Annotated in this window: 208 protein-coding genes, 1 tRNA gene, 3 pseudogenes and 1 other annotated feature (1 of these 213 only partly in view); of the genes and pseudogenes, 63 read left to right on the forward strand and 149 right to left on the reverse strand. The window is 71.6% G+C overall.

Annotated features, from left to right (window positions below; genetic code table 11):
* Both FHU40_RS00005 and FHU40_RS00010 read left to right on the forward strand, forming a co-directional pair.
* On the forward strand, positions 1-1,088 hold a 1,088-nt coding region (locus FHU40_RS00005; protein ID WP_183590247.1), incomplete at its 5' end, for a hypothetical protein.
* On the forward strand, positions 1,089-3,746 hold the full coding sequence (locus tag FHU40_RS00010) for a phage head spike fiber domain-containing protein (RefSeq protein ID WP_183590249.1): 2,658 nt from the start codon (positions 1,089-1,091) through the stop codon (positions 3,744-3,746).
* Positions 3,747-3,903: 157 nt separating this feature from the next.
* Here FHU40_RS00010 and FHU40_RS00015 read toward each other — a convergent pair whose 3' ends face one another.
* Entirely contained in the window at positions 3,904-5,904 is a 2,001-nt protein-coding gene (locus FHU40_RS00015) for a DNA gyrase/topoisomerase IV subunit B (protein ID WP_221199469.1), read from the reverse strand.
* Between the two features lie 701 nt (positions 5,905-6,605).
* On the opposite strand from FHU40_RS00015, the gene FHU40_RS00020 reads away from it, so the two are divergent.
* The 3 genes from FHU40_RS00020 to FHU40_RS00030 all read left to right on the forward strand — a co-directional run bounded on the left by FHU40_RS00020 (position 6,606) and on the right by FHU40_RS00030 (position 8,231).
* Positions 6,606-6,839 carry a DUF7455 domain-containing protein gene (locus FHU40_RS00020; protein ID WP_183590253.1) on the forward strand — a complete coding sequence of 78 codons (234 nt, stop codon included), beginning with the start codon at positions 6,606-6,608 and terminating at the stop codon, positions 6,837-6,839.
* Positions 6,840-6,924: 85 nt separating this feature from the next.
* Positions 6,925-7,401, forward strand: coding sequence for a DUF456 domain-containing protein (locus FHU40_RS00025; RefSeq protein ID WP_183590255.1), 477 nt, complete (start codon positions 6,925-6,927; stop codon positions 7,399-7,401).
* Positions 7,398-8,231 (forward strand): DMT family transporter, encoded by an 834-nt coding sequence (locus tag FHU40_RS00030; RefSeq protein ID WP_183590257.1) that lies wholly within the window; start codon positions 7,398-7,400, stop codon positions 8,229-8,231. The genes FHU40_RS00025 and FHU40_RS00030 overlap by 4 nt, the downstream gene beginning before the upstream one ends.
* Positions 8,232-8,299: 68 nt before the next feature.
* Here the strand turns inward: FHU40_RS00030 and FHU40_RS00035 are convergent, their stop codons facing one another.
* From FHU40_RS00035 to FHU40_RS00050, 4 genes are all read right to left on the reverse strand, one after another.
* Complete coding sequence (locus FHU40_RS00035) at positions 8,300-8,746, reverse strand: hypothetical protein (RefSeq protein WP_183590259.1); 447 nt, start codon at positions 8,744-8,746, stop codon at positions 8,300-8,302.
* 122 nt (positions 8,747-8,868) lie between these two features.
* The gene (locus tag FHU40_RS00040; RefSeq protein WP_183590261.1) at positions 8,869-9,432 is read right to left on the reverse strand and encodes a hypothetical protein; all 564 of its coding nucleotides are present in this window, start codon (positions 9,430-9,432) and stop codon (positions 8,869-8,871) included.
* The gene (locus FHU40_RS00045) at positions 9,432-10,886 is read right to left on the reverse strand and encodes an RNA polymerase sigma factor (RefSeq protein WP_183590263.1); all 1,455 of its coding nucleotides are present in this window, start codon (positions 10,884-10,886) and stop codon (positions 9,432-9,434) included. The genes FHU40_RS00040 and FHU40_RS00045 overlap by 1 nt, the downstream gene beginning before the upstream one ends.
* 170 nt (positions 10,887-11,056) lie before the next feature.
* Positions 11,057-11,287 (reverse strand): hypothetical protein, encoded by a 231-nt coding sequence (locus tag FHU40_RS00050; protein WP_183590265.1) that lies wholly within the window; start codon positions 11,285-11,287, stop codon positions 11,057-11,059.
* A 287-nt stretch (positions 11,288-11,574) separates the two neighbouring features.
* On the opposite strand from FHU40_RS00050, the gene FHU40_RS00055 reads away from it, so the two are divergent.
* Positions 11,575-11,781, forward strand: a complete 207-nt coding sequence (locus FHU40_RS00055) for a hypothetical protein (RefSeq protein ID WP_183590267.1) — start codon at positions 11,575-11,577, stop codon at positions 11,779-11,781.
* Between the two features lie 37 nt (positions 11,782-11,818).
* On the opposite strand, the gene FHU40_RS00060 is transcribed toward FHU40_RS00055, so the two are convergent.
* The 6 genes from FHU40_RS00060 to FHU40_RS00085 all read right to left on the reverse strand — a co-directional run bounded on the left by FHU40_RS00060 (position 11,819) and on the right by FHU40_RS00085 (position 15,133).
* On the reverse strand, positions 11,819-12,394 hold the full coding sequence (locus FHU40_RS00060; RefSeq protein ID WP_183590269.1) for an HhH-GPD-type base excision DNA repair protein: 576 nt from the start codon (positions 12,392-12,394) through the stop codon (positions 11,819-11,821).
* 136 nt (positions 12,395-12,530) lie between these two features.
* The gene (locus tag FHU40_RS00065) at positions 12,531-12,794 is read right to left on the reverse strand and encodes a metal-sensitive transcriptional regulator (protein ID WP_183590270.1); all 264 of its coding nucleotides are present in this window, start codon (positions 12,792-12,794) and stop codon (positions 12,531-12,533) included.
* Complete coding sequence (locus tag FHU40_RS00070; protein ID WP_221199471.1) at positions 12,794-13,237, reverse strand: DUF302 domain-containing protein; 444 nt, start codon at positions 13,235-13,237, stop codon at positions 12,794-12,796. Before FHU40_RS00070 ends, FHU40_RS00065 begins: the two co-directional genes overlap by 1 nt.
* Positions 13,238-13,620: 383 nt before the next feature.
* Positions 13,621-14,202, reverse strand: a complete 582-nt coding sequence (locus tag FHU40_RS00075) for a hypothetical protein (protein WP_221199472.1) — start codon at positions 14,200-14,202, stop codon at positions 13,621-13,623.
* 154 nt (positions 14,203-14,356) lie between these two features.
* Positions 14,357-14,539 (reverse strand): hypothetical protein, encoded by a 183-nt coding sequence (locus tag FHU40_RS00080; protein WP_183590271.1) that lies wholly within the window; start codon positions 14,537-14,539, stop codon positions 14,357-14,359.
* Positions 14,540-14,560: 21 nt separating this feature from the next.
* Positions 14,561-15,133: a hypothetical protein gene (locus FHU40_RS00085; protein WP_183590272.1), complete on the reverse strand. Its 573-nt coding sequence runs from the start codon at positions 15,131-15,133 to the stop codon at positions 14,561-14,563.
* A 177-nt stretch (positions 15,134-15,310) separates the two neighbouring features.
* Between FHU40_RS00085 and FHU40_RS00090 the strand changes: the two genes are divergently transcribed.
* Positions 15,311-15,637, forward strand: a complete 327-nt coding sequence (locus tag FHU40_RS00090) for a hypothetical protein (RefSeq protein WP_183590273.1) — start codon at positions 15,311-15,313, stop codon at positions 15,635-15,637.
* Between the two features lie 70 nt (positions 15,638-15,707).
* On the forward strand, positions 15,708-16,076 hold the full coding sequence (locus tag FHU40_RS00095; protein ID WP_183590274.1) for a CBS domain-containing protein: 369 nt from the start codon (positions 15,708-15,710) through the stop codon (positions 16,074-16,076).
* Between the two features lie 35 nt (positions 16,077-16,111).
* On the opposite strand, the gene FHU40_RS00100 is transcribed toward FHU40_RS00095, so the two are convergent.
* The gene (locus FHU40_RS00100; RefSeq protein ID WP_183590275.1) at positions 16,112-17,047 is read right to left on the reverse strand and encodes a universal stress protein; all 936 of its coding nucleotides are present in this window, start codon (positions 17,045-17,047) and stop codon (positions 16,112-16,114) included.
* A gap of 229 nt (positions 17,048-17,276) precedes the next feature.
* On the opposite strand from FHU40_RS00100, the gene FHU40_RS00105 reads away from it, so the two are divergent.
* Entirely contained in the window at positions 17,277-17,756 is a 480-nt protein-coding gene (locus FHU40_RS00105; protein ID WP_183590276.1) for a pyridoxamine 5'-phosphate oxidase family protein, read from the forward strand.
* Between the two features lies 1 nt (position 17,757).
* Entirely contained in the window at positions 17,758-18,354 is a 597-nt protein-coding gene (locus FHU40_RS00110; RefSeq protein ID WP_183590277.1) for a CBS domain-containing protein, read from the forward strand.
* A 13-nt stretch (positions 18,355-18,367) separates the two neighbouring features.
* Here FHU40_RS00110 and FHU40_RS00115 read toward each other — a convergent pair whose 3' ends face one another.
* Positions 18,368-19,792, reverse strand: a complete 1,425-nt coding sequence (locus FHU40_RS00115; RefSeq protein ID WP_183590278.1) for an MBL fold metallo-hydrolase RNA specificity domain-containing protein — start codon at positions 19,790-19,792, stop codon at positions 18,368-18,370.
* Positions 19,793-19,945: 153 nt separating this feature from the next.
* Between FHU40_RS00115 and FHU40_RS00120 the strand changes: the two genes are divergently transcribed.
* Positions 19,946-20,398, forward strand: a complete 453-nt coding sequence (locus FHU40_RS00120; protein ID WP_183590279.1) for a pyridoxamine 5'-phosphate oxidase family protein — start codon at positions 19,946-19,948, stop codon at positions 20,396-20,398.
* A gap of 13 nt (positions 20,399-20,411) precedes the next feature.
* On the opposite strand, the gene FHU40_RS00125 is transcribed toward FHU40_RS00120, so the two are convergent.
* From FHU40_RS00125 to FHU40_RS00180, 12 genes are all read right to left on the reverse strand, one after another.
* The gene (locus FHU40_RS00125) at positions 20,412-21,095 is read right to left on the reverse strand and encodes a response regulator (protein ID WP_183590280.1); all 684 of its coding nucleotides are present in this window, start codon (positions 21,093-21,095) and stop codon (positions 20,412-20,414) included.
* Positions 21,096-21,180: 85 nt separating this feature from the next.
* Positions 21,181-22,590: a vWA domain-containing protein gene (locus tag FHU40_RS27665; RefSeq protein ID WP_221199473.1), complete on the reverse strand. Its 1,410-nt coding sequence runs from the start codon at positions 22,588-22,590 to the stop codon at positions 21,181-21,183.
* Entirely contained in the window at positions 22,587-23,015 is a 429-nt protein-coding gene (locus tag FHU40_RS00135; protein WP_183590281.1) for a TadE/TadG family type IV pilus assembly protein, read from the reverse strand. Before FHU40_RS00135 ends, FHU40_RS27665 begins: the two co-directional genes overlap by 4 nt.
* A gap of 106 nt (positions 23,016-23,121) precedes the next feature.
* Complete coding sequence (locus tag FHU40_RS00140) at positions 23,122-23,343, reverse strand: Flp family type IVb pilin (protein ID WP_246389888.1); 222 nt, start codon at positions 23,341-23,343, stop codon at positions 23,122-23,124.
* Positions 23,344-23,654: 311 nt separating this feature from the next.
* Positions 23,655-24,299, reverse strand: a complete 645-nt coding sequence (locus tag FHU40_RS00145) for a response regulator (protein WP_183590282.1) — start codon at positions 24,297-24,299, stop codon at positions 23,655-23,657.
* Complete coding sequence (locus FHU40_RS00150; protein ID WP_183590283.1) at positions 24,271-24,957, reverse strand: sensor histidine kinase; 687 nt, start codon at positions 24,955-24,957, stop codon at positions 24,271-24,273. The genes FHU40_RS00145 and FHU40_RS00150 overlap by 29 nt, the downstream gene beginning before the upstream one ends.
* Positions 24,954-25,883 carry a type II secretion system F family protein gene (locus FHU40_RS00155; protein ID WP_183590284.1) on the reverse strand — a complete coding sequence of 310 codons (930 nt, stop codon included), beginning with the start codon at positions 25,881-25,883 and terminating at the stop codon, positions 24,954-24,956. The genes FHU40_RS00150 and FHU40_RS00155 overlap by 4 nt, the downstream gene beginning before the upstream one ends.
* Position 25,884: 1 nt before the next feature.
* Positions 25,885-26,835: a type II secretion system F family protein gene (locus tag FHU40_RS00160; RefSeq protein ID WP_183590285.1), complete on the reverse strand. Its 951-nt coding sequence runs from the start codon at positions 26,833-26,835 to the stop codon at positions 25,885-25,887.
* A complete protein-coding gene (locus FHU40_RS00165; protein ID WP_183590286.1) occupies positions 26,832-28,229 on the reverse strand; it encodes a TadA family conjugal transfer-associated ATPase in 1,398 nt (465 codons plus the stop codon). The genes FHU40_RS00160 and FHU40_RS00165 overlap by 4 nt, the downstream gene beginning before the upstream one ends.
* A 1-nt stretch (position 28,230) precedes the next feature.
* The gene (locus tag FHU40_RS00170; protein ID WP_183590287.1) at positions 28,231-29,409 is read right to left on the reverse strand and encodes a CpaE/TadZ family protein; all 1,179 of its coding nucleotides are present in this window, start codon (positions 29,407-29,409) and stop codon (positions 28,231-28,233) included.
* Positions 29,406-30,182, reverse strand: a complete 777-nt coding sequence (gene cpaB, locus FHU40_RS00175; RefSeq protein ID WP_183590288.1) for a Flp pilus assembly protein CpaB — start codon at positions 30,180-30,182, stop codon at positions 29,406-29,408. Before cpaB ends, FHU40_RS00170 begins: the two co-directional genes overlap by 4 nt.
* 246 nt (positions 30,183-30,428) lie before the next feature.
* On the reverse strand, positions 30,429-30,830 hold the full coding sequence (locus FHU40_RS00180; protein WP_183590289.1) for a universal stress protein: 402 nt from the start codon (positions 30,828-30,830) through the stop codon (positions 30,429-30,431).
* A 151-nt stretch (positions 30,831-30,981) separates the two neighbouring features.
* On the opposite strand from FHU40_RS00180, the gene FHU40_RS00185 reads away from it, so the two are divergent.
* Positions 30,982-31,416 carry a hypothetical protein gene (locus FHU40_RS00185; protein ID WP_183590290.1) on the forward strand — a complete coding sequence of 145 codons (435 nt, stop codon included), beginning with the start codon at positions 30,982-30,984 and terminating at the stop codon, positions 31,414-31,416.
* Positions 31,417-31,441: 25 nt separating this feature from the next.
* On the opposite strand, the gene FHU40_RS00190 is transcribed toward FHU40_RS00185, so the two are convergent.
* From FHU40_RS00190 to FHU40_RS00200, 3 genes are read right to left on the reverse strand one after another with little or no spacing between them, the layout of a single operon-like run.
* Positions 31,442-32,905 (reverse strand): glutamate-cysteine ligase family protein, encoded by a 1,464-nt coding sequence (locus FHU40_RS00190; protein ID WP_183590291.1) that lies wholly within the window; start codon positions 32,903-32,905, stop codon positions 31,442-31,444.
* A gap of 9 nt (positions 32,906-32,914) precedes the next feature.
* Positions 32,915-34,051, reverse strand: a complete 1,137-nt coding sequence (locus FHU40_RS00195) for a carboxylate-amine ligase (RefSeq protein WP_183590292.1) — start codon at positions 34,049-34,051, stop codon at positions 32,915-32,917.
* A 9-nt stretch (positions 34,052-34,060) separates the two neighbouring features.
* Positions 34,061-35,092: a DUF4192 domain-containing protein gene (locus tag FHU40_RS00200; RefSeq protein ID WP_183590293.1), complete on the reverse strand. Its 1,032-nt coding sequence runs from the start codon at positions 35,090-35,092 to the stop codon at positions 34,061-34,063.
* A 144-nt stretch (positions 35,093-35,236) separates the two neighbouring features.
* Here FHU40_RS00200 and FHU40_RS00205 point away from each other — a divergent pair, with 144 nt between their 5' ends.
* Complete coding sequence (locus tag FHU40_RS00205) at positions 35,237-36,568, forward strand: DNA polymerase IV (protein ID WP_183590294.1); 1,332 nt, start codon at positions 35,237-35,239, stop codon at positions 36,566-36,568.
* Here FHU40_RS00205 and FHU40_RS00210 read toward each other — a convergent pair.
* Genes FHU40_RS00210 through FHU40_RS00220 form a run of 3 tightly spaced genes read right to left on the reverse strand, consistent with a single transcriptional unit; the run spans position 36,531 to position 38,715 of the window.
* Positions 36,531-37,409, reverse strand: coding sequence for a 5-oxoprolinase subunit C family protein (locus FHU40_RS00210; protein ID WP_183590295.1), 879 nt, complete (start codon positions 37,407-37,409; stop codon positions 36,531-36,533). The two genes, FHU40_RS00205 and FHU40_RS00210, sit on opposite strands and share 38 nt — an antisense overlap.
* A complete protein-coding gene (locus tag FHU40_RS00215) occupies positions 37,406-37,999 on the reverse strand; it encodes a 5-oxoprolinase subunit B family protein (RefSeq protein ID WP_183590296.1) in 594 nt (197 codons plus the stop codon). Before FHU40_RS00215 ends, FHU40_RS00210 begins: the two co-directional genes overlap by 4 nt.
* 14 nt (positions 38,000-38,013) lie before the next feature.
* On the reverse strand, positions 38,014-38,715 hold the full coding sequence (locus tag FHU40_RS00220; RefSeq protein WP_183590297.1) for a LamB/YcsF family protein: 702 nt from the start codon (positions 38,713-38,715) through the stop codon (positions 38,014-38,016).
* Positions 38,716-38,737: 22 nt separating this feature from the next.
* Between FHU40_RS00220 and FHU40_RS00225 the strand changes: the two genes are divergently transcribed.
* Both FHU40_RS00225 and FHU40_RS00230 read left to right on the forward strand, forming a co-directional pair.
* Positions 38,738-40,894 carry a S9 family peptidase gene (locus FHU40_RS00225; RefSeq protein WP_183590298.1) on the forward strand — a complete coding sequence of 719 codons (2,157 nt, stop codon included), beginning with the start codon at positions 38,738-38,740 and terminating at the stop codon, positions 40,892-40,894.
* A 187-nt stretch (positions 40,895-41,081) separates the two neighbouring features.
* Positions 41,082-42,035, forward strand: a complete 954-nt coding sequence (locus FHU40_RS00230; protein ID WP_183590299.1) for a sigma-70 family RNA polymerase sigma factor — start codon at positions 41,082-41,084, stop codon at positions 42,033-42,035.
* Positions 42,036-42,191: 156 nt separating this feature from the next.
* Here the strand turns inward: FHU40_RS00230 and coaE are convergent, their stop codons facing one another.
* A complete protein-coding gene (gene coaE / locus FHU40_RS00235; RefSeq protein WP_183590300.1) occupies positions 42,192-42,776 on the reverse strand; it encodes a dephospho-CoA kinase in 585 nt (194 codons plus the stop codon).
* A gap of 163 nt (positions 42,777-42,939) precedes the next feature.
* The gene (locus FHU40_RS00240; RefSeq protein ID WP_183590301.1) at positions 42,940-43,890 is read right to left on the reverse strand and encodes an NAD-dependent epimerase/dehydratase family protein; all 951 of its coding nucleotides are present in this window, start codon (positions 43,888-43,890) and stop codon (positions 42,940-42,942) included.
* Between the two features lie 109 nt (positions 43,891-43,999).
* On the opposite strand from FHU40_RS00240, the gene FHU40_RS00245 reads away from it, so the two are divergent.
* Positions 44,000-44,704 (forward strand): TetR/AcrR family transcriptional regulator, encoded by a 705-nt coding sequence (locus FHU40_RS00245; protein ID WP_343057639.1) that lies wholly within the window; start codon positions 44,000-44,002, stop codon positions 44,702-44,704.
* A 223-nt stretch (positions 44,705-44,927) separates the two neighbouring features.
* Here the strand turns inward: FHU40_RS00245 and FHU40_RS00250 are convergent, their stop codons facing one another.
* From FHU40_RS00250 to FHU40_RS00260, 3 genes are all read right to left on the reverse strand, one after another.
* Positions 44,928-46,160 carry a cytochrome P450 gene (locus FHU40_RS00250; protein WP_343057640.1) on the reverse strand — a complete coding sequence of 411 codons (1,233 nt, stop codon included), beginning with the start codon at positions 46,158-46,160 and terminating at the stop codon, positions 44,928-44,930.
* An 88-nt stretch (positions 46,161-46,248) separates the two neighbouring features.
* Positions 46,249-47,127 (reverse strand): hypothetical protein, encoded by an 879-nt coding sequence (locus tag FHU40_RS00255; protein WP_183590303.1) that lies wholly within the window; start codon positions 47,125-47,127, stop codon positions 46,249-46,251.
* The gene (locus FHU40_RS00260; protein WP_183590304.1) at positions 47,120-47,686 is read right to left on the reverse strand and encodes a sigma-70 family RNA polymerase sigma factor; all 567 of its coding nucleotides are present in this window, start codon (positions 47,684-47,686) and stop codon (positions 47,120-47,122) included. The genes FHU40_RS00255 and FHU40_RS00260 overlap by 8 nt, the downstream gene beginning before the upstream one ends.
* A gap of 112 nt (positions 47,687-47,798) precedes the next feature.
* Between FHU40_RS00260 and FHU40_RS00265 the strand changes: the two genes are divergently transcribed.
* Positions 47,799-48,869 carry an NAD(P)-dependent alcohol dehydrogenase gene (locus FHU40_RS00265; RefSeq protein ID WP_343057641.1) on the forward strand — a complete coding sequence of 357 codons (1,071 nt, stop codon included), beginning with the start codon at positions 47,799-47,801 and terminating at the stop codon, positions 48,867-48,869.
* Here FHU40_RS00265 and FHU40_RS00270 read toward each other — a convergent pair.
* Positions 48,835-50,685, reverse strand: coding sequence for a fibronectin type III domain-containing protein (locus FHU40_RS00270; protein WP_183590305.1), 1,851 nt, complete (start codon positions 50,683-50,685; stop codon positions 48,835-48,837). The two genes, FHU40_RS00265 and FHU40_RS00270, sit on opposite strands and share 35 nt — an antisense overlap.
* 117 nt (positions 50,686-50,802) lie before the next feature.
* On the reverse strand, positions 50,803-51,747 hold the full coding sequence (locus FHU40_RS00275; protein ID WP_183590306.1) for a GlxA family transcriptional regulator: 945 nt from the start codon (positions 51,745-51,747) through the stop codon (positions 50,803-50,805).
* Positions 51,748-51,841: 94 nt separating this feature from the next.
* Here FHU40_RS00275 and FHU40_RS00280 point away from each other — a divergent pair, with 94 nt between their 5' ends.
* Entirely contained in the window at positions 51,842-51,988 is a 147-nt protein-coding gene (locus FHU40_RS00280) for a hypothetical protein (RefSeq protein ID WP_183590307.1), read from the forward strand.
* Positions 51,989-52,095: 107 nt separating this feature from the next.
* Here FHU40_RS00280 and FHU40_RS00285 read toward each other — a convergent pair whose 3' ends face one another.
* Together FHU40_RS00285 and rpsA are read right to left on the reverse strand one after the other, a co-directional pair.
* Positions 52,096-53,718 (reverse strand): sulfatase family protein, encoded by a 1,623-nt coding sequence (locus tag FHU40_RS00285; RefSeq protein ID WP_183590308.1) that lies wholly within the window; start codon positions 53,716-53,718, stop codon positions 52,096-52,098.
* A gap of 309 nt (positions 53,719-54,027) precedes the next feature.
* On the reverse strand, positions 54,028-55,497 hold the full coding sequence (rpsA, locus tag FHU40_RS00290; protein WP_183590309.1) for a 30S ribosomal protein S1: 1,470 nt from the start codon (positions 55,495-55,497) through the stop codon (positions 54,028-54,030).
* Between the two features lie 221 nt (positions 55,498-55,718).
* Between rpsA and FHU40_RS00295 the strand changes: the two genes are divergently transcribed.
* Positions 55,719-56,528: a class I SAM-dependent methyltransferase gene (locus FHU40_RS00295; RefSeq protein ID WP_183590310.1), complete on the forward strand. Its 810-nt coding sequence runs from the start codon at positions 55,719-55,721 to the stop codon at positions 56,526-56,528.
* Between the two features lie 61 nt (positions 56,529-56,589).
* Here the strand turns inward: FHU40_RS00295 and pgfA are convergent, their stop codons facing one another.
* The gene (gene pgfA / locus FHU40_RS00300) at positions 56,590-57,519 is read right to left on the reverse strand and encodes a cell envelope lipid trafficking protein PgfA (RefSeq protein ID WP_183590311.1); all 930 of its coding nucleotides are present in this window, start codon (positions 57,517-57,519) and stop codon (positions 56,590-56,592) included.
* 144 nt (positions 57,520-57,663) lie between these two features.
* Between pgfA and FHU40_RS00305 the strand changes: the two genes are divergently transcribed.
* From FHU40_RS00305 to FHU40_RS00320, 4 genes are read left to right on the forward strand one after another with little or no spacing between them, the layout of a single operon-like run.
* A complete protein-coding gene (locus FHU40_RS00305) occupies positions 57,664-59,451 on the forward strand; it encodes a DUF2339 domain-containing protein (protein WP_183590312.1) in 1,788 nt (595 codons plus the stop codon).
* Positions 59,448-61,313, forward strand: coding sequence for a hypothetical protein (locus FHU40_RS00310; RefSeq protein WP_183590313.1), 1,866 nt, complete (start codon positions 59,448-59,450; stop codon positions 61,311-61,313). The genes FHU40_RS00305 and FHU40_RS00310 overlap by 4 nt, the downstream gene beginning before the upstream one ends.
* On the forward strand, positions 61,310-62,494 hold the full coding sequence (locus FHU40_RS00315; RefSeq protein WP_183590314.1) for an acyltransferase family protein: 1,185 nt from the start codon (positions 61,310-61,312) through the stop codon (positions 62,492-62,494). Before FHU40_RS00310 ends, FHU40_RS00315 begins: the two co-directional genes overlap by 4 nt.
* Entirely contained in the window at positions 62,491-64,308 is a 1,818-nt protein-coding gene (locus FHU40_RS00320; protein WP_183590315.1) for a hypothetical protein, read from the forward strand. Before FHU40_RS00315 ends, FHU40_RS00320 begins: the two co-directional genes overlap by 4 nt.
* On the opposite strand, the gene FHU40_RS00325 is transcribed toward FHU40_RS00320, so the two are convergent.
* Positions 64,224-68,375, reverse strand: a complete 4,152-nt coding sequence (locus FHU40_RS00325) for an alpha-(1->3)-arabinofuranosyltransferase domain-containing protein (protein ID WP_183590316.1) — start codon at positions 68,373-68,375, stop codon at positions 64,224-64,226. The two genes, FHU40_RS00320 and FHU40_RS00325, sit on opposite strands and share 85 nt — an antisense overlap.
* The gene (locus FHU40_RS00330; protein ID WP_183590317.1) at positions 68,375-69,136 is read right to left on the reverse strand and encodes a class I SAM-dependent methyltransferase; all 762 of its coding nucleotides are present in this window, start codon (positions 69,134-69,136) and stop codon (positions 68,375-68,377) included. Before FHU40_RS00330 ends, FHU40_RS00325 begins: the two co-directional genes overlap by 1 nt.
* A gap of 44 nt (positions 69,137-69,180) precedes the next feature.
* On the opposite strand from FHU40_RS00330, the gene FHU40_RS00335 reads away from it, so the two are divergent.
* Complete coding sequence (locus tag FHU40_RS00335; RefSeq protein WP_183590318.1) at positions 69,181-70,362, forward strand: glycosyltransferase; 1,182 nt, start codon at positions 69,181-69,183, stop codon at positions 70,360-70,362.
* 21 nt (positions 70,363-70,383) lie between these two features.
* On the opposite strand, the gene FHU40_RS00340 is transcribed toward FHU40_RS00335, so the two are convergent.
* Genes FHU40_RS00340 through FHU40_RS00360 form a run of 5 tightly spaced genes read right to left on the reverse strand, consistent with a single transcriptional unit; the run spans position 70,384 to position 75,281 of the window.
* Entirely contained in the window at positions 70,384-70,539 is a 156-nt protein-coding gene (locus tag FHU40_RS00340; RefSeq protein WP_183590319.1) for a hypothetical protein, read from the reverse strand.
* 31 nt (positions 70,540-70,570) lie between these two features.
* Positions 70,571-72,271: an MmpA family trehalose lipid delivery protein gene (locus tag FHU40_RS00345; RefSeq protein ID WP_183590320.1), complete on the reverse strand. Its 1,701-nt coding sequence runs from the start codon at positions 72,269-72,271 to the stop codon at positions 70,571-70,573.
* A gap of 2 nt (positions 72,272-72,273) precedes the next feature.
* Positions 72,274-73,029, reverse strand: a complete 756-nt coding sequence (gene dprE2, locus FHU40_RS00350; RefSeq protein WP_183590321.1) for a decaprenylphospho-beta-D-erythro-pentofuranosid-2-ulose 2-reductase — start codon at positions 73,027-73,029, stop codon at positions 72,274-72,276.
* Between the two features lie 40 nt (positions 73,030-73,069).
* Positions 73,070-74,419: an FAD-binding protein gene (gene dprE1, locus FHU40_RS00355; RefSeq protein WP_183590322.1), complete on the reverse strand. Its 1,350-nt coding sequence runs from the start codon at positions 74,417-74,419 to the stop codon at positions 73,070-73,072.
* Positions 74,412-75,281: a decaprenyl-phosphate phosphoribosyltransferase gene (locus FHU40_RS00360; protein ID WP_252275287.1), complete on the reverse strand. Its 870-nt coding sequence runs from the start codon at positions 75,279-75,281 to the stop codon at positions 74,412-74,414. The genes dprE1 and FHU40_RS00360 overlap by 8 nt, the downstream gene beginning before the upstream one ends.
* A gap of 75 nt (positions 75,282-75,356) precedes the next feature.
* Between FHU40_RS00360 and FHU40_RS00365 the strand changes: the two genes are divergently transcribed.
* Positions 75,357-76,583 (forward strand): lipopolysaccharide biosynthesis protein, encoded by a 1,227-nt coding sequence (locus FHU40_RS00365; protein ID WP_252275284.1) that lies wholly within the window; start codon positions 75,357-75,359, stop codon positions 76,581-76,583.
* 604 nt (positions 76,584-77,187) lie between these two features.
* On the opposite strand, the gene polA is transcribed toward FHU40_RS00365, so the two are convergent.
* Positions 77,188-79,869 carry a DNA polymerase I gene (gene polA, locus FHU40_RS00370; protein WP_183590324.1) on the reverse strand — a complete coding sequence of 894 codons (2,682 nt, stop codon included), beginning with the start codon at positions 79,867-79,869 and terminating at the stop codon, positions 77,188-77,190.
* A 42-nt stretch (positions 79,870-79,911) separates the two neighbouring features.
* Between polA and FHU40_RS00375 the strand changes: the two genes are divergently transcribed.
* Positions 79,912-80,355, forward strand: coding sequence for a PaaI family thioesterase (locus FHU40_RS00375; protein ID WP_183590325.1), 444 nt, complete (start codon positions 79,912-79,914; stop codon positions 80,353-80,355).
* 111 nt (positions 80,356-80,466) lie between these two features.
* On the opposite strand, the gene FHU40_RS00380 is transcribed toward FHU40_RS00375, so the two are convergent.
* Entirely contained in the window at positions 80,467-81,039 is a 573-nt protein-coding gene (locus FHU40_RS00380; RefSeq protein ID WP_183590326.1) for a GNAT family N-acetyltransferase, read from the reverse strand.
* A 109-nt stretch (positions 81,040-81,148) separates the two neighbouring features.
* Here FHU40_RS00380 and FHU40_RS00385 point away from each other — a divergent pair, with 109 nt between their 5' ends.
* Together FHU40_RS00385 and FHU40_RS00390 are read left to right on the forward strand one after the other, a co-directional pair.
* Positions 81,149-81,895: a DUF554 family protein gene (locus FHU40_RS00385; RefSeq protein WP_183590327.1), complete on the forward strand. Its 747-nt coding sequence runs from the start codon at positions 81,149-81,151 to the stop codon at positions 81,893-81,895.
* A gap of 145 nt (positions 81,896-82,040) precedes the next feature.
* Complete coding sequence (locus FHU40_RS00390) at positions 82,041-83,396, forward strand: ABC transporter substrate-binding protein (RefSeq protein ID WP_221199474.1); 1,356 nt, start codon at positions 82,041-82,043, stop codon at positions 83,394-83,396.
* 641 nt (positions 83,397-84,037) lie between these two features.
* On the opposite strand, the gene FHU40_RS00395 is transcribed toward FHU40_RS00390, so the two are convergent.
* The 6 genes from FHU40_RS00395 to FHU40_RS00420 form a co-directional block, all read right to left on the reverse strand.
* Positions 84,038-84,829, reverse strand: a complete 792-nt coding sequence (locus FHU40_RS00395) for an ABC transporter ATP-binding protein (protein ID WP_183590328.1) — start codon at positions 84,827-84,829, stop codon at positions 84,038-84,040.
* Positions 84,826-85,812: an ABC transporter ATP-binding protein gene (locus FHU40_RS00400; RefSeq protein WP_183590329.1), complete on the reverse strand. Its 987-nt coding sequence runs from the start codon at positions 85,810-85,812 to the stop codon at positions 84,826-84,828. Before FHU40_RS00400 ends, FHU40_RS00395 begins: the two co-directional genes overlap by 4 nt.
* Positions 85,813-85,816: 4 nt before the next feature.
* Positions 85,817-86,992, reverse strand: coding sequence for a branched-chain amino acid ABC transporter permease (locus FHU40_RS00405; protein WP_183590330.1), 1,176 nt, complete (start codon positions 86,990-86,992; stop codon positions 85,817-85,819).
* A 17-nt stretch (positions 86,993-87,009) separates the two neighbouring features.
* Positions 87,010-88,296: a branched-chain amino acid ABC transporter permease gene (locus FHU40_RS00410; RefSeq protein ID WP_215527242.1), complete on the reverse strand. Its 1,287-nt coding sequence runs from the start codon at positions 88,294-88,296 to the stop codon at positions 87,010-87,012.
* Positions 88,297-88,490: 194 nt separating this feature from the next.
* Positions 88,491-89,108 (reverse strand): ANTAR domain-containing response regulator, encoded by a 618-nt coding sequence (locus FHU40_RS00415; RefSeq protein ID WP_183590331.1) that lies wholly within the window; start codon positions 89,106-89,108, stop codon positions 88,491-88,493.
* 33 nt (positions 89,109-89,141) lie between these two features.
* The gene (locus FHU40_RS00420; RefSeq protein WP_183590332.1) at positions 89,142-89,369 is read right to left on the reverse strand and encodes a hypothetical protein; all 228 of its coding nucleotides are present in this window, start codon (positions 89,367-89,369) and stop codon (positions 89,142-89,144) included.
* A gap of 94 nt (positions 89,370-89,463) precedes the next feature.
* Between FHU40_RS00420 and FHU40_RS00425 the strand changes: the two genes are divergently transcribed.
* Positions 89,464-89,536 (forward strand) — tRNA-Leu (locus FHU40_RS00425).
* Positions 89,537-89,949: 413 nt separating this feature from the next.
* Here FHU40_RS00425 and FHU40_RS00430 read toward each other — a convergent pair.
* The 9 genes from FHU40_RS00430 to trpC form a co-directional block, all read right to left on the reverse strand.
* Positions 89,950-90,474 carry a 2'-5' RNA ligase family protein gene (locus tag FHU40_RS00430; RefSeq protein ID WP_183590333.1) on the reverse strand — a complete coding sequence of 175 codons (525 nt, stop codon included), beginning with the start codon at positions 90,472-90,474 and terminating at the stop codon, positions 89,950-89,952.
* A 59-nt stretch (positions 90,475-90,533) separates the two neighbouring features.
* Positions 90,534-92,003, reverse strand: a complete 1,470-nt coding sequence (gene pyk, locus FHU40_RS00435) for a pyruvate kinase (RefSeq protein ID WP_183590334.1) — start codon at positions 92,001-92,003, stop codon at positions 90,534-90,536.
* Between the two features lie 381 nt (positions 92,004-92,384).
* Positions 92,385-93,854, reverse strand: coding sequence for a glutamate synthase subunit beta (locus FHU40_RS00440; protein ID WP_183590335.1), 1,470 nt, complete (start codon positions 93,852-93,854; stop codon positions 92,385-92,387).
* Positions 93,855-93,886: 32 nt separating this feature from the next.
* Positions 93,887-98,503 carry a glutamate synthase large subunit gene (gene gltB / locus FHU40_RS00445; RefSeq protein WP_425490143.1) on the reverse strand — a complete coding sequence of 1,539 codons (4,617 nt, stop codon included), beginning with the start codon at positions 98,501-98,503 and terminating at the stop codon, positions 93,887-93,889.
* A 187-nt stretch (positions 98,504-98,690) separates the two neighbouring features.
* Positions 98,691-99,632, reverse strand: a complete 942-nt coding sequence (lgt, locus tag FHU40_RS00450) for a prolipoprotein diacylglyceryl transferase (protein ID WP_183590337.1) — start codon at positions 99,630-99,632, stop codon at positions 98,691-98,693.
* A gap of 7 nt (positions 99,633-99,639) precedes the next feature.
* The gene (locus FHU40_RS00455; protein WP_183590338.1) at positions 99,640-100,251 is read right to left on the reverse strand and encodes an SCO family protein; all 612 of its coding nucleotides are present in this window, start codon (positions 100,249-100,251) and stop codon (positions 99,640-99,642) included.
* Complete coding sequence (gene trpA, locus FHU40_RS00460) at positions 100,244-101,068, reverse strand: tryptophan synthase subunit alpha (RefSeq protein WP_183590339.1); 825 nt, start codon at positions 101,066-101,068, stop codon at positions 100,244-100,246. The genes FHU40_RS00455 and trpA overlap by 8 nt, the downstream gene beginning before the upstream one ends.
* Positions 101,065-102,342, reverse strand: coding sequence for a tryptophan synthase subunit beta (gene trpB / locus FHU40_RS00465; protein WP_183590340.1), 1,278 nt, complete (start codon positions 102,340-102,342; stop codon positions 101,065-101,067). Before trpB ends, trpA begins: the two co-directional genes overlap by 4 nt.
* Entirely contained in the window at positions 102,339-103,121 is a 783-nt protein-coding gene (gene trpC / locus FHU40_RS00470) for an indole-3-glycerol phosphate synthase TrpC (protein ID WP_183590341.1), read from the reverse strand. The genes trpB and trpC overlap by 4 nt, the downstream gene beginning before the upstream one ends.
* 138 nt (positions 103,122-103,259) lie before the next feature.
* Here trpC and FHU40_RS00475 point away from each other — a divergent pair, with 138 nt between their 5' ends.
* Positions 103,260-103,604, forward strand: coding sequence for a DUF4190 domain-containing protein (locus FHU40_RS00475; protein ID WP_183590342.1), 345 nt, complete (start codon positions 103,260-103,262; stop codon positions 103,602-103,604).
* Positions 103,605-103,713: 109 nt separating this feature from the next.
* Here FHU40_RS00475 and FHU40_RS00480 read toward each other — a convergent pair whose 3' ends face one another.
* From FHU40_RS00480 to FHU40_RS00505, 6 genes are all read right to left on the reverse strand, one after another.
* Positions 103,714-104,160 carry a DUF2752 domain-containing protein gene (locus FHU40_RS00480; RefSeq protein ID WP_183590343.1) on the reverse strand — a complete coding sequence of 149 codons (447 nt, stop codon included), beginning with the start codon at positions 104,158-104,160 and terminating at the stop codon, positions 103,714-103,716.
* 22 nt (positions 104,161-104,182) lie between these two features.
* Positions 104,183-104,383: an HGxxPAAW family protein gene (locus FHU40_RS00485; protein WP_183590344.1), complete on the reverse strand. Its 201-nt coding sequence runs from the start codon at positions 104,381-104,383 to the stop codon at positions 104,183-104,185.
* Between the two features lie 263 nt (positions 104,384-104,646).
* Positions 104,647-105,243, reverse strand: coding sequence for a Trp biosynthesis-associated membrane protein (locus tag FHU40_RS00490; protein WP_183590345.1), 597 nt, complete (start codon positions 105,241-105,243; stop codon positions 104,647-104,649).
* Complete coding sequence (gene hisI / locus FHU40_RS00495; protein WP_183590346.1) at positions 105,236-105,589, reverse strand: phosphoribosyl-AMP cyclohydrolase; 354 nt, start codon at positions 105,587-105,589, stop codon at positions 105,236-105,238. Before hisI ends, FHU40_RS00490 begins: the two co-directional genes overlap by 8 nt.
* Positions 105,590-105,710: 121 nt before the next feature.
* Positions 105,711-107,501 carry an ABC transporter ATP-binding protein gene (locus tag FHU40_RS00500; protein WP_183590347.1) on the reverse strand — a complete coding sequence of 597 codons (1,791 nt, stop codon included), beginning with the start codon at positions 107,499-107,501 and terminating at the stop codon, positions 105,711-105,713.
* Positions 107,498-109,297, reverse strand: coding sequence for an ABC transporter transmembrane domain-containing protein (locus tag FHU40_RS00505; RefSeq protein WP_183590348.1), 1,800 nt, complete (start codon positions 109,295-109,297; stop codon positions 107,498-107,500). Before FHU40_RS00505 ends, FHU40_RS00500 begins: the two co-directional genes overlap by 4 nt.
* 138 nt (positions 109,298-109,435) lie before the next feature.
* On the opposite strand from FHU40_RS00505, the gene FHU40_RS00510 reads away from it, so the two are divergent.
* Both FHU40_RS00510 and FHU40_RS00515 read left to right on the forward strand, forming a co-directional pair.
* Positions 109,436-110,065 carry a TIGR03085 family metal-binding protein gene (locus tag FHU40_RS00510; protein WP_183590349.1) on the forward strand — a complete coding sequence of 210 codons (630 nt, stop codon included), beginning with the start codon at positions 109,436-109,438 and terminating at the stop codon, positions 110,063-110,065.
* Between the two features lie 474 nt (positions 110,066-110,539).
* A complete protein-coding gene (locus tag FHU40_RS00515; protein ID WP_183590350.1) occupies positions 110,540-110,713 on the forward strand; it encodes a hypothetical protein in 174 nt (57 codons plus the stop codon).
* 16 nt (positions 110,714-110,729) lie between these two features.
* Here the strand turns inward: FHU40_RS00515 and hisF are convergent, their stop codons facing one another.
* The 7 genes from hisF to FHU40_RS00550 form a co-directional block, all read right to left on the reverse strand.
* Positions 110,730-111,491 (reverse strand): imidazole glycerol phosphate synthase subunit HisF, encoded by a 762-nt coding sequence (gene hisF / locus FHU40_RS00520; RefSeq protein WP_183590351.1) that lies wholly within the window; start codon positions 111,489-111,491, stop codon positions 110,730-110,732.
* The gene (priA, locus tag FHU40_RS00525; RefSeq protein ID WP_183590352.1) at positions 111,488-112,237 is read right to left on the reverse strand and encodes a bifunctional 1-(5-phosphoribosyl)-5-((5-phosphoribosylamino)methylideneamino)imidazole-4-carboxamide isomerase/phosphoribosylanthranilate isomerase PriA; all 750 of its coding nucleotides are present in this window, start codon (positions 112,235-112,237) and stop codon (positions 111,488-111,490) included. Before priA ends, hisF begins: the two co-directional genes overlap by 4 nt.
* Before the next feature lie 18 nt (positions 112,238-112,255).
* Entirely contained in the window at positions 112,256-112,906 is a 651-nt protein-coding gene (hisH, locus tag FHU40_RS00530; protein WP_183592123.1) for an imidazole glycerol phosphate synthase subunit HisH, read from the reverse strand.
* Entirely contained in the window at positions 112,903-113,511 is a 609-nt protein-coding gene (hisB, locus tag FHU40_RS00535) for an imidazoleglycerol-phosphate dehydratase HisB (RefSeq protein ID WP_183590353.1), read from the reverse strand. Before hisB ends, hisH begins: the two co-directional genes overlap by 4 nt.
* Positions 113,508-114,641, reverse strand: coding sequence for a histidinol-phosphate transaminase (locus FHU40_RS00540; RefSeq protein ID WP_183590354.1), 1,134 nt, complete (start codon positions 114,639-114,641; stop codon positions 113,508-113,510). Before FHU40_RS00540 ends, hisB begins: the two co-directional genes overlap by 4 nt.
* A gap of 2 nt (positions 114,642-114,643) precedes the next feature.
* Complete coding sequence (hisD, locus tag FHU40_RS00545; RefSeq protein ID WP_183590355.1) at positions 114,644-115,945, reverse strand: histidinol dehydrogenase; 1,302 nt, start codon at positions 115,943-115,945, stop codon at positions 114,644-114,646.
* A 79-nt stretch (positions 115,946-116,024) separates the two neighbouring features.
* Positions 116,025-116,564: a Uma2 family endonuclease gene (locus FHU40_RS00550; RefSeq protein WP_246389896.1), complete on the reverse strand. Its 540-nt coding sequence runs from the start codon at positions 116,562-116,564 to the stop codon at positions 116,025-116,027.
* Positions 116,565-116,739: 175 nt separating this feature from the next.
* Here FHU40_RS00550 and FHU40_RS00555 point away from each other — a divergent pair, with 175 nt between their 5' ends.
* On the forward strand, positions 116,740-117,426 hold the full coding sequence (locus tag FHU40_RS00555) for an LON peptidase substrate-binding domain-containing protein (protein WP_221199475.1): 687 nt from the start codon (positions 116,740-116,742) through the stop codon (positions 117,424-117,426).
* A gap of 168 nt (positions 117,427-117,594) precedes the next feature.
* A complete protein-coding gene (gene ybaK, locus FHU40_RS00560) occupies positions 117,595-118,086 on the forward strand; it encodes a Cys-tRNA(Pro) deacylase (RefSeq protein ID WP_183590357.1) in 492 nt (163 codons plus the stop codon).
* Here ybaK and FHU40_RS00565 read toward each other — a convergent pair.
* The 27 genes from FHU40_RS00565 to mraZ all read right to left on the reverse strand — a co-directional run bounded on the left by FHU40_RS00565 (position 118,073) and on the right by mraZ (position 148,177).
* Complete coding sequence (locus FHU40_RS00565; RefSeq protein WP_183590358.1) at positions 118,073-119,680, reverse strand: DUF3352 domain-containing protein; 1,608 nt, start codon at positions 119,678-119,680, stop codon at positions 118,073-118,075. The two genes, ybaK and FHU40_RS00565, sit on opposite strands and share 14 nt — an antisense overlap.
* Positions 119,681-119,734: 54 nt before the next feature.
* On the reverse strand, positions 119,735-120,268 hold the full coding sequence (locus FHU40_RS00570; protein ID WP_183590359.1) for a hypothetical protein: 534 nt from the start codon (positions 120,266-120,268) through the stop codon (positions 119,735-119,737).
* The gene (dnaE, locus tag FHU40_RS00575; RefSeq protein ID WP_183590360.1) at positions 120,265-123,810 is read right to left on the reverse strand and encodes a DNA polymerase III subunit alpha; all 3,546 of its coding nucleotides are present in this window, start codon (positions 123,808-123,810) and stop codon (positions 120,265-120,267) included. Before dnaE ends, FHU40_RS00570 begins: the two co-directional genes overlap by 4 nt.
* Positions 123,811-123,978: 168 nt before the next feature.
* Positions 123,979-124,713 (reverse strand): GNAT family N-acetyltransferase, encoded by a 735-nt coding sequence (locus FHU40_RS00580; RefSeq protein ID WP_183590361.1) that lies wholly within the window; start codon positions 124,711-124,713, stop codon positions 123,979-123,981.
* Complete coding sequence (locus FHU40_RS00585; protein WP_183590362.1) at positions 124,703-125,635, reverse strand: RluA family pseudouridine synthase; 933 nt, start codon at positions 125,633-125,635, stop codon at positions 124,703-124,705. Before FHU40_RS00585 ends, FHU40_RS00580 begins: the two co-directional genes overlap by 11 nt.
* Positions 125,632-126,243, reverse strand: a complete 612-nt coding sequence (lspA, locus tag FHU40_RS00590; RefSeq protein WP_183590363.1) for a signal peptidase II — start codon at positions 126,241-126,243, stop codon at positions 125,632-125,634. Before lspA ends, FHU40_RS00585 begins: the two co-directional genes overlap by 4 nt.
* Positions 126,216-127,265, reverse strand: coding sequence for a TraR/DksA family transcriptional regulator (locus tag FHU40_RS00595; protein WP_183590364.1), 1,050 nt, complete (start codon positions 127,263-127,265; stop codon positions 126,216-126,218). Before FHU40_RS00595 ends, lspA begins: the two co-directional genes overlap by 28 nt.
* Positions 127,266-127,439: 174 nt before the next feature.
* Positions 127,440-128,210 carry a DivIVA domain-containing protein gene (locus tag FHU40_RS28750; protein WP_281374550.1) on the reverse strand — a complete coding sequence of 257 codons (771 nt, stop codon included), beginning with the start codon at positions 128,208-128,210 and terminating at the stop codon, positions 127,440-127,442.
* Positions 128,211-128,287: 77 nt separating this feature from the next.
* Complete coding sequence (locus tag FHU40_RS00605) at positions 128,288-128,581, reverse strand: YggT family protein (protein WP_183590365.1); 294 nt, start codon at positions 128,579-128,581, stop codon at positions 128,288-128,290.
* A gap of 58 nt (positions 128,582-128,639) precedes the next feature.
* The gene (locus FHU40_RS00610) at positions 128,640-129,149 is read right to left on the reverse strand and encodes a cell division protein SepF (protein WP_183590366.1); all 510 of its coding nucleotides are present in this window, start codon (positions 129,147-129,149) and stop codon (positions 128,640-128,642) included.
* Positions 129,150-129,208: 59 nt separating this feature from the next.
* Complete coding sequence (locus FHU40_RS00615; RefSeq protein ID WP_183590367.1) at positions 129,209-129,904, reverse strand: YggS family pyridoxal phosphate-dependent enzyme; 696 nt, start codon at positions 129,902-129,904, stop codon at positions 129,209-129,211.
* Complete coding sequence (gene pgeF / locus FHU40_RS00620; protein WP_183590368.1) at positions 129,901-130,620, reverse strand: peptidoglycan editing factor PgeF; 720 nt, start codon at positions 130,618-130,620, stop codon at positions 129,901-129,903. The genes FHU40_RS00615 and pgeF overlap by 4 nt, the downstream gene beginning before the upstream one ends.
* Before the next feature lie 4 nt (positions 130,621-130,624).
* A complete protein-coding gene (ftsZ, locus tag FHU40_RS00625) occupies positions 130,625-131,800 on the reverse strand; it encodes a cell division protein FtsZ (protein WP_183590369.1) in 1,176 nt (391 codons plus the stop codon).
* A gap of 265 nt (positions 131,801-132,065) precedes the next feature.
* Complete coding sequence (locus FHU40_RS00630) at positions 132,066-133,310, reverse strand: HNH endonuclease signature motif containing protein (protein ID WP_183590370.1); 1,245 nt, start codon at positions 133,308-133,310, stop codon at positions 132,066-132,068.
* Positions 133,311-133,868: 558 nt separating this feature from the next.
* Entirely contained in the window at positions 133,869-134,675 is an 807-nt protein-coding gene (locus FHU40_RS00635) for a cell division protein FtsQ/DivIB (RefSeq protein ID WP_183590371.1), read from the reverse strand.
* Entirely contained in the window at positions 134,668-136,038 is a 1,371-nt protein-coding gene (gene murC / locus FHU40_RS00640; RefSeq protein ID WP_183590372.1) for a UDP-N-acetylmuramate--L-alanine ligase, read from the reverse strand. The genes FHU40_RS00635 and murC overlap by 8 nt, the downstream gene beginning before the upstream one ends.
* Positions 136,035-137,123 carry an undecaprenyldiphospho-muramoylpentapeptide beta-N-acetylglucosaminyltransferase gene (gene murG, locus FHU40_RS00645; RefSeq protein ID WP_183590373.1) on the reverse strand — a complete coding sequence of 363 codons (1,089 nt, stop codon included), beginning with the start codon at positions 137,121-137,123 and terminating at the stop codon, positions 136,035-136,037. The genes murC and murG overlap by 4 nt, the downstream gene beginning before the upstream one ends.
* A 10-nt stretch (positions 137,124-137,133) precedes the next feature.
* Positions 137,134-138,381, reverse strand: a complete 1,248-nt coding sequence (ftsW, locus tag FHU40_RS00650) for a putative lipid II flippase FtsW (RefSeq protein WP_183590374.1) — start codon at positions 138,379-138,381, stop codon at positions 137,134-137,136.
* A 35-nt stretch (positions 138,382-138,416) separates the two neighbouring features.
* Complete coding sequence (gene murD, locus FHU40_RS00655; protein WP_183590375.1) at positions 138,417-139,877, reverse strand: UDP-N-acetylmuramoyl-L-alanine--D-glutamate ligase; 1,461 nt, start codon at positions 139,875-139,877, stop codon at positions 138,417-138,419.
* Between the two features lie 10 nt (positions 139,878-139,887).
* A complete protein-coding gene (gene mraY / locus FHU40_RS00660) occupies positions 139,888-140,958 on the reverse strand; it encodes a phospho-N-acetylmuramoyl-pentapeptide-transferase (RefSeq protein WP_183590376.1) in 1,071 nt (356 codons plus the stop codon).
* The gene (locus FHU40_RS00665; RefSeq protein WP_183590377.1) at positions 140,955-142,343 is read right to left on the reverse strand and encodes a UDP-N-acetylmuramoyl-tripeptide--D-alanyl-D-alanine ligase; all 1,389 of its coding nucleotides are present in this window, start codon (positions 142,341-142,343) and stop codon (positions 140,955-140,957) included. Before FHU40_RS00665 ends, mraY begins: the two co-directional genes overlap by 4 nt.
* On the reverse strand, positions 142,331-143,830 hold the full coding sequence (locus FHU40_RS00670) for a UDP-N-acetylmuramoyl-L-alanyl-D-glutamate--2,6-diaminopimelate ligase (protein ID WP_484549383.1): 1,500 nt from the start codon (positions 143,828-143,830) through the stop codon (positions 142,331-142,333). Before FHU40_RS00670 ends, FHU40_RS00665 begins: the two co-directional genes overlap by 13 nt.
* A gap of 26 nt (positions 143,831-143,856) precedes the next feature.
* Positions 143,857-145,632, reverse strand: a complete 1,776-nt coding sequence (locus FHU40_RS00675) for a peptidoglycan D,D-transpeptidase FtsI family protein (RefSeq protein WP_246389898.1) — start codon at positions 145,630-145,632, stop codon at positions 143,857-143,859.
* Positions 145,633-145,682: 50 nt separating this feature from the next.
* Complete coding sequence (ftsL, locus tag FHU40_RS00680) at positions 145,683-146,264, reverse strand: cell division protein FtsL (RefSeq protein ID WP_183590379.1); 582 nt, start codon at positions 146,262-146,264, stop codon at positions 145,683-145,685.
* A gap of 76 nt (positions 146,265-146,340) precedes the next feature.
* Positions 146,341-147,306: a 16S rRNA (cytosine(1402)-N(4))-methyltransferase RsmH gene (rsmH, locus tag FHU40_RS00685; RefSeq protein WP_183590380.1), complete on the reverse strand. Its 966-nt coding sequence runs from the start codon at positions 147,304-147,306 to the stop codon at positions 146,341-146,343.
* A gap of 1 nt (position 147,307) precedes the next feature.
* Positions 147,308-147,514 carry a hypothetical protein gene (locus FHU40_RS00690; protein ID WP_183590381.1) on the reverse strand — a complete coding sequence of 69 codons (207 nt, stop codon included), beginning with the start codon at positions 147,512-147,514 and terminating at the stop codon, positions 147,308-147,310.
* A 231-nt stretch (positions 147,515-147,745) separates the two neighbouring features.
* Positions 147,746-148,177, reverse strand: coding sequence for a division/cell wall cluster transcriptional repressor MraZ (gene mraZ, locus FHU40_RS00695; RefSeq protein ID WP_183590382.1), 432 nt, complete (start codon positions 148,175-148,177; stop codon positions 147,746-147,748).
* A gap of 477 nt (positions 148,178-148,654) precedes the next feature.
* On the opposite strand from mraZ, the gene FHU40_RS00700 reads away from it, so the two are divergent.
* Genes FHU40_RS00700 through FHU40_RS00710 form a run of 3 tightly spaced genes read left to right on the forward strand, consistent with a single transcriptional unit; the run spans position 148,655 to position 153,288 of the window.
* A complete protein-coding gene (locus tag FHU40_RS00700; RefSeq protein WP_183590383.1) occupies positions 148,655-149,626 on the forward strand; it encodes an AAA family ATPase in 972 nt (323 codons plus the stop codon).
* A gap of 18 nt (positions 149,627-149,644) precedes the next feature.
* A complete protein-coding gene (locus FHU40_RS00705) occupies positions 149,645-150,910 on the forward strand; it encodes a DUF58 domain-containing protein (protein ID WP_183590384.1) in 1,266 nt (421 codons plus the stop codon).
* A complete protein-coding gene (locus FHU40_RS00710) occupies positions 150,907-153,288 on the forward strand; it encodes a transglutaminase TgpA family protein (RefSeq protein WP_183590385.1) in 2,382 nt (793 codons plus the stop codon). The genes FHU40_RS00705 and FHU40_RS00710 overlap by 4 nt, the downstream gene beginning before the upstream one ends.
* A 306-nt stretch (positions 153,289-153,594) precedes the next feature.
* On the opposite strand, the gene FHU40_RS00715 is transcribed toward FHU40_RS00710, so the two are convergent.
* The 4 genes from FHU40_RS00715 to FHU40_RS00730 all read right to left on the reverse strand — a co-directional run bounded on the left by FHU40_RS00715 (position 153,595) and on the right by FHU40_RS00730 (position 156,115).
* Positions 153,595-154,029: a DUF3040 domain-containing protein gene (locus FHU40_RS00715; protein ID WP_183590386.1), complete on the reverse strand. Its 435-nt coding sequence runs from the start codon at positions 154,027-154,029 to the stop codon at positions 153,595-153,597.
* 215 nt (positions 154,030-154,244) lie between these two features.
* On the reverse strand, positions 154,245-154,979 hold the full coding sequence (locus tag FHU40_RS00720) for a methyltransferase (RefSeq protein WP_183590387.1): 735 nt from the start codon (positions 154,977-154,979) through the stop codon (positions 154,245-154,247).
* Between the two features lie 63 nt (positions 154,980-155,042).
* Positions 155,043-155,474: an SAV_6107 family HEPN domain-containing protein gene (locus FHU40_RS00725; protein WP_183590388.1), complete on the reverse strand. Its 432-nt coding sequence runs from the start codon at positions 155,472-155,474 to the stop codon at positions 155,043-155,045.
* A gap of 182 nt (positions 155,475-155,656) precedes the next feature.
* A complete protein-coding gene (locus tag FHU40_RS00730; RefSeq protein ID WP_183590389.1) occupies positions 155,657-156,115 on the reverse strand; it encodes a hypothetical protein in 459 nt (152 codons plus the stop codon).
* Positions 156,116-156,165: 50 nt separating this feature from the next.
* Here FHU40_RS00730 and FHU40_RS00735 point away from each other — a divergent pair, with 50 nt between their 5' ends.
* The 4 genes from FHU40_RS00735 (at position 156,166) to FHU40_RS00750 (ending at position 159,496) form a co-directional block, all read left to right on the forward strand.
* Positions 156,166-156,639 (forward strand): YbaK/EbsC family protein, encoded by a 474-nt coding sequence (locus FHU40_RS00735; RefSeq protein ID WP_183590390.1) that lies wholly within the window; start codon positions 156,166-156,168, stop codon positions 156,637-156,639.
* Positions 156,639-156,995, forward strand: a complete 357-nt coding sequence (locus FHU40_RS00740) for an ArsC/Spx/MgsR family protein (RefSeq protein ID WP_183590391.1) — start codon at positions 156,639-156,641, stop codon at positions 156,993-156,995. The genes FHU40_RS00735 and FHU40_RS00740 overlap by 1 nt, the downstream gene beginning before the upstream one ends.
* A 7-nt stretch (positions 156,996-157,002) precedes the next feature.
* The gene (locus FHU40_RS00745; protein ID WP_183590392.1) at positions 157,003-158,304 is read left to right on the forward strand and encodes a phytoene desaturase family protein; all 1,302 of its coding nucleotides are present in this window, start codon (positions 157,003-157,005) and stop codon (positions 158,302-158,304) included.
* 145 nt (positions 158,305-158,449) lie between these two features.
* Complete coding sequence (locus FHU40_RS00750) at positions 158,450-159,496, forward strand: hypothetical protein (protein ID WP_183590393.1); 1,047 nt, start codon at positions 158,450-158,452, stop codon at positions 159,494-159,496.
* A 105-nt stretch (positions 159,497-159,601) separates the two neighbouring features.
* Here the strand turns inward: FHU40_RS00750 and metF are convergent, their stop codons facing one another.
* The gene (gene metF, locus FHU40_RS00755) at positions 159,602-160,492 is read right to left on the reverse strand and encodes a methylenetetrahydrofolate reductase [NAD(P)H] (protein WP_183590394.1); all 891 of its coding nucleotides are present in this window, start codon (positions 160,490-160,492) and stop codon (positions 159,602-159,604) included.
* Between the two features lie 64 nt (positions 160,493-160,556).
* On the opposite strand from metF, the gene FHU40_RS00760 reads away from it, so the two are divergent.
* Positions 160,557-161,627: a polyprenyl synthetase family protein gene (locus tag FHU40_RS00760; protein ID WP_183590395.1), complete on the forward strand. Its 1,071-nt coding sequence runs from the start codon at positions 160,557-160,559 to the stop codon at positions 161,625-161,627.
* Positions 161,628-161,830: 203 nt separating this feature from the next.
* Here the strand turns inward: FHU40_RS00760 and FHU40_RS00765 are convergent, their stop codons facing one another.
* A complete protein-coding gene (locus FHU40_RS00765; protein ID WP_183590396.1) occupies positions 161,831-162,202 on the reverse strand; it encodes an Rv2175c family DNA-binding protein in 372 nt (123 codons plus the stop codon).
* Between the two features lie 131 nt (positions 162,203-162,333).
* Between FHU40_RS00765 and pknB the strand changes: the two genes are divergently transcribed.
* From pknB to FHU40_RS00790, 5 genes are all read left to right on the forward strand, one after another.
* Positions 162,334-164,421 carry a Stk1 family PASTA domain-containing Ser/Thr kinase gene (pknB, locus tag FHU40_RS00770; RefSeq protein ID WP_343057649.1) on the forward strand — a complete coding sequence of 696 codons (2,088 nt, stop codon included), beginning with the start codon at positions 162,334-162,336 and terminating at the stop codon, positions 164,419-164,421.
* A gap of 42 nt (positions 164,422-164,463) precedes the next feature.
* Positions 164,464-165,375 (forward strand): deoxyribonuclease IV, encoded by a 912-nt coding sequence (locus FHU40_RS00775; protein ID WP_183590397.1) that lies wholly within the window; start codon positions 164,464-164,466, stop codon positions 165,373-165,375.
* Complete coding sequence (locus FHU40_RS00780) at positions 165,372-166,265, forward strand: EamA family transporter (protein WP_183590398.1); 894 nt, start codon at positions 165,372-165,374, stop codon at positions 166,263-166,265. Before FHU40_RS00775 ends, FHU40_RS00780 begins: the two co-directional genes overlap by 4 nt.
* A gap of 268 nt (positions 166,266-166,533) precedes the next feature.
* Positions 166,534-167,571 carry a 3-deoxy-7-phosphoheptulonate synthase gene (gene aroF / locus FHU40_RS00785; protein WP_246390062.1) on the forward strand — a complete coding sequence of 346 codons (1,038 nt, stop codon included), beginning with the start codon at positions 166,534-166,536 and terminating at the stop codon, positions 167,569-167,571.
* A 57-nt stretch (positions 167,572-167,628) separates the two neighbouring features.
* Positions 167,629-168,522, forward strand: a complete 894-nt coding sequence (locus tag FHU40_RS00790; RefSeq protein WP_183590400.1) for a zinc ribbon domain-containing protein — start codon at positions 167,629-167,631, stop codon at positions 168,520-168,522.
* Here the strand turns inward: FHU40_RS00790 and FHU40_RS00795 are convergent.
* Positions 168,502-169,149: a DUF2238 domain-containing protein gene (locus FHU40_RS00795; RefSeq protein WP_183590401.1), complete on the reverse strand. Its 648-nt coding sequence runs from the start codon at positions 169,147-169,149 to the stop codon at positions 168,502-168,504. The two genes, FHU40_RS00790 and FHU40_RS00795, sit on opposite strands and share 21 nt — an antisense overlap.
* Before the next feature lie 162 nt (positions 169,150-169,311).
* Here FHU40_RS00795 and FHU40_RS00800 point away from each other — a divergent pair, with 162 nt between their 5' ends.
* Entirely contained in the window at positions 169,312-170,784 is a 1,473-nt protein-coding gene (locus FHU40_RS00800; protein ID WP_183590402.1) for a PAS domain-containing sensor histidine kinase, read from the forward strand.
* 266 nt (positions 170,785-171,050) lie between these two features.
* Here the strand turns inward: FHU40_RS00800 and FHU40_RS00805 are convergent, their stop codons facing one another.
* From FHU40_RS00805 to FHU40_RS00870, 14 genes are all read right to left on the reverse strand, one after another.
* Positions 171,051-172,043, reverse strand: coding sequence for a threonine aldolase family protein (locus tag FHU40_RS00805; RefSeq protein ID WP_183590403.1), 993 nt, complete (start codon positions 172,041-172,043; stop codon positions 171,051-171,053).
* A 176-nt stretch (positions 172,044-172,219) separates the two neighbouring features.
* Positions 172,220-172,546, reverse strand: a complete 327-nt coding sequence (locus FHU40_RS00810; RefSeq protein WP_183590404.1) for a helix-turn-helix domain-containing protein — start codon at positions 172,544-172,546, stop codon at positions 172,220-172,222.
* 69 nt (positions 172,547-172,615) lie between these two features.
* Complete coding sequence (locus FHU40_RS00815; protein ID WP_183590405.1) at positions 172,616-172,996, reverse strand: helix-turn-helix domain-containing protein; 381 nt, start codon at positions 172,994-172,996, stop codon at positions 172,616-172,618.
* A gap of 414 nt (positions 172,997-173,410) precedes the next feature.
* Positions 173,411-173,944, reverse strand: a complete 534-nt coding sequence (locus FHU40_RS00820; RefSeq protein ID WP_183590406.1) for a hypothetical protein — start codon at positions 173,942-173,944, stop codon at positions 173,411-173,413.
* Positions 173,941-174,588, reverse strand: coding sequence for a hypothetical protein (locus FHU40_RS00825; protein WP_183590407.1), 648 nt, complete (start codon positions 174,586-174,588; stop codon positions 173,941-173,943). The genes FHU40_RS00820 and FHU40_RS00825 overlap by 4 nt, the downstream gene beginning before the upstream one ends.
* On the reverse strand, positions 174,585-175,766 hold the full coding sequence (locus FHU40_RS00830; RefSeq protein WP_183590408.1) for an MlaD family protein: 1,182 nt from the start codon (positions 175,764-175,766) through the stop codon (positions 174,585-174,587). The genes FHU40_RS00825 and FHU40_RS00830 overlap by 4 nt, the downstream gene beginning before the upstream one ends.
* Complete coding sequence (locus tag FHU40_RS00835; RefSeq protein WP_183590409.1) at positions 175,766-177,223, reverse strand: MCE family protein; 1,458 nt, start codon at positions 177,221-177,223, stop codon at positions 175,766-175,768. Before FHU40_RS00835 ends, FHU40_RS00830 begins: the two co-directional genes overlap by 1 nt.
* The gene (locus FHU40_RS00840; protein ID WP_183590410.1) at positions 177,220-178,272 is read right to left on the reverse strand and encodes an MCE family protein; all 1,053 of its coding nucleotides are present in this window, start codon (positions 178,270-178,272) and stop codon (positions 177,220-177,222) included. Before FHU40_RS00840 ends, FHU40_RS00835 begins: the two co-directional genes overlap by 4 nt.
* The gene (locus FHU40_RS00845; RefSeq protein ID WP_183590411.1) at positions 178,269-179,282 is read right to left on the reverse strand and encodes an MCE family protein; all 1,014 of its coding nucleotides are present in this window, start codon (positions 179,280-179,282) and stop codon (positions 178,269-178,271) included. The genes FHU40_RS00840 and FHU40_RS00845 overlap by 4 nt, the downstream gene beginning before the upstream one ends.
* The gene (locus tag FHU40_RS00850) at positions 179,282-180,355 is read right to left on the reverse strand and encodes an MCE family protein (protein ID WP_183590412.1); all 1,074 of its coding nucleotides are present in this window, start codon (positions 180,353-180,355) and stop codon (positions 179,282-179,284) included. The genes FHU40_RS00845 and FHU40_RS00850 overlap by 1 nt, the downstream gene beginning before the upstream one ends.
* The gene (locus FHU40_RS00855; RefSeq protein ID WP_183590413.1) at positions 180,352-181,719 is read right to left on the reverse strand and encodes an MCE family protein; all 1,368 of its coding nucleotides are present in this window, start codon (positions 181,717-181,719) and stop codon (positions 180,352-180,354) included. Before FHU40_RS00855 ends, FHU40_RS00850 begins: the two co-directional genes overlap by 4 nt.
* Positions 181,716-182,627 carry an MlaE family ABC transporter permease gene (locus tag FHU40_RS00860; RefSeq protein ID WP_183590414.1) on the reverse strand — a complete coding sequence of 304 codons (912 nt, stop codon included), beginning with the start codon at positions 182,625-182,627 and terminating at the stop codon, positions 181,716-181,718. Before FHU40_RS00860 ends, FHU40_RS00855 begins: the two co-directional genes overlap by 4 nt.
* A 1-nt stretch (position 182,628) precedes the next feature.
* Positions 182,629-184,389: an ABC transporter permease gene (locus tag FHU40_RS29825; protein WP_183590415.1), complete on the reverse strand. Its 1,761-nt coding sequence runs from the start codon at positions 184,387-184,389 to the stop codon at positions 182,629-182,631.
* A 252-nt stretch (positions 184,390-184,641) separates the two neighbouring features.
* On the reverse strand, positions 184,642-185,712 hold the full coding sequence (locus FHU40_RS00870) for a hypothetical protein (protein ID WP_183590416.1): 1,071 nt from the start codon (positions 185,710-185,712) through the stop codon (positions 184,642-184,644).
* A gap of 367 nt (positions 185,713-186,079) precedes the next feature.
* Between FHU40_RS00870 and FHU40_RS00875 the strand changes: the two genes are divergently transcribed.
* On the forward strand, positions 186,080-187,771 hold the full coding sequence (locus FHU40_RS00875) for a hypothetical protein (RefSeq protein ID WP_183590417.1): 1,692 nt from the start codon (positions 186,080-186,082) through the stop codon (positions 187,769-187,771).
* Positions 187,772-188,113: 342 nt separating this feature from the next.
* Here the strand turns inward: FHU40_RS00875 and FHU40_RS00880 are convergent.
* A pseudogene (locus FHU40_RS00880) lies at positions 188,114-189,069 on the reverse strand (IS3 family transposase); the annotation flags it as partial.
* Positions 188,944-189,073, reverse strand: a sequence feature (AL1L pseudoknot). Its footprint overlaps the pseudogene before it by 126 nt.
* Positions 189,074-189,137: 64 nt before the next feature.
* Here FHU40_RS00880 and FHU40_RS29265 point away from each other — a divergent pair.
* Positions 189,138-190,193: a tyrosine-type recombinase/integrase gene (locus tag FHU40_RS29265; RefSeq protein ID WP_221199477.1), complete on the forward strand. Its 1,056-nt coding sequence runs from the start codon at positions 189,138-189,140 to the stop codon at positions 190,191-190,193.
* A 161-nt stretch (positions 190,194-190,354) separates the two neighbouring features.
* Positions 190,355-192,085, forward strand: a complete 1,731-nt coding sequence (locus FHU40_RS29270) for a tyrosine-type recombinase/integrase (RefSeq protein ID WP_221199478.1) — start codon at positions 190,355-190,357, stop codon at positions 192,083-192,085.
* On the opposite strand, the gene FHU40_RS00895 is transcribed toward FHU40_RS29270, so the two are convergent.
* A complete protein-coding gene (locus tag FHU40_RS00895; protein ID WP_183590419.1) occupies positions 192,043-192,387 on the reverse strand; it encodes a transposase in 345 nt (114 codons plus the stop codon). The two genes, FHU40_RS29270 and FHU40_RS00895, sit on opposite strands and share 43 nt — an antisense overlap.
* Before the next feature lie 32 nt (positions 192,388-192,419).
* On the opposite strand from FHU40_RS00895, the pseudogene FHU40_RS27915 reads away from it, so the two are divergent.
* Positions 192,420-193,033, forward strand: a pseudogene (locus tag FHU40_RS27915) (transposase); the annotation flags it as partial.
* Positions 193,034-193,184: 151 nt separating this feature from the next.
* On the opposite strand, the gene FHU40_RS00900 reads toward FHU40_RS27915, so the two are convergent.
* Positions 193,185-194,795, reverse strand: coding sequence for a hypothetical protein (locus FHU40_RS00900; protein ID WP_183590420.1), 1,611 nt, complete (start codon positions 194,793-194,795; stop codon positions 193,185-193,187).
* A 361-nt stretch (positions 194,796-195,156) separates the two neighbouring features.
* Here FHU40_RS00900 and FHU40_RS00905 point away from each other — a divergent pair.
* Positions 195,157-196,272, forward strand: a pseudogene (locus FHU40_RS00905) (transposase family protein); the annotation flags it as partial.
* A 673-nt stretch (positions 196,273-196,945) separates the two neighbouring features.
* Here the strand turns inward: FHU40_RS00905 and FHU40_RS00910 are convergent.
* Both FHU40_RS00910 and FHU40_RS00915 read right to left on the reverse strand, forming a co-directional pair.
* Positions 196,946-198,775 (reverse strand): Ig-like domain repeat protein, encoded by a 1,830-nt coding sequence (locus tag FHU40_RS00910; protein WP_183590421.1) that lies wholly within the window; start codon positions 198,773-198,775, stop codon positions 196,946-196,948.
* Positions 198,776-199,290: 515 nt separating this feature from the next.
* Positions 199,291-199,428, reverse strand: coding sequence for a hypothetical protein (locus FHU40_RS00915; RefSeq protein WP_183590422.1), 138 nt, complete (start codon positions 199,426-199,428; stop codon positions 199,291-199,293).
* Between the two features lie 131 nt (positions 199,429-199,559).
* On the opposite strand from FHU40_RS00915, the gene FHU40_RS00920 reads away from it, so the two are divergent.
* From FHU40_RS00920 to FHU40_RS00930, 3 genes are all read left to right on the forward strand, one after another.
* Positions 199,560-199,700, forward strand: a complete 141-nt coding sequence (locus FHU40_RS00920; protein WP_183590423.1) for a hypothetical protein — start codon at positions 199,560-199,562, stop codon at positions 199,698-199,700.
* Positions 199,701-200,470: 770 nt separating this feature from the next.
* Positions 200,471-201,733 (forward strand): RsbRD N-terminal domain-containing protein, encoded by a 1,263-nt coding sequence (locus FHU40_RS00925; protein WP_183590424.1) that lies wholly within the window; start codon positions 200,471-200,473, stop codon positions 201,731-201,733.
* Between the two features lie 38 nt (positions 201,734-201,771).
* The gene (locus FHU40_RS00930; RefSeq protein WP_183590425.1) at positions 201,772-202,845 is read left to right on the forward strand and encodes an HAD family hydrolase; all 1,074 of its coding nucleotides are present in this window, start codon (positions 201,772-201,774) and stop codon (positions 202,843-202,845) included.
* Positions 202,846-203,588: 743 nt separating this feature from the next.
* Here FHU40_RS00930 and FHU40_RS00935 read toward each other — a convergent pair.
* The 3 genes from FHU40_RS00935 to FHU40_RS00945 form a co-directional block, all read right to left on the reverse strand.
* Positions 203,589-204,929, reverse strand: a complete 1,341-nt coding sequence (locus FHU40_RS00935) for a class II 3-deoxy-7-phosphoheptulonate synthase (RefSeq protein ID WP_183590426.1) — start codon at positions 204,927-204,929, stop codon at positions 203,589-203,591.
* Positions 204,930-204,999: 70 nt separating this feature from the next.
* Entirely contained in the window at positions 205,000-206,445 is a 1,446-nt protein-coding gene (locus FHU40_RS00940) for an APC family permease (protein WP_183590427.1), read from the reverse strand.
* 79 nt (positions 206,446-206,524) lie between these two features.
* Positions 206,525-206,953 carry a hypothetical protein gene (locus tag FHU40_RS00945; protein WP_221199479.1) on the reverse strand — a complete coding sequence of 143 codons (429 nt, stop codon included), beginning with the start codon at positions 206,951-206,953 and terminating at the stop codon, positions 206,525-206,527.
* A gap of 218 nt (positions 206,954-207,171) precedes the next feature.
* Here FHU40_RS00945 and FHU40_RS00950 point away from each other — a divergent pair, with 218 nt between their 5' ends.
* Positions 207,172-207,936: an endonuclease/exonuclease/phosphatase family protein gene (locus tag FHU40_RS00950; RefSeq protein WP_183590428.1), complete on the forward strand. Its 765-nt coding sequence runs from the start codon at positions 207,172-207,174 to the stop codon at positions 207,934-207,936.
* A 3-nt stretch (positions 207,937-207,939) separates the two neighbouring features.
* Here the strand turns inward: FHU40_RS00950 and FHU40_RS00955 are convergent, their stop codons facing one another.
* From FHU40_RS00955 to FHU40_RS00965, 3 genes are all read right to left on the reverse strand, one after another.
* The gene (locus FHU40_RS00955; RefSeq protein ID WP_183590429.1) at positions 207,940-208,902 is read right to left on the reverse strand and encodes a hypothetical protein; all 963 of its coding nucleotides are present in this window, start codon (positions 208,900-208,902) and stop codon (positions 207,940-207,942) included.
* Positions 208,899-209,426 carry a SigE family RNA polymerase sigma factor gene (locus FHU40_RS00960; RefSeq protein ID WP_183590430.1) on the reverse strand — a complete coding sequence of 176 codons (528 nt, stop codon included), beginning with the start codon at positions 209,424-209,426 and terminating at the stop codon, positions 208,899-208,901. The genes FHU40_RS00955 and FHU40_RS00960 overlap by 4 nt, the downstream gene beginning before the upstream one ends.
* An 88-nt stretch (positions 209,427-209,514) precedes the next feature.
* Positions 209,515-210,543, reverse strand: a complete 1,029-nt coding sequence (locus FHU40_RS00965; protein WP_183590431.1) for a 6-phosphofructokinase — start codon at positions 210,541-210,543, stop codon at positions 209,515-209,517.
* Between the two features lie 115 nt (positions 210,544-210,658).
* Here FHU40_RS00965 and FHU40_RS00970 point away from each other — a divergent pair, with 115 nt between their 5' ends.
* Positions 210,659-211,486 (forward strand): DUF1028 domain-containing protein, encoded by an 828-nt coding sequence (locus tag FHU40_RS00970; RefSeq protein WP_183590432.1) that lies wholly within the window; start codon positions 210,659-210,661, stop codon positions 211,484-211,486.
* On the forward strand, positions 211,483-212,964 hold the full coding sequence (locus tag FHU40_RS00975) for an FGGY family carbohydrate kinase (RefSeq protein WP_183590433.1): 1,482 nt from the start codon (positions 211,483-211,485) through the stop codon (positions 212,962-212,964). The genes FHU40_RS00970 and FHU40_RS00975 overlap by 4 nt, the downstream gene beginning before the upstream one ends.
* A 280-nt stretch (positions 212,965-213,244) precedes the next feature.
* On the opposite strand, the gene FHU40_RS00980 is transcribed toward FHU40_RS00975, so the two are convergent.
* Genes FHU40_RS00980 through FHU40_RS00990 form a run of 3 tightly spaced genes read right to left on the reverse strand, consistent with a single transcriptional unit; the run spans position 213,245 to position 215,377 of the window.
* Positions 213,245-214,144, reverse strand: coding sequence for a hypothetical protein (locus tag FHU40_RS00980; protein WP_183590434.1), 900 nt, complete (start codon positions 214,142-214,144; stop codon positions 213,245-213,247).
* On the reverse strand, positions 214,141-214,644 hold the full coding sequence (locus tag FHU40_RS00985; protein ID WP_183590435.1) for a flavin reductase: 504 nt from the start codon (positions 214,642-214,644) through the stop codon (positions 214,141-214,143). The genes FHU40_RS00980 and FHU40_RS00985 overlap by 4 nt, the downstream gene beginning before the upstream one ends.
* 7 nt (positions 214,645-214,651) lie before the next feature.
* Positions 214,652-215,377: a 1-acyl-sn-glycerol-3-phosphate acyltransferase gene (locus FHU40_RS00990; RefSeq protein WP_183592130.1), complete on the reverse strand. Its 726-nt coding sequence runs from the start codon at positions 215,375-215,377 to the stop codon at positions 214,652-214,654.
* 115 nt (positions 215,378-215,492) lie between these two features.
* Here FHU40_RS00990 and FHU40_RS00995 point away from each other — a divergent pair, with 115 nt between their 5' ends.
* Genes FHU40_RS00995 through FHU40_RS01005 form a run of 3 tightly spaced genes read left to right on the forward strand, consistent with a single transcriptional unit; the run spans position 215,493 to position 218,061 of the window.
* Positions 215,493-216,266 carry an alpha/beta hydrolase gene (locus FHU40_RS00995; protein WP_183590436.1) on the forward strand — a complete coding sequence of 258 codons (774 nt, stop codon included), beginning with the start codon at positions 215,493-215,495 and terminating at the stop codon, positions 216,264-216,266.
* A 21-nt stretch (positions 216,267-216,287) separates the two neighbouring features.
* Entirely contained in the window at positions 216,288-216,779 is a 492-nt protein-coding gene (locus FHU40_RS01000) for a hypothetical protein (RefSeq protein ID WP_183590437.1), read from the forward strand.
* Positions 216,780-216,816: 37 nt separating this feature from the next.
* Positions 216,817-218,061, forward strand: coding sequence for an ornithine cyclodeaminase, nickel-pincer nucleotide-dependent (locus FHU40_RS01005; RefSeq protein WP_183590438.1), 1,245 nt, complete (start codon positions 216,817-216,819; stop codon positions 218,059-218,061).
* On the opposite strand, the gene FHU40_RS01010 is transcribed toward FHU40_RS01005, so the two are convergent.
* The 7 genes from FHU40_RS01010 to FHU40_RS01040 form a co-directional block, all read right to left on the reverse strand.
* Positions 217,994-218,962, reverse strand: coding sequence for an ROK family protein (locus tag FHU40_RS01010; protein ID WP_183590439.1), 969 nt, complete (start codon positions 218,960-218,962; stop codon positions 217,994-217,996). The two genes, FHU40_RS01005 and FHU40_RS01010, sit on opposite strands and share 68 nt — an antisense overlap.
* Before the next feature lie 32 nt (positions 218,963-218,994).
* The gene (locus tag FHU40_RS01015; RefSeq protein ID WP_183590440.1) at positions 218,995-219,276 is read right to left on the reverse strand and encodes a type II toxin-antitoxin system RelE family toxin; all 282 of its coding nucleotides are present in this window, start codon (positions 219,274-219,276) and stop codon (positions 218,995-218,997) included.
* Positions 219,273-219,539, reverse strand: a complete 267-nt coding sequence (locus FHU40_RS01020) for a type II toxin-antitoxin system Phd/YefM family antitoxin (RefSeq protein WP_183590441.1) — start codon at positions 219,537-219,539, stop codon at positions 219,273-219,275. Before FHU40_RS01020 ends, FHU40_RS01015 begins: the two co-directional genes overlap by 4 nt.
* Positions 219,540-219,591: 52 nt before the next feature.
* Positions 219,592-220,533: an ROK family glucokinase gene (locus FHU40_RS01025; protein ID WP_183590442.1), complete on the reverse strand. Its 942-nt coding sequence runs from the start codon at positions 220,531-220,533 to the stop codon at positions 219,592-219,594.
* A 190-nt stretch (positions 220,534-220,723) separates the two neighbouring features.
* Positions 220,724-221,113: a hypothetical protein gene (locus FHU40_RS01030; protein WP_183590443.1), complete on the reverse strand. Its 390-nt coding sequence runs from the start codon at positions 221,111-221,113 to the stop codon at positions 220,724-220,726.
* 1 nt (position 221,114) lies between these two features.
* A complete protein-coding gene (locus FHU40_RS01035; protein ID WP_183590444.1) occupies positions 221,115-222,308 on the reverse strand; it encodes a TRC40/GET3/ArsA family transport-energizing ATPase in 1,194 nt (397 codons plus the stop codon).
* Positions 222,308-222,748, reverse strand: a complete 441-nt coding sequence (locus FHU40_RS01040; RefSeq protein WP_183590445.1) for an SRPBCC family protein — start codon at positions 222,746-222,748, stop codon at positions 222,308-222,310. Before FHU40_RS01040 ends, FHU40_RS01035 begins: the two co-directional genes overlap by 1 nt.
* A gap of 102 nt (positions 222,749-222,850) precedes the next feature.
* Between FHU40_RS01040 and FHU40_RS01045 the strand changes: the two genes are divergently transcribed.
* Positions 222,851-224,650, forward strand: coding sequence for an AMP-binding protein (locus tag FHU40_RS01045; RefSeq protein ID WP_183590446.1), 1,800 nt, complete (start codon positions 222,851-222,853; stop codon positions 224,648-224,650).
* 16 nt (positions 224,651-224,666) lie between these two features.
* Here the strand turns inward: FHU40_RS01045 and FHU40_RS01050 are convergent, their stop codons facing one another.
* Positions 224,667-225,914, reverse strand: a complete 1,248-nt coding sequence (locus FHU40_RS01050; RefSeq protein ID WP_183590447.1) for a M48 family metallopeptidase — start codon at positions 225,912-225,914, stop codon at positions 224,667-224,669.
* Positions 225,911-226,851 carry the 3' portion of a hypothetical protein gene (locus tag FHU40_RS01055; protein WP_183590448.1) on the reverse strand. It continues 331 nt past the right edge of the window, so the window shows 941 of its 1,272 coding nt (coding positions 332-1,272); its start codon lies off the right edge, out of view — the gene reads right to left on this strand; its stop codon occupies positions 225,911-225,913. Before FHU40_RS01055 ends, FHU40_RS01050 begins: the two co-directional genes overlap by 4 nt.

Consider the following 226,851-nt stretch of genomic DNA (forward strand, 5'->3'; position numbering starts at 1 on the left):
CAGCAGCGCAGAAGAAGCGCCAGGAGAAGGCACGCAAGTCTCTAGAGCGCTCTTACAAGACTGCTGAGAAGAAGGCTGTCAGTTCCCTTAGGTCTGAGTCCAAGGCTCTAGAGAAGGTTCTTGTTCGTCGTGATGAGTTGACCAGCAAGTTGGACGACGCAAAGAAGGCACTAGAGGAACTAAAACAAACCTCTAGCGACTATGCGGCATCCATCAAGAACTCAGTACTTGACTATGGCTCAATCACCAGTCTGAACTCTGCATTTACCTCAGACGCAATGATTCAGCAGTTGCGTGGACGCATCGACATGGTGCGCAGATTTGCCGCTGTCATGGCTTCATTGCGCGAGCAGGGTCTAAACGATGACTTGTACAAGGAACTTCTGTCAGCCGGTGTAGAAGGCGGATTGGCCTACGCCGAGGCACTTGCATCAGGTGGCTCAGAGGCAATCACGGAGATGAACAATCTCAACTCCATCCTGACTAATGAAGCCGACGCCCTAGGTACCACAGGTGCCAACAATCTCTATGCGGCGGGTATCGCCAACATGGAGGGCTATGTAAACGGTCTATCAAGCCAGTTGGGAGCCGTAGACGCAGAGGCAGCCCTACTAAGCCAGCGCATCGCTGAACATGCCGCAGAACTCGCTCTAACTGGCGCACGTGGCATGCAACTGGCAGGAGCGCAGGCCAGCAACGGATTCATCAAGGGTCTGAACTCAAACAATGCCAAGGTCAGAAAGTGGGCTAAGAATGTAGCCAAGTCCATGATCAAGGAAATCAAGGATGAACTTGGTATTGCGTCACCATCACGAGTGTTTAAGGCAATCGGTAAGCACACCACACAGGGACTACAGATCGGTCTAGAAGACACACGCGGTGTAGTCAAGGCCATGGCCAGGGTCAGCGATGCCATGACCGGAAGTTTCAAGCCTGAGTTCCAAACAGCAGCATTCGCAACTAATGGATCAGGTGGAACAACCACCATCACAATCAACGTAACCGTGCCAGTGGGAGCAAACCCAGCACAGGCCGGTAAGGAAATTAAGGAGGCTCTAGACGCCTACTACGCAACAGGCGCAAAGTAAATGAAGATCGAAGACATTAGAGAACATTTGAGATTTGAAGTGGAGGATGATCAGGAAGGACTACCTAACCTAGTTCAGAACCCAAGTGGAGAACTTGGTACATGGGCATGGGAGTCACCTGTACCCGGCTCGTTCATGTACACCGGCACCAGTGCAGGTCTGCCAACAATCTCATACAAACATGCTCCGTCAGCAATCGCCGGGTACTTCACAACAGAGTTGATGGCAGTAGACGCAGGTAAATATGTGGCCGCACGAGTTGACATTACCAACATCACTGCTGGTCACAGAATCAAACTACGTCCAGTGTTCTACAACTCTAGTAAGACACTTATCAGTAGTGGGACTCAGACTAACGGATTCACGACCGGTAGCGGACAGTACTTACTACCACCCGCCTTAGCACCAGCAGGTACCGCATATGTCAGACTCCGAGCAGACATTTACAGGATGGCTGGTCCGACTGACACTCCCCTAACACCCAACGCAAACTGTTTCGTTGATCTGAAAAACGTGATGGTCACATGGGCCAACACATCAGGTGCAATCAGCACGGTCAAAACCAACCTGATTCCTAACCCATCGGTTGAATTGGATACAGCGACATGGATCACGATGGGTGCACCCCTAGGACTGGCAGTAGGTGCCTACTCAGGGACCTACTGCCTATCAATGGCCGGTAGTTGGGGAAACGTAGGTTTCTATACCCAAGTCCCTATCAGTGGAGGTAAGGACTACACATTCAGCACCTACCTAAGACAGAGCACAGGCGCTAGCGCGGGTCAGTTGTACCTACGTTGGTTCACATCGACCAACACCCAAATTAGTACGAAGATCGTCAATATCAACACCAATTCAACTTGGACACGATTCTCTGCCACAGCAACAGCACCATCAAATGCCACAAGCGTGTGGGTCATGTACTACACGGCTGCTGTTACAAGCGCTGCAACGTACTACGCAGACGCCATGATGCTAGAAGAGGGAACCACGCCAAGTACCTATTTCGATGGTTCCAAGTCATCAACGGCGCAGAAGGTCTACGGGTGGTCAGGTACACCCCATGCAAGCGCTTCAACAGAATCAAGCACAGACTTTGCATTTGTTGAGCCTGCCGAGTTCCGCAATATTCTCGGGTCATCATCACACCTAGAGATCGACACTGCTGAGTTCTCACCGGGCTTAGGTGGATTCACGCTGTATGACGCAGCCCTATCCCCCGCTGATGCTGATGCCCTAATCAGACCAAACAAGCGTGTGCGTATCCGTGTCAGGAACTCATTCACTGAAAGTGGTCTGAAGGCAGCAGAGTTCTACACGCTCTATGAGGGACGCATCGGAAGCCCAACGGTTGACTATGACCCTCTGAAGAAGGACAAGGGTGTCAAGATCACCATTCCTACCACCAACAACTATTCAGTGTTGGCAGAGCAGGGAGAGAACTCCGTAGTTGCCAACATTGCTGACCTGGCATACACCCTTGAAGGAAAAGGAGTGCCATGGAACATCAACGGGTCCGGTAATCAAGTGACAAGTGCGTCAGTAGTCGCATACAACGAAAATGCCAAAATGACAGATCAGATCATCGTCACCAGAGACACCAACTTAGCCAAGGTATGGATCGACAGAAACAACGTCCTACAGGCACACACGGGTTGGAATCCACCTGTTCTAACTGCCTTCTACGACAGCAGCCCAGAGATTGAGGCTGACCCAGTGCATAACATCGCACCACAGGCAGACGGACTAAAGATCGATTGGGACGCAGCAGACTGCATCAACAACGTTGTCATCAAGTGGTTGAGATACGACGTAGGAGCCGCACGCACCACAGAGGTCAACTGGCCTTCTGACGGATCAGGCTATGCAGATGTAGCCTCACAAAAGAAGTGGGGTGTGAGAACAAAGGAGTTCAAGATCTGTGGTCTTCCACTGAACGAGAACAATTCCTACATCTCTTCCTATGCCAACTCCATCCTGGCAGCCAACGCCCAACCAAAGGTGCGAATCAGATCTCTGACATGGGCGGTAACCAAGGAAGAGCACCTATACACAGTACTTGCCAATGACCTGTACTCAAACGTCTATGTCTCCTTTGCTCTACCTGATGGTCAGTCAGTAGAAGGAAATCATCAGATCACAGGTATCAAGCACACCATCAGTGCCGACAAGGATAAGAAGTTCAGATGGTTAGTGACGTACACCTTTGCTGATACCGGCTCAGTGGCCACACCAGTCAGCACAGAGTCACCACCATTCCAGGGTGTAGGTGTGGCACCAGGCGTATGGCAGAACTACACGCCATCAATCGTCAACATGACCGGATCAGTTCAACGATCTCGCTGGATGAGAGTTGGAAACACCATCACTTATCAGTTCAGGATCTACATCACATCAGGGTCAGGTTCAACAGCAGCGATCTCGGTTCCGGTTCCTATGTCGAGCACCTACTATTCAATTGCGAACATTTGGGGTGAGCACCTTGGGGAAGTCACCATTCTGAACAACTCAACTGGCTACATATCCTCAGGTCATGCTTACACACTCGGACACAGCGGAATGATCATCTTCAGGCCACATGACAACAGTATTGAGTGGCCCGGATCATCCCTGATTGGTGCCTACGTTCAGGGCTATGTCATCTACGAGGCAGCGTGAGACTTCTCCTAAGAAGCACAGAGGCCGGTATCGAAAGATGCCGGTCTTTGTGTATCTACAGCCACGGAACATGGTGGTCACGCTCGACGCTGAGTGATCCACCCAGACAAGAGCCTCTCCCTAGAGTTGGTAGGGAGAGGCTCTTGCGTGTCTGAGGCTAGTAGTCCAGATCTTCCTCTGTCATATGCCCCCCTGCCGCTACGATGAACTCCTTGCGGGGCGCGACCTCGGAGCCCATCAGCAGCTCGAAGATCCCGGCCGCGCTCTCCGCGTCGTCGACGGTCAGCCGTCGCAGCGTGCGGTGCCGCGGGTCCATCGTCGTCTCGGCCAGCTGGTCGGCGTCCATCTCGCCGAGACCCTTGTAGCGCTGCACCGGGTCTTTCCAGCGCACGTTCTTCTTCTTCAGGTCGGCGAGGGTGCGCTGCAGCTCGTCGTCGGAGTAGGTGTAGACGTACTTGTCCATCCCCTTCTTGGGGTTGGCGAGCTCGATCCGGTGCAGCGGGGGCACGGCGGAGTAGATGCGTCCGGCGGCGATCAGGTCGGGCATGTACTTGAAGAACAGCGTCGCCAGCAGGCAGCGGATGTGCGCGCCGTCGGAGTCGGCGTCGGCCATGAAGATGATCCGGCCGTAGCGGCGCGCCTCGAGCTCGAACGTGCGTCCCGAGCCGGCGCCGACGACCTGGATGATCGAGGCGCACTCGGCGTTCTTGAGCATGTCGCCGACCGAGGCCTTCTGGACGTTCAGGATCTTGCCCCGGATCGGCAGCAGCGCCTGGAACTCCGAGTTGCGCGCGAGCTTGGCGGTGCCGAGCGCCGAGTCGCCCTCGACGATGAACAGCTCGGTGCGGTCGTTGTCGGCCGCGCGGCAGTCGGCGAGCTTGGAGGGCAGCGCCGAGGACTCCAGCGCGTTCTTGCGGCGCTGGGTCTCCTTGTGCTGTCGCGCCGCGAGCCGGGTCTTGGCCGCCCCCGCGACCTTCTCCATCACCAGCTTGGCCTGGGCCTTCTCGGCCCGCTTGGTCGACGTCAGGAACTTCTTCAGCTCCGCCGACACGACCCGGCGTACGACGGTGCGCGCCGCCGGCGTGCCGAGGATCTCCTTGGTCTGGCCCTCGAACTGGGGCTCGGCCAGCCGCACGGTGACCACGGCCGTGATGCCCTCGAGCACGTCGTCCTTGATGACGTCGTCGTCGTTGACCTTGAGCACCTTGGCGGCCTTCATCGCGTCGTTGAAGGTCTTGGTGACCGCGCTCTCGAAGCCGCTCACGTGGGTGCCACCCTTGGGCGTGGCGATGACGTTCACGAACGACCGCAGCACGGTCTCGTAGCCGGTCCCCCACCGCACCGCGACGTCGACGTGCAGCTCGCGCTCGACGTCCTGCGGGGTCATGTGCCCCTTGTCGTCGAGCAGCGGCACGGTCTCGGTGAAGGTGTCGGACCCCTGGAGCCGGACGATGTCGGTCACCGGCTCGTCGGGCGCGAGGAAGTCGGCGAACTCCGCGATGCCCCCGTCGTGGCGGAACTTCTCCTCCCGCGGGCCCCCGTCCGGTCCGGTGCCACGCAGGTCGCGGATCACCAGCTCGAGGCCCGGGACGATGAACGACGTCTGCCGGGCCCGGCCGATCAGCTCGTCGTAGACGAACGAGGCGTCCTTGGTGAAGATCCGCCGGTCCGGCCAGAACCGGATCCGGGTGCCGCTCCTGCCCTTGGCGACCCGCGCGCCCTTGCGGGTCAGACCCGACTTCGGCTCGAACGACGCCTCAGGCCCCTCACCCGAGAAGACCCCGGGTGCACCGTGGCGGAAGGAGAGCCCCTGCTCGGCCGGGGACCGCTGCACGTCGATGTCCATGCGCGCCGACAGCGCGTTGACGACGGAGAGACCGACGCCGTGCAGGCCGCCGGTCGCGACGTACGAGCCGCCCCCGAACTTGCCGCCCGCGTGCAGCTTGGTCGCCACCACCTCGACGCCCGGGAGCCCGGTCTTGGGCTCCTTGTCGGTCGGGATGCCGCGGCCGTCGTCGTGGACCTCGGCCGAGCCGTCGGGGTGCAGGGTGACCTCGACCCGGTGCGCGGCGCCGGCCAGCGCCTCGTCGACCCCGTTGTCGATGATCTCCCACAGGCAGTGCATCAGCCCACGGGTGTCGGTGGACCCGATGTACATGCCCGGACGCTTGCGAACCGCCTCCAACCCCTCGAGGACGAGGAGGTGTGCTGCGTTGTAGGTGTTGTCGGCGATCGTGGGGCTCCTACGGGGTGGCACTGGGTGGGTACGGGTGGCACGGACTGGACACCCCGAATCTACCCGCGACACGCCGGGCCCCGGTGCAGGCACGCCTGCCGACCCCGGGTCTAGCGTGGGCAGCACTTCCCCGAGCACCACCAGATGAGTAATTCCAAGGGATCGTGCAAGCGAGCGGCGCTCAGCGCCGCGCTGGCCAGGCGCCGGCGCGACGACAGACTGGATGTCTCTCGAGCGCTGGCAACGCAGCCAGCGTGGATGCTGAGCGTCGCGTAGCGTGCGAGACCTTGGAATTAGTCATCTAGGCAGCGACCGCACACCAGCAGCACCCGACCGCGGCATGTGGGATCACGTCACGATGTGGACACGATCGGCTCTCGGACGGCCGGTTCCGCAACGGAACGTCGGCCCCGCGCGTCACACTCGACAGCAGGGTTGGACCCGTGAGTGACATTCCCCCACCGACAGCCTCTCAAGGCATGAAAAGCTGCCGATGAGGGAAGACAGAACATGATTGGATTGACCGTGTTACCCGCCACGTGGCGGTCGGACCAGGACGGGAATCTTGGAGCCGGTCGCTACGTTGTGGCAGACACCGAGGCAGTACGAGAAATGAGGCCGATGTGACCACTGCACTTGCCCCCAACGCCGCCGCGCTGAGCGCCGCGGACCGTTGCGACCGTTGCGGAGCCCAGGCCTACCTTCGCGTGGAGCTCCAGTCGGGCGGTGAGCTGCTCTTCTGCGCGCACCACGCCCGCGAGCACGGGGACAAGCTCAAGGAGATCGCCGTCAACGTGATCGACGAGACCCACAAGCTGTCCACCACGCCCGGCAGCGCCCCCGACGGCGAGCGCTGATCAGCCAGACGCCCGACTTCCACCGCGGCCCCGGACCTCGTGTCCGGGGCCGCGGTGCATCTCCGGCTGTGGCAGATTGCCACTCGTGACCGCCACCACCCTGCTCGCCGCCGTGCTGGTGGCAGTCGGCCTGGTCGGCATCCTGGTCCCGATCCTGCCCGGATCGGTGCTGGTCGTCGCCGGCGTGCTGGTCTGGGCCTGGGCCGAGGGCGGTGCCACGGCCTGGACCGTGTTCGCCGCGTCGACCCTGCTGGTGGCCGCCGGCGCCGTGGTCAAGTACGTCGTACCCGGTCGCCGGCTCCAGGTCGCGGGGATCCCGGCCAGCACCCAGTGGGTCGGGGTGCTGCTCGGCGTCGTCGGCTTCTTCGTCGTGCCCGTGATCGGGCTCTTCCTCGGCTTCGTGCTCGGCGTCTACCTGGCCGAGCTCGCGCGGGTCGGCACCCGCGAGGCCTGGCCGTCCACCGTGCACTCGCTCAAGGCGGTCGGTCTCAGCATCGTCATCGAGCTCCTGGCCGCCCTCGGCGCGACCGTGGTCTGGCTCGGCGGGGTGATCGCGACGTGACGGTCCTCCTCTCGCTGCTCGCGGCGGGCACCTACGGCCTCGGCGACTTCAACGGCGGCCTCTTCTCCAGGCGCGGCGGCCCCTGGGCGGTCTCCCTGCTCGCCCAGCTCGGTGGGACCGTGCTGGTGCTGGCCGTCGCCCTCCTCGACGGTGGCTCGCCCACCACCGCGGACCTGCTCTGGGCGGCGCTGGCCGGAGTGGGCAACGGCTTCGGCACGGCGTTCCTCTACCGAGGGCTGTCGTCGGGCCGGATGGGGGTGGTGGCGCCGGTCTCGGGTGTCGGTGCGGTGCTGGTGCCGGTGGCGGTCGGCCTCGCCACCGGCGAGCGGCCGGGGTCCCTGGTCTGGCTCGGGGTCGTCGCCGCGCTGCCGGCGATCTGGCTGGTCTCGCGCGAGCCGGCCGACGGCCCACCGATCGGCCCCGGGTCGGGGCTCGTCGACGGGGTGCTGGCCGGGCTCGGCTTCGGGGCGCTCTTCGCCGCGCTCGCGCAGGTGCCGGAGCAGGCCGGCTGGCTGCCGCTGGCGGTCAACCAGTTCGTCGGCGGGGTCCTCATCATCGTGGTCGCGCTGCTCCTCCGGCAGGACTGGGTGCCCCGCAACCGGTATGCGCTCGGCGGCCTGATCAGCGGCGCACTCGGCGCGCTCGCGACCGGCCTCTTCCAGGTCGCCACCCAGCAGGGCTACCTCACGGTGGCCGCGGTCATCGCCTCGCTCTATCCCGCGTTCACGGTGCTGCTGGCGGCGACCGTGCTGCGTGAGCACGTGCACCGCACCCAGGCGGTCGGGCTGGTGCTGTGCGCCGGGGCGGTGGTGCTGGTGGCCGCCGGGTAGCCGCTACTCGCCGTCCTCGTGGGCGCCGCGCCGGAGACGGGCATGCTCGGCCGAGGCCGAGGCGCGGATCACCCGAATTCGAAGTAGCTGCTCACCGGCTTGTCCTCCCAGCTGGTGAAGCACCCGAGTGGCCCGCTCATGAACTCGCTGGTCCAGTAGCCGCGGCCCTTGCTGCCCTTGTCGTTGTCGAAGTAGATCTTGAGGAAGTAGTCGTGTCCGTTCTGGACGCTGCTCTTCGCCACGGTGCCGACCGAGTCGACCTTGAACGTTCGCTTCAGCTTGATGCTGACCTCCCCGGCGGTCTGCCAGTCCTCGCAAAGGTAGTCCAGGCCGGAGATCTTGACGTTCTTCACCTTCACGGCCTCGCCCTTCTTGACGACGACCTTGAAGGTGACCCGAAGGTTGGCGTCCTCCTCGCCGGTGGCCCGCACCCGGTGGCCCGCGGCCTGGGCCGGGGCGGCCACGGCCCCCACGAGACCGAGCGCCGCGATCGCCGCCGCCAGCTTGTTGACCACGCCCATGAGAGTGCCCCCGGTTCCACCGGGCTGCGCGCGCCGGCTCGGGTCGAGCGTACCCATCAGCCGCGCCCCTGTCCGGGCATCTGCCCGGACGTCTGACCCAGCTCGCGTGCGGCCGCTCAGGAGCTGCGGACCCAGCGGGTCCAGGACCGCGGCTCGCCCAGCCAGTCCAGGACCGGGTGGGAGGGGTCGAAGTCGTCGCGCATCTTCACGCCGATCCGCACCCGGCCGGGCTCGCCGAGGCAACTACGCACGGCGTCGAACGCCAGCCGGTCGCCCGCGAACCCGAGCCGCACCCGGTGCGGGCAGGTCAGCGGCGCGCCGACGGGGTGGCCGCGCCGGATCCGCAGCAGCTGGTAGTCGGTGCCGTCCTGGAGGCCCGTGGTGAGACCGAAGTCGGCGCCGCGACGGTCCTTGCGGGTGTCGATGAAGATCGTCAGGCCGGCGGCCCCGCCCTCGGAGCGGCGGCGCAGGTCGGTGAAGCCGACGACCACCCGCAGCTTCGCCGGGGTGTGCTTGATGGCGACGGTGCGGATGTCGGTCAGCGACGCGGTGGCGTCGGCGGGGTCGTCGTACGTCGCCTCCGCGGCGCCCGCCGGCGCCGCGGGCAGCCCGGGAACCACGGCCGCGGCCAGCAGGCCCGCCGCGACGGCGGACCTCCGGAGCGGCCGGGCGGGTCGCATCAGTCCAGGTAGTCGCGCAGCACCTGGGAACGCGACGGGTGCCGCAGCTTCGACATCGTCTTGGACTCGATCTGGCGGATCCGCTCCCGCGTCACGCCGTAGACCTTGCCGATCTCGTCGAGGGTCTTCGGCTGGCCGTCGGTGAGGCCGAAGCGCATGCTCACCACGCCCGCCTCGCGCTCGGAGAGCGTGTCAAGGACGGCGTGCAGCTGCTCCTGGAGCAAGGTGAAGCTGACCGCGTCGGCCGGGACGATCGCCTCGGAGTCCTCGATCAGGTCACCGAACTCGGAGTCGCCGTCCTCACCGAGCGGGGTGTGCAGCGAGATCGGCTCGCGGCCGTACTTCTGGACCTCGATGACCTTCTCGGGGGTCATGTCGAGCTCCTTGGCGAGCTCCTCCGGCGTGGGCTCGCGGCCCAGGTCCTGGAGCATCTGGCGCTGCACCCGGGCCAGCTTGTTGATGACCTCGACCATGTGCACCGGGATCCGGATGGTGCGGGCCTGGTCGGCCATGGCGCGGGTGATCGCCTGCCGGATCCACCAGGTGGCGTACGTCGAGAACTTGTAGCCCTTGGTGTAGTCGAACTTCTCGACCGCACGGATCAGGCCGAGGTTGCCCTCCTGGATCAGGTCGAGGAAGAGCATGCCGCGGCCGGTGTAGCGCTTCGCCAGCGAGACGACGAGTCGGAGGTTGGCCTCGAGCAGGTGGTTCTTCGCGCGGCGGCCGTCCTCGGCGATCCACTCGAGCTCCTCGAGCGTCTTCGGCGCGATCTTGCCGCCCTTGGCGAGCTTCTCCTCCGCGAACAGGCCGGCCTCGATCCGCTTGGCGAGCTCGACCTCCATCTCGGCGTTCAGCAGCGGCACCTTGCCGATCTGCTTGAGGTAGTCCTTCACCGGGTCGGCGGTCGCGCCCGCGACCATGACCTGCTGCTCGGGCTCGTCGGTGTCGTCGGCCGCGGAGACGACGAACGACGCCTCCTTCTCGTCCTCCTGGATGGAGGGGTCGGTCGCGACGTCCTTCTCGAACTGCTCGTCGGAGATGTCGGGGAGGACCTTCTTGCCGTCGGGGCCGACCACGACCTCCTCGGTCTTGGCCTCGCCCTCGTCGGACTTCTTCGCGGCGGCGGCCTTCTTCGCCGGGGCCGCGGCCTTCTTGGCCGGAGCGGGCTTCTTCGCCGGCGGGGCGGCCTTGGCCGTCGTCGTCTTGCGCGTCGACGTGGCGGCCACCGCCCGGGTCGTGGCGACCGGCAGGTGCACGGAGATGCCCAGCGAGCTCAGGTGGCCGAGCAGGGCCTTGAGGTGACGCGGCTCGACAGCGGCGTCCTCACTGGCCTGCCGGACCTCCTCCGGCGTGAGGGTGCGGGTCGGCCCTGCCCGCTCGATCAGGGCCACGACGGCAGGGTGCGACAGCACCTCGGCAGGGAGCAACTTGCGCGCGTTCGAGGACACGAACACCTCTCGTGAAACGACGGTCCAACCAGATCAAGGGCGCGGCCCATCCCGGTGTCGTCAAGAGCCGCGCCGCCCATTCTGCCACGCGCTCCCAGCGATTCGGGCAATCCCCCACCTGCCGGTGGGCCGCGCCGCGGACGAGGGCGCCCGAGCACCCAGCGCGGACCGGCCGTTCAGCAGGTGGAGCTGGGCTCCATGACCGCGGCTTCCGGGCCGGCGTTCGGCGCCGATCGGCCCGTCGGGAGCGGGAACTCGGCCAGCACGGTCGTCCCCGGTCCGGCGGGGTCGATCCAGACCCGAGCCGCGCCGTACTGGTGCAGCACGGCCTCGGTGCGCGTCAGGAGCGCATCCAGCAACGAGAGGGGTAGGCCCGAGGAGACGGTGAGGACGTGGACTGCGGGCAACTCTCGCACCTTCCATGGCTCCGCCGGCGTCCCCGAGCGGGGCCACACCGGCGGTACGGCGGCCCGTCCGCGAGACCCGCGAATCCGACAACGAACGACCATAAACGTTCACGCGCGCACGGCCGAGCGGGCGTCCCCGACATGAGGTAAATCGGCCTGTCGTCGCGGCCAATCCGGTACATGCCCGCGGCGGGTCCGCTCTGATGGAGCCCTGGGCCCGTCTGACAGGGCAGGCGGCCCGGACGGCTGGCGGGTGAGCGCCAGGATCGTGATGTGGGGGATGACAGATGGACGTTGTGCAACTCGTAGATCAGTCGGCGGCGACCGCGCTCCAGCACGCGTCGGCGTTGCAGGACCACCTCCGCTCCGTGGACCGGACGGGCAACCCCGTCATCCACGAGTGCCGGGCGGAGATGCACCGGCTCGTCGGCGACATCGTGTCGCTGCGCAACGCGGCCGAACTGCTGAAGCGCCAGAGCGAGCTCGACGCCTGAGCGCCGGCCGCGACGTCAGCGCACCGTCAGCTCGACGTCAGCGCGCCGTCGCGGCCTTGGCGGCCGCCTTCTTCTGCTTCTTGTAGTCGCGCACCTTCTGCAGCGAGTCGGTGTCGACCACGTCGGCCACCGAGCGGTAGCCCTCCTCGGCGTACGCGCCGACGGCGGCCTCCCAGCCGGCCGGGCGGACGTCGAGCTGCTTGGCCAGCAGGGCGACGAAGATCTGCGCCTTCTGCTTGCCGAAGCCCGGCATCTCCATGACCCGCTTGAGCAGGTCCTTGCCGTCGGCCGCCTCGGTCCAGATCCGCTCGGCGTGGCCGTCGTACCTCTCCTCGACCAGAGCGGCGAGCGCCTGGAGGCGGGCGGCCATCGAGCCCGGGAACCGGTGGATCGCCGGCGGGGTCGAGCACAGCGCCGCGAACTCCTCCGGGTCGGCCGCGGCGATCCGGGCCGGCTCGATGCTGCCGAACCGGTCGAGCACCTTCGCGGGACCGCGGAAGGCGTGCTCCATGGGGTACTGCTGGTCGAGCATCATGCCGACCACCAGCGCGAACGGGTCGTCGGTCAGGACCTGGTCGGCGTGGTCGTCACCGGTGATGTGGATCGTGGCCATGTCCCCATCTTGCCCGAGGTCGGCCGCCGGGACGTCATACGTTGCGAGCAAGGGGACACACTATCCGTATGACGTCCCGCGGCCGGGCGGGGCCCGGGTCCTTCGGTGGTGTCGTTCGGGAAAGGTGTGGTCAGGGTCAGGCCAGGCTGAGGAAGAGCTTCTCCATCTTCTTGACGTCGACGGATCCGGGGCCGTCGCCGGCGGCGATGCACTGTTGGAGGCCGGTGGCGACGATCTGGAAGCCGGCGCGCTCGAGCGCCTTGAGGACCGCCGACAGCTGGGTCAGCACGTCCTCACACTCGGCGCCCTCCTCCAGCATCGCGATCACCTTGCCGAGGTGGCCGTGCGCCCGCTTGGCGCGGTTGACGATGGCCTGGAGCTCACCGGGATCGAGCTGCATCACGCCTCCCGGACGTCGGGGACGTCGGGGACGTCGAGGCTGTCGAGGGCGTCGCGCAGCCGGGTGCGGGCCTCGGCGGCCACCGACGCGACGACCGGTCCGGACTCCAGACGGGCCATCGCGTCCGGGTCGATCGCCTCGACGACCGTCGTGCCGTCCCCCGCGTCGCGGACGACGACGTTGCACGGCAGCAGGGCGGCGATCGAGGGCGCCGCGGTGAGGGCGCGGTGCGCCAGCTCGGGACGGCACGCCCCCAGGATCACCTGGGCGGGCACGTCGACGTCCAGCTTCGCCTTCATCGTGGCCCGGACGTCGACCTCGGTCAGCACGCCGAACCCCTGCTCGGCGAGCGCGTTACGCACGCGGGCGACGGCATCGTCGTACGGCAACGAGGTCCGGATCCGCATCGTGTAGCGGTCGGGGGCCTGCTCGAGGGTGCTCATGGGTTCCTCCTTGGTGGTGTTCCTGTGCCATCATAACCCCCCGGGGGGATAACCCCACGGGGGGATATCTCAAAGCCCGGCCCGGGCTCGATCACGAACAGGAGACGCCATGTGCCAACCGACCCGATGCCGCACCTGCGGACGGACGACCTGGCGCGGTTGCGGCCGCCACGTCGCCGAGGTCCGGGCCGCCGTGCCCGCGGACCAGTGGTGCCCGGGCCACCCGGACGCGCCGCGCCGGGGCATCGCGGCGTGGTTCTCGCGCCGCTGAGCGGGCACCTCGGGACAGCGGACGGCTCCGCTCCGCCGGTGCGGCGGAGCGGAGCCTGGCGAACGACGGCGCGTCGGTGCGCTCGGAGGCCGACGCGCCGTCGGCTCGGGGGTCAGCGCAGGGCCGGCCAGCGCCGGACCAGCGTGGTCCGGGCCCAGGCCCGTCCGGCTCCCCAGGTGTCACCGGCGTAGGCGAGCACCAGCACCACCATGCTGATCGCACCGAGGACGTGCTCGTCGAGCACCGGGTTGTTGTCGGGCAGCAGGTAGACCGACCACATCATCAGGTAGAGCAGCGCGCCGGCAGTGCCCGCGATCCGCATCCCGACGCCGAAGGTCAGCGCCAGGCCGATGCCGAGCAGGCCGACCATGAAGAGCCAGTCGGCCCACCAAGCGCCCGCGATGGAGTGGTAGAAGCCCTCGAACGGCCCCTTGGCGCCGTACTTCAGGAAGCCCTCGGTCGGGCTGCCGCCGTTGATCCAGGCCGCGTCGCCGAACCGGTCGAGGTTGCCCAGGGCGTCGTAGCCGGTGTGGTAGCCGAGCGCCAGCAGCTTGTCGAAGAACGCCCAGAGGAAGGTGAGGCCGAACGCGATCCGGAGTACGGCGAGGGCGCGCGCGGCGGCGACGGTGAGACCCCGGGCGTCAGCCAGCTGCGGGGTCGTGGTGGTGGCGTGCGTGCCATGGATGGTGCTCATGGGATCTCTCCTCCCGGTTGTCGCACGTGGGTTTCGTCCTGGTTCCAGTCGACGCCATGACCGTTGGTCCGGGACAGGGCTGGACTCCCCGATCGGGCGGGACCAAGGTCCGCCCAGGAGGCCCAGTGGTCGGGCCCTTGTCCTCGGGTCGCTCTCAGTGCAGCGCCGCGAAGGCGTCGTAGACCATGAACGCCGGCCACACGAAGCCCTCGAGCACGGCCAGGACGTGCCACCAGAACCCGTCCGCCTGCTGCCAGAACCAGACCCAGGCGCCAAGGATCCCCAGCGCGTAGAGGGCTCCCCCGCCCGCGGCCGCACCCGATCCGTTTCCTGCCATCACCGAACTCCCTCCGTGCCATCACTCCACGCCGAACTCGGTGTCGGAACCGGCGCCGCGCCACCCGGCACGGACCAGCCGGACCTCGAGCTTCCCCGGGTCGCGCCGTTCCATCTCGTCGAGGAGCTGCTCCCGCTCACGGACGAGCCGGAGCGCCAGTGCCGGAGTCGTCCGCGGGTCGTGCAGCTCCTCCGACGTACGCCGCCACCGCCGCTCCAGGTCGCGGTCGCCCAGCCACCGGGTGTCCCGGGGGCGCGCCTGGCGGTGCTCCACCCAGAGGTCGACCCCGCACTGCACCAACGGCGGGCTCGCGCCGCCGAGCGCCAGGACGACGAGCAGCGCGACGTCCCCGAGCGCCGTCGGCAGGCCGACGAGCAGCACGCCGGCGACGCCGAACCAGAGGGCGCACTCCCCCGCCAGCCGCCACCTGCTCCGGTCCTCGACCCAGCACAGACCCAGCACTGCGCCGAGAGCGGCGAGCATGGCGGCCGACCCGACCATCGCCCACCAGCCGAGCTGCGCCCCGGCGAGGACGAACGTCAGGGCCGACACCAGCACCGTCGTCGTGCTCCAGAGCGCCCGATAGCTACTCATGCGACCACCGTGCTCACCGACCGCGGGCGCCGGCAGGGCCCATGGTCACATCGAGCGCAGGCCTTCCGGCCGTGCCGCCGGCGCCGCCGCACTGCTCACGCTGGCCGCGTGAATGAGGGACGACGACACTGCGGCGGTCCACCCCGATCGAGGCACCCCGACCCCGGGGTGGTCGTCGTGCGCCGGGACAGTCGGGACAGCTGGGACAGCTGGCGACGGACCCTGGACTGGGCCGCGGACCAGGCGGTGCGCGAGCACCGGCCGCTGCCGATGGTGCATGCCGTGGCGGCGGCCGAGGAGCTCTGGCGCGACCCGCAGGGTCGCGACACCCGCGTGGGCGTCGTCACGGTCTCCGGGGGCGCCGGTCACACGCGCGCTCCCGCGCAGTTGCTCCTCGACCGCGCGCACCACGGGCGCCCGGCGTCCGACGTCCTGCCCGGCCCCGTGGTCGCGCCCGTGATCGGTCGCGCCCGCTGCCCCGTCGCGGGGGTGCCGCACCCATGACCACGGACGCGCCCCGCGACGATCGGCCGGATCGGCCGGATCCGCCACGCCCGCACCGGGTCGCGGAGTGATGAGCCGCCGGGTGCTCGCCGTCCGCTCGGACTGCAGCATCGTGACCGCGATGCGGTCGGCGCTCGGCGCCGGGCACCAGCACGTCGTGGTCGTGGACGCGACCGGGCGCTACGTCGGCGTCGTCTCCGTGCACTCCGTGGCCCAGGTGATGTTCATGCCGACCACGGTCCGGCGGGTGGCGGTGTCCGCGATCGTGGAGCGCGACGGCCCCCGGACCCGGCCCGACCAGCCGCTGGCCGACGCGGCGTCGGAGATGCTCGACGCCGGCGTCGACGCGATCGGCGTGGTCGACGTCGAAGGTCTGCTGGTGGGCCTGCTCACCTGGGCCGACATCGTGCGCTCGGTCGCCGACACGGCGCGGGAGTAGTGGGCGCGGGAGTAGGGCGGGCGGGGCCGACCGCGTCAGCGGGCCAGCTCGCCGCGGCGCTCCACCACGAGCGACGGAATCGGCGGTACGTCGGCGGGCGCGACGACCCGCACCGGGCACGGCGCGGTGCGCAGCACGGCTCGGGCGGTGGCACCGAGGTGGACGGCGGCCGGCACGCCGTGCTGGCGCCGGGCGATCATCACGAGGTCGGCCTCGCGTGCGGCCTCGACCAGGGCGTGCCCGGCGTGGTCGTGCACGACCCGGAGCTCCACACGTACGTCCGGGTAGGCGGTCCGCCAGTCCCGGACCAGCGCCTCCAGCTCGGCCGTGCCCTCTCGCCGCCACTCGTCGAGGTCGACCCGCGACTCGATGATGTCGTCGTACTCGCTCGGCAGCTTCCACGCATGGACGATCAGCAGCTCGGCCTGCCGGCGCTGGGCCAGCGCGAACGCGTCGGCGAGCAGCTCGGCGGTGTGTCCGACCGCCTTGACGCCGACCGCGATCCGGCCCCGCTCGTCCGGCTGCCAGCCCGCCGGCACCTCGATCACGGGCACCGTCGCCCGGGCGGCGACGCCGGTGGCGGTGTCGCCGCGCAGCAGGCGCTCCAGCAGCGGCCGGTCGTCGCGGCCGACGACGATGGCCACGGCACCGTCACCGGCCGCTGTCAGCTGCGCGGGCCGGGTGCCGTGGCGCAGGCAGCGCTCGGTCGGCACGGCCGGGGCCAGCGCGGCCACTCGGGCGGCCGCCTTGGCCAGGACCGCCTCGCCCACCCGCGTCAGGTCCACCGGAGCCTCCGGCAACAGGGGCGAGATCGGCGTCTGGTCGGGCACGACGTGCACCAGCCGCAGCGTCGCGCCGAGCGACGCCGCCTCGGCTGCGGCGTACCGCAGCGCGCCGAGGTTGTCGGCGCTGCCGTCGACGCCGACGACCACGTGTCGCTGCTGCTCCTGGATGCCCGTCTTGACGCTCATGGCGACCTCCTCGACGTCGGTGAGGCGGCGACTCCACCCCTCTCGCCAGCGTCGGTCCCGGGGGCCGCCGCCGTCAGGGCCGCTCGTCCGCCACCGGGCTGACCAAGGTCACCCCGGGCCGGGACCCTGGGCCGTGGCGCCGAGCGCCGTCCCGCCGCACCGTGGAGGCAACGGAGATCGACCGAGCGGGACCGAGAGGGACCGAGCGCTCCGGTGTGAGGAGGTCGAGATGAACACCACGATGCCGACGCCCCCGCCGGTCGTGCTCACCGGGTACGACTGCTGGGGCCTGCTCGAGGACGAGGAGATCGCGCGCATCGCCTGGTCGAGCCCGGACGGTGTCGCCATCGTCCCCGTCAACTACGCCGTCGCGGACGGCGCGCTGTGGTTCCGGACCCAGCTCTACACCGCACTGGCGCGCCAGTGCGCCGGCGGACGCGTCGCGGTCGAGGTCGATCACCTCGACCGGCGGAGCCGGTCGGCGTGGAGCGTCGTGGTCGTCGGCACCGCCGAACGGGTGCCCCCGCAGGAGGTGCCCGACAGCGTGATCGGCATGGAGGTCTGGGCGCCGGGTCCGCGCAGCCTCTTCATCCGGGTGACGCCGATCGAGGTCACCGGCCGGCGCCTGTGGGGTCGCCCCGCACCCGATCGCGACGACCGGACCGAGCCCGAGACCCGGAGCGAGGCCCCGACCGAGGAGGAGAGCTGACATGTTGGTCCAGGAGGCCATGGCACGCGAGCCCGTGACCGTGACGGTGCAGACGAGCATCAAGGAGGCCCTGCGGCGGCTCTGCGACCACGCGATCACCGCGATGCCGGTCGTCGACGCCGACGGCCGGCTGCGCGGCATCGTGAGCGAGGCCGATCTGATCCAGGACCTCGTCGCCCGGGATCCCCGGGCGCTGGAGCGACCGATCACCGTCGAGCCGCTCTATCCGCCGGTCACGGTCGAGGACGTCTACACCCGCGCGACCGTGACCGTGGCGCCCGACGACGACGTCGCGACGGCGGTCGAGCTGATGACCGCGACCGGGGCCAAGAGCCTGCCGGTGGTCGACCGTCGGCACCGACTCCTGGGGATCCTCAGCCGCAGCGACGTCGTGCGCGCGCTTGCCCGCGGTGACGAGGCCATCGCGTCGGACGTCACCGCGCTGCTGTCGTCGCTCGGCCACGACGACTGGCTCGTCGACGTCGACGACGGCGCGGTCTCGATCACCGGGCCCGCGGACGCCGCCGAGGCCGCGCTGGCCCGGGCGCTCGCGAACACCGCGGCCGGCGTCGTCGACGTACGGATCAACCTCGGGTGAGGCCGGGCGCCGGTCAGCCCACTCGCACCCGCTCGCCGAGGGCCGGGACGACGGCGGTGATGCCGAGCTGCCGGTCGATGCGGGCCGCCAGGCGGCGGGACGCGTCGACCTCGCCGTGCACGACGTACACCACCTCCGGCGGCGCGCTCGCGGACGCGATCCAGCCGACGAGCTCGTCGGCGTCGGCGTGGACGGAGAACGTGGGATCGTCGACGATCTCGGCCCGCACCGGCACGTACCGCCCGTGGATCTTGACCTGATGCGCACCGTCCAGCAGCTGGCGGCCACGCGTGCCGACCGCCTGGTAGCCGGTGAGCACCACGCAGTTGCGGTGGTCGGGCAGCTGGTGCGCCAGGTGGTGGATCACGCGCCCGCCGGTCGCCATGCCCGAGGCGGAGACGACGATGCACGGCGAGCCGGGCCGGTTGAGCCGCATCGACCCGGCCGCATCGGGGACTCCCCGGACGCGCAGGAGGTCGAGGGCGGCGAGCAGCTCGGTGGCCTCGGGACGCAGCTGCGGCGACCCGGTGGCGACCGCGGCCCGGTAGACCTCCAGGGCCGCCAGCGCCATCGGGCTGTCGAGGAAGACCGGCACCCGCGGGATCGCGCCCGCGCTCATCAGCCGGTACAGCTCGAGCAGCACGAGCTCGGTGCGGTCGACCGCGAACGCGGGGATCAGCACGGAGCCGCCGCGGCCGACCGTCCGGCGGATGGCGTCGGCCAGGACGTCCGGCTCGTCCGCGGCGTGGACGCGGTCGCCGTACGTCGACTCGATGACGATCGCCGACACCGCGGGCGGCGGCGCGGGCGGCCGGAGCAGCGGATGGTGCGGACGTCCCAGGTCACCGCTGAAGGCGAGAGCGGCCCCGTCGACCTCGAGGTGGACCGTGGCCGAGCCGAGGATGTGCCCCGCGGGACGCAGCGTCAGACGGGTGGACCGGCCGAGCACGACCTCCTCGTCGTACTCGACCGCGTCCAGGAGCCGCAGCGTGCGCTCGACGTCGTCGACGTCGTACAGCGGGAGGGCCGGCCGGTGCCGCGAGAACCCTCGTTCGTTGGCGAACCTGGCGTCCTCCTCCTGCAGGTGGGCGCTGTCGCGGAGCACGATCTCCACCAGCTGGGCGGTCTCGGGCGTGCACACGATGCGCTCCCGGAATCCCTCGCGCACCAGGCGGGGCAGGTAGCCGCAGTGGTCGAGGTGGGCATGGGTGAGGACGACCGCCGCGAGCTCGCCGACGGGCACGTCGCTCGGCTCCCAGTTCCGTCGCCGCAGGGCGGACAGCCCCTGGTAGAGCCCGGCGTCGACCAGCAGGCTGCCGTCGTCGGACTCGACCAGGAACCGGCTGCCGGTCACGGTGCCCGCGGCACCGAGGAAGGTCAGGGCCGGGCTGCGCCGGGTGTGCTCACGGGTGTGCTCACGGTGCTCGGTGGGGTTCATGGGACGCTCCTTCGACTCCGTCTCCAGGCTCGGGTACCACGCGGGCACCGGTCAGGGCCCTTCGTCACTGGGAGCGGGGCCACAGGTACCGCCGGGCTCGGTGACCGGACAGGTGCCAGGCTGGGGTCGAGATCCGAGTCGAGGGAGTGAGTCGTGGACGAACACGGGCACGAAGACCGGCACGAACACCGGGCCGAGGTAGGCCGGGGGCAGGCGAGCCGAGCCGGGCTCACGCCGCTCACCGACGACGAGTGCCTGGCGCTGCTCTCGCGCGCGGAGGTCGGGCGGATCGCCTGGTGCACCAGCCGCGGACCGGTCGTGCTGCCGGTCAACATCCGGCTGGTGGGTCACGCGGTGCTGATCCGGGCGTCGGGGCTCTCCGCGATGGTGGCCAAGATCGACGCCGAGCGCGTCGCCGTCCAGGTCGACCATCTCGACGCCGACCGGCGGGAGGGCTGGTCGGTGCTCGCCCGCGGGCGAGCCGAGGTCAGCTTCGGCCCGCCCACTCCCGGCTCCCCCGAGCCGTGGCCGCCGGGTGAGCGCTCCGCCGCGGTGCGCGTCACCGTCGACGAGCTGAGCGGCCGTCGACTGACGGCTGGCCAGTAGTCTCCCGCCTCGCTCAGTGGTGCTCGTGCCCGTGCTGCCGGGTCGCGATGATCGCCGCCTGCGTCCGGCTCTCCACGCCGAGCTTGCCCAGCATCGTCGAGACGTAGTTCTTGACGGTCTTCTCCGCCAGCGAGAGCCGCTCGGCGATCTGCCGGTTCGTCAGGCCCTCGCCGACCAGGTCGAGGATCTGGTGCTCCTTCGGGGTCAGGTGCTTGGTCACCGGGTCCTCCGGCGGACCGTTGCGCAGCCGCGCCAGTACCTGGGCGGTCACCGCCGGGTCGAGCATGGACTGGCCCGCGGCCACCCGGCGCACCGTCTCGACGAAGTCCGCGCCCTTGATCTGCTTGAGCACATAGCCCGAGGCGCCGGCCATGATGGCCGCGAAGAGCGCCTCGTCCTCGTCGTACGACGTGAGGATGAGCGCCGCGATCGTCGGATCGACCGACCGGATCTGCCGGCACACCTCGACCCCCGAGCCGTCGGGCAGCCGCCCGTCGAGGATCGCGACATCCGGCCGCAGCGCCGGGATCCGGCTGGCCGCCTCCTGCGCGAGACCGGACTCGCCGACCACCTCGATGTCCCCCTCGCTCTCGAGGAGGTCGCGGATGCCGCGGCGGACCAGCTCGTGGTCGTCGAGGAGGTAGACCGTGATCGGGTCACCCCGTGGCTGCTCCGGATGCTCGTCCTGCTTCCACATGTCTCGACGGTACGCGCCGGATACCCGGGACCGCCGCGGGCGATCGCACCCCCGCGACGGGACCTTCGTCCCTGGGCGCGGCTGCTCACGGCAGCCGGATCAGCCGGGTGCCCTGCACGATCGCCGACGCGGCGGTCTGGAAGAGCGGCGCCAGCGCCTCGGGCGTCGGGGTGCAGAAGAAGAAGTCGCCGTCGGCGTTCTCGCCGTTCTGCTCCGCGGTCGTGTCGCAGCCGGGTCCCGCTCCCCCGCCGTCGTCCTTGCTGGGCGTGCCGTCCGGGCGGTTCGATGCCGCGGTGGCCAGGCGCTCGGTGACGAGCGCGGATCCGCCGCCGTTGCACCGAGTGCCGTCGAGCCGGAAGGCGATCGTCACCACCAGGATCCCTGCGTTCTTGGCCGAGGCGGCCTCGTTGACGAGGTTGTTGCAGGCCGTCGTGCCGTTGCTGCTGTAGGGGTAGCCGTCCCCGGGGTTGGTGTCCTCGTTGGGCTCGCCGTCGGTCATGAAGATGATCGCCTTCCGCACCGGCGCCGGTCGGGCCGCGGAGCTGGCGAGCAGCTCCCGTGCGGCGCGCATCGGCGCCGCGAGATAGGTGCCGGTCGACGATGACGTGTTGCCGATGCAGTCCACTGCCAGGGCCAGCGGATCACTGGCGCTCAGCACGGGCGGGGTGGTGGGTGGGTGGACGTCCGTGTCGTCGTAGGTGCTGCTGAAGCCGACCGGGATCCACGGCCCGGAGCTCTTCGAGGTGCTGGGCCGGCTCTTGCACGACAGCGGCGCATCGCCCGAGCTGCGCCCGATGGTCCCCAGAGCGACCCGGTGCTGACTCGGCGTGAGGTACTCCAGGAGGCCCTTGATCGCATCCTCGAGGTTCCGGATGGCGCTGCCCATGCTGCCCGTCCGGTCGCCGACGACCACCATGTCGATCGGGTTCGCCGGGATCGAGCCGCACGCGCCCTGGCAGGCGACGGACGTGAGCGACCCGGTCTCCCCCTCATCGACGCCGATGACCGGCGCGAAGACGTAGGGCACGTCCTTCTCGTCGCGGACCCGCAGCGTGTTGCACAGGTCGCCCTGCTCGGGCACGCACGGGATCGCGCAGATCCGGCCGTTGCAGGCGAGTCCGGGGTAGGCCGAGGCGGTGTACGGCGCCGAGCCCGGGTTGCAGCTGAGCGGGATGTGCGTGGTGTCCACGACGTACGTCGAGCCCGAGGCCTTGGAGCCCACGACGCAGAAGAAGTCGACGTCGGGAGACGCGTCGGGGTCGTTGGCGTGGGCGTTGGCCAGGGCCGCGGCCCTGGCGCCGGCACCGTCGGCCGGCAGCTTCCCGGCCCCGGCCTGCGCGGCCATGTCGAGGGTGTCGTGGAGCTCCTGCCGCTCGTTGACGAGATCGGCGAGGTCGACGGCCAGGGCCGCGAACCCGAACAGCACGACCGCCACGACGGCCGAGATGACGGCGATGGCGCCGCGCTCGTCGCGGGGCCGGTCGGACCCGGTCATTCGATCCTCATCTCCGCCCGCTTCGTGAGGGTGGTGCCGCCCGGGTCGACCATCTCCCCGACCGGGGTGATCCAGCCGTGCGGCAGGCTCACCGTCACGATCACCGTGTCGCCCGGAACGGCCGCGGCGAGGCTGCTGCAGACGACGCCCGACGGCTTGCGACAGGCGACCGTGACGGTCGCGGCGGTGGCGTCGCCGGCCGGGAGGCTCGACCGGACCACTCCGCTGACCGCCGCGGCGTTCGGGTTGAGGCTGCCCTCCCGGGCGCCCTCCCGGGCCGCGTTGTTGATCAGCACGTCCCGGTTGATCGCCCACCCGAAGTCGACCGCGCCGAAGACCAGCAGGAAGAACGGCAGCAGGACGAGCGCGAACTCGACCGCGGCCGCCCCCCGCTGGTCGCGGGTGGTGGTCCGTCGAGGACTCATGTCGGCCTCCCTCGGGTCGTCGGTCACGGTGGGCTGGAGACGCCGGCGGCCGGTGCCGCCTCCCCCATGGGCGGCACCGGCCGGTCGGCTGGTGGGGTGCGTCGGATCAGCTGGTCGGCAGGTCCGGCAGCGCCTCCGTGATCGTGGTGAAGGCGGCCTCGATCTGCTTGCCGAGGATCACGACGGTGGCGACGATCACCGCCGCGATCAGGGCGACGAGCATGCCGTACTCGACGGCGGTGGCGCCGCGCTCGTCCTCGCGGCGGACGCGGCCGGTCTTGAGGTCGGTGAGGAACATCAGGGTCATCAGCTGGAGCTTCTCGATCATCGGACTTTCCCTTTCAGTGAGGCGACCGGTGACCGGTCCCTTCCGAACCCCCCGATGGGGCCCTTCGTGACATCAATGCTGGGCCGGCCGGGAGCCGCCGGCGTACGCCGTTCGGCTCGACCGCATGGCCCGTTCGGGCCATCTCCGGACGGCCGCTCGACCCACGGGTCGACCCGGAACGGCGGTGGGCGGTCCACCGTTTTCAGGCGACAGACGGTGGATAGCCCACCGCCGCACGCCGTCGCCCCACGAACGCGGCGGAGCCGCAGGCCCCGAGGGCCTGCGGCTCCGCCGCTGACGATGCGGGCGGCTCAGCCGGCCACCGGCACCGGTGCCATCAGCAGGCCGAGGCGCAGCCCGGCCGCGAGCGCCTCGGTACGGCTCGCGACGCCGAGCTTGCGGTAGATGTGAGCCAGGTGCACCTTGACCGTGGACTCGCTCAGGTACAGCTGGCGGGCGATGTCGGCCGTGCGCAGGCCCTCCGCGAGCAGTCGCAGCACGGCCAGCTCGCGCTCGGACAGCCGGGTGGTGGTCGACCCGGACCGGCGCATCAGCGCACCCGCGAGCCCGGTGCACAGGAAGCTACGTGGCGTGCGCACGGCGTGCCGGACGGCCCCGATGACCTCCTCGCTCCGCAGCTCCTTGCCGAGGAAGCCGGAGGCACCCGCCTCGAGCGCGGCGAAGATCTGCGGGTCGCCGGCGTGCATGGTCAGCACGAGGACGCCGGTGCGGTCGCTGTCCCGGCGGACCGCCTCCACGACGTCCAGCCCGCTGCCGTCGGGCAGCTGGAGGTCCGTCACGACGGCATCGGGGCGCAGGGCGCTCCACATGGAGAGCGCCTGGGCGACCGTGGCGGCCTGGCCGACCACCTCGAAGCCACCCGCACGCTCGAAAGCGCGGACCAGCCCCTGGCGGACCAGGTCGTGGTCATCGACGAGCAAGACGCTGAGTGTCATCGCCCTCTCCTTCTGTCCTGAGATCTCTCCTGAGCCGAGCCGGGACCCCCAGGGCGAGGGTCACGACGGTGCCGCCGTCCGGGCGGACGCCGATCACGAGAGCCGCGCCGACCTGGTCGGCGCGCTCCCGCATGCCCTGCAGTCCGAAGTGGCCCGGGCTCGGGGCGACGGTCCCGACGCCGTCGTCCTCGATCGCCAGGACCAGCCGGTGCCCGTCCGAGACCAGGCGCACCCACAGGTTGACCGCCCGCGCGTGCCGGCGGACGTTGGTGATCGCCTCCCGGGCCACCATCAGCACCTCGTGCTCGACGGACTCCGGAAGTCGCTCGCCGCGCTCGTCGAGGTGCAGGTGCACCCGCAGGTCGCCGCGGCGTCCGAGCTCGCCGACGTACGCCGAGAGCGCGCCCGACAGGCCGTCGACCGGCCGCGGCTCGGAGCGCAGGCCCTCGACGGCGCGGCGCACCTCGCAGGCGATCCCGGTGACGTCGTCGCGGAGCGCGAAGAGTGCCTCGCGGCCCGGGCCCGACCCGACCACGAGCGCCACCTCGTCGACCCGGTAGGCGAGCGCGACGAGCTGCTGGATCACGCCGTCGTGCAGCTCGCGGGCGAGCCGGCGCCGCTCATCTCGGGCGGAGCCCGCCGCGGCCGGGCGGCTCATCCGAAGGCCTCCATCATCTTCAGCGCCGCCGGGCCGAGCACGACCAGGAAGAGGCTCGGCAGGATGCAGAGGACGAGCGGGACCATGATCTTGACCGGGACCTTCTGCGCCTTCTCCTCCGCGGTCTGACGGCGGCGCACCCGCATCTCCTTGCTCTGGATGCGCAGCACCCGGCCGATCGGCACGCCGAGCTGGTCGGCCTGCACCATCGCCTGGCAGAAGGAGCGCAGCTCCTTGATCGTGCTGCGGTCCCCCATCGCGCGCATCGCGGCCATCCGGCCCATGCCGAGCTGCATCTCCTGCAGCAGCCGGGAGAACTCCTGGGCGAGCGGGCCGGTGGTGTTCCGCGCGACCTTCAGCACCGCCGCGTCGAAGCCGAGTCCGGCCTCGACCGAGATCGTCATCAGGTCGAGCGCGTCCGGCAGCGCCCGCCGCATCAGCGCCTCGCGCTTCTGCCCGGCGTTGTAGAGCAGCAGGTCCGGGACCAGGAAGCCGGTCAGTGCGAGGACCACCGCCACCGCGAGGGCCGGTGCCGGCGCGACACCGACGGCCAGGCCGTAGAGCAGCGCGGCGCCGCCGAGGACGCCCATCGCGACCACCTTGACGCCCAGCATCCGGTCGACGTCCCACCCGGTCGGGTTGCCCGCGATGTCGAGCCGGCGCTGGATCCGCGCCTCGGCCCCCGACCGGGTCAGCCGCCGGGCCAGGCCGGCGAACCGGACGGCGTACGGCGCGAGCACGCGGCGCACGAACGACGGGTCCGGGTCCATCGCGACGGGCTCGGGCGCGGCCCCCAGCACCCGGATCGCGGCGAGGGAGGACGCCACGCCGCGCCGGTCGGACGCCAGTCCGCCCAGCGCCACGAAGGCGAGCACCGACCCGGTGAGCAGCAGCAGGCCACCGCCGACCATCACGAAGGAGGACATCTCAGACCTCCACCTTGACCATGCGCGACATCACCCAGCCGCCGACCGACACCAGCGCGACCGCGGCGCCGAGCATCACCAGCCCGAGCAGGGTCGTGTAGAGGGGCTCGGCGAACTCGCGGTTCGCGACCATCAGGTAGCAGAACATCGCGACCGGGAGCCCGCCGAGGATGTACGCCGACAGCCGGCCCTCGGCGCTGAGCGTGCGCACCTGCCGGCGGAGGAACTCGCGCTCCCGGAGCGTCTCGGCGACGGTCTCGAGCACCTCGGCGAGGTTGCCGCCGACCTCGCGCTGGATCCGGATCGCCATCACCACCCACGCGAAGTCGACGCTGCCCATCCGGGCGGCGATGCCGTCGAGGGCGTCGCCGATGTCGACGCCGAGGCGCTGCTCGACGAGGGCCCGGCGCAGCTCCCCCGCGATCGGCTCCTGGCCCTCCCGGACCACGGTGTCGATCGCCTGCGGCACCGAGAGACCGGCCGACAGGCTGTTCGCGATGATCGTCAGCGTGTCGGGCAGCTGCCCACTGAACGCCGCCAGCCGCCGGGCGTGCCGGATCCGCAGGTAGACCAGCGGCGCCAGCACCCCGAGCGCGAGACAGACCAGCGCGAGGGCCAGCCCGCCCAGCGCGAAGCCCAGGCCGGCGACGACGAGCGCCACGGCGGCGTGCATCACCGCCCACTCCGCCGGGCGGACCGCCATGCCGGCGCCGGAGAGCCGGCGGGCGAGCCGGGCCTCGACGTCGCCGGGCACCACGGCCTGGGCGACCAGCACGGCCACGCCGCGCACCCCGGCACCCTCCCGCTGCCCGGTGACCTCGCCGAAGTACGTCGCGAGCCGGCGGTCGGCCGACGGCGGCGCGGGACGAACGAGCACGGTGCCCACCGCCAGGGCCAGGCCCGCACCGATCGCGACGGCACCGAGCAGCAGCGGCACGGGGACGGTACTCACGCCGCGGCCCCTGCCGCGCTGAACACCGTCGGGTCGATGTGCACGTTGCGCTCCGCCAGCCGGTCCAGGAACCGCGGCCGGAGCCCGGTGGACCGCAGCTGACCGCGGGCGGCCCCGTGCTCGTCGTACCCCGCGGCGAAGTCGAAGAGGAAGACGTCCTGGAGCGTGATGACGTCGCCCTCCATCCCGACGATCTCGGTGATCGCCGTGATCCTGCGGCTGCCGTCCTTGAGGCGGACCTGCTGGACGACCAGGTCGATCGCACTGGACGCCTGCTCCCGGATCGCCCGGACCGGCAGCTCCATCCCGGCCATCATCACCATCGTCTCGACCCGCGCGAGCGCGTCGCGCGGCGAGTTGGCGTGCACGGTCGACAGCGAGCCGTCGTGCCCGGTGTTCATCGCCTGCAGCATGTCCAGCGCCGCGGCGTCGCGGATCTCGCCGACGACGATGCGGTCGGGCCGCATCCGCAGCGCGTTGCGCACCAGGTCGCGGATGGTGACGGCGCCCCGGCCCTCGATGTTGGCCGGCCGCGACTCCAGCCGCAGCACGTGCTCCTGGTGCAGCCGCAGCTCGGCGGCGTCCTCGACCGTCACGATGCGCTCGTCGCTGGCGATGAACGACGACAGCACGTTGAGCGTCGTCGTCTTGCCGGCGCCGGTGCCGCCGGACACCAGGATGTTCAGCCGCCCGCGCACGCAGGCGGCGAGCAGGTCGGCGGCCTCCCGGCCGAGCGTGCCGGCCGCGACGAGGTCGTCGGCGGTGAACGCGTCGGCGGCGAACTTGCGGATGGTGAGCATCGAGCCGTCGAGCGCCAGCGGCGGGATCACCGCGTTCACCCGGCTGCCGTCGGTGAGCCGGGCGTCGACCATCGGGCTGGTCTCGTCGACCCGCCGGCCGACGCGGCCGACGATCTTGTCGATGGTGCGGCGCAGGTGCGCCTCGTCGTTGAACGCCGCGTCCACCCGCACGATGCGGCCCGCCCGCTCGACGAAGACGTCGCTGGGACCGTTCACCATCACCTCGGTGAGATCCGGGTCGCGCAGGTACGGCTCGAGCGGGCCGTAGCCGAGGATGTCGTCGGCGATCTCCTGGACCACCCGACTGCGGTCGGCACCCGACATCGGCTGGTCGCTGCCGGCCACGGCGGTCTGGAGGGCGGTGCGCACCAGCTGCTCGAGGTCGTCGGAGGTCATGTTGACGTCGTAGAGCTGAGGCCCGAGATCGCTCACGAGCTGGACGTGCACCATCCGCTTGAGGTCACCGAAGGGGTCCCGTGCGAGGTGGCGTCCGGGCGTCGGCTCGGAGGGCTGCGACGACGCCTCCTCGGCGGCGCCTCCCGCTGCGCGCGACCGGTCCTGGTGTGCCGCCAGGAGCCGGTCGGAGAGCGCCATGTCACGCCGCCTTCCGCGGTCGCCGGCCGCGGCGACGGTCGCGGGCCGCGGTGGCCCGGCCGGCCGCCGGCAGGGCGAGGTCGCGCGACAACGCCGCCGCGAACGAGGCGAGGGTGCGACCCACCGGACGTCCGGCGTACGCACGGACCGCGGGCTCGCCCCGGTTGACGGCGACCAGCACCTCGCGGGTGGTGGGCATCGTGACCGTGCTGCGCACCCCGAGCGTCTTCTCGAACTCCTCGACCGAGAGGCCGACCTTCGCGTCCGCCCGGTTGAGCACCACCCGCCACAGGTCCCGCGGGTAGTTGAGCAGGTCGAGAGTGCCGACCGCGAGCTTGAGGTTCTTCAGCGCCGGGATGTCCAGCGTCCCGACCAGCACCAGCAGGTCGCTGTGGTCGAGGGCCTGCAGGGCCTGGTCGTCGAAGGAGCCGCTGGTGTCCACGACGACCACGTCGAACATCTGCTTGAGCAGGTCGAGCACGGCGCCCACCGACGCCGGCGAGACCACGGTCCCGAGCTGCACCGGCGCGGCGAGCACCGCGAGCCGGTCGGAGTGCCGGGTCAGCAGCGACTCGACGGCACTCTGGTCCAGGTTGCCGTCGAACCGGGCCAGGTCGTCGAGCGTGTGCTGGGGCGCCAGCGAGAGCATCACCGCCACGTCGCCGCCCTCGATGTCGAGGTCGACGAGGCAGACCCGGTGGCCGAGGTCGGCCAGCGCGACGCCGAGGTTGGTGGCGACCAGCGTCTTGCCCACCCCACCCTTCGTCGAGAACACCGTGACCAGGCCACCCCGGGCTCCCTCGGGCCCGGCCTGCTCCTGGGCGCCGGACATGGCGCGGGCGATCGCCTCGACCCGGCGTACGGCGCTGCCGATCGTGGGCAGGTCGTCGCTCGCGACGACCTCGCGCACGCCGGCCCGCATCGCACGGGCGAGCACCTCGTCGTCCACGCTGTCGCGGAGCAGGACGACGCCGAGCGCGGGGCGGAGGATGCGATTCTGCTCGGCGACCCGGAGCGCGTCCTCCACCGGGACCGACGGGCCCAGGACGACGGCGTGCTCGGGGTGCCGCTCGAGGTGGCGGGCGAGCCGGTCGGTCGTGGTGAGCACGGACGGCGTGCCCGGCATCAGCTGCTGGACCAGCCCCGCCACCTGCGGGTCGGTCTCGACGATCGTGGTCATGACACTCCTCGGAACAGCTCGGGCGCGAGCTCGCGCGCGGTGGTGCCGGGGCCGTTGACGACCCGGCTCTTGTCGGTGCGGAGCGCGAAGGTCAGGTCGCCGTTGCGGGCGCCGTAGATGACCCGCTCGGCCTCCTTCTGGCTGACCGCGATCGTGAGGATCGTCCGCGGGACCTGCTCGGTGGTCTCGGTGCCGTCATCGTCCTTGGTGGTCCGGGGGGTGACGGTCGTGTCGCCGACCCCGAGCACCTGCACCTTCGGCAGCAGCACCCTCGTCAGCGGCGGCAGCTTCCGGGTCGACCCGTCCTTGAGGTACAGCTCCGGGTCGCCCGACACGAAGATCGCCACCCGCGATCCCGGGGTGACGAACCCGGCGACCCGTTCGGGATCGGTGAGCTCGACGCTGATCGCCAGCCGCTCGCCCGGGATGCCCAGCACCTGCTCGCCCCCGGGCTGCCCGAACTGCTCGGCGATCAGCTGCTGCCCGGGATAGATCGTGCTCAGCGCGACCAGGTCCTTGATCGACGCCGTTGACGTCAGGGCTCCCCCGCTGAGGTCGTTGCGGACCACCTTGCGGGTCTGGAGCTTGTCCGCGGCCAGGGCGTCCCGCACGGACTCACCCGGCGCGATCACCTCCGTGGCCGTCACGACCTCGACGTACTCCCGTCCGTCGGCGGCCCGGGCGTCGACGCCCTGGAGGTACCAGATGATCATCGTCGTCCCCAGCGCTGCGATGGCCAGGGCCACGATGAGGGCTGTCGCTCGTCGTGCCATGGTGCTGCCCTTCTCCCGCGTGATGGGCGAACATGACGCGGCCGCTGCTACCGATGCCCGACCTCGGCCATGTCTCCCGGATGACCCGGAACGTAGGGCTCGGCGCTCAGACGGCCCGGCCGAAGGATTCGGTCGCTACCCAAATCTGGGGATCGGCGAGCACCAGTGGTCTGGACGACAGGTCTGGACCACTGGGAGCGCTCCGGAGGAGCGAGGTGCGGCGCGGGAAGGTGCGGGAGGTGCGGCTCAATCGGCCTTGACTGCGAGCACCGGGCAGTGCGCGTCGAGGAGCACCCGCTGCGCGTTGCTGCCGAGGATCAGCTTGCCGACCGGCGAACGACGGCGCAGGCCGATCACGATCAATTCGGCCTGACTGGCCTCCGCGATGCTGATCAGGTCCTCGGCGGGCTCGAAGCCACGGACCAGCTGACGGACCTCGTAGTCGACGCCGGACCCGTCGAGGATCTTCCGGACGGCGGCCATCTCACGGTCGGCCTGGGTGGACGCCTCGGCATCGAAGTCGGAGCCGCCGCGGTGGGAGTTGACCACGACGAGGCTGGCGTCGCGCAGCTTGGCCTCGGCCACGGCGGTGCGCAGGGCGGCCTCGCCCTCCGGCTTCGGCACGTAACCCACGACGACCTTGCCCATCGATCCTCCCAAGCTCAGCGACTGGTGGTCCATCCGGGCGGGGCGCCCACCGGCACCGTAGCCGATCCGGCCACGCCCATGCATGCCTGTGGAGGACGCCCGGCGCGTCCGGCGCGTCTGCACGAGGGTGGTTCTCGACGACGGGAGACGCATGGACGGCATCCGAGAGCCGGTGGGGCGGCCGCTGCAGGCGGTGCTGCGTCGGGCGGTGCTCGACCACGGCCGGCGCGAGCGCCGGCGGGTCCATCCGCCGCTGCTCCACGTGGGCTGGCCCGGCGCCCGGGAGGAGCTGTTCGCGGCCGAGCCCGGGGACGTCCTCGACCATGCCCTGCGCACCGATGTCGCCGCCTCCCTGCTGCGCGCCGCCCGCCGGCACCCGCCGGTCAGCGGCGCCGTGCCGATGCTGTGGCTGACCAGGTCGGCGCCGCTGGAGGTCGGCGACGCGGACCTCGCCTGGCTGGCGGCCGCGTGGTCGGCGACCGCCGAGGCGGGTCTCGGACTCACCTTCGTGGTGGTGAACCGGCACGGGTGGCTCGACCCGCGCACCGGCGTACACCGCGAGTGGAAGCGGCTCCGGCAGCGGTGAGTGCTCCCGGCGGCCGCCCGATCGATCAGTCCCAGGTGTGCACCGGCTCGTTGGTGTGCATCCGCTGGCGGTAGTCGAGCAGGGCCGCGCGCAGGGCGTCGTAGCGGTCCCGCTGGCCCTCGGCGCGCACCCGGCCGACGAACCACTCCGCGCCGTTGGCACCCCGCAGGCAGCGCTCCTCGATGATGCCGAGCAGTCGGTCGCTCTCGGCGCCGGACGCGCCCCACGACGCCAGGCCCTCGCGGGCCATCGGCAGCAGCCGGCGCAGCACCAGCTCGGTCGCCCGCACCTGGCCGACGCCCGGCCAGTACACCTGCGCGTCGATGCCCTGCCGCGACGCGGCGTGGAAGTTCTCCTCCGCGGCGCTGAAGGACATCTGCGACCACAGGGGTCGCTCGCTCTCGGCCAGGGCCCGGACCAGGCCGAAGTAGAACGCGGCGTTGGCCATCGTGTCGGCGACCGTGGGACCCGCCGCGAGCAGGCGGTTCTCCACCCGCAGGTGCGGCACCCCGCCGGCGATGTCGTAGACCGGCCGGTTCCATCGGTAGATCGTGCCGTTGTGCAGCCGCAGCTCGGCGAGCGTGGGGGTCCCACCGGCCTCGAGCACGGCGAGCGGGTCCTCCTCGTCGGAGACCGGCAGCAGCGCCGGGAAGTACCGGACGTTCTCCTCGAACAGGTCGAAGACCGACGTGATCCACCGCTCCCCGAACCAGACCCGCGGCCGCACGCCCTGGGCCTTCAGCTCCTCGCTGCGAGTGTCGGTCGCCTGCTCGAAGAGGGGGATCCGGGTCTCGCGCCACAGCTCGTGGCCCAGCAGGTACGGCGAGTTCGCCGCCAGGGCGACCTGCACCGCCGCCATCGCCTGCGACGCGTTCCAGTACGCCGCGAACTGGTCGGGCGAGGTCTGCACGTGGAACTGGGTGCTGGTGCAGGCCGCCTCGGGCACGATCGAGTCGGCCGTGGCCCGCAGTCGCTCGGCCCCGTCGATGGCGATCGCGATGTCCTCGCCCCGCGCGTTGAGGATCTGCTCGCTGAGCAGCTTGTAGCGCGGGTTGGCGCTCAGGCTGTCGACACTCATGTGCCCCTCGGCCAGGGTCGGGAGGATCCCGATCATCACCATGTGCGCGCCCACCGCCGCGGACTTCGACTCGGCGTCGTTGAGACTGCGCCGCAGACTCGCCTCGAACGTCGTCAGGCCGCCCTCGCGCAGCTTCGCGGGAGGCACGTTGATCTCGATGTTGAACTGGCCGAGCTCGGTCTGGAAGTCCTGGTCGGCGATCGCCGCCAGGGCCTCGGCGTTCTTGAGCGCGGGGTCACCCTCCTCGTCGACCAGGTTGAGCTCGACCTCCAGCCCCGTCATCGGGTCGTCGGTGTCGAAGCGCGCCTCGCGCAGCATCCGGGCGAACACGTCCAGGTTGCGGCGCACCTTCTCCCGGTGCCGCGTGCGGTCCTGGCGGGAGAACTCCTGAGCTTCGACCTCTTCGCCCATGACCAGACCTTAGGCCGTGTTCCGCCAGGAGGCTTCGGTACGGGCGATCAGGTCGTCGACGACCCCGGCCACCTCGCCGGTGCGCTCGAACGCGGCACGCTGCCGGGTGGCGCCGTTGTCGCTGACGCTGCCGGCGACCGCGGCCGTGACCGCCTCGAGGTCATCCGCCTCGTCGAGCACGACCCGAACTCGCTCGACCAGGGCGTCGACCACCTCACGGGCGGGCGCCAGCCGGCCGGATCTCGGGTGTACCAGCGAGTCGGCCATGCCGAACCGGGAGGCCCGCCAGTGCGCGGCCCGCAGCCCCTCTGCGCGCCACCGGGGCAGCGGACGACCGGCCCGCCAGTCCCGGGCCGCGGTCTCGACCAAGCCCCGGACCAACGCCACGATGGCGACCGCGAGCACCGGGTCGGTGCAGACGTCACAGACCCGGACCTCGACGGTCGGCTGCGCCTCGGAGAGCCTGGCGTCGAAGTAGAGCATCCCGGCGTCGCGGGCCGCCCCGGTCTCGAGGAGCATCCGGCTCACCTCGCGGTAGCACTCGACCGACCCGAACTGCTCGGTCTGGCCCGCACTCGGCCACCGCGGCCAGACCTGGGCCCGCCACGAGGCGTACCCCGAATCGCGGGACTCGACGAAGGGCGAGTTGGCGCTCAGCGCGAGCAGCACCGGCAGCCAGGGCGCGATCCGGTCGATGACCGCCACGCCCTCCTCCTCGCCGTCGATGCCCGTGTGCACGTGCATCCCGCAGGTGCCGCCGGTCCGCGCGACCTCGCCGTAGGTGTCGACCATGTCGCGATAGCGGTCGTGGGGGGTGACGACGGAGCGGTCCCCACCGAGCGGCACGATCCCGCACGCACCCACCCGGAGGCCCGCGGCCCGGGCGGCCTCTCCGGCGGTACGTCGGCCGGCCACCAGCTGGGCGAGGACGGAGCCGAGGTCCGTCTCGGGGTCGGTGCGCGTCTCCAGCTGGTGGCGGAACAGCTCGTGATCGAGCTCGTCGGTCGCCGCCCGGGGCCGTCGGCGACCGTGACCGTGCTCGCGGAACTGCTTGAGCACGGCGGGGGCCGCAGCCTCCACCTCGCGGGTCGCCGGGTCGAAGAGCAGCAGCTCCTCCTCCACGCCGACCGTGCGCGTCCTCCCCATGCCGGACCACTACCCCACCCCCGGAGGCGGCATGCCCGGCCCGATGCCCTGCCCCGTGCCCTGGGTCCAGTCGCCGATGCCCGCCCAGCTCTGGGGCGCCACCGCGCGGGTGAGCAGGTCGCCGACCAGCTGCGCAAGCGAGTAGTCGGGCTCGACCTCGCAGCAGCGGTCGACGGCGCACCAGGCCAGGGCACCATCGCCGGCCTGCCAGGCGGCCAGGGCCAGCACGGCCGACGGAGCCGGCACGAGCGGGTCGGGCGCCCGCCGCACCACGTCGGTCCAGAGCTCCACGTGGGAGCGGGCGCGATCGCGACACAGTGACGAGCACGCGGCGTCTCGGACCCGGACGTCGAGCATGCCGCGCAGCAGCCGGGCCACCGCGCCGTCGTCGGGGCGGGTCGCCGCCTCGGTGTGCCGCACCACGAGCTCGCGCGCCCACTGACCCTCGTCGAGAGCCGGTGCCTGCGGACCGAGCGCGGCCAGCTCCGGGACCACCCGTGCCACCAGGTCGGGCACGGCGGCGATCGACCTCGCGAGCTCCTCGCGGGAGGTGTGCAGCACCCGGCCGTCGTAGACCGCCTGGGCCGCGAACCGGTGCGCGGAGAGGTCGTAGGGCACCCCGATCGCGGGGATCGCCATCGACGGGGTGCCGCGGACGGGGACCGGGAACCAGCGGCGACCATCGGCCCGCAGCGCGTCGATGACCTCGATCCCGCTGTCGGCCAGGGCCCGGGCCGTCGCCTGCAGCGCTCGGTCGGCGAACCGGCCACGCTGGCTGTAGACGACGAGGAGAGCGTGGGGTGCGCCGTGGCGCCGGGCCGGCTCGGCGAGCATCGCGGCCATCTCGGGGATGGCTGAGCGCGCCGGCAGGTCCACACGAGCGTGGAAGGGAGGATCGGCGCCGAAGGTGAGCATCACCATCGACTCCGACGGCTCGAACCCGAACACCACGGGCACCAGCGCGAGCACGTCCTCGGGGGAACGCGCGATCATCGAGGTCGGGTCGGGTCGGCGGGCACGGGCGGCGTGGTCTGTCGTCATGACACGACGGTCCCCGCGCGGTCCGACATCGGGAACCGGCGTCGGCCCGGCCTGTGGAGGACCCGGTCGGAAGCCTGGCTGTGCACGGTTGGCGGGCCGTCCCTCTCGGTCGGCACCGTCGGCGGCCCGCGATAGGTTGCGCGGGTGCGAGCAGTTGCGTCGGTGCTGCACCTCGACCTCGACGCGTTCTTCGCCGCGGTGGAGCAGCGCGACAAGCCGTCGTTGCGGGGCAAGCCGGTGGTCGTCGGCGGCGTCGGCGGCCGGGGCGTCGTCGCGACCGCGTCGTACGAAGCGCGGCAGTTCGGCGTCCGCTCCGCGATGACGACGCGGGAGGCGCGGTCGCGGTGCCCCCACGCGGCGTTCCTCACCGGCCGGTTCCACGCCTATCGCGAGACCAGCGAGCAGGTGATGGGGCTGCTCCGGTCGGTCTCGCCGCTGATCGAGCCGCTGTCGCTGGACGAGGCGTTCGTCGACCTCGCCGCGGCCGACCGCGAGGCCCACCCACTCCTCGGCGACCTCACGGTGGCCGACGTGACCGCGTTCGGCACCCACCTGCGGGAGCGGGTCGTCGAGGTGACCGGCGGGCTGACCGCGTCGGTGGGCATCGCCACGTCGAAGTTCGTCGCGAAGGTCGCCAGCGACCTGCGCAAACCCGACGGCCTGGTCGTGGTCCCGCCCGGTAGCGAGCGCGACCTGCTGCGCCCGATGAGCGCGTCGGTGATCCCCGGGGTCGGACCGGCCACGGCGGAACGACTGCGCCGGGTCGGCGTACACACGGTCGAGGAGCTGGAGACGCTGAGCGAGGACGAGCTGGTCCGGCTGCTCGGCAAGGCCTCCGGTCACTGGCTCCACGCCCTCGCCCGGGCCCAGGACGACCGCCCCGTCGTCGCCGAGCGGGAGGCGAAGTCGGTGAGCGTCGAGGGCACCTACGACCACGACCTCACCGACCGCGACCTGATGGAGCGCCTGCTGACCCGGCAGGCGGGCGACGTGGCGCAGCGGCTGCGCCGGTCGGGCCTGTCGGGGCGCACGGTGACGATCAAGGTGCGGCTGCACGACTTCACGACGCTGAACCGGTCGACGACGCTGTCGTCGCCGACCGACGCCGCCGCGACGATCGCGCGACTGGCCAGGGCGCTGCTGGCGGATCTCGACACCTCGGGCGGCGTCCGGCTGCTCGGCGTGGGCGTGTCCGGGCTCGCCGACTGGGTGCAGGAGGACCTGTTCGGCGAGCCCGAGGAGGAGCAGGACGAGCTGCCCGAGGTCGAGGTGCCCCACCACTCCCGGCGCAGCTGGTCGCCCGGCATGGACGTCGTCCACGTCGAGATGGGCCGGGGCTGGGTGTGGGGCTCGGGGCGCGGCGTGGTCACCGTGCGCTTCGAGACCGCGCAGACCCCGGCGGGGCCGGTGCGCAGCTACGCCGAGGACGACCCCCAGCTCAGCCCCTGGCGTCCGCCGACCCCCGACGACGAGTGAACCGCAGCTCCTCCCCCGGCCGCAGCTGCGCGCACTGCCACAGGTCGGCCTCGTCGACCACCGCGAGCACCGGGTAGCCGCCGGTCGGCGGGTGGTCGGCGAGGAACACCACCGGCACGCCGCTCGGCGGCACCTGCACCGCGCCCAGGACCATGCCCTCGCTGGCGAGCTCGCCGGAGCGTCGGCGCGGCAGCGCCGGCCCGTCGAGGCGCAGGCCGACCCGGTCGGAGTCGGCCGCGACGACGTACGTCGTGGCGCACAGCCGGTCGAGCGCCTCGTCGCCGAACCAGTCGGCCCGCGGCCCGGCCGAGACCCGCAGCGGGCCCGGTTGTGGCGCCCGCGGGGTGTCGAGCGGGCGGGGCTGGCCGGTCGGCTCTCCCACGGGCAGCACCGTGCCGGCCTCGACGCGCGGCGGACCCACCCAGGCGAGCGTGTCGGTGGACCGCGAGCCGAGCACCGGGGTGACGGCGACGCCACCGCCGACGGCCAGATAGCTGCGCACGCCCGCGACCGGCGTGCCCAGCGACAGCGTGGCGCCGGCGGGCAGCCACTCCGCCCGGGCGTGCGCTCGGGCGGAGCCGCCGACGGTCAGCGGAGCTAGCGCTCCGGTCACCGCGATCCAGCAGCCGGTCCCGGCGCGCAGCCTCAGCCCGCCGAGCAGCACCTCCAGCACGGCCGCATCGGCGTGGTTGCCGACCAGCCGGTTGGCCAGGTCCGCCGCCGGTACGTCGAGCGCACCGGCCCGCGGCACCCCGAGATGCGCGAGCCCGTGGCGGCCACGGTCCTGCACGGTCACCAGCGGCCCGGTCGCCAGCACGTGCAGGCTGCGGGACGCGATCATGCCGGGACGAACCTGACCCGGGTGCCGGGCGCCAGCAGCGCCGGCCGGGCGCGATCGGCGTCCCACAGCCGCGCGTCGGTGCGGCCCAGCAGCCGCCAGCCTCCGGGCGAGGCCGTCGGGTAGGTACCGCACCAGGTACCGGCCAGCCCGATCGACCCCGCGGGCACCCGCGACCGCGGCGACGCCAAACGAGGCACGGCGAGCTCGGCCGGCAGCCCGGCGAGGTAGGCGAATCCCGGCGCGAACCCGCAGAACGCCGACACGAACTCCAGGTCCGTGTGCCGGGCCACCACGCCGTCGACGTCGGTGCCCCACGCCTCGGCGACGAACGCCAGGTCCGGCCCGTCGTAGACGACCCCGACCTCGACCCGCTCCCCCGCCGGCACCGTCGACGCCGGCGTCCACTCCCGCAGCCGGGCCACCAGCGCATCGACGTCGGGCACCCCGTCGAAGAGCACCGTCTCGGCGGCCGGGACCACCTCGACCGCCTCGATCCGCGCCGATCGCGCCCACATCGCGAGCGCGAGCGCCGCCGCCGGGTCGCCGACCTCGGCCAGGAGCGCCGAGGAGGCGATCGGTCGCAGCTGCATGGGCCCAGTCTGGCTCAGACGAACGGCCGCAGCAGCAGCCCGCCGGCCTCGAGCGCGGCGCGGACGGCGCGGGCGTGCTCGACCGCGCCGGGGCTGTCGCCGTGCAGGCACAGCGACTCGACCTCGGCCGCGAGCGCGAGCGCCTGCGCGACGATGCCCGCCTCGTCCTCGACCAGCGCGCCCGGCTCGGTGCGCGGCAGCAGCCGCCCCTCGGGCGTGTAGCTGCGATCGGGGAAGCCCTCGTGGAAGACCGGACGGCCGCCCCCCTCCGCAAGCCTCAGGAACGCCCCGGGCATGCCCAGCACCGGCAGGTCGCCCGACCCGGCCAGCACCGCCGCCGCCTGCTCCTCGTCGACGATCACGCGGTGGTAGAGCGCCCCGTGCGGCTTGACGTAGCGCACCGGCGTACCGGCCGCCGCCGCGATCTCCGCGAGCGTGCCGACCTGGTCGGCGACCTGGTCGCGCAGCACGTCGTGCGGGACGTCGCGGGCGACCCGGCCGAAGCCCGTCCGGTCGTCGTAGGAGACCTGGGCGCCGACCGCGACCCCGAGGCGGGCGGCCTCGGCGCACACCGCACGCATGATCGCGGCGCTGCCGGCGTGGTAGCCGCAGGCCACGTTGGCACTGGTCACGACCGCGAGCAGTGCGGAGTCGTCGGTGACCTCCTCCCCCAGGTCGGCGTTGAGGTCGATCGAATGTCGCGAGAGCGAACCCACACCCCGACGCTATCGTCGCCGCATGCAGCCGCCCGTCGCGCCACCGATCGCAGAGCGCCGTCCCACCAGCCGCGAGATCCACGGCCACACCCGCACCGACGACTACGAGTGGCTGCGCGAGAAGGAGTCGCCCGAGGTCACGGCGTACCTCGAGGCCGAGAACGCCTACACCCAGGACCGGACCGCACACCTCGCCGACCTGCGGCAGGCCATCTTCGACGGCATCAAGGCGCGCACCCGAGAGACCGACCTCTCGGTGCCGACCCGCAACCGCGGCCACTGGTACTACGGCCGCTCCTTCGAGGGCAAGGAGTACGGCGCGAGCTGCCGGATCCCCGTCGTCGACCCCGACGACTGGACCCCGCCGCGGCCGGCCGAGGACACCGCTCCGGACCAGCCGGCGCTGCCCGGCGAGCAGGTGCTGCTCGACCTCGACGCGCTGGCCGAGGGCCACGAGTTCTTCTCCCTGGGCGGGTCGTCGGTCAGCCCCGACGGCGACCTGCTCACCTACTCCACCGACGTGGTCGGCGACGAGCGATACACGATCCGCGTCAAGGACCTGACCACCGGCGAGCTGCTGGCCGACGAGATCAGCGGCGTGCTCGGCGGCGCCACCTGGGACCGGGCCGGCGAGAGCTTCTACTACACGACGACCGACGAGTCCTGGCGCGCCGACAAGATCTGGCGGCACCGCCTCGGCACCGCGCAGTCGGAGGACGAGCTGGTCCATCACGAGACCGACGGCCGGTTCTGGGTCGGCGTCGGGCGCACCCGCAGCGACCGGTTCCTGGTGATCGCCAGCGGCTCGAAGACCACCAGCGAGTACCGCTTCCTCGACGCCGACGCCCCCGACACCGGCTGGCAGATCTTCGCCGAGCGCTGCGAGGGCCTGGAATACTCCCTCGACCACGCCGTGATCGCCGGCGAGGACGTCTTCCTCGTGCTGCACAACCACACGGGCGCCGACTTCGAGCTCGCCACCGCCCCGGTGGCACCGACCCCCGCGGCGGAGTGGCGGGCGCTGATCACCCACGACCCCGCCGTCCGCCTCGAGGACGTCGACGCGTTCGCCGGCCATCTTGTCGTGCACCAGCGCAGCAACGGCCTCACCCAGCTGCGCATCCTCGAGCTGGACGGGGACGGCGTGGGCGACGACTACCTCGTGGAGTTCGACCACGAGATCTACACCGTCGGGTCGGCCGGCAACCCCGGCTTCCACCAGCCGGTGCTGCGCCTGGGCTACACCACGATGGCGGTGCCGTCGTCGGTCTACGACTACGACGTCCGCACCCGCGACCTGACCCTGCTGCGCCGGGCGCCGGTACTGGGCGGCTACGACCCCGACGACTACGAGGAGCACCGGCTCTGGGCGACCGCCGACGACGGCGAGCGGGTCCCGATCTCGATCGTGGCCAGGCGGGGCTCCCGCGAAGACGTGGGTGGGGGGACGCGTCCCGTCCCGACCCTGCTCTACGGGTACGGCGCCTACGAGACCTCGATCGACCCGTACTTCTCCATCGCCCGGCTCGCGCTGCTCGACCGCGGCGCGGCCTTCGCGATCGCCCACGTGCGCGGCGGCGGCGAGCTGGGTCGGCGGTGGTACGACGACGGCAAGCTGAGCCGCAAACAGCACACGTTCTCCGACTTCGTGGCCTGTGCCCGGCACCTCGTCGACACCGGCTGGACCACCGCCGAGACCCTGGTCGCCGAGGGCGGCAGCGCCGGCGGCCTGCTGATGGGGGCGGTGGCCAACCAGGCGCCGGAGCGGTTCGCGGGCGTCGTCGCGGCCGTGCCGTTCGTCGACGCGCTCACGACCATGCTCGACGCCACGCTGCCGCTGACGGTCACGGAGTACGACGAGTGGGGCAACCCCGAGGCCGACCCGGCGGTCTACGACTACATGGCGTCGTACGCGCCGTACGACAACGTCGCGGCCGTCGACTACCCGCCGATCCTGGCGGAGACCTCGCTCAACGACACCCGGGTGCTCTACGTGGAGCCCGCGAAGTGGATCGCCCGGCTGCGGGCCACCGCCGTCGGCCGCCAGGACTTCCTGCTGCGCACCGAGATGTCGGCCGGCCACGGCGGCGTCTCGGGCCGCTACAAGGCCTGGCACGACCGGGCGTTCACGCTCGCGTGGATCCTCGACCGGATGGGCCTGGCCGGGGTCGCACCCTGAGCCGGTCCGAGGGAATTCCCCTGAGAAGTCCCTGAGAGTACGCCGTCGAGGCAACTCTTCAAGTCCCCCACACGTCGTCACGGGTGAAGGCACCACGTTTGACCCGGGAATCCCGCGGTCACCGTGGACGTTGATGAAGACGTGTGGGGGCGCAGCGGCGCCGTCCACCACGGAAGGAGGGCGTCCCATGGCTACCCGTACCGCTTCGGCCACGCGCGAGATCGAGGGTCGCGACAGCGTCGGCCTGTACCTCGATGAGATCGCCCGCAATCCCCTGCTGGACGCGGCCGCCGAGGTCGAGCTCTCCAAGACGATCGAGGCCGGCCTGATGGCCGAGCACCTGCTGGCCGAGGGCCGAGTGGGTCGCCGCAAGGGCGGCGCCCCGATGTCGGCCAACCAGGAGGAGCTCGAGTGGCTGGCCGAGGAGGGTCGCAAGGCCGTCGACACGTTCATCACGGCCAACCTGCGCCTGGTCGTCTCGATCGCGCGCAAGTACGGCCGGGCCCAGATGCCGATGCTGGACCTGATCCAGGAGGGCAACACGGGCCTGATCCGGGCGGTCGAGAAGTTCGACTACACCAAGGGCTACAAGTTCTCGACGTACGCCACCTGGTGGGTGCGGCAGGCGATCACCCGCGGCATCGCCCAGCAGGCGCGCGTCGTCCGGCTGCCCGTGCACGTCGTCGAGGAGCTCAACCAGGTCGGCGGCGCCCGCCGCACGCTGGAGCGCCAGCTCGGCCGCGAGCCCGAGCCGCAGGAGATCGCCGCCGAGCTCGGCATGGAGGTCGACCGGGTCCTCGACCTGATGGCGTGGGGTCGCGAGCACGTCTCGCTCGACTCCCCCGTCGACGAGGACGGCGACACCTCGCTCGGCGACCTGATGGCGCAGGAGACCTCGCCGGGCCCGGACCTGACGGTGCTCGACGTCGAGTCCCGCGAGCGGCTCAACCGGCTGGTCGGTCAGCTCGACGACCGCGCCGCCGACATCATCCGGTCCCGCTACGGCCTGGTCGACGGTCGGCAGCACAAGCTCGCCGACATCGGCGCCAAGCACGGCATCTCCGCCGAGCGGGTCCGCCAACTCGAGCGGGAGGCCCTGCAGAAGCTGCGTCGCCTCGGCGACCCCGACCTCGCCGCCTGAGGTCCCGCCGCGCTCGACCCGCCCGACGTGCTTCGGGCGGGTCGAGACCATTTCAGGGGCCCCATCGCGATAGTCCGTCACGTTCCAGCTGCAAATCGGCTCGCCGGACAACCAGAACGTGACGGACTATCCCACCCGCCCGCTATCCACAGCCCGTCACCCCAGCAGCTCGGCGTGGACCTCCTCGACCCGCTTGCGCAGGTCGGCCCGCGAGCCGTCGTTGACGATCAGGTGGGTGGCGATGGCCCGGCGCTGCTCGGGGCTCGCCTGGGCGGCGATCCGCGACTCGGCGTCCGCACGGGACCAGCCGCGGTCGCGGAGCATCCGCTCGACCTGCACCTCGGCGGGCGTCTCGACGACGATCACGGCGTCGAAGGTGTCCGCCCGGCCCGACTCGGCGAGCAGCGGGATGTCGTGGACGACCAGGCCACCCTCCGGGGCGGCCGCCTCGAGCTCGGCGTACCTCTCGAAGACCAGGGGGTGCACGATCCCCTCGAGGGTCTTCCGCTTCGCCTCGTCGGCGAAGACGATCCGCCCCAGCTTCGGCCGGTCGAGGTCGCCCTCCGGCGTCAGGATCTCCGGGCCGAACGCCGCGACCACCTGCGCCAGCCCCGGCGTGCCCCGCTGCACGACTTCGCGGGCCAGCACGTCGCCGTCGATGATCACCGCGCCGAGCTCGGCGAGGATCGTCGACACGGTGCTCTTGCCCGACGCCACGCCTCCGGTCAGTCCGACTCGCATGGGCCTCAGGCTAGTGGTCGTCGCTGGAAGTTCCTCGGGGGGTGGCCCGTGCTCGGGGTGCGATCTAGGGTGCGGATCTCAAGTTCGGGTCACTAGGTCGTCCGCGAGCATGCCCCGCGGGCGGTCCGGTCGGCGCGGTCCGGGTCGGCGCGGTCCGCCTCGGTCAGGACGCCGTGACGGCCAGGCCGTCGGTCCCGGTCGCCGTGGCCCGGCAGACCTCCGCCCACGGCGTCGGCTCGAGCCCGAGCTCCCGCGTGATCGCGCCGGAGTCGAGCACGTACGGCCGGGTGAACTGGTACTCGGTCTCCCGCAGCTCCCGCAGCGCCGGTACGACGGCACCGCCCAGGCCCAGCACCCACCGCGGGAAGCCCTTGACGGTCACCGGCTCGCGTCCCGCGGCGCGGCAGACGTCGGCGATCGCCTCGGCCTGGGTCCGCGGGGAGTTGGTGGGCGCGTGCCAGACCCGGCCCCACGTGCGCGGCGCCTGCGCGACCGCGGCCAGCGCCCGCCCCATGTCGCGCACGTCGGTGAACGAGTGCGGCCGGTCGGGGCGGCCCAGCACCCGCACCGTCCGGCCCGCCAGGGCGGCGGCCGTGACCCGGGCGATGTGGCCGTTCGCCGGCGCGACCCACGGGCCCATGTAGTCCGAGCCGCGCACCTCGACGGCCGCGATCCGGCCGGCCTCGTGGGCGGCGAGCGCGTCCGCCCACATCAGCGCGCGGATCCGCGCCTTCTTCGTCGTGGCGGCGTCGGGCATCCCCTCGACCATCGGCTCGTCGACCGGGCCGTAGCCGTAGAGGCACGAGGCGATCACCAGCGTCGCGCCGGTGCGCTCGGCCGCGGCCAGGAAGGCGGCGGCGACCGGCGGCCAGAACTGCGGCCACACGGTGTAGGAGGGCGGATTCACGCAGTTGTAGAGCGCGACGGCGCCCGCGGCGAGCTCGACGAGCCGGTCGGCGTCGGCGGCGTCGGCGGCCTCTCGTCGTACGCCGGGGAGGTCCGGGCCGGTGCCCGATCGGCTCACAAGGAGCACCTCGTGGCCCTCGGCGGCGAGCTGGAGCGCGGCGGCACGGCCAACGGGGCCGGCGCCGACGACGACGTGCAGATCGGGCATGGTTCCTCCTGAGGATCGAAACGAGAGCACTGCTCTCAGTTCTTCCAGGCTGGCACATCTCCAGCCCCAAAACAAGAGCACTGCTCTCGCAATGTGCGAGGATGCTCCCGTGCCCTCGACCTCCCGCGCGCAGAACCGCGCCGACCAGACCCGGGCCATCCAGGAGACCGGGCGCCGACACCTCGCCGAGGTCGGCCCGGCCGCGCTGTCGCTGCGGGCGATCGCCCGCGAGGTGGGGATGGTCTCCTCGGCCGTCTACCGCTACTTCCCCAGCCGCGACGACCTGCTCACCGCGCTCATCGTCGAGGCGTACGACGAGCTGGGCGACGCGGTCGAGGCGGCCGACGCGACGGTGGCCGACCCCACGGACCTCGCGGTCCGCTTCCGCGCCATCGCCCACGCGATCCACGGTTGGGCGCGGGCGAACCCGCACGAGTACGCGCTGCTCTACGGCTCTCCGGTGCCCGGCTACGCCGCTCCCGACACGACGGTCCCCTCGGCCGCCCGGGTGACCGGCGCCTTCCTCCGCCTCGCCGAGGCGTCCGAGCGGGCCGGCCTGGCGCTCGGCGCCCCGACCTCGCCGGTCGCCGGCGGCGAGCACGACGCGCTCGCCGGCGTCCGGGCGGCGCTCGATCCTCCCGTCACCGACGAGCGCACGGTGCGGTGGCTGATGGCGTGGTCAACGGTCTTCGGCCACATCAGCCTCGAGCTCTTCGGGCACATGTACCGCGGCATCCTCGACTACGATGCCCACTTCGCCCACGTCACCGACCAGCTGGCGGCGGACCTGGGGCTGGCCCGTCACGTCGGCTGACGCGGCCACAGCGATCACGGCATCCTGTCGGGCCCAGGCCGCGGTCGCCGTGCTCTCCGGGGTGACTTCTCGGGGAGTCTCTGACGTTCTGGGGTGTTGCGTTGGCCGAGAAGTGCAGGGATACCCGGTGCACCGGGTATCCCTGCGCGGGCGGCATCACCCACCGACCAGTCAGAAGAGCCCGGCCGAGGCGGCGGATCTCGGCCTAGCGAAGCTAGGTTCGCTAGCGCAGCCGAACCGGTAGCCGGTCGATGCCATACACCGCCGACAGCTTGCGGAACCGCAGCCGACCGGACGCCGGGCGCAGCCGCGGGAACCTGGTCGCCAGGCCGCGCAGCGCCGTACGCAGCTCCATCCGCGCGAGCTCGGCGCCGACGCAGCGGTGCATGCCGTGACCGAAGGCGAGGTGACCGGTGATGTCGCGGCCGGGAGCGAAGTCCGGCGCCAGGTCGCGGTTGGCCCCCAGCAGCGAGACCAGGACGGCGTCGCCGCGCCGGATCGAGCGACCGAACAGCTGGTGATCGAAGCGGGCGAACCGCGGGAACGCGAGCTGCACCACGGTGAGGTGGCGCAACAGCTCCTCGACGACCTCGTCCGCCGAGGCCGGGTCGGTGGCGAGCGAGGCGTAGACGTCCGGGCGCTGCATGAGCAGGTGCGCCGACAGCGCCAGCATGCTGGCGCTGGTCTCGTAGCCGCCCAGGAAGACACCGTCGGCGAGCCCGCCGAGCGTGGTGTCGTCGAGCTCCTCGCCATGCTCGCGCAGCAGCGCCCCGATCAGCCCGTCGCCCGGGTCGCGGCGCTGCCGGGCCACGGCGTCGATCAGGAACTCGCGAGACGCGGCGGCGGCACCGAACGAGCCCGCGCTGCCCCTGCTGAGGTCGAACCTGGCGACCCCCAGGCGCCGGAAGTCGGCTCGGTCGGCGACCGGGAGGCCGAGCAGGTCGCAGATCACCTCGAACGGCACCGGGAACGCGAACTCCGCGACCAGGTCGACCCGGCCGCGCCGGCGCTGCATGGCGTCGAGCCGCTCGTCGACGATCCGCTCGATGCTCGGCTGCAGGCGGGCCAGCCGGCGGCGCGTGAACTCCGGGGTGAGCAGCCGGCGCAGCGTCGTGTGGTCCGGCGGGTCGGTCATCCCGAGCCCGCCGATCTGCTCGGCGGCGGACCGACCGCCACGCGAGATCAGCGGCCGCAGGTCGTTGCTGTAGGTCTCGGCGTCGGCGAGGACCGCCCGGGCCTCGTCGTACCCGCTGACCAGCCACACGTCGGTGCCGAACAGGCTCACCAACCGGGTGACCGGCTCCGCCTCGACGAGCCGGGGCACCGGGTCGATGCCGACCCGCTGCAACGGGTACTTCGCGACGCCCGGGACGAAGCGGAGCTTGCGCAGGTCCAGTCCGTCCCGGGTCGCCCACGCGCTGATCTGGTTGCCGACGATGTTCGCGATCGTGCTCACACCTCAAGTCAACTGAGGCATCCGGGCGCACACCATCGGGGAAGGCCCCGAGTTCATGGTGGTGCTGGCACCACCACCAACGTTCCGGTCAGCAGCCGTGGTTGGCCTGAGCGCAGGTGTCGAGCCCCCACTGCAGCCGGTAGTCGTGCCGGACCCCGGAGAGGGTGAGCGTCACCTCGATCGGGGGCTGCTTCGCCTCGCTGCCCTCCGGCGCGGCGGAGCGGTGGACCACCCGCCAGTACGTGCGTCCGTCGGAGCCGGTCGTGAGCTCGGCCGGCACCGTCGCGCCGTCGGGGAACCGATAGCGGACGTCGTACGCCGCCGCGCCGTCGGGCACGACGCCGGCCGCCACGCGCGTGACGTCGAAGCCACCGCCGTCGGCGGGCAGGTACATCGAGCTGACCCGGAAGGTCTCGACGCCCGGCCCGGGGGTGAGCGGGAGCGGCTGGTGGGTCGTGGTCATGCCGTCGGCCACGTCGCAGATCGTGAACCGGTCGCCGGCCACCCAGACCGAGGTGGCGTGAACGCCGTCGTCGGGGAAGTCGGCGACCTGCGCGGCGCCGGGCAAGGTCTCGCGCATCGTCCGTGCGCAGCCGCGCTCCTTGACGTCGACCTGGTGGTCCTCCTGGGCGCCGGGCACCTTGCTGACCTCGATGGACCGCACGTCGGTCGGCCCGGGCTCGGTCGGCCCGGGCTCGGTCGGTCCGGGCTCGGGGGTCGCGGTCTCGGTGGACGTCGCCGAGGTCGACGCTCCGGCGGGCGCGCCCTCCGAGCCGCCGCCACCGGACTGCATGGCCCAGCCCGCGAGGCCGGCGACCACCACGACGGCGGCCGCCGCGGCCGCCGGGACCACCCAGCGACGGCCGGAGGGGCGGTCACCCTGGGCCGCAGCGAGCAGCTCGGCCCGGATCCGGGCGCGGGCCTGGTCGGGCATCGGCTCGTCGGGCGGCGGGGTCAGGTCACTCATCGTGGGCACCTCTGGAGGTCAGGGTGGCGAGCCGGGCGCGAGCCCGGGAGAGCCGGGACCGGACGGTCCCGACGGGGACGTCGAGCGCGGCGGCCGCCTCCTCGTAGGAGAGCCCGGACCAGGCGACGAGGCCGAGCACCTCCTGCTCGCGGGGCGGCAGCTCGCGGATCGCGTCGAGGACGGTGCGCATCCGCTCGGTCGAGCCGACGCGGTCGGTCACCCGGTCGGCGTGGTCGGGCTCGGATTGCGGCGGTGGCAGCGTCGCGAGCGCCCGCAGGCGCCGGCGCCGCGACCGGGTCAGGTTGCGGCAGACGTTGGTCGCCACGCCGTACAGCCACGGCAGCGCCGAGCCGTCGTGCACCTGGACCCGACGCCGATGGCGCCAGACCTCCAGGAACACCGACGCGGTCGCGTCCTCGGCGTCGGCCCAGTCGCCGGTCGCACGGAAGCAGTGGTTGTAGACGCGGTCGCCGTACCGGTCGAAGAGCGTCGCCAGCGCCTCGGGGTCGTCCGACCGCAGCGCCGTCACCAGCGCCCGCTCGTCGCCCTCGGTCGTCACCGATCCTCCTCGCACACCTGGTCATGTCCGCACGCCCCGAGGAGTTCCCGGGTTCGCGGACCATTTCACCTGTCTCGGGCGATGGCACCCACCCGCGGCCGGAGGAGGCTCGGTGCGTCGCCCCCGGAAGGAGTACGCCGTGCGTGCCGTCGTCTTCGAACAGTTCCAGACCTTCCCGTCTCTGACCGAGATCGACCGCCCCGTGCCGGGGCCCGGCGAGGCGCTGCTCAAGATCGCCGGAGCCGGCGCCTGCCACTCCGACGTCGCGGTCTACCGCGAGTTCACCGCGGACGGCCCCGCGTCGATCCCGCCGCCCTTCGTGCTCGGCCACGAGAACGCCGGCTGGATCGAGGAGCTCGGGCCCGGCGTGAGCGGGTTCGAGAAGGGCGAGGCGCACCTCGTCTACGGTCCGATCGGCTGCGGCCACTGCAAGGCCTGCTCCCGCGGCCAGGACACCTACTGCGAGAACGTCGCGTCGATGCCCTACCTCGCGGTCGGACTCGGGCGCGACGGCGGGATGGCCGAGTACATGACGGTCCCGGTCCGCAACCTGGTGCCGCTCGGCGACGCCGACCCGGTCGACGCCGCGCCGCTGGCCGACGCCGCGCTCACGCCGTACCACGCGATCAAGCTGTCGCTCCCCCAGCTGGGTGGCGGCGGCCGGTACGCGCTGGTCGTCGGCCTGGGCGGCCTCGGCCAGATCGCCGTGCAGATCCTGACCGCCCTCACCGGCGCCACCGTGATCGCCACGGACGTCAAGGAGGACGCGATGGAGCGCGCCGCCGCCCACGGGGCCGTCACGGTGCCCGGCGGGCCCGACCAGGTGGCGCGGATCCGCGAGCTGACCGGGGGCCGGGGCGTCGACGCGGCGTTCGACTTCGTCGGCGCGAGCGGCACCATCGCCGCGGCCCAGGGGTCGATGGCGCAGCGCAGTCGGCTCACGGTCGTCGGGATCGCCAACGGGACGGCGCAGTGGTCCTTCTTCACCAACCCGTACGAGTGTGAGCTGACGAACACCTACTGGGGCACGATCGAGGACCTGCACGAGGTCGTCGCGATGTACCGCGCCGGCCAGATCCGCCCCGACGTCCAACGCTTCGGGATGGATCGGGCGCTCGAGGCCTACGAGCTGCTGGAGTCGGGCGGCCTCACCGGTCGTGCTGTGGTGATGCCGAACGCGTGAGGCTCAGCCGGACCGGCTCGGACCAGCCGCCCGGCTGCCGCTGGTGCCAGGAGCGGACCCGCCACCGCGACCTGGCCGGACCGGCGCCGATCGGGACCGTCACCCGCGGGCGCGCCGTGGTTCGCACGCTCACCCAGCTACCGCCCCGCCTGGCCGCCACTTCGTACGCCGTGGCGTGCCGTCGCTCCCGCCAGGTCAGTCGCACGCGCCCGCCGTCGAGCGCGCGGGCGCGCAGTCGGGCCGGGCCTGTCACGTGCGGCCCGGTCGGCGTGCCGGTCGCCTGCGCCATCGGCCCGGCCCCCGCGCCGTTGCGCGGAGTGACGTAGATCGTGTAGCGCTCACCGGCCAGCAGGCGGCGGTAGACGACCGGGGCGTCCGCCACCAGGCGCCGCCCCAGATAGCCGCTCGTCTCGCCGACCACTCCGAGGTCGTACGACGTGTCGGCCGAGCCGGCATCCCAGGTCACGCGCAGCCGGTGCCGACCCGGCTGGACCCGAAGCCCCCGGGGCGTCGCAGGCGGCGAGACCCGTGGCATCGGGCGGCCGGTGGCGATCGCCGGCGCTCCGGTGCCGCCACCGTTGCGCGCGGCCACGGTCAGGCGGTACTCCAGGCCCGGCACCAAGCCGGTCAGGACCGCGTGCGGAGCGGTCACGCTGAGCAGCCCCGACGATCCACCGTCGACCGCCCAGGCCACGTCGTACGAGGTGGCGCCCGGCACCGGGTCCCACGACAGCCCGAGCTGCTCCGGCGCGGAGTGGACGCTGAGCCCCTTCACCGCTCCAGGGGCCGCCGTCAGCGGCTGGAGCGGAGTGACCTGGGCGACGGCGGAGAAGTCGGCGGAGATCGCCGTGCCCTTGGCCGATTGGAGCCGGAACTCGTAGGTGTGTGCGGCGGCGAGTCCATCCACCGTCCAGGCCTCACCCCGGACGGGGTACGGCAGCCGCACCCACGCCGCGTTCTCCGACACGTCGCGCACCCAGACGTACTGCTCGAGGCCGCCCGGTGGCGCGACCCAGTCCAGTCGAGCGGCGCGCTCCTGCGCGGTGGCCACGACGTCGTGGGCGATCCCCCAATGGCCGTTGTCGACGTCGGGCCAGGGCCTCGGATAGGGAGTCCCGACGCCCAGCGCGGCCAGCGCGTCGGCGACGGCCGCCGCGAACCTGATCTCGCCCGTGGCGGAGAGATGCGCCGGATCCCAGGTGTCGACTCCCTCGCTGAAGCCGACACCCGTGCCGGCAACCACGACGCGCGAGCCCGGCTCGCCCAGGTCGGTCGCCAGCCCGGGGAGCATCGCGTTGTACTCGGTCGCGCCGCCGAACCAGACCTGCGGGAGCCCGGCGACCACGAAGTCCACCTCGGGCTCCACGGCGCGGGCCTCGTCGATCTCGTGGGCGACGTCGTCCACGACCTGGCCCGGTGAGCGTCCGAACCAGATGAGGTCGTTGATGCCGCGCGTCTCGATCACCACATCGGGTCGGAAGGTCTCGACCAGCGATGTCATCGTGGCGTCCGGGTCGACCAGCGCCATGCCCCAACGGGCCGCGTGGTCGCGGTCGAAGTCACCGTCCGCGTAGGCGAGGGCGCCTGCGGGATCCGATGTGAGGTTGTGCAGCTCGTCGTTCGGCCCGACGAGGTCGACCGAGGCACCCGACCCGGCCAACGCCTTCCAGAGCCGGTAGCGCCAGGTCCAGTCGCCCGACGAGCCGTGCGCGACCGAGTCCCCGACGATGAGGATCCGCGTCGGCTCGCTCGCGGCCGAGGAGGTCGGCACGATCACGAACGCCGTGAGGATCACGAGCACCAGCACCTGGCGCATCCGTCTCATCTCGGCCCCCGGTTCCGCGCGACCGCCCGATGCTAGTGGCCATCATCGGAAGTTGTTCGGGTGGCCCGAGGAACTTCCAGCGACGACCACTAGCCCAGGAGCGCCTCGTCAGCCGGCGAACCGGCGCCGGTACTGCTGCGGACTGAGGCCGCGCACCCGCCCGAAGTGGTGGCGCAGCGTGGCGGCGTTGCCGAAGCCGACCTCGTCGGCGATCCAGTCGATCGAGTGGTCGGTGCGCTCGAGCAGCTCCTCGGCCGCCTGCACCCGCTGGCGGGTCACCCAGGCGTGCGGGGTGGTGCCGGTCTCGGCGCGGAACCGGCGGGCGAAGGTGCGCGGCGACATGTGGTTGTGGCGGGCGAGCGTCTCGACGCTGAGGTCCTCGCCGAGGTGCTCGACGATCCACTGGAGCAGCGGCCCGAGCGTCTCGGCGTCGCAGTCGGGCACGGCGTTCGCGATGAACTGCGCCTGACCGCCGTCGCGGTGCGGCGGTACGACGATGCGGCGGGCCGTCGTCGCGGCCACCCGCGCCCCGAAGTGGTCGCGCATCAGGTGCAGCGAGGCGTCGATGCCGGCCGCCGCCCCGGCCCCGGTGAGGACGTTGCCGTCGTGGCAGTAGAGGACGTCGGGGCAGACCTTCGCCTCCGGGTAGGTCTGCGCGAGCCGGTCGGTGTAGCGCCAGTGCGTCGTGCACTCCCGCCCGTCGAGCAGGCCCGCCGCTCCGATCTCGAAGACACCCGAGCAGTGCGCGTAGATCGTGGCACCGCGGGCGTCGGCGGCACGCAGCGCCTCGAGCACCAGCGGATCGTGGTTCATGAAGTCGAACTTCGGGCTCAGGCAGACCAGGTCGGCGTCCTCGGTCGCCTCGAGGCCGCGCTCGACGACCAGGTCGAAGTCGGAGCGCCCGTGGAGCCGGCCGGGCCGCGGAGCGCAGACCTGGAAGTCGAAGACGGGGTTGTCGTCCTCGGGGTGGTAGGGCTCCCCCCACACCTCGACCAGCGAGCCGAGCCCGAAGGGCTCGGCTCCCTCCTGCACGATCACGGCCACTTTCCTCACGAGGCCCAGCCTGCATCAACGCTGGCAGAAAATCAACGGAGAGTGTCTTTCCTGCCACTCGTGGCAGGATCACAAGTGGCGCATGATTACTGCCATGACCTTCCTGATGATCCTGCTGGTGATCGCGCTGGCGATGAGCGTCGCAACGGTGGTGCTCAGCGTCAGGGACGGCCGGGGGCCGCAGCGCCCGCCGGTCTCGCACCTCGAGGACCGCCGGTTCCAGGCGCCCTCGGCACGCTGACTCCCCCTCCGAGACTCCCACCGACGAGGCCGGCCTCCCCCTGAGGCCGGCCTCGTCGCATCCGGGACCGAAGATCCCCCTCGCACCGGCCCCGGACCGGTCGGTCGCTACCGGCCCCGCCCGGCCCCCGCGAGCGGTGCGAGCCGGTGCCGCTGCACCTTCCGGATCCGCTTCTTCAGCCGCCGGAAGTGGGCCCGCTGCTGCGGCGTCATCCGCTTCGGCCGATGGGCCAGGTTGCGCCGTTCGAGCGGGTCCCTGCGCAGGTCGTACATCTCCCACTCCGGCTTCTTGCGCCCGGACTCGTCGTAGTACTTGGCCAGCTTCCAGCGCCGCTCGCGGACCGCGACGATCCGGTTCGGCGGCGGGATGTAGGGTCCCCGCGCCTGTCCGGCCTGCCAGTCGTCGAAGGTGAACACGACCCGGTCCTGGGTGTGCTTCGAGGTCGCGCCCAGCACCTGGGCCGCATAGTCGACGCCGCGCCACTGCGGGTCCCGCGCGGTCCTGGGCGCCTTCACCAGCGACGCCAGGGTCGGCAGGAGGTCGACGTGCGAGACCAGCTGCTGCGAGCGGCGCGCTCGCGGATAGAGGACCGGGTTCGAGAAGACCAGCGGCACCCGCAGCGTCTCCTCGTAGGCGTTGAAGTTCTTCTGCTGCATCTGGTGGGCCAGGCCCATCTCGCCGTGGTCGGAGGTCCGGATCACGATGGTGTCGTCGAGCTGGCCGGTGGCCTTGAGCTCGTCGAGGATGTCGACCAGGTAGCCGTCCACGAGCTTCATCAGGTTGCCGTAGAAGTTGAGGTAGTTCAGCTTCTGGCGGCGGGTCCGCAGCTTGCCGGCCAGGCCGAACAGCTTGACGAACCGCGCCTGGCACTTGGGCTTGGTGGACAGGTCCTCGTCGTACGTCGGCGGCAGGCCGATGTCGCCGTCGAACCAGCCGTCCTCGGGCAGGTAGCCGGCCTGCTCGTACTTCGGCGGGTCCATGTTCGCCGGACCGGGATACATCAGCACGTCGTGCGGGTTCACCAGCGAGACGATCATGCACCACGGCTTGGTGGCGCCCGCGCGGCCCCGGATGAACTGCAGGACGCCCTCGTGCCCGGTGGCGGCGTCGCCGTCCTCGTCCATGATCCGGCCGTCGTGGTCGGTGACTCCGCCGCCGGCCTCGCTGATGTCCTGGTTGGCGCCCGCGTCCGGCGGGTTCCAGCGGTCGAAGCCGAAGCGGGCCAGGTCCTCGGGCGCCCAGTCGTCACCGAGCGGCTTGGACAAGTGCCACTTGCCCTTGAAGACGACCTCGTAGCCGGCGGCCTTCATCACCGACGCCACGTTGGTCAGGTCCGGCGAGAGCTCGACCTGGGGGTAGTCCCCGGCCGGCATGTCCAGCTCGAGGGTGTACTTCACCCCGTGCTGGGCCGGGTAGAGCCCCGTGAGCAGCGACGCCCGGGACGGCGAGCACATGCTCGCGTTGCAGAAGGCGTTCTCGAAGCTGACGCCGTGCCGCTTGAGCCTGGTCAGGCCGGGGAGGTTCTTCTGCTCCCAGCCCTTCGGGAAGTGCTGGACCTTCCGGTCCTGGTCGGTGATGAAGATCAGGAAGTTCTTCCCGGCCGCGGCCCCCGCGGCGGCGCTCGCGGCGAGCTCGGCGGCGACGGCCGGGTCGGCCAGCTCGCCGGCGGCCAGCGCGATCGCCGGTGGGGTCGCCGCGGCCGAGGCCAGCAGCCGTCTCCGCGTGATCATGGACGCTCCCGTCGTTGCATGTCCCGCACGATAGGGAGATCGACGACCGGCCGGGGGTGGAGTCAGCCACGGAAAAGAGGGGTTGACAGCACCGCCGAACGGACGAGGGCCCGCCCCGGTCTCCCGGGGCGGGCCCTCGTCGTGGTGTTGCGGTCTGTTGCAGTCGCTTGGAGCAACCGCCAGAGGAGCGTCGAGCGCTCCGCCGGACGGCGCTGGTTTCGAGACGCCGGTCGCGACCTCCGTCGGTCGCGCCGCTCCTCAACCGGGCTGCTGGGTCCCGGCCATCGCAAGCTCAGGCCGGGGCAGCTCTCAATTGCCGCCGGTGAGCTTCTCCCGGAGGGCCTGCAGCGCCTCGTCGGAGGCGAGCGAGCCGCCGGCGTCGCCCTCGTCGGCCGCCGAGGAGGAGTACGACGTCGCCTCGCCGGCCTCGACCTCGGCCTTCTTGGCCTCGGCCTGCTGCTTGACGTGGGCCTCCCAGCGGGCGTGCGCCTTGGCGTACTGGTCCTCCCAGGTCGCGCGCTGCTCGTCGAAGCCCTCGAGCCACTCGCCCGTCTCGGGGTCGAAGCCCTCGGGGTAGACGTAGTTGCCCTGCTCGTCGTACGTCGCGGTCATGCCGTACAGCGTCGGGTCGAACTCCTCGACGTCCGCGGCGGCCGCGGTCTCGTTGGCCTGCTTGAGCGACAGCGAGATCCGGCGACGCTCGAGGTCGATGTCGATGATCTTGACCATGACGTCGTCGTTGACCTGGACGACCTGCTCGGGGATCTCGACGTGACGCTCGGCGAGCTCGGAGATGTGCACCAGGCCCTCGATGCCCTCCTCGACGCGGACGAACGCACCGAACGGCACCAGCTTGGTGACCTTGCCCGGGACGATCTGACCGATCTGGTGGGTGCGGGCGAAGTGCTGCCACGGGTCCTCCTGGGTCGCCTTCAGCGACAGGGAGACACGCTCGCGGTCCATGTCCACGTCGAGGACCTCGACGGTGACCTCGTCGCCCACGGCGACGACCTCGGACGGGTGGTCGATGTGCTTCCAGGACAGCTCCGAGACGTGCACGAGGCCGTCGACGCCGCCGAGGTCCACGAACGCACCGAAGTTGACGATCGAGGACACGACGCCCTTGCGGATCTGGCCCTTCTGGAGCTGGGTCAGGAAGCCGTGGCGGACCTCGGACTGGGTCTGCTCGAGCCACGCACGACGCGACAGGACCACGTTGTTGCGGTTCTTGTCGAGCTCGATGATCTTCGCCTCGAGCGTCTGGCCGACGTAGGGCTGCAGGTCGCGGACCCGGCGCATCTCGACGAGGGAGGCCGGCAGGAAGCCGCGCAGGCCGATGTCGAGGATCAGGCCGCCCTTGACGACCTCGATGACGGTGCCCTCGACGACGCCGTCCTCCTCCTTGACCTGCTCGATCGTGCCCCAGGCGCGCTCGTACTGGGCGCGCTTCTTGGACAGGATCAGGCGGCCTTCCTTGTCCTCCTTCTGGAGGACCAGGGCCTCGACCTTGTCGCCGACCTCGACGACCTCGTTGGGGTCGACGTCGTGCTTGATCGACAGCTCACGCGAGGGGATGACGCCCTCGGTCTTGTAGCCGATGTCGAGCAGGACCTCGTCCCGGTCGACCTTGACGATGGTGCCATCCACGATGTCACCGTCGTTGAAGTACTTGATGGTCGCGTCGATCGCGGCGAGGAAGTCCTCCTCCGACCCGATGTCGTTGACCGCAACCTGCGGCGCGTCGGTGATGTCGGGGAGGGTCGAGATGCTGCTCGTCATAAGGAAGGTGTGTCCTTGGATGGATGGTGTCGTGCGGGCACGTCGAAGGTCGGTTTCACCGCTCGTGGAGAGATAGCGAGCACGTGTCCGCTCCGTCTGGGACCCGGGCAGACCTCCGGCGCAACCTAAAGACTACGCGGGGCGGCGGACGTGCGTCCAACCCGCGCCCGCCGGCCCGCCCGCCGCTCCGGCCCTCGCGTCGCGGGACTACTCTCCCGAACGTGGAGAACCATCCCCCTGTGCGGGTCGAACGCCGACCGGTCTCCGAGGAGGAGTCCCGTCGGGCCAACGGTCCGGACTGGGACCGGTACGCCGACGAGTACCAGGCCACCCACGGCGAGTTCCTCGGCGATGTGGGCTTCGTGTGGGGGCCCGAGGGCCTCACCGAGGCGCGGGCCGGGATCCTCGGCGACCTGGCCGGGCGCGACGTCCTCGAGGTCGGCTCGGGCGCGGGCCAGTGCTCGCGCTGGGTCCGCGCGCAGGGCGGGCGCGCGTACGGCCTCGACCTGTCCTTCCGCCAGCTGCAGCACTCCCGCCGGATCGACCTCGACACCGAGCTCCCGGTCCCGTCGGTGCTCGGCACCGCCACCGCGCTCCCCTTCCGCGACGACTCCTTCGACGTGGTGTTCTCGTCGTTCGGCGCGCTCCAGTTCGTCAGCGACATCGACGTCGCCGTCGCGGAGACCGCGCGGGTGCTCCGCTCCGGCGGGCGCTACGCCTTCTCGATCACCCACCCCACCCGCTGGATGTTCCCCGACGACCCGGGCGAGGAGGGCCTGACCGCGAGCCAGTCCTACTGGGACCGCACGCCGTACGTCGAGATCGACGACGCGACGGGGGTGGTCGCGTACGTCGAGCACCACCGCACGCTCGGGGACTGGGTCGCCCTGCTCGCCGGCCACGGCTTCGTCATCACCGACCTGCTCGAGCCGGAGTGGCCCGAGGGCCACGAGCGGGTGTGGGGCGGTTGGTCGGGCGTGCGCGGTCGACTCACCCCCGGCACGGCGATCTTCGGGGCGCGGCTCGACTGAGCCGGATCCACCGATGTGCGGCGTCGCGAGCGGTTCCGGGCTGCGGCCGGGCCACCGGTGATCAGGCGGACGAGCCCGCGAGCTCCTTGTGCTCGGCGTCGCCGCTGCGGCCCCCGCGGCGCACGCTGAGCAGCAGCAGTGCGCCGGCGACCAGGCAGAGTGCGCCACCCACGAACCCCAGCAGCGGCACCCAGAAGAGCAGCAGCCGCAGCAGGCCCATGTTGTCCTCGGCGTCGTCGGCGCTGGCCTGCTGCTGGTCGTCGGTGAAGCCGATCTTGAGGTCGAGGACCTGCGTGCCGTCGTCGAGGTAGCGCTGCTGGTCCTGGGTCTGCTGTTGGATCGCGCCCGTCTGCGGCTCGACCCAGATCTCGATCTCGTTGTCGTAGGTGCCGGGGATGCCGTCGGCGATCTCGATCGGCGCGTCGCTGATGGAGATCGTGTAGACGTAGCAGTCGACGCCCAGGAGCGTCTCCTCGCGGTCGTAGACCGCGGGGACCGCGGCGCCCACGGTGCCGTCCCAGTACTCGTAGTCCTGCTTCTGGGAGTCGAACGGCCACTTGTTGACCAGGCCGTCGGTCGGCGTCGCGTCCGCGGGCAGGCCCCCGAAGTCGGGCACCGACTCCGCGGTCACCCGGTCGGTCGCGAACACCTCGATCTCCGCACTGACCAGGCGCTCGTCGTCGCCGTCGACGCAGGCCGGCGGGTCGTCGACGTCGATCACCACGCAGGTCTTCTGCACCCAGACCGCGGTCTCGCCGTCCGAGGCGTCCGCGTCGACCTGGGTGATGTTCTGGACCTTGACCGGGTTCTCGACGAGCTCGCCCGTGGCCGCGTCGAGCTTGCGCACGGTGCCGTCGAGGTTCGTCGTCTGGTTGACATCGAGCGGCAGCCTCTTCACCTGACCGGGCGCCCAGGTCACCGCGAGCACGCCGGCCACCAGGAGGAAGGTGCCGAGGCCGACCAGGACGAAGCCGAACACCTTGCGCTTCACGATGCCCTCCCAGCGGTTGTCGGTTGCGCCCGCACCGTAGCAGTACTGGCCAGTAGATGTGAGGCGTGGATCACACTCGTGTCGAAATCTTTTCTCGGCTTCCCGGTCTGACTTCTCGGCTTCCCGATGTGACATAGTCCCGGCGTGCCGCGCCGCCCCGACCGCTTCCTCGTGCTCGGCGCGCTCCTGATCGCCGGTCAGCTCGGGGTGCGCGCCTGGGCCCTGTCGGGGTCGTGGTTCTACTTCGACGACCTGGCGTTCATGTCCCGGGCGATGAACCAGCCCTTCGACGCCGACTACCTGCTCGAGTCGTACGGCGGCCACCTGATGCCGGCGGGCTTCGCCGTCGTCCGGCTGCTGACCGACTGGGCGGCGTACGAGTGGTGGCCCTGGGCGCTGACGCTGCTCGTGCTCCAAGCCGTGGCCGCGATCGGCTTCCTCCGGCTGCTGGTCTCGATGTTCGGGCGGCGACCGTTCGTGCTGGTCCTGCTCGCGGGCTACCTGTTCTGGGTCTTCACGCTCTCCGCCGGCATCTGGTTCGCCGCCGGCATCAACCAGCTCCCGCTGCAGATCGCGCTCGGGTTCGGACTCACGGCGCACCTGGCGTACCTGCGCACCCGCCGGACCCGCCACCTCGTGGCCACCCTGCTGTGGACCGTCTTCGGCCTGCTCTTCTACGAGAAGACGATGATCCTCTTCGGGATCTACGCCCTGGTCGCCCTCTGCTGGTTCGGCACCGGGAACACGCCGGTGCGACTCCGCGGACTGTGGGACCGCTACCGGCTGGGCATCGTCGCGCACGGCCTGGTCGCCGCCGGCTACCTCGCCGCCTACGTGCACTGGGGACTGGACTTCGGTCTCGAGGAGTCGGCCGACGTGGCGTGGGGTCCGATCGCCTGGAACCTCGTGGGCGTCGCGCTGTCCGCCGGCCTCGTCGGCGGCCCGATCACGTGGCAGGCCCTGAACGTCGGCTCCCTGGCCGACCCGTCCGACCTGCTCCTGCTGGCCTCGTGGGCCGGCGTCGCCGGCACCGTCGCGTACGCCGTCTTCAGCCGGGTGCTCAGCAAGCGCGCCTGGTCGCTGCTCGGCTTCACGATGCTCGCCAACGTGGTGCTGCTCGCCAGCGCCCGCGCGGCGATCGTCGGCCCGGAGATCGGCCGCGAGTACCGCTACCAGACCGAGTCCGCCGCGGTGGCCGCCCTCTGCCTCGGGCTGGCCTTCCTGCCGCTGCGGGGCGCCGTCGAGCAGAACATGCCGCGCGCGGGCGTACCCCGCAGCTACGAGGGCCGCGCGTTCGTCGGCGGCGTCGCGCTGGTCGTCACCGCGCTCGCGCTGGTCTCGACCGTGCGCTACGTCGACCTGTGGCAGAGCCGCAACGACTCCCCCGAGTTCTTCCGCAACGCCCGCACCACCCTCGCGGCCGCCCCCGAGCACCCCGTGCCGCTCGTCGATCGCGGCATCCCCCAGACCCTGCTCTGGTCCTTCCGCTTCCCGGAGAACTCCTACCGCCACGTGCTGCGGCCCTACGCCGACAAGACGTCCTTCCCACGCTCGGCGGTCGACGAGCTGTTCATCCTCGACGACGACGGCCGCCTGGCGCCGGTGACCATCGACCCGGCCCGGTCGATGAAGAGGACCGGAGGGTGCGGCTACCGGCTCGAGGACGACACGACGACCATCCCGCTCGACGGCCCCGTCCTGGGCGGCGGGTGGTGGATCGAGATGAGCTACGAGGCTCCGCGCGCGACGTCGCTGACCATGACGGCCGGCGAGGAGATCCATGACCTGGTACTGCCGGCCGGCGAGCACGACGTCTTCGTCCAGGCGGCCGGTGAGTTCGACGAGGTCGAGCTGAGCGACTACCCGCGCGGGAGCGACCTGTGCGTCACCGACCTCGTGCTCGGGGCCCCGGTCCCCGACTCGTCGTCATGACCTGGTCGCGGCGCGGCATCCTCGTCACGGCCGTCGCGATGATCGCCGCCCAGCTCGCCTTCCGGGCCTGGGCGACCTACGGCTCCTGGTACCACTACGACGACTTCAACTTCATGGCCCGGATGGCCGGCGCCGGCCCCAGCCCCACCGCCGCGCTCGAGCCCTACATCGGCCACCTGATGCCGGGCGGGATGTACCTCTCCTGGCTGGCCGACGCCCTCGCGCCGTACGACTTCCGGGTCACCGCGACGATGCTGCTGGTGCTGCAGGCCGGCGCCGCCGCGGCGCTGCTGTGGATGCTGGTCCGGATGTTCGGGTGGCGTCCCGGCATCCTGCCCCCGCTCGCGTTCTACCTCTTCAGCGTGATCACCACCCCCGTGGCGATCTGGTGGGCGGCGGGGGTCAACCAGCTGCCCTGGCACATCGCCCTCTTCGCGGGGCTCGGCACGCACGCGACGTACCTGCGCACCCGGCGGCTGAGGTACGCCCTGCTCACGGTCGCGTGGTCGGCGTTCGGCCTGGCCTTCTTCGAGAAGACAATCCTGCTCTTCGGCGCCGTCGCGTTCCTGGCGCTCGCCTACTTCGCCTCCGGCACCCCGGGAGTGCGGGCGGTCACCGTGCTGCGCACCTACGCGCGCGGGGTCGTCGTGTACGCCGTGGCGCTCGGCGCCTACCTCCTCGCCTACGTGACCACCGCGCTCGACTTCGACCCCGGCGCGGCCACCGACGGCAGCCTGGCCGAGGTCGCGTGGAACATGGTGGGCCGCGGGTACCTCCCGTCCCTTGCCGGCGGCCCGCTGCGGTGGCACTACCTCGACCAGGCCGCCTTCCCCGACCCGGTGAGCGCGGTGCGCTGGGCCAGCGTGCTCGCCGCGGGGCTGGTGATCTGGGAGATCCGGCGGGCCCGCACCCGCAGCCTGCGCGCCTGGCTGCTGCCGCTCGGCTTCGTGGCGGCGAACATCCTGCTCATCACCGCCGGCCGGGTGACCTACCTGGGCACGATCGTGAGCCTCGACTACCGCTACCAGGGCGAGCTCGCGGCGGTGACGGCGATCGCGCTCGTCCTGGCGGTGCTCCCCGTGCGCGGCGCCGTCGAGCCCGTGGAGGTCCGCCGGCCGAGCGCGCTGCTCGACCATCCGCGCCGGGTGGCCGTCGCGGTCGTGGTGCCGGTCGCGCTCGCGCTGGCCTCCTCGACGCTGTTCGTCCGGCACTGGCAGACCCATGACCCCGGTCAGGCCTACTTCGCCCACCTGTTCGCGGCGCTCGACGCGGCCACCGAGCCGCTGGTCCTGGACGACACCACGGTCCCGGAGGTCGTGATGGGCGCCTACTCCTATCCCGACAACACCCTCAGCCACCTGCTGACGGCGTACGGCAAGGACGTCTCGTTCCCGGACGCCGCGATCGACGCCGTGGCCACGGTCACCGACGACGGCCGGGTCGTGCCGTCGGTGATCACCCCGCTGGAGCAGGCGCCGCCCGGCGACGAGCAGGACTGCGGCTATCGGGTCGCCGACCGGCCGCGCACCATCCCGCTCGACCCGACCGGGCTCGAGCCCGGCCCGGAGGCGCGCTGGAACGCCCGCTCCTGGGTCCGGATCGGCTACCTCAGCAGCGGCACCAGCCCCGTGTCCGTCGAGGTCGGTGGTGAGACGATCTCCGCCACCATCGTGAGAGGACTCCACGCGTTGTACGTCAGGACCCCACTCGTCGCCGACCGCGCCGCGCACGAGCCCGTGGGCAGCGTGACGATCTCGGGCCTGGCCGGCGGCGCCCAGCTGTGCACCGACGACGTCACCGCCGGTCCTCTCGCGCCGGCGGACCCGGCCGGCGCCGCCGACGGCGACGGGGCCGGCTCATGACGTTCCAGGACCGCTCGTTCCCGACCCTGAACGCCGTGCGCGCGATCGGCGCGATCATGGTCGTGCTCACCCATGCCGCCTTCAACACCGGCCAGATCAACCACGGCTGGATCGGCGCGGCCCTGGCCCGTCTCGACTTCGGCGTCACCCTGTTCTTCGTGCTGTCCGGCTTCCTGCTGAGCCGGCCGTGGTTCCTCACCGCCGCCCTGGGCCGGCGCGCGCCGTCGACCCGCCACTACCTGTGGAAGCGGGCGCTGCGGATCCTGCCGCTCTACTGGGCGGTGGTCGTCGCCGCGCTCGCCCTCGACCCGGCGAACGACGGCTCGAGCTGGGAGGTCTGGCTCCGCAACCTCACCCTCACCCAGCTCTACTGGCCCGAGCTGCTGCCGAGCTCGCTCACCCAGATGTGGAGCCTGTGCACCGAGGTCGCCTTCTACGTCGTGCTGCCGTTCCTGTGCTGGTGGCTGACCTGGCAGCCCCGGCGGGGTGGGCACCGGCTCGAGGTGCGGTCGGTGCTGCGCCGGGCCGGGGTGCTGTTCGTCGCCGGCGTCGCCTGGCAGGCGGTCGTCGCCCAGGTCCCGGGTCACGAGGGCCACTACGCCCAGTGGCTGCCCGGATACCTGCCGTGGTTCCTGGTCGGCGTGTGGTTCGCCGCGGTGTCCGCCAAGCTCGCGGTCGAGCCCGGCGACCACGTGCTGGAGCGGCTGGCCCGCGACCTGCCCGGGTGCTGGATCCTGGCCACCGCCGTCTTCGCGATCGCCTGCTCGCCGCTCGCCGGGCCACGGCAGCTGCTGGTCCCCGGCGGCTGGGAGGCCGGCTCCAAGGTGGTCCTGTACGCCGTGGCGGGCGCGCTCTACGTGCTGCCGCTGGTGTTCGGGCCGGAGCGTGAGGGGTGGGTGCGCACCCAGCTCAGCGGGCCGGTGCTCTTCTGGCTCGGCGAGATCTCCTACGGCATCTTCGCGATCCACATGCTCGTGCTCAACGCGGTGTTCGCGGTGCTCGACATCCCGATCTTCACCGGCCGCTACCTCACGGTCGCCGGGGCCACGCTGGTGGTGACGATCGTCCTCGCGACGGCGTCCTTCTACCTGTTCGAGAAGCCGATCCTGAGGGCCAAGAACATCCGGTACTTCAGCCGCATGGACCGCGAGGCACGACCGATGGGGGCGACGGTCCGGTGATCGGCAGCGGCGCCGGGCGCGCCGCCCGGCCGCAGCGCAGCGCCGGGCGCGGCGTGCTGCTGGCCGGCCTCCTGGTGGTCGCCGTCGCGACCGCGTTCCGGGCCTGGCAGCTCCAGGGGGCCTGGTTCTTCTACGACGACTTCTACTTCATCCAGCGGGCGCTGGACGGGCCGCTGACCTGGACCTACCTGGTCGAGCCCTACAACGGGCACCTGATGCCCGCCGGCGCCCTGCTCACCTGGCTCAACGCCCACGCCGACGCCATGTCGTTCGCCTATCCGGCCGTGCAGATCGTCGTCGGCTTCGCGCTCACCGGCCTCGCCGCGCTGCGGCTCGTACTGCGCCTCTTCGGCGTGCGGTGGGCGGCGCTGGTGCCGCTGGTGCTGTTCCTCTTCTCCCCCTTCCTGATCCCCGCCACGATCTGGTGGGCCGCGGCGGTCAACCAGGTGCCGATGCTGCTCGCGGTCATCATGGCGCTGTCGTCGTTCGTGGCCTACCTGCGCTCGCCGCGGTGGCCGGCCCTGGTCGCCACGTTCGCCTGGATGGCCGTCGGCCTGCTGTTCGTCGAGCGGACGCTCACCGGCTTCGTCGTGCTCTGGCTCGTCGCGCTGCTGTACTTCACGGAGGGCACGTTCCCCGACCGGCTGCGCCAGCTGTGGAACAGGTACCGCGCGGCGGTCGTCGTCCAGGTGGTCGCCGTCCTCGTCTACCTCGCGGCGTACGCGCCCTTCGCCCTCAACTTCGACGCGGGCTCGGTGCGCAGCCGCCCGCTGTTCGGGGTGCTCCGCGACCTCGCGGGCGTCGCCTTCCCGATCGGCGCGGCCGGCGGCCCGCTCGACTGGCAGGTCTCCGGCGTCACCCAGAGCGAGGTGCACCCCTCGCAGCTGCTGCTGGTGCTCTCCTGGGTCGTCCTCGGGGTCGTGGTGCTCGCGTCGGGGATGACCCGGCGCCACGGCCTGCGGGCCTGGCTGATCCCGGTCGCCGGGCTGCTGGCCAACGCCGCGCTGATCGCGGTCAGCCGCGCCATCTACTTCGGCAGCGCGATCGCCCTGGACCTCCGGTTCCAGACCGAGTCGGCGCTCACCGTCGCCCTGGCCGCGGGCCTGGCGTTCCTGCCGGTGCCGGGCGCCCGGCAGTCCGCCGAGCCGCGCCCCGGCGCGACGTGGTCGATCTCCCGGCCGTCGTGGGTGGTCGGCGGCCTGGTCGGCTATCTGGCGCTGGCGGTGGCGAGCACGGCGTCCTACCCGCTGCGGAACCTGACCGACACCAGTCCGGAGCGCTACTACGGCAACGTCGCCGCCTCGATGGCCGAGGATCCCGACGCGGTGCTCCTCAACCGGACGGTGCCGGACTGGCTGTGGGCGCCGCTGGCCTACCCCACCAACACCTACCGCCACATGTTCCCGATGCTGAGCCCCGGGCCGCAGGTGGCGACCACCGTGACCGACGGCGGCGCGGTGGTCGACGCGGCCGGTCGGTTCCGCCCGATCACGTTCGTGCCGCAGCGGACCCAGCGGGCGGCCGTCGGCGCCGACGGCTGCTTCGCGCGGGCGCTCACGGCCCGCACGACGCACGTGCTGGACGGTCCGGTGCTGGGGCCCGACTGGTACCTGCGGCTGCGGTACGCCGCGGCCCGCGACACCGACGCCACGCTGCGGATCGGCGACCGCACGGTCGACGTCCGGCTGGAGCGGGGGGAGCACACGCTGATCACGCCGGCGCCGGGCGCCTACGCGTCGGTCGACGTACGCGTGGCGTCCGGTACGGCGTGTCTCGAGCGCCTGGAGATCGGGGCGGTGCTCCCGGCCGGCTGACCGGCGGGCTGACCCGCGGTGGGACCGGCCGGACGACCGCCCCCGGCCAGCCCGGCGGCGAGCAGGCAGACCGCGCCCAGGACCCATGCCTGGCTCCAGGTCGTCGCCCACGAGCGGTCCGTGAGGACGTCGACGCTCAGCGCCAGCGCACCGCCGAGCACCGCGAGCCCGGCCAGCCACGCCCAGCCCTCGAAGGTCCGGCGCAGCAGCCGGGCGACCACGAGCGCGAGCGCCGTGCCGCCCAGCCCCCACCAGCCCGCGAGCTGCGCCCCGGCGCCGAGGGCCACGACCACGTCGAGCAGCCCCACCCGACCGGTGCGCAGCCCCGGCGACTCCCGCCGCCCGCCTCGGCGCGGCCAGAGCGCCACGCCGAGGACGCCCAGGACCGCCAGCGCGCTGAGGCCGAGCAGCGCGACGAAAGGCACGGCCGGGCGATAGGTCAGCTCGACCGTCGCCGCGCCGCCGGCCGGCAGCCGCCAGGCCTGCTTCCAGCCGTCCGTGCGAGTCGCCGACAGCTCCCGTCCGTCCAGCGTGGCCAGCCAGCCGGCGTTGACGTTCTGCGGCAGGGTGAGCACGGTCGCGGCGTCGCGCGCGGGCACGTCGACCGCGTCCGGGGTCCCGCGCGCGTCGCGGCGGACGGCGCCGCCGGACAGCGGCGAGCTCGGCTCGGAGCCCGCCGCGGCCAGCGTCAGGGTCTCGGCCCGCAGCAGCGTCGGGACGGCGAGGGCCGAGGTGGGCTCGGCGTCCAGGTCCGCCTCCGTCGTCTCGCACAGCCGCAGGGGGACGCTCCTCCCCCGGATCAGGTCCTGGGTGCTGGCGGTGAGCGCCGTCTCCTGCACGACGCCCGCGACCCCGATCCGCGGGCCCGTCCCACACCGGAACCTGCGGGGCGTCGTCGCTCCGGGGTTCAGCGACTCGCCGTCGACCTCCAGCTCGGAGATGCCCGGCGGCAGCTCGACGAACTCGCTGCCCGACGCGGAGTAGGCGCGCTCGACCTTCCGCACCGTCAGGTCGAGCTCGTCGACGCGCCACCCGGGGACCCGGACGACGCCGTCCTCGACCGGCAGCACCCGACGCCGGTCGCCGGAGGTCAGCTCGACCCGCGTCGGCCGGGAGACGGGCGCTCCGTCGTCCACCGAGATCCGGAGCGCGTCGATGCGGCGCCGCTCGGGGAACTCCAGGTGCACGGTCTCGCCCGCCGAGCGCGAGACCCACGAGGTACCGAGATCGCCGTCCGCGAGGGCGACGGGGCCCTCGGCGACGTCGCGCACGTCGGCGTCGCTGCTGACCCGGACGCCGGAGGCGAGCAGGTCGCTGGCGTCGACGGTGCGCCGCAGGGAGGCCGTCGCGGACAGCCGGTAGGTGTCGGCGAAGGAGAGCCGGAAGCGCCGCGCCAGCGTGTCGCCGTCCTCCCCCGACGCGACGAGCGCGTCGTCGCACGGGAACGCCGAGCCGACCTCGACGCAGGCGGCGCGCTCGCGGTCCCGCTGGAGCAGGATCGACGAGACCGGCATCCGCTGGTCGGGCGGCGGCAGGTCGAGGAAGCGCTGCGCCACGATGCCGGGCACCTCGACCTCGGCGAGCGAGAACGACCCCCCGAGGTCCGGGTCGGTCCCCGCGGCGGTGATCCGCAGGAGCGACGCGTCGGTGAAGCCGAGGGCGTAGGTGCGCGAGCCGCCGGGCTCGGGCGCCGGGACCAGCCGCGACCGGGTGCCGGACTGGAGTACGAGCTGGTCCACCGGTGCGGAGCCGGCCGCCAGCGTGACGCGCACCTGGGGCACCGGAACCGGCTCGACGAACCGCACCTGCCACCACTGCCCCACCGGCCGTACCTGTCGCGCCGAACGCCAGGCCGTGGCCGGGTCGTGGTCGAGAGCCGCGCCGGGATGGGTCCCGGGCTCGAGGGGCGGCAGCGCCTCGGCGTACGCCTGCGAGGTGCTCGCGTCGGCCGACGAGACGTCCCCGGCCCAGGCCTCGGTCGTCTGCCATCGGTCCTGGTCGCGCAGGAATCGGTGCTGGTGCTCGGGTCCACGCAGCCGGTACGGCTGGATCGCGGGCATGGTGGCGGACTGGTTGGCGCGCACCGCGGCGAAGTTGACCTCGCGCCGCTTGTTCCCGTCGGTGAGGATCGCGCCGCCCTCGTCGCCGCGGACGTCGTCGGGCAGGACGAAGGGCCCCGCACCAAGGCCCGCGGCCGCCGTCTGGAAGCCGCTGCCGGGATCGCCCACGAGCGGGGGCGGGTCGTTGACCGTCATCGTGCGAGCGCCGGCGACCTCGTAGACGTCGACCGAGCCGACCTCCGCCGCGATGCCGGAGCCGGTCAGCACCCGGACGTCGCCCTCGGGTGTCTCGACCTCGTCCACCGGCGGGGCGCCGACCGTCGGCCCGAACGACCTCGCCAGCCGGATGCCCGGCGAGTCCGCCAGCGCCCGCTCGACGTAGGCGGGGTCCGGTGCGCCCGTCTCGAACCGGTCGAGGTCGTTGCGGACCACGAGCCTCCCGACACCGTTGACGGCCAGCACCTCGGCGAGCGTGTCGCTGGGCCGGCCCGCCTCGACGGCACGTGTGACGGCGTCGAGGAACGCCACGTTGCCGGGCTGGGCGAGCGGGATGACGTTGCGGACCGCCCAGGGGCTGTCGGCCAGCCCCTGGAGGACGTCGTCGTGGACGTTGCCCCACGAGTAGACGCCGAAGCTCGAGGCCGGCAGCACCAGCGAGACCGTGCCGTCGTCGTGGTCGTGCAGGTAGCGCGCCACGTCGTACCAGTAGTCCGGCACCTCGACGACGCCCTCACGCGGTGCGATGCGGTCCTGCGCCCACGGCAGCGTCGTCGCGACCACGGCGAGCAGAGCCGCGGCCCACAGCGACCGGACCGCCCAGGTGGACGCGCGGTCCCGGCGGCCGCGGACCAGGGCGGGCAGCGTCGCCAGGACGTGGGCGAGGCCGAGCATTAGCGGCACCCGCAGCACGACGTCGAACTTGTGCAGGTTGCGCAGCGGCGCGAGCGGGCCGTCGAGCAGCTCGACGCGCTCGCCGGCGAGGAAGCCGGAGAGGTCGCCGGCGTAGCCGAGGCCGACCAGCGCCAGGCCGACGAGCACGCCCCAGGTCAGGAACCTGCGGTGCGGGTTGCTCGCGAGCCCGACTCCGACGATCCCGAACGCCGCGATCACCGCGGCGTCGAGCATCAGGAACGGCGTGGTGACGAGGAACTGGCCGGCCGGGTAGTCGATGCCGGCGAAGTAGGCGACCCAGTCGGACTCGCCGATCAGGGTGCGCAGCAGGTCGGTGGGGACGGTGGTGACCGTCGCGTTCTCGATGTAGTCGAGGAACGGAACGCTGTAGCGACCCAGGAAGATCAGTGGCGCCCACCACCACATCGTGGCGAGCGCGGTGAACAGCGTCCACCAGCCCAGGAGCGGCCACTTCCGCGGCCCCGGGCCGCGGGTCAGGATCCAGATCACCCCGAGCGGCAGCACGGCCGCCACGGCGACCGCGTTCACCCCTCCGCAGCACGCCACGACGAGGGCGCTGACGGCGGCGGCGCGGCGTACCGAGCCCTCCCGGCTGCCGCGGACCAGCGGGAGCAGCACCCACGGCGCGAGCGCCATCGGCCAGATCTCGACCGACGTCCCGCCGAGGAGCGTGGTGATCCGCGGCGTCAGCACGTAGGCGAAGGCCGCGACGACCTGCGTCAGCGGCGTGCCGAGGCCCAGGCGCTGGGCGAGCCGGACGATCCCGAAGAACGCCGCACAGAGCAGCAGGGTCCACCACAGTCGCTGGACCACCCAGCCGGGCAGCTGGAGGAGGTCGCCGAGCAGGAAGAACGGGCCCATCGGCCAGGCGTAGCCGTAGGCCTGGTTCTGGATCTGCCCGAACGCCGCGGACGGGTCCCACAGCCGCAGTGCGTTGCCCAGGAACTTCGCGGGGTCGGTGACCAGGTCGAACTTCGTGTCGGCGACCATCCGGCCCGCCGACTGGGAGAACGCGAGTGCGGCGAGGATCGCGGCGTACCCCCACATCCGCAACCGCGACGTGGCCAGCCCCCGGGGCGGGGCGTCGGGCGGCATCACGCCTTGCGCACCACGATGACGAGGTTCCAGGTGAGCAGCTCGCGCAGCACGGGCACCCGGACCAGCCCGTGGCTCCAGCGCGGGTGGTAGCGCGGCAGCACGTCGACGACCTCGCCCCAGGGCTGCGACCGGGCCCAGGCGAGCCCCTGGCGCACGGTCACCGGGAAGAGCGACTCGCCGTACCGGTTCTTCGGCTCGTGCCCGTGGCGGCGGGCGTAGCGCCGGCGCGCCCGAGCCCCGCCGAGATAGTGCCAGGGCGACGTCTCGTGCCCGCCCCACGGCCCGTACCAGAGCGTGTACGACAGGAAGACGATGCCGCCGGGCCGGGTCACCCGCAGCATCTCGTCGGCCATCTCCCAGGGCCGCGACACGTGCTCGAGCACGTTCGAGGAGTAGCAGAGGTCGACCGCCCCGTCGCGGAACGGCAGCCGCATCCCGTCGCCGATGACGGTGCCCGCGGCGATGCCCCCGAGGCCGGACAGCTCACCGACGTCGGCGTCGAGGGCCCAGTACGTCGCACCGGCCTCGCGGAACGCGTCGCGGAAGTAGCCCGGCCCGCCGCCGACGTCGAGCACGGTGGCCCCGTCGAGGGCGAGGTAGCCGGCGAGCTGGCCGATGGAGTCGGCGGCGAGCGCGGAGTAGAAGCGCCGCGGGTCGGACTGCTCGACCCGGAAGTCGGCGAGCAGCCGGCGGGACCTGCGCAGGTCGGCCCGCCACGGTGGCGCGCCGGCGGACGCGGGGGTCGACCGGCTCAGCATGCGCGCACCCTATCCGAGGAGTGACTCGGTAGTAACCTCGCCGAGTGCCGACCTCCGACGCCGACGAGCTGACCGGCCGCCGCGTCGTCTTCCTGAGCTGGCGCGACACCCGCAACCCCGAGGGCGGCGGCGCCGAGAGGTATCTCGAGAAGGTCGCCGCGGGCCTGGTGGAGCGGGGCTGCTCGGTCACGATCTTCTGCGTCGCCCACTCCGGCGCGGCCCCCGACGAGACCATCGACGGGATCCGGTTCGTCCGCCGCGGGACGAAGCTCTCGGTCTACGCTCGGGGGATGTGGGCGCTGCTGCGCCGCGAGCTCGGACCGGTCGACGTCGTGGTCGACGTGCAGAACGGGCTGCCGTTCTTCTCCCGGCTGGTCACCCGCAGGCCGGTCGTCGTGCTCGTGCACCACGTGCACCGCGAGCAGTGGCCCGTGGTCTACCCCGGTCTCACCGGCCGGTTCGGGTGGTGGGTCGAGCGGCGCCTCGCGCCCTGGGTCTACCGGCGCGACCAGTACGTCGCCGTCTCGCGGGCCACCCGCGCGGAGCTGCGCGGGCTCGGCGTGACCGGCCCCCGGGTCGCGGTCGTGCACAACGGCACCGACCCGGTGGTGCCGGTCGAGGTCGACAAGAGCCCCGCACCGACCGTCTGCGTCGTCGGCCGGCTGGTGCCGCACAAGCAGGTCGAGCACGCCATCGACGCGGCGGCCGAGCTGGCCGTCGACCACCCCGACCTGCGGCTGCGCATCGTCGGCAGCGGCTGGTGGGAGGGCGAGCTGCACGACCACGCGCGAGCGCTGGTCGAGCGCGGGATCGTGGTCTTCGAGGGTCATGTCTCCGAGGTCCGCAAGCAGGAGATCTACGCGGAGTCCTGGGTGATGGCGCTGCCCTCCCTCAAGGAGGGCTGGGGCCTGGTCGTCGGGGAGGCGGCCGCGCACGGCACGCCGACGGTCGCCTACGCCGACGCCGGCGGCACCCGGGAGTCGATCATCGACGGCGTCTCAGGACTGCTCGCCGACGACCGCGCCGGGTTCACCGCCGCGCTCCGCGCCGTGCTGGAGGACGCCGGGCTCCGGCGCCGGCTCGCCGACGGCGCACTGCGGCACAGCGAGGGCTTCACCTGGGGTCACTCCCAGTCGGCGTTCGCCCACGTCGTCGCCGCGGCGATCCGCGGTGAGCTGGTCACCGACCAGGACCTCCCCGAGGAGGGCGTGCGCTCCGCCCGTTGACCGGTCAGCGGGCCTGGGGCACTACTCCGTCTGGCCGTAGACCAGCGACGGGTTGGTGGAGTCGCCGGGCGACTGGGAGGGAGCCGCGGTCTGGTTGTTGACGACCCCGACGATCGTGGCGCCGGCGAGGCCGCCGCCGACCAGCAGGCTCACGCAGGTGATGAGAAAAGCTTGCACGTGGGGTTCCTCCCTCTCGGCGCAGACCGTATCACCTGCCCCGAGCGGAAGACCGGATTCCGGAGCGCCGTAACCGGAACGTGTTCCACCCGGCCGCGACGAGCAGGCCGGCGTACGCGGACCAGGCCACCGTGACCGCCGCGACCCACCCGGCGGAGGGCTCCCGCACGTCGACGGACCCCGCCAGGCGGACCACCTCGACGTCGGGACCGTCGTGCAGCACCACGCCCGCGAGTGGGGCGTCCTGCGTCGGCAGCGCCGGCACGCCGTGCTCGCGGGCGACCATCGCGATGCCCAGTCTCGTCAGCGCCGCCGAGCGCGCCACCTCGGTCGGCAGTGCGAGCGCGGCGTACACCTGCGGCGTCCGCGGGTCCTCGCCGGCGAGCACGAGCGAGTCGACCGCGAGCTCGTCGTTGACGACGTAGTCGGGCTGGAGGTAGCGCGGCAGCGGGTCGAGGACCGTGCGGCCGTGGTTCCAGGCGGGTGCGCGGAAGCCACTGAAGGGCAGCACCAGCAGGTCCCCGTCGGGACGCTCGCTCAGCGCGGCGCGGGCCGCAGCATAGTCGTCGGGATAGTCCGCGGGAGCCATCGTCCCGAGGAGGCCCCAGGCCGCACCGGGCAGCAGCGCCAGCGGCGCCAGCACCGCACCGATCGCCACCACCGGTCGCAGCCCGGGGATCCGCAGTCTCCGGACCAGGCGCTCGCAGCCCGCGGCGACCAGCACCACCACGAGCGGCACGCACAGGGCGAGCCAGCGGGCACCGTCGCGGAGCAGCCCGCCGCCCGGCACGTGGGCCGCCAGCCAGCCGATGGCGTCCGGCGCGAGCCAGGTGAGCACGGCCAGCAGGTAGCCCGCGACCCAGAGGCCGGCCAGCGCACCGCAGGTGCGGGCGCCGAGCCGCCGCCACGCCGGGCGCAGGCCGTACGCCGCCGCCGCGGCCAGCAGCCCGGTCGCGACGATCCCGAGCGCGAGCACGTCGCGGCTGCCCGGCACGACCTGGGCGTTCCAGATCCCGCCGAGGGTGAGGGCCGCCAGCGGCGCGGGGAGCCCGTCGCCGTTCAGGGCGAAGACCGAGCCGGTCGAGTCCGAGGTCGCACCGGAGGCGTGCAGCAGCCCGGCGACGACCCAGGGCGCGTTGGCGGCACCGACCAGCACGAGCAGCGTCGCGAGGGGCCGGCGCCGGCGGGTGGCGGCGACCGCGAGCAGGACCGCGGCCGACATCACCCCGGCGTTCGCGCTCAGCGACCCGACCAGCAGCAGGAGCGGCAGCGCGGCGCCGACCCGCGACTCGTCTCGGAACCGGGCCCCCGCCAGCACCAGCCACGGCAGCGCCGCCCAACACAGCAGCACCGGCCAGTGCCCGATCCACAGCCGCTCGACGACGAACGGGCTCCACACCGCGACGCTGACGGCGACCGAGCGCGCCACCAGGCCCGGGCCGGCCAGGCGCGCGGCGCCGAGGCCGCCCGCGGCCAGGCAGCCGAGCAGCACCGCCTTCTGCAGCAGCATGCCGGGCACGACCTCGTCGGCGAGCGCCACCACCAGGTCGGAGGGGACCGCCCGGGGCAGCGCCGGCCCCAGCCCGAGGAAGTCGCCGCGCACCGCGAGGTCGGGCACCCAGACCATGTCGTAGGTCAGCAGGTAGCCCGCCCCGAGCGCGGGCCCGAGCAGGAGCACGGCGAGCAGCACCGCCCACAGGTCCGGGAGGAGGCGCCGCAGGGTCGGGCCCATGGTCAGATCGGCAGCCGGCGGAAGAGCGAGCGCGGCACGTGGCGCAGGCCGGACATGACCCCGCGCATCGCGGCCGGCACCCAGATCAGGTCATCGCCCGAGGCGACCGCCTTGGTCACCGCGCTCGCGACCTGCTCGGCGCTCACCGACAGCGGTGCGGCGTCGCGACCGGCCGTCATCTTGGTGTGCACGAAGCCCGGCCGGACCACGAGCACCCGGGCGCCGCTGCCGCGCAGCGCCTCGCCGAGGCCGAGATAGAAGCCGTCCATGCCCGCCTTCGACGCGCCGTAGGCGAAGTTCGAGCGCCGCACCCGCTCCCCCGCGACCGACGAGAGCGCGACGATCACCCCGTGGCCCTGGCGGCGCAGCCGCTCGGCCAGGCAGACGCCGACGCTGACCGGCGCGACGTAGTTGACCTCGGCCAGGTGGACCGCGGTCTCGTGGTCCTGCCAGGCCCGCTCCTCGTCGCCGAGCACCCCGAAGGCGACCACCGCCACGTCGATGTCACGGCCGGACGCGACCGACTCGATGAGCGCCGGGTGCCGGGCGGTGTCGGTCGCCTCGAAGTCGATGGGCTCCACGACGCACCCGAGCTGCTCGAGCTCCGCGGCGGCCGCGTCGCGGCGCGGGCCCGGACGGGCCGCCAGCACGACGTACAGGCCGGGCTCGTGGGCCCACGACCGGGCCAGGGCGAGGGCGATGTCGCTGGTCCCGCCCAGGAGAAGGACGGTCTGCGGCCGGCCGAGCGCGTTGATCATGGGGGCCTCTCGTCGGGTCGGGATCACGGTCGGGTCGGGGTCAGAGGTGGAGGCGGCGGGCGAGGTCGGACTGGAGGCGGCGCTGCGGGTCCAGCCGGGCCCGGAGCTCACGGAAGTCGCTCGCACGCGGGTACATCGCGTCGACGATCTCAGGTCGCAGCCTGGCGTCCTTGGCGAGGTAGACCCGACCGCCCGCCGCGACGACCTGCTCGTCCAGGCCGGCGAGGAGGTCGGCCAGGTCCGGCCGCGCCGGGGTGTCGACGGCGAGCGTCCACCCGGCCCGCGGGAAGGACAGCCAGCCGGGGCTGCCCGGACCGAACCTCTTGAGCACCGCCAGGAAGGTCGGGTGCCGGTCGGCCGCGAGCCGCTCGAGGATGCGGCGTACGACGTCGGCGTGCGCCTCGGGAACGGCGAACTGGTACTGCACGAAGCCGCGCGGGCCGTAGAGCCGGTTCCAGCCGGCGACGCCGTCGAGCGGGTGGAAGAACGCGGAGACGTCCTGCAACTCGTCGCTCCGCCAGCGGGGCGCCTTGCGGAACCACAGCTCGTTGAACGCGCGGACCGTCGCGGCCGTCACCAGTGAGGTCGGCGGGGTGAGCGGCACCGTCAGCCGGGGGGCGCGCGGGAGCGCGAGCGGGTCCCGGGCGGCGCGGCCGGACAGCTGGTCGCGGCGCGCGTGGTCGCCGCGCGAGAGCACCGACCGGCCCAGGGATCGGCCTCGGGCCTCGGTGTCGATCCACGCGACGGAGTACCCGAAGCGGGCGTCGCCCTCGGCCATCTCCCGCAGCACGGCGTCGAGGTCGGGGAGCCGCTGCGTGGTGACGGTGAGGTAGCCGCTCTCGACCGGGATGGTGCGCAGCACCGCGGCCACGATCACCCCGGTGAGCCCCATGCCGCCGACGGTCGCCCAGTACAGCTCGGGGTCGGTGTCCGGGCCCACGGTCCGGGTGGTGCCGTCGGGCAGCACCAGGTCGAGGGAGACGACCTGCTCGCCGAAGCTGCCGGTGACGTGGTGGCCCTTGCCGTGTACGTCGGCGGCGATCGCGCCGCCGACGCTCACGTAGCGCGTTCCGGGGGTGACGGGCACGAACCGGCCGCGCGGCAGCAGGTGCCGCATCAGGTCGTGCAGGCTGGTGCCGGCCGAGACCCGCACCGATCCGTCCGGCCCGGGCTCGTCGATCCAGCCGGGCAGCGGCGCGAGGACGTCCCCACCGGCGTTCTGCGCGGGGTCGCCGTACGAGCGCCCGAGCCCGCGGGCGATCAGGCCGCGCGGCCCGGCGTCGCGCAGCAGCCGCGCGACGCCGCTGGCGTCGGCCCGGCGCAGGGACGCGGCCGTCGGGGCGGTCCGGCCCCAGCCGGTCAGCACGACGTCGGTCGCGGGCTCAGCCATCGAGGACGCCGACCGTGAGGAGCACCAGCCAGACCACGCCGATCCCCTGGAGAACCCGGTCGCGCCAGACGATGTCCTCCGGCTCGGCGGCGGTGCCCGCGTCGATGTCGACGGCGTAGCGCAGCAGCGCACCGACGAACGGGATGATCGAGAGCGCGTGCCACGGCAGCAGCTGCCCGGCGTTCGAGTTGCCGAACGCCCAGAGGCTGTAGCCGGCGATGGTGACCGCGGCCGCGGCGCTCCACACGAACCGGAGGTACGACGCGGTGTAGCGCACCAGCGAGCGGCGGGTGCCCGCCTCGCTGCCGAGCGTGTGCAGCTCGGAGTAGCGCTTGCCGGCCACCATGAAGAGGGAGCCGAACCCGGCGACGAGCAGGAACCAGTCGGAGATCTCCAGCGACGCGGCGAGGCCACCCGCGACGGCGCGCATCAGGAACCCCGCCGCGACCAGGAGCAGGTCGATCACCGGCTCGTGCTTGAGCCAGGCCGAGTAGACCAGCTGCACCGCGACGTACGCGAGCACCAGGGCGACGAGCTGCCACGTCGTCGTCAGCGCGAGCGCGGCCGCCGACACGGTGAGCAGGACGGCGGTCGCGACGGCGGTGGTCACCGACAGCTCGCCGGCGGCGATCGGGCGGTGTCGCTTGCGGGGGTGGGCGCGGTCGGCCTCCCGGTCGACGCAGTCGTTGACGAGGTAGACGGCCGACGACGCGAGGCAGAAGGACACGAAGGCCACGAGCGTGGCGCCGAGCACCCCCGGCTCGCCGATGTCGCCGGCCGCCAGCGGGGCGGCGACCACCAGCACGTTCTTGACCCACTGGCGCGGGCGCATGGAGCGCGCGAGCGCGGCGGCGGTGGTCACGGCGGTGAGTCTAGGAGGATCCCGGCCCAGGGCGCGGTACGGCGAGCGCGGCCGCGTCGCCTACGCTTCCCTCCCGTGAGTGTCGCGTCGCACCGGCTGGCCGCCGTCTTCCGCGGCGGCGGCTCGATCGCGATCGCGATGGGCGTCATGAACGTCGCGACGTACGCCTTCACGATGATCGCCGCGCGGCTGCTCGGGCCGCGGTCCTACGGCGCCTTCGCGTCCCTGATGGCCGCCCTGCTGGTGATCGCGGTGCTCCAGCTCGGCCTCCAGGCGACGGCCGCACGGCGCATCGCCGCGGAGCCCGAGCACGTGGCGCAGATCGAGAAGACGGTCCTCGGCGTGACCTACCGGGCCGCCCTGGGCCTCGGTGTCGTGCTGCTGGTGCTCACGCCCGTGCTCAACCAGGTGCTCCGGCTCGAGAGCCTGGCCACGGCGGCGCTGATCTCGGTGGTGTCGATCCCGTTCACCGTGATGGGCGGGCAGGCCGGCGTCCTGCAGGGCGAGCGGCGCTGGGGTGCGCTGTCGGTGGTCTACCTGCTGAGCGGGGTCCCCCGACTGGTCATCGGCACCGCGCTGATCCTGTGGCAGCCCACCGAGACGGTGGCGCTGGTCGGCGTCGGCCTCGGTGCCTGCGCTCCGGTGGTCGCGGGCTGGTGGTTCCTCCGGCGCCCGCGGGACGTCGGCGCGGGCTCGGCGGACCACGGCTTCCGCAACGTGATGCGGGAGATCCTGCACAACTCCCAGACCCTGTTGGCGTTCTTCGCGCTCTCCAACGCCGACATCGTCGTCGCGCGCAACGTGCTCGACCCGCACGACGCCGGCCTGTACGCCGGCGGCCTGATCCTGACGAAGGCCGTGCTGTTCCTCCCCCAGTTCGTGGTCGTCGTCGCGTTCCCGTCGATGGCGACGATCGGCCAGGCCCGCCGAGCGCTGACCGCGAGCCTAAGCCTGGTGCTCGCGATCGGCCTGCTCGTCGTGCTCGGCGCCGCCCTGCTGCCCGACCTCGCACTGGTGTTCGTCGGCGGCAGCGACTACCGCGAGATCGGCGATCACCTGTGGATCTTCGCGCTGCTCGGCATCGTGCTCGCGATGCTGCAACTGCTGGTCTACTCGGTGCTGGCCCGCCAGGGACGACGCTCGGTCTACCTGGTCTGGGCGGCCCTGGCCGTCATGGTCGGCGTCGGGCTCACCTGCTCCTCGCTGCGCGGGCTGCTGACCGTCGTGACCTGCACCGACGCCGCCCTCCTCGCCGTGCTGCTGGTGGTCAGCCTGCGCGTCGTCCGCCCGGCAGAGAGGTAGCCGACCGACTCACCGGCGGTGAGCCAGCAACCCTTCCGGCATCGGATCCGGTTGCCCGCTCACCACCGACCACCGACCACCCCCACCGGCGGTGAGCCAGCAACCCCTTCCGGCACCCGACCCGGTTTCCTGCTCACCACCGACCACCGACCACCCCCACCAGCGGTGAGCCAGCAACCCCTTCCGGCACCCGACCCGGTTTCCTGCGCACCACCGACCACCGACCACCCCCACCAGCGGTGAGCCAGCAACCCCTTCCGGCACCCGACCCGGTTTCCTGCGCACCACCGACCACCGACCACCCCCACCAGCGGTGAGCCAGCAACCCCTTCCGGCACCCGACCCGGTTTCCTGCTCACCACCGACCACCGACCACCCCCACCAGCGGTGAGCCAGCAACCCCTTCCGGCACCCGACCCGGTTTCCTGCGCACCACCGACCACCGACCACCCCCACCAGCGGTGAGCCAGCAACCCCTTCCGGCACGACCCGGTTGCCTGCTCACCACCGAGCACCGACCACCCCCACCAGCGGTGAGCCAGCAACCCTTCCGGCACCCGACCCGGTTTCCTGCGCACCACCGACCGCCGACGGCGGCGTCGCCTCAGTGCGCGGCTTCGTGCCAGCTGCGGCCGAAGCCGACGGAGACGTCGAGCGGCACGGCGAGCTCGGCCGCACCGCCCATCTGCTCGCGCACCAGGGTCTCCAGCGCCTCCTGCTCGCCGGCAGCGACCTCGAACACGAGCTCGTCGTGGACCTGCAACAGCATCCGGGACCTCAGACCGGCCTCGGCGATGGTGCGGTCGACGTTGAGCATGGCGACCTTGATCAGGTCGGCCGCGGAGCCCTGGATGGGCGCGTTGAGCGCCATCCGCTCGGCCATCTCGCGGCGCTGCCGGTTGTCGCTGGTCAGGTCGGGCAGGTAGCGGCGCCGGCCCATGATGGTCTCGGTGAAGCCGGTCTTGCGGGCCTCCTCGACCACGCCCGCGAGGTAGTCGCGGATGCCACCGAAGGTCTGGAAGTACTCGTCCATCAGCCCGCGCGCCTCCCCCGGGTCGATGCCGAGCTGCTGGCCGAGCCCGAACGCCGAGAGACCGTAGGCGAGGCCGTAGTTCATCGCCTTGATCTTGGCGCGCATCTCGACGCTGACGTCGTCGGCCGGCACGTCGAAGACCCGGGCGGCGGTGATCGAGTGAAAGTCGCGCCCCGACTTAAACGCCTCGATGAGCAGGTCGTCCTCGGACAGGTGGGCCATGATCCGCATCTCGATCTGGCTGTAGTCGGCGGTCATCAGCGACTCGTACTCGCCGCCGGCCGCGCCCTGCCCGACGACGAAGGCCTCCCGGATCCGCCGGCCCTCCTCGGTGCGGATCGGGATGTTCTGCAGGTTGGGGTCGGTGCTGGAGAGCCGGCCGGTCGCAGCGATCGTCTGGTTGAACGTGGTGTGGATGCGCCCGTCGCTCGCGACCGTCTTGAGCAGGCCCTCGATGGTCTGCCGCAGCCGGATCACGTCGCGGTGCCGGAGCAGGTGGAGCAGGAACGGGTGCTCGGTCTTCACGTAGAGCGCCTGGAGCGCGTCGGCGTCGGTGGTGTAGCCGGTCTTGGTGCGCTTGGTCTTGGGCATCCCGAGCTCGTCGAAGAGCACCACCTGGAGCTGCTTGGGCGAGCCGAGGTTGATCTCCTTGCCGATGACGGCGTACGCGTCGTCGGCGGCCTTGCGCACCTCGGCGGCGAAGTGCTGCTCCAGGCTCTGCAGGTGGTCGACGTCGACGGCGATGCCGGTGCGCTCCATGTCGGCGAGCAGGTCGACCAGTGGGAGCTCGACCTCGGCGAGCAGCCGGGTGCCGCCGCGCTCCTCGAGCTCGTCGTCGAGCGCGGCGGCCAGGTCGAGCACCGCCCGCGCGTGGAGCATCTCGACCTCGCCGGCCGACTCGGTCTCCAGGCCCAGGCTGAGCTGGCCGTCGTCGGCGCCACCCTGCTTGAGCTCACGCTTGAGGTAGCGGACCGTCAGGTCGGCGAGGTCGTAGGACCGTTGATCGGGCCGGGCGAGGTACGCCGAGAGCGCGGTGTCGCGGGCCAGGCCGGCCAGCGGCAGCCCCCAGGCCGCGAGCGCGAGCATCGGGCCCTTCGCGTCGTGCAGCACCTTGGGGCGGTCGGCGTCGGCGAGCCAGGCACCGAGCGCGGCCTGGTCGGCAGGGTCGAGGCTCTCCGCCGAGACCCACGCCGCGGCGCCGGCCGGGGTCGCGAGGGCGAGGGAGTCGACGTCGCCGGTGCCCGAGCCCCAACGGCCGGTCAGGTGCAGCCCGACCCGATCGCCACTCGCGGCGTGCTCGGCGAGCCAGCCGGCCACCTGGCCCGCGGCGAGCACGGACCCGGCGAGCTCAAAGCCGGAGTCGTCGATCTCCTCCTCGGAGGTGAGGGTCTCGAAGAGCCGGTCGCGCAGCACCCGGAACTCGAGCCCGTCGAAGAGCGTGTGCACCTCCTGGCGGTCCCAGGGGCGCACGGCCAGGTCGGCCGGGGCCTTGTCCAGCGGCAGGTCGCGCACCAGGGCGTTGAGCTGACGGTTGCGGATCACGTCGCCGAGGTGCTCGCGCAGCGCCTCGCCCTTCTTGCCGGTGATCTCGTCGGCGTGGGCGATGACGTTGTCGAGGCCGTCGTACTGGTTGATCCACCTGGCGGCGAAGCCCTGGCCGACACCGGGGACGCCGGGCAGGTTGTCGGAGGTCTCCCCCACGATCGCCGCGAGCTCGGGGTAGCGGGCCGGCGGGACGCCGTACTTCTCCTCGACGGCGGCCGGAGTCATCCGGGCCAGGTCGGAGACCCCGCGCATCGGGTAGAGGACGGTGGAGCGGTCGGTCACGAGCTGGAGCGAGTCGCGGTCGCCGGTGAGGATCAGCACCTCCATCTCCGGGTCGTCGAGGGCCTGGGTGACCAGGGTGGCGATGATGTCGTCGGCCTCGTAGCCGTCCTTCTTCAGGAACGGGATGTTGAGCGCGTCGAGGACCTCCTCGATCAGCGGCAGCTGGCTGCTGAACTCGGACGGCGTCTTGTTGCGCTTCGCCTTGTACTCGGAGTACTGCTCCAGGCGGAAGGTCTGCCGCGACACGTCGAAGGCCACCCCCACATGGGTGGGCTGCTCGTCGCGCAGCACGTTGATCAGCATCGAGGTGAAGCCGTAGACGGCGTTGGTGTGCTGTCCGGTCGTCGTGGAGAAGTTCTCCACCGGCAGCGCGAAGAACGCACGGTAGGCGAGCGAGTGACCGTCGAGCAGCAGCAGGCGTGGCACCCTGCGACTCTAGCGGCGGCCACCGACAGGCAGGATGGCACCATGACCACCCCCGACGCGGATCCGCTGAGCATCGACGACTACATCGCCGCGATGCCCGAGGGCATGGGCGGGCTCAACGACAAGATGGGCATCCGGCTGACCGAGATCTCGGCCGAGCGCGTGGTCGCGACGATGCCGGTCGAGGGCAACACCCAGCCCTACGGGCTGCTCCACGGGGGCGCCTCGGTGGTGCTCGCGGAGACCCTCGGCTCGGTCGGCTCCGCGATCCACGCCCACCCCGACCGGCTGTCGGTGGGCATCGAGATCAACGCCACCCACCACCGCTCGGCGACATCCGGCACGGTCACCGGCACGGCCACCGCGATCCACCTCGGCCGCACGACGGCGACGTACGAGGTGGTGGTCACCGACGAGCGCGGCAAGCGCGTGTGCACCTCGCGGATCACCTGCGCGCTGATGCCGCGGGAGCGGTACGCGGGGTGAGCCGTGCTGCGGGTCTTGGCTGTCAGCAGCCAGGACCCGGGCGACACGCCGGTGCGCGTCGGCGCGTCGCGCGGGTTTGGGCTGCCAGCAGCCGAAACCCCGTGGCCGCGATCAGCCCTCGGCCCCCGCCCGGCTGCGGCGCAGCGAGCGGCGGGCGGCGAGCACCTGGGTGAGCTGGCGACCGCCCGCGGCGGCCGGGCGACGGTGCGCGCTGAGCCGGCCGCGCACCGCGTGGGTCGTGGCGACCCGCAGCACGGCGTACGGTCCGAGCGCGATCCGGGCCATGAAGCGGTTGGCGTCCCGGGAGCCCGCGACGGCCGCGGTCGCGACGTGCGCGATGCCGAGCTCCTCGGCCCAGGCGACCGCGGCCTCCATCAGCGCGGTGCCGACCCCGCGCCGCCGGTGGGCCACGAGCACGTGCGGCGACAGCGCGCGGACCACGGGCTCGAGGTTGAGCGCCGACATCGTGGTGCGCTCGAGATGGACGGCGCCGGCGAACTCGCCGTCGTACTCGGCGACGACGATGCGCTGATCGTCGGAGTCCAGGACCATGGCGATCACGGCCTCCATGTCGGCGACCTGGTCCTCGGGACCGGCCCTGCGGATCACGTCGCCCCACACCTCGGCGAGATGGGCGGCGTCCTCGGGGGTCACCGAGCGCAGCGACACCAGCAAGCGGCTCATCGCGACATGCCTATTCCGACCTCTCAGGCCTGCCGCGTCTCCTGTCCCCCGGTCGCGGCTCCACCGGTAGAGACTACGCTCAGCCTCCCCGTGATGTCAGAGGAGTCCCGTGATCCCCGGTATCGGCACCGTCGTGAACGTCGCCACCGTGCTGATCGGCAGCACGATCGGCGTGCTTCTCGGCAATCGGCTCCCGGTGCGCACCCGCGACGTCGTGACCGACGCGCTGGGGTTGGTGACCCTGCTGATCGCGGGTACGTCGGCGATGGCCGTGCTCGACGACGACCTCTCCGACACGATCGGTGACAGCGCCCCGATGCTCGTCGTGCTGGGTTCGCTGCTCGTCGGCGGGATCGTCGGCTCGCTGCTGCGCCTGGAGTCGCGGGTGGAGTGGTTCGGCGGCTGGCTGCAGCGCCGGCTCTCGGGCGGGGCGAGCTCGGTGGAGCGGCACCGCTTCGTCGAAGGTTTCGTGGTCTCCTCGCTGGTCTTCTGCACGGGGCCGCTGACGATCCTGGGGTCGCTCGACGACGGCCTCGGCAACGGCTCCGAGCAGCTGTTCCTCAAGGCCGCGCTCGACGGCTTCGCCGCGATCGCCTTCGCCGCGTCCTTCGGGTGGGGCGTCGCGGCCAGCGCGACCACGATCGTCGTGGTCCAGGGCGGCCTCACGCTGCTCGGCCTGGCGCTCGGCGACGTCCTGCCCGACGCCCATCTCGCGGCGATCACCGCGACCGGTGGGCTGCTGCTCGTCGGGGTGGCCCTCCGGCTGCTGCGGGTGCGGGAGATCCCGGTCGCGGACCTGCTCCCGGCACTGCTCGTCGCACCGGTCCTGGTACAGCTCGTGGCCGCGTTTCGTTGACGGTTTCGGTGACGTAACGGTTCGCTAACGACAACGTGCCGCACATCACACTGCCCGGTAGCCGGTCCTACGGTGGCAGGGCTATGCCCGGTCTCTCGAGGACGGGCGCGGTGTAGTGCATCAACGCGACAGAAAGGTTCACCCCGTGAATCGATCCAGAACCGCCACCTGGGTGCGGCTGATGGCGGGCACAGCCGCGATCAGCTTCGTCCTGACCGCATGCGGCGACGACTCGAGCGACGAGCCCGAGGCAACCGCCAGCGACACTCCGTCGGCCTCCGAGTCCGCGCCGGCCGCGGACTCGTTCACCAACGACAAGTGCGCCGCCAACCAGACCAGCGCAGACAGCCTCCGCGTCGGCGGCATCCTGCCGCTCACCGGCAACCTGGCCTACCTCGGCCCGCCGGAGATCTCGGGCGTCGGGCTGGCGGTCTCGGACATCAACGCCGCCGGCGGCGTCGACGGCACCAAGGCGTGCCACGACGTCCAGGACTCCGGTGACTCCACCGACATGTCGGTCTCCACCGCGTCCGCCGGCACGCTCGTCGCGAGCAAGCCCTCCGTCGTCATCGGCGCCGCGTCCTCCAGTGTGTCCCTGAACGTCGTCGACACCTTCGCCGACAACAAGATCGTCCAGGTCTCCCCGGCCAACACCGCCGTCGACCTGTCCGGCTACTCGCCGTGGTACTTCCGCACCGCGCCGCCGGACGGCGTCCAGGGCAACGCGCTGGGCACCCTGATCTCGACCGACGGCTACTCGAAGGTCGGCTTCCTGGTGTTCAACGACACCTACGGCACCGGCCTGCGGAACGCGGTCGAGGACACCGTGAAGGGTGCCGGCGGCTCCTGCGTCTACGGCTGCAAGGGCCAGGGCGACGAGTTCCCGGCCGGCCAGACGACGTTCTCCGCCGAGGTCAGCGGCGTGCTCGCCGCCAAGCCCGACGCGATCGTCGTGCTCGCCTTCGACGAGACCAAGTCGATCATCCCCGAGCTCAAGGCTCAGGGTTGGGACATGTCGAAGGTCTACCTCTCCGACGGCAACACCGCGGACTACAGCGCGGACTTCGCCAAGGGCACCATGGAGGGCGCTCAGGGCACCATCCCCGGCGCGGACCCGGACCAGGGCTTCAAGGACCGCCTGGTCGGCTGGTACGAGGCGGCTGAGGGCACGAAGCTCAAGGACTTCGCGTACGGCGCCGAGTCCTACGACGCCACGATCCTCGCCGCGCTGGCCGCGGTCCGGGGTGGCGGCACCGACCCGCAGACGATCCAGAAGAACTTCGCGGCCGTCTCCGGCGCGGTGGACGGCGCCGAGGAGTGCAACACCTACGCCGACTGCGTCGCCCTGCTCGGGGAGGACAAGGAGATCCGGTACGCCGGTCCCTCGGGCATCGGCCCGATCGACGACGAGAACGACCCGTCGTCGGCGTTCGTCGGCATCTACACCTACAACGCCGACAACAAGAACGAGCTCACCAGCACCGTGGAGGGCCAGAAGTGATCTGCTGATCACCGCTGAGTTCTGCGAGAGGCCCCGGACTTCGGTCCGGGGCCTCTTGCTTGGTGGTGCGGGTCGAGCGGAGAGGTTCGTCGGCCGACCGACGAACCTCCCGCTGAGATCCGCCCCACTGCCCACGTCATCACCGGTCGCAGGTTCATCACGGGATGACGGTCAGGCCACGCTTCCCTCGATGAACTGAGCCAGGGAGGCGCGACGTCGACCTCCTCCCTTGATGAACCGCCAACCGACCCGGGCACCGGGACGCTCCTCCACCGGTGGTGGTGTCGAGGCTCGGGCCTGGCGGCCCTCACACCTCAACCACCGCGCCCCAACGCGGCCCAGATCCGACCATGGATCGGCGTCCAGTCCAAGAGGCGGCAACGGAGTGTGCGGGAGGAGTCGTCAAGGGCCGGAGCGGCGAACGAGAACCCTGGACGAGGAGGACGCGCACCCACCCTGGCACCGGGAGGACGCCGGCACTCGCACGCGCGGGACAGGTGGTTTCGAGACAGGCGCTAGCGCGCCTTCCTCAACCACCGTGGGGCGCGCCTTCCTCAACCACCGTGGGGCGCGCCTTCCTCAACCACCGTGGGCGCGCCTCCTCGACCACCGTCACCGCCGAGCGCGTCGACGGGGATCCGTCAGGCCGAGGGGTGGTCGCGCGCGTCGTCGACGTCCTTGGCCAGGGTGCCGAGGTAGAGCTCGATGACCTTGGGGTCGTTGGCGAGCTCGCGGCCGGTGCCGGTGTAGGCGTCACGGCCCTGGTCGAGGACGTAGCCGCGGTCGCAGATCTGCAGGCAGCGGCGGGCGTTCTGCTCCACCATCACCACGCAGACCCCGGTCTTGTTGATCCGCCGGGTGCGCAGGAAGGTCTCGTCCTGGCGCACCGGCGACAGGCCGGCCGACGGCTCGTCGAGCAGCAGCACCGAGGGCTCCATCATCAGCGCCCGGGCCATCGCGAGCGACTGGCGCTCGCCGCCCGAGAGCGCGCCGGCACTCTGGTTGCGCCGGTCGTGCAGCACCGGGAACAGGTCCCACATCGCATCGAGGCGCTCCCGCACCTTCCTCGGGCGCAGGAAGAGCCCCATCCGGAGGTTCTCCTCGATGCTCAGCGACGGGAAGACGTTGTTGGTCTGCGGCACGAAGCCGACGCCCATCTCCACCAGCTGGTTGGTGCGCAGGTTCGTGATGTCGCGGTCGCCCAGCAGCACCGAGCCGGAGTGCACCTTCACCAGGCCGAACATCGCCTTGAGCAGGGTCGACTTGCCGGCGCCGTTCGGACCGATGATGCCGATCATCTCGCCCGGGAAGGCCTGCAGGCTGCAGCCGTTGAGGATGTTCACGCCCGGCAGGTAGCCGGCGACCAGGTCGCGGGCCTCCACCACCGGCGTGCGGGTCTCGGTGGCGGTGCCACCCGTCTGCTGCTCGGTCATCGCAGTCCCTCCGCCTCTTCCTCGGCCTCGCGTTCGGCCTCCTCGGCCGCCACCTGCTCCGCGAGCTCCTCCATCGTCTCGTCGGAGAGCAGGGCGTCGTCGCCGAGGTCGGTGTCGTGGTGCGCACCGAGGTAGGCGTCGATCACGGCCTGGTCGGACATCACCGACTCGGCGGGCCCCTCGGCGACCAGGCGGCCCTCCGCCATCACCGCCACCCAGTCGGAGATATGGCGTACGACGTGCATGTCGTGCTCGACGAAGAGCACGGTCATGCCCTCGTCGCGCAGGCTCTGGATGTGGCCGAGCAGCGACTGGGTGAGCGCGGGGTTCACGCCCGCCATCGGCTCGTCGAGCATGATCATCTTCGGGTCGCTCATCAGCGCCCGCGCCATCTCGAGCAGCTTGCGCTGACCACCCGACAGGCTGCCGGCGTAGTCGTCCTTCTTCTCGTGGAGCTTGAACCGCGCGAGCAGCTCGTCGGCCTTCGCCTCGATCTCCCGCTCCTGCTTGCGCCAGGTGCCGCGGAACATCGACTTGAAGAGGTTCTCCCCCGCCTGGTCCTGGGCGCCGAGCATCATGTTCTCGATCACCGTCATAGCACTGAGCGCCTTGGTGAGCTGGAAGGTGCGCACCATGCCGGCCCGCGCCACACTCGACGCCGACGTCTTGTCGAGGGTGCGGCCGTCGAAGGCCCAGTGGGCGCCCTTGCCGGCCGAGGTCGGCTTGTCGAAGCCGGTGATCAGGTTGAAGAACGTCGTCTTGCCGGCACCGTTGGGGCCGATCAGCGCGGTGATGATCCCCCGCTGCACCTCGAGGTGCTGGACGTCGACGGCGGTCATGCCGCCGAACTGGCGCACGATGTTGTCGACGACCAGGATCGGATCGGGCTTGCCCGAGCCGGGCGTCGCCTCGAATCCGGAGACCAGCTCGCGGCGAGCGGCCGGGTCGGCGAGCCCACGCGGGGCAACGGACGGGGATGCCATCTGGTCAGACATTGAATCGGAGCTCCCTCTTGTTGCCCAGGATGCCTTGTGGTCGGAAGATCACGATCAGCATCAGCGCCACGCCGACGACGATGTAGGAGAACTGCTCGGTCTGCTGGTTGTTCATGATGCTGTCGGGCACGTACGCCGCGGCGGTGTACTTGATGCCGATGCGGGCGGCGAAGAACAGGATCGAGCCGAGCAGCGGCCCGAAGATCGTCGCGGCTCCACCGAGCAGCAGGGCCGTGTAGCAGAAGAACGTCAGCGAGCGGCCCATCGAGTCGGGCTGCACGCTGGCGGGCAGCACGTAGACGATGCCGCCGAGCGCACCGAAGAGCCCGCCGATGATCAGCGCCTGCATCTTGATGGAGAAGACGTTCTTGCCCAGGGAGCGGATCGCGTCCTCGTCCTCGCGGATGCCGCGCAGCAGGCGGCCCCACGGGCTGCGGACCAGCAGGTACACGACCAGGGTGCACAGCAGCACCAGGCCCCAGGCGATGAACCTGACCCACCAGCCGTTGACGCCGGTGCGCTGGTTGGGCACCGGGAAGAGGAAGAACAGCAGGAAGATGCCGACGATGATCAGGGCGCCCATCAGCGCGGCCTGCCCCAGGCCGGCGAACGCGTGGCCCCTCCGGAGCCGCTGGATCAGCACCACGGCGCACGCCACTACGAGGACCCACCCGATGATGCGCACCCAGGCCGCACCGTCGGCGACGTCGGTGTAGTTGAACGGCAGCAGCGTGAACTGGCCGCCGCCGAAGAAGGACAGGCTCGTGAAGGGGTCGCGGTACTGGCTGCCCGGGATGCCCTGGGCGGAGCCGGTGAAGTCGGTCAGCAACGCCGATCTGCCGACGTACCTGATGATCTCGGCGGCAGAGATCGTGACGATCGCGAGATAGTCGCCACGCAGCTTCAGGGTGGGCGCGCCGAGGATGAGGGCGAAGACGAACGCCGCGCCGAACCCGAGAGCCAGGCCGACCACCATCGGCAGGCCGTGCCAGACCGAGATCGCGAAGCCGTAGGCGCCGAGCAGCATGAACGCCGACTGACCGATGTTGATCAGTCCGGTGAAGCCGAAGTGGATGTTCAGGCCGATCACCGCGATGGCGACCGCGGCGGTCTGGGGCGAGAGTGCCTCGCGCATCATGCCGTTGAGGATGAACTGGATGGTGTCCATGGTCGTCAGTCCCTCCCTTACCCGACCCGCTGCGGCTTGCCGAGCAGACCTTGCGGTCGCACGAGCAGGAGCAGGATCAGGATCAGCATGGCGGTCGCGTACTTGAAGTCACCGGGCATGCCCAGCACCGGCGACAGCTCGACGACGAGGCCGATGATCAACGAGCCGAGGAGGGCTCCGAACGCGGTGCCGAGGCCGCCCAGGGTCACCGCCGCGAAGAGCAGCAGCAGGATCTGCATGCCCGAGTCCCACTTGATGCCGTTGGTGACCAGCGCGTAGAGGAGGCCCGAGAGACCCGCGAGGCCCATGGCGACCGTCCAGACCAGGCGGATCACCCGGTCGGTGTCGATGCCCGACGCCGACGCCAGCGCCGGATTGTCGGAGACGGCGCGGGTGGCGCGGCCGATGCGGGTGCGCAGGAGTGCGTACCCGACCGCGGCCAGGACGACGATCGAGATCCCCATGGCGACCAGCGACTGGTTGGTGATCGTGACCGGCCCGAACGTGCTGACCTCCGGGTTGGCCTGCTCGACGCGGACGGTGCGGGCCCCGACGGCGTACTGGAAGACGTACTGGAGTGCCAGCGAGAGCCCGATCGTCACGATCATCATCTGGATCAGCCCGAGCCCCCGGCGCCGCAGCGGCTGCCAGAGCACCCGATCCTGGAACCAGCCGGTGAACGAGCACACGATCACCACCAGGATGCCGCCGACCCAGAGGCTGAGGCCCTGCTGGTTGACGAAGAAGTAGCCGAGCAGCCCACCGAGGGTGACCTGCTCGGCGTGCGCGAAGTTCGAGAGGCCGGTGGTGCCGTAGATCAGCGAGAGCCCGACCGAGGCCAGCGCGAGCAGCAGGCCGAGCCGGATGCCGTTGACCGTGCTCTGCACGAGCTCGTCGACCTTGCTCGTCGAGGCGCTGTAGGCCTCGGTGCGGACGTCGAAGAGCGCCGGCTTGGTGACTCCGAACGCCGCCTGGACCGTGATCTGGTCCTCGGCGACGACCACGTCGTCGGGCAGGGACGCCTCATCGATCTTGACGACGTAGGGACCTTCCTTGTCGAGCTGGAGGTTCCACTTGCCGGTCTCGCTGGTGGTGACCTCCTGCTCGGCGCCGCTCTCGTCGGTGACCGTGAGCTTCACGTCGGCCAGCGGACCGTCCTCCGTGCGGACGGTGCCCGCGATGCAGGCGGCGTCGGGGCCCGGGAGGCAGAGCGTGTCGACGGCCTGGGCCGCCCCTGAGGACATCAGTGCGAGCAGCGGCGCGAGCAGCAGCGCGGCGATCAGCCCCGCAGCCCCTCTGGCCACCCTCCGCTCGCGGACGACGTGTTGAGACTTCAACTCGGTCCTCCCATCCAGAACCCGGCCGGGTTTCGGGCAGTCTAGGGGCCAATAATGTGGTCTGCGCCACTCTCCCGCGCCAGTCGCGCGCGTCGCAACGAGGCTTTACCAAAGCGTGATCAGGCGGAGACGTACGGCGGCGGAGCCGCCCGGCGCAGGGCTCAGCCCGCGATGCCGGGGCCGTGCGCGATGACGCCCTCGGCCACCTGCCGCATGGAGAGGCGCAGGTCCATGGCGGTCTTCTGGATCCACCGGAAGGCCTCCGGCTCGGAGAGCCGGAGCTGCTCCTGGAGCACGTTCTTGGCGCGGTCGACCGCCTTGCGGGTCTCCAGCCGCTCGGTGAGGTCGGCGACCTCGGCCTCGAGCATCGACAGCTCGGCGAAGCGGCTCATCGCCATCTCGATCGCCGGCACGAGATCGGACTGGCTGAACGGCTTCACCAGATAGGCCATCGCGCCCGCGTCACGGGCCCGCTCCACCAGGTCCCGCTGGGAGAACGCCGTCAGGATGACCACCGGCGCGATCCGCTGGCCGGCGATCTGCTCGGCCGCGGCGATGCCGTCGAGGACGGGCATCTTGACGTCGAGGATCACCAGGTCGGGGCGCAGCTCCTGGGCCAGCTCGACCGCGGTGGCACCGTCGCCCGCCTGGCCGACGACGTCGTACCCCTCTTCGGTGAGCATCTCCGCGAGGTCCATCCGGATCAGGACCTCGTCCTCGGCGATGACGACCTTCCGCGCGGGACCCTCGGGCGCCCGCGGGTCGGTCGGCTGCGTCACGGACAGCAGCGTATCCGCCCGCGGCCGGCGCCGTCAGGCCGGTCGGGTCACATCCCTGATCGGCTCGTGACGGACCGGCCCGGCGTACCGCGTGCGCAGGTAGAGCTCGACCTCCTCGCGCTCGACCCGCGTCCGGCTCAGCGTCGTCGACGCCTCCCGCGCGTTCGCCAACGCACGCTCGTTGCTCCGGCGGCCCCAGTCGCCGATCCGCGCACCGATCCCGGCGATCATGGTCATGTCGATCTCCCCGCTGCCGAGCACCCGCGAACCTCTTCGCTCGAAACTGTAGTAGACAGGTCGACTTTGGCCAAGGGCGTGGGCCGGCGGCGTTTCGGCTAAAGTTCTGGCGCTGCTGGCCCCGGTAGCCCAACGGCAGAGGCGATGGTCTCAAACACCATTCAGTGTGGGTTCGAATCCCACCCGGGGCACGGTCCCCGCCACCTGCGTGTTCCAGCAGGACCCGCGGCTCGGTGTCCATCGGTCGCGGGGGTGGACGAGCGACGGGCTGGCCACGGGCGCAGCCGGGTCGCGACGGATCACAGCCGGCTTGCGGGCCCGCGGACGGGATAGTCCGTCACGTTCTGGCTGTCGTTTCGCGCGGTCGGCCCGCCGTTCCGTGACGGACTATCCACGGGGCGGCACCCGGCGGTGCGCATTCCACCGGGACGACCGAACTCACGCCCGGACGACGAAGCTCCGTCGTCCCAGCGGGAGATTCGTCGGCCGGCCGACGAATCTCCCGCTCGGCCCCCGGGACCCCACCGCAGGGCGCCAGACGTACCACCCACGGATCAGTCAGGACAGCCGGTCGTACGGCGCCTGGATCCGACGATCCGACCCGTCACGGCACGGTCGAGAGCGGCCAGGTCTGCCCGGTCGCGCTGTCGATCAGCGCGGCGCGGGCGACCGTCAGGCCCAGCGGCAGCGTGTCGGCGACCATGGTGACCGCGGCGGCCTGGCGCGTGCCCTTGGCCCGGGTCGCGACCGAGACGTGCGGGATCCAGTGGCCCGGGCGGTAGTGCTGGTGCAGGTCCGCCCCGGCCGCCACCAGCGCCGTGGCGACGCGCTCCTGGCGGAGGGCGACCGCCGCCGGGATCGACACCGCGAGCGCGACCCGGCCGCGCGGGAACAGCACCGAGCCGTGCCCCTCGGCGAGGAAGCCGCCCCCGTCGGGCATCGCCTCGACGATCGCCCGGACCCGGTCGAGGTCCCACGCCCGCAGCACTGCGTACGACAGGTGGGGGCGGTGCCGGCGGTGCGTGTGGGTCTCGAGCGTGCGGATGCCGTGGACCTCGAGCCGGCTCCATAGGTCCCGGACCAGGCGCTCGGACCGGCCGTCGAAGAGGAGGCAGACCGCGAGCGCCATGCCTTCAGTGTCGCCCAGTGTCGCCCAGTGTCGCCCAGCGTCGGCGCCGGGACGGCGCCTCAGCGCGTGGGGCGGCGGTACGCCGGGGCGACCTCGTTGATGGCGTCGCCCATCCGGTGGATCCGCAGTGCATTCGTCGAGCCCGGGATGCCCGGCGGGCTGCCGGCGATGATCACGACCAGGTCGCCCTCGGTCACCCGGCCGATCTGGAGCAGCTGCTCATCGACCTGGCGGACCATCTCGTCGGTGTGCTCGACGGGCTGGGTCTTGAAGGTCTCGACGCCCCAGGTCAGGGCCAGCTGCGACCGGACGGCCGGCAGCGGCGTGAAGGCGAGGACCGGGATCGGGCCGCGCAGCCGCGACATCCGCTTCGCGGAGTCGCCGCTCTGCGTGAAGGCCACGACGTACTTGGCGCCGACCCGCTCCGCGACCTCCTCGGCGGCCTTGGCGATCACGCCGCTCTTGGTGTGGGGGTCCCAGTCGATCGCGGCGACGCCGAAGCGGTCGCTGTCCTGGAGCGCATGGGCCTCGGTCGCCGTGATGATGCGCGCCATCGTCTCGACGGTGTGCACGGGGTACTCCCCCACGCTGGTCTCGCCGGACAGCATCACCGCGTCGGCGCCGTCGAGCACGGCGTTGGCGACGTCGGAGGCCTCGGCACGCGTCGGCGCGGGGTTGCCGATCATCGACTCGAGCATCTGGGTCGCGACGATGACCGGCTTGGCGTTGAGGCGGGCCTTCTCGATGATCCGCTTCTGCAGGAACGGCACGTCCTCCAGCGGGCACTCGACGCCGAGGTCGCCGCGGGCGACCATGAACCCGTCGAACGCAGCGATCACCTCGTCGAGGTTCTCGATCGCCTGCGGCTTCTCGATCTTCGCGATGACGGGGATGCGCACGCCCTCCTCGTCCATGATCTTGCGGACGTCCTCGGCGTCCTTGGCGTCGCGGACGAAGCTCAGCGCGATGAAGTCGACCGTCAGGCGCAGCGCGAAGCGCAGGTCCGCGATGTCCTTCTCCGACAGCGCCGGCACCGAGACCGCGACACCGGGGAGGTTGATGCCCTTGTTGTTCGAGACCTTGCCGCCGACCAGCACCTCGGTGTGCACGTCGGTGCCGTCGACCACCTTCGTGACCCGCAGCCGGATCTTGCCGTCGTCGATGAGGATCGGGTCGCCGACCTGCACGTCGCCGGGCAGTCCCTTGTACGTCGTGCCGCACGCCTGGTCGTCGCCCGGCACGTCGCGGGTGGTGATCACCCACTCCTGGCCGCGGTGCAGCACGACCGGCCCGTTCTCGAACGTCTCGAGCCGGATCTTCGGGCCCTGGAGGTCGGCGAAGATGCCCACCCCGTGACCGCTGGCGTCGGAGGCCTCGCGCACCAGGCGGTACGCCTCGGCGTGGTCCTCGTGGGACCCATGGCTCATGTTCAGCCGGGCCACGTCCATCCCGGCGTACACGAGCTCCCGGATCCGTCGCGGCGACGAGGTCGCCGGGCCGAGGGTGCACACGATCTTGGCTCTACGCACGTACCTCACCCTAGCGACTTTGACCTTCCGAAGACCAAACCTCCAGGGCGCTGGGTCGCAGAACCGCCGGTTCACGTGCGTGTGAGCGGGGCCGGGCCGGCTTGCCAGGGGGCGGATCGCGTGTCTCTTCGTTTCCCCGGGCGCCCGGGGAAACGAAGAGACACGCCGGGCCCGGGCAGGGGCGGTCAGGGCAAGCGACGGCGACACGCCGGAGGTTGTCGGCGTGTCGTCGTCGCTTTCCCTGACCACCCCCGGCAGCTCGACCGGCCGACGGCCCGCGCAGACCCAGACCCCACCAGACCCAGATCCCACCAGACCCAGACATGAGGTTCAGACCGGCACTGCCCGAACGACCCCGAGCAGGTGGTCAAACGACCGAGCTCACACCACCAGCGGGCGCTCGGTGGGGGCGATCGGGGCGGGGAGCGTGGTCGAGCCGGTGAGGAACCGGTCGACGGCCGCCGCGGCCGCACGCCCCTCGGCGATCGCCCACACGATGAGCGACTGGCCCCGGCCCGCGTCGCCGGCGACGAAGACACCCGGCTCCGAGGACTGGTACGTCGCGTCGCGCTTGACGTTGCCGCGCTCGTCGAGGTCCACGCCGAGCTGCTCGACGAGGCCCGGCCGCTCAGGACCGAGGAAGCCCATCGCGAAGAGCACCAGGTCGGCCCGGATCTCCCGCTCGGAGCCCTCGACCTCGGTCAGCCTGCCGCCCTCGAACACGACCTCGACCAGGCGCAGCGCCCGCACGTTGCCGTGCTCGTCGCCGAGGAACTCCTTGGTCGAGACGCCGTACACGCGGTCACCCGCCTCCTCGTGCGCCGAGGAGACCCGGAAGATCATCGGGTAGGTGGGCCACGGCTGGCCCGCAGGGCGGGACGCCGGCGGCTCGGCCAGGATCTCGAGCTGCGTGATCGACGCCGCGCCCTGACGGGTCGACGTGCCGAGGCAGTCGGCACCGGTGTCGCCACCGCCGATGATCACGACGTGCTTGTCGGTCGCCAGGATCTGGCCGTCGACCTCCTCGCCCAGCGCGACCCGGTTGGCCTGCGGCAGGAACTCCATCGCCTGGTGGATGCCGGCGAGCTCGCGCCCGGGCACCGGCAGGTCGCGGGGCTCGGTGGCACCCATGGCGAGCACGACGGCGTCGTACCTCTCCCTGAGCCGGTCGGCGGTGAGCTGCTCGCCACCGACGTCGACGCCGGCCCGGAAGACGGTGCCCTCACGGCGCATCTGCTCGAGGCGCTTGTCGAGGTGCTTCTTCTCCATCTTGAACTCGGGGATGCCGTAGCGCAGCAGGCCGCCGATCTTGTCCGCCCGTTCGTAGACCGCGACCGTGTGGCCGGCTCGGGTCAGCTGCTGGGCGGCGGCGAGGCCGGCCGGGCCCGAGCCCACGACCGCGACGGTGCGACCCGAGAGCCACTCCGGCGGCTGGGGCCGGACCAGGCCGGACTCCCATGCCTTGTCGATGATCGAGACCTCGACGTTCTTGATCGTCACCGGATCCTGGTTGATGCCCAGCACGCAGGCGGTCTCGCAGGGGGCCGGGCAGAGGCGGCCGGTGAACTCGGGGAAGTTGTTGGTCGCGTGCAGGCGCTCGATCGCGCCCTCCCAGTCGTTGCGCCAGACCAGGTCGTTCCACTCGGGGATGATGTTCCCGAGCGGGCAGCCCTGGTGGCAGAACGGGATGCCGCAGTCCATGCAGCGGCCCGCCTGCTCGGTGATGATCGGGAGCAGGGCCCGCCCGGCGCTGCCGGGGTAGACCTCCTGCCAGTCCCGCACTCGCTCCTCGACCGGCCGTCGCTCGGCGACCTGACGGCCGCTCTTGAGGAATCCACGTGGATCAGCCATGCCGAGCTCCCCCCTTCATGCCTTCGCTTCGCTCATCCATGAAGCACCTCCATGATCCGGGCGGCGGCCTCGTCCTCGTCGAGGCCCTCCTCGAGGGCCTCGGCGCGCGCCTCGAGCACGCGCTTGTAGTCGCTGGGCATCACCTCGGTGAACCTGCCGAGCGAGGTCGCCCAGTCGGCGAGCAACGCCTCGGCCACGGTCGAGCCGGTCTCCTCGAGGTGCCGGCGGACGAGCTCCTCGAGCTCCTCGGCGGCGGCACCCGTGACGGAGCCGAGGTCGACCAGCTCGGGGTTGACCCGCCCGGGGGCCAGGTCGAGCACCCAGGCGACCCCGCCGGACATGCCGGCCGCGAAGTTGCGTCCGGTGGGGCCGAGGACGACGACCCGGCCCCCCGTCATGTACTCGCAGCCGTGGTCGCCGACGCCCTCGGTCACCGCCCGCGCGCCGGAGTTGCGCACGCAGAACCGCTCGCCGACGCCGCCGCGGATGAACAGCTCACCCGAGGTGGCGCCGTACGCGATCACGTTGCCGGCGATGATCTGCTCGGCGGCGTCGAACGTCGCGGCCCGGTCGGGCCGGACGACGATCCGGCCGCCCGACAGGCCCTTGCCGACGTAGTCGTTGGCGTCGCCCTCGAGCCGCAGCGTCATACCCCGCGGGACGAACGCGCCGAAGGACTGTCCGGCCGATCCGGTGAAGGTGATGTCGATGGTGCCGTCGGGCAGCCCGGCCCCGCCGTACTTCTTGGTCACCTCGTGGCCGAGGATCGTGCCGACGGTGCGGTTGACGTTGCGGATCCGGACCTGGGCGCGCACCGGCTCGCCGTGCTCGATCGCGGCCCGGGCCAACGGCACCAGCTCGGTGACGTCGAGCGACTTCGCCAGGCCGTGGTCCTGTGCCTTGGTGCGGAACAGGTCCTGTGCGGGGAACGCCGAGCGGTCGGGCTGGTGCAGCACCGGGGTCAGGTCGAGCCCGGCCGCCTTCCAGTGGTCGACCGCGGGCTTCACGTCGAGGCTGCCCACCTGGCCGATCGCCTCCTCGAGCGAGCGGAAGCCGAGCTCGGCGAGCAGCTCGCGGACCTCCTGCGCGATGAACTCGAAGAAGTTCACGACGAACTCGGGCCGGCCGGAGAAGCGCTCGCGGAGCACCGGATTCTGCGTCGCGACCCCCACGGGGCAGGTGTCGAGGTGGCAGACCCGCATCATGATGCAGCCGGAGACCACCAGCGGCGCCGACGCGAAGCCGTACTCCTCGGCGCCCAGCAGCGCCGCGATCACGACGTCGCGACCGGTCTTGAGCTGGCCGTCGGTCTGGACGACGATCCGGTCCCGCAGGCCGTTGAGCAGCAGGGTCTGCTGGGTCTCGGCGAGGCCGAGCTCCCAGGGACCGCCCGCGTGCTTGAGCGACGTGAGCGGTGCGGCACCGGTGCCACCGTCGTGGCCGGAGATCAGCACCACGTCGGCGTGCGCCTTGGAGACACCGGCCGCGACGGTGCCGACGCCGACCTCGGAGACCAGCTTCACGTGCACGCGGGCCTGCGGGTTGGCGTTCTTGAGGTCGTGGATCAGCTGCGCCAGGTCCTCGATCGAGTAGATGTCGTGGTGCGGCGGCGGTGAGATGAGTCCCACGCCAGGGGTGGAGTGCCTCGTCTTGGCCACCCAGGGGTAGACCTTGTTGCCGGGCAGCTGGCCGCCCTCGCCGGGCTTGGCACCCTGCGCCATCTTGATCTGGATGTCGTCGGCGTTCGTCAGATACTCCGACGTGACGCCGAACCGGCCCGACGCGACCTGCTTGATCGAGCTGCGCCGCTCCGGGTCGTAGAGCCGCTCGGGGTCCTCGCCGCCCTCGCCGGTGTTGGACTTCGCGCCCAGCCGGTTCATCGCGATCGCGAGGGTCTCGTGCGCCTCCCGGCTGATCGAGCCGTAGGACATCGCGCCGGTCGAGAACCGCTTGACGATCTCGGACACCGGCTCGACCTCGTCGATCGGCACCGGCCCGCGGCCGGTCGCCACGGCGTCCTTGAACCGGAACAGGCCGCGCATCGTCATCAACCGCTCGGACTGCTCGTCGACGCGGGCCGTGTACTGCTTGAAGATGTCGTAGCGGCCGGTGCGGGTGGAGTGCTGCAGCCGGAAGACCGTCTCGGGGTCGAACAGGTGCGGCTCGCCCTCGCGGCGCCACTGGTACTCCCCGCCGATCTCGAGCTCGCGGTGCGCCGGCGAGATGCCGCCGCGCGGGTACGCCGTGGCGTGCCGGCGCGCGACCTCCTCGGCGATCGTGTCGAGCCCGATGCCGCCGAGCTTGGAGGTGGTGCCCGTGAAGTAGCGGTCAACGACCGCCTGCGACAGGCCGACCGCCTCGAAGATCTGGGCGCCGGTGTACGACGCGACCGTCGAGACGCCCATCTTCGACATCACCTTGAGCACGCCCTTGCCGAGCGCCTTGACCAGGTTCTTGACCGCCTGCTCGGGCTCGTTGGTGACGTAGTAGCCCTGACGCGCGAGGTCCTCGACCGACTCCATCGCGAGGTACGGGTTGACCGCGGCCGCGCCGTACCCCACCAGCAGGGCGACGTGGTGCACCTCGCGGACGTCGCCGGCCTCGACCAGCAGCCCGACCTGGGTGCGGGTCTTCTCCCGGACCAGGTGGTGGTGGACCGCGCCGGTGAGCAGCAGCGACGGGATCGGCGCGCGCTCGGCCGTCGAGTGCCGGTCGGAGAGCACGATGACCCGGGCGCCGTCGGCGATCGCCGCCGACACCTCCTGGCAGATCTCCTCGATGCGCTGCGCCATCGCCGCGCCGCCGCCCTCGACCGGGTAGAGGCCGCGGGCCACGTGGGTGATGAAGCCCGGCATGTCGCCGTCGCGGTTGATGTGCCGGATCTTGGCCAGGTCGTCGTTGGAGATCACCGGGAACGGCAGCACGACCATCCGGCAGGACGCGGGCGCGGGCTCGAGCAGGTTGGCCTCCGGGCCGATGGTGCCGGCCAGGGAGGTGACCAGCTCCTCCCGGATCGCGTCGAGCGGCGGGTTGGTCACCTGGGCGAAGAGCTGGGTGAAGTAGTCGAACAGCAGCCGCGGCTTCTCGCTCAGCGCGGCGAGCGGCGTGTCGGTGCCCATCGACCCGATCGGCTCGGCGCCGGTGCCGGCCATCGGCGTGAGCAGCACCCGCAGCTCCTCCTCGGTGTAGCCGAAGACCTGCTGACGCCGGGTGACCGACGCGTGGGTGTGCACGATGTGCTCACGGTCCGGCACGTCGTCGAGGTGGATCAGACCGGCGTGCAGCCACTCGTCGTACGGGTGCTCCGTGGCGAGCTCGGCCTTGATCTCCTCGTCCTCGATGATCCGGTGCTCGTCGGTGTCGACCAGGAACATCCGGCCCGGCTGGAGGCGGCCCTTGCGGACCACCTTCTCCGGGGCGATGTCGAGCACGCCGACCTCGGAGGCGAGCACGACGAGACCGTCGTCGGTCACCCAGTAGCGTGACGGGCGCAGGCCGTTGCGGTCGAGCACCGCGCCGATCTGCGAGCCGTCGGTGAACACCACGCAGGCCGGGCCGTCCCAGGGCTCCATCACCGTGGAGTGGAACTCGTAGAAGGAGCGGCGCGCCGCGTCCATCTCGCCGCCCTGATCCGGTCCAGCGTTCTCCCATGCCTCGGGAACCATCATCAGCACCGCGTGGGGCAGCGAGCGACCACCCATGTGCAGCAGCTCGAGCACCTCGTCGAACGACGCGGAGTCCGAGGCCCCGGGGGTGCAGATCGGGAACAGCCGGTCCAGGTCTCCCGGGATCACGTCGGAGGCGAGCAGCGCCTCACGCGCCCGCATCCAGTTGCGGTTGCCCATCACCGTGTTGATCTCGCCGTTGTGGGCGATGAACCGGAAGGGATGCGCCAGCGGCCAGCTCGGGAACGTGTTGGTCGAGAACCGCGAGTGCACCACGGCCAGTGCCGAGGTGACCCGTTCGTCGAGCAGGTCCGGGAAGAACCTGTCGAGCTGGTCGGTGGTGAGCATGCCCTTGTAGACCAGGGTCCGCGAGGACAGCGACGGGAAGTAGACGTCGGTCTCGCGCTCGGCCCGCTTGCGCAGGCAGAAGGCCAGCCGCTCGAGCGCCATGCCGGTGACGCGGGAGCCCGCGCCGGCCACGAACAGCTGCTGGAAGGCCGGCATCACCCCGAGCGCCATCCCGCCGAGCCCGGCGGGATCGGTCGGGACCTCGCGCCAGCCGAGCACGCTCAGGCCCTCCTCGGCGGCGAGCTCCTCGATGCGGTTGCGGGTCTTGGCGATCTGCTCGGCGTCGCCGGACAGGAACGCCGTGCCCACGGCGTACGCGTGCTGTGCGGGGAGCTCGAAGCCCGCCTCCCGCGCGACCGCGCGCAGGAAGGCGTCGGGGACCTGGAGCAGGATGCCGGCACCGTCGCCGGTGTTGGGCTCGGCGCCGGCGGCGCCGCGGTGATCGAGGTTGCGCAGGGCCTGGATGCCCTGCTTCACGATCTCGTGGGTGGCCTCACCCGTGAGGGTCGCCACGAACGCGACGCCGCAGGCGTCCTTCTCGTGGCGGGGGTCGTAGAGCCCTTGAGCTTGCGGGCCGCGCCAGTGCGCGGGCCGGGGCAAGGATGGGGGCGGCGGGAATGCATGCGAGTACGGCACGGGCATTCTCCCGTCGTCGTCTGCGCCCGCGTGGACTCCACGACGCTGTCGAGGCCTCCGCCGGCGGTGTGATCAGTCCTGGTGGACCCGGTTCGAACTAGGCACGGGACGACATTGGCCCAAGCGGAGGGAAAAGACTAGCACCGGATGTGGCGCGATTCGTCCAACGGCGGACGGCTTCAGCCGCTCAGCGGGATGCGGGGTCGTCGGCCTCGCCGGGCTCCGAGGTCCCGTCCGCGGCGGACGACGCCTCCGAGGCGGACGACTCGTGCCGGGCCAGGGCCGCGTCGGTGTAGACCTGCTTCTCGCGGCCGGGCCGGCGGCGGGTGCTGACGACGAACCAGACCAGGGCGGCGACGAAGAGCACCAGCGAGGTCCACACGTTGAACCGCAGCCCGCCGACGTCGTCGAGCTCGACGTTGTCGATGCGCAGCATCTCAATCCAGCCGCGACCGATCGTGTAGACCATGATGTAGAGCGCCACCACCCGACCGTGGCCGAGCCGGAACCGGCGGTCCGCCCACACCAGCAGCGCGAAGCCCGCGAGGCACCACAGGCTCTCGTAGAGGAACGTCGGGTGGAAGGTCGTGCCGGGCTCGTAGCCGGCCCGGATCGCGACGTCGTCGCTGACCTCCAGCCCCCATGGCAGGTCGGTGGGCTTGCCGAAGAGCTCCTGGTTGAACCAGTTGCCCCAGCGGCCGATCGCCTGCGCGACCAGCACGCCGGGCGCCATCGCGTCGAGCACCGGCAGCAGCCTGATGCCCTTGCGCTTCGCGGCGATCACCGCACCGAGCGCGCCGAGCCCGATCGCACCCCACACGCCGAGTCCGCCGCGCCACACGTAGAGCGCCTCGATGGGGTTCGCCCCGGAGCCGAAGTAGAGGTCCTGGTCGGTGAGCACGTGGTAGAGCCGGCCACCGACCAGCCCGAACGGCACCGCCCAGATCGCGATGTCCTGGATGTCGCCCGCCCGGCCGCCGCGGGCCACCCAGCGCTTCTCGCCGATCCAGATGGCGGCGACGATGCCGAGGATGATCGCGAGCGCGTAGCCGCGGATCGGCAGCGGCCCGAGGTGCCAGACACCGGACGACGGGCTCGGGATCGAGAGCGCGGCGGCGAGCACGGTCATGGTGTCCTCAGTTCAGGAGCGTGTGGATGTCGGCGGCGAAGTCGGCGGACGACGTCGCCTCGCTCCAGTAGATCGTGCCCTCGTCGTCGGCGTCGACGCCGGTGATCGTGGTGCCGTGGGTGACGTCATAGCCGCCCGAGGGCAGCCGCTCGCCCTGGGTGACGCCGACGCCCATCGGCTTGGCGACGGCCACGATCGTGTCGAGCTCACCCGTGAGGCCGACGAACGCCGGGTCGAAGTGCTCGAGGTAGCGCTTCAGCACGTCCTCGGTGTCGCGGGCCGGGTCGGTCGTCACGAACACCACGTCGACGCGGTCCCGGTCCTTCTCGTCGAGCCGCGTCATCGCCGTCGCGAGGTTGGACATCACCGTCTGGCAGATGTCCGGGCAGTGCGTGTAGCCGTAGAACACCAGCGTGAGCGGCTTGTCGGTGTCGTCGGTGAGTGAGTACGGCTGGCCTGCGGTGTCGGTCAGCGGGGTCGAGGAGACCTCGAACGGCGGGTCGAGCACGGTGCCGCTGAGCCCGCCATCGTCGTCGTCGCCGCCACCACAGGCGGCGAGTGGGAGGAGGAGAGCGGTCAGGGCGGCGGCCAAGCGGACGGGGCGGGACCGGCTACGCACGTCGCACTCCCCTGGCCAGGTCCTCGGTCAGCCGGGCCAGGGCCCGCAGCCCCTCACCCGGCTCGTCGGGGTGGTCGAGAAGGGTGCGGACGAACGCCGAGCCGACGATCACCCCGTCGGCGCCGATCCCGTCCTTGGCGGCGATCTCGGCCGCCTGGGCGCCGTTGCTGACCCCGAGGCCGACGCCCACCGGCAGGTCGATGCCCTGCTGCGCGATCGCGGCCTTGGTGCGCGCGACCAGCGGGCCGGCCAGGTCGGAGGTGGACGTGCGGGTGCCGGTGACGCCCATGACCGCGGTGGCGTAGACGAACCCGCGACAGGCGGCCGTCGTCATCGCGATCCGCTCGTCGGTGGAGCTCGGCGCGACGAGGTAGACCTTGTCGAGGTCGTGCTCGTCGGCGGCCCGACTCCACGACGGGTCGGCGTCCGGCGTGATGTCCGGCGTGATCAGGCCCGCGCCGCCCGCGCTGGCGAGGTCGCGGGCGAACCGCTCCACGCCGTACTTCTCCACCGGGTTCCAGTAGGTCATCACCAGGGTGGGCGTGCCGGTGGCGGCGACCGCCTCGACCGTGCGCAGCACGTCCTTGGTGCGCACGCCGCGGTCGAGCGCCTGCTGCGCGGCGGCCTGGATGGTCGGGCCGTCCATGACCGGGTCGCTGTAGGGCAGCCCGATCTCGATCACGTCGCAACCGGCGTCGACCAGCGTGCGCATCGCCTCGATGCCACCCGCGACGTCGGGGAAGCCGGCGGGCAGGTAGCCCACCAGAGCGGCGCGGCCCTCGGTTTTCGCCTTCGCGAAGGCGATGCTGCTGCTCACGCCCGTCCCTCCGTCTCGTCGGGCGCACCGAGCTGGCTGTGCTCGTCGCCGCCGGCCTCGGCTTCGCCGAGCCGGAAGTACTCCAGCGCCGTGCCCATGTCCTTGTCGCCGCGCCCGGAGAGGTTGACCAGGATCGTCTGGCCGGGCCGCTCCTCGGCCAGCCGCAGCGCACCGGCCAGTGCATGGGCCGACTCGACGGCCGGGATGATGCCCTCGGTGCGCGACAGCAGCGCCATCGCGTCCATCGCCTCGGCATCGGTCACCGGGAGGTACGTCGCGCGCCCCACGTCGGCGAGGTGGGCGTGCTGCGGGCCGACCCCGGGGTAGTCGAGTCCGGCCGAGATCGAGTGCGACTCGATGGTCTGGCCGTCCTCGTCCTGGAGCACGAACGTGCGGGCGCCGTGGAGCACCCCGCGGTCGCCGGCGTAGATGGTCGCCGCGTGCCGACCCGTGTCGAAGCCGTCGCCGCCGGCCTCGAAGCCGTAGACGTCGACGTCCGCGTCGTCGAGGAACGCGGTGAACAGCCCGATCGCGTTGGAGCCACCGCCGACGCAGGCCGCGATCGCGTCGGGCAGCACGCCGTACTGCTCCAGGCACTGGGCGCGCGCCTCGTCGCCGATGCCCCGGCAGAACTCGCGGACCAGGCTCGGGAAGGGGTGCGGGCCGGCGGCGGTGCCGAAGAGGTACGCCGTGTGGTCGACGCTCGCGACCCAGTCGCGCAGTGCCTCGTTGATCGCGTCCTTGAGCGTGGCGCTGCCGGAGTCGACCGCGACGACCTTGGCGCCGAGCAGGTTCATCCGGGCGACGTTGAGCGCTTGCCGCTTGGTGTCGACCGAGCCCATGTAGACCGTGCAGTCGAGACCGAAGTACGCCGCGGCGGTCGCGCTCGCGACACCGTGCTGGCCGGCGCCGGTCTCGGCGATCACGCGGGTCTTGCCCATCCGCTTGGTGAGCAGCGCCTGGCCGAGCACGTTGCGGATCTTGTGTGCGCCGGTGTGGTTGAGGTCCTCGCGCTTGAGCAGGACCCGGGCACCGACGCGCTCGCTGAGCCGCTCGGCGTGGTAGAGCGGGCTCGGGACGCCGGCGTACTCGCGCAGGATCCGCTCGAAGTCCGCCGTGAACGACGGGTCGGCCATCGCCTCGTGCCACGCCACCGTCAGCTCGTCCAGCGCGGCGACCAGGGCCTCGGGCATGAACCGCCCGCCGAACCCGGACTCGGCGCCCCCGAACCACCCGTGCTCGTCGGCGTCGAAGCCCGCGAGGTGGGCCGTCATGCAGTCACTCCTGTCATCTCGGCGACCGCGGCCTGCGGGTCGCCGTCCTTCACCAGTGCCTCGCCGACGAGCACCGCGCGGGCACCCTCGGACACGAAGCGCTTCACGTCCACGGGGCCGAAGATGCCGCTCTCGGCGACCTTGACCCGATCGTCGGGCACCAGCGGCGCGAGCCGCCCGAAGGTGTCGGCGTGGATCTCGAGCGTCTTGAGGTTGCGGGCGTTGACGCCGACCAGCTCCGCACCGAGGTCGACCGCGCGTGCGGTCTCGGCCTCGTCGTGCACCTCGACCAGCACGGTCAGCCCGAGCTCGCGGGCGTCGTCGTGGAGCCGGCGCAGGGTGTCGTCGTCGAGCGCCGCGACGATGAGCAGCGCGAGGTCGGCGCCGGCGGCGCGCGCCTCGACCAGCTGGTAGGTCGTGACGATGAAGTCCTTGCGCAGGATCGGGACGTCCACCGCGGCCCGGACCGCGCGCAGGTCGTCGAGGCTGCCCCCGAACCTGCGCTGCTCGGTGAGCACGCTGATCGCGGCGGCCCCGCCCGCGGCGTACCGCTGGGCGAGCTCGGACGGGTCCGGGATGTCCGCGAGCGCGCCCTTGCTGGGGCTGCGCCGCTTGACCTCGGCGATCACGCTCGAGCCGGGCGCGCGGAAGTGCGGCATCGGGTCGCGCGGCGGGTCGACGTCGGCGAGCGCGGCCCGCAGGTCGGCGAGGCTGGTGCGGGACTCCCGCTCGGCGAGGTCGATGCGCACCCCGGCGACGATGTCGTCGAGCACGGACATGCTGGTCTCTCCCACCGGACTGGCCACGGACTGCGGACGGACCCCAGTCTCCCACGCGACATGAAGCACCCGAGCGTGGGTAGTGTCCGCTGAACACGGACCCGACAGACGGACGGGGCCGACCAGAGAGGAACCCCCGTGAGCTACTCCGACCCGCCGCCCCCGCCGCCGCAGTACGGCGCGCCGCAGCCGCCGATGGGCGGCATGCCCCCGAAGACCTCGGGCATGGCGGTCACCTCGCTGGTGCTCGGCATCATCGGCGCCATCCCCTGCTTCTGGGGCTGCCTGATCTTCTCGATCCTCGGCATCGTGTTCGGCCAGCTGGGCAAGAAGGACATCCGCGAGTCCGCGGGCGCCAAGAAGGGCGACGGCCTCGCGCAGTGGGGCTTCATCCTCGGCATCATCGGCGTCGCGCTGGGTGCCGTCTACTGGATCCTGGTCGCGACCGGGGTCATCGACATCACCTACGACACCAGCGCCTGACGGTCGTCGGTGAGACGTACGTGACTCGGGTCCGGCCACGCGGCCGGGCCCGGGTCGCGTCCGCTCGGCACGAGCGGTCGGGCAGACCGTCGGTCGGTCGGACCGGCGCTCAGGGCGCGAGCCAGGATCCCGCCGGCAGGTTGCGCAGCACCGTGAAGACCGCGAGCAGCGCCAGCCCCGCGTAGGCCGCCGGGCGGACCAGGCGCATCGGTGGCCGGACGGTGACGCCCCGCCAGCGGGCCACGGCCCAGGTGCCGAGGCCGATCACGACCAGCGGCACCAGCGCCACGAACAGCAGGTTGCTCGACGCTGCCGCGCCGATCTCGCCGTTGGTCAGGTCGTTGACGGCCCGCAGGCCACCGCAGCCGGGGCAGGAGAAGCCCAGCGCGGCGCTCGGACACACCCCCCACGCGCCCTGCTGGTGCGGGTCGCGCAGGTGCAGGGCGAGCGTGGCGAGGCCGAGCCCGCCGATGACGATCGCCGGTCCGCGGACCCGGCGCCACCGGCTCTCGGCGTACGCCGCCCCCGCGGGCGGGGCCGGCGCGGTGGCGGTCATGGTGTCGTGCCGCGGTCGGCGGTCAGCTGCCCGACTCGTGGAAGCCGAGCTTGGCCATCACCGCGAAGATCACCAGCGAGGCGACAGCGAGCCCGACGCCCACCCAGAAGATCGGCCACTTGATCGGGTCGAACAGCATCCCGGCGGCGCCGACGACGAACCCGAGCATGGCTACCGTGACGAACGTCCAGGCCGCAGGGGTATTGCCGTGGTGTGCAGACATGCAAGGCTCCTCGAGCACAGTCTCGTGTGATGGGCACGCGTGATGGTGCGGGGACAGTCTATTCAGGTGCGCTTCCGGGCCGGCCACCGGCTCAGCCTCGATCCACCGATTTGGGGCGTCGCGAGCGTCACCAGGCGGGTGTGCGGGCCAGGCACCGGCGCGAGCGTCGTACTGGTTGTCCGTTGAGCGTCGGTAACGCAGCCAGCGCGCCCGAATGGTGACGCGCAGCAGGCGGAAATCGGTGGATCGAGGCTCAGCCCGGATCAGTCGGTCGGGTCGCGGCCCTCGTCCATCGCCTTCCAGAGGTCGATGCTGCTCTGCTCCTCGGGCGGGGCGGTCGAGGTCGGCTCGGACGCCCCGGGCGCGTCGTACCGGGTGCCCATCTCCGGCCACGTGGGCGTCCAGAGGAACGCCAGCGCCGCGCACACGACGGAGACGCAGGCCGCGGCGAGCGCCGCCCAGTACCACGCGGTGTGCGAGATCTGGACGTCGGTGACGCCGACCTGGGCGAGCTCGTCGCGCAGGTCGTCACTCACCTGACCGAAGGCGACCAGCACCCCCACCAGGGCGCCGTCGGCAGCCAGGGAGCCCAGCAGGGCCACCGCCCGGCGGACCCGCCCTCGGGTCACCAGCACCACGCCCCAGCAGGCAAGCACGACCAGGGCGAGCGCCGTCACCAGCGGCATCGTGCCCTCGAAGGTGAGCGTCAGCACGCTGCCGGCGCCGGTGCCGGTGCCGGTGGCTCCCCCATCGACCGCCGGCTTGTTGGCCGCGATGGCGGTCAGGCCGGCCGAGGCGAGGCCGAGCAGCACGACCGGCCCGAAGGCACGCCGCCGGGTGGAGGGGGTGGGCTCAGTCATCTGCGACCTCGTGGAGCAGCGCGGCGTCGAAGCAGGTGCGGTCGCCGGTGTGGCACGCCGCGCCGACCTGGTCGACCCTGACCAGCAGCGTGTCGCCGTCGCAGTCGAGCCGGATCTCCTTGACCCACTGGACGTGGCCGGAGGTGTCCCCCTTGGCCCAGTACTCCTGGCGGGAGCGACTCCAGTAGGTCGCCCGGCCCGTCTCGATCGTCCGGGCCAGCGCCTCGTCGTCCATCCAGCCGAGCATCAGCACCTCACCGGTGTCGTGCTGCTGCGCCACCGCGGGCACGAGGCCCTCCGCGGTGCGCTTGAGCCGGGCGGCGATGGCGGGGTCGAGGGTGGTCACCGGGTCATTATCTCGCGCGGGTGGTTTCGAGGCTCAGGCGCGGGGCGGCTTCGCACCTCAACCACCGTGGCGGTGGTTGAGGTGCGTGGGCCGCCAGGCCCGGGCCTGGCGGCCCACGCCGTCACGAGCCCTGCTGCGCCACCCAGGAGCGGTGCAGGCCGGCGTACACCGAACCCTCCTGCGCGACGAGCACCGCGTGCGGTCCGCGCTGGACGATCCGGCCGCGGTCGACGACGACCACCTCGTCGGCGGCCTCGGCGGTCGAGAGCCGGTGTGCGATCGTCACGCTGGTGCGGCTCTGCATCAGCCGCTCGAGAGCCCGACCGATGCGCATCTCCAGGGCCGGGTCGACGGCGCTGGTCGCCTCGTCGAGGACCAGCAGGTCAGGATCGGCGAGCTGCGCGCGCAGCAGCGCGACCAACTGTCGCTCCCCCGCCGACAGCGACTCGCCACGCTGACCGACCCGGGTCTCGGGCCCGTCGGGCAGGCCCGCCAGCCAGTCGCCGAGGCCGAGCTCGTCGGCGGCCGCGGCGATCTGCTCGTCGGTCGCGTCGAGCCGGCCGTAGCGCACGTTGCTGGCCAGGGTGTCGTCGAAGAGGAAGCCCTCCTGCGGCACCAGCACCACGCTGCGCCGCAGCGACTCCTGCGCGATCTGGCGCACGTCGACGCCGTCGAGGGCGATCGAGCCCTCGCTCGGGTCCATCAGCCGGGTCAGCAGCTTGGCGATCGTGGACTTGCCCGAGCCCGTCTCGCCGACGACGGCGACCCGGGTGCCGCCCGGGATGTCGAGATCGAGGTCGCGGAGCACGGGCGGGCCGCCGGGGTAGGCGAAGGTGACGTCGCGGAACGACACGTCGATCGGTCCGCGGGGCAGCACCTGCCCCGACTCGCCCGGGTCGACGAGGTCGGCGGGCGTCTCCAGGATGCCGATCACCCGGCGCCAGCTGACCAGGGCGTTCTGGGCGTCGGTGAGGATCTGGGTGCCCATCTGCACCGGGCCGACGAAGAGCGTCACCAGGAACGCGAACGCGAGCACCTTGCCGGCCGTCATCTCCCCGGCGAAGCCGAGCTGGATGCCGACGATCAGCGTGCCGGCGTTGGCCAGGCCGGCGGAGATGCCGCCGAGCGAGAACGACACCACCGTGAACTTCTGGGCCTGGGTGCTCGCGGTCTTGAACTCGTCGATCGCCTCGTCGATCCGGGCCTGGGTGCGGTCCTCGATCGCGTAGGACTTCACGACCGCGGCGCCCACGACCGGCTCGGAGATGGCCGAGAGCATCACGGCGACCTGGCGCCGGACCACGCCGTAGGCGTCGGACAGCTTGCGCTGGAAGTACCGGATCGAGGCGAAGAGCGGCGCGAAGCAAACCCACACGACGATCGCCAGCTGCCAGCTGTAGACGAGCATCACGATGGTCGCGATGATCACCTGGCAGCAGCTGACGATCAGCAGCAGCCCGCCGAAGACGAGGAACTGGCTGACCTGGTCGACATCGCTGGTGACCCGCGAGACGAGGGCCCCGCGGCGCTCGGTGTTCTGGGTGAGCAGCGGCAGGTCGTGGACGTGCCGGAAGGCCTTGATCCGCAGGGTCGCGAGGCCGCGCTCGGAGACGGTGAACAGCCGCGCGGTCATGAGGTACGACGCCCAGCTCGTCACCAGGATCGCGGCGGCGGCCGCGACCCCCATCAGCACGGTGAACGAGACGTCGGGGCCGTCCGGGCCGTTGAGCCCGCGGTCGAGCGTCTGCTGGACCGCGATCGGCACCACGACCTGGCCGATCGCGGCCACGAACGCGAGCGTGATGGTCCAGCCGAGACCGTCCTTGAGCTCGGGCGAGACCCGCACGCCCCGGCGGACGGTGTCGAAGCCACCGATCTGCTCGCCGGTGTCGAAGGTGGTGCTCGTGCTCATACCGTGTTCTCCCCCACCAGTTCGCCCTGGCCCTGCTCGTAGGCGTTGACCAGGCGGGCGTACGCCGGGCTGCGGTCGAGCAGCTCGGCATGGGTACCGCGGTCGGCGATCCGGCCGTCGTCGAGGTGCACGACCTCGTCGGCCAGCCCGATCGTGGCCTTGCGGTAGGCGACGACGACCAGGCTGCTGCCGTGGTCGTTGCTGCGCAGCGCCTCGAGGATCCGGGCCTCGACCTCGGGGTCGACCGCGGACGTCGCGTCGTCGAGGACCAGCAGGCGCGGGCGGCGTACCAGGGCCCGGGCCAGCGAGATGCGCTGGCGCTGCCCGCCGGAGAGGGACGTGCCGCGCTCACCGAGCCGGGAGTCGAGCCCGTGCGGGAGCGCGGCGACGAACCCGTCGGCCTGCGCCGCGCGGAGCGCCGCCCAGACGTCGTCGTCGGGGACGTCGGCCCCCAGCGTGACGTTGCCCCGGACGGTGTCGTCGAAGAGGAACGCCGTCTGCGGGACCACGGCGACGACCTCGGCGAGCTCACCCTTGCCGAGGTCGCGCAGGTCGGTGCCGTCGAGCAGCAGCCGCCCCTCGTCGGGGTCGACCAGCCGCGCGATCAGGGTGGTGAGCGTGGTCTTGCCGGACGCGGTGGCACCGACGAGCGCGACGGTGCGTCCGGGCTCGACGGTGAAGGACACGTCCTCGAGGAGCGGCTGGTCGGCGGCGTAGCGGTAGCCCAGGTCGACGACATCGAGCCGCGCACCGGCCCGCGCGGACCGGTCGACCGTCCGGTCGCCGTACGGCATCGCGCCGGTCGCCCGGAGCACGGAGCGCGCCCGGTGGTAGCCGACCACGCTGCGTGGGAACTCCCCCAGCAGCCAGCCGATCGAGCGGATCGGGAACGAGACGACCGTGAGCAGGTAGGCGACGGTCACCACGTCGCCGGGCGCGGTGGCGCCGGAGAGCACGCGGCTGACGCCGACGGCGAGCACCACGAGGACGCCCAGGTTGGGCAGTGCGGCCAGGGCCGGATCGAAGGCGGCGCGGATCCGGCCGGCGCGGATGTTGACGTCGCGCAGCTCGCGGGCCTTCTCGGCGAACCGGGCGGTCTCCTCCGACTCCCGACCCAGCGTCTTGACGACCATGGCGCCGTCGAAGGACTCGTGCGCGACCTCGCTGAGCTCGGCCCGCAGCTGCTGCGCCTTGGTCATGAGCGGGGAGGCGAGCCGCTGGTAGGCGAGGTTGGCGACCACGACCGCCGGGAAGACCATCAGCCCGACCAGGGCCATCACGACGTCGGCGACGAACATCTGGGCGACCGCGATCACCATCATCGCGAGCGTGCCGACCGCCATCGGGAGCGGCGCGATCGGGCCCCAGGCCGCCTCGACGTCGGAGTTGGCGTTGGAGAGCAGCTCGCCGGTGGGGTGCCGCTGGTGCCACGCCATCGGCAGCGCGAGGTACTGCCGGGTCACGGCCCGGCGGGTGTGCGCCTGCATGCGGTACTGCATGATGCCCGCTCCCAGGCGGCGCGCGACGATGCCGACCGCGCGCAGCAGCGCCACCCCGAAGAAGAGCGCGAACACCGCGACCAGCAGGTCGGCGCCGATGTCGCCGCGCTCGAACGCGGGCAGCACCACGTGGTCGGTCGACCACCCCAGCACCCAGGCGTCGGCGACGGTCAGCGCGCCGAAGAGCACGCTGCCGATCGTCGACAGCGTGAAGATCCACGGCTCCCGACGGATCGCGACGGCCAGGACCCGGAACCCGTCCGTCGTGGTCCCCCGCCTGCTGCGCCTGTCGCTCACTACCCGCTCGTCCCCGTCCGTACCCGTCTGCCCGCGGGGAACCCCGCCGCCCGGCCAGGCTATTCCCACGCGCGGACATCGGGACGACGGGCGTCGTGATCGCCGTCCGCCCGCCGCGTGCCGCCGTATGCTCCGGTGGTGACCGACTCGCTCTCGCGCCGTGAACGGGCCGCCCTGTGCGACCTCGCGCTCGAGGTCGGTGCGGACTCGCCGACGCTGTGTGCCGGGTGGAACGCCCAGGACCTCGTGGTGCACCTCCTGGTGCGCGAGCGCAGGCCGCTCGCCGCCGCGGGCATCGTGCTGTCGCCGTTCGCGAGGTTCACCGACCACGCCTCCCGCTCCGTGGGCCGGCGGGAGTACGACGAGCTCGTCGCGCGGCTCCGCTCACCCGGCGCCATGTTCGCGGTGCCCGCCGTCGACCGGGCCGCGAACACCCTCGAGTTCCTCGTGCACCACGAGGACCTGCGCCGCGGCCGCACCGGCTGGCAGCCCCGATCCCTCGACCCCGCCGACGTCGACGAGCTGTGGTCGCGACTGGCCCGCTCGATGTCGTTCATCGGGCGCAGGCTCCCGGTGCCCGTCGTCCTGCGCCGCCGCGACACCGGCGCGACCACCGTCGCCCGAGCGGGCGACGACCCGGTGACGATCACCGGCGACGTCGTCGAGCTGATCCTCTTCCTCTTCGGGCGCTCGGCCGTGGTCGGCCTCGAGCTCGACGGCCCCGAGGACGCGGTCGCCGCGCTCCGGGCGGCGGACCTCGGGGCGTAGTCGGTTTCGGGGGTGGTCGGTGGGGGCGCCCGCGGTGGCCGGCCGGCTCCGCTGGCGCCGTGACCGCGGCTCCCCTCGTTTCCCCGGCCGCCCGGGGAAACGGCGAGACACGCCGATGACCCGCCGGGGTGGTCAGGGGAAGCGAGGGCGACACGCCGGGGTACGACGGCGTGTCGGGCTCGCTTTGCCTGACCGGCCCGCGATGCGCGCCGGGGCTGCAGCGACGCCTGGGCGGCGACTGTCTGGTGGGCGACTGTCTGGTGGGCGACTGGCCTGGTGGGCGACTGGCCTGGTGGTTTCGAGGCTCAGGCGCCAGTGCGCCTTCGCACCTCAACCACCGTGCCGACGCCTTCGCACCTCAGCCACCGTGCCGACGCCGTCGCACCTCAACCACCGTGCCGACGCCGCCGCCACGGCGGCGCCCCACCGCCCCGAGGGTTAGGCTGCCGGGACCATCGACCGCGAGGAGCAGCCGTGCTGTTGTGGACCATCATCGGGATCGCCGCACTGATCCTCGCCGGGTGGGCGTTCTGGCCACGCCGGCGCGGCCTCGCGGACGCCGAGGTGGATCGGGCGCGGCGCACGGTCCAGGGCCGCGGCGAGAGCTACAACAACCCGTCCGGTCCCAACTTCAGCGGACCGTTCTGAGCGGGCCGGCGAGGGCTCAGCGGACCGGGTGACCCGCCCCGGCGAGCACCGCCTTCACGTCGGCGATCCGCAGTGTGCCGAAGTGGAAGACGGTGGCCGCGAGCACGGCGTCCGCGCCGGCCGCGACGGCCGGCGGGAAGTGCTCGGTCGCACCGGCGCCCCCGGAGGCGATCACCGGGATCGCGACCTCGCGGCGTACGGCCCGGATCAGCTCGAGGTCGAAACCGTCCTGGGTCCCGTCGGCGTCCATCGCGTTGAGCAGGATCTCCCCGGCACCGAGCTCGGTCGCGCGGACGGCCCACTCGACCGCGTCCAGGCCGGCCGACCGGCGACCGCCGTGGGTGGTCACCTCGAAACCGGACGGCGTCCCCGCCGCGCGGCGCGCGTCGACCGACAGCACCAGCACCTGGTTGCCGAACCGGTCCGCGATCTCGGCGACCAGCTCGGGTCGGTTGATCGCGGCCGTGTTGACCGCGACCTTGTCGGCGCCGGCGCGCAGCAGCCGGTCGACGTCCTCGACGGAGGACACTCCGCCGCCGACGGTGAGCGGGATGAAGACCTCCTCCGCGGTCTTCGACACGATCTCCATCGTGGTCGCCCGGCCCTCGTGGGAGGCCGAGATGTCGAGGAAGGTCAGCTCGTCGGCACCCTCCGCGTCGTAGGTCCGCGCCAGCTCGACGGGGTCGCCGGCATCGCGCAGCTCCATGAAGTTGATGCCCTTGACCACCCGCCCGGCGTCGACGTCCAGACACGGGATCACGCGTACGGCGAGGGTCACGACGCGCCCCGGGTGAGCGCGAGCGCGTCCTCGAGGGTGAAGCGGCCCTCGTAGAGGGCGGTGCCGGCGATCGCACCCTCGACCCCTCCCGGAGCTCCGGCGGGGCGCACCAGCGACATGAGCGCACGGATGTCGTCGAGCGTCGTCACGCCGCCGGACGCCACGACCGGCGCGGACGTCGCGGCGCAGACGTCCTGCAGCAGCTGGAGGTTGGGCCCCTGGAGCATGCCGTCCTTGTTGACGTCGGTGACGACGTACCGCGCGCAGCCCTCGGAGTCGAGCCGGGCCAGCGTCTCGTAGAGGTCGCCGCCCTCCTTGGTCCAGCCGCGGGCGGCGAGCGTCCGGCCGCGTACGTCGAGGCCGATCGCGACCCGGTCGCCGTGCTCGGCGATCACCCGGGCGCACCACTCGGGCTGCTCGAGCGCGGCGGTGCCGATGTTGACCCGGCGGCAGCCGGTGGCGAGCGCGGCCTCCAGCGACTCGTCGTCGCGGATGCCGCCGCTCATCTCGACCTGGATGTCCAGCGCCCCGACGATCTGCGCCTGCAGCTCGCGGTTGGAGCCGCGGCCGAACGCCGCGTCGAGGTCGACCAGGTGGATCCACTCCGCACCGGCGTCCTGCCACCGCATCGCGGCCGCGATCGGGTCGCCGTACGTGCGCTCGGAGCCGGCGACGCCCTGGGCGAGCTGGACGGCTCGCCCCTCGGTGATGTCGACGGCAGGCAGCAGCTCGAGGTAGTCACTCATCTTCGTCTCTTCGATCGTTCAGTCGGATGTGGTCAGCGAGTTCACCCAGTTGCGCAGCAGCGCGGCGCCGGCGTCACCGGACTTCTCGGGGTGGAACTGGGTCGCGCTCAGCGGGCCGTTCTCGACGGCGGCGACGAAGCGGTCCCCGCCGTGCTCGGCCCAGGTCACCAGGGGCGCCTTGGTGCGGTCGTTGGTAACGAGGGTCCAGTCGCGCACACCGTAGGAGTGCACGAAGTAGAAGCGCTCGTCCGCGATGCCCGCGAAGAGAGAGCTCCCCTGTGCGACGTCGACCGTGTTCCACCCCATGTGCGGCACCACCGGAGCCTGCAAGCGCTCGACGACGCCCGGCCACTCGTCGCAGCCCTCGGTCTCGACGCCGTGCTCCACGCCGCTGGCGAAGAGGATCTGCATGCCGACGCAGATGCCGAGCACCGGACGGCCACCGGCGAGCCGGCGACCGATGATCCGCTCACCCTTGATCGCCCGCAGCCCGGCCATGCAGGCGGCGTACGCGCCCACGCCCGGGACGACGAGGCCGTCGGCCGCCAGCGCCGTGTCGAAGTCGCTGGTGAGCGTCACCTCGGCGCCGGCGCGCTCGACCGCGCGCACGGCGGAGCGGAGGTTCCCCGACCCGTAGTCGAGGACGACGACGCCGGGCCTGGTGTTCAGAGGGTCCCCTTCGTGGAGGGCACGCCCGTCTCGCGCGGGTCGAGTGCGACCGCGTCGCGGAAGGCCCGGGCGAACGCCTTGAACTGGGTCTCCACGATGTGGTGCGGCTCGCGGCCGGCGAGCACCCGCACGTGCAGCGCGAAGTGGCCGTGGAACGCGATCGTCTCGAAGACGTGCTGGGTCAGCGAGCCGAGGTACGCCGGCGTCGACCCACCCAGCTGCACGTACTGCTGGCCCTCGGGCTCGCCGGTGTGCACGCAGTAGGGCCGGCCGGACACGTCGACGACGGCCTGCACGAGCGCCTCGTCGAGCGGCACCGTGGCGTCGCCGAAGCGGCGGATGCCCTGCTTGTCGCCGAGCCCCTGGCGCAGCGCCTGGCCGAGCGCGATCGCGGTGTCCTCGGTCGTGTGGTGGGCGTCGATCCAGTGGTCGCCCTCGGACTGCACGGTCAGGTCGACCAGGCTGTGCCGGGCGAACGCCGTGAGCATGTGGTCGTAGAAGCCGATGCCGGTGGAGACGTCGTGACGCCCCGACCCGTCGAGGTCGACCTCGACGAGCACCTTCGACTCGCTGGTCTGCCGCTCGATCCGAGCCGTCCTGCTCATGCCTGTGCCTCCATACCCAGGGTCCGCGCTGCCACGGTCTGCATGACCTCGGTCATCGCCTGCTTGAACGCCATCATCTCGTCTGCGGTGCCGATCGACACCCGCAGCCACCCGTCGGGCCCGACCTCGCGGATCAGCACGCCCCGGTCGAGCAGCCCCTGCCACACCGCATGCCGGTCGGCGAAGGTGCCGAACAGCACGAAGTTCGCGTCGCTGTCGGCCACGGTCAGCCCCTGCTCCCGCAGCCAGTCGACGCAGCCGTCGCGCTCGGCCCGCAGCTCGTCGACCCTCCCGAGCAGCTCCGGCGCGTGCCGCAGCGCGGCGAGCGCGGCCGCCTGGGTCACCGCGGAGAGGTGGTAGGGCAGCCGGACGACCCGGATCGCGTCGCAGATCGCCGGGTCTGCCGCCAGGTAGCCCAGCCGCAGGCCGGCCGCCGCGAACGCCTTGCTCATCGTGCGCGTGACGACCAGGTTGCGGTACGTCGGCAGCAGCTCGACCGCGCTCGGGACGCCGGAGCGCCGGAACTCGCCGTACGCCTCGTCGACGACCACGAGCCCACCCGGCTCGTAGCTGGCCGCTGCCTTGCAGAGCAGGCCGACCGCCTCGGGCGGCAGCGCGGTGCCGGTCGGGTTGTTGGGACTCGGCAGCAGCACGACGCTCGGCCGCTCGCGCTCGACGGCCTCGCGGGCGGCGTCGAGGTCGAGGCTGAAGTCCTCCGCGCGCCGGCCCTGCACCCAAGTGGTCGAGGTGTCGCGGGCGTACTCGGGATACATCGAGTAGGTCGGCGCGAAGCTCATCGCCGTGCGCCCGGGCCCGCCGAAGGCCTGCAGCAGCTGCAGCATCACCTCGTTGGAGCCGTTCGCCGCCCACACCTGGTCCGGCGTCACGCCGTGCGGGGTGTCGCGGGAGAGGTACGCCGCGAGGGCGGCGCGCAGCGCCACGTGCTCACGGTCGGGGTAGCGGTTGAGGGTCAGCGCGGCCTCGCGCACGGCGGCGGCGATGTCGTCGGCGCATGCCGCGGAGGGCCCGTAGGGGTTCTCGTTGGTGTTGAGCTGGACGGGGACGTCGAGCTGGGGCGCGCCGTACGGCTCGAGCCCCCGCAGCTCCTCGCGGATCGGGGGGAAGTCCATGCTCACTCCCCGAATCGCACGCTGACCGCGGCGCCGTGGCCGGGCAGGTCCTCGGCCTCGGCGAGCGTCACCACGTGGCCGGCGACCGCCTCGAGCGCGCCGCGGTCGTACTCGACGACGTGCACCGACTTGGTGAACGCGCGCACCGACAGGCCGCTGCTGTGGCAGGCGCAGCCGCCCGTGGGCAGCACGTGGTTGGAGCCGGCGCAGTAGTCGCCGAGGCTCACCGGAGCGTAGGGGCCGACGAAGATCGCGCCGGCGTTGTTGACCCGGGCCGCCCAGGCGGCGGCGTCCTCGGTGTGGATCTCCAGGTGCTCGGCGGCGTACGCGTCGACCACCTGGAGTCCCTGCTCGAGGTCGTCGACCAGCACGATGCCCGACTGCGGGCCGGAGAGGCTGGTGCGGATCCGCTCGACGTGCTTGGTCACCGAGACCTGCTTGTCGAGCTCGGCCTCGACCTCGCTCGCGAGCCGCTCGCTCGGCGTGACCAGCACCGACGCCGCGAGCGGGTCGTGCTCGGCCTGGCTGATCAGGTCGGCGGCGACGTACGCCGCGTCGGCGGTGTCGTCGGCCAGGATCGCGATCTCGGTCGGCCCGGCCTCGGAGTCGATGCCGATCTGGCCCTTGAGCAGCCGCTTCGCGGTGACGGTGTAGATGTTGCCCGGCCCGGTGACCAGGTCGACCTTGGCGCACGGCCCGACGCCGTAGGCGAACATCGCGATCGCCTGGGCGCCGCCGACGGCGTACACCTCATCGACGCCGAGCAGCGCGCACGCCGCCAGGATCGTCGGGTGCACGGAGCCGCCGAACTCCCGCTGCGGCGGGCTGGCCAGCGCGATCGACTCGACGCCCGCGGTCTGGGCGGGCACGACGTTCATCAGCACGCTGGAGACCAGCGGCGCGAGGCCGCCCGGCACGTAGAGGCCGACCCGCCCGACCGGCACCTTGCGGTGGGTGACGCGGGCTCCCGGGCCGAGGTCGGTCACGGCGTCCTGCTCCAGCTCGTTGGCGCAGGTCGCGCGCAGCCGCCGGATCGACTCGTCCAGCCCGGCGCGGATGGCCGGGTCGAGCTCGACGAGAGCCCGCTGGAGTGCCTCCGGCGCGACCCGGATGTCGTCGACGCGCACCCCGTCGAACCGCTCGCCGTACTCCCGGATCGCGGCCAGGCCGCGGGTGCGGACCTCCTCGCAGATCGCATGCACCGCCGGCACCGCCGCCTCGACGTCGAAGTCGGCACGGGGCACGGCTGCTCGGTAGTCGACCGTCGTCCGGTCGGCGCCCCGCAGGTCGATGCGCTGGATCATGGCACCGATTCTACGAGCGCCCCGGCCCCGGCCTCGCCCCGCGTCCGACGGCTGAGGCGCCGAGGACACAACCGAGGACTCAGTCGGTCAGGTCACCGGGCGCGACGGCGACCGGGAACGGCCGGACGGCCGACCAGCGCTCCCCCGGCCCGACATCGGCGATCTCGACGTAGCGGCCGTCGACCAACTCCCACACCACGAGCCGCAGCTCGTCCGGGTCGACCACCCAGTACGACGCGATGCCGGCGCGTTCGTAGCGGGCGAACTTCGTGTTCAGGTCGTAGATCCGGTTCGAGGGCGAGAGCACCTCGACCGCCAGCAAGGGCGGGTGGTCGAGGTACTTGGCGCCGTAGTCGGACTTCGGCGCGACGACGATGTCGGGCTCGACCCACGTCCGCTCGTCGATGATGACGGCCGTCGGGGCAGGCAGCACACGCAGGTGCGCTGGGGCTGTCGTCCGGAGCAGCACGAGCAGGTTCGTCAGCACGTCCTGGTGTCGCCAGGCGGGCGTCGGGCTCACGACGAGGACACCGTCGATGAGCTCGTAGCGCTGCCCGTCATCGGGCATCGCCTCGATGTCTGCGACCGTCAGCGCCCGCCCACGCGGCAGCGTCGTCATGACCACCATGGTGCCTCACCCCTCGCTGATCAGCCACAGCCATGGGCATGAGCGTGCGGTGGGAAGCAGCGTGCCGCGACCGGCTCTCCACAGGCGCTGGCGCGCCTTCGCACCTCATCCAGCGAAGCCGGTGGTTGAGGTGCGAGCGCCAGCGAGCCTCGAAACCACCACCGCGATGACCGACTACGTTGAGACCGTGGCCGACACGCTGCCGATGTTCCCGCTGAACGCGGTCCTCTTCCCGGGTCTCAGCGTGCCGCTGCACGTCTTCGAGGACCGCTACCGCGCCCTGGTGCACGAGTTGCTGCGGGTCGCGGATCCCGCCGCCCGGCTGTTCGGGTCGGTCGGCATCCGGGAGGGGTACGAGGTCGGCGAGCACGGGGCGCAGTCGCTCTACCGGGTCGGCTGCCGGCTCCAGCTCACCGATGTCGAGAGCAATGCCGACGGCAGCTTCGACATCGTGGCGGTCGGCATGGAGCGCATCGAGCTCCAGCGGCTCGAGACCGGGGGCACCTTCCCGGTGGGTCACGTCGTGGATCGGCCCGACAGCGGCGCGGACGTCCCGACGGAGGTGCTCGAGCGTGCCCGCGCGGCGTTCGTCGCCTACCGTGCGGCGCTGGCCGACCTGCGCAGCGACCCGTACGAGGGCACCCTCCCCCGCGACCCGACGTACCTCTCCTGGACCCTGGCCGCCATCGCCCCGCTGCCGATGTCGGAGCGGCAGTCGCTGCTGGAGGCCGAGGACGCCACCGACCGTCTGGTGCTGCTCACCGACCTGCTGCGCACCGAGCTGCGCGCCATGAACGTCATCCCGTCGCTGCCGGCCACCGAGGTGGCCCGCACCCGGTGGTCGCCCAACTGAGCGAACAGCGCGCACGCGAGGAACGAGCGTGGGCGCGTGGTGAGCGAAGATTGAGAAAGCCCCGCGACCGAGGAACGAGGTCGCGACGGGCGCGTCGAAATCCAGTGAGCCGAGAGTCGGCGCCGACCCAGGAGACCACCCAGCGGCGCCGACCCAGGAGACCAACTCGTGGCCAAGAAGAAGTCCGCAGGCGGCACCCCCGCGACCGTCGCACTGACCCGGGCGGGGATCGCGTTCACCCTGCACGAGTACCACCACGACCCCCGCGCGACCTCCTACGGACTCGAGGCCGCGGAGGCGCTCGGCCTCGACCCGGACCGGGTCCTCAAGACGCTGATGGTCAGTCTCGACGGAGCGCTGACGGTCGGCATCGTGCCCGTGTCCGGCCAGCTCGACCTCAAGGGCCTGGCCCGCGCCCTGGGCGGTAGCAAGGCCCTGATGGCCGAGGTGGCCGCGGCCGAGCGCGCGACCGGGTACGTCGCGGGCGGCATCTCCCCCGTCGGGCAGAAGCGCCGGCACCCGACCGTGCTCGACGACACCGCGACCGGCTTCGACACGGTCTTCGTCTCCGCCGGCCGGCGCGGTCTCGACCTCGAGATCGCGCCGGCCGACCTGGTGACCGCGACCGGGGCGGTCGTGGCCCCGATCAGTCGGTCGTGATCTTGAGCACGGCGTGGCTCGTGTCGCCGTCGAGCCAGGCGCTCATGCCGAGGCCCTCGAGCGGCTCGAGGTTCTCCCGCACGTCCTGATCGTCGCCGGCGAGCTTCACCAGCCAGTCGTCGCCCGCGTCGAAGTCGACGAAGAGGACGACCGCGGCGTCGTCGTGGTGCTCGACGACGCGCTCGAAGGAGTCCGTGCCGCCGAGCCCCCGGTCGGAGAGCAGCTTCGCGCGGTAGTCGGCGTCCGGCCCGAGGGCGACCGCCTCGTCATCGGCGTCGCTGTCCAGGAAGCCGGCGTCCTGACCCGCGGCCGCGGCGCGGAGCTTGTCGAGCACGTCCTCGACGCCGTCGGGGTCGCCGAGGATCTTCACGCCGATCCCGGACCCCGGCTCCGCCGCGCCCCCGAACCACGACTCCGGGTCGAAGTCGCCGTCGACGGCCAGCGCGATCGCCGAACCGGCCAGGGTCTCCGCGTCCTGGGGCAGATCGATCCCGAGCACCTCGCTCGCCTGCGCGACGAGCTCGTCGGTCGACTCTCCGGTCGCCTCCGCGATCTGGTCGAGCAGCTCGTCGGCCCAGCCGTCACCGAGGCTGAGGCCCAGCGCCGCCACGGTGCCCTCCGGCAGGGACGCCACGAGGTCGCCGGCGGCGTCACCGTCGGCCATGCTGCCCGTGGCCCCGGCGTCGGCCGCCATCTCCAGCTCCAGACCACCGTCGTCGAAGCGGATCGTGGCCGCGGCGCCGCGGAACTCCTTCAGCAGCTCGATGCTCTCCTCGGGCACGACCTCCTCGGGTGCCAGGCCGAGGTCGTCGCCCACCCCGCCGAGCTCATCGGCGAGCAGCGCACCCACCTCGGGCGCGGCGTACAGCGACACGATGCCCGAGTCACCCGCCTCGCTGGTCCAGTGCTGGAAGTCGTCGTCGTCCGCCAGCGACGCCTCGGCGGCATCGGCGGCGGCATCGTCGACGATCTGCTGGGTCTCGCCGATCAACGCCCAGCCGTCGCGGATCGACCAGGCGCCCTCGACCGAGTCGCCGCCCGCGCACTCGCGGATCGCCTGGAGGCCCGCGTCGGCGGCGTCGTCATCGCTCACCTGGAGCACGAAGACCGGCGCGGGCAGATCGCCGCCGGCATCGACGGCGGCCACCGCGAACCGGTCGCCGAGCCACGGGGCGACGTCGTCGTCGTAGTCGAGCGCCTCGCACTCGGTCTCGCCCTGGATCTCGTCGAAGATCCACCGGCGGACGTCGTCGTCGGCGTCGAGGCCCACGACGTCGTCGAACGCCGGGAACTTCGACAGCGCACGCAGCGCGGCGATCTTCTGCCCGCCGCTCGGGTCGAGGTCGATGCTGGCGTAGCCGAGCGTCGAGGCGGGCAGCGCCTCGGCCGGCTGGTCGCCCGTCGAGAAGAACGACAAGGTCGCCCATGCGGCACCGCCGACGGCCACGACCGCGACGGCGGCTCCGGCCGCGAGCACGGTACTGCGTCGGCCCCGGCCCCGGGGCCGGTCACCGCCTCGGCTGTCGAGCGTCTCGGCCTGTCCACCCGGCGGCGGGCCTGAGGGCGGCGGTCCGGACGGCGTGTCGTACGACATCGGCTAACCCCATGAGATCGGACGCCGACCGATGCCGGCGAAGAGGAGGGCAGCCTATCCGGCGAGCTCCCGGCCCGACGGCGACTCCAGCGACTCCTGTGGAGGAACCCGGGCCGACAGCCCGATGAACACGAGCACCAGGCCGAGCAGCGCACCGACCGGGAAGGCGATGAACGGGCTCCGACCGGAGACCGCGAGGTGATCGGGCAGCCGGGTGCCGTCGGCGGCGCTGCGCGCGGCCGTGGCGGGGTCGGGCGGCCCGAGGGCCGTGCCGACCTGCAGCATCAGCCAGGCCGCGACGACCGACCCGACCACGACACCGGCGAGCGTGAGCAGCGGGACCCGGTCGGCCACGAGCGTGACGGCGATGCCGGCGACCAGTCCGGCGACCACGGCCACCACGACGTACCAGCCGGTGCCGGAGAACTGGTGCTGCAGCCCGAGTGCGTCACCGGCCGTCCACTGGTGGTCGACGACCACGCCGATCGTGGGGCTCCAGATCCACTCCCAGACCACGCCGGCCAGCGCGCCCGCCAGCGCCAGGACGACCACGACCAGCGCCAGCTGCACCACCAGCCGCCGCGTCATCCGGCCAGGCACCCCGGGCCGAGGAGCTGCTTGAGGTCGGCGAACAGGGCGGGGCTCGGCGTGACCCGATGGCGCTCGAGGTTGAGCACGACGGTCTTCTCGCGCATCCGCAGGCGCAGGTGGACCTCGGTCACGCCGGCATGGGTGGCCAGCACCTCCTTGAGGTGGTCGACCACGTTGCCGTTGACCCGGGTCTGCGGGAGGTTGATCACGACGGGGCCGCTCGGACCCCGGGTGGTGTCGACGAGCGACACCTCCTGGCCCATGATCTCGGGCTGGTCCTTGCTCCGGGAGAGCCGGCCCTTGACCGTGATGATGGCGTCCTCGGTGATGAGGTGGCCGCACAGCTGCCATGAGCTCGGGAAGAGCAGCACCTCGATCGAGCCGTCGAGGTCCTCGAGCGTGACGAGGGCCCACGCGTCGCCGCGCTTGGTGATCTTGCGCTGCACGGAGGTGACCAGGCCCGACACCGCGATCGGGCTGCCGTCGGGGCGGCTCTCGTCGAGCATCAGCTGCCCGATCGTGCAGTCGGTGCCCTGCGAGAGGACGTGCTCGAGGCCCAGTAGCGGATGGTCGGAGACGTAGAGACCGAGCATCTCGCGCTCCCGCCCGAGCAGCGTGGTCTTGTCCCACTCGTCGATGTCCGGGATCGGAATGCTGACGTCGAAGCCGACCTCGTCGACCGAGTCGGCCGCGCCGAAGAGCGAGTCCTGCCCCTCGTCCTCGCGCTTGAGCCCGACGTAGCGGTCGGTCGCCTCCTCGTGAACGAGGTGGAGCGCCCGCCGCTTGTGCTTCATGTCGTCGAAGGCGCCGGCGAGGATCAGCGACTCGATGACCCTCTTGTTGCAGACGTTCGCCGGCACCTTGCTGAGGAAGTCGTTGAAGTGCTCGTAGCGGGCCTTCTCCTCGCGCGCGGCCACGATGCCGTCGACCACGTTGGCGCCGACGTTGCGGATCGCGGTCAGGCCGAAGCGGATGTCGTTGCCGACCGGGGTGAAGTCGTGGGCCGACTCGTTGACGTCCGGCGGCAGCACCTGGATCTTCATCCGACGGCACTCGTTGAGGTAGATCGCCATCTTGTCCTTGTCGTCCCGCGCGGACGTGAGCAAGGCGGCCATGTACTCGGCCGGGTAGTTGGCCTTGAGGTAGGCGGTCCAGTAGGTGATGACGCCGTACGCCGCGGAGTGCGACTTGTTGAACGCGTAGTCGGCGAAGGGGACGAGGATCTCCCACAGCGTCTTGACCGCGTCCTGCGGGTAGCCGCGCTCGAGCATGCCGGCCTCGAAGCCGGCGTACTGCTTGTCGAGCTCCTCCTTCTTCTTCTTGCCCATGGCGCGCCGCATGTTGTCCGCCGCGCCCAGCGAGAAGCCCGCCAGGACCTGGGCGATCGCCATGACCTGCTCCTGGTAGACGATCAGGCCGTAGGTCTCCCCCAGCACCGGCTCGAGAGCCTCGGCGAGGGCGGGGTGGATCGGCTCGATCGGCTGGCGGCCGTTCTTGCGGTGCGCGTACTTGTTGTGCGAGTCCGCGCCCATCGGGCCGGGGCGGTAGAGCGCGCTGACGGCGGTGATGTCGGCGAACTGGTCGGGCTGCATCGAGCGCAACAGCGCACGCATGCCACCACCATCGAGCTGGAAGACGCCGAGCGTGTCGCCGCGGCCCATCAGCTCGTAGGTGGGCCGGTCGTCGAACGGGAGCTCCTCGAGGATGATCTGCTCGTCCCGGTTGGCCGCGATGTTGGCGACCGCGTCCTCGAGGATGTGCAGGTTGCTCAGGCCGAGGAAGTCCATCTTGACCAGCCCGAGCGACTCGCACATCGGGTAGTCGAACTGGGTGATGATCGCGCCGTCCTGCGGACGGGCCATGATCGGCACGATGTCGAGCAGCGGCTCGCTCGACATGATCACGCCGGCCGCGTGGACGCCCCAGTTGCGGATCTGGCCCTCGAGGCCGACCGCGGTGTTGTAGATCGTGCGGACGTCGGGGTCCTGGTCGTGCAGCGCGCGGAACTCGCCGCCCTCGCCGTACCGCTTGTGCTCGGGGTTGAAGATCTCCTTGAGCGGCACGCCCTTGCCCATGACGTCGGGCGGCAGCGCCTTGGTGATCCGGTCGGAGATCGCGAAGCCGTGGTCGAGCACGCGGGCCGCGTCCTTGATCGCCGCCTTGGACTTCAGCCGGCCGAAGGTCGCGATCTGCGCGACCCGGTCGGCGCCGTACTTGTCCGTGACGTACTTGATGACCTCGCCGCGGCGTTGGTCGTCGAAGTCGATGTCGAAGTCGGGCATCGACGGGCGCTCGGGGTTGAGGAAGCGCTCGAAGAAGAGCCCGTGCTCGAGCGGGCAGAGGTCGGTGATGCTGAGCGCGTACGCCGCGATCGAGCCCGCACCCGAGCCACGGCCGGGGCCGACCCGGATGCCGTTGCGCTTGGACCACTGGATGAAGTCGGCGACCACGAGGTAGTAGCCGCAGTAGCCCTTCTGCGAGATGATGCCGAGCTCCATCTCGACGCGGTCCTTGACCTCCTGGGTCAGTCGGTCGCCGGGGTAGCGGGCCTCGATGCCCCGCCACACCTCCTTGCGGAACCAGCTCTCCTCGGTCTCGCCCGCCGGGACGTCGGCGCGCGCCATGTAGCCGCCGGTGGACTCGACGAACTCGACCTCGCAGCGTTCCGCGATCGCGAGCGTGTTGTCGCACGCGTCGGGGAAGTCGCGCCACAGCTCGCGCATCTCCGCCGCGGACTTGATGTAGTAGCCGCCGCCGTCGAACTTCAGGCGGTTGGTGTCGGCCAGCCGCTTGCCCGAGGCGACGCAGATGAGGGCGTCCTGACCATCGGCGTCCTCGGGGTTGGTGTAGTGGGTGTCGTTGGTGACGATCGCCGGCAGGTCGAGCGTCTTCGCGATCCGGAGCAGGTCCTCACGCGTCGCCCGCTCGGCGGCGATGCCGTGGTCCATCAGCTCCAGGTAGAAGTTCTCCTTGCCGAAGATGTCCTGGAACTCCCCCGCCGCCCGCAGCGCCTCGTCGTACTGCCCGAGCGTCAAGCGGGTCTGGATCTCGCCGGAGAGGCAACCGGTGCTGGCGATGATGCCCTTGGAGTAGCGCTGCAGCAGGTCGCGGTCCATCCGGGGCTTGTAGTAGTAGCCCTCGAGGCTGGCCAGGCTGGCGAGCCGGAAGAGGTTGTGCATGCCGGCGGTGTTCTCGGCCCACATGGTCATGTGGGTGTAGGCGCCGCCACCGGCGACGTCCTTGCCGCCCTCCTCGGCGGTGTCCCCCTTGCCCCAGCGGATCCGCTTGCGCTCGCCGCGGGGCGTCCCCGGCGTGAGGTAGGCCTCGATGCCGATGATCGGCTTCACGCCGTACTTGCGGGCCTTGGAGTAGAAGTCGAACGCGCCGTGCAGGTTGCCGTGGTCGGTCATCGCGATGGCCGGCATCTCCTGCGCGGCCACGCGCGTGAACAGCCCGTCGAGCAGCGAGGCCCCGTCGAGCATGGAGTACTCGGTGTGGACGTGGAGGTGGACGAAGGAGTCCTGGGAGCCGTTCGCCATCGTCGTCGGCTACTCCTCGGGGCTAGCGGTTGTGCGGGCATGCTGGACCAGAGCCACGGAGAAGGCCGGGCGCCGATCGGGGGAAGGACGCCAGCCTACGTGACTTCGCGGGACACCTTAGGGCGGCGCACCGACAGTCGGGGTTTCGAGGCTCGCTGCGCTCGCACCTCAACCACCGTGAGCCCCGACACCGCCCTCGCGGGCGGCCTCGAGGCTCTCGGTGATGATCGTGTGCACGATCCGGGCCAGTCGCTCCTCGCCCAGCTCCGGGGCACGACGGGCCAGGGCGGCGGCGATCTCACGCTCGCGCCCGGCGTCCCTCGAGGTGTCGTGCTTGATCCGCTGGACGGCGCGGGTGAGCGCGACCCTACGGGCGAGCAGGTCGCCGAGCTGCTCGTCGACCTCGTCGATGAGGCCCCGGTAGAAGCGCAGCGGCTCGGCGCCGGGCCAGGCCATCCGGACGTCGGGCGCCCTCTCCTCGTTGCCCGACCCGTCGGTGCGCTCCAGCTCGACCAGGCCGTGCCGCGCGTAGAACCGCCGCGCGCCCTCGTTGCTCTCGAAGACCCACAGCGCGAACCCGTCGGGACGCAGCGACTTCACGAGGTCGAGCAGCACCGCCCCGGTGCCCGAGCCCAGGTGCTCGGGATGCACGAAGAGATGGTCGAGCCAGGTCGGCGTGATCAGCGCGTAGCCGATCACCCTCCCGTCGTGCTCGGCCAGCCAACCCTCGTGGTCGACGCGCGCCAGCTGCCCGGCCATCCACTGCCGGTCCTCGGCGTTCGTGTGCAGCGCCGGTGGCATCTGCGGCACCGCCGCGACCCGGGCGGCGGAGTAGAGGTCGGCGAGCGCCTCGGCGTCCTCCGGCTCGGCCCGGCGCAGGGTCAGCTCCGGGTCAGTGGGCATCCCGGATCACCTCGAGCGCGTGCGCCAGGTCGTCGGGGTAGGTCGACTCGTACTCGACGTACTCCCCCGACTCCGGGTGCTCGAAGCCGAGGCGTACGGCGTGCAGCCACTGTCGCTCCAGCCCGCAGCGTCGGGCGAGCGTCGGATCGGCCCCGTAGGTCAGGTCGCCCACGCAGGGGTGCTTCAGGGCCGCCATGTGCACCCGGATCTGGTGGGTGCGCCCGGTCTCGAGGTGGATCTGGAGCAGGCTCGCGAAGCGGTGCGCCTCCAGCGTCTCGTAGTGGGTGACGCTGTGCCGGCCATCGGCCATCACCGCGAACTTGTAGTCCGCCTTGGGATGCCGCCCGATCGGGGCGTCGACGGTGCCCTCGAGCGGGTCCGGGTGGCCCTGCACCAGCGCGTGGTAGGTCTTGTCGACGGTGCGGTTGCGGAAGGCGTTCTTGAGCACGGAGTACGCACGCTCGGACTTGCAGATCACCATCACGCCGGAGGTGCCGACGTCGAGCCGCTGCACGATGCCCTGGCGCTCCGACGCACCGCTGGTGGCGATCCGGAAGCCGGCACCGGCCAGGTGGCCGACCACGGTCTGGCCGGTCCAGCCCGGCGAGGGGTGGACGGCGACGCCGACGGGCTTGTCGATCACGACGATGGAGTCGTCGTCGTGGATGATCTTGATCCCCTCGACGATCTCGGGCACCACCTCGAGCGGGTCGGCCTCGACGGGGATCGTGACGTCGAGGATCGCGCCCGGGAGCACCCGGTCGCTCTTCGCGACCGCGGTGCCGTCGAGCTCCACGTGACCGGCCGCGATCAGGTCCGCGGCGCGGGTGCGGGAAAGGCCGAAGAGCCGCGCCATGGCGGCGTCGACCCGCTCCCCGGCGAGCCCCTCGGGGACCGGCAGGATCCGGTGGTCGGCGTTCACTCCGCGGACTCCGCGCGGACGTCGTCCTCCCCGGTCCGGTCGCCGGAGTCCTTGCGCTCCTCACGCCGCCCGTCGAGGTGCACGCCCCGGAAGACCTGCACGAGGATCAGTCCCGCGGCGACGTTGATGCAGATGTCGGCGACGTTGAACACCGGCCAGTTCGGGAGCATGAAGAAGTCGATGACGTGGCCGCGCAGCGGCCCCGGCTCACGCAGCAGACGATCGGTCAGGTTGCCGGCGACCCCGGCGAGGAGGAAGCCCAGCGCCACCGCCCAGACCAGGCTGCCGACCTTCCGGGCGAACCACAGGATCACGACCACGGCCACGCTGGCCAGCACGCTGAACACCTCGGTGAATCCGGTGCCGGTGCTGAACGCCGCGCCGGGGTTGCGCACCAGGTGGAGCACGAGGAGGTCGCCGACCACCTCGACGTCCGGGCGCCCCGTCAGCCGGTCGACCGCGAGGTTCTTGGTGATCACGTCGACGGCGTACGCCGTGGCCGCGATCAGTCCGAAGACGGTGAGCAGGCGGGCGCGCGAGGTGCGGGATCGGGCCGGTGGATGTTCCTCGTGGTCGCCGGTCAGCGACGCTCCTCGCGCTGCTTGCATGTCATGCACAGTGTCGCACGGGGGAAGGCCATCAGCCGCATCTTGCCGATCGGGTTGCCGCAGGACTCGCACACGCCGTACGTGCCGTCGTCGATCCGCGCCAGCGCCCGGTCGATCTGGGCGAGCTTGTCACGCTCGCTGCTGAGCACCGCGAGCTCGTGGTCGCGTTCGAACGTGCTGGCACCCACGTCGGCCTGGTCCTGTCCGGCCCCGTCGCCGGAGTCGCGCATCAGGCCGTTGAGCTCGTCGTCGAGGCCCTCCACGATCTCGAGGCTGTGCCGGCGCTGCTCGTGGAGCTCGTCGAGCACCTCCTTGAGCTCCGCCTTGGTCCAGGCGGACTCCCCCGGCTGGACGACGAGCGAACTCGGCGCGACCGTCTTCCGCGACGCGGCCGACTTGGTGGCCGACTTGGTGGCCGACTTGGTGGCCGTCTTCTTGGCCGCCACCTTGGCGGGCGCGGCCTGGGCTGCCGGTGCGGCCTTCTTCACGGGTGCCGCCTTCTTGGTCGGGGCTGTCTTCTTGGTCGGGGCCGCCTTCTTCGCCGGGGCCGCCTTCTTCGCCGGAGCGGCCTTCTTGACCGGAGCGGCCTTCTTGACCGGAGCGGCCTTCTTGACCGGAGCGGCCTTCTTGACCGGGGCCGCCTTCTTGACCGGGGCCGCCTTCTTCGCCGGGGCCGCCTTCTTGACCGGAGCGGCCTTCTTCGCCGGGGCCGCCTTCTTGACCGGGGCCGCCTTCTTCGCCGGAGCGGCCTTCTTCGCCGGAGCGGCCTTCTTGACCGGGGCCGCCTTCTTGACCGGGGCCGCCTTCTTCGCCGGAGCGGCCTTCTTCGCCGGGGCCGCCTTCTTGACCGGGGCCGCCTTCTTCGCCGGAGCGGCCTTCTTCGCCGGGGCCGCCTTCTTGACCGCCGTCTTCTTCACCGGTGCCGACCCGGTCCCCTTCGTGGCGGGCGCCTTGCGCGCGACCACCTTGCGGGCCGCTGCCGCCGCCTGTCCGGCGATCGACTTCCTGGTGCTGCGAGCCATCAGCGGGCCTCCTCGGCCGTTGGGGCGCCTGTGCGTCGTGCCACAGTGGTGCAGGGAGGGTAGCCGAGCGCCGGTACCCCCTCAACCCGACGCTCCGGGAAGCACGACACCGGCCGGTCCCGTGGGACCGGCCGGTGTCGGTGGAGTTGCGCTCCGGGTGAGATCAGGGCGAGATCAGGCGTCGTCCTCGCCCAGGATCGACCGCAGCCGCTTCGGGGCGGGCGTCTCCTCGCCGGAGGACGACGGGGCCTCGGAGCCGCCGGTGTTGAGGGCCTCGAGCTGCTGGCTGAAGTAGCTCTTCAAGCGCGAGCGGTACTCACGCTCGAAGGAACGCAGCCGCTCGACCTCGGAGTTGAGCTTGTCCCGCTCGGTCTCGAGCTCGCCGAACATCTGGCGACGACGCTCGGCCGTCTCCGAGTCCAGCATCTGAGCGCGGGTGCGGGCGTCCGCCTCGAGGCGGTCGGCCTTGGTGCGGGACTCGACGTCGAGACGCTCGGCCTTGGTGCGGGCCTCGGCGATGATCTTGTCGGCCTCGTTCTTGGCGTCCTCGACCAGCTCGTCGGCGTTGCGGGTGGCGATCTCCAGCAGCCGCGCCGCGGCGTTGGAGGCCTCCGGCACGGTCTCGACGCGCAGCGTCTCCACCGGACTCGCGGCCACCGGGCTGGCGGCCACGACGGGCTCGGGCGCCGGGGTCGGCGTCGGCTCCGGGGTCGGCTCGGGAGCCGGCCTCTCCTCGACCACCGGCGCGGGCGCCGGGGCGCCGGACTGCGCCGTGGCGAGCTTCGACCTGAGGTCGTCGTTCTCCTTCGTGAGTCGCGCCAGCTCGGCCTCCACCTCATCGAGGAACTGGTCGACCTCGCCCATGTCGTAGCCCTCGCGGAGCCGGACGGGAGTAAAGCGCTTGTTGCTCACGTCCTCAGGCGTCAGCGGCATGACCTCACCCATTCATTCTCGTCAGAGTTACTGTCGGTCGAACAATAGCGCTTGCACCGGTCTCGGAGTCAGCCAGCACCGCGCTTGATTCAGCTCAGCAGGAGTCGCCCGTTGAGCGAGAGCAGGACGTACGCCCCGATCATCACGATCAGGAAGCTGAGGTCGAGCGCGATGCTGCCCAGCCGCAGCGGCGGGATCACCCGGCGCAGCGCCTTGATCGGCGGGTCGGTCGCGGAGTAGACGCCCTCGAGCCCCACCAGCAGCGCGCCGCGCGGCGTCCACTGCCGGGCGAAGATCTGCACCCAGTCGACGACGAAGCGCACCCACAGGAGCGCGATGAACACCCACAGCACGACCTGGATGATCAGACCAACGGTTTGCAACGTACGACGTGTCCTAGCCCTGGTTCAGCTCTGGTAGTGGTTCAGCTCTGGTAGTGGTTCAGCTCTGGTTGAAGAATCCGCCCTCGACGATCCGCTGCTTGTCCTCAGCGGCCACCGACACGTTCGGCGGCGAGAGCAGGAACACCTTGTTGGTGATGCGCTCGATGGTGCCACGGGTCGCAAAGACCAGGCCCGCCGCGAAGTCGACCAGGCGCTTGGCGTCGGAGTCGTCCATCTCGGAGAGGTTCATGATGACCGGCGTGCCCTCACGGAAGTTCTCGCCGACGGTGCGCGCCTCGTTGTAGGTGCGCGGGTGCAGCGTGGTGATGCGGGACAGCTCGGCGACGACGCCGGTCGGACCACCGGCCGGGGCGCTGGAGGCCCCCGCCGAACGACGGCGTTCGGCCAGGTCGGAGACCGGCGCGGGGCGGGTCTCCCGCTTGCGCGCGGCGACCGGCGCGGTCTCCTGGGTCTCGTACTCGTCGTAGGAGCCGTACTCCTCGTCGTAGCGTCCGGTGTCCTCGAGCAGGCCGAGGTACTCGCCGATCCTGCGCATCGCGCCGCTCATGACTGTCGTCCTCCGGAACTCCGCATCCCCTCGGGGACGCACTTGTGGTGATTGGGACCCTACTTGAGCCGAGGCCTCGAACCGAGGACCGCGGACCCTATCCGTACGTGTGTCGCCCCGGCGCGGACGGCGTGCTCCAGGTCGCCGCTCATCCCGGCCGAGAGCCAGGTCGCATCGGGGTGCTCGGCGACGAAGTCGGCCCGGATCGCCGCGAGCCGCTCGAACGCGGGCCGCGGGTCCTCCCCGAGCGGCGCCACCGCCATCAGGCCGCGCAGCCGGAGCGGCTCCGCCTCCGCCACCGCGACTGCCAGCGCCGGCAGCTCGGCCGGGTCGACGCCCGCCCGCCCCGCGCGTCCCGGCGGGTCGAGGCTGACCTGGAGCAGCACGTCGACCGGCCGCTCCCCCGCCCCGCGGGCGAGCGGCGCGACCAGCTTGCGCCGGTCGACCGACTCCACGACGCCGGCGTACGCCGCGACCGCCGCCGCCTTGTTGCTCTGGAGCCCGCCGATGAAGTGCCAGGTGAGCCCGAGGTCGGCGCACTCGGCGGCCTTGGCCTCGGCCTCCTGGTGACGATTCTCACCCACGTCGGTGACGCCGAGTTCGGCGAGCAGCCGCACGTCGGCGGCCGGGAAGAACTTGGTGACCACCACCAGCCGCACCTCGGCAGGGTCGCGGCCGGCGTCGGTGCACGCGGCGGCGATCCGCCCGCGCACCGTCGCGAGGTTGGCGGCGAGCTCGTCGCGCCGGGCGCTCATGACGCCCTCCGACGGATCAGGCCGGCATGCCGGCCGGCGCTCCTACCGTCGCGACGGTAGGAGTAGAGGTCGGTCGACTCGCGGGTGCAGCGAGCGACGTCGACGACCCGTACGCCGGCGCGCTCGAGCTGCGCGCGGACGCCCGCGCCGAGGTCGAGCGACGGCGTACCCCACGACGTGGTCGCGACGCTGGACGGCTCCACCGCCCCGATCTCGGCCTGGAGGTCGGCGGGCACCTCGTAGCAGGCGCCGCACACGTGCGGACCCACCCACGCGGTGATCTCGCGCGCACCGAGATCGCGCATCCGGGCCACGGTGGCGGGTACGACGCCCGCGGCGAGCCCCGGCCGGCCGGCGTGCGCCGCGCCGACGACGCCCGTGTCGGCGTCGGCGAGCAGCACCGGCACGCAGTCGGCGGCCCGCACCATCAGCACGACTCCGACGCGGGCGGTGACCAGCCCGTCGGCCTCGGCCCGCTCCACGTGCTCTCCCCCGACCGACACGACGTCGCACCCGTGCACCTGGCGGAGGTCGGCGAGCTCGTCGCCGGGCGCGAAGTCCCCGAGCAGCAGCCGCAGGTTCTCGGCGCGGTCCGGCTCGGGGTCGTCGCCGTCGATCGCCAGGTTGAGCTCGTCGAAGGGCACACCGCTGACCCCGCCGTACCGGTCCGTGAAGGCCAGGTCGACGGGGCCGTCGGTGTCGCGATGGAAGTACAAGCCGCTACTTCAGGAAGTCGGGCACGTCCAGGTCGTCGTCGTCGAACTGCACCTGGGTGGGCGCCGGGCGGGGGGCCGGCTGGGACGGGGCACTGACCGGCTCCGCGGGCCTCGCGGGCGCGGCCTCGGACTGCTTGGTCGCGACCGCCTGGGCCGCGGCCCGGGTCTCGGCCTGGGTCTGTTGCGGTCGGGCGTCGCGCCGCAGGACGGCCCCCTCGTCGCGCCGCTTCGGCTGACCGCCGTCGAAGCCGGCCGCGATCACGGTCACCCGGACCTCGTCACCGAGCGCGTCGTCGATGGTGGCGCCGAAGATGATGTTGGCCTCGGGATGCACGGCCTGCGCGACCAGCGCCGCCGCCTCGTTGATCTCGAAGAGGCCGAGGTCGGAGCCGCCGGCGATCGAGAGGAGCACGCCGTGGGCTCCGTCGATGCTGGCCTCGAGCAGCGGGCTGGAGACCGCCATCTCGGCGGCCGCCACCGATCGGTCGTCGCCCCGGGCCGAGCCGATGCCCATCAGCGCGGAGCCGGCGTTGGACATGACGGACTTCACGTCGGCGAAGTCGAGGTTGATCAGGCCCGGCGTGGTGATCAGGTCGGTGATGCCCGAGACACCCTGGAGCAGCACCTGGTCGGCCTGCTTGAAGGCGTCGAGCACCGACACATTGCGGTCGCTGATCGACAGCAGCCGGTCGTTCGGGATCACGATGAGGGTGTCGACCTCCTCGCGCAGCTGCGCGATGCCCTCCTCGGCGGAGTTGGCCCGGCGGCGACCCTCGAAGGCGAACGGCCGGGTCACGACGCCGATCGTCAGCGCGCCCAGCGAGCGGGCGATCCGCGCCACCACCGGCGCGCCGCCGGTGCCGGTGCCGCCGCCCTCGCCGGCGGTCACGAAGACCATGTCGGCGCCCTTCATGACCTCTTCGATCTCGTCGGCGTGGTCCTCGGCCGCCTTCGCCCCCACCTCGGGGTTGGCGCCGGCGCCGAGGCCACGGGTGAGCTCGCGGCCGATGTCGAGCTTGACGTCGGCGTCGCTCATCAGGAGGGCCTGGGCGTCGGTGTTGATCGCGATGAACTCGACGCCCTTGAGGCCGACCTCGATCATCCGGTTGACGGCGTTGACACCACCACCACCGATGCCCACGACCTTGATGATGGCCAGGTAGTTCTGTGCTGCTGCCACGGCAGGTTCGCCCTTCGCTGCTCGTTCGGATGGTGCGCTGGTCTGGTGCTGCTGGCGGACCTTCGCGGCCCGGGGAAGCTCGTCCGGCGTGTTCCTCAACTCTGACCCTCAGCCTGAGGGTTATAGTTATGTCAACCTCGCCGTGTTGAAGACAGTAGGCAAGCACCATCCGCATTTCGGCGACGACACGCCCACGACGCCGACCCGGCACGAATTTCTCGGGCCGGTTGGCCGCGCTTCCCGGTGGTCGCGAGGGCTCCACCCGTCACGTGCGTCGGTGGAACTGGACCTTCCCGGTGGGGAGGTAGGTCGTCTGGTAGGTGGGGTCGTGGATGAGGGTGTGGTGCCAGGGGCAGAGGGACGCGCCGTCGTGGAGGTTGGTGTGGCCGCCGTCGGTCCATCTGGTCTGGTGGTGGGCGTGGAGTCCGATGGTGCGGTCGCAGCCCTCGGCGCGGCAACCGCGGTCGCGGAGGAACATGGCGATCCGCTGGTGCTCGCTGTGGTAGCGGCTCCGCCGGCCCAGGTCCAGCGGGACCGAGGCGCCGCCGAGGACGGCGGGGATGATCCCCGCCTCGCACGCCAGCCGCCGGGCCATGCCGGGGCTGATCCGGTCACCGGTGTCCAGGACCCCGGCCTTCTCCAACCGGCCCATCAGGGAGTCCTCGTCGATGACCACCACGACGGTGGCGTTCACACCGCCGGTGGTCGGCAGCCGGTCGACCGGGTAGCGCTCGATCAGCTCGCACAACGCCCGCCCCAACGCCTCCGGACCGGGCCGCCGCTCGATGCCGGGGCCCTGGGTGGCCGCGAGGTGCTTGGGAGCGGCGAGCGCGTGCAGCATCTTCCGCAGCGCGGCGGCGTGGTAGGTCGGCAGCGTGAACCGACCCCGAGTCTTCCCGTCACCGTCGTCGACCATCGTCAGCGAACAGGCCCGCAGCGCGGCCGCCTCCTGCCGTTGCAGGATCTCGGCCTCGTGGGCGTCGGCCTCGCCGGGGGCGATGACCTCCCACAGCCGCCGCCCCAGCCGGCCCAGTGCCTTCGCGTCGTGGTGCCGCGCCTCGGCCAGCAGGTGCGCCTCCGCCTTCTCCCGGATCTCCGCCCCAAGGTCGGCGGGGAGTCGGTCGACCCACCGGATCACCACCCGCGCCCGCTCCACGCAGATCTCCCCAGCCGCGAGCGCCTCCCGCGTCATGGGGTGCTGTTCGAGGTCGTGGCCGAGCCGCACCGCGCCGTACGCCGCCGCCCGCGTGGTCTTCGTGGTGTGGGCCAGCCAGTTCGCCGCACTGGACGCACCGACCTCTTCGCCGACGTGGATGGTGTCGGCGTGCGCGGCGCCCCGGGCCTTGAGTTCGACGATCCGGGCCTCGGCCCGCTCCAACTCGATCAGCGTCTGACCTGCCTCGGTGGCATCCATCGACCACACCGAGGCGTCAGCGACCGCGTCGAGCTCGGCGTGGACATGCGCGGTCGCCACACTGACCCGGTGCCGGGGTGTCGCGATCGCCGTCATGCCACCGACTCAAGCACCCGCCACCGACATTCAAGGGCCGAAATCCCCTTATTCCACAGGGTTCTGGGTCACGAACAGGTCACGATCCGGCGTGCTCGTCCACACCCAATGCCGATGTCTGTGGAGGGGTGGTTTCGAGACAGGCGCTAGCGCGCCTTCCTCAACCACCGTTGCCCGACGAGGACGGTGGTTGAGGAGGTTGCGCTAGCAACCGTCTCGAAACCACCCCCTACTTCGAACCGACCACAGGTCGGCGTCCTCCCGATGGGCGCCAACGGGGTGCGCGGGAGGAGCCGTCAAGGACGGCGAAGCCGCCGCAGGGAATCCTTGACGGCGGAGGACGCGCGCCCATACTGGCGCCGCCGGGAGGACGCCGACACTCCCCGACGCGGGACAGGTGGTTTCGAGACAGGCGCTAGCGCGCCTTCCTCAACCACCGTGCTCGGCGACGGTGGTTGAGGTGCGACGAGCGCCAGCGAGGAGCCTCGAAACCACCACCCGCCCACACGGAGGTTTCGAGGCGCCAGCGCGCCTTCGCACCTCAACCACCGTGGCGACTCAGCGGCTGGTCGGCTGGCCGGGCACGCTCACGTCGTACCGCTGTGCCTCGACGGCGCCCAGGAGCTGCGCGAGGACCTTCGCCTTCAGGTCGGGCTCGTCGGCGCTCCCCCAGACGACCTCGCGGCCGTCTCGCAGCTCGAGGGAGATCGCGTCGATGGTCCGCACGTCGACGTGGTCGACCTTCGCGGCGAGGTCGCCGGGCAGCGCTGCGATCACCAGCGCGCCCTCGCGGAGCGCCTCCGAGCCGGTGTCCGCGGCGGTCTCGATGCGCGGCAGGTCGGGCGGTGCCTGGGCGAAGTCACGGAACACCACGCCCTGGTCGTCGAGGCCGCGCAGCTGGCCGCTGATCGTCACCACGGCGACCGGCACCCGCTCGACGACGGTGACCAGCACGGTGTCGGGCCACTGGCGGGTGACGTCGGCCGAGCGCACTGGCGCGAGCGCCTCGACCCGGGTACGGATCCGGTCGAGGTCGACGGTGGCCAGCGGCTCCCCGGTCGGCACGGCGGCGGCCCGCTCGACCTCCGCCGCATCGAGCTGCTCCACGCCGGTGACCTCGACCCCGTGCACCGACAGGTACGAGGAGAAGTAGACGAGCCACACGCCGCCGACGATCAGCCCCACCACCAGCACCACGGCGAGCGCGGGCTTCCACGCCAGCCAGCGACGGGCCCGCTGACGGCGCGCGAAGCGCCGACGGCTGGCCACCAGGGCCGGGTCGAGCAACGGGTCGGGCCCGTCGTCCTGCGCGGCCTGCAGCGCGTCGAAGCCCTGCGTCTCGTCGGGGTCGCGGCGCCTAGCCATCGGCGCTCTCCCCGGAGAGCAGCCGGAGCACCCGCGGGCCGATCTCGGTGATCGTGCCGGCGCCCAGCGTCAGCACGAGGTCGCCGGGTCGGGCCCGCGCGATCAGCGCCGCGGGGACGGCGTCGAAGTCGGGCACGAAGCTCACCCGCTCGGGCGGCAGTGGCACGGCGCCCGCCACCAGTGCGCCGGTGACGGCCGGGTCGGCGTCCTCGCGCGCGAGGTAGACGTCGAGCACCACGACCTCGTCGGCCGCCCCGAGAGCGACGCCCATCTGCTCGCCGAAGATCCGGGTGCGCGAGACCAGGTGCGGCTGGAAGGCGACCACCACGCGGCCCTCCCCCGCGACCGCCCGCGCTGCCTGCAGGTCGCCGGCGATCTCGGTCGGGTGGTGGGCGTAGCTGTCGTAGACGCGCACCCCGCCGGCCTCGCCCTTGCGCTCCATGCGCCGCTTGGTGCCGGTGTACGACTCGATGCCGCGCGCCAGGTCGTCGGCCCCGAAGCCGAGCGTGACGCCCGCGGCCAGCGCGGCCAACGCATCGACCAGGTAGTGCTCCCCCGGCGACCACAGCGTGACGCCGGCCAGCGCGTCCGGGCCGAAGTCCGCGTCGTGGCGCGCGGAGACCGTCACCACCCGGCGCCCCGCGGCGCGCTGCCGCTCGGCGAGCGCCGCGGCACCCGGGTCGTCGACGCAGCAGACCAGGAACCCGTCGGGGTCGACGGTGTCGGCGAACTCGTCGAACGCCGCGACGTAGGCCTCCTCGGTGCCCCAGTTGTCGAGGTGGTCGGCCTCGACGTTCGTGACGATCGCTGCGTACGGCGCGTAGTGGAGGAAGGCCCCGTCGCTCTCGTCGGCCTCGGCGACGAACACCTCGCCGGCACCCTCCGCGGCGTTGACTCCGGTGGCGGTCAGCTCGCCGCCGATGGCGTACGTCGGATCGGCCCCTGCCGCCTGCAGCCCGACCGTCAGCAGGGAGGTCGTGGTCGTCTTGCCGTGGGTGCCGGCGACGGCGACCACCCGGCGGTCGGCCATCACCGCGGCGAGGGCGGCCGAGCGCGGCAGCACGCGCAGGCCGCGGCGCATCGCCTCGGCGTACTCGGGGTTGTCCTCGCGCACCGCGGTCGAGACCACGAGCGTGTCGGCGTCGGCGACCTGCGCGGCGTCGTGGCCCAGGTGCACGGTCGCGCCGAGGGCTCGCAGCGCGTCGAGCGTCGGCGAGTCGACGCCGTCGCTGCCGCTGACGGTGACGCCCCGGGCCAGCATGATCCGGGCGATGCCGGAGAGGCCGGCGCCGCCGATGCCGACGAAGTGGACACGGCCGAGGCGCTCGGCGGGGAGCAGCTCGTCGGGGACGGGGATCTTCACGACCGGGCTGCCTCGAAGACGATCCGGGCCAGCCGCTCGTCGGCGTCCCGCGGGATCAGCGCGGCCGCCGCCGCGCCCATCGCGGCGAGCCTCTCGGCGTCGCTCGCGAGGCCCGGGACGGTGCCGGCAACCCAGTCGGCGGTGAGGTCGGCGTCCTTGACCAGGATGCCGCCGCCGGCGTCGACGACCGGGCGGGCGTTGTGCTCCTGCTCGCCGTTGCCGATCGGCAGCGGCACGAAGACGGCGGGCAGGCCCACGGCCGCGGCCTCGGTGACGCTGCTGGCGCCGGCCCGGGAGACCACGAGGTCGGCGGCGGCGTAGGCGAGGTCCATCCGGTCGACGAAGTTGACGACGACGTAGGGCACGTCGGGGTCGGTCTCGGGGGACGCCTCGCCCTGCGGGCCGACGACGTGCAGCACCTGCACGCCCGCGGCGGCCAGCGCGCCCGCGGCACCGGAGACCGACTGGTTGAGGCGCCGGGCGCCCTGCGAGCCACCGGTCACCAGCAGCGTGGGCCGGTCGGGGTCGAGGCCGAAGGACGCGCGCGCCTCGGCGCGCAGCACGGCCCGGTCGAGCCCGGAGATCATCGGCCGGATCGGCAGTCCGACGTACTCCGCCCGCGGCAGCGGGGTGTCGGGGAAGCTGACCGCGACCCGCCGGGCGACCCGGGCTCCGGCCTTGTTGGCCAGGCCGGGCACGGCGTTCTGCTCGTGGACGACCAGCGGCAGCTTGCGGCGGCGGGCGGCGAGGTACGCCGGCATCGACACGTAGCCGCCGTACCCGACCACGACATCGGGGCGCACCCGGTCGAAGACGGCGAGCGTCTCCTTGACGGCGGCGCGCAGGCGGGCCGGCACCTTGAAGAAGTCGGCGTTGGGCTTGCGGGGCAGCGGCACCGGCGGGATCAGCTCGAGGGGGTAGCCGGCCTCGGGCACCACGCGGTTCTCGAGACCGCGGGGCGTGCCGAGACAGGTGATCTCGGGCTCGATGCCGAGGTCGGGCGCGAGCCTCCGGATCGCGTCGGCCGTGGCGAGCAGGGGCGAGGTGTGGCCGGCGGTGCCACCGCCGGCGAGGAGAACGCGCATCGGCACAACCCTAGCCAGCGCGGGGACCGGCCGAGAGGCCGGCCGATCGGGCCTTCTTGCGCTGCGCGAGCGCCCGCGCCGCCTCGGGCTCGCGGCGGGCGAAGCCGATCAGCAGGCCGAGCGCGACCAGCGACGGCAGCAGCGCGGAGCCGCCGTAGGACACCAGCGGCAGCGGGATGCCGATGACGGGGAGCAGCGCGAGGACCATGCCGACGTTGATGATCATCTGCCCGAGCAGCCAGACGACGATGCCGAAGGTCATGTAGCGCACGAACGGCTCGGTGGTGCGGGAGGCGACCCGCACCGCGGCGTAGGCGATGGTGAGGAAGAGCACGATCACCAGCAGCGTGCCGATCAGGCCAAGCTCCTCGCCGAGCACGGCGAAGATGAAGTCGGTGTGCGCCTCGGGCAGGGTGCCCCACTTCTCGCGGCTGCCGCCGATGCCCTGGCCGAAGATGCCGCCGGAGGACAGCGCGAAGAGTCCGTGGGCGGGCTGCCACCCGGCGTAGTGGTAGTCCTTGAACGGGTCGGTGAACGTCATGATCCGGTCGAGGCGATGCTGGCTGGTGGTCGCCAGATAGAGCGCCAGCACGCCGATCATCGACAGCATCAGGGTGAACAGCCGCGCGGGCGCTCCGACGACCCACAGCATCGCGAGGAGGATCGCGAAGAGCACGAGGGCGGTGCCGAGGTCGCGGCCGAGCATGACGAGCACGATCACCAGGCCGATGCCGAACACGACGGGCATCAGGATCTGGTGCAGGCTGGTGAGCTTTCGGTCCTTGCGGGCGTAGATGTGGGCGGCCCACAGCACGATCGCCAGCTTGGCGATCTCGGCGGGCTGGATCGTGAACGGGCCGATGCCGAGCCAGTTGGTGTTGCCGTTGACCGTGCGCCCGAGCCCGGGCACGCGCACCAGCGCGAGCAGCAGGACCGACAGCAGCAGCGCCGGCCAGGCGAAGCGCCGCACCAGCCCGATCGGCATCCGGGAGGCGAGGAACGCGCACGGGATCGCGATCACCACCCAGATCAGCTGCCGGGTGACGATGGCATAGGAGTTGCCGTCGTTCTTCTCGTACGAGTAGACGCTCGACGCGCTGAGCACCATGATCAGGCCGATGGTGAGCAGCAGCGCGGACGCGCCGAGCAGCAGGTAGTACGACGTCAGCGGCCGGTCGAGCGCGGCGCGGGCCGCGGCGTACCAGCCACCGATCGCCGAGCGGCGCTGGGTGCTGTCGAAGGGATCCGCGGTGGTCATCGCGTCCCCTCCCTGAACCGGGCCCTGAACCTGGGCTACATCCTGCGGCGTACGGCGGCGGCGAACGCGTCGCCGCGCTCGCCGTAGTTGGTGAACATGTCCATGGAGGCGCATCCCGGCGCCAGCAGCACCGTGTCGCCGGGTCGAGACAACTCGGCGGCCGTCGCCACGACGCGCTCCATGGCATGTCCACCATCTACCGGGCCAGTCTCGTCGTCGCCGACCACGATCACGGGCACATCGGGGGCGTGTCGCGAAAGCGCGTCCGCGATCACGTGGCGGTCGCGGCCGAGCAGCACGACGCCGCGCAGCCGGTCGCGCACGGTCAGCACGAGGTCGTCGAAGCTCGCGCCCTTGGCCAGGCCGCCGGCGACCCACACGACGCTGTCGTAGGCCAGCAGCGACGACGTCGCGGCGTGCGGGTTGGTGGCCTTGGAGTCGTCGACCCAGGTGACCCCGTCCGCCTCCCCGACGACGGCGATCCGGTGACCGTCGGGGCGGAAGGCGCGCAGCCCGTCGCGCACGGCCGCCTGCGAGACCCCGTGGGAGCGGGCAAGTGCCGCGGCCGCCAGGGCGTTGGCCACGAAGTGCGGAGCAGGCGAGGCGAGGTCGGCGATCGTGCAGAGCTCGGCGGCGCTGGTGTCCCGCTGCTCGATGAACGCGCGGTCGGCGAGGATGTCCTCGACCAGGCCGACCATGCCGACCGCCGGCATGCCCAGGGTGAACCCGATCGCCCGCGCGCCCTCGATCACGTCGGCCTCGCGGACCAGCCGCTCGGTCTCGGGGTCGGCGACGTTGTAAACGCAGGCGCGCTGCACGCGCTCGTAGATGCGCCCCTTGTCGGCCGCATAGTCGGCCATGCCGGTCGGCCCGGCGTACCAGTCGAGGTGGTCCTCGGCGACGTTGAGGACGGCGGCCGCCTCGGCGCTCATCGAGTCGGTGTAGTGGAGCTGGAAGCTCGACAGCTCGACCGCCAGCACGTCGTACGGCTCGGGGTCCATGACCGCCTCGACGATCGGCAGCCCGACGTTGCCGACCGCGATGCTACGCAGCCCGGCGGCCCGCAGGATCGAGTCGAGCATCTGCACGGTCGTGGTCTTGCCGTTGGTGCCGGTGACGCACAGCCACGGGGTGTCGTGATCGGGATCCCGCAGCCGCCAGGCGAGCTCGACCTCGCCCCAGATCGGGACGCCGCGCGCGGCCGCCTGCGCGAGCAGCGGCGCGGTGGGCCGCCAGCCGGGCGAGGTGACCAGCAGGTCGACGTCGTCGGGCAGGGTCTGCGTCGTGCCGGGGCCGAGGCGTACGTCGGCGCCGAGCACCTCGAGCAGCTCGGCCTTCGCGGGCCGGTCACCGGCGTCGGACTCGTCGAGCGCGACGACGCTCGCGCCGAGGTGGTTGAGGTTGTCGGCGGCGGCGAAGCCGGACACGCCGAAGCCCGCGACGACCGCGCGGACACCCTCCCAGGAGTCGTGCCGGCCGAGGCTCCCCGGATTCATGGGAGATCCTTCACAGACGTGCCACCCACTCGGCGTAGAAGATGCCGAGGCCGCCGGCGACGCACAGCCCCGTGATGATCCAGAACCGGATCACGACCGTGACCTGCTCCCACCCGAGCATCTCGAAATGGTGGTGCAGCGGCGCCATCCGGAAGATCCGCTTGCCCTTGGTGACCTTGAAGTAGCCCACCTGGAGCATCACCGACAGCGTCTCGACGAGGAACAGCCCGCCGAGGATGATCAGCAGCAGCTCGGTGCGGGTCAGGATCGCGAGGCCAGCGAGCGCGCCACCGAGCGACAGCGATCCGGTGTCTCCCATGAAGATCGCGGCGGGCGAGGCGTTCCACCACAGGAAGCCGAAGCACGCGCCGGTCAGCGCGGCGGCCACGATCGCGAGGTCGAGCGGATCTCGTACGTTGTAGCAGAGCGCGGTGTTCTCGACGGTGCACGACTGGTTGCTCTGCCAGATGTTCACGATCATGTACGCCGCGAAGACCATCGTGCAGGCGCCGGTGGCGAGGCCGTCGAGGCCGTCGGTGAGGTTCACGCCGTTGCTGGTCGCCACGATGATGAACCAGATCAGCACCACCGCCAGGACCATCGGCAGCGCCAGCCAGCTGATGTCGCGCAAGAACGAGATCTTCTGCGACGCCGGCGTGACGCCGCTGTCGTCCTCGAGCCACGGCGACAGGGCGAGCACGCCGAAGACCACGGCGACCAGGGTCTGGCCGATCATCTTGGCCTTGCTGCGCAAGCCCAGGCTGCGCTGCTTGGAGATCTTGATGTAGTCGTCGAGGAAGCCGACCAGGCCCATGCCCACGAAGAGGAAGAGCAGCAGCAGCGCCGAGGCCGACGGCACCGTGCCGGTGATCAGCAGCGCGCCGAAGTAGCCCAGCACGGTCGCCAGGATGATCACGACGCCGCCCATCGTGGGTGTGCCGCGCTTGGTGTGGTGGCTGGTGGGCCCGTCGTCGCGGATCTCCTGGCCGTAGCCCCAGCGGGTGAAGAGGTTGATCGCGACGCGGGTGCCGAGCAGCGAGATCAGCAGGGCCAGGCCGCCACCGAACAGGATGGCTCTCATGGCTTGTGGTCTCCCTCCAGCAGGCCGTCGGCGATCGTCTCCAGGGCGGCTCCGCGCGAGGCCTTGACCAGCACGACATCGGCGCCCGCGACATTCTCGCGCACCCAGGCCGCCGCCTCGTCGCGCCCCGCCGTGACGATCACCTCACCGGCCCACTCCGGTACGCCGCGCAGCCCGTCGGCGATGCCCGCGGCCGGAGCGCCGACCACGACCACGACGCCGACGCCGAGCGCGGCCGCGGCCCGGCCGACCTCGACGTGGCCGGCGTGTGCCTGGTCGCCGAGCTCGCGCATCTCGCCGAGGACGGCGACGGTACGACGTCCGCGGCGCGCGCCGATCTCGGCCAGCGTCTCGACGGCGGCCGTCATCGAGGCCGGGTTGGCGTTGTAGGCGTCGTTGATCACCAGCAGCCCGTCGGACCGCTCGTGCAGCTCCATGCGCATCGGGGACGCGGTCGCGGCGGCCTCGAGCGCGGGCCCGATCATCGCGAACTCGACCCCGGCCGCCAGCGCCATCGCCGCGGCGGCCGCGGCGTTCTCGACCTGGTGGAGACCGCTGTGCGGGAGCCGCAGCCGGGTGCGCTGCCCGCCGACCGCCAGGGTGACCTCGGGCCGGCCGAGGTCGTCGAGATCGACGTCGGAGGCGCGTACGGTCGCGTCGGCGTGCTCGGCCCCGAAGGTGAGGACCGCGGCCGCCGTGCGCGTGGCCATCGCGGCCACGAGCGGGTCGTCGGCGTTCAGCACCGCGGTGCCCGAGGGCGGCAGCGCCTCGACGATCTCGCCCTTGGCGGCGGCGATCGCCTCGCGCGAGCCGAACTCCCCGATGTGGGCGGTGCCGACGTTGAGCACGGCGGCGACCTGCGGCGGCGCGATCTCGCACAGGTAGGCGATGTGACCGACGCCGCGGGCGCCCATCTCGACGACGAGGTAGCGCGTGGCGGCGTCGGCGGTGAGCACGGTCAGTGGGACGCCGATCTCGTTGTTGTGGTTGCCGGCGGTCGCCACGGTCGGACCGGCGGCGGCGAGCACCTGGGCGAGGTAGTCCTTGGTGCCGGTCTTGCCCTGCGAGCCGGTCAGCGCGAGCACGGTGGTCCCGCCGGCGACGAGCCGGTCGACGACGTGGCGCGCGAGGCGCCCGAGCGCGACGACGGGGTCGGCGACCACGACCGTCGGCGCCTCGGTCGGCCGGGTGCCGAGGACGGCGTGCGCCCCGGCGGCGTACTCGTGGCCGTCGACCCGCTCGCCGACCACCGCCACGAAGAGACCGCCCGGCTGCGGCCGGCGGCTGTCGACGTAGGCAGGTCCGCTCACCACGACATCGGCGACGTCCGCGGTGACCGAGCCGCCCACGATGTCCGCGATCTCGCGCAGGCTCAGGGCAAGCACGCCAACTCCTCCCGGGCGACCTCGCGGTCGTCGAAGGGATGCACCACGCCGTCGATCTCCTGTCCCGTCTCGTGCCCCTTGCCCGCGATCACCACGATGTCGCCGGGCCGGGCCCTGCGCACCGCCGCGCGGATCGCCGCACGCCGGTCGCCGATCTCGACGACCTCCGCCGCGCCGTCCTCGACGCCCGCCAGCATGGCCGCGCGGATCGCGGCCGGATCCTCGGTGCGCGGGTTGTCGTCGGTGACGACCAGCACGTCGGCGAGCCGGGCGGCGATGCCCGCCATGATCGGCCGCTTGCCGGGGTCGCGGTCGCCGCCGGCGCCGAGCACGACGATCAGCCGGCCGTCGGTCAGCGGCCGGAGGGTGCGGATCGCGGCCTCGACGGCGTCGGGCTTGTGGGCGTAGTCGACCACGACGAGGAAGTCCTGGCCGGCGTCGACGCGCTCCAGGCGGCCGGGAACGCCGCCCGCCGCGGCGATGCCGGCCGCGACCGCCGCCGGGTCGAGGCCGGTCTCCCCCGCCGCGGCGACGGCCGCGAGCGTGTTGGCGACGTTGAAGTCACCGGGCAGGGGGCAGCCCGCCGCCAGCCGGCGCCCGTCGGGGGTCACGATCACGAACGTCGATCCCTCCGGTCCGGGCTCGACGTCGTCGACCGTCCAGTCGGCGGCACCGGTGGCGGAGAACGTGCGGACCGGCACCGTCGCCTCGGTGACGAGCCGACGCCCGTGCTCGTCGTCGATGTTCACCAGCCCGAGCCGGGCGCGCTCCGGCGTGAACAGCGACGCCTTCGCCGCGAAGTACTCCTCCACGTCGCCGTGGAAGTCGAGGTGGTCGCGCCCCAGGTTGAGGAACACCGCGACGTCGAAGACGACGCCGTCGACCCGGCCCATCACCAGCGCATGGCTGGAGACCTCCATCGCGCAGGTCGTCACGCCGCGCTCGCGCATCATCGCGAACAGCCCGTGCAGGTCGGGCGCCTCCGGCGTCGTCAGCGTCGTCTGCACGTCCGCGCCGGCCACCCGGGTGCCGTTGGTGCCGATCACGGCCGCGAGGCCCCCGCCCTGGGTCAGCCCGCCCTCGAGCAGGCGCGTCGTGGTCGTCTTGCCCTGGGTGCCGGTCACACCGATCATCCGCATCGACTCGGCGGGGTCACCGTAGACGTGGGCGGCGAGGCGCCCCAGCACGGCGCGGGGCCGGGAGACGACCAGCACCGGGACGTCGACGACCGCCGCCCCGGCACCCGCCGGGTCGGTGAGCACCGCGACGGCGCCGGCCCCGACCGCGGCCGGCGCGAAGTCGATGCCGTGGGCGCGGCTGCCGGGCAGCGCGGCGTACAGGTCACCGGGCCGGACCCGCTGCGAGGAGAGGGAGATCCCGGTGACCTCGACGTCGCCGAGACCACCGACCGCCTGCGCGCCGACCCAGTCGGCGAGGGTCGCGAGCGGCGTCCGCGGGGGGTGTTGGGGCCGGGTGGAGTCGCTCACCACGTGAACCTATCGCTGCACGACGCTCACCACTCGACCGGCAGCCGCGAGGGCTGGGTGCCGGTCGGAGGCACGCCGTAGCGGCGCAGCGCGTAGCTCATGATCTTGGCGAACGCCGGGCCCGCGACCGAGCCGCCACCGCCGCCGTTGCGGGGGTTCTGGACGACGACGTAGATGGTGAAGCGCGGGTCGTCGGCGGGCGCGAAGCCGGCGAAGGAGACGGTGAACGTGCCGTCGTAGCAGCCGCACTCCTCGCCGACGCGCTGCGCCGTGCCGGTCTTGCCGGCGACGCGGTAGCCCGGCACCGCCGCACCGGGCGCGACGCCGACGTCGGGGTCGACGACCCGCTCCATCATCAACGCGGTCTGCTTGGCGGCCTGCTCGCTCACCACGCGGGTGTGGGTGGCGTGGTCGGTGCCGACCGGCCGGCCGTCGTCGCTGGTGGCGGAGCCCTTGATCAGGCTCGGGGACACCCGGACGCCGCCGTTGGCGATGGTGTTCACCGCGGCCGCCATCTGCACGCCGTTGACCGACAGCGACTGGCCGAAGTCGATGCGGTCCTCGAGCTGGGACGTCCACTCGCTCAGCCGCGGCAGCAGGCCCTTCGTCTCGCCCCGCACGCCGATCCGGGTGGGCTTGCCGAGCCCGAACTGGCGCAGGTAGCGGAAGAGCTGGCCGTCCTTGAACCGGTCGGCGGCCAGCACGGTGCCGATGTTGGAGGACTGGGCGATCGCGCCGGTCAGGGTCAGCCGGATGGTGCCGTGGGTGAACCAGTCGTGGATCACCCGCCCGTCGCGCGGCAGGTCGGACGGCACCACGATCTTGGTGCGCGGCGTGACGAGGCCCAGGTCGAGCAGCGAGCTGGCGGTGAGCACCTTCTGGACCGAGCCGGGCTCGTAGACGTCCTGGAGGGCGCGGGAGCCGAGGTCGGCCTTCGCGGACGCGGTCGGCTCGTTCGGGTCGTACGTCGGGTCGTCGGCCACGGCCAGCAGCTCGCCGGTGCGGGAGTCCATCACGATCGCGAAGCCGGACTCGGCGCGGGCGTTCTCCACGGTCTCGCGGATCACCCGCTGGGCGTACCACTGGAGCTTGGTGTCCAGCGTGGTCCGCAGGTCCTTGCCGTCGACCGGCTCGGTGATCGTGCTCTCGCCCAGCGGCAGCCGGTTGCCGCTGCCGACCTCGTAGCGGGTGGAGCCGTCGACGCCGGAGAGCTCCTTGTCGAAGGTGCGCTCGAGGCCGGCGAGCGGCTCGTCGGTGCCCATGAAGCCGACCAGGTTGGCGGCCACGTCACCCGCCGGGTAGTCCCGCAGCGGGTCGCGCCGGGTGTCGAGGCCCTGGTACCCCTTGCTGTCGGCCTCCTCGACGACCTCGGTCGCGATCGTCGCGGGGACCCGCCGGGCGATGTACTCGAACCGTGCCTCCACGCCCTGCTCGGTCTGGTGCGCGCGCAGCTTCGCCAGGGTGCTGACGTAGTCGACGCCCAGCTTGCGGTAGAGGAACGCCGCGAGGTCGGCCGCGTCGTCGTCCGTGAGCCGCGGGTCGGCGACCACCATCATCCCGTCGATCGAGTCGGCGAGCGGCTCGCCGTTGCGGTCCATGATCTGGCCGCGCGTGGCCGGCAGGTCGACCTCGACGAGGCCCTCAGCGGCGGCCATCTCGGCGTACGAGTTGGGGTCGATGCCCTGGAGCTGGACCAGGCGCGCACCGAAGACCGACAGCACCATCGCGATCACCACGAACCCGATGCGCAGGCGCAGCTGGGGCGAGCCGCGCCGGGTGCCGCGGGGCGTGGTCGCGGGCAACGGCTGCTCCTCTGGTCGGGGGACGGGCGGGGGTCGGGAACGAGCCGGGGCTACCGGTTGTTCTTCTTCCTACCGTCCCGGGCGTCCCGATCCGGGTTGCCGCGGCCCGTGTCGGCCTGTGAGTTCTCACCCGCGGAGGCCGGTGGGTCGACGGTGACGACGTTCGGCGGCGGGTTCAGGATCGCGGGCTTGCTCGGCGGCAGCGGGTTGATCCGCAGCGACGGGCTGTCCGGGCCACCACCCGCGCAGGGCACGCCGGAGACCTCGCCGGTGCCCAGCCGGAGGAACGCCGGGCTGCAGGCCTGCACCATGCCCAGCCGCTTGGCCGCGGCGGCGATGCGCTGGGGGTTGCGGAGGCGGTCGAGCTCCATCTCGAGGCTCTGTTGGCGGGCGGCCAGGCGGGTCGCCTGCTGCTCGAGCCCGGTGGTCGCGAAGGACGCCTGCTGCATCGAGGTGTTGAAGAGCAGCAGCCCGACGACGCCGCCGAGCAGCACCATCGTGACCAGGGCGAGGAACGGCGCCCGACCGGCCGCCCTGCGGCGCCGCGGGACGACCGTCAGCCGGGCCCGCTCGACGGCGGCGCCGGCGAGCCTCGGGATCCGGGACCGGACCTGCATCGCTGGACTGCTCATGGGCGTACTCGCTTCGATCCGTGCGCCCCTGAGGCACCGGATGCACTGTCTTGGATGACTCGCTCGCTGCGCTCGCTCATGCTGTCTCTCCCCTGCTGTCTCGCATCCGTTCGACGGCCCGCAACCGCACCGACGCGGCGCGCGGGTTCGCTGCGATCTCCTCCGGCCCGGCCTTCTCGCTGCCCCGGGTGACCAGCCGGAGTGCCGGCTCGTGCCCCTCCGGCACGAACGGCAGGTCCTCGGGCACGTCGCTGCGGGTCGCCGCGGTGAACGCCTGCTTGACCAGGCGGTCCTCCAGCGAGTGGTAGGACTCCACGACCACCCGGCCGCCGACGTTGATCGCGTCGATGGCCGCCGGCATGGCCCGCCGCAGCACGGCCAGCTCGTCGTTGACCTCCATCCGCAGCGCCTGGAAGGTGCGCTTCGCGGGGTGTCCCCCGGTGCGCCGCGCGGGCGCCGGGATCTCGGCGTACAGCAGCTCGACGAGGCGCCCGGAGGTCGTGAACGGCTCGCGCTCGCGCTCCCGCACGACGGCGGCCGCGATCTTGCGGGCGAACTTCTCCTCCCCGTACTCCTTGAGGATCCGGGTCAGGTCGGCGGCGGGATAGGTGTTGAGGACCTCGGCCGCGGTGATGCCGGTGGTGCCGTCCATGCGCATGTCGAGCGGGGCGTCCTCGGCGTACGCGAACCCACGCTCGCGGACGTCGAGCTGCATCGACGACACCCCGAGGTCGAACAGCACCCCGTCGACGGCCGCGAGCCCGAGGTCGGCGAGCACGTCGGCGATCTCGTCGTACACCGCGTGGACGCCCGTGAAGCGGTCGCCGTACGCCGCGAGCCGGCGGCTCGCCAGCTCGAGCGCCTGCGGGTCGCGGTCGATGCCGACGACGCGGGTCGCGTCGATGCGGGAGAGCACGGCCTCGGTGTGGCCGCCGAGGCCGAGGGTCGCGTCGACCAGGACGGCGCCGGGTCGGTCGAGCGCGGGTGCCAGCAGGGAGACGACCCGGTCGAGGAGGACCGGGACGTGGGAGGGGCTCGGCATGTCAGGCCTGACGCGCCGCGAGTGCCAGCAGGAGGAAGCACGCCGCGACGCCGACCGAGGTGGCCGCGGAGAACACCATCAGGGTGGCCGCGTCGCGGGCCAGCTGTCGCACCCGGGGCGCGGGCTCGCCGTGCTGCCCGGCCGGACGGAGATCCGGCTCGTCCGGTGCAGCCAGGTGCGGCGACGGTGCCGCGGAGGCGATGCTCATGGTCTCGACCCTTGATGTGGTGGTGCTGGGGAAGTGGTTTCTCGGGTGCTGCGATCCGCCTGACCAGGTCCCTGCCCGCTCCCACGTGGGAAGGCATCTGGAACCGGGGAAGGTGCCCCAGATGCGGGTCGTCTGGAACCGGGGAAGGTGCCCCAGACGGTGGCGGGAGCGGGCTCGAGACCTCGTCCTGCGGATCGCTCTTGAGTTCTGTGGGTGCTGGCCTCTCGGCGACTAGCCCTGCGGGGCCGGCTGTTCGTCGAGCTCGGCGAACTTGGCCTGTGCTCCGCTGGAGTACTCCCGCCAGCGGGCCGGGTCCCAGATCTCGACCCGGTCCATCACGCCGATGACGACCACGTCGCGGTCGAGCCCGGCGTACTCACGCAGCGGGGCCGGGATGCCGATCCGGCCCTGCTTGTCCAGCGATCCCTCGTCGGCGCCGGCGAAGAGGATGCGGGCGTAGTCACGCGCGCCGCGCACCGTCATCGGCGTGGCCTGGGCCCGGCGGGCCTCCTCCATGAAGACGTCGGTCGGCCACACGACGAGGCAGTTCTCCTGTCCCTGTGTGACCACGAGCCCCTCCGAGAGCCGATCCCTGAACTTGGCCGGGAGGAAGAGCCGCCCCTTGTCGTCGAGCTTCGGGGTGTACGTGCCCATGAAGAACATCGGGCACCTCCACTCCTCACGCTTCCTCCACTTCGCCCCACTCTACTCCACATCACTCCACCGTCAACCACTTAGCGCCCGCGGCGACCGCGATTTCCGGCGCCCGCGGGCCGGATCCGAGCGGCGGGCGACCGCCGGTTCCCGACGTACGCCGAGCCGCGGACCTCGCGTTTGCGCAGGTCAGCACGGGTCCGCCGGGCGCCGTACCGCCCGGGGTGGTGCGCCGGTGGGGAGGGATCCACTCGTGGTGGGGCGCGATGGAGCGGGGTGGAGTGGCTGGTGGGGCCGGCGCGGGCTCGGCCGGGTGAACCCGGGTGGCAACCAAAACGTGCTGACCGGAGTCAGATACCCGAGTCGGGTGGGCGCGGCCAGAATCGTCGGGTTGTGGGACCACATAGGTTTCCCTTCACGACTTAGGGTTGAGACAGCGTGATCCGCCTCACCGGCAGGCGGCTTCGGGGGTTGGAAAGGGACAACGTGGACATTCAGGCGGGCGGGGCGGACCTCGAGACGCTGGCACGGGTCGTGGGCCGGGTGCGGTCGAACATCGAGCGGGTCATCGAGGGCAAGCCCGACGTCGTCCACTCGACGCTCGTGGTGCTGCTCGCCGAGGGGCACCTGCTGATCGAGGACGTCCCCGGGGTCGGCAAGACCATGCTGAGCAAGACCTTGGCTCGCAGCATCGACTGCTCGGTGCGGCGCATCCAGTTCACCCCCGACCTGCTGCCCTCCGACGTGACCGGCGTGTCGGTGTTCAACCAGAACACCCGTGAGTTCGAGTTCCGGCCCGGCGGCGTCTTCGCCAACATCGTCGTGGGCGACGAGATCAACCGGGCGTCGCCGAAGACCCAGTCGGCGCTGCTGGAGTGCATGGAGGAGCGTCAGGTCACCGTCGACAACTCGACGTACCAGCTCGAGCAGCCGTTCATGGTGATCGCGACCCAGAACCCGATCGAGATGGAGGGCACCTACGCCCTGCCCGAGGCGCAGCGCGACCGGTTCATGGCGCGGGTCTCGGTCGGCTATCCGGTCGAGGCCGCGGAGATCGCGATGCTCGGCACCCACACCGGCGCCAACCCGCTCGACGACCTCGAGCCGGTCACCGACGCGGCCGAGGTGCGCAAGCTGATCGCCATCGTCAACCAGGTGCACGTCTCCTCCGACGTGCAGCGGTACGCCGTGGCGATCACCTCGGCGACCCGGCGTTCCGAGGAGCTGTCGCTGGGCGCCTCGCCGCGCGCGACGCTGCACCTGGTGCGCGCGGCCAAGGCGGTCGCCGCCATCGACGGGCGCGACTACGTGCTCCCCGACGACGTCCACCGGCTCACTCGCCCGGTGCTCGCGCACCGGCTGCTGCCCAGCGTGGAGGCCGCGATGAGCGGCCGGTCCACGGCCGCGATCCTCGACGCCGTCGTCGGGACGGTCGCCGTCCCCGCCGGCGCCCGCTGACCCGAGGGCACCAGGCTCATGAGAGAGGCACTGGCCGGCCTGAGCGTCCGCGGACGGGCCTTCCTCGCCGCCGGCGTCACCGCGGTCGTCTGCTCGATCATCCTCGACCAGACGACGCTCGCCCGCGTGGGCGTGCTGCTGCTGGCGCTGACGCTGATCACGGTCCTGGTGCTCGCGCGCAACCGCTACCGGCTCACGCTGGTGCGCAACGTCACCCCGCAGCTGGTGGCCGCCGGGCAGCCGGCCCGGGTGACGCTCACCCTCGCGAACGACGGGCTCGCGCCCAACGGCGTACTCCTGCTGGAAGACCAGGTGCCCTACGTGCTCGGCACCCGGCCGCGCTTCGTGCTCGAGGGCATCAGCCAGGGCTGGCGGCACTCGGTGAGCTACCAGGTGCGCTCCGACGTGCGCGGCCGGTTCGAGATCGGCCCGATGTCGGTGCGGGTCAGCGACCCCTTCGGGCTGGTCGAGCTGGGCCGCACCTTCCGCACCACGGTGCCGCTGATCGTCACCCCGCGGACCGTGCCGCTGCCGCAGATCCCGCTCGGCGGCGCCTGGACCGGCTCCGGCGACAACCGGCCGCGGGCGTTCGCGATCGGCAGCGCGGAGGACGTGACCGTGCGCGAGTACCGCCGCGGCGACGACCTGCGCCGCGTGCACTGGCGCAGCTCGGCGCGCGTCGGCCAGCTCATGGTGCGCCGCGAGGAGCAGCCCTGGCAGTCACGGGCGACGCTCTTCCTCGACAACCGGGTGACCGCGCACCGCGGCCAGGGCATCGCGTCCTCGCTCGAGGCGGCGGTCTCGGTCGCGGCCTCGGTCGCCGTGCACCTGACCCACCGCGGCTTCGCCGTACGCCTGGTGACCGCGACCGGCGAGGAGCCGGGCAGCGCCTGGCACGTGCGCGGCGCCGACCTGAACACCGGGCCCCTGCTGGAGGCGCTCGCGGTCGTGGCACCGGTGCAGCAGCCGCGGCTGGAGACCGGGTGGCTGACCGAGGGCGCGCACGGCGGGCTGACCGTCGCGGTGTTCGGCGGCGTGGACGCGGCGGACCTGCCGGTGCTGCGCCGGATGCAGCACCACGCCGGCTCGGCGCTGGCCGTCGCCGTCGACGTGGACGCCTGGATCGGCGCCGCTCCCGACGACGGCGCCACCCGGGTCCTCGCCCAGCAGGGCTGGCGCGCGGTGGCGCTGCGACCCCGCGACCGGCTCGACGCGGTCTGGCAGGAGCTCGGCCACACCAGCGCTCAGACCGCGCGCGGCGCACACCAGCAGGTCGGGTCATGAGCACCCGGCCCCGGGGTCGGCTCGGCGCCAACGTCATCTTCGCCGCCACGACGGCGGGCACCACCTGGCTCGCGATGAACGCCTGGCGCGACCTGACCGTCCGGCCGGGCGACTTCCTCAACCCGCTGCTGCTGCTGGCCCTCGTGATCGCCGGTGTCGGGGTGGCGGCGCGCTGGTGGCGCTGGCCGGGTGCCGCCGTCGTGGCGTTCCAGGTGGTCGTCGGCGCGATGCTGAGCTGCCTGATGCTGGTCGGCTCCCCGCTGCCGGTCGGCGGTGCCTGGACCGAGCTGACGACGATGATCGGCGACGCGCTCGACACCTCCCGGCAGTACCGCGCGCCGGTGCCGCTGGGCGCGCCCCCGGTCGACGTCCTGCTGGTCCTCGGTGGGCTGGCGTGCCTGCTGCTCGTCGACATGCTGGCGTGCACGCTGCGGCGGGTGCCGCTGGCCGGCCTCCCCCTGCTCGCGATCTTCAGCATCCCGGTCGGGATGATCGACCAGGGCATCGCCTGGTGGGTCTTCGCCATCACCGCGATCGGCTACCTCACGATGCTCTTCCTCCAGGAGAGTGACCAGGTCGCGCGCTGGGGCCGTCCGCTCGGCGAGGACCGCGAGACCGGCGATCCCATCTCGTTCGGCGCCGGCGCGACCACCGTCCGCAGCACCGCGAGCCTGGTCGGTGGCGCCGCGACCGCGATCGCCGTCATGGTGCCGGTGCTGATCCCGGCGACCGGGCTGCACATGTTCGACTTCGGCCCGGGCTCGGGCGGCGGCGACGACATCAAGGTGGCCAACCCCACGGCCGATCTGGTGCGCGACCTCAAGCGCGGCGACGACATCCCGCTGATCCGGGTGACGACCAACGACCCGGACCCGTCGTACCTGCGGATCCTCGCCCTCACCCGCTTCTCCGACGCGGAGTGGAGCCCCGGCAACCGGGAGGTGCCGGCCGACCACCTCGCCGACGGCCAGATGCCGCCACCGCAGGGCGTCGCCGCGGAGCTCTCCCGGCAGGACTATCCCTACCAGGTGAGCGTGCTGCCGACGTTCGACTCGCGCTGGCTGCCCACGCAGCCGCCGGTCAGTCTCGTCGACGCCCCGGGTGACTGGCGCTACGACCAGCGCACCATGGACTTCATCGCCGGCGACCAGGACCTGTCGACGGCCTCGCTCGACTACACCATGACCTCGGTCGACCTCAACCTCACCTCGGCGCGGCTGGAGCAGGCGGGCACGCCCACCGGCAAGGTGGACGACATCTTCACCGACCTGCCCGAGGACATGCCGCCGATCGTCCACGACCTCGCGGTGCAGGTGACCGACGGCGCGACCACGCAGTACGAGAAGGCGGTCGCGCTCCAGAACTGGTTCCGCACCGAGTTCAGCTACTCCCTCGACCGCGCCGACGGCAACGGCACCGATGCGCTGGTGGAGTTCCTGACCGACGCCCCGGGCGGCCGGATCGGCTACTGCGAGCAGTTCGCCTCGGCAATGGCGGTGATGGCTCGCGACCTCGGCATCCCCGCCCGGGTCGCGATCGGCTTCCTGAACCCGTCGCCGGACGGCCCGGACACGTGGGTCTACAGCTCCGACGACATGCACGCCTGGCCCGAGCTGTTCTTCGACGGCGCCGGCTGGGTGCGCTTCGAGCCCACCCCGGCCGGCCGGGCCGAGGACGTCCCGTCGTACACCGTGCCCGGCACGCCCGACGACGGCCCGACCGCGTCGATCTCGCCGTCGGCGAGGTCCTCGGCGGTCGCGCCGACCAACCGCCCCCAGGACACCGAGTCTGCCGCGGCGGACGCCGGCGACTCCGGCGACACCGGGTCGACGATCGCGTGGGGGCCAACGCTCGGCGGGCTCGCCGCGGTCGCGCTCCTCGTCGGCGGACTGCTGCTCCCCCGGCTGGTGCGCTCTCGGCGTCGCGAGCGCCGGCTCGCCTCGGGCGCGATCGAGGCGATCTGGGACGAGCTCCACGACACCGCGCTCGACCTCGGCGTCCCGTGGCCGCCCGGCCACTCGCCGCGGCGTACCCGCAACGTGCTGGTCGAGCACCTCGGCGCGCCCGCCGGGCCCGACTCCCCCGAACGCCCGGCACACGGACCGGCCGTCGCCCCCGCGGCGGTCGCCGCCCTCGACCGGCTGGTGCTCACCCTCGAGCTGGCCCGCTACTCCCGCGCCGGCGCCACCATCGACCCGGTGCGGCTCCGCAGCGACGGCGAGGCGTGCGTCGCCGCGCTCGCCGGCGGTGCCACCCGGGCCGCCCGGCGCCGCGCCACCTGGTGGCCCCGCTCCGTGCTCACCCTGCGCCGCCGTACCAGCTCCACCGCCCCGCCCCTCGAGGCCCGCTACGGCGGGGTCGTCGACAACATGAGCTGATCGGCCCCGCACCCGGTCGGCGTCGGATCGGACTTTGCGGATAGTCCGTCACGTTCCGGTTGTCGATCCACGCTCATGACGACCAGAACGTGACGGACTATCCCGCCGCCGCTGCCGGCCGGGTGGGCCGACGGGGAGGTCGCCATGAGGGATACCCAGTGACGATGTGGTTGTTCCGAGCGCTCCGGAGCAACCACATCGTCACTGGGTATCCCTCTTGCGGCTGCGCGTGGGACGTGCTCCGAACGTGGAACGACCCGGCCGTGGTCGACCGGGTCGTGGTGCTGGTGGTGCTGGGGGCGCGGGTCAGAAGCCGCCGTGCTCGCGGCGCCGGCGCCAGCGCTCCTCCATGCGCTCCATGAAGGAGCCGCCGTTGGAGCCGCGGTTGCGCTTGGTACGGCGACCGCCGTCGATGACGGTGAAGCCGCGGCTGGGATGCGCGGCGCGCGGGTCGGCCGCCGCCGGGGCCGCATGATGACCACGCATGGCGGCCAGGGCCACGGTGGCCGAGCCGAGCATCACCACGAAGCCCGCGATGCCGAGCACTGTGATCCGGGCGACGGCGCCGGTCATCAAGACAGCGACACCGATCGCGAAGCAGACACCTGCGATGATCGCGCGGCGACGGGCCGTGCGGCGGAAGGCCGTGCCGCGCAGCGTCGACGCCAGCTTGGGGTCCTCCTCGACGAGGGCCCGCTCCATCTGCTCGAGCAGTCGGAGCTCCTCTTCCGAGAGTGGCACCGTACCTCCCACATGGTCATCGCCGGACACAACGACTCCGGCAACTGCAAGTCTAGGCAGCGGCTGCTGATCCCGGTAGGCGGGTCGCCGAATTTCGTCACCGAACCGTGGCCGACGCCTGGTCGGCACGGTGCCCAGGACGGCGTCGGGGCGTTCCGGACGCGGTCACGGGCGGCTGCGATCCGCCCCCGCACGGGCATCCGGCGGTCAGCGGGTCAGCGCGCCAGAAGGTGCAGCTGGGCCGCCAGCGGGAGGTACTCGGGTCGCTCCGAGACCGCGCGCTCCAGCTCGACCAGGGCGGCGGTCGCCCCAGCCTCGAGGTCGAGCAGCGAGCCGGGGACCAGGTCGGCGAAGACGCGGACACCGTGGACCGCGCCGACCGCGAAGCCGGACCGTTCCAGCAGCTCGGTGGCCTCGGCCGCCGTGAAGCGGTGGCCGGCGCGGCCGTCTCGCGCCCCCACCGGGGCATCGAGCAACGTCAGCGCCTGGGTGAAGTGGCCGGCCATCGCCCGGGCCACCACGGCCGCGTGTCGCTGGGCGACGAGCAGGCTCAGCGTCCCGCCCGGGCGGAGCACCTGACGCAGGGTCGCCAGCGCGGCGACCGGATCGTCGACGACCTCGAGGACACCGTGGCACAGCACGACATCGGCACTCTGCGGCCCCACGGCGTCCAGCAGCGTCGCCAGGTCGCCCTGCTGCGCCGCGACCTCGACGTCGAGCTCGCGGGCCCGTCGGCTCAGCGCCGCGAGCGCATCGGGGCTCGGGTCGACCACGGTCACCCGGGCTCCGAGGCCGGCGACCCGGACCGCGAACCCGCCGGTGCCGCCGCCGATGTCGAGCACGTCGCCGCCGGCCTCGACGTACGGCCGAACGGCGTCCCAGACCACCGAGCTCCTGGCGGCGGTCCGCCGCTCGCTCGGGGGCTCGGTGGGCCGCGCGCTCTCGTTCATGCCTCCGACACTAGTGGCGCGAGGCCGGTGACGCGCGAGACCCGGCGCGTCACCCGGCGTGCATCACCCGGCGCGCATCACCTCCCCCGCGGCGAGCGGGGCATGCGGCACCAACCCCAGGGACCGCTCGACCACGGCGAGGAAGCGGTCGGCGTCGCGCACCAGGTCGTCGGCCTCCCGCGCGGCGACCGCCCGTGCCGAGCCGGCCTCGGCGGCGGCCCGCTTGGACGCACCGGCCGCGAAGAAGGTCGCCCACTCGCCGAGCTCGGGAGCGACCTCGGCGAGCAGCACCCACGCGTTCTTCTGTGGTCGGCGACCGCGGCGTGCCGATGGCCGGGCCCGGGCCGCCAAGAGCGCCGCCGCCGAGCGTAGCGCCGCGACGTGGGCGCAGGCGTAGCGCGTCGGGGGGTCCGTGGCCGCCACCGCCTCGCTCAGCGACTCCGCTGCGCGGGCGAGATAGGAGTGCGTGGTGGCGGGCAGGGCGTACGGGTTCATCGAGCACCTCATCTCCTCGACCCAGGACCGGCGACCCACTGTCGGTGCGACCGGGCATGCTGAGCCAGGCCCGGCCCGACGGGGACGGGGTCGAGGTCGTCCCCGCCGAGCCGGATCGAACATATGTTCGATCTGATGGCTACGCTACACCCCGGTGCCGACGGCCCGTCAAGGGCGCGAGATCAGGATCCGGCGCGGACGTCGCCGGAGCGGTCGGCCGCCCGCAGGTAGACGCCGGTGTCGCGATGCCACAGCGCGACCAGCACCGCCGCGTCGAGCACCAGGCTCACGATCGACAGCACCACGAACAGGGCGGGCGGTCCGATGCGCAGGGTCGCCAGCGTGCCGATCGCCAGCGCCGCCACCGTCACGGTGATCGCCACCCGTGCCCAGCCGTGCCGGGCCCGGAAGAACTCGAGCAGGACCGCCATCATCAGCGCGATCACCACGAGCATCACGACGATGACCGGCACGATGTCGGGAGGCTCCACGGAGCCGGCGTCGGGGCGACCGGCCTCCCACGCGTCGGTGAGCTCGGACTTGAAGACCATCGAGAGCCCGGCCGTGACCATCGACAGTACGACCAGCGCCCCGGTCAACCAGACCGCGGCCGTCACCGCCGTTGCTCGCCCCTGACTCATCCAGCTCCTCCTCCATCCCCGGCGCAGCACGCTGCCCTAGGGTCTCGACCATGAACTCCGAACACCCGACGATCACCCGGTTCCGCGACGACCACGCGCGACGAGGCGGCACCGGTGAGATCGTCATCCTGCCCGATTCGGTGCACACCGCGGCACTCGCGGCCGAGGCACTGGGGTGTGAGGTCGGTGCGATCGCCAACAGCCTGCTCTTCGACGCCGACGGGACGCCCGTACTCATTCTGACCTCGGGAGCCCATCGCGTCGACACGGTTGCGGCCGCGGCGCGCGTCGGGGTGAGCAAGCTCAAGCGGGCCTCGCCCGACTTCGTGCGCGAGCACACCGGGCAGGTCATCGGCGGGGTCTCCCCCATCGGGCATCCGGCCCCCGTGCCGACGTACCTCGACTCCTGGCTGCGGCGCTACGAGGTGGTCTGGGCGGCGGCCGGCCACCCGGCTGCGGTGTTCTCCACGACCTACGACGAGCTCGCGGCGATGACCGGCGCGCCGGAGATCGAGGTCGACTGATGGAGATCTGGCTCAACCCCGCCTGCTCGAAGTGCCGCACCGCCGTGGCCGAGCTCGACGCGGCCGGCGTCGCCTACACCGTACGGCGCTACCTCGACGAGCCACCGACGGCCGTCGAGCTCGCCGACGTCGTGGCCCGGCTCGGCCTGGAGCCCTGGGACATCGCGCGCGCCAAGGAGGCCCGCGAGGCCGGCATCGACCTGCCCCGCGACGCCGAGCACCGGGCGGACTGGCTCGAGGCGCTGGCGACGCACCCCCGGGCGATCCAGCGGCCGATCATCACCGCGGCCGACGGCACGACCGTCGTGGGCCGCGACCAGGAGTCGCTCGACCGCGTGCTCGGCGCCGAGGCCTGAGCCGGGGATGGCACGCGTCGTGGTCGTCGGCGGCGGGTTCGGCGGTCTCGCCGCCTCGCTGCGGCTCGCCAAGCTCGGCCACGACGTCACCCTGATCGAGCGAGCGGCGAGGCCCGGCGGGGCGCTGTCGGAGGTCCACGCGGGCGACTTCGCGTGGGACGCGGGCCCGACGTACACCCTGCTCCCCGCCGTCGTGCGCGACCTCTTCCGCAAGTCCGGGCGGCCGATCGAGCGGGAGCTGGAGCTGGTGCCGCTCGACCTCGTGCGGGAGCACCGCTTCGAGGACGGCACGTCCGTGCGGCTGTCGAGCGGCCGGGCGGCGCAGGTGGCCGCGTTCGACGGGCTCGGCCGCGGACTCGGTCAGCAGTGGGTGGACCACGTCGCGTCGTACGCCGACGACTGGGAGGTGCTGCGCCGTGGCTACCTGGAGAACCCGTGGGACCCGGCCGACCTGCCGCGCGACGTCGCCCGCCGGCTCGACGGTCGGGAGATGCTGGCCAGACGCCTGCGGAAGGCGTTCCGCGACGAGCGACTCCGGCTGGTCGCCGGGCATCCGTTCGTCGCCGAGGGTCACGAGCTGCGCAACGTGCCGGCCTGGGCCGGCATGACGGCGTACGTCGAGCAGCGCTTCGGTGCCTGGACCGTCGAGGGCGGGATGGCGCGGCTCGGCGACGCGCTGATCGCACGACTCGCCACCCGCAAGGTGCAGGTCCTGACCGACACCGAGGCCGACGACCTGCTGGTGCGCGACGGAAGGGTCGCCGCGGTCGCCACCCCTGCGGGCGAGGTCGACGCCGACGTCGTGGTCTGCGCCGTCGACCCGCGACGACTGCCGGCGCTGGCGGCGTACGTCGAGCGCACCATGCCCGCGATCCCGCCCTTCGTGGTGCACGTCGGCCTGTCGGGCGAGGCGCCGGACCTGCCGCACGAACTGGTGCTGCACGGTGACCCGACGCTCGTCGTCCGCACCGGCGGGCGCGCCCCGGAGGGTCACGCCGCCCTGACCGTGCACGGCCGCGGCAGCCTCTCCGAGGACATCCTGCGTGCCCTGGCGCGGCACCGGATCGACCTGCGGCCACAGGTCGTCGAACGGGTGGATGTCAGCCCGCGCGAGCAGGTCGAGCAGTGGGGCGGCTCGCCGATGGGCGTGCTCTGGCAGGGCCGGGGCACCACGCGGAGGCGACTCGGCCCGCGCACCCCCATCCCCGACGTGTACGCCGCCGGCGCCCATGCCACCCCGGGCGCCGGGCTCCCCTACGTGGGACTGTCCGCGGCGCTGGTGGCGGCGGAGGTGGGACCGGCGGGATAGTCCGTCACGTTCTGGTCGTCACTCCGGACGATCGGCAACCGGAACGTGACGGACTATCCCGATAATCGACCCACTCCGCCCCCGCACCTCGCGGGCCTGTGGATGACGGGAGCAGCGACGGCCGGATGCGGCGCACGATGCTGCGATGTTCGAGCCGTCGCCGTTCCACCCGAACCGACCGGAGATCGTCGCCCCGGTGCGGGTGGACGCTCGCGGTCTGGCGGGGCCCACCCAGGCCCAGGCGCGAGGGCGGGACTGGCGGCGGAGCTCGCGGGGGCTGTACGTCCCGAGCCGGATCGACGACGAGCGGGTCGAGCAGCGGATCGTCGAGGCGGCCGCCGTCCTGCCGACGTACGGCGGGGTCACCGGGTGGGCGATGCTGCGCTGGGCGGGTGACCGCTGGTTCGGCGGGCTCAACCACGACGGGACTCCTCGCGACGTCACGCTGGCCACCGCGGGCCTCCATGTCCGGCCCCAACCGGGCATCGCGGTGTGCCGGGAGAAGATCGCACCCGCCGACCTGACGGTGGTCGACGGACTGCGGACGACGACGGCCGTGCGGTCCGTCTGCTTCGAGATGAGGTACGCCCCGTCCCTGCTCGCAGCGGTCATCGCTCTCGACATGGCCGCGTACGCCGACCTGGTCTCGATCGAGGAGCTGGGTGCGTACGCCGATGAGCACTCGTCCTGGACCGGCATCCCCCGATGTCGCGACGCGATCCCGTACGCAGACGAGAACGCCTGGTCGCCGACGGAGGTCGAGATGCGCTGGGCCTGGACCGTCGAAGCCGGCTTCCCACGGCCGCTCTGCAACCGTCCCGTCTTCGATCGGTCGGGGCGACACATCGGCACCCCGGACCTGATCGACCCGGTGGCCGGGATCGTCGGCGAGTACGAAGGGTCGCTGCATCTGGTGGGCAAGCGACGCGCTCGCGATCTCGACCGGGAGTCCGCGTTCCGGGGAGTCGGCCTCGAGTACGTCACGATGGTCGCCGAGGACCGTCCGCACCCGGCCGCCTTCATCGAGCGACTGCGCGGGACCTACAGCCGTGCTCGGTACGAGCCCGGGGACGCGTGCCGATGGACCCTCGCGGCGCCGGCGCGGTGGGTCCCCACCGTCACCGTCGACCAGCGCCGTCGACTCGACGACGTCCAGCGACACCGGCTGCTGAGGTACCGCCGGGTGGGCTGAGGGTGCTCGGGCCGCGTGCATCGTCGGGATAGTCCGTCACGTTCTGGTCGTCGATCGGCCCGGTGGGCAACCAGAACGTGACGGACTATCGCAAATGGCGACGTCCTACACCGCCATGTTGAGCGCCGCGAAGATCTCGCGCGTCGCCTTGGAGCGGTTCAGCGTGTAGAAGTGCAGGCCGGGCGCGCCGCCGTCGAGCAGCTGCTCGCACAGCTCGGCCGCGAGGGCGACGCCCGCCGCGCGCATGGCGACCGGGTCGCCGTCGTGGGCCATGATCCGCTCGACCACGGAGCCGGGCACGTCGGTGCCGATCAGCTCGCTCTGGCGGCGGATGTTGCCGAGGTTCAGGATCGGCATGATGCCGGGCAGGATCGGCAGGTCCACACCGCGCGACCGGACCCGGTCGACGAGCGCGAAGTAGTCCTCGGCGCGGAAGAACATCTGGGTGACGGCGAACTCCGCACCCGCCCGGGCCTTCGCGACCAGCACGTCGGCGTCGTGGTCGAGCGACTCAGCCGAGGGGTGTCCTTCGGGGAACGCGGCCACGCCGATGCTGAAGTCGCCCCGGGCACGCACCAGGTCGACGAGGTCCTCGGCGTAGGTCAGCCCGCCGGCGGTCGGCGTCCAGGGCGCGCGGGGCCCCTCCTGGGGGTCGCCGCGGAGCACCATGACGTTGCGGATGCCGGCCTCGGAGTACGAGTCGAGGACGCCTTCGAGCTCCGCGCGGGTGTGCCCGACACAGGTCAGGTGGGCCATCGCCGTCATCGAGGTCTCCCGCGCGATCCGGCTCGTGACCCGCACCGTCGCGTCGCGCGTCGACCCGCCGGCGCCGTACGTCACCGAGACGAACGTCGGGCGGTAGGGCTCCAGCTCGCGGATCGCCTGCCAGAGCTGCTCCACGCCGGCGGCGTCGCGCGGCGGGAAGAACTCGAAGGAGAACGATCGCCCCCCGGACCGGACGAGGTCGCCGATCCCGGGCTGCTGCTGGTTCGCCATACGCAACAGTCTAGGAAGGGGACCGGCTCCGACCACATCGCGTCCACTGGCTAGTCTCCTCGGCGTGACGGCGAACGGGTGGGACAGCGGCGCGTTCCGCGCCCGGGTCCAGGCGGCACTCGACGAGTTCGTCGACGAGCGTGCCGCGCAGCTGACCCCGCTGGGACCCGACGCCGACCGGCTCGTGGCCGAGGCCCGCACCTCGATCAGCGGGGGCAAGCGGTTCCGCGCGTCCTTCTGCTACTGGGGCCACCGCGCGGTCGCGCCCGAGCCCGCCGACGAGGACGCCCTCGTGCGCGCCTGCGCGGCACTGGAGCTGCTGCATGCGAGCGCGCTCGTCCACGACGACCTCATGGACGCCTCCGACACCCGTCGCGGCCGGCCGGCCACCCACCGCGCGTTCGAGGCCGAGCACCGTACGGCGGGCTGGCCGGGCGACCACGCCCAGTACGGCGCGGCCGCGGCGATCCTGCTCGGCGACCTGCTGCTGAGCTGGGCCGACGAGCTGCTGCGCCGCTGCGGGCTCCCGATCACCCAGGTCGCGCCCGCGCTGGAGGTCTTCGACCGGTGCCGCTCCGAGGTGATCGCCGGGCAGTTCCTCGACGTGTCGGTGCAGGCCCGCGGCCGCGCCGACGTCGACCTCGCGATGACCGTGCTGCGCTACAAGTCGGCCAAGTACTCCATCGAGCGGCCGCTGCACATCGGCGCCGCACTCGCCGGGGCGACCTCGGACACCATGCGAGCCCTGTCGGAGTACGGCCTCCCGCTGGGTGAGGCGTTCCAGCTCCGCGACGACCTGCTCGGCGTCTTCGGCGACCCGGCGACCACGGGGAAGCCGGCCGGAGACGACCTGATCGAGGGCAAGCGCACCGTGCTGGTCGCGCTCGCCCTCGACGGCGCCCCGCCCGCCGACGCCACCCTGCTGGACCGCTCGCTCGGCACCGACCTCTCCCCCGACGACGTCGCCCGGCTGCGCGGGATCATCGACGCCTCCGGCGCCCACGCCCAGGTCGAGGCGGTCATCGACGAGCTCGCCGGCCGCGCCGTACGCGCCCTGGACCGGGCCGACATCGACGACCACGCCCGCGAGGTGCTGCGCGGGCTGGCCGACTCCGCCACGCGGCGGGCGGTCTGAGGGCGGTCTGGCCGGGTGGTTTCGAGGCTCAGGCGCTAGCGCGCCTTCGCACCTCAACCACCGAGACCACCGGTGGTTGAGGTGCGACGAGCGCCAGCGAGGAGCCTCGAAACCACCACCCTCCCACTCACCGGGTTTCGAGGCTCAGGCGCTAGCGCGCCTTCGCACCTCGACCACCGAGACCGGCTCAACCACCATCCTGGCTAGAGCAGTGCCTGGGCGCGGCGCTTGACCTCGGAGCCGCGGTTCTCGCGCAGCGCGTCGATCGGGCGGCCCGGGAGGTCGTCGTCGGTGAAGACCCAGGCGATGCACTCGCGGTCGTCGAAGCCCGCGTCGTGGAGCAGGGTGAGGAGACCCGGCAGGCCCTTGACCGGCAGCCCGTCCTGGAGGAAGTCGGCCGGGACCTGCTGGCCCGCGCCCGGCGACGGGACGGCCGCGGCCAGCTCGTGGTCGCGGATCATGGTGCGGACCTTGGCGACCGTCACGCCGAGCTGCTCGGCGGCGGCCGCCCAGTCGAGCCAGTCCGGCACGAGGACGGCGAGGTCGGCGTCGGCGAGGCTCCGGGAAGTGGTCATGCCGCCAGTCTCCCACCCGCATCCCGGCCGCTCCACGCCACGCCGGGCCGCCGCCCAACAGGCGGGCAACGGGGACCGTCCGTACGATTGAGGCTCCGGACCCTTCCCCGTCCGGTCCCAGGAGGGTCGCTGTGCAGCAAGACCGGCACGACGACCGGCGCGCCCGCGCGGGTGGCGCCGGCGCTGCCGCCGACCCCCTGACCGGGCGGGTGCTCGACGGCCGCTACCGGATCGGCTCGCGCATCGCCCGCGGCGGTATGGCCAGTGTCTACGAGGCCACCGACATCCGCCTCGACCGCACCGTCGCGGTCAAGGTGATGCACCCCGGGCTGGGCGACGACAACGAGTTCGCCGAGCGCTTCGTGCGCGAGGCCCGGGCCGCCGCACGCCTTTCCCACCCGAACGTCGTCGCCGTCTACGATCAAGGCGACGACCACGGCACCGTCTTCCTGGCGATGGAGCTGGTGTCCGGCCACACGCTGCGCGACGTCATCCGCAAGGAGAGCCCGATGCCGCCCGCGAAGGCGCTGGCGCTGCTCGAGCCCGTGCTCTCCGCGCTCGCCACCGCCCACCGGGCCGGCCTCATCCACCGCGACATCAAGCCCGAGAACGTCCTGATCTCCGACGACGGGCGGGTCAAGGTCGCCGACTTCGGCCTGGCCAAGGCGGTCAGCGCCGACACCCAGCACACCGCGACCGGCGGCGTGCTGATCGGCACCGTCTCCTACCTGGCACCCGAGCTCGTGGTCAACGGCCGCGCCGACGCCCGCGCCGACGTGTACGCCGCCGGCGTCGTGCTGTTCGAGATGCTCACCGGCGCCAAGCCCCACGAGGGCGAGACGCCGATCCAGGTCGCCTACCGCCACGTCCACGAGGATGTGCCGGCCCCATCTGCGACCGTGCCGGGTATCCCGGCGTACGTCGACGCACTGGTGGCCCGCGCCACCGCCCGCGACCGCGAGCTCCGGCCGGCCGACGCGGCCGTGCTGCTCCACCAGGTGCACCGGGTCAGCCACGCGCTCGCCGAGGGGGTCGTCGACGACCCGGACCTGACCACGGACCTCACCCCGCTGCGGGCCAGGCTCGAGGCGGCCGAGGCGCCGACCACGGAGGACACCGCGCCCGACCCGCTCGGCGGACCCTTCCAGCCCGGGCAGGTGCTCGCGACCATCCCGGCCGCCGCCGACGCCGACCTGACCGCGCCGCTGCGCACCCTCGACCCGCAGCCGGCCCAAGCCGCGCCCCGCACCCGGACGACGCCGCCCGTGCCGCCCGCGGGACGCGCACAGCCGCCCGGCGCGGACGGCGCCCGACCGCCCGGTCGCCGACGCTCCCGCAAGGGACCCCTGCTCCTGATCGTCGCACTGCTGCTGGTGATCGGCGGCGGCACGGCGGCGTGGTGGTTCATCGACGGGCGCTACACGACGACCCCGGGCGTGCTCGGGATGACCCAGAGCGGTGCCCAGGACGCGCTCGAGTCGGCGGGGCTGGAGGCCGAGTTCGGCGACGAGGCCTACTCCGAGACGGTCGCGGCCGGCCGGATCGTCTCCACCGACCCCGAGCCGGGCGCGAAGGTGCTCGACGGCGGCACCGTCTCGGTGGTGATCTCGCTGGGCAAGGAGCGCTACGACGTACCCAAGCTCAAGGGCAGGTCCGAGGACGCCGCGCAGGACGCGCTGCTCGCCACCCACCTCGGCTACGGCAGGTCGATCGAGAAGTGGTCGGACAGCGTGCCGGCCGGCGAGGTGATCAGCAGCGACCCCAAGGCCGGGACGACGCTGCGCCCCGACTCCCCCGTCGACCTCGTGGTCAGCAAGGGGCCGAAGCCGGTCGACCTCAAGGACTGGGTCGGCAAGAGCGTCGACAAGGCCATGGAGTGGCTCGCGAAGAAGGGCCTCACCGGCAAGGTCGCCAGTGAGGAGTACTCCAACGACGTCCCCGACGGCGCCGTCATCTCGATGGACCCCCAGGGCGGCACGACCGTCCACCGCGGCGACCAGGTGTCGTTCGTGGTGTCCAAGGGTCCCGAGCTGGTCGAGGTGCCGTCGGTGCGCGGCGCGGGCGTCGACGCGGCCCGCGCGAAGCTCGAGGGCCTCGGCTTCGACGTCCGGACCGAGGACGCCGCGGGGTCGCTCGGCCTCGGCTTCGTGTGGTCGCAGTCCCCCGGGGCGGGCGAGATGGTGCCGCCCGGCACCACGATCACCCTGTCGCTGATCTGAGCCGGCGCTGGTTCGCCCCACGGCCGCCGGTAGGTTGTGCCGGTGTCCGCCCCCACCCCTCTCGATCCGGTACGCCGCAACCCGATCGGCACCCACGTCCTGGTCGGCAAGGGCCTCGTCGACGGCGCCGTCGCGAACGCCGACCTGGTCGGCTGCGAGACGTTTCAGGTCTTCGTGGGCAACCCGCGCGGCTGGGCGCTCACCGAGGGCAAGCCCGCCGAGGACACGCGGTTCCGCGACCTCATGGCCGAGCGGAGCACCCGGGTCTTCATCCACGCCCCCTACCTGGTCAACCTCGGCTCGCCGACGCCCACGACGTACGAGCGTTCGGTGGCCTCGGTCGCCCACAACCTCAAGCGGGCCGCCGAGATCGGCGCCGAGGGCGTCGTGGTGCACACCGGCTCCTTCGTCGACCCGAGCGAGGGCGACAGCACGGCGCGGTACGACGCGGCGATGGCCCAGGTGCGCGAGGCGCTGCTCCCGATGCTGGACGCCGTGGCGGCCGACGACGCGCCGTGGCTGCTGCTCGAGCCGACCGCGGGGCAGGGGCGTTCGCTGTGCGCGGGCGTCGAGGACCTCGCGCCGTACCTCGACGCGCTCGACCACCACCCCAAGGCCGGCATCTGCCTCGACACCTGCCACGTGTTCGCGGCCGGCGCGCCGCTCGACGAGCTCGGCGGTACCACCACCACCGTCGACCGCGTCGTCGAGATCGGCGGCCCGAGCCGGCTGCGGCTGATCCACGCGAACGACTCGATGGACGTGCGCGGCGCGTTCAAGGACCGCCACCAGCGCATCGGCGAGGGCCACATCGGCGAGGGCGCCTTCACCGAGCTCTTCGCGCACCCGGCCACCGAGGGGGTGCCCTTCATCCTCGAGACGCCGGACTCACGCACCGCGGACAACCGCGACATCCCGCTGCTCAAGCGGCTGCGCGCGCAGGCCGCGCCGTGACCCAGAGCCGTCGTACGACCCTGCTGGCCACCGCGGCGCTGCTGAGTGTGACGGCCTGCTGGGGCAGCACGTTCTTCCTGATCCGCGACCTGCTCGACCGGATCCCGACGGTCGACTTCCTCGCGCTGCGCTTCTCGATCGCGGCCGTCCTGCTGCTCGTGGTCGCCCCGAAGGCGCTGCTGCGGCTCTCCCCCGCGACCCGCCGCCAGGCGATGGTGCTCGGCGCGCTCTACGGCGTCGCGCAGATCCTGCAGACCGCGGGGCTCGCGCAGACGCCGGCGAGCGTGTCCGGATTCATCACGGGCATGTACGTCGTGGCGACGCCGCTCTTCGCCGCCGTACTGCTGCACAACCGGATCACCCGGACCACCTGGCTCGCGGTGCTCCTCGCCTTCTGCGGCCTGGCGGTGCTCTCGCTCGACGGGCTCTCGATCGGGTACGGCGAGGCGATCACGTTCCTGGCCGCGCTGCTCTACGCGCTGCACATCGTCGGGCTCGGCGCCTGGTCGAACGCCCGCGACGCCCTCGGCATGTCGATCCTCCAGGTCGTGGTGGTCGCGGTGATCTGCCTGGTCGCCAGCGCGCCGCACGGGATCGTGCTGCCCGACACCGGCCGGGACTGGCTGTCGGTCGTCTACATGGCCGTCTTCCCGGCCGCCCTCGCGCTGCTCGCCCAGACCTGGGCCCAGGCACACCTGACCGCGACGCGGGCGGCGATCGTGATGAGCATGGAGCCGGTGTTCGCGGCGCTCTTCGCGGTGCTGTTCGGCGGCGAGTCGCTGACGCTGCGGATGCTCACCGGCGGCGTCCTCGTGCTCGCGGCGATGCTGATCGTGGAGATCGGTCCGCGGCGCAAGGTCGAGGGCGAGGTGCCCCATATCGCGGTCTGATCTCGGGTCGGCACAGGGGCGAGACTTGAACCTCCCGGCCCCGTCCGCATGCCGAAAACCAGCGGCCCGACCCGGGGAGGGTCGTCTACGCTCCTCGACATGGCCTCGACCTATTTCTTCGGACACCTGCCGGGAGCACCCGTGCGGGCCGTCCCGATGTAGGCAGCCAGCACACACCAAACGCCCCGGCCACCCGCGGGGCGTTGCGCATCTCTGGCCCCGACGACGTGGCCGCTCATCGAGAAAGAGAACCAGCATGGTCGTCGTGATGTCCCCCGATGCCACCGACGAGGACATCGCCCGCGTCGTCGCCCGCGTCGAGAGTGTCGGCGGGGAGGCCAACGTCAGCAAGGGCGTCGTCCGCACGATCATCGGGTTGGTCGGAGACATCGACTCCTTCCACCACCTGAACCTGCGCACGCTGCCGGGTGTCGCCGACGTGCACCGCATCTCCGACCCGTACAAGCTCGTCAGCCGCCAGCACCACCACGACCGGTCGACGGTCTGGGTCGGGCGGCCCGGCCGGCAGGTGCCGATCGGCCCCGAGACGGTCACGTTCATCGCCGGCCCGTGCGCCGTCGAGTCGCCCCAGCAGACGCTGGAGGCCGCCCAGATGGCGCGGTCCGCCGGCGCGACGATCCTGCGCGGCGGCGCCTACAAGCCGCGCACCTCGCCGTACGCCTTCCAGGGCCTCGGCGTGAAGGGCCTCGAGATCCTCGCCGACGTGCGGGAGGCGACCGGGCTGCCGATCGTGACCGAGGTCGTCGACGCGCGCGACGTCGGCGTGGTGGCGGAGTACGCCGACATGCTCCAGATCGGCACCCGCAACATGGCGAACTTCGGGCTGCTCCAGGCCGCCGGCGAGTCCGGCCGGCCGGTGCTGCTCAAGCGCGGCATGACCGCGACCATCGAGGAGTGGCTGATGGCGGCGGAGTACATCGCCCAACGCGGCAACCTCGACATCGTCCTGTGCGAGCGCGGCATCCGCACCTTCGAGCCGGCCACCCGCAACACCCTCGACATCTCCGCGGTGCCGATCGTGCAGGCCGCCAGCCACCTGCCGGTCATCGTGGACCCGTCGCACGCGGCCGGCCGCAAGGACCTGGTCGTCCCGCTCTCCCGGGCGGCGATCGCGGTCGGCGCCGACGGCGTGATCGTCGACGTACACCCTCAGCCCGAGGTCGCCCTGTGCGACGGACCGCAGGCGCTGGAGGGCGCCGAGCTGCGCGAGCTGGCCCAGGCGGTCCGCCGGCTGCCCGCGCTGGTCGGCCGCGTGGCCGCGCAGGCGCCCATGCCCGCGGTCTGACTCCTGTCCGACCCGTCGTCTAACCTGGCGCCCGGGCCACGAGCCCGGAGGAGAGCGATGGATCACTGCGCCAAGTGCGGCTACGAGCTCGGCGTCGGGCGTTACTGCACCAACTGCGGTCACCCCGTCGACGCCGAGCCGACGTGGCGCACCGACACCGCCGAGCGGCCCCGGGTCGCCCCGGCCACGCCTCCGCCGGACGAGCCGCCACCACCGGCCTGGACCCCACCTCCACCGGCCCGGTTCCCGCTGTACGCCGACGAGGCCGACCCCGCCGAGCAGACGATGCACGCCGCGCCGGTGGCTCCTACCGCGAGCCACCGGCGCCGGCCGTGGGGGCTGTGGGTGGCCGGCGCCGCCGTGCTGCTGCTGGTCGCGATGGTCGGCGTCCTGCTGGTCGTCGGCGGCGACGACCCGTCGTCGACCGTCGAGGAGCCCGCGTCGGGTGCCACGAGCGACACGGGCGACGGCGGGGGCAGCGGCGTGGGCAATCTCGCGTCGGCGGCGTCCGTGAGCGTGCCGGCCACGGCCGGGCCCGGGCAGGACGTCGACGGCAAGCCGGTCGCCTACGACGGCGAGAACATGCTCGACGGCGTCCCCGAGACCGCGTGGCGGATGCCCGGCGACGGCACCGGTGCCGAGATCGTCGTGACGCTGACCGAGGAGTCCCGGCTGAGGTCGGTGGGACTGATCAACGGCTACGCGAAGTCGGCGGCCGACCGGGACTGGTACCACGGCAACCGGCGCATCGAGCAGGTCGAGTGGGCCTTCGACGACGGCACCACCGTCACCCAGGAGCTCGGCGACAGCACGGGCGTCCAGTCGGTCGACGTCGACGTCTCGACGACCACGGTCACGCTCCGGCTGCTCGCCGTGTCGAAGCCGGGAAGCGGGCCGTCCGCGCGCGACTTCACCGCGATCAGCGACCTGTCACTGGTGGGCACCAGCTAGCCGGCCGCGCCACGGCATCGGCTCGTCGACCAGGATGTCCCGCCGCCGCAGGGCGTGGACCACCACGGCCGCGATCAGCACCCCGATCGTCCCGAGCGTCAGGTCGCCGAGCGTGTCGGCGTACGCCTCGATGTGCTTGCCCGCGATCCGCAGGAAGGCGATGTACTCCGCGACCTCCCACGCCACGGCCGCGGTCACCCCGAAGGCGAGCGCGCGCTCGATGGTCTCGCCGAGTCCCGCGGTCCGCGGCAGGGTCAGCAGCACGAACGCTGCGGCCAGGATGCCGGTGTTCAGCAGGTGCATCAGGTCGTCGAACCAGCGGATCGTGTCGTAGAGGTTCAGCCGGTTGCCCAGCACGTCGCTGAAGCAGGTCAGCGTCACCAGCAGGTCCGCCAGCCATGGGTACGACGCGCGGCCGCGCCACCACGCCGTCCAGGCCAGGGGCAGGGCGAAGGCCAGCAGCGGGTAGCCGATCGCTCGCGCCATCGCGCCCTTGCCGCGCAGATGCCCGAGGTCGGGATAGGTGATGGCCACCCAGAGCAGCAGGAGGAGCCCGGCCTTGGCGGCGACGTCGAGGGTCCGGACGATGCCGGGTGTCTCGTCTCGGGACGCCACAGCATCGGTCACCCGATGACTCTACGTCACCATGAACGCCGCCGAGCGGGCACGATCATCGTGCCCCGCACTCCCGCGGTCGTGCCCTACCGTGATCCATACGGCCTCGCGCACGGGTATCGCGCAAGGTCTCGGGCAAGGTCTCGGGGAAGGTCTCGGGCAAGGGAGGGCCGGATGGAGGTGGCGTCGGACGGCGGGGAGCTGTGGCGCCTGACCCTGCAGTACTCGCCGGTCGGGATGACGCTGGTCGGCCTCGACGGGCGCCTGCTGATGGTCAACCACGCGCTGTGCGAGATGCTGGGCTACGACGCCGAGGAGCTGTCCCAGCGGGGCTTCCAGGAGATCACCCACCCCGAGGACCTCGACACCGACCTGGAGCACTTCGAGTTGGCACTGAACGGCGTGATCGACTCGTACCGACTGCGCAAGCGCTACCTGCACTCCGACGGGCACCCGGTGTGGGGCGATCTCTCCGTCGCGCTGGTGCGCGACGCCGGCGGCGAACCGCTGCACTTCGTCTCGCAGATCCTCGACGTGAGCGAGCAGCACGAGTACGAGCAGCGGCTGCGCGAGACCAACGAGGAGCTCCAGCACGAGCGCCAGGCGCTCTCGGCGATCTTCGACACCGTGAACGTCGGGCTGCTGCTCATCGACCAGGACGGCCGCTACGAGCGGATGAACCGGCGGCACCAGGAGACCATGCAGCTGCCCTTCCCCGAGGGGCACGCGGGCGAGGCCGGCCAGCTCGGGCACGTGTACCTCCCCGACGGGCGGCTGATGACCAGCGAGGACATGCCGTCGTACCGCGCGGCCCGTGGCGAGGAGTTCGACGACTACACCTACTGGGTCGGCGACGACCCGGGCGACCGCGCGGCGTTCTCCGCCTCCGCCCGGCAGGTGCGCGGGCCGGCGGGCGAGCACCTCGGCGCCGCCCTCGCCTACCAGGAGATCACCGACCTGATGCGGGCGATGCGCGTGAAGGACCAGTTCGTGTCGTCGGTGTCGCACGAGCTGCGCACCCCGCTGACGACCGTGCTCGGCTACCTCGAGCTGCTCTCCGACCGGACCGACCTGCCCGTGGACGCGGCCGGCCAGATCGAGATCGCGCAACGCAACACCCAGCGGCTGCTGGCCCTGGTCTCCGACGTGCTCGACGTGGCCCGCGCCGGCGCCGGCCACCTGGTGCTGACCCGGACGGCGACCGATCTGACCGCGCTCGTGCGCGAGGCGGTCGAGACCTCGGCTCCGATGGCCCGGCGGAGCGGGGTGAGCCTGCGCGCCGACGCCCCCGACCGGCTGGTCGCCGTCGTCGACGGCAGCCGGATGCGCCAGGTCGTCGACAACCTCGTCTCGAACGCCGTGAAGTACAGCGAGCGCGGCGACGCCGTGACGGTCTCGCTGCGCCGGGTCGACGGGGCGATCGAGCTCGACGTGGCCGACACCGGCATCGGCATCCCGCCCGACGAGGTCGACCTCGTCTGCGACCCGTTCTTCCGCGGCGGGAAGGTCGTCGAGCGACAGATCTCCGGCACCGGACTCGGCCTCAACATCGTCAAGTCGATCGTCGCCGCCCATGGCGGCACGATCTCCCTCGAGAGCGAGCTCGGCCGGGGCAGCACGTTCCGCGTCGTGGTGCCGGCCGGGTGAGGCTGGTTGCGGGTGGCTCGGGGCGCGGCGGGCGGGCGGGCGGGCGTTTCATCAAGGGATGAGGGCCGAGCCGCGCATCCCTGGCTGAACTCACCTGGGGAGGCGCCACTCCACCGTCATCCCTTGATGCCCCCGCGGGCGGGCGGGCGTTTCACCAAGGGATGAGGGCCGAGCCGCGCATCCCTGGCTGAACTCACCTGGGGAGGCGCCACTCCACCGTCATCCCTTGATGAAGCATCCCCTCCCGGGGCGACGAGGCGCCGCGCCTAAAGCCGGGCGAGAACGGCGGCGGCCTTCTCGGCGTCGTCGCGGCTGACGTCGAGATGGGTCACCAGGCGGACGGCGGTGGGGCCGACCGCGGAGACCAGCACACCCTGTTCCGCAGCGGCTGCCACGAACGCCGCGGCGTCGGAGCGCTGCGCGACCACGATGTTGGTGTCGACGGTCGCCGGGTCGACGCCGCAGGCCTCGGCGAGCACCCGGGCGTGGGCGTGGTCGTCGGCGAGCCGCTCGACGTGGTGGTCGAGCGCGTGCAGTCCGGCGGCGGCCAGGATGCCCGCCTGGCGCATCCCGCCGCCCATCCGCTTGCGCCATACCCGCGCCTCGGCGATCGCGTCGCGGCTGCCGACCATGAGCGAGCCGACCGGCGCGCCGAGTCCCTTGGACAGGCAGACCGCCAGCACGTCGGCGACCGCGCCGTACTCGACGAGCGGCGTGCCGGTCGCGACGTGCGCGTTCCAGATGCGCGCGCCGTCCATGTGGACGCCGACCCCCACACCGGTGGCGTACTCGCGCAGGTCGCGGAGATCCTGGAGCGGCAGCACCGCTCCCCCGGCGAAGTTGTGCGTGTTCTCGACCGAGATCGCGGTGGTCGCCACGAAGAACGGGCCCATGTCGGGCGCGAAGATCGACCGGATCGTCGGCAGGTCGACCTGGCCCCGCGGGTGGATCCAGGTCCGCATCGTCAGGCCGGTGTAGGCGCCGTGTGCACCCAGCTCGGCACGAGCGATGTGGGCGCTCGCCTCGCAGAGCACCTCCTGACCGGCGGCGACGAGGGAGCGTACGGCGAGCACGTTGGCCATCGAGCCGGTCGGGGTGAACAGCGCCGCCTCGTGACCGAACAGTCCCGCGACCCGCTCCTCCAACCGGATCACCGTCGGGTCCTCGCCGTACACGTCGTCACCCACCTCCGCCCGGGCCATCGCGGCGCGCATCTCGTCGGTGGGCTTGGTGAGGGTGTCGGAGCGCAGGTCGATCACGCAGCAATCCTGCCAGCCGGCCGATCGGCGCCGGTCGACACCATGCCGCTGGGGCCGATGTCGCATGTAACGCCGGGTTATCGGCTGTTCCCACCAGGTTGCAGCATGGTGGGAACAGCGAGTAACCCGGCGTTACATGCGATCACGCGCAGCGAACGACCGGCCCGGCGACGCCGTCACCCCTGCCGCGCGCCCTGCTCGGGACCGGCGGCCTCGGGGATCGGCCGGGCAGCATCGACGAGGTAGGCGGCCTCGATGTGCAGCGCCTGGGCGAGGACGATGATCGTGTCGAGCCGGGGGTTGCCCGGCCCGTGGCGACCGGTGACCGGGTCGCGGGCGTTGTTGCGGCAGTGCTCGATGTTCTGGATCTGGTTGCGGCTGAGGCCGGTGCGGCCGGCGAGCTCGTCCTGGCTGAGTCCCAGGGCCTCGCGGGCCGCCCGCACCTTGAGTCCGAGCAACCTCGCGACCTCGCCGGAGTCGTGGGCGATGCTCCTGGCCGACATGCACCCACCCTGCCGGTGACCCCACCGTCGGGCCGCCATACCTGTTTGGCCAATCGAGCGGTGCGCGCCTCAGGCCGGAGCGTCCGGAGACTCGGGCTCGGGCTCCGGCTCCGGCTCCGGCTCGGGGGCAGCCTGGGTCGGGTCCACGAGGTAGGTGACGTCGATATCGAGGACCTCGGCGAGGATGAAGATCGTGTCGAGCCGAGGGTTGCCGGGCCCGGGACGCCCAGTCACCGGATCACGCGTGTTGTTGCGGCAGTGCTCGATGTTCTGGATCTGGTTGCGGCTGATGCCGGTACGGCCGGCCAGCTCGTCCTGGCTGAATCCGCGGGCCTCCCGAGCGGCCCTCACCTTGCGACCCAGTAGCCTGGCGGCATCCTCGTAGTTGCGCGCAACTCTCCTCTCCGACACGCGCTCACCCTGTCGGTCATCAGCCTCGGAGACCGCCAAATATGTTGGGTATCCAGGGTGAGATTGGTCGCTCTTCTCCGGTCGGGTCGCCGTGGTGGTTTCGAGGCTCAGGCGCTAGCGCGCCTTCGCACCTCAACCACCGCCTGCCACGGTGGTTGAGGTACGACGAGCGCCAGCGAGGAGCCTCGAAATCACCGACCGTCCCCACAGGGGTTTCGAGGCTCAGGCGCTAGCGCGCCCTCGCACCTCAACCACCGCCTGCCACGGTGGTTGAGGTGCGACGAGCGCCAGCGAGGAGCTCGAAACCACCCCAAGCGCTCACCGGGTTTCGAGGCTCGGGCCTGGCGGCCCTCACACCTCAACCACCGTCAAGCCTGGCGGCCCTCACTCCTCAACCCCCGACACCGCCTCAACCACCACCCCACACGGTGGTTGAGGCGCGACGGGCTGCGATCAGAGCGGCTTCAGGCCGGTGATCACCCAGGTGTCGCCGGAGCGCTCGGCCGTGACGGCCAGCTGCGCCGCGGAGACCGAGGCCTCCTGGTCCTTCTTCCGGAGGCTCTTCTGGTCGACGAAGGCCAGCAGGGTGGCCTTGTCGTCGGTGAGCTCCTCGACCCCGGCGACCTGCACCTGCGCGGTCAGGGTGAGCTTCTGGCCCGGGGCCCGCTCCTGGAGGCTGGCGAACAGCGTGTCGTACTCCTCGCGGGCCTGGCCCTCGAGCACCTGGTCGGCGAAGGCCCGGGTCGCGTCGGGCTGGGAGTAGTCGTAGCTGAGCACCTGGGTCAGGCCGCGCGACACGTCGGCGACCATGCCCTCCTGGATCGACTTGTCCAGCATGGCCCGGTTCTCCAGGGCCGGATCGGTCTTCAGGGTCTGGGTCTGCCAGACCAGCACGGCCGCGACCACCAGCAGCGCGACCGCCAGTCCGACCACCAGCCCGCGGAGCGTCGCCACGCCGCGCAGCAGCCGGGCCGCCCGGGCCTTCACAGTCCCACCGCCACTTGCTGCAGGTTCTCGATCTTCCACTCTCCGTCGACCCGCACCAGATCGGCGGAGAACCGGTTGCGCTTCACGGCCGGCTCCTCGCTCCCTTCGTCGTCACGCACGGTGACCTCGACCGCGACGATCAGCGTCGCGGACCGGTCGGTGAGATCGGTGAGCGCGGCCTGGACGACGCGACCGGTGGCGATCTTGCCCTGGTCGGCGAGCATCTGCTGCTCGTCGTCGCCGACCGCGAGCAGCTGGTCGTGCATCACGCCGGTGGACACGGCCTGCCAGGCCTTGATCCCTCCCTCGACGTCGCGGTGGTCCATCGAGGTCATCGTCTCCACCGCGGCGGTGCCCTCGATCACCGCGCTGTCGCGCAGCGCGGCGCGATCCCGGTCCGGGTCGCCGTCGGCGTCGCGCCAGGCCAGGAACGCTACGACGACCGCCACCACCGAGATCGCCAGGAGCAGCCACGCGAGCCCGCCCACGCGGGGCCGCCGGGACGCCGGCGGCGCCCCGTCGTCCTCGCCGGGCAGACCCGACTCGTGCGACTGATCCGGCGAGTCCGCGTCGTTCGAGCCCGCCGGCTCGTCCGGCAGATTCGACTCGTTCGGCTCGTTCGGCTCCTCGGGCACATCGCTCACGGCCTGCCGCCCATGAGGTCCTCCAGGCTCTCAGCCGAGCTCAGCGCGGTGGTGCGCACGTTCTTCTTCTCCTTGTCGCCGCCGCCCAGGACCGCCTGCGGGCCCCGCACGTTGATACCAGAGGACGGGTCAGCGGTGCAGCCGGCCTTCGTGTTGAACGGCTTGCCCGGGCTGGTGTCGGTGCCCTGACGCATCTCGGTGCCCTCGTAGCCCGCGACACACGGCAGCGGGTTGAAGAAGGACAGCTGCAGACCGGACTGCATGCCCTTGCTGGTCATCACCGCGTAGGTGATCGAGATGCCCTCGGGCAGCCGGATCATGGTCTCCTTGACGCCGTCGGCGTTGGTGCCGAAGACCTCGGCGGTCGAGATCAGGTTGCTCATCAGCTCGCCGAGCGGCGCGCCGACCGTGCCGAACAGCTTGTCCAGCTCGCGGGCGGCAGCGGGGGTCTGCTGCACCAGCCGGCGCCAGTCCTTGTCCTGCTCCGCGAGCGAGTGCGCCAGCAGGTTCAGGTCCTTGCTGAAGCTCTGGAAGCTGGAGGCGGCCGCCTCCTGGGTCGCCAGCACCCGGCCGGAGTTGTCGATCAGGCTGACCGTCGTCAGGAAGTTGCGGTCGGCGGTCTTCGCGAACTCGGTGGAGGTCTTCAGCAGGCGGGCCATGTTCTCGCCGTTGCCGCGGGTGAACTCGTACCCCTCGTCGATCACGGTGTTGAGCGCGTCCGACGGGATCGAGTCGAGCAGGTCCCGGCTGCTGCGCAGCAGGCCGTCGATCGAGGGCGGCAGGTCGGCGGCGGTGAGCGTCAGCTCCGAGCCCTCCTCCAGCGTCTCGCCGTCGGTCGAGCCGCCACGCAGGTCGAGGTACTGCTCGCCGATGGCGGAGCGGTCCACCACCCGGCCCTGCACCTGGGCCGGGATCGGCGGCGCGCCCCGGCTGATCCGGACCTCGGCCTGGGCGCCGTCCTGATCGGCGTCCAGGGACTCCACCAGGCCGACCGGCACCCCGCGGTAGGTGACCTCGGAGCCCTCGAAGAGGCCGCCGGCGTTCGGCATGTAGACCGTGACCCGGTAGCCGCCGATGTAGCGGTCCAGGCCGACGTAGTGCACCGCCAGGAACGTCGTGGTGCACACGGCGACCACCACGAACACGAGCACCTTGCCCTTGGTCATCCAGGTGAGCATCAGCCCTCCTCCCCTGCGGACGACGCTGCCGAAGACGACGCGGACGACGACGCGGACGAGCTCGCGCTCTGGCTGGGCACCTGCACCGACGGCTGCGGCAGACCCGGCAGCGCCGAGTCGGTGGGCGGCAGCAGGCTCGGCGTGGGCGAGACCGAGGTCGACGGCTTGGCGGAGTCCGTCGCACCATCCGGCGAGGCACCGCCCGACGGGCTCGGTGAGCCCGACCCACCGGCACTCGGCGAGGACGATCCACCGGCGCTCGGGGACGCCGAGCCGCTAGCACTCGGCGAGGACGAGGGGCTCGCCCTCTTCTCGCCGTCCCTGGCGGCTGCGCCCTGCTGGACGCCGGAGCCTCCACCACCGCCGGCGAAGGGGTCGATCGGCGGCAGCGTCCCCGTGTCGGGGTACTGCGGCCACGGGCACCCCATGCCGGTGCAGGTGTCGGGCAGCGAGGCGTAGTTCGCGGTCACGAACACGTTCATGTAGTCACCCTTGATCGCGTCGAGCACCGAGTCGGGGAACGGGTAGGTGAGCAGCAGCTCCAGCGAGTTCGGCAGGGCGGCCCCCGACGCGGCCAGCTCGCGCAGGATCGGCTCGAGCAGCTCCATGTCCTTGACCATGTCCTTCTGGGACGCGTCCAGGGTCCGGATGCTGACCTGCCCGAGCTTGTCCAGGGCCTGCAGCATCTTGACCAGCTGGGTGCGCTGCTCGGTCAGCACCTGCATGCCGGGGCTCAGCCCCTCCAGGGCCTCCGCGATCTTGTCCTTGTCGCGGTCCAGCGTCGCGGAGAGGGTGGCCATGGAGTCGAGCGCGTCGGTGATCGCGCCCTTGCGCGCATCGAGGTTGGCCATGAAGGCCTCCATGTTGCGCAGGAAGCCCCGGATCTCGCCGGGCCGGCCGTCGGAGACCTGCTGCAGCTCGCGCGAGATGTCGCGGAACTTGGCGATGCCGCCGCCGTTGACCACCAGCGACAGCGCGCCGAGCACCTGCTCGATCTCGGCCACCTGGCTGGTGTCGGCGATCGGGATGTTGGCGCCCGACTTCAGCGCCGGGCCCGAGGTCGTCTTGGTGGGCCGGATCAGCGCGACGTACTTCTCGCCCAGCAGCGAGGTCTGCTGCAGCCGGGCCGTGGTGCCCTTCGGGAGTACGACGTCGCCGCGCACCAGCAGCGTGGCCCGGGCGGTGCGCCCGTCGGGGTTGAGCTCGATCGAGGCGACCCGGCCGACCGCGATGTTCTCCACCTTGACGCTGCTCTGCGGCACCAGGTCGACGACGTCGTCGAAGTCCGCGGTGATCTCCAGCGGGTGGTCGCCGACGTCGGCGCCACCGGGCAGCGGGGTGTTGTAGAGGTCCTTGCCCAGGCTGCACCCGGACAGCAGCAGCGCGAGACCCAGCGATAGGGCCAGCGCCAGGGTCACGACGCGTCGGCGTTGGAAAGTACGACGGCGGGAGCTCATCGGCGTCCCTCCTCGCCCGCGCCGCCCAGCATCGTCGGCGGGGCCTTGCGCGAGGTCTGGGCGGTCAGGCCGTCGGTCGACCACAGCGAGACCTCGTTGACGTTGCCGCGGCCGGCGATCACGTTCTGCTCGGGCACGTAGGCGTCGCTGAGGTTGTGCAGCAGCAGCGGTGCCAGCTTGATCATCTCGTCGAGCGACTGCTGCTGCTTCTTCAGCGCCTTGGCCGTCGGCACCAGCTGCTTCACGCTGGAGCGGAGGTTGGCGCGGTTCTCCTCGATGAAGTCGTCGAGCACCGCCATCGCGCCGGCCAGGTTCTTGGCCATCCGGCCCATGTCGTCGCGGTCGTCGGCCAGGTAGCCGGCCACGTCGGCGAACTGGTTGCTCACCTTCAGCACCGCACTGTCGTTGGCCACCAGCATCTGGTTGAGCTGGTCGAGGTTGGCCAGCATCGAGAAGAAGCTGTCGTCCACGTTCGACAGGGTCGCGCTGGCCTTGCCGAACTCGCGGATCATCGTGTTCAGGTTCTCGCCCTGCCCGTCGAGGTTGTCGGCGCCCACCTCGAGCAGCCGGGTCAGCGCGCCGTTGCGGTTGGCGCCGCGGGGGCCGAGGGCCTCGGCCATGTCCTTGAGCCCGGCGTACAGGTCGTCGATCTCGACCGGCACCGCGGTGTCCTTGCGCGCGATGACGGTGCCGCTGCTCAGCTTGGCGCCGGATCCCTCGACCCAGGGCTCGGTCATCTGCACGAACCGGTCGCTGACCATGGTCGGCGCGATGATCACGGCCTTGGTGTCGGCGGCGATCGGCTGGTCCTCGTCGATCTCCATGGTTACCCGCACGCTCTCGCCCTCGGCGGTCACCACGGTGACCTTGCCGACGGGTACGCCGAGCACCTGCACGTCCGATCCGGGGTAGAGGCCGACGGTGGAGTCGAAGAGCGCGACCACCGTGATCGGCTCGGTGCGCAGCATCATCCGCGCCCCGAGCGCGCCGGCCACCACCATCGTGACCACCAGCGCGGTCACCAGGCCACGGCGCAGGGCGTGACTCATGAGGCACCTCCGGGGTAGCAGTTGCGGACCACGTCGTTCTCCAGCACCGGCTCGTTGTTCTGGTCGAAGAGACCGCACAGGTAGGCGTCCACCCAGCGCCCGTTGCCGAGGGCCGAGCCCAGCATCCGGTAGTAGGGGCCGAGCTTCGCCAGGGCCTGGTCGATGTTCTTCTGGTTGTCGTTGAGGATCGCGCTGACCCGGTCGAGCTTGCGCAGCGCCGGCGCGAGGGACTCCTCGTTGTCCTCGACCAGGCCGCGCAGCTGCTCGCCGAGCTCGGAGCTGCCGACGAAGAGCGCGTGCACCGCCTTGCGACGCTTCTGCAGCTCGCCGAGCAGGTCCGAGCCGTCGTTGATGAGTGCCGCCAGCTCGGTGTTGCGGCTGGCGAGGGTGCCGGTGACACCGTCGGTGGCCGTCAGGAGCCGGTCCAGCTCGGTGTCGCGCGAGGAGATGGTCCGGGACAGGTCGGTCAGGCCGGCGACCATCCGCTGCACCGACTCCGGGGTGTCCTCGAACGCGTCGGCCAACGCGTCGAAGCTGGCCTCGAGCTTGACGGTGTCGATCTCGCCGAAGGTGCTGGCCATGTCGGACACGGCGGCGTTCACGTCGTACGGCGTGGTGGTGCGCGCCAGCGGGATGGGCCCGTCGAGCGAGCCGGTGCCGAGCGGGTCGAGGGCGACGAACTTCTGCCCGAGCATCGTCTTGACCTTGATCGCCGCGGTCGTCTCGTCGTGCAGGTCCACGCCCTTGGCCTGGAAGCTGACCACGACCTGGTTGCCGTCGAGCCGCACCTCGGTGACCTCGCCGACCCGGACGCCGGCCACCCGGACCTCGTTGCCGGGGCGCAGGCCGCCCGCCTCGGTGAAGACCGCCTGGTAGACCTTGCCGTCACCGATGATCGGCAGGCCGCTCATGTTCATCGCGGCCAGGAAGGCCACACCCATGACGAGCAGGCCGGCCAGCGCCAGCACCACCCGGTTGCGTTCGGCGAACGCGCGTGGGAACCGAGGCATCAGCGACACCTCCCGGCGACCGGCTTCACACCGAGATCACCCATGTAGCCCTCGGCCATCGGGATCCGTCCGTCCATGGAGCACATGTAGAAGTTGAGCCAGGAGCCGTAGCTGGCGGTCCGGCCGATGCGATCGAGCTTGATCGGCAGCTTCTTCAGGAAGCTGTCGACCTGGTCGCTGTGCTTGTCGAGGTTCGCCGACAGCACGCCGACGTGGGTGATCGACTTGCGCAGCGGCGGGCGGATGTCGTGCATCAGGTCGGCGACCCGGGAGGTCAGCTCGCCCATACCCTCGATGGAGGCGCCGATCGAGGCGCGATCCTCCGACAGCCCCGAGACCAGCTCCTGCATCGAGACCAGCATCGTGTCGAGCTGCCCGGAGCGCTCGTTGACGGTGGTCATCACGCCGTTCAGGCTGGTGATCAGCTCGCCGATCACCTGGTCCTTCTCGGCCAGCGTCGAGGTCAGGCTCGCGGTGCTCTGCAGCAGTCCGTCCACGGTGGCGCCCTCGCCCTGGAACACCGCGATGATCTGCTCGCTGAGCTTGTTGACGTCGTCGGGGTCGAGCATCCGCAGCAGCGGCCGGAAGCCGTTGAAGAGCACGGTCAGGTCCAGTGCGGGCCGGGTCTCGTCGAGCCCGAAGGTGTGGCCGGGCTTGATCGCCGCGTCGGTGCTGGCGCTCGCGGGCTGGATGTCGCTGCCGGCGCCGGCCCGGGGCGGCTGCTCCACGGCCAGGTAGCGCTGACCGACGAGGTTGCGGAACTTCAGCTGGATCACCGCGCCCGCGTCGAGGCGCACGCCCTTGCGGATCGTGAAGGTCACCTTGGCCAGCCGGTTGTCGGTGACCGACACGTCCTGCACGGTGCCGACCTTGACCCCGGCGATCCGGACGTCGTCGCCGCGGTTGACGCTGGTCGCGTCGCTGAAGATCGCGGTGTACTCCTGGGCTTCCCCGGCCGAGCTGTTGCGGATGGTGGTGGCCAGGATCCCGGTCGCCGTCACCGTGATGATCGTGAAGACCAGGCTCTTGATCGCGATGATCCACAGCGGGCCGTGGTTGGCATCCCTACTCATTTCAGCACCACCTTGGTGTTGCGGAGGGTCGGTCCGAGCAGGAGGCTGTTCCAGCGCGGGTACTCGCTCGGCGCCATCCCCTGGGTGGGTGCGACCAGCTCGGCGATCAACTGGTTCTCTCCCGGCGAGTTCGCCTCGCCGAGCCCGGCCAGCGCCCGCACGTAGGACTGCGCGTTGTCGCCCGGCGGCGGACCGATCTGGGCGGGCTCGCCGGTGGAGGCGTCGGTGGCGTCGTCGCCGACCGGCACCTGCGGCCAGGCCGCCATCCGGGCCGCACTGGTGTCGGCACTCCGCTTGGCCGCCTCGGTGCCGACCTCACCGGTCACGTAGGGGCACCGCGGCGGCGGGTTGCCCTGGGTGTATTCGATGTCGTCGACCCCGGCGAGGTACTTGCTGCGGGCCGGCATCACGGTGAGCACGCCGTGCATGCCGGGCTCGTCGGTGCCCGCGCCCAGCGCGGCGTCCATGCGCGGTTTGAAGTTCGCCACCGCCTTGAACAGGCAGGGGAACTGCGAGGCGTAGGGAGACGTGGCCCTCAGGGCGGCCTTGCTCTCCTTGGAGAGCACCACGATGGTGTCGTGGTTGTCGCTGATCCAGCCGCGGGTGGTGTCGGCCGAGCTGATCACGCTGGCGTAGACATCGCGCAGCCGGGCCTGCTCGTCGACCAGCGTCTGCGAGCTGGTGGTCATCGTGCTCAGGGCGTCGACCAGGTCGGGGACGGCGACGTTCCACTCGTCCGCGACCCGGGCCAGCCGCTCCAGGTCCTCGGTCATCTGCGGCACCTGGGGGTTGAGCTTGGCGACGTAGCGCGACCACTCGACCATCGTGTCGCCGATCTCCTTGCCCTGGCCGCGGAGCATGTCGGAGAACTCGCTGAGCATGGCCGAGAGCTTCTCCGGCTGGATCGCCGTGAGCACGGGCAGCAGGGAGTCGAGCACCTGCTGCAGCTCGGCGGCCTCGGCCGAGGCGTCCTGGTGGATCACGTCGCCGGCCTGCAGGGTCGTGCTGCTGGGCTGCGGCGGCACCACCAGCGCGACGTACCGCTCGCCGAACATGGTCTTGGGCAGCAGCCGGGCGACCACGTTGTCGGGCACCTTGTCCAGCGTCGCGGGGTCCAGCGCCAGCCGCAGGTCGGCACCCTCGTCGGTAGCGGAGATCTCGGACACCGAGCCCACCGGGACGCCGTTGAGCTTGACGTCGGAGCCGACCTGGAGCGCGTTGCCGACCACGTTGGTCTGCAGGATCACGTCGCGGTGCGGCACCAGCACCCGGTTGTAGGACAGGTAGGCCACCACGAGGCCGCCGGCCAGCAGCGACAGGGTGAGGACGCCGAGCAGCATGTCTCGGACTCGACCGAATGTCATCCCGCGATCCTCACCGTCGTCGCCGCGCCCCACAGGGCCATCGAGAGGATCAGGTCGAGCACCGCCACCGAAACCAGGCTGCGGCGCACGGCGCGGCCGACGGCCACGCCGACCCCGGCCGGTCCGCCGGTGGCCTGGTAGCCCATCCGGCAGTGCACCATGATGATCATCACCGAGAAGATCAGCACCTTGACGAAGGACAGCATGATGTCGACGGGTGGCAGGAACAGGTTGAAGTAGTGGTCGTAGGTGCCGGCCGACTGCCCGTAGATGTAGACGGTGACGAACCGCGCTCCGGCGTACGACGTGAGCAGCCCGATCACGTAGAGCGGGACGATCGCCACGAAGCCGGCGATCACCCGGGTGGTGATCAGGTAGGGCACCGGCGAGACGGCCATCGCGCTGAGCGCGTCGACCTCTTCGTTGATCCGCATCGCGCCCAGCTGCGCGGTGAACCCGGAGCCGACGGTGGCCGAGAGCGCCAGCGCGGCGACCATGGGCGCCACCTCGCGGGTGTTGAAGTAGGCGGAGATGAAGCCGTTGAGGGCCGAGGCGCCGATCTGGTCGAGCGCGGCGTAGCCCTGCATGCCGACCACGAAGCCGACGGAGAGGGTCAGCCCGAGCATCACGCCGATGGTGCCGCCGATCACGGCCAGGGCACCGGAGCCGAAGCTGACCTCCGAGAGCAGCCGCAGCACCTCCTTGGGGTAGTGCCGCAGGGTCCCGGGAATGTGCAGCAGCACGTTGATGTAGAAGCGCAGGTCGGCGCCGAGCTGCGAGAGCTTGTCGACCGGCCAGCGCAGCCAGCGCGCCGGCGCCGACGGATCGGACGGTGCCGGGGTCGACGGCGCGGGTGGCGGCGGGGCCGCTGCCTGGAGCGGGACGGCGGGGTCGGCCACGTCGGCCATGTCAGGCCCCCTTCATGGGCACCAGCGTCAGGTACAACGCGGTGAGGACGAAGTTGACGAAGAAGAGCAGCAGGAAGGTGATCACCACGGACTGGTTCACCGAGTCGCCGACGCCCTTGGGGCCGGGCGCGGTGTTCAGGCCGCGGTAGCAGGCGACCACGCCGGCGAGGAACCCGAAGATCACCGCCTTGATCTCGCCGACCCACAGGTCGGAGATCTGGGCCAGCGCGGTGAAGCTGGAGAGGTAGGCGCCGGGGGTGCCGCCCTGGAGGATCACGTTGAAGAAGTAGCCGCCGAGCACGCCGACGACCGAGACGAGGCCGTTGAGCAGCACGGCGCCGATCACGCAGGCGAGCACCCGGGGCACCACGAGGCGCTGCACCGGGTCGAGCCCCATCACCCGCATCGCGTCGGTCTCGTCGCGGATGGTGCGGGCACCGAGCTCGGCGCAGATGGCGGCGCCGCCGGCGCCGGCGATGACCAGGGTGGTGACGATCGGGGAGGCCTGTTGCACCACCGCGAGCACGCTGGCCGCACCGGTGAACGACTGGGCGCCGATCTGCTGGGTCAGGGTGCCGAGCTGGAGCGCGATCACCGCACCGAGCGGGATCGAGATCAGCATCGCGGGCACCCACGACACGCTGACCACGAACCAGAACTGCTGGAGGGCCTCGGCCCACGAGAAGGGCCGGCGGAAGCCGGCCCTGATCGTGTCGAGCCCGAGGGCGAAGAGACTGCCGGTCGCGGTCAGCGCCCGGGCCGGGAGACCGGGCTTGGGGATGGCCCGCGCTCGGTCATTCTCCTCGTCGTCGGCGATGTACAGGGACGCGGCGCCGGAGCTGACCCGGGCGCGGTGGCGCTCGGCGCTGGCCCGGACCGCCCCGGAGCGCGGCGCCAGCTGGCGGGGCAGCACCTCGATGGCCCGGGCGCCGGCGTGCACCATCGTGGAGCCGGGGTAGCCGCCGCCCTCGTAGCCGATCGGGTCGGTGCGCTTGTGGTCGGCCTCCTCGCTCATCCCGATCGGGCCGTCGGGGTCGCCGCTCATGAACTGGCTGACCACCGGGTGGTCGGTCATCAGGAAGTCCTCGCGGGGCCCGAACATCACCAGCTCGCGGCGATAGAGCATGCCCAGGTTGTCGGGCAGCGTGCGCGCCAGCTCGATGTTGTGGGTGACCACGAGCATGGTGGCGTCGGTGGCCGCGTTGACCTCGATCAGCAGCTCGGCGAGGTTCGACGTACGCACCGGGTCGAGGCCCGAGTCGGGCTCGTCGATCAGGATGATCTCGGGGTCGGTGACCAGCGACCGGGCCAGGCCGGCGCGCTTCTTCATGCCGCCGGAGATCTCGCCGGGCAGCTTGTGCTCCTGGCCGACCAGGCCGACCATGTCGAGCTTCTCCAGCACGACGTCGCGGATCTTCGACTCCTTGAACTTGGTGTGCTCGCGCAGCGGGAAGGCGACGTTGTCGTAGACGCTCATCGACCCGAAGAGCGCGCCGTCCTGGAAGAGGACGCCGAACTTCTTGCGCAGCTCGAGCCGCCGCGACTCGCGCGCCGAGACCATGTCGACCCCGTCGATGAGCACCTGCCCGTGCTCGGGCTTGGTGAGCCCGATGATCGACTTGAGGAACACCGACTTGCCGGTGCCCGAGGGGCCCATCATGGCGGTGATCTCACCGGGCGGCAGGGTCAGCGTGACGTCGTGCCAGATGTTCTGGCGACCGTACGTCTTGCTGAGTCCGATCACTTCGACGGATCCGCCCACGGCAGACCTCCCTAAGTTCTGTGGCTGGTTTGTGTTGATCCGAGCCCTCGCCCGGCCTCCGGGGTGCAGGCGCTGCTGGTGCTGAGTTGCGAAGACGAGCACATGTCGGACCGGGGTGGTCCGGGTCACTCCCTGGCAGGTCCTACCCTCTCCAGGTTCGGGCGTTGAAGGAGAAATTCCGTGGAGACGGCAAGAACATCACCTCGGTTGTTGTCAGCCCGGTGACAACAACCGGGCCGGTTCGGGCTGCCGTCAGTCGTCGGCTCGATCCGGGTATGCGAACTTCTTGGTGCCGTAGCACCCCTCGACCGGGGAACCCTCTGCCTTCCAAGCCTGCGTGAGCTTGGGGGCGGACATTCCCGGCGCCAACGGTCCGCCGCGGTCTGCACCCGTCTCCTTGGTGCAGATCCAACCGATCCGTGCCGACACCGGGTTGTCCGGTCCGGAGACCGACAGCGTCATCAAGGCAGACAGGTCATCGCCAGCCTGAGTCGTGCAGCCGGTGAACGGCGGGATGGTCATGGTTCCGGACAGTTCGCCGCCCCACAGCGGGTGGAAGTAGGTGGACGGGTCATGCGTCCGGTACCACTCGGTCAAGTAGTCCTTGTCCACGGCGGGGTCGTGCGGCGGCTGGCCCGGGTCGTCGATCGTGTAGCCGGGGCCGACTAGCCTGAACGGCGCAGGCGTCTGGGTACGGCACTCACCGGTCAGCCCCAGGTCGACCCCGTCAACCCGCACCGTGAGGATCTGGATGTTGAAGGCGTCATCGACCACGGTCTCCTGCGCCACTTGCTTGAACTTCTCACCCGGCTTCCCAGGGGCCCAGGGGCTCTCGGCGTAGTGGTCGGTACCAGTCAGCTTCGACTGCAAGGGGATGGGCAAGCCGTTCTCCCGGCGCTGGCTGACCTGCACAGTGGCCTCGACCGGCATCAGGCCGAAGCCGACCGAGCGGACCGTCATCGGCGCCATGTAGCCGTAGTTCGCCGGCGCACCGTCTGGGGACACGATGTAGGCAACGCCGTTGGCGCCGTAAGACCGCGTGAGCGAACCATCACCGACGGCGACAGGATCACCAGAGAAGACGTTCGCCAACCAGGTGGACATGCCGTCGGGAGCCCGGAACCACTGCTTGGCCCGCTTCGCGTAGGAGATGCCGCCCATTGACGACGCTCCCCAGGAGGCAAAGCCCGGCGGAGCGTCCGGGAGCCCCGGATACCATTCGTAGTCGTCGTCGGCCGCAGAGGACGACGGGGCGGCGAATGCCACGGCCGCGACGAGGACTGCGGCCAGGAGTCCGCGGCGGATGTGCTGTCGGCGACGCATGTGAGAACCATCTTTCGATGGCCCGACCGCGGCAACCGGAATCGGGAAACTCTCTGCACCTTGGCGCAACAGTTGTCACCGGCGTGACAAGACCGTGCCGCCATCGAGGCGAGTCTGGGCATGTTGGTCTGGTTCGGCACCGGCCAAGGCGTTCACGAGCGAGGGGCAGCCTCGGGCGTACCTCCCTGCGTCCGGCGCCACACTTTTGCTCACTTGTGTGACAACTTCTGCGTTGTGTTCTGGTCGTCTGCGAGCGCGCGAGCGCGGATGTGGGGCGTGGGTGCTTACGGTGTGGACCAGACCACGCCGCGGGGTGTGGTTGTGGTGAGGAGGCGTCGTGGTGAGGACGAGGATGAGGCCGGGTCCGGTGCGGTCGGGCGTGCTGGCCGGTATGGCTGTTCTGATGGCGTGGGCGGGAACGGTGGTGTCGGTCCCAGTGGCGTCTGCGGATCCGGCTCCGGGGGTGTCGGTGGCGCCGATGCCGGTGCTGGCGGTGCCGTTGGCCCAGGCCGGCCAGGTCCACGTGTGGGGGGCCGATCCGTACCATCAGTGGGGCCCGAGCGACAACGTGGTGCTTCCGGAGTCCCTGAACGGGGTGGCGGTCAGCCAGGTCGCACTGGGTACGAGCGTGGGGTTGGCGGTGACCGCTGCGGGAAAGGTGGTGGGCTGGGGCAACAACGTCCCGGCCAGGCTGGAGAAGATCCCGCCTGAGATCGAGGCCGCCGACGTGGTCCAGGTCGCGGTCGGTCCCACCGGCGCCTCGTATGCCGGTGCGGTGACCCGGGATGGTCGGGTGCTGACCTGGGGCCTGAAACGCAAGTTCACCACTCCGTTGGATGTGCCGGCGGGTCTGACGGGGGTGGTCCAGCTCGCCATCCCCGACCTGAACGCGGTGGCGCTGAAGGCCGATGGCTCGGTCGTGGCCTGGGGCACTGTTCCGTCCCTCAACGACGTGCCGGCGCAGCTCCAGGCCCCCGGCAGCGTCCGGGCGATCGCCACTGGCCAGAGTCAGGCGTGGGCGTTGACCACACAGGGCACGATCGTCGCCTGGGGGCAGCCCGATCCCCTACATCCCCTGCCATCACAGGTCCTGATCCCCGGCAACGTCAAGGCCATCGCGCCCTTCGGTGATAGCGGTGGGATGGCCATCCTGGCCGACGACACCCTGGTCGCCTGGGGCCGCAGCACGGGCGCGGGGCAGATCCCGGCGTCGGTGTTCGCGGCGACCCCGGTCTCGATCGCCAGCAACGACAACTTCATGGCGATGATGGACACCGACGGAGTGTTGCACCACTGGACGCCCGGCTTTCCCTATCAGACGAACGTGGAGCTTTCGGTGCCCGCGGGGCTCCACGGTCCTGCGATCGCCCAGTTCGGGGTGAGCAACGACAGTGTCGGTGCGGTGGTGGTGACGAAGATGCTGCCGGCTGTGGCGCCGTCGATCGCCGGTGGCGCGACGGTGGGTGGCACCTTGACCGGTACGCCGGGGACGTTCTCGGCGTCGCCGACGAGCGTGACCGGTCAGTGGTTGGCTGATGGGGCCGCGATTCCGGGCGCGACGGGTGCCACGTTGTCGCTGACCGCTGGGATGGTGGGCAAGAAGATCACCTACCAGTCCACGGCGTCCAAGCCGGGCGAGTCCACGGTCTCCTCGACCTCGACGGCGGTCACCGTCGCCCCAGCCTCCGACAACAACCCGCTCGCACCTGCGAAGGTGCGCTCGAAGACCAAGGTGTCGAAGGTGACGGCGGCCAAGAAGGGCGCCAAGGTCACCGTGACCGGCAAGGTCACCGCGTCGAAGTCGCCGGCCGGCAAGGCCAAGGTGATGATCAAGAAGGGCAAGAAGACCATCCTCGCCAAGACCACCAAGGTCACCACCAAGGGCGCCGTCAAGCTCACGGTCAAGAAGTTCGCCCAGCTGGTGGCCAAGAAGACCAAGGCAAAGGGCAAAAAGGCGAGGACGGCCTACCGAGGCAAGTACATCGTGACGATCACCTACACCGGCAACACCCAGGTGAACCCGAGCACGGCCGCCAAGAAGTTCACGATCAAGAAGTAGCCACCCCCTCCTCTACCCCCGAGGGACACCCCGAAGGTGGTGCCCGGGCCGAATCGGCCCGAGCACCACCTTCTTGCTCACCGGCGTGGCGACTACGGCATGAGCAGCGGCGGACAGCGCAGGTAGTTGCGTCCTTCAGAGTCGCTCTTCTATGTCTGTCAATCCACAGCGTGCTCGACGTAGAGGGCATCGAGGGTCCGGTAGCTGGCGCGAAAGGCCGCGCTCGAGGGCGCCCTAGAATGGAGCTGCTGCACTGGCCTGTGACAGTCGGTCACGCGGCCTGCTCGGCCAGCGTGGTGATGATGAACCGCCCCGGCGAGTCCGGAGGCCTTGTTTCAAGGCTCAGTCGATCGGCGTGAGCTCGTTCTTTGCAGCGTAGTGGAGTTTCTCGGCGGCCATCGGGGTGAGGTCGTCGAGTGCCTCGTGGGGGCGCTCGTTGTTGAAGAAGTCGACCCAGTTCAGGGTCTCCAGCTCAATGTGCTCGACCCCGCGCCAGGGACCCTCGGGTCGGATCAACTCGGCCTTGTAGAGCCCGATCTGGGACTCAGCGAGCGCGTTGTCGTAGGCATCGCCCGCTGAACCGACCGAGGGGTCGACGCCCTCGTCGATGAGCCGTTGGGTGGAGGCGAAAGAGACGTACTGGGAACCGGCATCGGTGTGGTGGATCAGCCCCGACAAGTCGGTGATTCCGGCTTGCCGGCGGGTCCAGATCGCATGCTCCAACGTGTCCAGGACAAGGTCGGTGGTCATCCTCGTGGCCGCACGCCAGCCCACGATGCGGCGGGAGAAGACGTCGAAGATGAAGGCCACGTAGACGGTGCCGGCCCAGGTCGCGACGTAAGTGAAGTCTGCGACCCACAGCTGGTTCGGTCGTGATGCCCAGAACTGTCGATCCACTCGATCAAGGGGGCGCTCGGCGGCCGGGTCGCCGATCGTGGTGCGGATCTTCTTCAGCCGCAGGGCACCCTGCCAGCCCTGCTCGCGGTAGAGCCGCTCAATCGTGCACCTGGCGACGTCATGGCCCTTGCCACGCAGGTGGAGCCACATCTTCCGTGCGCCGAATCTGGCGATCAGCTTCTGCCGGGCACGCTCAGCGGTGATCAGCGGACCAGTTCGGTGTCGCGCAGCACTCGTTTCGAGGGCCGGCGGCTGGCGGCCTCGTAGAAGGTGGAGGGGGCGATCTTGATCCCGTGCTCAGTCAGCACACGAGTGATCGGCTCGACCCCGAACTCCTCCTTGTGATCGGCGATGAAGTCGATCAGTACCTGCTGGGGCGGTCGAGCTCCGCCGCGAAGAAAGGCTTGATATGTAGGTGATCCGCGAGTCGCTCCAACTGGGCGGTGACTCGGGGCGGATGCTGGTTGCAGTGCCCGTCGAGGAGGCCGTGATGGCTGGCGTGTTCACCCCGTGTCTGATCAGCTCGGTTGGTGAGTCGCCCCGGCTGGGCGACCCTCTGGTCGATGAGTACCTGCGGTTCACCGCTGCGCGGGTGCGCCCGAACTCGCTGGTCGCGCAGTCCTTCGACCTGAAGGTCTTCTTCACCGTGGTCGCCAAGCCGCCGCAGCAGGTCGAGGTGGCCGACGTGCTGGGGTTCATCGAGGAACAGCGCGCGCCCCGCAGGGGCGGGAACGTCGTTCGGCTGGTCGACGGTGAAGCCGGGCTCGCGGCGTCGACGATCAAGCGCAGGCTTGCAACGATATCGTCGTTCTACGACTACTTGTTGCTGCGGGGGATATGCGACCGCAACCCTGTCCCGCGCAGCATCAACGCCCGTCACCGGGGCCACCGCGGTTCCCCGCTGGTGCGGGCGCCGAAGAAGATGCCGCGGGTGCTGTTGCCGGAGGAGGTCGTCGCGCTGACCTCGGCGCTGAGGACCGATCGGGACCGGGCCATGATCTCGTTGATGGTCCATGCCGGGCTGCGGCGCTGTGAGGTGCTCGGGCTGCGGTTCGGCGATGTCCACATCGGCGACCGGCGGGTCTTCATCGCCGACGGCAAGGGCGGCCACCAGCGCCTTGTACCGGTCGTCTCGGCCTTCTTCACACAGTTGGCCAGCTACCTGAGCGCTGAACGTCCCAGCGACGCGCCCAGTGCGGGCGAAGACCACGTGTTCGTCGTCCTCAAGGGTCCCACCCGCGGCCGGCCGCTGACCGCGGCCGGGCTGGATCAGGTGCTGGCCGGTGCCCGGGGCCGCGCGGGGCTGACACACGCGACGTGCCACGAGCTGCGGCACACCTGCTTCACCCGGCTCCGGGAAGCGGGGATGGCGCTCGAGGCGATCCAGGCACAGGCCGGGCACGCCTCGATCGAAACCACCCGGATCTACCTGCACCTGTCCAACGACTGGCTCGCCGGTGAGTACCAGCAGGCCATGGCCATCCTCGACAACTGGCACGACGAGATTTCAGGAGAACCATCGTGAGCACCAACGCCGCCAATGACCTCGTGTCACCGCAGGTAGTTCCATCGACGACGCCGGCTTCAGCGGTGCCGCTGGCGGCGCCGACGTTGGATACGGCCGCTCGTGCCTACATCGACGCTGCTTCCGGTGAGTCAGGTCGTCGGTGCCGGCGCCGTGGTGTCGTGGGTTTCATCAACCGCTACGGCGACCTGGATGCGTGGCTGGCGCTGTCGGTCCAGGAACGCCGCGATACCCGCAGTGACGTGATGGCGTTCGCGGGGCACGCCCTGGTGCACTGCGGCGTCCCGGTCGACCCGGTCTTCGTGGTCACCTCTGGATGCCGCTGGGGCAAGTACGTCGCCGACGCTTACCCCGAGCAGGTCGCCCGGTTCGGTGATCAGGCCGCCAGTCTGGGGTACTGCCGGCAGGAGACTCACCGGATGTTCGCCTACCTGGCGAAGATTTGCTTGACCACGGGCACCGCGCCCGACCAGATCACGCCGGCGGTCTACAGCCACGCGCGCCGCCTGATCCACGACACCGTGATCACGGTCCGGGGATACCGACCCAAGACGTTGTCGACGCCGCTGTTCGGCCTGGATGCGGTGATGTTCCACCGCGGCCAGGCACCACCGCCCGACATCCGGCGACGGTGGACCGGCCGTCCCGTCAAGGAGGTCACCTGGGAGCAGCTCCACGCCACAGCGCCGATCATGGTCGCCACGATGCGTCGCTACCTGGACCAGTGCCTGCTCAGCCTGCGGCCCTCGTCGGTGGCCTGCTTCGACACCACCTTCCGCCAGTTCGCCGCCATGTTGGTTGCCGCGGACCCGCCGGTGACCCGGGCCGCGGACATCAGCCGCGAGCACATCGAGGCATACAAGACCCTCCTCGCGACCCGGCCCGGCTACCGGGGCAGGCCGTTGTCGAAGACCACGCTGGGGATGCGGATCGGGCACCTGCACACCTTCTTCACCCGGATCATCGAGTGGGGCTACGACGACGTCCCGGCACGGATCCCGGTCTACGCCAGCGACCGTCCCCGACTGGACAAGCCGCTGCCGAAATTTCTCGACGACGCCCAAGCTGTCGCGTTCATGAACGCAGCCCGCAACCTGCCCGACCCGCTGGACCGGCTCGTGGTCATCGCCCTGGCCCGCACCGGCATGCGTCGTGGTGAACTGCTCGGACTCACCGTCGATGCGGTGGTCCAGATCGGCGCCGGTTACTGGCTGCGCACCCCCGTCGGGAAGCTCCACACCGACCGGTACATCCCGCTGCATCCCCAGTTGAAGGGCCTACTCGACGAGTGGATCGCCGACCGGCCCGGCTGGCAGGTGACCTCGCTGCTGCTGACCGACCGCGGACGGCCGATCCCACCGACCAGGGTCGACAAGGCAGTCCAGAAGGCCGCGACCGCCGCCGGGATCGGGCACGTCCACCCCCACCAACTGCGTCACACCCTGGCCACCCAGGCCATCAACCGCGGCATGTCGCTGGAGGCGATCGCCGCCCTGCTCGGACACCACGACTTGTCCATGACCATGGTCTACGCCCGCATCGCCGACCGGACCGTCGCCGAGGAGTACTTCGCCGTCACCGAAAAGGTCGAGGCGCTCTACCAACACCACGACCAGCCCACCGTGCTGCCCGCCGAGGCTGCCGGGCCGAACATGCGCGTGCTACGCAACGAGGCCGCCAAGCGTCTGCTCGGCAACGGCTACTGCGGTCGCCCCCGGGAGCTCGACTGCCAGTACGAGACCATCTGCGAGTCCTGCACGATGTTCTTCACCACCATCGAGCACCGCGACACGATCCAGGCCCAGCGCAACAACGCCGCCGAACAAGGGCACGACCGCCGCCGAGACGTCTACGACGCCCTGCTCACCAAGCTCGACGACACCCCCGCTTGACACCGATCACCCACATAAGCCGAGGCCGCCTTCAAGATTTCGTTGGCCCGCCGAAGCTCGGCGACCTCCTTCTTGAGCTTCTTGATCTCAGCGATGTCCTCGCTGGTCTTGCCCGGCCGGACACCACCGTCGACCTCTGCCTGGCGAAGCCAGGTGCGCAGTTGCTCGGGCGAGGCGATCCCGAGCTTGGCCACGACCGACCTGATCGCGGCCGCCTCGGAGGGGTGATCGGCGCGGACTTCGATCACGAGCCGAACAGCGCGCTCACGAAGCTCGGTCGGGTACTTGCTGGGTCGTGCCATGAGAGTGATCCTTCCAACGAATCAGCTCTCCGGACTCGCCGGGGCGGTTCACTTCGCGGTGGTCGACGGCGTGGAGCCCGGAGCAGATCGCCCAGCGCCTAGAGGTGGACTTCGCCGAGGATGAGTCCATGCGCATCAGCTACGAGGCGATCTACCAGTCGCCGTTCATCGAGGGACCTGGTGCGCTCAAGCGTGAACTGGTCACATGTCTGCGCATGGGCCCAGCGCTACGGACGCCGCGGGCCCGGTCAAGGGCCAAGCGCACGGTCACGTAACGGCTGACGTCGTCTTGAGCGAGCGTCCCGCGGAGGCCAGGGACCGCGCCGCCCCCGGTCAAGTCGGGAGGGCGACCTCATCGTCGGGACGGGTAGATCGGTAATCGCACGCTCGTCCGGCGCAGCAGACATTCGACGGTGATCGATACACCTGCCCCGATGGCGGGCTGGGGCGAGAAACCGTACGTGAATAACGGTACGTCGCTAGGCGGCTACGCAGTCATCGCGATGAACGCCGCGCCTGACAGCGTCGATGACGAAGCTGCCTGGGCAGTTGCGCAAGACCTTTGACCTGGGACCGTGGCAATGACCTTTCGGGCCACGCTCTGTTCGCGCTGGAGAGCGGGACGCGGATGTTCCTCGCCGACCCGGGCGGTTCACGGCTGGCGAGCGTCAGCGCACGAGCATCCATACCCGAGTCCCCATAGTCAGACTGGGGCTCCGAGCAAGAAGGTGGTGCTCGGGCCGATTCGGCCCGGGCACCACCTTCGGGGTGTCCCTCGGGGGTAGAGGAGGGGGTGGCTACTTCTTGATCGTGAACTTCTTGGCGGCCGTGCTCGGGTTCACCTGGGTGTTGCCGGTGTAGGTGATCGTCACGATGTACTTGCCTCGGTAGGCCGTCCTCGCCTTTTTGCCCTTTGCCTTGGTCTTCTTGGCCACCAGCTGGGCGAACTTCTTGACCGTGAGCTTGACGGCGCCCTTGGTGGTGACCTTGGTGGTCTTGGCGAGGATGGTCTTCTTGCCCTTCTTGATCATCACCTTGGCCTTGCCGGCCGGCGACTTCGACGCGGTGACCTTGCCGGTCACGGTGACCTTGGCGCCCTTCTTGGCCGCCGTCACCTTCGACACCTTGGTCTTCGAGCGCACCTTCGCAGGTGCGAGCGGGTTGTTGTCGGAGGCTGGGGCGACGGTGACCGCCGTCGAGGTCGAGGAGACCGTGGACTCGCCCGGCTTGGACGCCGTGGACTGGTAGGTGATCTTCTTGCCCACCATCCCAGCGGTCAGCGACAACGTGGCACCCGTCGCGCCCGGAATCGCGGCCCCATCAGCCAACCACTGACCGGTCACGCTCGTCGGCGACGCCGAGAACGTCCCCGGCGTACCGGTCAAGGTGCCACCCACCGTCGCGCCACCGGCGATCGACGGCGCCACAGCCGGCAGCATCTTCGTCACCACCACCGCGCCATTGGTCGAATAGCCACTCTCCCTATGCTGCGGCGGGCCTACGACGAACTGCGCGACCGCCGCACCGATCAGCTCCGCCGGCACGGGCTCCTCAACAGGAAGGTCGGGACTGTGGGAGCACACAGCGCACCCGTAACGGATCACCCCACTGGTGTCCACCAGGCCCAGGCCGGCGCCGCTGCCGGTCATCGAGACCGAGGTGGCAGTCAGCATCGATGCCGGGAGTGCCTGGTACAAATGTGACCCGCCCCAGGGGAGCAGGGTGTTGTCGGCCAGGAGCGCGAACCCCCACCCGGCAGCCGAGGTGACGGCCCTGACGTTGCCGGGCACCTCGACCTGCTCCGGCAGCTTCTGGGTTGTTTCGCGCCTACTTTCAGTGCCCCAGGCGACCACCGTGCCCTGCGTGGTCAACGCGAAAGCAGTGAAGCCGTCCATCGTGACGGCCTGGGCACTGCCGGGGGCCCGCAGCTGCGCCGGCACCTCGTTGAGGCCATGTGACGTGGAGTCATCGGCACCCCAGGCCACCACCGAGCCATCGGCCTTCAAAGCGACCGCGTTGCGTTCGTTCGTGGCCAGTTGGGTCACGCCGGTCAGGCCGACCGGCACATCCAATGGAGTGGCGAACTTGCTCTTTGGACCCCAGGTCAGCACCCGGCCATCCCGGGTCACCGCACCGGCGTACGAGGTGCTGGTAGAGCCGACCGCGATCTGGACCACGTCGGCGTTCGCGACCTCAGCGGGAATCTTCTCCAGCCTGGCCGGGGAGTTGGTGCCCCAGGCCACCACCTTCCCCGCAGCCGTCAACGCCAACGCCACGGTATCGCCCAGCGCGACCTGGCTGACCGCCACCCCTTTCAGGGAGGCCGGAACCGTCGCCTGCCCCACGTCATCGAGACCCCAAACCTTGACCTCACCAGCTAGGGCCAACGGCACTGCCATCACCGGCATCGGCGCGACCGACCGACCCCTCCGGAGCCGCCTGCGCAACCGAGACCGGCGACATCGCCGCCCCAACCAACGCCCCAACCACGCCGGCCAGCATCACCGACCGGACCACACCCGGCCCCCTCGACACCACCATCACAACTCCTCACCACACCACGCATGACCTACGCCACAACGTAGGCAACCACCACCACCACGCCCACCCATCCAACGAAATCACCACGAGACACCCACCGAAGTTGTCACCCCCGTGAGCAAATAGCCACAGGGGCGGGTGGACCGGCGAGCGGGGTCGGGGCCTGAGCCCGGTTCTTGGACACGCTGAATCCAGCATCCGCTGGGGAAGCGGGATGCTCCAGGAACCATGGCCAGGAAGAACCACACCGAGGAGTTCCATCGTCAGGCCGTCGACTTGTACGAGTCCACACCGGGGGCGCCACGGTCCGCGGTATCCCTGAGAATCTCAACGTCGTGCGTGGCACGCTGCGGGACTGGCTTGGGGTCTACGGGACCGGAAAGAAGACCGCCGCTGACAGGACGTGGACCGCCAGCCCACTGCAGTCGAAGCCGTCAACGACCAGCCCCTAGGCACCCACTGAGGAGACGCCGGAGCAGAAGATCGCCCGACTCGAGGCCGAGAACGCCGCGCTGCGGGCGAGACGACGAAGCTGACCACCGAGCGGGAGATTCTGCAGAAGGCGGCCAAGTCCTTCGCCGGGGAGACGCGCTGGTGAGTCGCTTCCAACTCGTCGCCGACAACCATGCCACATACGCCGATCGCGGCGGGCTGAAGCGACTGTGCGAGTTCGTCGAGGTGACGCGCTCCTAGTCTTGCGCCTGGCTGTCCGCAGCGCCCGGCCGTGAGCGGCGGGCCGCCGCGGACGCTGAGCCCGAGGCCCGGATCCGCACGATCCACAAGGTCGACGACACCGTCTGCGCGCCACGGGTCACGACCGCCAGCGCGGCGCCCGCCGAGCTCCATGTCGGCGCTCCAGCCGGTGAGGGGGTCAACCACAAGCGGGTCGCCCGCATCATGCGTGCCGCCAGCATCGCCGGCTACGTCAAGAAGCGACGCGTCCGCACGACTGTTCTCGAGCCGGCGGATCAGACGGTTCCCGATCTGATCAAGCGGGACTTCACCGCCCTGGCACCGAACCACCAGCGCTACGTCGGCGACATCACCTACCTCCCGCTCGCGGGCGGCAGCAACCTGTACCGGGCCACCGTCATCGACCGCGACCGCGACCGCGACCGCGACCGCGACCGGGGAAGCCTGGCCGGGGCGATCTCCGACAGCCACCACGGGACACGTCCAAGGACTACGCCAGCCCTGCAAGACCCCTCGGCGTCACCCAGTCCACGGGCGCCGCCGGACCCTAGGCCGACAACGCGCTCGCGGAGTCGTTCAACGCGACCCTGAAGCGCGAGGTCCTAAGACGCCGCTTGCTGGACCGACGACCTCAACTGCCGCCGCCGGGTGAGGTCAGGAGGGTCGGCGCTCACCCGCCGACGGGCCTTAGCCCCGAGTATTGGACACGGGGTGTGACTACGCGGCGTTTGGCAGTGTGGCGGCCTGGTGGGCCTCGTAGGTGGACAGGGGCGGTGGCCGCACCAGGAGTGCCGGCCTCGGAGTCTTGTAGCGGGTCAGCCACTTGAAGACCTCGGCGAACAATCCCTGCTCACCCGAAAGGATCGGACCCTCTGGCGCAGTCGGTCGGAGTTGTAGTCGTAGATGGAGACCAACGCCCGGCGCGCGGCGTCTCGGTCCCTCGATCGGTGGCAGGTCGGCGGTCAGCACCTCCCCACCCGGAATGCCGAGCATGTCTTCGGCCTTGGCCGGAGTCGCGCGACGCGCAAGGTGGATCGCATAGCCACGCTCAGCGACACACTCAGCGGAGCGTCGGTGGACCCGCAGCTACGGTGCACCCGCGGGAAGCGAGCGGTGTCCGCCGACCGGATGGAACTGCGCGTCCACGGTGAGCCAGGCGTGCCTCCTCGGTACTGAGGTGCTGATACGTGGCATGGTGGCTCCTGGCGGATGGCGGCATCCTCGAATGCACAGTCCTCGAAGTACGCAGGGGGCGAGCGTTCACTCCACGTGAACCCTCGCCCCCCGGGTCGTGCCTATCTCGCGCGGTGAGTGCGCTGTGTAGTCAGACCTTGAACTTGGTCGTGGTCTTGGCCGCGGCCACGTTGGCGTTGCCGGCGTACTTCACCTGCGCCTTGTACTTGCCACGCTTGACCTTCTTGATGGTCACCTTGACCTTGCCCTTGGCGTTGACCTTCGCGTTGACCTTCTTCTTGGTCTTGCCCTTGAGGGTGAAGGTCACCTTGCCCTCGGGGGATACCCCGTCAGCGGTCGTGACAGTGACGGTGATCGTGACCTTCTGTGCGACCTTCTTGCTCTTGCCCTTCACCTTCGGTTTGGCGGCCTTGAGCTTGCTGGCCGCCCGCTCGACGGTCACGGCAACCGCCGCAGAAGTTGAGGGATCGGTGGTCGCGTCGCCGTGGTAGGTCGCTGTCATCGTCTGCGTGCCGGCAGGCAGGGTCGCAGGCAGCGTCCAGGTTGCTGTGCCACCGGTCAGCGTCGCGGTGGTCTCTGTGCCGCCCAGCTTGAACGACACCGTGCCGGTGGGGGTGCCGCCTGCCTTGGCGACGGTCGCCGTCGCGGTGCGCGCCGCGCCGTACTCGCCCGTGGCGGGGGCGACTGAGAGCGTGGTGGTCGACGCGATCGTGCGCGGGGTGACCGGTCCGACCTCGTTGGAGATGGACGTGATCGTCTCGCCAGCACGACCTGCGGTGGTGCGGTAGCTGATCTTCTTGCCCAGCATCGCCTGATCGAGGACCAGGGTGGTGCCGGTCTGACCGGCGATCGCATCGGCCCCGGCGTACCACTGGCCGGTCGCTGGGGTGTCCGGCGCCAGGCTGAACGTGGCGGGCACCGCAGCCAGCGTCTCCCCGACCCGCGGGGTGCCGGTGACCGCCGGCTTCGACACGTCCCGGAAGGCGGTGACGATGACCGCGGCGTGCTTGGGGCCCATCGCGATGGCCGCTACCGGCGCACCATCCAGATCGATCGGAACGTCGCTCAACTGGGCGACGGCACCTGCACCCCAGATGTGCACCATGCCGTCCTCGGTGACCGCACCAGCGTTGGGCGTGAAACCGACGGTATTGAAACTGAGGCTGATCACCTTCTTGCCGGCGAAGTCTGGCGTGCCCGTGGGGGGCACGGTCCCCCATACGCGGATGGTGCCGTCGTCCAGTACGGCCCCGTTCGCCGTGGGGCCGGCGGTGATCTGGGTGACCTTGTGGCCCTCGAAGTCCGGGACGCTCGTCTGGCCGTACTGAGGCATGGCCCCCCAAGCGACGACCGTCCCGTCGGCACGCAGCGCCATCACCTGGAAGTTGTTGGCGACGACATCCACCAGGTCGGTCAGCCCACTCTCCGGTACCGCGTAGAACTCACGAAGCTCCTCGTCGCCCCACACGGCGAGAGTGCCGTCGGTCCGGACTGCATACCCGAGGCTGCCCTGCCCGATCGCGATGGCTTTGGCCCGCAGGCCCTCCGGGACCTCATCGGTGAAGGCGGGACTATCGGGGCTGCCCCAGGGCGTGATCTTTCCGTCCGCGTGCAGCACGGCTCCGTACTGAGGACCGAGCGCGACAGCCGTGGCGTCAGTGACATCATCGGGAGCCCAGTCGACCTCGGCGAATCCCTCTTGCCCCCACACCCGTAGTTGGCCGTCCGCGGTCACCACGGCGGTGGATCGAGTGTTCGTCGCGACGGCGGCCACTGGAGCGGTCAGGTCGCCGGGCACCGTCATCGCCGCCTTGGCCACGACGTCATCGGTGTCGCCCCAAGCAACGACCCTCCCGGCCATGGCCGGCGAAGATACAGGGGCGGCCTGGGCCGTCGCGCCGGTGACCCCGGCGACAAGAGCGCTGGCCAATGCGGCGGCCAGCAGGTTGCGCAATCTCATGTTCGTTCTCCCGCAATAGGTGGAGGTCTTCCCTCCGGGATTGGGTACGCGCGACCCTGCTGGTCTCGCCCCACTCTGTGCCACTGATTCCGCCGCGAGAAGCTCAGGAATCAGCCGAAGTTGTGATGCGCCTCATAAGAGATGGTGGTCGGCCCATCGACTGTGACTCCATCGTGGGGCATCGCTGCGCCCTCGGATCGGCCCGGCGTACCGGTGGCCGGCGACATGTGGTGTCGCCGGCCACCGGCAAGATGAGCTCAATCGACCAAGTCGATAAGTCCGTTGTCGTTGGAGACGTTGAAGACGGCCCTCCAAGGTGAAGTCGCCGGGGCTGCCGACGGCGCCGAGGTCGGCGAGGCTGGGCCTTGGCCTGGAGACCGCTGCCAGTGAGCACCGTGTCCTGTGAGCCGTTGGGCTTCTCGGCATCGTGGAGTAGGCCTTGATGTCGCCGCCGATCCGGGCCTGACAGCCGCCGGTGACATGATCCGCACGCAGTTCAGGGCAGCCTTGGTCATCTACGCCCGGCCGTCGACGGCACTGACCTTTGAGTTGCCGGGAACGCCGGTGTCGATCACATCGTCGAGCGGGTTGGTGCCAGCGTGGACGTCGTTGTCGGCGAGGCTAACGTCGACGTTGCACTGATCGAGGGTCATGGTGACCGTGGTCCCGGGAAGGAAGGAGTCGCGGCTTGGGGACCCGTGCCGGCAGGTGAGGTGGTAGCGGCCCACGAGACCGCACTCCTCATGTTCCGTCTGGTCGCGCGGACGTCGCGGCGGCAGCACCGATGGTGCTGCTCCCACTGCCCGACCTGGGCTTCCTGCGCGCCGGGCCGAGCCAGGCTGCGGTAGCGCAGATCGCGGACCTGCTCAGGCCGCTGGCGCAGCAGTCCGCGCAGCGCCGGCTCACCCTGGCAGGCACGTTGTAGCTGCGGCTGCGCACCGACAGCACCGCCCAGGCCCTGGCCGCCCCTCTCGGGTTGCACGCGCAGAGGCGCCCGCAATCACCTCGTTGCACACCGCTAGCTCTTCGACAACCCGGATCTCGACTTCGGCCGGGACACGCTCACCATCCAGGCGACGCTCGACCTGGCACTCCCCTGTGGGAGCTCGAGGCCTCCAGACATCGGACTTGGCGGTGAGAGGGCGACACGCACCGCGGGGGGAGTGCCGAAGGCCCCCACGATCGAGAACTTATTCTAACCTGACGCCATCCTGTCGGATCGGTGGCACAACAGCATGGGGACCGTCTGTGGGGCTGGACGGTGTGCGCGCAGCCTCGAGGAGGCCGTCGTGCGCCGGACCCAACTCATCACACCCTCGGACGACCGGGGCACTCCCCCATTCAAGCCACCAGCACCCCTTACTTTTGTGATGCGCATCGCAACTTTCGGCCCGCCGTGCTCTGGACCCCTTGCCGTCTGCCCTCTCACGTGTGTGAATCGGGACGGCAGATGGCCACTCCCGAGGACGGACCCCTCCCCCACCGGACTCTCGGGGGTGGCGGCTAGGAGCTCGGCGCTCCGCACATCGGCCAGGTCACGGGGCGTCGGCATGGCGCCCCGTGACCTGCCTCAAGCGCGGACCGGACGAGCACCTGGAAGGCCATGGATCTGTGACCCGAGACGAAGCGGACGGCCAGGGATCGGAGGCGCATGACGATGTGGGGCCACCGTTGCCGGTCGCGAATCCGCCGGCCATGACCGGCGCCGTCCAGGTGTCCGATCTCGGATCGCCGTCGTCACTGGAGCTCTTCCGCCCGCTCGCCGCTCGGATGGTGCAGGCGGTCGTCCACCGGGTCCATGCCGAGCTCCCCGTCTACGCCGGGGTCGACGGGTCCGCCCCCTGCCCCCTCCTGGAGGTGGCGGCCCGTGAGGCCGTCCAGGCCTTCCTCGACGAGGGTCCGGCCCGCGAGTCGCGACTGCGCAAGGTCTACGAGCTGTTCCGGCGGCTGGGGCACCGGGAGGCGCAGCAGGACCGGGACCCAGGCCTGATGATCGCGGCCCTGCGGGTCGGCAGTCGCAGCGTCTGGGACCACGTCTCTGACTTCGCGGTCGCGCATCGCTACTCGGTCGCCACCTTCCGCGACATCTCCACCGAGCTCATGGAGTACGTCGACCACCTTCGCGAGCAGCTCGTCTCAGGCCATGAGCTCGGGTCTCGCTTCGCGACCCAGAGCCGGTCGACGGCCCGCACCCGGTTGATGGACTTCATCATCCACTCCTCCGGCGGGCGGGTCTCCCCGCTGCGCCCACTCGGGATGGACGAGGACGAGCTCCGCCGGCTGGCGGAGGGGGCCAGATGGCCAGTACCCGACCGTGTCTCCGCGCTCGCCGTCAGCTACCACGGCGAGCCGCCGCCACTGCCCGATCGCGACGAGGTGCTCAGCAGGGTCGGCCCCGACCGGATCTTCGTCCTGTGCCCCAGCGAGGACGCCGAGGACCTGGCCACGGTGCTGACCAGGTCGGGCCCCGACCGGAGGGTGGCGCTGAGCTGGCCGGTCCATCCCGACGAGGCCGGCAGCGCGCTCCTCTGGACGGCCCGTGCGCTGGACCTCGTGCGCCTGGGTGTGATCGCCCCGACGACGCTCGTCCGATGCACCGACCACGTGACCCAGCTGTGGCTGCACGCCGAGCCGTCAATGCGGCAGCGGCTCTGCCAGGAGCTGTTGGAGCCGCTGCTCGCCGAGACGCCCAACTCCCGAGAGATCCTCTCCGACACCCTGCTGGCCTGGCTCGAGACCCGCGACAGCGCTCCGGCGATCGCCGCCCGGCTCGACGTACATCCCCAGACCGTGCGCTACCGCTGGAAGCGGATCAACGAGCTGTTCGGGGAGTCCCTGCACGACCCCGAGTTCATCCTGCAGATGACGTTGGTGCTCAAGACCAGCCTGCTGATGTGGAAGGCCGGGAACCAGAGCGACTTCGAGCGGTTCCGAGACCGAAAGCTGTCTGATCAATGAAACCAGCTGCCCTTCCTCTCCTCGGGGGACTCGTCGGCGTGGAGCTCGTCGCCGCCGGCGCCACCTGGTGGGGCTCAGAACTCGTCGGACGAGAAGGTCTCGCCCCAGCGCTCGCCGTGCTGCTGGTGGCCTCCCCGCTCGGCTTCCTCGTCGCGCGGTACCTGCCGGTGCCGGTCGTGCGCCGCGTCGGCCGCCGCGGCGGCACCACCTACGTCGGGTCCTCGGCCGACCGGGCCCTGACCCGGTTGCGCCAGCTGGTGATCGAGGTGGAGCACGTCGTCACCACGGGCGATCTCGTGGTGCTGGACGTCGTACCCCTCGACCTGCGGCACAAGAACGACCTGCGCTGGTTCGCCGGCGCGCTGGCGCACGGGTCGACCGACCCGGTCGCCCGCGCGATCGCGAAGCTCTCCGGCCTGGGGCGGCCGATCGACGTCAGCCAGGGCCCCTCCCACGAGCTGCGCGGCGCCGTCGACCGGCATCCGGTGCGGTTCGGGGTCAACGGCGTCGACGGGCCGCCCGACCAGGTCATCGGGACCACGGTGCGCGTCGACGTGGACCAGCGGCCGATGGGGCACATCACGGTCGCCGACGAGGTGCGCAAGAACGCCGCCCGCTGCCTGTCGACGCTGCGGGCCGAGGGCATCGAGCCGATCCTGGTGTCGTCGTCCCTGAGCGCGCCCGACCTCAAGCGGGTCTCGGAGCAGGTCGGCGTCACCCAGATCCACCACGGCACCGACGCCTCGACGATCGCGGCCACGCTGCCGCCGGACACGACCGGCATCCTCCGTGCGGCCACGGTGCCCGGTGCCTCCGGCGTCACCGCCGAGACGACGCTGCCGAGCGAGCCCGGCGAGGACACCGTCGTCCGCTGCGCGAGTCCGTCGATCGACGCCGTGCTGGAGTCGATCCAGCACGTCCGGTGCCTGCGCCGGGCTCGCTTGGTCGCCCGGGTGTGCGCGGCGGTCGCCATCGTGGTCGCCGTACCGCTGGCGGCCACGGGCCTGATCACGATCGCCCACGCCGCCCTGCTCGCCGCCGCCAACCTGCTCTTCGTGGCGGTCGTCGCGTCCTCCGCGGTGATGTTCTACTCCTCGCAGGACCCGAACTGATCTACGGTCACGGCACTGGTTTCGAGGCTCGGGCCTGGCGGCCCTCGCACCTCAACCACCAACGGCACGGTGGTTGAGGTGCGACGAGCGCCAGCGAGGAGCCTCGAAACCACCACCCCCGACGCACGCGCGGGATTCGATCCTCGGGCCTCGCGGCCCTCACACCTCAACCACCAACGGCACGGTGGTTGAGGTGCGACGAGCGCCAGCGAGGAGCCTCGAAACCACCACCCCCGACGCACGCACCGGGTTTCGAGGCTCGGGCCTGGCGGCCCTCACACCTCAACCACCGTGTGCTCGACCACTCTGTCCCGACCGCAGGTCGGCGTCTGCTGGGACGACGAAGCTCCCGCTGGGACGATGAAGACTCGTCGTCCCAGGAGGAGTTTCGTCGGCCGGCCGACGAAACGCTCCCGTCGTCGCCGCCTCACCATCATCACCAGTGGCAGGTTCACCAAGGGATGACGGTCAGACCACGCCTCCCTCGGCGAACTGAGCCAGGGCAGCGCGACGTCGACCTCATCCCTTGATGAACCGCCGGCCAACCCTGGCACCGGGCGGTGGTTTCGAGGCTCGGGCCTGGCGGCCCTCACACCTCAACCACCGTGCTCGCCGTGGTTTCGAGACAGGCGCTAGCGCGCCTTCCTCAACCACCGTGGCGGCTCGGGCCTGGCGGCCCTCACACCTCAACCACCGCGGGACCTCGGCGCTCACGCGCCTTCCTCAACCGCCGCGGCGATGGGTCAGGCCTGGCGGAGCATCTCCGCGACGAGGAAGGCCAGCTCGAGCGACTGCACGCGGTTGAGGCGGGGGTCGACGACGGACTCGTAGCGGTGCGCGAGTCCCTCCTCGTCGATCTCCTCGCCGCCGCCGATGCACTCGGTGACGTCGTCGCCGGTCATCTCGACCAGGACGCCGCCGGGCCAGGTGCCCAGGGCCCGGTGGACGTCGAAGAAGCCCTGGACCTCGTCGATCACGTCGTCGAAGCGGCGGGTCTTGTAGCCGGTGCTCGACTCGAAGGTGTTGCCGTGCATCGGGTCGCACACCCAGGCGACCTTGATGCCCGCGGCGGTGACCTTCTCGACCAGGTTCGGCAGGCCGTCGCGGATCTTGCCGGCGCCGAACCGGGTGATGAAGGTCAGCCGACCGGCCTCGTTGTCGGGGTTCAGCCGCTCGGCGAGCGCGATCGCGTCGTCGGCGGTGGCGGTCGGGCCGAGCTTGCAGCCGATCGGGTTGGCGATGCTGCGGAAGTACTCGACGTGCGCACCGTCGAGCTGGCGGGTGCGTTCGCCGATCCACACGAAGTGGCCGGAGACGTTGTAGGCCGTGTCGGTGCGCGAGTCGATGCGCGTCATCGCGTGCTCGTACTCCAGCAGCAGCGCCTCGTGGCTGGAGTGGAAGTCGACCCGCTTGAGCTCCTCGGGGTCGGCCCCGATCGCGCTCATGAAGGCCAGCGCCTTGTCGATCTCGCCGGCGATCGTCTCGTAGCGCTGACCGGCGACCGACGTACGCACGAAGTCGGTGTTCCAGGTGTGCACCTGGCGCAGGTCGGCGTAGCCGCCGGTGACGAACGCGCGCACCAGGTTCAGCGTCGCCGCGGAAGCGTTGTAGACGTCGAGCAGGCGGGTCGGGTCGGGGATCCGCGATTCGGGGGTGAACTCGAAGCCGTTGACGGCGTCGCCGCGGTACGCCGGGAGCGTGACGCCGTCGCGGGTCTCCATGTCGGACGAGCGCGGCTTGGCGTACTGCCCGGCCAGCCGGCCGAGCTTCACGACCGGCACGGAGCCGGCGTAGGTCAGCACGACCGCCATCTGCAGCAGCACCCGCAGCTTGTTGCGCACGTTGTCGGCGGTGACGCCCGCGAAGGTCTCCGCGCAGTCGCCGCCCTGGAGCAGGAACGCCTCGCCTCGCGAGACCGCCGCCATCTTGGCCTTGAGCTCGTCGCACTCACCCGCAAAGACCAGGGGTGGCATGGTGCGCAGCCGGGCGACGTTGGCCGCGAGGGCGCCGGCGTCGGGGTAGGTCGGCTGCTGCGCTGCTCCGATGGCATGCAGGGTGGCGAGGTCGGGGACGGTGGTGCTCACCGTCCCAGGGTACGGCGAGGCGGCACACTCCCCCGATTCCTCGGGCCACCGCGAGACGCCGGCGACGAACCTACTCCTCCAAGTGGTCGATGTCGCGGAAGCCGGTCTTCTGCGCGCGGACGCCGCGGTTGGTCAGCCAGGTGAACAGCCAGAGCACGATCCCGACGGCCAGCAGGCCGGCGGCGATCTCGTAGACGATGCCGTCGCGGTCGACCCACGGACCGACCAGGAACGCGCACAGCACGGCCGCCACCGCCGGGGTCACACCGGGCGAGCGGAACCTGCTCTCACGGCCGTCGCGGCGCAGCACGAGGCAGGCGATGTTGACGATCGTGAAGACGCCGAGCAGCAGCAGCGCCGTCACCGAGGCGAGGTTGACGACGATGTCGTCCTCGGCCCGGTTGGCGACGTACACGATGAGCGCGAGCGCCAGCACGGTCGAGAAGATCACCCCGACGTACGGCGAGCGGCGGTTGGGCGAGACCTTGCCGAGCGTGCGCGGCAGCACGTCCTGGTGGGCCAGGCCGTAGAGCAGCCGGCTCGCCATCAGCATGTTGATCAGCGAGGTGTTGGCGACCGCGAAGACCGCGAGGAACGGGAAGACCTTGTCGATCGGGAAGTCGGGGGCGCCGACCCGGACGACCTCGAGCAGCGCTCGCCCCTCGGAGGCGCTGGCGATCTGGTCGGAGGTCAGCACCGAGACCACCGAGATCGCGACCAGCATGTAGATGATCACCGCGATGCCGAGGCCGGTGATCATCGTGCGCGGGAAGATCCGCTCGGGGTCCTTGGTCTCCTCGACCATGTTGACGGAGTCCTCGAAGCCGACCATCGCGAAGAACGCGATCGAGGTGGCGGCGGTGACGGCGAGGAAGATCCCCTTGCCCTCGGGGTTCTCGAACGTCGTGACCCGGCTGAAGTCCGCGTCGCCCTGGGCCATCGCGTAGAAGCCGACGCCGATCACGATCGCGAGGGCGGTGACCTCGACGAGGGTGAGGAGCACGTTGAACTTCACGGACTCGCCGACGCCGCGCAGGTTGATCAGCGCCAGCAGCACCATGAAGGCCAGCGCGATGATCGTGATGGTGGCGGTGCTGGGCTCGGCGTCGATCCAGCCGTTGACGACCAGGCCCTGCGTGAGGTTCTGGGCCAGCACGTTGGCCGACGTCGAGGCGCTGGTGATGCCCGAGCAGATCACCGCGAAGGCGACGAGGAACGTGACGAAGTGGATGCCGAACGCCTTGTGCGTGTAGAGCGCCGCGCCGGCGGCCTGGGGGTACTTGGTGACCAGCTCGAGGTAGGACAGTGCGGTCAGCGTGGCCACGATGAAGGCGACCAGGAACGGCAGCCAGACGATGCCGCCCACCACACCGGCCATCTGGCCCGTGACGGCGTAGACACCGGCGCCGAGGATGTCACCGACGATGAACAGCAGCAGCAGCTTCGGGCCCATCACCCGCTTGAGGTTGGGAGTCGGGCCGTTGACGTCGCGGGTCTCCGGAGCGGCGGTGGTCATCGTGGCCTCCTCGTGGTGGTCCGTCGTGGTGCAGCGTCCCCCGCGACCGTGATCCTGAACCCACTCTGGCCCTCCCGCGTCACGATGCGCCACCCTCGGGCCGCTCCGGCTGCACCTCCAGCCGCTCCAACAGGAAGAGCAACGCGGCCGCGAACGGGTTGTCGGCCGTTCGCTTGGCCACGACCGCCCAGTCCACCTGCTCGCGGACGGCCCGGGCGACGGGCACCACGGCGCCGAAGTCCGCGGCATGCTCCTCGAGGGCGTTGAGCTTGTCGACCATCAGCTCGGTCGCCGTCAGCACCGGCATCCGCACCGACCCGACCTCAATCTGGTCGACGTGCTCGAGCCGCTCCCGGGAGACCGGGTCGCCACCGGCCCGGAAGAGCACGTCGACCATGGCGTCGTCGACGTACACCTTGAACAACCAGTCCTCCGGGGGCTGCACCACCTGCAGGCCGCGGCCGGCGAGCAGCTCGGCCGTGGCCGCCGCGTCCTCCTCGGCCACCATGAAGTCGACGTCGTGGTCGGGCTCGGGCCCGCCGCGCGCCTAGAGCGCGTAGCCGCCGGTCAGCGCGAACGGCGCTCCGCCCTCCTTGAGGGCGACCGCCACCAGCTTCAGCGCCTCCCGCAGCCCCGACCGCACCTCGTCCACACTCGCAGGGTTACCCGGCGCCACGGCGGCGCATGCCACGGGTGCCGCACCCGGCGGTGGGTACCGTCGAGGCGATGCGCCTGGCGACGTTCAACATCCTGCACGGCCGCTCCCCGGCCGACGGCCGCGTCGACGTGTCGAGGTTCGCCGACGCGGTGCGCGAGCTCGACGCCGACGTACTCGCCCTGCAGGAGGTCGACCGCTTCCTCCCCCGCTCCGCCCACGCCGACCTCACCGCCGTCGCGGCCGCCGCGATGGGTGCGGTCGACCATCGCTTCGTGGCCGCCCTCGACGGCAGCCCGGGCGCCACCTGGACCGCGGCGACCGGCGCGGAGCAGCCCGACAGCGCGGGGTACGGCGTGGCGCTGCTGAGCCGGCACCCGGTGGTCGCCTGGGAGGTGGTCCGGCTCCCCGAGCTGCCCGGCCGCGGACCGTGGCGCTGGCACGGGCAGCGGCTCCCCCGACTGGTGCGCGACGAACCGCGGGTGGCCGTGGCCGCCCAGCTGGAGACCCCGGCGGGATGCGTGACGGTGGCGAACACGCACCTGTCGTTCCTCCCCTACTGGAACGTCCGCCAGCTGCGCCGGCTCGTGCGCGCGCTGCGCGACGCCCGCCGCCCCCTGGTGCTCACCGGCGACCTCAACATGGGTCCCCGGCGGGCCGAGCGACTCACCGGGCTGGCGTCGCTCGCCACCCACGCGACCTTCCCGGCTCAGCGACCGGAGCGCCAGATCGACCATGTGCTGGCCGACGGGCCGGTCGTGGCCGTCGACTCGGCCGCGCACCTGCTGCCGCTCTCCGACCACCTCGCGCTGGTCGCGGACCTCGACGTGGGGTGAGGGTCAGCGGACCTCGCAGTCGACGGGGTTCGAGCACGGCTTGAGCTCGTGGTCCTCGATCACGTCGCCGTCGGCGTCGTACGCCACCACCGCGGCGAGCTTCCCGACGACCGTGCCCCAGAGCATCGACGCGCCGGGCACCACGCTGCCCCTCTCGACGTGACCCGGCACCGTGGTGCCGTCGGTGGTCACCAGGTCGACCCGCGCCACGTCGGTGCCGGGCAGGCCCGCGAGAACGAGCTCGCCCGGTGCCCCGGTCGAGTAGTCGTCGCTCAGGAACACCTCCATGTCCGAGCCGGGCCGCAGGAAGTCCTCGGTGCCCATCCCCCACTGGTAGGACCAGCCGCCCGCGTCGCGGGTCAGGAGCGCAGGTGTGCAGGAGTCGTCGCTGCCGACGCACCCGAGGTACGCCGCGCCGGCGTCGACGAGGATGCCCATGTCGGTCGAGCCGACGGGATGGCTGCCGTCGTCGGACGCGAGGTCGGTCCGCTCGATCTTCGCGACGCCGCGGTGGAGCCAGTCGGGGAAGGCGCCGGCCCGGTAGGAGGTCACGCCTGCGTAGTGGCGGGCACCTGTGTCGACGGGGGTGCCGGCCACCGCCATGTCGGTCTCGGGCCACTGATGCGCGGCTCCGGCCGGCGCGGGCAGCACGACCTGCCAGTCGGAGACCTGCATCGCGCCCGACACCTCGTCGAGGACGCGTTCGGCCAGCGGTGAGAGCTCGTGCGGCTGGGCGGCGACGGGTACGTCGTCGACGGCCCGTCCGATGCCGCCGCCGAGCGTGAGGCCGAGCACGAGGCCGACCGCCACCGTGGTCGCCAGCAGCGCCGCGCCCATGCCGGCCGCCGTCAGGTAGCGGCGGCGCATGCCTGCGGCGCGGATCGCCTCGAGGTCGGGCTGCGTCACCATGTCGCGCTCGTCGCGGTGCAGCTCGTGCTCGAGCTCCTGAAGGGTGCGTGTGCTCATCGAAGTCCCTGCCTCACGAAGGTTGTCTCGTCGTCCGCCGCGGCGACCCGCAGCTTGCGCAGTGCCCGGGACAGCGCGCTCTTGACGGTCCCCGGCGCGATCCCGAGCTCGCCGGCCACCTCCGCCTCGGAGAGGTCGAAGTAGTGGCGCAGCACGACCACCCGCCGTTCGCGCTCGGTCAGTCCGGCCAACAGCCGGACGATCTCGTCGCGATCGGTCGCGATCTCCGCACTGCCACGCCCCGACTCCGCCCGGGTGGCCAGCGCGACATCGGCCGCCACGCCGCCGAGCTCGGTGGCGCGGCGCCGCCGGATGCGGTCGATGTTGGCGTTGACCAGCACCTTGCGGGCGTAGGCGAGCGCGTCGGCGCGACGTACCCGCCGCCAGCTCGCGTAGGTGCGGGCCAGCGCGGTCTGGGCGAGGTCCTCGGCGAGGTGGTGGTCGCCGGTGAGCAGGTACGCCGAGCGCCGCAGCCGGGGCCAGGCGGCGACCGCGAACTCGTCGAACTCCTGCTCCGCCGTCACGGACCCTCCACGCGCTGGGTGATCGTCACACCCACCTCTACGCAGGGTGGGTCGCGCCGGTTCCGTGCCGTGCCGGAATCAGTCGGGGTCAGCCGAAGAAGACCTGTGCCTCGGCGTACTCCTCCTTGCTGACGAGCTTGAGCTCGCCGGTGCCCTCGATCAGCGGGACCCGCGCGATGGCGGTGCCGCGCAGGGCCATCATCTTCCCGAAGTCGCCGTCGGCGACGGCGTCGACCGCCTGGAGGCCGAAGCGGGTGGCGAGCCATCGGTCGAACGCCGTGGGCGTGCCGCCGCGCTGGATGTGGCCGAGCACGACCGCGCGGGCCTCCTTGCCGGTGCGGGTCTCGATCTCCCGGGCGATCCGGTCGCCGATCCCGCCGAGACGGACGTGGCCGAAGTCGTCGAGCTCCCCGGAGGAGAGCGTCATGTCGCCGCCCTCGCGCGGCACCGCACCCTCCGAGACCACCAGGATCGGGGCGTAGTGGGACTCGAAGCGGCTCTCGACGAGGTCGCAGACCTCGCGGATGTCGAACGGCTGCTCGGGGATCAGCACGATGTTCGCACCGCCGGCCAGCCCGGCGTGCAGCGCGATCCAACCGGCGTGCCGGCCCATCACCTCGACGACGAGCACCCGGTGGTGGGACTCGGCGGTGGTGTGCAGCCGGTCGATCGCCTCGGTGGCGATGTTGACCGCCGTGTCGAAGCCGAAGGTGAAGTCGGTGCCGGAGAGATCGTTGTCGATGGTCTTCGGCACGCCGACGACGTTCACGCCGAGGTCGGCGAGCTTGGTGGCGACGCCGAGAGTGTCCTCGCCGCCGATCGCGATCAGCGCGTCGACGCCGTCCTTGGCCAGGTTTTCCTTGATCCGCTCCACGCCGTTGTCGAGCTTGAAGGGGTTGGTCCGCGAGGAACCGAGGATGGTGCCGCCGCGGGGCAGGATCCCCCGGCACTGCTCGATGCCGAGTTGCATCGTCAGCCCCTCGAGCGGGCCACGCCAGCCGTCGCGATAGCCGACGAACTCGAAGTGGTGCTGCCTGACCCCTTTGCGCACCACCGCCCGGATGACGGCGTTCAGGCCGGGGCAGTCCCCGCCTCCGGTGAGCACTCCGACGCGCATGACCTCTCCCGTCGCTGGACTGTCTTGGATCGTTCACGCAGACCGCCCCGAGCCTAGCCAAGGTCGGGGCGGACGTCATCGAGCCGGCGGCGCCCCGAATCGCTACTGTCGGCCCATGACCTTCTCGATCGTGGCCCGCTCCGCCGACGGTGAGTCGTGGGGCGTGGCGGTGGCCTCGAAGTTCCTCGCGGTCGGTGCGACCGTCCCTGCCGCCGTCGCCGGCGTCGGCGCCATCGCGACCCAGGCGCACGCCAACGTCGCCTACAAGGGCCAGGCGCTCGCCCACCTCGACGACGGCGCCACCGCCTCGGTCGCGCTCCAGCGGCTGCTCGAAGAGGACGACGGCCGCGACCTGCGCCAGGTCGGCATCGTCGACCTCGACGGCAACGCCGCCAGCCACACCGGTACGGCCTGCCTGGAGTGGGCGGGCAGCGTCACCGGCGACGGCTACGCGATCCAGGGCAACATCCTGGCGGGCGGCCAGGTCGTCGAGGCGATGGAGGCGGCCTGGCTCGACTCCTCGCCCGAGGCGCCCCTGGCCGACCGGCTGCTCGCGGCCCTCGCCGCCGGCGACGCCGCGGGTGGGGACTCGCGCGGGCGGCAGTCGGCGGCGCTGCTCGTCGTACGGGAGGGGGCCGGGTACGGCGGTCTCGACGACATCGCGGTCGACCTGCGCGTCGACGACCATCCCGAGCCGGTCGTCGAGCTCGCGCGGCTGCTCGCGCTCAACGAGCTCTATCTGACCGCCTCCACGGCGGAGGAGCAGGTGCCGATCACCCCGGACCTCGCCGAGGAGCTCGAGCAGCTCGCGACCGCGCTCGGGCACCGCGACTTCGCCGCCTGGGTCGGCGCCGAGAACTACGAGATGCGGGTCGCCGACGACGGCTCCTGGATCGACGTACGCATCCTCGAGATCATCCGCGACACCGAGGCCGACCGGTGAGCTCGCCGGACGGCGCGATCCTCGCGATCGACGCCGGGACCACCGGCGTCACCGCGCTCGTCGTCGAGCACGACGGGCGGATCGCCGCGCGGGGCTACCAGGAGTTCTCCCAGCACTTCCCGCGCCCGGGCTGGGTCGAGCACGCGCCGGAGGAGATCTGGCAGGCGACGCTCGAGGCCTGCCGCGAGGTGCTGAAGAAGTACGACGCGTCGGCGCTGCGGGCGGTCGGCATCACCAACCAGCGCGAGACGGTCATGCTCTGGGACCGCGAGACGCTCGGCGCGCCGCGTCGCGCGATCGTGTGGCAGGACCGGCGTACCGCCGAGCTGTGCACGCGTCTGCAGGACGACGGGCACGAGGCGCGAGTGCGCGAGCTGACCGGGCTCCGGCTCGACCCGTACTTCTCCGGTACCAAGCTGATGTGGCTGGCCGAGCACGAGCCGCACACCTGGGCGCTGGTCGAGTCGGGCCGGTACGCGATCGGCACCGTCGACTCCTACCTGATCGCACGGATGAGTCGCGGCAACTACCACGTCACCGACGTCTCCAACGCGTGTCGCACGCTGCTCTTCGACCTCGAGGCCGGCGACTGGTCCGACGAGCTGTGTTCGCTGTTCGGCGTACCCCGTGACGCGCTGCCCGACCTGGTGCCCAGCTGGGGCGACATCGCCACGACCGATCCGGCGACGTTCCTCGGGCTGTCGCTGCCGATCTCCGGGATGGCCGGCGACCAGCAGTCGGCGCTCTTCGGGCAGACCTGCTTCGACGAGGGCGACTCGAAGTGCACCTACGGCACCGGGTCGTTCATCCTCACCAACACCGGGTCGTCGGTGCAGCGCTCCGACGCCCTGCTGGCCTCGGCGGCGTGGCGCTCCCCCGACGGCGCGATCACCTACTGCTCGGAGGGCTCGATCTTCGTGACGGGCGCGGCCGTGCAGTGGCTGCGCGACGGCATCCAGATCGTCGGGTCGGCGGCGGAGAGCGAGGCGGTGGCCTCGACGGTGGCCGACAGCGGTGGGGTGGTGTTCGTGCCGGCGCTGACCGGCCTGGGCGCCCCGCACTGGGACCCGCAGGCGCGCGGCCTGATCGTCGGCATCACCCGGGGCACCACCCGGGCCCACGTCGTACGCGCGACCCTGGAGGCGATCACCTTCGAGGTGCGCGATGTGCTCGACGTGATGCCCCGGCTCTCCTCGCTGCGGGTCGACGGCGGCGCGGCCGCCAACGACCTGCTCTGCCAGCTGCAGGCCGACCAGGTCGGCGTACCCGTCGAGCGCCCGACCGCCGTGGAGACCACCGGCCTCGGCGCGGCGTTCCTCGCCGGTCTCGGTGTCGGCCTGTGGTCGTCCACCGACGACCTGCGCCACACCTGGACCCTCGACCGGCGCTTCGACCCCACCTCCGACCGCACCGCGGCCGATGCCGCCCACGCCCGCTGGTCTCGGGCCGTCGAGCTGGCCAAGGGGTGGGCGGACTGAGGACATCGGGATAGTCCGCCACGAAACGGCTGCCCCACGACGAAAACAACAACCAATACGTGACGGACTATCCCTCCGGAGCGGACATCGGGATAGTCCGCCACGAAACGGCTGACCCGAGCCGAAAACAACAACCAAAACGTGACGGACTATCCCCCCGGAGCGCCAGCACACCAACCCCCGGGCTGCCCTCTCAGGCGGACCGCTCCCCGTCCGAACGGCGATACCCAGTGACGATCTGGCTGTTCCCGAGGTCCGGGAACAGCCAGATCGTCACTGGCTATCGCTGCAGCCGCGCCAGCGCCGCGCGGGCGGCATCACGGGCCCGGGCGGCGGCGTCGAGGTCGGCGGTCGCCTCGGAGCGGGCCTCCTCGGCCTCGGCGAGCTCGTCGTCGGTCTCCTCGGCGGAGGCCTCGAGGTCGTCGATGCGGCCGCGCAGCTCGGCGATCTCGGCCTGCAGTTGGAGGCCGCGGGCCTCGAGGGTCTCGACCGTGGCGGTGGCGTCACCGTGGGCGGCCTCGGCCGCGGCGTACGCCTCCTGCGCCTCGGTGAGTGCCGTCTCGGCGGCGGCGACGGCCTTCGCGTCCGCCTCGGGGTCGGGTACGACGTGCAGGTCGGGCCGACCCGGCGGCTCGGCCTCCCGCGCGGCAGCGACGAAGCCCAGCGCCTCGGGCACGGCCACCGCACCCTCCACCTCGGCCGGCTCGAGCCCGGTCGTGGTGAGTGCGGCGACGAGCATCCCGCTGCGCAGCGCCTGGCCGCAGCGCTCGTCGACCATCGCGGCGGTGAGCGTCGCCTCGACCTGGTCGGCGACGGCCTGGGTGACCCGAGTGCCCTCCTCGCGGGCGATCCGGCGGGCACCGGTCGTCACGGCGGCGGTGAGCTGGCGACGCTGCCGGGTCAGCGCCCGCAGCTCGTCGGCCGACATCGCGGCCTGCGCCCCACGCAGCGCGGCACCGACCGCCAACACCTGGTCGACCTGCTCCGCGTCGCGGCGTACCAGCAGGTTGGCGACCCATGCCGCGGTCGACGGCTTCCGCAGCGCCTTGACCCGGGCGGCCACCGGGGTGCCCTTCAGCGCCTTCGCCCGGGCGTCGCGGGACGGCGTGAAGTCCGCCAGCGGGAGCCCGTAGAGCTCGTCGGCGATCCGCAGCAGCTCGTCGGTCGTCGAGTCGCTCACGGCCGCACCCACCGACCCCGCCGGCTCACCAGCGGCTCGACGTCGTCGCCGACGGTCAGCGACTCGATCACGCACGTGAGCAGCGTCGACCAGCCGACCTCGACCGCCGACTGCACGGACACGCCCGCCCAGGTCACGGCGTCGGCGAGGCGAGGCCCCCAGGACGTGTCGGCGAACGTCGCCATCCGCCACGGCCCGCCGGGTGCGGGGGCGGTGCCGGCGAACGCCTCCGCCAGGTCGCGGTGCCGCCACGACAGCAGCTGCACGACGGCCCGGCCGGCGCGCGTCGCCTCGTCGGCCAGATCGCTGTCGGGGTCGACCAGCAGCAGCATCCGCGCCGGAGAGCCGTTGGCGACCATCAGCGACGAGACGGTCAGCCCGGCGCGCGCCGCCGGCCCCCCGGCGGTGACGAGCGAGACCGTGCCGCCGAGCCGACCGCGGAGACGGCGTACGGGGTCGGGATCGGGGTCCGCGAAGGGATGCGTGTCGTGGATCGTCACAGGACCGTCAGGACGCGAGCCGCGACGGGCCCTCGCCGTGGCCGCCGTCCTTCTCGGCCTTCGACAGCTCCTTGGCCCGGGTGGCGTACATGTCGACGTACTCCTGACCGGAGAGCCGCATGATCTCGTACATGATCTCGTCGGTGATGGAGCGCAGGATGTAGCGGTCGTTCTCCATGCCGTCGTAGCGGGAGAAGTCCAGCGGCTTGCCGAAGCGCACGACCGGCCGGGTGAACCGGCCGAAGGTCTTGCCCGGAGGCGCCACCACGTCGGTGCCGACGACGGCGACCGGGATCACCGGGACCTTCGACTCCAGCGCGAGGCGGGCCACCCCGACCTTGCCGCGGTAGAGCCGGCCGTCGTGGGAGCGGGTGCCCTCGGGGTAGATGCCGAAGAGCTCGCCCTCGGCGAGCAGCCGCTTCGCGGAGATGATCGCCCCCTCGGAGGCGCTGCCGCCGGACCGGTCGATCGGCACCTGCCCGGACCCCTTGAAGAAGGTCTTCTGCAGCCAGCCCTTGAGACCCGGGGTCGTGAAGTACTCCGCCTTGGCCACGAACGTCACCCGGCGCGGGAGTGTGAGCGGCATGAACAGCCAGTCGGCGTACGAGAGGTGGTTGCTGGCGAGGATCGCGGGACCCTCGAGGGGGACGTTCTCGGCGCCCGACACCCGCGGCCGGAACACGAGCCGGAGCCATGGGCCGAGCGCGATCCACTTCAGGAACCAGTAGAACACCGCCACCTCCGCACCAGCCCGAGTCACCTTCGCGGGAAGCCTAGTACCCGGCCCGCCGCTGGTCTCCCCACCCGTTGTACTCCCCGAGACGGGTCCGGTGGTGCACACTGCGCAGATGACGATCCATCCGCTGGCCGCGCCGCTGTCGGAGCCCGCCCGGCCGGAGCTGACCGGAGGCCGCCGGATCGGGGTCCTCCTCAGCCACGGATTCACCGGCCAGCCGGCCTCGATGAAGCCGTGGGGCGAGGCACTGGCGGAGCGTGGGTACGCCGTCGTGGTGCCGCGCCTGCCCGGGCACGGCACCACGTGGCAGGAGCTCAACACGCTGACCTGGGCCGACTGGTACGCCGAGCTCGACCGGACCCTCGACCGGCTGGTCGCCGAGAACGACGCCGTCGTCGTGGGTGGCCTGTCGATGGGCGGCGCGCTCGTGCTGCGGCTCGCCGCGGACCGGCCGGGCGACGTCGCCGGCGTGATGGTGGTGAACCCGGCCGTGGCGACCAAGCGACTCGACGTCAAGCTGCTGCCGGTGCTCAAGCACCTGGTGAAGTCGTTTCCCGGTATCGCCGACGACATCAAGAAGCCGGGCGCCGAGGAGTTCGGCTACACGCGTACGCCGTTGAAGGCGGTCCACTCGATGATGCAGCAGTGGCCGGAGCTCGTCGCCGACCTGCCGAAGGTCACCGCGCCGCTGCTCTACTTCCGCTCGGCCGAGGACCACGTCGTCGACGAGGCCTCCGAGCCCCTGATCACCGGCCGGGTGTCCTCCCGCGACGTCACCGTGGTCCGGCTCGCGGACAGCTACCACGTCGCCACGCTCGACCACGACGCCCAGCGGATCTTCGACGAGAGTGCCGCATTCGTCGCCCGAGTGGCCACTATTTCGTAGGACGGGCATACGCTCGTGGATGTGCCGGACCCCCGCGACCCGCGCGACGAGCGCGGCGATCACGATCACCACGACCAGAGCGCCGACGAGCGCGCCTGGCAGGCGATCGTCGACAACTACGGCGAGCGCGCCGAGATCGACGAGTCGCCCGCGGCCGAGCCACCGGTGTCCGACGCACCCTTCGGCGGTCGGTTCGGCGACCCGCGCGCGTTCCTCGAGGACGCCGACGACCCCTACGTCGGGCACGAGCCCGCCGACCTCGACGACGCCGAGGACGGCTACGTGCCGCCACCACCGCCGCCGCTCCCGACGGTGGCCCCCGACCGCGGGCTGGCCTGGGCCGGCGTCTTCGGCTCGCCGACCATCCTGCTGGTCTCGCTGATCCTCGGCATCGACCTGCCCAGCTGGCTGGGCTACCTGCTGATCGGCGGCTTCGTCGGCGGCTTCGTCTACCTGGTGCTCAAGATGCCCCGCGAGCCCCGCGACCCCTGGGACGACGGCGCGCAGGTCTAGTGGTCGTCTCGAAGCCCCCCGGCATTACTGTGCCATCGTGAGCGTCAACGAGACCGTCGAGATCACCGGCCACCTGATGGACCACGGCATCCTGTCGCGGGTCCTCGACGACATTCGCGAGTACGGCGGCGACTACACGATCGACCGCTTCGACGTCGGCCGCGAGACCGACGACACCTCGCACGCCGTAGTCAACGTGATCGCGGAGGACGAGGAGTCGCTCCAGCGACTGCTGATGCGGCTGCAGACCCGCGGCGTGAACCAGGTCGACCCGGGCACCGCCCAGGTCACGGAGGCCGACCGGGACGGCGTCTTCCCCGACCAGTTCTACTCGACCACGAACCTCGAGACCCGGGTGCGCATCGACGGCACCTGGCTGCAGGTCGAGAACCCGGAGATGGACTGCGGCCTGGTGCTCGAGCGCGACGCCGACGGCAAGCCGGTCCGCGTCTACACGCTGCCGATGTCCGACGTACGCGCCGGCATGCTCGTCGTCACCGGCGCCGACGGCATCAAGGTGACGATCCCGGCGCCCGACCGGAGCGGGGAGGCCTTCGGGTTCATGGAGTCGGAGGTGTCCTCGGAGAAGCCCCAGGCCGTGCTGGTGCGCCAGGTCGCCGACGGCATGCGCGAGGCCAAGGCGGCCGGCAAGAAGGTGCTGTGGGTCGGCGGCCCGGGCATCGTCCACACCGGCGCCGCACCGGCGATGGTCGCGATGGTCGAGGCGGGGTACGTCGACGTGCTGTTCGCCGGCAACGCCCTCGCGACCCACGACATCGAGTCCGCGCTCTATGGCACCAGCCTCGGCGTCGACCTCGCGATGGGCCGCGGCGTCGAGCACGGCCACGAGCACCACATCCGCGCGATCAACACGATCCGCAAGGCGGGCTCGATCCGCGAGGCGGTCGAGGCCGGGGTGCTGACCCGCGGGATCATGCACGCTCTCGTCCGGCACGACAAGGAGTACGTGCTGGTCGGCTCGGTGCGCGACGACGGTCCGCTGCCCGACGTCTACACCGACGTCATCGAGGGTCAGCGTGCGATGCGCGCCCAGCTCGAGGACGTCGGCTTCTGCCTGATGACCGCGACCATGCTGCACTCCGTCGCGACCGGCAACATCCTGCCGGCGTCGATCCCGCTGGTCTGCGTCGACATCAACCCGGCGACGGTCACCAAGCTCGCCGACCGGGGCTCCTCGCAGGCCCGCGGCATCGTCACCGACGTCGGGCTGTTCCTCGAGCAGCTTGCCGTCGAGCTCGTGCCCGAGTACCGGCGGTCCTGAACCGCTGCCGGGCCAGGTCGGCCGCCCCGATCGCCCCGGCCTCCGGCCCGAGCGCGGCGCGGACGACCGGCGGGACCGTGCGGTGGTCGGCCCCGACCAACGACGTACGCAGCGCGCTGCGCGCCGGCTCGAGCAGCAGGTCGCCCGCGGCCGAGAGCCCGCCCCCGATCACCACGATCTCGGGGTCGAACGCCGCGACCAGGTTGGCCACCCCGACGCCGAGCCAGGTGCCCACGGACGCGAACGCCTCCAGCGCCAGCGGGTCGCCGGCCTCGGCGGCCTCGGTGATCATCGGACCGGTCAGCTGGTCGCCACCGCCGCGCTCGCGGACGAAGCGGACCAGCGCGTTGCCGCTGCAGTACTGCTCCCAGCAGCCGGCGCCGCCGCACTCGCAGCCGCGGCCGTCGGGCACGACCTGCATGTGGCCGAACTCCCCCGCCATGCCGTTGTAGCCGCGGTGCACGGTGCTCTCGAGCACCACCGCTCCGCCGATCCCGGTGCCCAGCGTGATGACCAGCGCGTTCTCGGCGTCCCCCACCGCGCCGTACACGACCTCGGCGCGGGCCGCACAGTTCGCGTCGTTGTCGAGCACCACCGGCGCGCTCCAGCGCTCGGCCAGCCGCGCCCGCACGCCCTCGTCGCGCCACGGCAGGTGCGGCGCGAACCGCACCCGCTCCCCCTGCGCGTCGACGAAGCCGGCCGCGGCGATCCCGATCGCGCTGATCCGGCGGATGCCCGCGATCTCCTGGACCGCCTCGGTCAGCGCGTCCTCGACCAGACTCGCCTCCACCCGGCGCCCCGGCGTCGTGCGCAGTGCCGTGCGCAGCACCCGCCCGGAGCGCGACACGGCCGTCGCGAGGACCTTGGTGCCGCCGATGTCGACGCCGATGAACAGAGCCACGCGGGCTATTCGACCACGCCGCTCGGACGCCGCTACCTCGGCCGATACACCTCCGCCCGGTGTTCGATGCGCATCACGAGGATCTCATCGGCCTCGTCGTCGATGCGATAGAGCACGCGGTAGGTGCCGCGCCGAGCCGCGCGGATACCGGCCAGCTCGCCACGCAGCGCCTTCCCGACCCGCTGCGGGTTCTCGAGCAGCGGCCCGGTGAGGAACTCGATGACCGCGGTCGCCACCGGCTCCGGCAGCCCCGACTGCAGGGCCCGGACGGCCGGAGGGGCCAGGACCAGTTCGTACGGCGGGCTCGTGCTCACCGACGAAGGGCCCGCACCGCGTCCGCGCCGCGAACGACATCTCCGGTGCGGTAGGCGGCATCGGCCTCCCGGATGTCGGCCATGGCCTGCGGATCGCTGAGCACGGCGAGGGTCTCCTCCAGCTCGGCAAGGTCGTCGGGACTGATGATGACGGCCGCGGCCCGGCCGTTGCGCGTGACCGTAACCCGCTCGTGCTCGCGTTCGACGCGATCAATGACGTCGCTGAAGTGGTTGCGAACTTCGCGCAGCGGCTCGACAGACATGACCACAATTGTGGCGCTCCGGACCCGAATACTCAACCCTTCACGGAGCGACTCAGCGCCGGGACAGGTCGGCGGCGCCGATCAGGCCGGCGCGGTTGCCGAGGCGGGCCTTGCGGATCTCGGGGATCGGGCGGAAGCCGCGGCCGACCAACTGGGCGCCAAACGCCTCGCGGGTGGGGCCGAGCAGCAGCTCGTCGGCCTCGCTCACGCCGCCGCCGATCACGACCACCCCGGGGTCGAGGATCTCGGTGAGCGACGCGATGCCCTCGCCCAGCCACCGACCGAGCTCGGAGAGCTGCTGGATCGCGCCCTGGTCGCCGTGCTGGGCGGCCTCGGTGATCAGCGGGCCGGTGATCGCGTTCAGGTCGCCGCCGGCGCGCTGGAGCATGCCCTGCGCGATCATCGCGCCGCTCATCGCCAGCGCGCGGGCCTCACGCACCAGGGCGGAGCCGCTGGCGTACTGCTCGAAGCAGCCGTGCTTGCCGCAGCCGCAGAGGATCCCGTTCGGTACGACGCGCATGTGGCCGATCTCGGCGCCGACGCCGTTCGCCCCGCGGTAGACCTCGCCGTCGAGCACCAGGCCGCCGCCGACACCGGTGCCGACTGTCACGAGCAGCAGGTCGTCGACGTCGTGGCCGGCTCCGTAGACGAACTCGCCCCAGGCCGCGGCGTTGGCGTCGTTCTCGATCACGACGGGCAGGTCGACCCGCTTCTCGAGCTCACCCTTGAGGTCCTCGTTGCGCCAGGCCACGTTGGGGGCGAACAGCACCACCGCCCGGGCCTTGTCGATGTAGCCCGCCGCGCCGACGCCGACGGTGGCGATGTCGTGGCGGGACCGCAGGTCGGTGACCAGGCCCGCGATCGCCTCCTCGATCGCCTCGGCGTCGGTCGCCGGCGACTCCACGCGCAGCGCCTCGAGGATCACGCCGTGCTCGTCGACCACGCCGCCGGCGATCTTGGTGCCGCCCACGTCGATCCCACAGGCCAGGCTCATCGGGCCACCGCCTGCGGCCGGATCCGGGCGGCGGTGGGCAGTCCACCTGATGCCGGCCGGGGCAGGTGGAGCGCCCACCGCTCCTCGGCCGCCCGTGCAGCGGGCGGTGGGCAGTCCACCTGATGCCAGCTGAGGAAGGTGGAGCATCCACCGCCGTTCGGCGAGACACGCGGTGATCGACGCAGCCTGCTCATCGGTCGTCCTCCTCGGGATCGGTGTCGTCGGGCCACTCGTCGCCCTCGTCGTCGAGGTCGATGTGCTCGACCCCGCTCTCCGCGGCGCCCCGATCGTGGGTGCCGGCCGCGGCCACCAGCCCGGCGAGGGCGTGGAGCGCCGAGGTCGCCGCGCTCGCGAGCTGCGTGCGCACCTCGGGGCTCAGCTCCCGCACCGCGTGCACGGTGCGGCAGATCGGGCAGTACGAGCACTCCGGCGCGCCGGTGGCCAGATGCTCCTCCACGTCGTGGGTCGCGTCCTTCGCCCAGCCGGTCAGCGCACCGAGGAGCTTCGCGGCCTCCTCGGCGAGGCTGCCCACCTCGGGCCCCTCGGGCCCGTCGCACGGCTCGTTCCCGTCCCCGCTCACGTCATCTCCCTGCCTCGTCCACGGGGCCCTCGACGAACCGCACCCGCAGCTCGCCCGCCTCCACCCGGGCACCGGCGACGCGGTGCCGCGCCAGCCCGGATGGGAGCGTGACCACCCGACGATACGATCCCACGGTCACGACCAGATCGTCGCCGGTGCGCGCCAACTGGACCTCGGCACGCGAGACCAGCGGCAGCGCGAGCCGCAGCACCGTGCCGCCGCGTCCGCGGGTGACCTGGAACGGCCCGCTGCCCGTCGCGGCCGCCAGCGGGTCGTCGGCGCCGTACACCTCCCCCGCCAGCGCGGTCAGCGCCGCCACGCCGACCGGCTCGCGGGGTCGGTACGCCGAGCGCCACAGCGGCAGCCCGGCGAAGGACTCCGTGACCCGCTCGAGCACCTCGTGCTGCGCGACCACCCAGCCGGCCCGCCAGTCGTCGGCGCCGCCGTCGGGGAACACCCGGTTGGCGACCACGCCGTCCACCCGGTAGCCGAAGAGCGACAGGGTCGTGTACGACCGGCGCGCCTCGGCGAGCACGACGTTCTCGGGGGTCAGCACGATCCGCACGCTGGCGTCCGGACCGGCCAGCAGGGTCCGGACCTCGTCGAGCTCGGCGTGCAGTCGCTCGATCGCGTCGAAGACGGTGTCCCCCGGCATCGGCACGCCCGCAGCGCGGCTCAGCACCGGCCGCAGCGCCTTGACCACGCGCCGCTCGACGGGGAGCACCCGGTGCAGGTACCAGCCGAGCGCCTCCGGGAGCGCGAGCAGCCGCAGCGTCTCCGCCGTCGGCGCGCAATCGACGACGATCACCTCCCAGGCGCCCGACCGGGCCTGGAGCCGCAGCTCGAGCAGCGCCAGCACCTCCTCGGCGCCGGGGATGACCGTCAGCTCCTCCGCGGTGACGGGGTCGAGGCCGGTCGCGTCGAGCACCGAGAGCAGGTAGCGCTGGACATCGGCCCAGGACTGCTCGAAGCGCAGCTGGGCGTCGACCTGCTGGACGTAGAGGTTGCTCGCGACCTCGGTCGGCTCCGCGCCGATCGTGCCGGGCGGGCAGCCGAACGCGTCGGCCAGCGAGTGCGCCGCATCGGTCGAGAGCACGAGCGTGCGCCGTCCGGCGGCGGCCGCCAGCGCCGCCGTACCGGCCGCGATCGTCGACTTCCCGACCCCTCCCTTGCCGGTGAACAGGAGGATGCGCACTACGAGGTCGACTCGACGCGCTTCTTCAGGCCCTTGAGCGCGGTCTCGATCAGGATCTTCTCGCCCTTGCGCTTGAGCATGCCGATCAGCGGGATCGAGACGTCGAGCGCCAGGCGGTAGGTCACCTCGGTGGACCCGTTGCCGAGGTCGCGCAGCACGTAGGCGCCGTCGAGCGCGCGCAGCATCTTGCCCTCGACCAGCGTCCAGGTGACCTCGTCGTAGCCGTCCCACTCGTAGGCGAGGGTGTACTCGTCCTTGATCGGGCTGACGTCGAGCGCGAAGAACACCTGCTCCGCCCAGCCGTCGGCACCCTCCGCGACCACCTCGGCGGTCGTGACGCCCTTGGCCCACTCGGGGTAGGCCGGGAAGTCCCCGATGACCTCCATGATCTCGGCGGGGGCGGCGTCGATGACGATCGACGAGGTGGTCTGCTCGGCCATCGGGCCCCCTTGCTCACGGGCTGGTCTCGACTGGTAGGTCTCCACTGGGGCTGCGAGCGTACCGGATGGGCCGGACCCTCGAACACGCGGTAACCTCAGCCGGTGCGTGAGTTCTCGACCCCGCTGACGACCGAGATCCCGACCACCGGCAATCTCACCGACGACGTGGTGACCAACGCGCGCGAGGCCGCTTCGACGGTGATGTTCAGCCGGCGCGCCGGCGGCCCCGAGAGCCCGTGGGTCGACGTGACCGCGGCCGCCTTCCTCGCCGAGGTCGGCGCGGTGGCCAAGGGCCTGATCGCCGCCGGCATCGAGGTCGGCGACCGGATCGCGCTGATCTCCAAGACGCGCTACGAGTGGACGCTGCTCGACTACGCCATCTGGTTCGCGGGCGCCGTCACCGTGCCGATCTACGAGACCTCCTCGGCCGAGCAGATCCGATGGATCCTCGGCGACTCCGGCGCCCGCGCGGTCATCGCCGAGACCTCCGGCCACCTCGCCCGCGTGGCCGAGTCGCGCGCCGAGCTCGACCAGCTCAACCACGTCTGGTCGATCACCGACAACGCGGTCGACGCGCTGACCCGGCTCGGCGGCGACATCTCCGACGAGGAGCTCGAGAAGCGGCGTACGACGGCGACGCCCCTCGACCTCGCGACCCTGATCTACACCTCGGGCACGACCGGCCGCCCCAAGGGCTGCATGCTCACCCACGGCAACTTCATGTTCGAGCTGGGCGTCGCGGTCGACGAGCTCGAGCGGCTCTTCCACGAGGACGACGGCGCCACGCTGCTCTTCCTGCCGCTGGCCCACGTGTTCGCGCGGATCATCCAGATCGGCTGCGTGAAGTCGCGCACCCGGATGGGCCACACCGCCGACATCAAGCAGCTGCTGCCCGACCTGGCGGAGTTCCGCCCGACGTTCATCCTCGCGGTCCCCCGGGTCTTCGAGAAGGTCTTCAACACCGCCTCGCAGCGTGCCACCGCCGACGGCCGCGGCAAGATCTTCGACGCCGCCGCCGAGACCGCGATCGCCTACTCCCGCGGCATCGAGCGCGGCAAGATCCCGTTCGCGGTCCGCGCCAAGCACGCCGTCTTCGACAAGCTCGTCTACGGCAAGCTGCGCGCCGCGCTGGGCGGCCGGTGCCTGTACGCCGTGTCCGGCGGCGCCCCGCTCGGCGAACGCCTCGGCCACTTCTACCGCGGCATCGGCCTCGTGGTGCTCGAGGGCTACGGCCTGACCGAGACCACCGCGGCGCTCACCGCGAACCTCCCCGACGCCACGAAGATCGGCACCGTCGGCCGGCCGCTCCCCGGCACCGCCGTCCGAGTCGCCGACGACGGCGAGCTGCTGTTCCGCGGCGGCCAGGTGATGGCCGGCTACTGGCACAACGACGAGGCGACGGCCGAGGTGCTGGAGTCCGACGGCTGGTTCCACACCGGCGACCTCGGCGAGGTCGACGACGAGGGCTTCGTGCGGATCACCGGCCGCAAGAAGGAGATCCTGGTGACCGCGGGCGGCAAGAACGTCGCCCCCGCCGTGCTCGAGGACCGCCTGCGCGGCCACCTGCTCGTCGACCAGTGCATCGTCGTCGGCGACGGCCAGCCGTTCATCGCGGCGCTGGTCACCCTCGACCGCGAGGCGATCCCGCTGTGGGCCGAGCAGCACGGCAAGCGCAACAACATCGCCGAGCTCGTCGACGACCCCGACCTGCAGGCCGAGATCCAGGCGGCCGTCGACGACGCCAACAAGGCCGTCTCCAAGGCCGAGTCGATCCGCAAGTTCACGATCCTCGTCGACGAGTGGACCGAGGAGGGCGGCCAGCTGACGCCGAGCCTCAAGCTCAAGCGCAACGTCGTGATGCGCGAGTTCAAGGACGACGTCGCGGCGCTCTACGTCGGCTGACCCCGCACCAACCGGGTCAGTCGTCGAAGCCGCGCTCGGCGAGCTGCTGGGCGATCGCGATCCGGGTCAGGCCGGTGGGGTGCGAGCCGAACCAGAACTGCGAGAGCGCCGGCGGGGTCGGGTCGGCCAGGGAGCGCAGCGCGAGCTGGCGCTGCACGGCCTCGAACGCCCCCGGGTCGCGGGTCACCTCGAGCGCGTCCACGTCGGCGCGGGTCTCGATCTGCCGGCTGATGGTGTTCTGCACCGGCGAGGCCAGGAAGGTGCCGATCGCCAGCAGCGCGAGCACCAACGGCACCACGGCCGGCTCCGGCATCGACGGCCGCCCGCGCCGGGACAGCCCTCCCACCACGAGGGCCAGCAGACCCACCCCGAACACCGCGCCCGCCGCGCCCAGCAGCGACCCGGTGAGCACGTCGTCATGCTTGGCGTGCGCCAGCTCGTGGGCGACGACCGACAGCACCTGCGCCCGTGGGACGTCGTCGACCAGGTTGTCGTAGAGAACCACCCGTCGGGTGCTGCCGAAGCCGGACACGTAGGCGTTCAGCGTGGTCGTACGCCGCGAGGCGTCGGCCACGAGCACGTCGTCGACGGACACCCCCTCCCGGTCGGCGAGCGCCAGGATGTCGGTGCGCAGCGACCCCGCCTCCAGCGGCCGGAACTCGTTGAACAGCGGCTCGACCAGCACCGGGTAGACGAACGACCCGGCCAGCACGAGCACGGCGAGCAGCCCGCCGGCCACCGCCGGCCAGACCCGCGGCCAGAGTCGGGCACACCCGACCAGCACCAGCAGCAGCAGCGACAGCGCCACGATCTGCACGATCTCGGTGCGGGCGACGTCGGCGGCGAACCCGCTCCACGCCTGGTTGCTCAGCCCGTGGTCGAGCGCCCGCCGGCGCAGCGCCACCGAGAAGGGCAGCGTGCAGACCCGGCCCACCAGCACGACCACCGCGACGGCCAGCACCACCCGCACCCACCACCAGCCGGGCAGCCGCCCGACCAGGCGCTGTCCCCACCGGCTGAAGCCGAGCACACACGAGACCACCAGCGACACCGCGAGCGAGCTCCAGCTCAGCACCCGCGACCAGCGGGCGTACTCCTCGCCGCGCGCGAGCTGCTCGGGGGTGAAGACCGACGACACGGCGACCGGGGCGGGCGTGCCGCCCGGCACCGGCTGCCACGGCACCAGCAGGGCGGCGAGCACCACGAACGCGGCGCCACCGACGAGCGTGACGACCAGCGCGACCCGCCGGTCGGGGCTGCTCATGCCGCCCCCGCGTCGGCCAGGGTCGCGAGGTAGTCGCGCCAGCGCCCGGTCAGGTCGGCGACGCTCAGGCCGGTGGCCGCCGCCAGCGCCGGTCCGACGCTCCGGCCGCGGTCGACGGCGCGGTAGAGCCTCACCAGCGCGGCCTCCCCCGCATTCTCGGCGATCAGCCGGCAGGCCAGCCAGGCGCTCTCGTACGTCGCGCCGAGCCGGGGCGTGTGGGCCCCGAACGCGGCCGCGTCGGGCAGCGCCCGCGGCGGGCCGGACCGGCGTACGGCGGCGATGATCTGGGCCGCGGAGCGCTCGACGGGCAGGGCGACGTCGCGCAGCGCGACGTAGTCGGCGAAGCCCTCCAGCAGCCAGAGCGGGGCCCGGCTGTCCCACGCGCCGGTCGCGACATGGGTGGCCTCGTGGCTCATCACGACCTGCGCGCCGGTGCGCCGCAGCCCGCCGAAGATCTCGGGGTTGGCGAAGACGTGCACCGCCGACCGCGGGGCCGCGGAGCCGTCGGCCGCGGCGGTCACGGCGGCGATCTGGTCGTAGCTGCCCGCGTCGGCGCCGAGCGCCTGCTCGAGCCCCTGCGCCGAGGCCGGCACTTCGACCACCAGCCCCCGGCGCCAGGTCGGCAGCACGGCACGAACGGCCGGCACGGCGGCCTCGGCACGAGCGGCGTAGCGGTCGGCGCCCGCCACGGAGTCCGCGACCAGCACGAGGGTCGACGACGTACGCCGCACGTCGACCGGGCCCGCGAGCCAGACCGGGGAGACCCGGTCGCCGCCGCCGAAGCCGGCCAGCGCGACCCGGTCCCCCTCGTCGACCAGGTGCGCCGTGATCTCGGCGCGGGCCGAGACCGTGTCGAAGCCGCGGAAGCGCCACGTCGCGTCGACCGCCGCCGTCCACGCTCCGTCGGCGGTCGGCGCGCCGTCGTCGTCGACGTAGC

Origin of the sequence: Nocardioides soli (assembly GCF_014191495.1) — a bacterium.
Classification (GTDB): domain Bacteria; phylum Actinomycetota; class Actinomycetes; order Propionibacteriales; family Nocardioidaceae; genus Nocardioides; species Nocardioides soli.

What these genes read in the sequence shown, in the direction of transcription:
- FHU40_RS00860 (WP_183590414.1), bottom strand. Translation starts at nt 182,627, where the DNA reads ATGGCCGACGTGGCCGACCCCGCCGTCCCGCTCCAGGCAGCGGCCCCG.
- FHU40_RS00010 (WP_183590249.1), top strand. Translation starts at nt 1,089, where the DNA reads ATGAAGATCGAAGACATTAGAGAACATTTGAGATTTGAAGTGGAGGAT.
- FHU40_RS00230 (WP_183590299.1), top strand. Translation starts at nt 41,082, where the DNA reads ATGGCTACCCGTACCGCTTCGGCCACGCGCGAGATCGAGGGTCGCGAC.
- ftsL (WP_183590379.1), bottom strand. Translation starts at nt 146,264, where the DNA reads ATGAGCAGTCCAGCGATGCAGGTCCGGTCCCGGATCCCGAGGCTCGCC.
- FHU40_RS00610 (WP_183590366.1), bottom strand. Translation starts at nt 129,149, where the DNA reads ATGAGCGGCGCGATGCGCAGGATCGGCGAGTACCTCGGCCTGCTCGAG.
- rpsA (WP_183590309.1), bottom strand. Translation starts at nt 55,497, where the DNA reads ATGACGAGCAGCATCTCGACCCTCCCCGACATCACCGACGCGCCGCAG.
- FHU40_RS00280 (WP_183590307.1), top strand. Translation starts at nt 51,842, where the DNA reads ATGACCTTCCTGATGATCCTGCTGGTGATCGCGCTGGCGATGAGCGTC.
- FHU40_RS00790 (WP_183590400.1), top strand. Translation starts at nt 167,629, where the DNA reads ATGGATCACTGCGCCAAGTGCGGCTACGAGCTCGGCGTCGGGCGTTAC.
- lgt (WP_183590337.1), bottom strand. Translation starts at nt 99,632, where the DNA reads ATGACCGTGCTCGCCGCCGCGCTCTCGATCCCGAGCCCGTCGTCCGGT.
- FHU40_RS00215 (WP_183590296.1), bottom strand. Translation starts at nt 37,999, where the DNA reads ATGCAGCTGCGACCGATCGCCTCCTCGGCGCTCCTGGCCGAGGTCGGC.
- FHU40_RS00430 (WP_183590333.1), bottom strand. Translation starts at nt 90,474, where the DNA reads ATGGCGCTCGCGGTCTGCCTCCTCTTCGACGGCCGGTCCGAGCGCCTG.
- FHU40_RS00140 (WP_246389888.1), bottom strand. Translation starts at nt 23,343, where the DNA reads ATGATCGAGAAGCTCCAGCTGATGACCCTGATGTTCCTCACCGACCTC.
- FHU40_RS00015 (WP_221199469.1), bottom strand. Translation starts at nt 5,904, where the DNA reads ATGTACATCGGGTCCACCGACACCCGTGGGCTGATGCACTGCCTGTGG.
- FHU40_RS00110 (WP_183590277.1), top strand. Translation starts at nt 17,758, where the DNA reads ATGTTGGTCCAGGAGGCCATGGCACGCGAGCCCGTGACCGTGACGGTG.
- hisB (WP_183590353.1), bottom strand. Translation starts at nt 113,511, where the DNA reads ATGAGCAGGACGGCTCGGATCGAGCGGCAGACCAGCGAGTCGAAGGTG.
- FHU40_RS00255 (WP_183590303.1), bottom strand. Translation starts at nt 47,127, where the DNA reads ATGAGTGACCTGACCCCGCCGCCCGACGAGCCGATGCCCGACCAGGCC.
- FHU40_RS00145 (WP_183590282.1), bottom strand. Translation starts at nt 24,299, where the DNA reads ATGACACTCAGCGTCTTGCTCGTCGATGACCACGACCTGGTCCGCCAG.
- FHU40_RS00580 (WP_183590361.1), bottom strand. Translation starts at nt 124,713, where the DNA reads ATGCCCACTGACCCGGAGCTGACCCTGCGCCGGGCCGAGCCGGAGGAC.
- FHU40_RS00075 (WP_221199472.1), bottom strand. Translation starts at nt 14,202, where the DNA reads ATGAGCACCATCCATGGCACGCACGCCACCACCACGACCCCGCAGCTG.
- FHU40_RS00240 (WP_183590301.1), bottom strand. Translation starts at nt 43,890, where the DNA reads ATGCCCGATCTGCACGTCGTCGTCGGCGCCGGCCCCGTTGGCCGTGCC.
- FHU40_RS00740 (WP_183590391.1), top strand. Translation starts at nt 156,639, where the DNA reads ATGGAGATCTGGCTCAACCCCGCCTGCTCGAAGTGCCGCACCGCCGTG.
- FHU40_RS00840 (WP_183590410.1), bottom strand. Translation starts at nt 178,272, where the DNA reads ATGAGTCACGCCCTGCGCCGTGGCCTGGTGACCGCGCTGGTGGTCACG.
- FHU40_RS00710 (WP_183590385.1), top strand. Translation starts at nt 150,907, where the DNA reads ATGAGCACCCGGCCCCGGGGTCGGCTCGGCGCCAACGTCATCTTCGCC.
- FHU40_RS00040 (WP_183590261.1), bottom strand. Translation starts at nt 9,432, where the DNA reads ATGCGACCCGCCCGGCCGCTCCGGAGGTCCGCCGTCGCGGCGGGCCTG.
- FHU40_RS00950 (WP_183590428.1), top strand. Translation starts at nt 207,172, where the DNA reads ATGCGCCTGGCGACGTTCAACATCCTGCACGGCCGCTCCCCGGCCGAC.
- FHU40_RS00080 (WP_183590271.1), bottom strand. Translation starts at nt 14,539, where the DNA reads ATGGCAGGAAACGGATCGGGTGCGGCCGCGGGCGGGGGAGCCCTCTAC.
- FHU40_RS00830 (WP_183590408.1), bottom strand. Translation starts at nt 175,766, where the DNA reads ATGCTCACCTGGATGACCAAGGGCAAGGTGCTCGTGTTCGTGGTGGTC.
- mraY (WP_183590376.1), bottom strand. Translation starts at nt 140,958, where the DNA reads ATGAGAGCCATCCTGTTCGGTGGCGGCCTGGCCCTGCTGATCTCGCTG.
- FHU40_RS00055 (WP_183590267.1), top strand. Translation starts at nt 11,575, where the DNA reads ATGGACGTTGTGCAACTCGTAGATCAGTCGGCGGCGACCGCGCTCCAG.
- FHU40_RS00225 (WP_183590298.1), top strand. Translation starts at nt 38,738, where the DNA reads ATGCAGCCGCCCGTCGCGCCACCGATCGCAGAGCGCCGTCCCACCAGC.
- FHU40_RS00135 (WP_183590281.1), bottom strand. Translation starts at nt 23,015, where the DNA reads ATGAGTCCTCGACGGACCACCACCCGCGACCAGCGGGGGGCGGCCGCG.
- FHU40_RS00955 (WP_183590429.1), bottom strand. Translation starts at nt 208,902, where the DNA reads ATGAGCACACGCACCCTTCAGGAGCTCGAGCACGAGCTGCACCGCGAC.
- FHU40_RS00915 (WP_183590422.1), bottom strand. Translation starts at nt 199,428, where the DNA reads ATGACCCTCGATCAGTGCAACGTCGACGTTAGCCTCGCCGACAACGAC.
- FHU40_RS00855 (WP_183590413.1), bottom strand. Translation starts at nt 181,719, where the DNA reads ATGACATTCGGTCGAGTCCGAGACATGCTGCTCGGCGTCCTCACCCTG.
- FHU40_RS27665 (WP_221199473.1), bottom strand. Translation starts at nt 22,590, where the DNA reads ATGACCGGGTCCGACCGGCCCCGCGACGAGCGCGGCGCCATCGCCGTC.
- lspA (WP_183590363.1), bottom strand. Translation starts at nt 126,243, where the DNA reads ATGCAAGCAGCGCGAGGAGCGTCGCTGACCGGCGACCACGAGGAACAT.
- hisD (WP_183590355.1), bottom strand. Translation starts at nt 115,945, where the DNA reads ATGATCCAGCGCATCGACCTGCGGGGCGCCGACCGGACGACGGTCGAC.
- FHU40_RS01050 (WP_183590447.1), bottom strand. Translation starts at nt 225,914, where the DNA reads ATGAGCAGCCCCGACCGGCGGGTCGCGCTGGTCGTCACGCTCGTCGGT.
- FHU40_RS00500 (WP_183590347.1), bottom strand. Translation starts at nt 107,501, where the DNA reads ATGAGCACGAGCACCACCTTCGACACCGGCGAGCAGATCGGTGGCTTC.
- FHU40_RS00400 (WP_183590329.1), bottom strand. Translation starts at nt 85,812, where the DNA reads ATGGCATCCCCGTCCGTTGCCCCGCGTGGGCTCGCCGACCCGGCCGCT.
- FHU40_RS00800 (WP_183590402.1), top strand. Translation starts at nt 169,312, where the DNA reads ATGGAGGTGGCGTCGGACGGCGGGGAGCTGTGGCGCCTGACCCTGCAG.
- FHU40_RS00195 (WP_183590292.1), bottom strand. Translation starts at nt 34,051, where the DNA reads ATGGGGAGGACGCGCACGGTCGGCGTGGAGGAGGAGCTGCTGCTCTTC.
- FHU40_RS00180 (WP_183590289.1), bottom strand. Translation starts at nt 30,830, where the DNA reads ATGGGCAAGGTCGTCGTGGGTTACGTGCCGAAGCCGGAGGGCGAGGCC.
- FHU40_RS00910 (WP_183590421.1), bottom strand. Translation starts at nt 198,775, where the DNA reads ATGAGATTGCGCAACCTGCTGGCCGCCGCATTGGCCAGCGCTCTTGTC.
- trpB (WP_183590340.1), bottom strand. Translation starts at nt 102,342, where the DNA reads ATGACGGCCCACCTCGCGGGCTTCGACGCCGACGAGCACGGGTGGTTC.
- FHU40_RS00490 (WP_183590345.1), bottom strand. Translation starts at nt 105,243, where the DNA reads ATGACTGAGCCCACCCCCTCCACCCGGCGGCGTGCCTTCGGGCCGGTC.
- dnaE (WP_183590360.1), bottom strand. Translation starts at nt 123,810, where the DNA reads ATGGCGAACGGCTCCCAGGACTCCTTCGTCCACCTCCACGTCCACACC.
- FHU40_RS01020 (WP_183590441.1), bottom strand. Translation starts at nt 219,539, where the DNA reads ATGTCTGTCGAGCCGCTGCGCGAAGTTCGCAACCACTTCAGCGACGTC.
- FHU40_RS00895 (WP_183590419.1), bottom strand. Translation starts at nt 192,387, where the DNA reads ATGGCACGACCCAGCAAGTACCCGACCGAGCTTCGTGAGCGCGCTGTT.
- FHU40_RS00440 (WP_183590335.1), bottom strand. Translation starts at nt 93,854, where the DNA reads ATGGCTGATCCACGTGGATTCCTCAAGAGCGGCCGTCAGGTCGCCGAG.
- trpC (WP_183590341.1), bottom strand. Translation starts at nt 103,121, where the DNA reads ATGTCCGTGCTCGACGACATCGTCGCCGGGGTGCGCATCGACCTCGCC.
- dprE2 (WP_183590321.1), bottom strand. Translation starts at nt 73,029, where the DNA reads ATGATCAACGCGCTCGGCCGGCCGCAGACCGTCCTTCTCCTGGGCGGG.
- cpaB (WP_183590288.1), bottom strand. Translation starts at nt 30,182, where the DNA reads ATGGCACGACGAGCGACAGCCCTCATCGTGGCCCTGGCCATCGCAGCG.
- FHU40_RS00105 (WP_183590276.1), top strand. Translation starts at nt 17,277, where the DNA reads ATGAACACCACGATGCCGACGCCCCCGCCGGTCGTGCTCACCGGGTAC.
- aroF (WP_246390062.1), top strand. Translation starts at nt 166,534, where the DNA reads ATGTCCCCCGATGCCACCGACGAGGACATCGCCCGCGTCGTCGCCCGC.
- FHU40_RS00720 (WP_183590387.1), bottom strand. Translation starts at nt 154,979, where the DNA reads ATGAACGAGAGCGCGCGGCCCACCGAGCCCCCGAGCGAGCGGCGGACC.
- mraZ (WP_183590382.1), bottom strand. Translation starts at nt 148,177, where the DNA reads ATGTTCTTCATGGGCACGTACACCCCGAAGCTCGACGACAAGGGGCGG.
- FHU40_RS00925 (WP_183590424.1), top strand. Translation starts at nt 200,471, where the DNA reads ATGACCGGCGCCGTCCAGGTGTCCGATCTCGGATCGCCGTCGTCACTG.
- FHU40_RS01040 (WP_183590445.1), bottom strand. Translation starts at nt 222,748, where the DNA reads ATGGCCGAGCAGACCACCTCGTCGATCGTCATCGACGCCGCCCCCGCC.
- FHU40_RS00380 (WP_183590326.1), bottom strand. Translation starts at nt 81,039, where the DNA reads ATGAGCCGCTTGCTGGTGTCGCTGCGCTCGGTGACCCCCGAGGACGCC.
- FHU40_RS00395 (WP_183590328.1), bottom strand. Translation starts at nt 84,829, where the DNA reads ATGACCGAGCAGCAGACGGGTGGCACCGCCACCGAGACCCGCACGCCG.
- FHU40_RS00750 (WP_183590393.1), top strand. Translation starts at nt 158,450, where the DNA reads ATGTTCGAGCCGTCGCCGTTCCACCCGAACCGACCGGAGATCGTCGCC.
- FHU40_RS00065 (WP_183590270.1), bottom strand. Translation starts at nt 12,794, where the DNA reads ATGCAGCTCGATCCCGGTGAGCTCCAGGCCATCGTCAACCGCGCCAAG.
- FHU40_RS00630 (WP_183590370.1), bottom strand. Translation starts at nt 133,310, where the DNA reads ATGACGGCGATCGCGACACCCCGGCACCGGGTCAGTGTGGCGACCGCG.
- FHU40_RS00565 (WP_183590358.1), bottom strand. Translation starts at nt 119,680, where the DNA reads ATGTCGTACGACACGCCGTCCGGACCGCCGCCCTCAGGCCCGCCGCCG.
- FHU40_RS00165 (WP_183590286.1), bottom strand. Translation starts at nt 28,229, where the DNA reads ATGGCGCTCTCCGACCGGCTCCTGGCGGCACACCAGGACCGGTCGCGC.
- FHU40_RS00095 (WP_183590274.1), top strand. Translation starts at nt 15,708, where the DNA reads ATGAGCCGCCGGGTGCTCGCCGTCCGCTCGGACTGCAGCATCGTGACC.
- FHU40_RS00270 (WP_183590305.1), bottom strand. Translation starts at nt 50,685, where the DNA reads ATGCGCCAGGTGCTGGTGCTCGTGATCCTCACGGCGTTCGTGATCGTG.
- FHU40_RS00735 (WP_183590390.1), top strand. Translation starts at nt 156,166, where the DNA reads ATGAACTCCGAACACCCGACGATCACCCGGTTCCGCGACGACCACGCG.
- FHU40_RS00170 (WP_183590287.1), bottom strand. Translation starts at nt 29,409, where the DNA reads ATGACCACGATCGTCGAGACCGACCCGCAGGTGGCGGGGCTGGTCCAG.
- FHU40_RS00325 (WP_183590316.1), bottom strand. Translation starts at nt 68,375, where the DNA reads ATGCCGCCCGACGCCCCGCCCCGGGGGCTGGCCACGTCGCGGTTGCGG.
- FHU40_RS00125 (WP_183590280.1), bottom strand. Translation starts at nt 21,095, where the DNA reads ATGTGGAAGCAGGACGAGCATCCGGAGCAGCCACGGGGTGACCCGATC.
- FHU40_RS00550 (WP_246389896.1), bottom strand. Translation starts at nt 116,564, where the DNA reads ATGACGACGCTGCCGCGTGGGCGGGCGCTGACGGTCGCAGACATCGAG.
- FHU40_RS00945 (WP_221199479.1), bottom strand. Translation starts at nt 206,953, where the DNA reads ATGGTGGCCGAGGAGGACGCGGCGGCCACGGCCGAGCTGCTCGCCGGC.
- FHU40_RS00345 (WP_183590320.1), bottom strand. Translation starts at nt 72,271, where the DNA reads ATGGGCCCGACCCTGCGGCGCCTCCTCCCGGACCTGTGGGCGGTGCTG.
- FHU40_RS00870 (WP_183590416.1), bottom strand. Translation starts at nt 185,712, where the DNA reads ATGCGTCGCCGACAGCACATCCGCCGCGGACTCCTGGCCGCAGTCCTC.
- FHU40_RS00690 (WP_183590381.1), bottom strand. Translation starts at nt 147,514, where the DNA reads ATGAGCATCGCCTCCGCGGCACCGTCGCCGCACCTGGCTGCACCGGAC.
- FHU40_RS00635 (WP_183590371.1), bottom strand. Translation starts at nt 134,675, where the DNA reads ATGGCTAGGCGCCGCGACCCCGACGAGACGCAGGGCTTCGACGCGCTG.
- murG (WP_183590373.1), bottom strand. Translation starts at nt 137,123, where the DNA reads ATGCGCGTTCTCCTCGCCGGCGGTGGCACCGCCGGCCACACCTCGCCC.
- FHU40_RS00210 (WP_183590295.1), bottom strand. Translation starts at nt 37,409, where the DNA reads ATGATCGCGTCCCGCAGCCTGCACGTGCTGGCGACCGGGCCGCTGGTG.
- coaE (WP_183590300.1), bottom strand. Translation starts at nt 42,776, where the DNA reads ATGCGAGTCGGACTGACCGGAGGCGTGGCGTCGGGCAAGAGCACCGTG.
- FHU40_RS00595 (WP_183590364.1), bottom strand. Translation starts at nt 127,265, where the DNA reads ATGGCTCGCAGCACCAGGAAGTCGATCGCCGGACAGGCGGCGGCAGCG.
- FHU40_RS00970 (WP_183590432.1), top strand. Translation starts at nt 210,659, where the DNA reads ATGACCTTCTCGATCGTGGCCCGCTCCGCCGACGGTGAGTCGTGGGGC.
- FHU40_RS00965 (WP_183590431.1), bottom strand. Translation starts at nt 210,543, where the DNA reads ATGCGCGTCGGAGTGCTCACCGGAGGCGGGGACTGCCCCGGCCTGAAC.
- FHU40_RS00085 (WP_183590272.1), bottom strand. Translation starts at nt 15,133, where the DNA reads ATGAGTAGCTATCGGGCGCTCTGGAGCACGACGACGGTGCTGGTGTCG.
- FHU40_RS00070 (WP_221199471.1), bottom strand. Translation starts at nt 13,237, where the DNA reads ATGAGCACCCTCGAGCAGGCCCCCGACCGCTACACGATGCGGATCCGG.
- FHU40_RS00615 (WP_183590367.1), bottom strand. Translation starts at nt 129,904, where the DNA reads ATGAGCGCCCGGCGCGACGAGCTCGCCGCCAACCTCGCGACGGTGCGC.
- priA (WP_183590352.1), bottom strand. Translation starts at nt 112,237, where the DNA reads ATGAGTGACTACCTCGAGCTGCTGCCTGCCGTCGACATCACCGAGGGG.
- rsmH (WP_183590380.1), bottom strand. Translation starts at nt 147,306, where the DNA reads ATGCCGAGCCCCTCCCACGTCCCGGTCCTCCTCGACCGGGTCGTCTCC.
- FHU40_RS00060 (WP_183590269.1), bottom strand. Translation starts at nt 12,394, where the DNA reads ATGGCCACGATCCACATCACCGGTGACGACCACGCCGACCAGGTCCTG.
- FHU40_RS00100 (WP_183590275.1), bottom strand. Translation starts at nt 17,047, where the DNA reads ATGAGCGTCAAGACGGGCATCCAGGAGCAGCAGCGACACGTGGTCGTC.
- FHU40_RS00745 (WP_183590392.1), top strand. Translation starts at nt 157,003, where the DNA reads ATGGCACGCGTCGTGGTCGTCGGCGGCGGGTTCGGCGGTCTCGCCGCC.
- FHU40_RS00725 (WP_183590388.1), bottom strand. Translation starts at nt 155,474, where the DNA reads ATGAACCCGTACGCCCTGCCCGCCACCACGCACTCCTATCTCGCCCGC.
- FHU40_RS00845 (WP_183590411.1), bottom strand. Translation starts at nt 179,282, where the DNA reads ATGCCTCGGTTCCCACGCGCGTTCGCCGAACGCAACCGGGTGGTGCTG.
- FHU40_RS00940 (WP_183590427.1), bottom strand. Translation starts at nt 206,445, where the DNA reads ATGACCACCGCCGCTCCGGAGACCCGCGACGTCAACGGCCCGACTCCC.
- FHU40_RS00200 (WP_183590293.1), bottom strand. Translation starts at nt 35,092, where the DNA reads ATGACGACAGACCACGCCGCCCGTGCCCGCCGACCCGACCCGACCTCG.
- FHU40_RS01025 (WP_183590442.1), bottom strand. Translation starts at nt 220,533, where the DNA reads ATGAGCCTGGCCTGTGGGATCGACGTGGGCGGCACCAAGATCGCCGGC.
- FHU40_RS00315 (WP_183590314.1), top strand. Translation starts at nt 61,310, where the DNA reads ATGACGTTCCAGGACCGCTCGTTCCCGACCCTGAACGCCGTGCGCGCG.
- FHU40_RS00555 (WP_221199475.1), top strand. Translation starts at nt 116,740, where the DNA reads ATGACCGACTACGTTGAGACCGTGGCCGACACGCTGCCGATGTTCCCG.
- FHU40_RS00150 (WP_183590283.1), bottom strand. Translation starts at nt 24,957, where the DNA reads ATGAGCCGCCCGGCCGCGGCGGGCTCCGCCCGAGATGAGCGGCGCCGG.
- metF (WP_183590394.1), bottom strand. Translation starts at nt 160,492, where the DNA reads ATGGCGAACCAGCAGCAGCCCGGGATCGGCGACCTCGTCCGGTCCGGG.
- FHU40_RS00485 (WP_183590344.1), bottom strand. Translation starts at nt 104,383, where the DNA reads ATGTCTGCACACCACGGCAATACCCCTGCGGCCTGGACGTTCGTCACG.
- murD (WP_183590375.1), bottom strand. Translation starts at nt 139,877, where the DNA reads ATGAATCCGGGGAGCCTCGGCCGGCACGACTCCTGGGAGGGTGTCCGC.
- FHU40_RS00185 (WP_183590290.1), top strand. Translation starts at nt 30,982, where the DNA reads ATGGACGGCATCCGAGAGCCGGTGGGGCGGCCGCTGCAGGCGGTGCTG.
- FHU40_RS00540 (WP_183590354.1), bottom strand. Translation starts at nt 114,641, where the DNA reads ATGGACTTCCCCCCGATCCGCGAGGAGCTGCGGGGGCTCGAGCCGTAC.
- FHU40_RS00705 (WP_183590384.1), top strand. Translation starts at nt 149,645, where the DNA reads ATGAGAGAGGCACTGGCCGGCCTGAGCGTCCGCGGACGGGCCTTCCTC.
- FHU40_RS00155 (WP_183590284.1), bottom strand. Translation starts at nt 25,883, where the DNA reads ATGTCCTCCTTCGTGATGGTCGGCGGTGGCCTGCTGCTGCTCACCGGG.
- FHU40_RS00480 (WP_183590343.1), bottom strand. Translation starts at nt 104,160, where the DNA reads ATGACCGCCACCGCGCCGGCCCCGCCCGCGGGGGCGGCGTACGCCGAG.
- ftsW (WP_183590374.1), bottom strand. Translation starts at nt 138,381, where the DNA reads ATGACCACCGCGGATCCCTTCGACAGCACCCAGCGCCGCTCGGCGATC.
- FHU40_RS00375 (WP_183590325.1), top strand. Translation starts at nt 79,912, where the DNA reads ATGACCACCCCCGACGCGGATCCGCTGAGCATCGACGACTACATCGCC.
- FHU40_RS00995 (WP_183590436.1), top strand. Translation starts at nt 215,493, where the DNA reads ATGACGATCCATCCGCTGGCCGCGCCGCTGTCGGAGCCCGCCCGGCCG.
- FHU40_RS00730 (WP_183590389.1), bottom strand. Translation starts at nt 156,115, where the DNA reads ATGAGTCAGGGGCGAGCAACGGCGGTGACGGCCGCGGTCTGGTTGACC.
- FHU40_RS00310 (WP_183590313.1), top strand. Translation starts at nt 59,448, where the DNA reads ATGACCTGGTCGCGGCGCGGCATCCTCGTCACGGCCGTCGCGATGATC.
- FHU40_RS00835 (WP_183590409.1), bottom strand. Translation starts at nt 177,223, where the DNA reads ATGAGCTCCCGCCGTCGTACTTTCCAACGCCGACGCGTCGTGACCCTG.
- FHU40_RS00810 (WP_183590404.1), bottom strand. Translation starts at nt 172,546, where the DNA reads ATGTCGGCCAGGAGCATCGCCCACGACTCCGGCGAGGTCGCGAGGTTG.
- FHU40_RS00115 (WP_183590278.1), bottom strand. Translation starts at nt 19,792, where the DNA reads ATGAACCCCACCGAGCACCGTGAGCACACCCGTGAGCACACCCGGCGC.
- dprE1 (WP_183590322.1), bottom strand. Translation starts at nt 74,419, where the DNA reads ATGGCTGAGCCCGCGACCGACGTCGTGCTGACCGGCTGGGGCCGGACC.
- FHU40_RS00285 (WP_183590308.1), bottom strand. Translation starts at nt 53,718, where the DNA reads ATGATCACGCGGAGACGGCTGCTGGCCTCGGCCGCGGCGACCCCACCG.
- FHU40_RS00850 (WP_183590412.1), bottom strand. Translation starts at nt 180,355, where the DNA reads ATGAGTAGGGATGCCAACCACGGCCCGCTGTGGATCATCGCGATCAAG.
- FHU40_RS00765 (WP_183590396.1), bottom strand. Translation starts at nt 162,202, where the DNA reads ATGACCACTTCCCGGAGCCTCGCCGACGCCGACCTCGCCGTCCTCGTG.
- FHU40_RS00330 (WP_183590317.1), bottom strand. Translation starts at nt 69,136, where the DNA reads ATGCTGAGCCGGTCGACCCCCGCGTCCGCCGGCGCGCCACCGTGGCGG.
- FHU40_RS00570 (WP_183590359.1), bottom strand. Translation starts at nt 120,268, where the DNA reads ATGACGCGGCGGCTGGTGGTGCAGCTGGCGCTGGTCGTGGTCGTCCTG.
- FHU40_RS00900 (WP_183590420.1), bottom strand. Translation starts at nt 194,795, where the DNA reads ATGCCGGTGATGGCAGTGCCGTTGGCCCTAGCTGGTGAGGTCAAGGTT.
- FHU40_RS00920 (WP_183590423.1), top strand. Translation starts at nt 199,560, where the DNA reads ATGGTGCTGCTCCCACTGCCCGACCTGGGCTTCCTGCGCGCCGGGCCG.
- FHU40_RS00190 (WP_183590291.1), bottom strand. Translation starts at nt 32,905, where the DNA reads ATGGGCGAAGAGGTCGAAGCTCAGGAGTTCTCCCGCCAGGACCGCACG.
- FHU40_RS28750 (WP_281374550.1), bottom strand. Translation starts at nt 128,210, where the DNA reads ATGGGTGAGGTCATGCCGCTGACGCCTGAGGACGTGAGCAACAAGCGC.
- FHU40_RS00405 (WP_183590330.1), bottom strand. Translation starts at nt 86,992, where the DNA reads ATGGACACCATCCAGTTCATCCTCAACGGCATGATGCGCGAGGCACTC.